The 222,552-nt window shown below is 39.9% G+C and carries 202 protein-coding genes, 5 tRNA genes, 3 pseudogenes and 1 riboswitch; of the genes and pseudogenes, 119 read left to right on the top strand and 91 right to left on the bottom strand.

The features are described 5' to 3' along the window. Nucleotides 1–128 precede the first annotated feature (128 nt). A pseudogene (gene hppD, locus HMPREF0014_RS20785) lies at nt 129–794 on the top strand (4-hydroxyphenylpyruvate dioxygenase); the annotation flags it as partial. 65 nt (nt 795–859) lie between these two features. Here the strand turns inward: hppD and HMPREF0014_RS20780 are convergent. From HMPREF0014_RS20780 to fahA, 4 genes are all read right to left on the bottom strand, one after another. Next, nucleotides 860–1,639: an IclR family transcriptional regulator gene (locus HMPREF0014_RS20780; RefSeq protein ID WP_004711357.1), complete on the bottom strand. Its 780-nt coding sequence runs from the start codon at nt 1,637–1,639 to the stop codon at nt 860–862. 298 nt (nt 1,640–1,937) lie between these two features. Then, nucleotides 1,938–2,486, bottom strand: a complete 549-nt coding sequence (locus HMPREF0014_RS20775; RefSeq protein ID WP_004711359.1) for a VOC family protein — start codon at nt 2,484–2,486, stop codon at nt 1,938–1,940. 16 nt (nt 2,487–2,502) lie between these two features. Further along, on the bottom strand, nt 2,503–3,135 hold the full coding sequence (gene maiA, locus HMPREF0014_RS20770; RefSeq protein ID WP_006581446.1) for a maleylacetoacetate isomerase: 633 nt from the start codon (nt 3,133–3,135) through the stop codon (nt 2,503–2,505). Further along, the gene (gene fahA, locus HMPREF0014_RS20765; protein WP_004711362.1) at nt 3,122–4,429 is read right to left on the bottom strand and encodes a fumarylacetoacetase; all 1,308 of its coding nucleotides are present in this window, start codon (nt 4,427–4,429) and stop codon (nt 3,122–3,124) included. Before fahA ends, maiA begins: the two co-directional genes overlap by 14 nt. Before the next feature lie 357 nt (nt 4,430–4,786). Between fahA and HMPREF0014_RS20760 the strand changes: the two genes are divergently transcribed. From HMPREF0014_RS20760 to zigA, 3 genes are all read left to right on the top strand, one after another. Further along, nucleotides 4,787–6,175, top strand: a complete 1,389-nt coding sequence (locus HMPREF0014_RS20760) for an amino acid permease (protein ID WP_006581444.1) — start codon at nt 4,787–4,789, stop codon at nt 6,173–6,175. 159 nt (nt 6,176–6,334) lie between these two features. Then, nucleotides 6,335–7,015, top strand: a complete 681-nt coding sequence (locus HMPREF0014_RS20755; protein WP_006581443.1) for a D-Ala-D-Ala carboxypeptidase family metallohydrolase — start codon at nt 6,335–6,337, stop codon at nt 7,013–7,015. A gap of 148 nt (nt 7,016–7,163) precedes the next feature. Beyond that, on the top strand, nt 7,164–8,429 hold the full coding sequence (gene zigA, locus HMPREF0014_RS20750; RefSeq protein WP_006581441.1) for a zinc metallochaperone GTPase ZigA: 1,266 nt from the start codon (nt 7,164–7,166) through the stop codon (nt 8,427–8,429). 35 nt (nt 8,430–8,464) lie between these two features. Here the strand turns inward: zigA and HMPREF0014_RS20745 are convergent, their stop codons facing one another. Next, nucleotides 8,465–9,577 carry an acyltransferase gene (locus HMPREF0014_RS20745; RefSeq protein ID WP_006581440.1) on the bottom strand — a complete coding sequence of 371 codons (1,113 nt, stop codon included), beginning with the start codon at nt 9,575–9,577 and terminating at the stop codon, nt 8,465–8,467. Nucleotides 9,578–9,928: 351 nt separating this feature from the next. Between HMPREF0014_RS20745 and hutC the strand changes: the two genes are divergently transcribed. From hutC to HMPREF0014_RS20690, 11 genes and pseudogenes are all read left to right on the top strand, one after another. Continuing rightward, on the top strand, nt 9,929–10,681 hold the full coding sequence (hutC, locus tag HMPREF0014_RS20740) for a histidine utilization repressor (RefSeq protein ID WP_002132315.1): 753 nt from the start codon (nt 9,929–9,931) through the stop codon (nt 10,679–10,681). Next, a complete protein-coding gene (locus HMPREF0014_RS20735; protein ID WP_006581439.1) occupies nt 10,678–11,253 on the top strand; it encodes a HutD family protein in 576 nt (191 codons plus the stop codon). The genes hutC and HMPREF0014_RS20735 overlap by 4 nt, the downstream gene beginning before the upstream one ends. A 251-nt stretch (nt 11,254–11,504) precedes the next feature. Continuing rightward, complete coding sequence (hutU, locus tag HMPREF0014_RS20730; protein WP_006581438.1) at nt 11,505–13,181, top strand: urocanate hydratase; 1,677 nt, start codon at nt 11,505–11,507, stop codon at nt 13,179–13,181. A gap of 87 nt (nt 13,182–13,268) precedes the next feature. After that, on the top strand, nt 13,269–14,807 hold the full coding sequence (hutH, locus tag HMPREF0014_RS20725) for a histidine ammonia-lyase (protein ID WP_004704779.1): 1,539 nt from the start codon (nt 13,269–13,271) through the stop codon (nt 14,805–14,807). A 64-nt stretch (nt 14,808–14,871) separates the two neighbouring features. Beyond that, nucleotides 14,872–16,284: an amino acid permease gene (locus HMPREF0014_RS20720; protein WP_006581437.1), complete on the top strand. Its 1,413-nt coding sequence runs from the start codon at nt 14,872–14,874 to the stop codon at nt 16,282–16,284. 51 nt (nt 16,285–16,335) lie between these two features. After that, nucleotides 16,336–17,541, top strand: coding sequence for an imidazolonepropionase (gene hutI, locus HMPREF0014_RS20715; protein ID WP_020992334.1), 1,206 nt, complete (start codon nt 16,336–16,338; stop codon nt 17,539–17,541). A 10-nt stretch (nt 17,542–17,551) separates the two neighbouring features. After that, nucleotides 17,552–18,472 (top strand): formimidoylglutamase, encoded by a 921-nt coding sequence (gene hutG / locus HMPREF0014_RS20710; protein ID WP_006581435.1) that lies wholly within the window; start codon nt 17,552–17,554, stop codon nt 18,470–18,472. Between the two features lie 253 nt (nt 18,473–18,725). Continuing rightward, nucleotides 18,726–20,552: a DUF885 domain-containing protein gene (locus HMPREF0014_RS20705; protein WP_006581434.1), complete on the top strand. Its 1,827-nt coding sequence runs from the start codon at nt 18,726–18,728 to the stop codon at nt 20,550–20,552. A 99-nt stretch (nt 20,553–20,651) separates the two neighbouring features. Further along, the gene (locus tag HMPREF0014_RS20700; RefSeq protein WP_004711385.1) at nt 20,652–21,290 is read left to right on the top strand and encodes an HAD family hydrolase; all 639 of its coding nucleotides are present in this window, start codon (nt 20,652–20,654) and stop codon (nt 21,288–21,290) included. Nucleotides 21,291–21,313: 23 nt separating this feature from the next. Continuing rightward, on the top strand, nt 21,314–22,114 hold the full coding sequence (murI, locus tag HMPREF0014_RS20695; protein ID WP_006581433.1) for a glutamate racemase: 801 nt from the start codon (nt 21,314–21,316) through the stop codon (nt 22,112–22,114). A gap of 718 nt (nt 22,115–22,832) precedes the next feature. Beyond that, a pseudogene (locus HMPREF0014_RS20690) lies at nt 22,833–23,127 on the top strand (hypothetical protein). A 200-nt stretch (nt 23,128–23,327) separates the two neighbouring features. Here the strand turns inward: HMPREF0014_RS20690 and glmS are convergent. The 8 genes from glmS to HMPREF0014_RS20650 all read right to left on the bottom strand — a co-directional run bounded on the left by glmS (nt 23,328) and on the right by HMPREF0014_RS20650 (nt 31,599). After that, on the bottom strand, nt 23,328–25,166 hold the full coding sequence (gene glmS, locus HMPREF0014_RS20685; RefSeq protein ID WP_002053990.1) for a glutamine--fructose-6-phosphate transaminase (isomerizing): 1,839 nt from the start codon (nt 25,164–25,166) through the stop codon (nt 23,328–23,330). Nucleotides 25,167–25,178: 12 nt separating this feature from the next. After that, the gene (gene glmU / locus HMPREF0014_RS20680) at nt 25,179–26,543 is read right to left on the bottom strand and encodes a bifunctional UDP-N-acetylglucosamine diphosphorylase/glucosamine-1-phosphate N-acetyltransferase GlmU (RefSeq protein ID WP_004711404.1); all 1,365 of its coding nucleotides are present in this window, start codon (nt 26,541–26,543) and stop codon (nt 25,179–25,181) included. A gap of 8 nt (nt 26,544–26,551) precedes the next feature. Then, complete coding sequence (locus HMPREF0014_RS20675) at nt 26,552–27,085, bottom strand: phosphatidylglycerophosphatase A (RefSeq protein ID WP_004711405.1); 534 nt, start codon at nt 27,083–27,085, stop codon at nt 26,552–26,554. Further along, nucleotides 27,063–27,980 (bottom strand): thiamine-phosphate kinase, encoded by a 918-nt coding sequence (gene thiL, locus HMPREF0014_RS20670; RefSeq protein WP_004711406.1) that lies wholly within the window; start codon nt 27,978–27,980, stop codon nt 27,063–27,065. The genes HMPREF0014_RS20675 and thiL overlap by 23 nt, the downstream gene beginning before the upstream one ends. 15 nt (nt 27,981–27,995) lie before the next feature. Next, nucleotides 27,996–28,445 carry a transcription antitermination factor NusB gene (gene nusB / locus HMPREF0014_RS20665; RefSeq protein WP_002053850.1) on the bottom strand — a complete coding sequence of 150 codons (450 nt, stop codon included), beginning with the start codon at nt 28,443–28,445 and terminating at the stop codon, nt 27,996–27,998. Nucleotides 28,446–28,448: 3 nt separating this feature from the next. Next, the gene (gene ribE / locus HMPREF0014_RS20660; RefSeq protein WP_001007829.1) at nt 28,449–28,919 is read right to left on the bottom strand and encodes a 6,7-dimethyl-8-ribityllumazine synthase; all 471 of its coding nucleotides are present in this window, start codon (nt 28,917–28,919) and stop codon (nt 28,449–28,451) included. An 11-nt stretch (nt 28,920–28,930) separates the two neighbouring features. Further along, nucleotides 28,931–30,052, bottom strand: a complete 1,122-nt coding sequence (gene ribBA, locus HMPREF0014_RS20655) for a bifunctional 3,4-dihydroxy-2-butanone-4-phosphate synthase/GTP cyclohydrolase II (protein WP_002053756.1) — start codon at nt 30,050–30,052, stop codon at nt 28,931–28,933. A 239-nt stretch (nt 30,053–30,291) separates the two neighbouring features. Beyond that, nucleotides 30,292–31,599, bottom strand: coding sequence for a hypothetical protein (locus tag HMPREF0014_RS20650; protein WP_082187634.1), 1,308 nt, complete (start codon nt 31,597–31,599; stop codon nt 30,292–30,294). Between the two features lie 59 nt (nt 31,600–31,658). On the opposite strand from HMPREF0014_RS20650, the gene serB reads away from it, so the two are divergent. The 3 genes from serB to HMPREF0014_RS20635 all read left to right on the top strand — a co-directional run bounded on the left by serB (nt 31,659) and on the right by HMPREF0014_RS20635 (nt 34,360). Then, on the top strand, nt 31,659–32,882 hold the full coding sequence (serB, locus tag HMPREF0014_RS20645) for a phosphoserine phosphatase SerB (protein WP_004711408.1): 1,224 nt from the start codon (nt 31,659–31,661) through the stop codon (nt 32,880–32,882). A gap of 409 nt (nt 32,883–33,291) precedes the next feature. Then, entirely contained in the window at nt 33,292–33,627 is a 336-nt protein-coding gene (gene aciT, locus HMPREF0014_RS20640) for a ciprofloxacin tolerance protein AciT (protein ID WP_002054010.1), read from the top strand. Nucleotides 33,628–33,880: 253 nt separating this feature from the next. Beyond that, a complete protein-coding gene (locus tag HMPREF0014_RS20635) occupies nt 33,881–34,360 on the top strand; it encodes a hypothetical protein (RefSeq protein ID WP_002053983.1) in 480 nt (159 codons plus the stop codon). A 40-nt stretch (nt 34,361–34,400) separates the two neighbouring features. Here the strand turns inward: HMPREF0014_RS20635 and dtd are convergent, their stop codons facing one another. After that, complete coding sequence (gene dtd / locus HMPREF0014_RS20630) at nt 34,401–34,844, bottom strand: D-aminoacyl-tRNA deacylase (RefSeq protein ID WP_006581428.1); 444 nt, start codon at nt 34,842–34,844, stop codon at nt 34,401–34,403. Between the two features lie 168 nt (nt 34,845–35,012). Between dtd and pncB the strand changes: the two genes are divergently transcribed. The 5 genes from pncB (at nt 35,013) to HMPREF0014_RS20605 (ending at nt 39,870) form a co-directional block, all read left to right on the top strand. Further along, entirely contained in the window at nt 35,013–36,227 is a 1,215-nt protein-coding gene (pncB, locus tag HMPREF0014_RS20625) for a nicotinate phosphoribosyltransferase (RefSeq protein WP_020992332.1), read from the top strand. Between the two features lie 150 nt (nt 36,228–36,377). Beyond that, on the top strand, nt 36,378–37,226 hold the full coding sequence (locus HMPREF0014_RS20620; protein WP_016805735.1) for a rhodanese-like domain-containing protein: 849 nt from the start codon (nt 36,378–36,380) through the stop codon (nt 37,224–37,226). Further along, the gene (gene asd, locus HMPREF0014_RS20615; RefSeq protein WP_004884964.1) at nt 37,223–38,074 is read left to right on the top strand and encodes an archaetidylserine decarboxylase; all 852 of its coding nucleotides are present in this window, start codon (nt 37,223–37,225) and stop codon (nt 38,072–38,074) included. Before HMPREF0014_RS20620 ends, asd begins: the two co-directional genes overlap by 4 nt. Before the next feature lie 137 nt (nt 38,075–38,211). Then, the gene (locus HMPREF0014_RS20610) at nt 38,212–38,631 is read left to right on the top strand and encodes a hypothetical protein (RefSeq protein ID WP_004711417.1); all 420 of its coding nucleotides are present in this window, start codon (nt 38,212–38,214) and stop codon (nt 38,629–38,631) included. Nucleotides 38,632–38,673: 42 nt separating this feature from the next. Further along, a complete protein-coding gene (locus tag HMPREF0014_RS20605; protein WP_006581425.1) occupies nt 38,674–39,870 on the top strand; it encodes an alpha/beta fold hydrolase in 1,197 nt (398 codons plus the stop codon). 67 nt (nt 39,871–39,937) lie between these two features. Here the strand turns inward: HMPREF0014_RS20605 and phoR are convergent, their stop codons facing one another. The 3 genes from phoR to HMPREF0014_RS20590 form a co-directional block, all read right to left on the bottom strand. Continuing rightward, the gene (phoR, locus tag HMPREF0014_RS20600) at nt 39,938–41,296 is read right to left on the bottom strand and encodes a phosphate regulon sensor histidine kinase PhoR (RefSeq protein ID WP_002053999.1); all 1,359 of its coding nucleotides are present in this window, start codon (nt 41,294–41,296) and stop codon (nt 39,938–39,940) included. 9 nt (nt 41,297–41,305) lie between these two features. Continuing rightward, nucleotides 41,306–42,016, bottom strand: a complete 711-nt coding sequence (gene phoB / locus HMPREF0014_RS20595) for a phosphate regulon transcriptional regulator PhoB (RefSeq protein ID WP_000650776.1) — start codon at nt 42,014–42,016, stop codon at nt 41,306–41,308. Nucleotides 42,017–42,271: 255 nt separating this feature from the next. After that, on the bottom strand, nt 42,272–42,943 hold the full coding sequence (locus HMPREF0014_RS20590; RefSeq protein ID WP_002053829.1) for a TetR/AcrR family transcriptional regulator: 672 nt from the start codon (nt 42,941–42,943) through the stop codon (nt 42,272–42,274). Between the two features lie 196 nt (nt 42,944–43,139). Between HMPREF0014_RS20590 and HMPREF0014_RS20585 the strand changes: the two genes are divergently transcribed. Then, nucleotides 43,140–43,973: an SDR family NAD(P)-dependent oxidoreductase gene (locus HMPREF0014_RS20585; protein WP_002053911.1), complete on the top strand. Its 834-nt coding sequence runs from the start codon at nt 43,140–43,142 to the stop codon at nt 43,971–43,973. Nucleotides 43,974–44,029: 56 nt separating this feature from the next. Here the strand turns inward: HMPREF0014_RS20585 and HMPREF0014_RS20580 are convergent, their stop codons facing one another. The 5 genes from HMPREF0014_RS20580 to HMPREF0014_RS20560 all read right to left on the bottom strand — a co-directional run bounded on the left by HMPREF0014_RS20580 (nt 44,030) and on the right by HMPREF0014_RS20560 (nt 49,170). After that, on the bottom strand, nt 44,030–45,397 hold the full coding sequence (locus HMPREF0014_RS20580; RefSeq protein ID WP_004711422.1) for an MATE family efflux transporter: 1,368 nt from the start codon (nt 45,395–45,397) through the stop codon (nt 44,030–44,032). Nucleotides 45,398–45,502: 105 nt separating this feature from the next. Beyond that, nucleotides 45,503–46,657, bottom strand: coding sequence for a pyridoxal phosphate-dependent aminotransferase (locus HMPREF0014_RS20575; RefSeq protein WP_006581423.1), 1,155 nt, complete (start codon nt 46,655–46,657; stop codon nt 45,503–45,505). Between the two features lie 27 nt (nt 46,658–46,684). After that, nucleotides 46,685–47,995 (bottom strand): DUF445 domain-containing protein, encoded by a 1,311-nt coding sequence (locus HMPREF0014_RS20570; RefSeq protein WP_004884953.1) that lies wholly within the window; start codon nt 47,993–47,995, stop codon nt 46,685–46,687. Between the two features lie 13 nt (nt 47,996–48,008). Continuing rightward, nucleotides 48,009–48,572 carry a hypothetical protein gene (locus HMPREF0014_RS20565; RefSeq protein WP_004884951.1) on the bottom strand — a complete coding sequence of 188 codons (564 nt, stop codon included), beginning with the start codon at nt 48,570–48,572 and terminating at the stop codon, nt 48,009–48,011. A gap of 58 nt (nt 48,573–48,630) precedes the next feature. Then, entirely contained in the window at nt 48,631–49,170 is a 540-nt protein-coding gene (locus HMPREF0014_RS20560) for a DUF924 family protein (RefSeq protein WP_002053742.1), read from the bottom strand. A 168-nt stretch (nt 49,171–49,338) separates the two neighbouring features. On the opposite strand from HMPREF0014_RS20560, the gene gshA reads away from it, so the two are divergent. From gshA to HMPREF0014_RS20530, 6 genes are all read left to right on the top strand, one after another. Continuing rightward, nucleotides 49,339–50,916 carry a glutamate--cysteine ligase gene (gshA, locus tag HMPREF0014_RS20555; RefSeq protein WP_006581421.1) on the top strand — a complete coding sequence of 526 codons (1,578 nt, stop codon included), beginning with the start codon at nt 49,339–49,341 and terminating at the stop codon, nt 50,914–50,916. Nucleotides 50,917–50,930: 14 nt separating this feature from the next. Then, complete coding sequence (locus tag HMPREF0014_RS20550; protein WP_006581420.1) at nt 50,931–51,446, top strand: disulfide bond formation protein B; 516 nt, start codon at nt 50,931–50,933, stop codon at nt 51,444–51,446. A gap of 167 nt (nt 51,447–51,613) precedes the next feature. Then, the gene (locus tag HMPREF0014_RS20545; protein WP_006580802.1) at nt 51,614–54,997 is read left to right on the top strand and encodes a type VI secretion system Vgr family protein; all 3,384 of its coding nucleotides are present in this window, start codon (nt 51,614–51,616) and stop codon (nt 54,995–54,997) included. 3 nt (nt 54,998–55,000) lie between these two features. Continuing rightward, nucleotides 55,001–55,537: a hypothetical protein gene (locus HMPREF0014_RS20540; RefSeq protein WP_006580803.1), complete on the top strand. Its 537-nt coding sequence runs from the start codon at nt 55,001–55,003 to the stop codon at nt 55,535–55,537. Continuing rightward, nucleotides 55,534–57,927 carry a M23 family metallopeptidase gene (locus tag HMPREF0014_RS20535; RefSeq protein ID WP_006580804.1) on the top strand — a complete coding sequence of 798 codons (2,394 nt, stop codon included), beginning with the start codon at nt 55,534–55,536 and terminating at the stop codon, nt 57,925–57,927. Before HMPREF0014_RS20540 ends, HMPREF0014_RS20535 begins: the two co-directional genes overlap by 4 nt. A gap of 10 nt (nt 57,928–57,937) precedes the next feature. Then, nucleotides 57,938–58,402 (top strand): hypothetical protein, encoded by a 465-nt coding sequence (locus HMPREF0014_RS20530; RefSeq protein WP_006580805.1) that lies wholly within the window; start codon nt 57,938–57,940, stop codon nt 58,400–58,402. 295 nt (nt 58,403–58,697) lie between these two features. Here the strand turns inward: HMPREF0014_RS20530 and HMPREF0014_RS26350 are convergent. Then, a pseudogene (locus HMPREF0014_RS26350) lies at nt 58,698–59,357 on the bottom strand (haloacid dehalogenase-like hydrolase). 143 nt (nt 59,358–59,500) lie between these two features. Between HMPREF0014_RS26350 and HMPREF0014_RS20520 the strand changes: the two are divergent. After that, a complete protein-coding gene (locus HMPREF0014_RS20520; RefSeq protein WP_006580807.1) occupies nt 59,501–59,857 on the top strand; it encodes a DUF5991 domain-containing protein in 357 nt (118 codons plus the stop codon). Between the two features lie 67 nt (nt 59,858–59,924). On the opposite strand, the gene HMPREF0014_RS20515 is transcribed toward HMPREF0014_RS20520, so the two are convergent. Next, complete coding sequence (locus tag HMPREF0014_RS20515; protein ID WP_004711445.1) at nt 59,925–61,268, bottom strand: alpha/beta fold hydrolase; 1,344 nt, start codon at nt 61,266–61,268, stop codon at nt 59,925–59,927. 211 nt (nt 61,269–61,479) lie between these two features. On the opposite strand from HMPREF0014_RS20515, the gene HMPREF0014_RS20510 reads away from it, so the two are divergent. Both HMPREF0014_RS20510 and parE read left to right on the top strand, forming a co-directional pair. Next, nucleotides 61,480–62,061, top strand: coding sequence for a YqiA/YcfP family alpha/beta fold hydrolase (locus HMPREF0014_RS20510; RefSeq protein WP_004711447.1), 582 nt, complete (start codon nt 61,480–61,482; stop codon nt 62,059–62,061). 14 nt (nt 62,062–62,075) lie between these two features. Continuing rightward, nucleotides 62,076–63,959, top strand: a complete 1,884-nt coding sequence (gene parE, locus HMPREF0014_RS20505; RefSeq protein ID WP_006580808.1) for a DNA topoisomerase IV subunit B — start codon at nt 62,076–62,078, stop codon at nt 63,957–63,959. Between the two features lie 118 nt (nt 63,960–64,077). Here parE and HMPREF0014_RS20500 read toward each other — a convergent pair whose 3' ends face one another. Then, nucleotides 64,078–64,581 carry an ureidoglycolate lyase gene (locus tag HMPREF0014_RS20500; RefSeq protein ID WP_020992331.1) on the bottom strand — a complete coding sequence of 168 codons (504 nt, stop codon included), beginning with the start codon at nt 64,579–64,581 and terminating at the stop codon, nt 64,078–64,080. Continuing rightward, complete coding sequence (alc, locus tag HMPREF0014_RS20495; protein WP_006580810.1) at nt 64,578–65,588, bottom strand: allantoicase; 1,011 nt, start codon at nt 65,586–65,588, stop codon at nt 64,578–64,580. Before alc ends, HMPREF0014_RS20500 begins: the two co-directional genes overlap by 4 nt. A gap of 199 nt (nt 65,589–65,787) precedes the next feature. On the opposite strand from alc, the gene hpxO reads away from it, so the two are divergent. Beyond that, nucleotides 65,788–66,945: an FAD-dependent urate hydroxylase HpxO gene (gene hpxO, locus HMPREF0014_RS20490; protein ID WP_006580811.1), complete on the top strand. Its 1,158-nt coding sequence runs from the start codon at nt 65,788–65,790 to the stop codon at nt 66,943–66,945. A 55-nt stretch (nt 66,946–67,000) separates the two neighbouring features. Here hpxO and HMPREF0014_RS20485 read toward each other — a convergent pair whose 3' ends face one another. The 5 genes from HMPREF0014_RS20485 to puuE form a co-directional block, all read right to left on the bottom strand. Further along, nucleotides 67,001–67,726, bottom strand: coding sequence for an outer membrane protein OmpK (locus HMPREF0014_RS20485; RefSeq protein WP_002053945.1), 726 nt, complete (start codon nt 67,724–67,726; stop codon nt 67,001–67,003). A 121-nt stretch (nt 67,727–67,847) separates the two neighbouring features. Then, nucleotides 67,848–69,215, bottom strand: coding sequence for a nucleobase:cation symporter-2 family protein (locus HMPREF0014_RS20480; RefSeq protein ID WP_006580812.1), 1,368 nt, complete (start codon nt 69,213–69,215; stop codon nt 67,848–67,850). 24 nt (nt 69,216–69,239) lie between these two features. Next, entirely contained in the window at nt 69,240–69,563 is a 324-nt protein-coding gene (gene uraH / locus HMPREF0014_RS20475; protein ID WP_006580813.1) for a hydroxyisourate hydrolase, read from the bottom strand. Further along, nucleotides 69,560–70,063, bottom strand: a complete 504-nt coding sequence (gene uraD, locus HMPREF0014_RS20470) for a 2-oxo-4-hydroxy-4-carboxy-5-ureidoimidazoline decarboxylase (protein ID WP_004884938.1) — start codon at nt 70,061–70,063, stop codon at nt 69,560–69,562. The genes uraH and uraD overlap by 4 nt, the downstream gene beginning before the upstream one ends. A gap of 99 nt (nt 70,064–70,162) precedes the next feature. Next, nucleotides 70,163–71,128: an allantoinase PuuE gene (gene puuE, locus HMPREF0014_RS20465; RefSeq protein ID WP_020992330.1), complete on the bottom strand. Its 966-nt coding sequence runs from the start codon at nt 71,126–71,128 to the stop codon at nt 70,163–70,165. Between the two features lie 252 nt (nt 71,129–71,380). Between puuE and HMPREF0014_RS20460 the strand changes: the two genes are divergently transcribed. The 4 genes from HMPREF0014_RS20460 (at nt 71,381) to dsbD (ending at nt 75,046) form a co-directional block, all read left to right on the top strand. Continuing rightward, nucleotides 71,381–71,731 (top strand): HPF/RaiA family ribosome-associated protein, encoded by a 351-nt coding sequence (locus tag HMPREF0014_RS20460; RefSeq protein WP_002053923.1) that lies wholly within the window; start codon nt 71,381–71,383, stop codon nt 71,729–71,731. Nucleotides 71,732–71,889: 158 nt separating this feature from the next. Beyond that, nucleotides 71,890–72,435, top strand: coding sequence for an ankyrin repeat domain-containing protein (locus HMPREF0014_RS20455; RefSeq protein WP_004711466.1), 546 nt, complete (start codon nt 71,890–71,892; stop codon nt 72,433–72,435). A gap of 12 nt (nt 72,436–72,447) precedes the next feature. After that, a complete protein-coding gene (locus HMPREF0014_RS20450; protein ID WP_020992329.1) occupies nt 72,448–73,215 on the top strand; it encodes a transporter in 768 nt (255 codons plus the stop codon). Nucleotides 73,216–73,243: 28 nt separating this feature from the next. Next, nucleotides 73,244–75,046, top strand: coding sequence for a protein-disulfide reductase DsbD (gene dsbD / locus HMPREF0014_RS20445; protein ID WP_020992328.1), 1,803 nt, complete (start codon nt 73,244–73,246; stop codon nt 75,044–75,046). Here the strand turns inward: dsbD and HMPREF0014_RS20440 are convergent, their stop codons facing one another. Both HMPREF0014_RS20440 and HMPREF0014_RS20435 read right to left on the bottom strand, forming a co-directional pair. Then, nucleotides 75,047–76,240: a sensor domain-containing diguanylate cyclase gene (locus HMPREF0014_RS20440; RefSeq protein ID WP_006580819.1), complete on the bottom strand. Its 1,194-nt coding sequence runs from the start codon at nt 76,238–76,240 to the stop codon at nt 75,047–75,049. It abuts the gene before it with no gap. A gap of 178 nt (nt 76,241–76,418) precedes the next feature. Continuing rightward, on the bottom strand, nt 76,419–77,330 hold the full coding sequence (locus tag HMPREF0014_RS20435; protein WP_006580820.1) for an alpha/beta hydrolase: 912 nt from the start codon (nt 77,328–77,330) through the stop codon (nt 76,419–76,421). Between the two features lie 149 nt (nt 77,331–77,479). On the opposite strand from HMPREF0014_RS20435, the gene HMPREF0014_RS20430 reads away from it, so the two are divergent. Then, nucleotides 77,480–77,917 (top strand): DUF2147 domain-containing protein, encoded by a 438-nt coding sequence (locus tag HMPREF0014_RS20430; RefSeq protein WP_002053814.1) that lies wholly within the window; start codon nt 77,480–77,482, stop codon nt 77,915–77,917. Between the two features lie 39 nt (nt 77,918–77,956). Here the strand turns inward: HMPREF0014_RS20430 and HMPREF0014_RS20425 are convergent, their stop codons facing one another. Both HMPREF0014_RS20425 and HMPREF0014_RS20420 read right to left on the bottom strand, forming a co-directional pair. Then, nucleotides 77,957–78,307 carry an arsenate reductase gene (locus HMPREF0014_RS20425; RefSeq protein WP_006580821.1) on the bottom strand — a complete coding sequence of 117 codons (351 nt, stop codon included), beginning with the start codon at nt 78,305–78,307 and terminating at the stop codon, nt 77,957–77,959. Between the two features lie 456 nt (nt 78,308–78,763). Continuing rightward, entirely contained in the window at nt 78,764–79,588 is an 825-nt protein-coding gene (locus HMPREF0014_RS20420; protein ID WP_006582457.1) for an exodeoxyribonuclease III, read from the bottom strand. A gap of 38 nt (nt 79,589–79,626) precedes the next feature. On the opposite strand from HMPREF0014_RS20420, the gene pyrE reads away from it, so the two are divergent. Further along, the gene (pyrE, locus tag HMPREF0014_RS20415; RefSeq protein WP_000211303.1) at nt 79,627–80,277 is read left to right on the top strand and encodes an orotate phosphoribosyltransferase; all 651 of its coding nucleotides are present in this window, start codon (nt 79,627–79,629) and stop codon (nt 80,275–80,277) included. A 52-nt stretch (nt 80,278–80,329) separates the two neighbouring features. Here pyrE and HMPREF0014_RS20410 read toward each other — a convergent pair whose 3' ends face one another. Then, nucleotides 80,330–82,522 (bottom strand): TonB-dependent siderophore receptor, encoded by a 2,193-nt coding sequence (locus HMPREF0014_RS20410; protein ID WP_006580823.1) that lies wholly within the window; start codon nt 82,520–82,522, stop codon nt 80,330–80,332. 226 nt (nt 82,523–82,748) lie between these two features. Then, nucleotides 82,749–82,961, bottom strand: a complete 213-nt coding sequence (locus HMPREF0014_RS20405; RefSeq protein WP_004711478.1) for a DUF1737 domain-containing protein — start codon at nt 82,959–82,961, stop codon at nt 82,749–82,751. Nucleotides 82,962–83,122: 161 nt separating this feature from the next. Here HMPREF0014_RS20405 and gshB point away from each other — a divergent pair, with 161 nt between their 5' ends. The 8 genes from gshB (at nt 83,123) to lpxC (ending at nt 92,359) form a co-directional block, all read left to right on the top strand. After that, nucleotides 83,123–84,070: a glutathione synthase gene (gshB, locus tag HMPREF0014_RS20400; protein ID WP_006580824.1), complete on the top strand. Its 948-nt coding sequence runs from the start codon at nt 83,123–83,125 to the stop codon at nt 84,068–84,070. Nucleotides 84,071–84,304: 234 nt separating this feature from the next. Beyond that, on the top strand, nt 84,305–85,402 hold the full coding sequence (gene murG / locus HMPREF0014_RS20395) for an undecaprenyldiphospho-muramoylpentapeptide beta-N-acetylglucosaminyltransferase (protein WP_006580825.1): 1,098 nt from the start codon (nt 84,305–84,307) through the stop codon (nt 85,400–85,402). Nucleotides 85,403–85,413: 11 nt separating this feature from the next. After that, entirely contained in the window at nt 85,414–86,862 is a 1,449-nt protein-coding gene (gene murC / locus HMPREF0014_RS20390) for a UDP-N-acetylmuramate--L-alanine ligase (protein ID WP_004884918.1), read from the top strand. 37 nt (nt 86,863–86,899) lie between these two features. Further along, nucleotides 86,900–87,826, top strand: a complete 927-nt coding sequence (locus HMPREF0014_RS20385; protein ID WP_000063661.1) for a D-alanine--D-alanine ligase — start codon at nt 86,900–86,902, stop codon at nt 87,824–87,826. 2 nt (nt 87,827–87,828) lie between these two features. After that, the gene (locus tag HMPREF0014_RS20380; protein WP_004884912.1) at nt 87,829–88,683 is read left to right on the top strand and encodes a cell division protein FtsQ/DivIB; all 855 of its coding nucleotides are present in this window, start codon (nt 87,829–87,831) and stop codon (nt 88,681–88,683) included. Between the two features lie 60 nt (nt 88,684–88,743). After that, nucleotides 88,744–90,006: a cell division protein FtsA gene (gene ftsA / locus HMPREF0014_RS20375; RefSeq protein WP_002053865.1), complete on the top strand. Its 1,263-nt coding sequence runs from the start codon at nt 88,744–88,746 to the stop codon at nt 90,004–90,006. 164 nt (nt 90,007–90,170) lie between these two features. Next, nucleotides 90,171–91,346: a cell division protein FtsZ gene (gene ftsZ / locus HMPREF0014_RS20370; RefSeq protein WP_002053783.1), complete on the top strand. Its 1,176-nt coding sequence runs from the start codon at nt 90,171–90,173 to the stop codon at nt 91,344–91,346. Between the two features lie 110 nt (nt 91,347–91,456). Further along, the gene (lpxC, locus tag HMPREF0014_RS20365) at nt 91,457–92,359 is read left to right on the top strand and encodes a UDP-3-O-acyl-N-acetylglucosamine deacetylase (RefSeq protein ID WP_002053908.1); all 903 of its coding nucleotides are present in this window, start codon (nt 91,457–91,459) and stop codon (nt 92,357–92,359) included. Nucleotides 92,360–92,456: 97 nt separating this feature from the next. Here lpxC and HMPREF0014_RS20360 read toward each other — a convergent pair whose 3' ends face one another. Beyond that, complete coding sequence (locus tag HMPREF0014_RS20360; RefSeq protein WP_006580826.1) at nt 92,457–92,897, bottom strand: DciA family protein; 441 nt, start codon at nt 92,895–92,897, stop codon at nt 92,457–92,459. A gap of 107 nt (nt 92,898–93,004) precedes the next feature. Here HMPREF0014_RS20360 and HMPREF0014_RS20355 point away from each other — a divergent pair, with 107 nt between their 5' ends. The 11 genes from HMPREF0014_RS20355 to recJ all read left to right on the top strand — a co-directional run bounded on the left by HMPREF0014_RS20355 (nt 93,005) and on the right by recJ (nt 106,874). Next, nucleotides 93,005–93,697 carry a M23 family metallopeptidase gene (locus HMPREF0014_RS20355; RefSeq protein WP_002053809.1) on the top strand — a complete coding sequence of 231 codons (693 nt, stop codon included), beginning with the start codon at nt 93,005–93,007 and terminating at the stop codon, nt 93,695–93,697. A 250-nt stretch (nt 93,698–93,947) separates the two neighbouring features. Beyond that, nucleotides 93,948–96,665 (top strand): pyruvate dehydrogenase (acetyl-transferring), homodimeric type, encoded by a 2,718-nt coding sequence (gene aceE / locus HMPREF0014_RS20350; protein ID WP_002053926.1) that lies wholly within the window; start codon nt 93,948–93,950, stop codon nt 96,663–96,665. Nucleotides 96,666–96,667: 2 nt separating this feature from the next. Continuing rightward, nucleotides 96,668–98,647, top strand: a complete 1,980-nt coding sequence (locus HMPREF0014_RS20345) for a 2-oxo acid dehydrogenase subunit E2 (RefSeq protein ID WP_006580827.1) — start codon at nt 96,668–96,670, stop codon at nt 98,645–98,647. Between the two features lie 149 nt (nt 98,648–98,796). Further along, a complete protein-coding gene (locus HMPREF0014_RS20340; RefSeq protein WP_006580828.1) occupies nt 98,797–99,069 on the top strand; it encodes a hypothetical protein in 273 nt (90 codons plus the stop codon). A 36-nt stretch (nt 99,070–99,105) separates the two neighbouring features. After that, nucleotides 99,106–99,302: riboswitch (yybP-ykoY riboswitch) on the top strand. A 15-nt stretch (nt 99,303–99,317) separates the two neighbouring features. Then, nucleotides 99,318–99,893 (top strand): TMEM165/GDT1 family protein, encoded by a 576-nt coding sequence (locus tag HMPREF0014_RS20335; protein ID WP_002053748.1) that lies wholly within the window; start codon nt 99,318–99,320, stop codon nt 99,891–99,893. Nucleotides 99,894–100,161: 268 nt separating this feature from the next. Continuing rightward, nucleotides 100,162–100,959: an MBL fold metallo-hydrolase gene (locus HMPREF0014_RS20330; protein ID WP_004711495.1), complete on the top strand. Its 798-nt coding sequence runs from the start codon at nt 100,162–100,164 to the stop codon at nt 100,957–100,959. 93 nt (nt 100,960–101,052) lie between these two features. Continuing rightward, nucleotides 101,053–101,418 (top strand): YkgJ family cysteine cluster protein, encoded by a 366-nt coding sequence (locus tag HMPREF0014_RS0206550; protein WP_002053785.1) that lies wholly within the window; start codon nt 101,053–101,055, stop codon nt 101,416–101,418. 135 nt (nt 101,419–101,553) lie between these two features. Beyond that, nucleotides 101,554–103,020, top strand: a complete 1,467-nt coding sequence (gene guaB, locus HMPREF0014_RS20325; protein WP_006580830.1) for an IMP dehydrogenase — start codon at nt 101,554–101,556, stop codon at nt 103,018–103,020. Between the two features lie 148 nt (nt 103,021–103,168). Then, nucleotides 103,169–104,506 (top strand): phosphoglucosamine mutase, encoded by a 1,338-nt coding sequence (gene glmM, locus HMPREF0014_RS20320; RefSeq protein WP_006580831.1) that lies wholly within the window; start codon nt 103,169–103,171, stop codon nt 104,504–104,506. A gap of 10 nt (nt 104,507–104,516) precedes the next feature. Next, complete coding sequence (gene pdxH, locus HMPREF0014_RS20315) at nt 104,517–105,173, top strand: pyridoxamine 5'-phosphate oxidase (RefSeq protein WP_006580832.1); 657 nt, start codon at nt 104,517–104,519, stop codon at nt 105,171–105,173. Next, entirely contained in the window at nt 105,174–106,874 is a 1,701-nt protein-coding gene (recJ, locus tag HMPREF0014_RS20310; protein WP_006580833.1) for a single-stranded-DNA-specific exonuclease RecJ, read from the top strand. A gap of 43 nt (nt 106,875–106,917) precedes the next feature. Here the strand turns inward: recJ and HMPREF0014_RS20305 are convergent, their stop codons facing one another. Beyond that, the gene (locus HMPREF0014_RS20305) at nt 106,918–107,685 is read right to left on the bottom strand and encodes a putative porin (protein ID WP_002053751.1); all 768 of its coding nucleotides are present in this window, start codon (nt 107,683–107,685) and stop codon (nt 106,918–106,920) included. 392 nt (nt 107,686–108,077) lie between these two features. On the opposite strand from HMPREF0014_RS20305, the gene prfB reads away from it, so the two are divergent. From prfB to HMPREF0014_RS20280, 5 genes are all read left to right on the top strand, one after another. Next, nucleotides 108,078–109,173, top strand: a protein-coding gene (prfB, locus tag HMPREF0014_RS20300) for a peptide chain release factor 2 (protein WP_106479485.1) whose coding sequence is annotated in 2 segments (ribosomal slippage) — nt 108,078–108,149 and nt 108,151–109,173 — 1,095 coding nt in all. Because the reading frame shifts where the segments join, the coding sequence is not laid out codon by codon here. 199 nt (nt 109,174–109,372) lie between these two features. Further along, nucleotides 109,373–109,675, top strand: coding sequence for a helix-turn-helix transcriptional regulator (locus tag HMPREF0014_RS20295; RefSeq protein WP_002053977.1), 303 nt, complete (start codon nt 109,373–109,375; stop codon nt 109,673–109,675). 28 nt (nt 109,676–109,703) lie between these two features. Further along, nucleotides 109,704–110,762, top strand: coding sequence for an alkene reductase (locus HMPREF0014_RS20290; protein WP_004711502.1), 1,059 nt, complete (start codon nt 109,704–109,706; stop codon nt 110,760–110,762). A 168-nt stretch (nt 110,763–110,930) separates the two neighbouring features. Next, nucleotides 110,931–112,223, top strand: a complete 1,293-nt coding sequence (locus tag HMPREF0014_RS20285) for a 3-deoxy-D-manno-octulosonic acid transferase (RefSeq protein WP_006580835.1) — start codon at nt 110,931–110,933, stop codon at nt 112,221–112,223. Next, complete coding sequence (locus HMPREF0014_RS20280; protein ID WP_006580836.1) at nt 112,220–112,927, top strand: 16S rRNA (uracil(1498)-N(3))-methyltransferase; 708 nt, start codon at nt 112,220–112,222, stop codon at nt 112,925–112,927. The genes HMPREF0014_RS20285 and HMPREF0014_RS20280 overlap by 4 nt, the downstream gene beginning before the upstream one ends. On the opposite strand, the gene HMPREF0014_RS20275 is transcribed toward HMPREF0014_RS20280, so the two are convergent. Beyond that, nucleotides 112,916–113,887 (bottom strand): mechanosensitive ion channel family protein, encoded by a 972-nt coding sequence (locus HMPREF0014_RS20275; protein ID WP_002053811.1) that lies wholly within the window; start codon nt 113,885–113,887, stop codon nt 112,916–112,918. The two genes, HMPREF0014_RS20280 and HMPREF0014_RS20275, sit on opposite strands and share 12 nt — an antisense overlap. A 113-nt stretch (nt 113,888–114,000) precedes the next feature. Next, nucleotides 114,001–114,576, bottom strand: coding sequence for a DUF805 domain-containing protein (locus HMPREF0014_RS20270; protein ID WP_002053807.1), 576 nt, complete (start codon nt 114,574–114,576; stop codon nt 114,001–114,003). Between the two features lie 294 nt (nt 114,577–114,870). On the opposite strand from HMPREF0014_RS20270, the gene acs reads away from it, so the two are divergent. Continuing rightward, the gene (gene acs / locus HMPREF0014_RS20265; RefSeq protein WP_006580837.1) at nt 114,871–116,820 is read left to right on the top strand and encodes an acetate--CoA ligase; all 1,950 of its coding nucleotides are present in this window, start codon (nt 114,871–114,873) and stop codon (nt 116,818–116,820) included. 42 nt (nt 116,821–116,862) lie between these two features. On the opposite strand, the gene HMPREF0014_RS20260 is transcribed toward acs, so the two are convergent. Then, nucleotides 116,863–117,405 carry a cysteine hydrolase family protein gene (locus tag HMPREF0014_RS20260; protein ID WP_006580838.1) on the bottom strand — a complete coding sequence of 181 codons (543 nt, stop codon included), beginning with the start codon at nt 117,403–117,405 and terminating at the stop codon, nt 116,863–116,865. A 105-nt stretch (nt 117,406–117,510) separates the two neighbouring features. Here HMPREF0014_RS20260 and HMPREF0014_RS20255 point away from each other — a divergent pair, with 105 nt between their 5' ends. After that, complete coding sequence (locus HMPREF0014_RS20255) at nt 117,511–117,924, top strand: AsnC family transcriptional regulator (RefSeq protein WP_006580839.1); 414 nt, start codon at nt 117,511–117,513, stop codon at nt 117,922–117,924. 91 nt (nt 117,925–118,015) lie between these two features. Here HMPREF0014_RS20255 and sfnG read toward each other — a convergent pair whose 3' ends face one another. Beyond that, nucleotides 118,016–119,128, bottom strand: a complete 1,113-nt coding sequence (gene sfnG / locus HMPREF0014_RS20250; RefSeq protein WP_002053823.1) for a dimethylsulfone monooxygenase SfnG — start codon at nt 119,126–119,128, stop codon at nt 118,016–118,018. A gap of 44 nt (nt 119,129–119,172) precedes the next feature. Continuing rightward, complete coding sequence (msuE, locus tag HMPREF0014_RS20245) at nt 119,173–119,910, bottom strand: FMN reductase (RefSeq protein WP_006580840.1); 738 nt, start codon at nt 119,908–119,910, stop codon at nt 119,173–119,175. 376 nt (nt 119,911–120,286) lie between these two features. Between msuE and HMPREF0014_RS20240 the strand changes: the two genes are divergently transcribed. Then, entirely contained in the window at nt 120,287–120,937 is a 651-nt protein-coding gene (locus tag HMPREF0014_RS20240; protein WP_001023261.1) for a response regulator transcription factor, read from the top strand. A 42-nt stretch (nt 120,938–120,979) separates the two neighbouring features. Here HMPREF0014_RS20240 and HMPREF0014_RS20235 read toward each other — a convergent pair whose 3' ends face one another. Together HMPREF0014_RS20235 and HMPREF0014_RS20230 are read right to left on the bottom strand one after the other, a co-directional pair. Then, nucleotides 120,980–121,747 (bottom strand): hypothetical protein, encoded by a 768-nt coding sequence (locus tag HMPREF0014_RS20235; protein WP_006580841.1) that lies wholly within the window; start codon nt 121,745–121,747, stop codon nt 120,980–120,982. 389 nt (nt 121,748–122,136) lie between these two features. Next, a complete protein-coding gene (locus HMPREF0014_RS20230) occupies nt 122,137–125,634 on the bottom strand; it encodes a PAS domain-containing hybrid sensor histidine kinase/response regulator (RefSeq protein ID WP_006580842.1) in 3,498 nt (1,165 codons plus the stop codon). 183 nt (nt 125,635–125,817) lie between these two features. Between HMPREF0014_RS20230 and HMPREF0014_RS20225 the strand changes: the two genes are divergently transcribed. The 4 genes from HMPREF0014_RS20225 to betT all read left to right on the top strand — a co-directional run bounded on the left by HMPREF0014_RS20225 (nt 125,818) and on the right by betT (nt 130,863). Next, complete coding sequence (locus HMPREF0014_RS20225; RefSeq protein ID WP_002053967.1) at nt 125,818–126,150, top strand: DUF485 domain-containing protein; 333 nt, start codon at nt 125,818–125,820, stop codon at nt 126,148–126,150. A 1-nt stretch (nt 126,151) separates the two neighbouring features. After that, complete coding sequence (locus tag HMPREF0014_RS20220) at nt 126,152–127,867, top strand: cation acetate symporter (RefSeq protein ID WP_002053821.1); 1,716 nt, start codon at nt 126,152–126,154, stop codon at nt 127,865–127,867. Between the two features lie 169 nt (nt 127,868–128,036). Further along, nucleotides 128,037–128,729 (top strand): ion channel, encoded by a 693-nt coding sequence (locus tag HMPREF0014_RS20215; protein WP_006580844.1) that lies wholly within the window; start codon nt 128,037–128,039, stop codon nt 128,727–128,729. A 166-nt stretch (nt 128,730–128,895) separates the two neighbouring features. Continuing rightward, nucleotides 128,896–130,863 carry a choline BCCT transporter BetT gene (gene betT, locus HMPREF0014_RS20210; RefSeq protein WP_006580845.1) on the top strand — a complete coding sequence of 656 codons (1,968 nt, stop codon included), beginning with the start codon at nt 128,896–128,898 and terminating at the stop codon, nt 130,861–130,863. Between the two features lie 58 nt (nt 130,864–130,921). Here betT and omp33-36 read toward each other — a convergent pair whose 3' ends face one another. Further along, nucleotides 130,922–131,824 (bottom strand): porin Omp33-36, encoded by a 903-nt coding sequence (gene omp33-36, locus HMPREF0014_RS20205; protein WP_006580846.1) that lies wholly within the window; start codon nt 131,822–131,824, stop codon nt 130,922–130,924. Nucleotides 131,825–132,816: 992 nt separating this feature from the next. Between omp33-36 and HMPREF0014_RS20200 the strand changes: the two genes are divergently transcribed. Then, nucleotides 132,817–134,523 (top strand): GGDEF domain-containing protein, encoded by a 1,707-nt coding sequence (locus HMPREF0014_RS20200; protein WP_020992327.1) that lies wholly within the window; start codon nt 132,817–132,819, stop codon nt 134,521–134,523. Nucleotides 134,524–134,556: 33 nt separating this feature from the next. On the opposite strand, the gene uvrA is transcribed toward HMPREF0014_RS20200, so the two are convergent. Then, entirely contained in the window at nt 134,557–137,391 is a 2,835-nt protein-coding gene (uvrA, locus tag HMPREF0014_RS20195) for an excinuclease ABC subunit UvrA (protein ID WP_020992326.1), read from the bottom strand. Nucleotides 137,392–137,685: 294 nt separating this feature from the next. On the opposite strand from uvrA, the gene HMPREF0014_RS20190 reads away from it, so the two are divergent. From HMPREF0014_RS20190 to HMPREF0014_RS20175, 4 genes are all read left to right on the top strand, one after another. Beyond that, on the top strand, nt 137,686–138,288 hold the full coding sequence (locus tag HMPREF0014_RS20190) for a TetR/AcrR family transcriptional regulator (protein ID WP_006580849.1): 603 nt from the start codon (nt 137,686–137,688) through the stop codon (nt 138,286–138,288). Nucleotides 138,289–138,291: 3 nt separating this feature from the next. Then, nucleotides 138,292–139,269 carry a zinc-binding dehydrogenase gene (locus HMPREF0014_RS20185; RefSeq protein WP_006580850.1) on the top strand — a complete coding sequence of 326 codons (978 nt, stop codon included), beginning with the start codon at nt 138,292–138,294 and terminating at the stop codon, nt 139,267–139,269. A gap of 66 nt (nt 139,270–139,335) precedes the next feature. Further along, entirely contained in the window at nt 139,336–139,689 is a 354-nt protein-coding gene (locus HMPREF0014_RS20180) for a DUF1304 domain-containing protein (RefSeq protein ID WP_006580851.1), read from the top strand. Between the two features lie 52 nt (nt 139,690–139,741). Next, nucleotides 139,742–140,083: a GlpM family protein gene (locus HMPREF0014_RS20175; protein ID WP_002053924.1), complete on the top strand. Its 342-nt coding sequence runs from the start codon at nt 139,742–139,744 to the stop codon at nt 140,081–140,083. Between the two features lie 50 nt (nt 140,084–140,133). Here HMPREF0014_RS20175 and tenA read toward each other — a convergent pair whose 3' ends face one another. Further along, on the bottom strand, nt 140,134–140,808 hold the full coding sequence (gene tenA / locus HMPREF0014_RS20170) for a thiaminase II (RefSeq protein ID WP_000899420.1): 675 nt from the start codon (nt 140,806–140,808) through the stop codon (nt 140,134–140,136). Nucleotides 140,809–141,071: 263 nt separating this feature from the next. On the opposite strand from tenA, the gene HMPREF0014_RS20165 reads away from it, so the two are divergent. From HMPREF0014_RS20165 to ssb, 3 genes are all read left to right on the top strand, one after another. Then, the gene (locus HMPREF0014_RS20165; RefSeq protein ID WP_002054048.1) at nt 141,072–142,154 is read left to right on the top strand and encodes a DUF475 domain-containing protein; all 1,083 of its coding nucleotides are present in this window, start codon (nt 141,072–141,074) and stop codon (nt 142,152–142,154) included. A gap of 146 nt (nt 142,155–142,300) precedes the next feature. After that, nucleotides 142,301–143,665, top strand: a complete 1,365-nt coding sequence (locus HMPREF0014_RS20160; RefSeq protein WP_004711530.1) for an MFS transporter — start codon at nt 142,301–142,303, stop codon at nt 143,663–143,665. A 51-nt stretch (nt 143,666–143,716) separates the two neighbouring features. Continuing rightward, on the top strand, nt 143,717–144,301 hold the full coding sequence (gene ssb / locus HMPREF0014_RS20155) for a single-stranded DNA-binding protein (protein WP_006580852.1): 585 nt from the start codon (nt 143,717–143,719) through the stop codon (nt 144,299–144,301). A gap of 40 nt (nt 144,302–144,341) precedes the next feature. Here ssb and HMPREF0014_RS20150 read toward each other — a convergent pair whose 3' ends face one another. Further along, a complete protein-coding gene (locus HMPREF0014_RS20150; protein ID WP_006580853.1) occupies nt 144,342–144,665 on the bottom strand; it encodes an AzlD domain-containing protein in 324 nt (107 codons plus the stop codon). Then, entirely contained in the window at nt 144,662–145,357 is a 696-nt protein-coding gene (locus HMPREF0014_RS20145) for an AzlC family ABC transporter permease (RefSeq protein WP_006580854.1), read from the bottom strand. Before HMPREF0014_RS20145 ends, HMPREF0014_RS20150 begins: the two co-directional genes overlap by 4 nt. Nucleotides 145,358–145,425: 68 nt before the next feature. On the opposite strand from HMPREF0014_RS20145, the gene HMPREF0014_RS20140 reads away from it, so the two are divergent. Further along, nucleotides 145,426–145,974 carry an XRE family transcriptional regulator gene (locus tag HMPREF0014_RS20140; RefSeq protein ID WP_002048207.1) on the top strand — a complete coding sequence of 183 codons (549 nt, stop codon included), beginning with the start codon at nt 145,426–145,428 and terminating at the stop codon, nt 145,972–145,974. 304 nt (nt 145,975–146,278) lie between these two features. Next, the gene (locus HMPREF0014_RS20135; RefSeq protein WP_006580855.1) at nt 146,279–147,721 is read left to right on the top strand and encodes an amino acid permease; all 1,443 of its coding nucleotides are present in this window, start codon (nt 146,279–146,281) and stop codon (nt 147,719–147,721) included. 59 nt (nt 147,722–147,780) lie between these two features. Here HMPREF0014_RS20135 and HMPREF0014_RS20130 read toward each other — a convergent pair whose 3' ends face one another. Next, nucleotides 147,781–149,280: a PLP-dependent aminotransferase family protein gene (locus tag HMPREF0014_RS20130; protein WP_006580856.1), complete on the bottom strand. Its 1,500-nt coding sequence runs from the start codon at nt 149,278–149,280 to the stop codon at nt 147,781–147,783. Nucleotides 149,281–149,436: 156 nt separating this feature from the next. Here HMPREF0014_RS20130 and gabT point away from each other — a divergent pair, with 156 nt between their 5' ends. Next, nucleotides 149,437–150,729, top strand: a complete 1,293-nt coding sequence (gene gabT / locus HMPREF0014_RS20125; RefSeq protein WP_006580857.1) for a 4-aminobutyrate--2-oxoglutarate transaminase — start codon at nt 149,437–149,439, stop codon at nt 150,727–150,729. Then, nucleotides 150,726–152,174, top strand: coding sequence for an NAD-dependent succinate-semialdehyde dehydrogenase (locus tag HMPREF0014_RS20120; protein ID WP_002052182.1), 1,449 nt, complete (start codon nt 150,726–150,728; stop codon nt 152,172–152,174). The genes gabT and HMPREF0014_RS20120 overlap by 4 nt, the downstream gene beginning before the upstream one ends. Before the next feature lie 104 nt (nt 152,175–152,278). Here HMPREF0014_RS20120 and HMPREF0014_RS20115 read toward each other — a convergent pair whose 3' ends face one another. Both HMPREF0014_RS20115 and ycaC read right to left on the bottom strand, forming a co-directional pair. Next, nucleotides 152,279–153,253, bottom strand: a complete 975-nt coding sequence (locus HMPREF0014_RS20115; RefSeq protein WP_006580858.1) for a LysR substrate-binding domain-containing protein — start codon at nt 153,251–153,253, stop codon at nt 152,279–152,281. A 20-nt stretch (nt 153,254–153,273) separates the two neighbouring features. Beyond that, on the bottom strand, nt 153,274–153,900 hold the full coding sequence (gene ycaC, locus HMPREF0014_RS20110) for an isochorismate family cysteine hydrolase YcaC (protein WP_002052204.1): 627 nt from the start codon (nt 153,898–153,900) through the stop codon (nt 153,274–153,276). Nucleotides 153,901–154,175: 275 nt separating this feature from the next. On the opposite strand from ycaC, the gene HMPREF0014_RS20105 reads away from it, so the two are divergent. From HMPREF0014_RS20105 to HMPREF0014_RS20090, 4 genes are all read left to right on the top strand, one after another. Then, nucleotides 154,176–155,048 carry a pirin family protein gene (locus tag HMPREF0014_RS20105; RefSeq protein WP_017393045.1) on the top strand — a complete coding sequence of 291 codons (873 nt, stop codon included), beginning with the start codon at nt 154,176–154,178 and terminating at the stop codon, nt 155,046–155,048. A 439-nt stretch (nt 155,049–155,487) separates the two neighbouring features. After that, nucleotides 155,488–156,786: an FAD-dependent oxidoreductase gene (locus HMPREF0014_RS20100; RefSeq protein WP_002052191.1), complete on the top strand. Its 1,299-nt coding sequence runs from the start codon at nt 155,488–155,490 to the stop codon at nt 156,784–156,786. A gap of 4 nt (nt 156,787–156,790) precedes the next feature. Beyond that, on the top strand, nt 156,791–157,618 hold the full coding sequence (locus HMPREF0014_RS20095) for a class I SAM-dependent methyltransferase (protein ID WP_031944348.1): 828 nt from the start codon (nt 156,791–156,793) through the stop codon (nt 157,616–157,618). Between the two features lie 8 nt (nt 157,619–157,626). Beyond that, entirely contained in the window at nt 157,627–158,052 is a 426-nt protein-coding gene (locus tag HMPREF0014_RS20090; protein WP_002052170.1) for a GFA family protein, read from the top strand. Between the two features lie 331 nt (nt 158,053–158,383). Here HMPREF0014_RS20090 and HMPREF0014_RS20085 read toward each other — a convergent pair. The 3 genes from HMPREF0014_RS20085 to HMPREF0014_RS20075 form a co-directional block, all read right to left on the bottom strand. Next, a tRNA-Thr gene (locus HMPREF0014_RS20085) sits at nt 158,384–158,459 on the bottom strand. Nucleotides 158,460–158,570: 111 nt separating this feature from the next. Beyond that, a complete protein-coding gene (locus HMPREF0014_RS20080) occupies nt 158,571–158,897 on the bottom strand; it encodes a gamma-glutamylcyclotransferase family protein (RefSeq protein ID WP_004711548.1) in 327 nt (108 codons plus the stop codon). A gap of 23 nt (nt 158,898–158,920) precedes the next feature. After that, a complete protein-coding gene (locus HMPREF0014_RS20075; protein WP_020992324.1) occupies nt 158,921–160,165 on the bottom strand; it encodes an MFS transporter in 1,245 nt (414 codons plus the stop codon). A 138-nt stretch (nt 160,166–160,303) separates the two neighbouring features. Between HMPREF0014_RS20075 and HMPREF0014_RS20070 the strand changes: the two genes are divergently transcribed. After that, entirely contained in the window at nt 160,304–161,224 is a 921-nt protein-coding gene (locus tag HMPREF0014_RS20070; protein ID WP_006580862.1) for a LysR family transcriptional regulator, read from the top strand. On the opposite strand, the gene HMPREF0014_RS20065 is transcribed toward HMPREF0014_RS20070, so the two are convergent. Continuing rightward, nucleotides 161,221–162,108, bottom strand: a complete 888-nt coding sequence (locus HMPREF0014_RS20065; protein WP_006580863.1) for a DMT family transporter — start codon at nt 162,106–162,108, stop codon at nt 161,221–161,223. The two genes, HMPREF0014_RS20070 and HMPREF0014_RS20065, sit on opposite strands and share 4 nt — an antisense overlap. Before the next feature lie 228 nt (nt 162,109–162,336). Here HMPREF0014_RS20065 and HMPREF0014_RS20060 point away from each other — a divergent pair, with 228 nt between their 5' ends. Together HMPREF0014_RS20060 and HMPREF0014_RS20055 are read left to right on the top strand one after the other, a co-directional pair. Beyond that, nucleotides 162,337–163,080, top strand: coding sequence for a hypothetical protein (locus HMPREF0014_RS20060; protein WP_006580864.1), 744 nt, complete (start codon nt 162,337–162,339; stop codon nt 163,078–163,080). A 25-nt stretch (nt 163,081–163,105) separates the two neighbouring features. Then, nucleotides 163,106–163,501 (top strand): hypothetical protein, encoded by a 396-nt coding sequence (locus tag HMPREF0014_RS20055; RefSeq protein ID WP_006580865.1) that lies wholly within the window; start codon nt 163,106–163,108, stop codon nt 163,499–163,501. 47 nt (nt 163,502–163,548) lie between these two features. Here the strand turns inward: HMPREF0014_RS20055 and HMPREF0014_RS20050 are convergent, their stop codons facing one another. Both HMPREF0014_RS20050 and HMPREF0014_RS20045 read right to left on the bottom strand, forming a co-directional pair. Next, nucleotides 163,549–164,550: an aldo/keto reductase gene (locus tag HMPREF0014_RS20050; protein WP_006580866.1), complete on the bottom strand. Its 1,002-nt coding sequence runs from the start codon at nt 164,548–164,550 to the stop codon at nt 163,549–163,551. 111 nt (nt 164,551–164,661) lie between these two features. After that, nucleotides 164,662–165,564, bottom strand: coding sequence for a response regulator transcription factor (locus HMPREF0014_RS20045; RefSeq protein WP_020992323.1), 903 nt, complete (start codon nt 165,562–165,564; stop codon nt 164,662–164,664). A gap of 777 nt (nt 165,565–166,341) precedes the next feature. Between HMPREF0014_RS20045 and HMPREF0014_RS20040 the strand changes: the two genes are divergently transcribed. Next, nucleotides 166,342–166,893, top strand: a complete 552-nt coding sequence (locus HMPREF0014_RS20040) for a TetR/AcrR family transcriptional regulator (RefSeq protein ID WP_006580868.1) — start codon at nt 166,342–166,344, stop codon at nt 166,891–166,893. A gap of 32 nt (nt 166,894–166,925) precedes the next feature. Here HMPREF0014_RS20040 and HMPREF0014_RS20035 read toward each other — a convergent pair whose 3' ends face one another. Continuing rightward, nucleotides 166,926–167,600 (bottom strand): hypothetical protein, encoded by a 675-nt coding sequence (locus tag HMPREF0014_RS20035; protein ID WP_006580869.1) that lies wholly within the window; start codon nt 167,598–167,600, stop codon nt 166,926–166,928. A gap of 80 nt (nt 167,601–167,680) precedes the next feature. Between HMPREF0014_RS20035 and HMPREF0014_RS20030 the strand changes: the two genes are divergently transcribed. After that, nucleotides 167,681–168,043 (top strand): hypothetical protein, encoded by a 363-nt coding sequence (locus HMPREF0014_RS20030; RefSeq protein ID WP_002052154.1) that lies wholly within the window; start codon nt 167,681–167,683, stop codon nt 168,041–168,043. Between the two features lie 107 nt (nt 168,044–168,150). Here the strand turns inward: HMPREF0014_RS20030 and HMPREF0014_RS20025 are convergent, their stop codons facing one another. The 3 genes from HMPREF0014_RS20025 to HMPREF0014_RS20015 all read right to left on the bottom strand — a co-directional run bounded on the left by HMPREF0014_RS20025 (nt 168,151) and on the right by HMPREF0014_RS20015 (nt 170,632). Beyond that, a complete protein-coding gene (locus HMPREF0014_RS20025) occupies nt 168,151–169,797 on the bottom strand; it encodes an IS66-like element ISAba17 family transposase (protein ID WP_001094416.1) in 1,647 nt (548 codons plus the stop codon). Nucleotides 169,798–169,871: 74 nt separating this feature from the next. Continuing rightward, nucleotides 169,872–170,207, bottom strand: a complete 336-nt coding sequence (gene tnpB / locus HMPREF0014_RS20020; RefSeq protein ID WP_000618090.1) for an IS66 family insertion sequence element accessory protein TnpB — start codon at nt 170,205–170,207, stop codon at nt 169,872–169,874. Continuing rightward, nucleotides 170,204–170,632 carry a transposase gene (locus tag HMPREF0014_RS20015; RefSeq protein ID WP_000364662.1) on the bottom strand — a complete coding sequence of 143 codons (429 nt, stop codon included), beginning with the start codon at nt 170,630–170,632 and terminating at the stop codon, nt 170,204–170,206. Before HMPREF0014_RS20015 ends, tnpB begins: the two co-directional genes overlap by 4 nt. 99 nt (nt 170,633–170,731) lie before the next feature. Between HMPREF0014_RS20015 and HMPREF0014_RS20010 the strand changes: the two genes are divergently transcribed. Both HMPREF0014_RS20010 and HMPREF0014_RS20005 read left to right on the top strand, forming a co-directional pair. Further along, the gene (locus tag HMPREF0014_RS20010) at nt 170,732–171,793 is read left to right on the top strand and encodes a hypothetical protein (RefSeq protein WP_227501435.1); all 1,062 of its coding nucleotides are present in this window, start codon (nt 170,732–170,734) and stop codon (nt 171,791–171,793) included. Continuing rightward, nucleotides 171,777–172,658: a hypothetical protein gene (locus tag HMPREF0014_RS20005; protein WP_020992321.1), complete on the top strand. Its 882-nt coding sequence runs from the start codon at nt 171,777–171,779 to the stop codon at nt 172,656–172,658. The genes HMPREF0014_RS20010 and HMPREF0014_RS20005 overlap by 17 nt, the downstream gene beginning before the upstream one ends. A 64-nt stretch (nt 172,659–172,722) precedes the next feature. On the opposite strand, the gene HMPREF0014_RS20000 is transcribed toward HMPREF0014_RS20005, so the two are convergent. Continuing rightward, nucleotides 172,723–172,941 (bottom strand): DUF6500 family protein, encoded by a 219-nt coding sequence (locus tag HMPREF0014_RS20000; protein ID WP_031944346.1) that lies wholly within the window; start codon nt 172,939–172,941, stop codon nt 172,723–172,725. 89 nt (nt 172,942–173,030) lie between these two features. Here HMPREF0014_RS20000 and HMPREF0014_RS19990 point away from each other — a divergent pair. Beyond that, nucleotides 173,031–174,190, top strand: a protein-coding gene (locus HMPREF0014_RS19990; protein WP_085945698.1) for an IS3 family transposase whose coding sequence is annotated in 2 segments (ribosomal slippage) — nt 173,031–173,265 and nt 173,265–174,190 — 1,161 coding nt in all. Because the reading frame shifts where the segments join, the coding sequence is not laid out codon by codon here. Between the two features lie 18 nt (nt 174,191–174,208). On the opposite strand, the gene HMPREF0014_RS19985 is transcribed toward HMPREF0014_RS19990, so the two are convergent. Next, entirely contained in the window at nt 174,209–174,544 is a 336-nt protein-coding gene (locus HMPREF0014_RS19985; protein ID WP_004711568.1) for a helix-turn-helix domain-containing protein, read from the bottom strand. A gap of 116 nt (nt 174,545–174,660) precedes the next feature. Between HMPREF0014_RS19985 and HMPREF0014_RS19980 the strand changes: the two genes are divergently transcribed. Further along, nucleotides 174,661–175,218, top strand: a complete 558-nt coding sequence (locus HMPREF0014_RS19980) for an NAD(P)H-dependent oxidoreductase (RefSeq protein WP_006581023.1) — start codon at nt 174,661–174,663, stop codon at nt 175,216–175,218. A 141-nt stretch (nt 175,219–175,359) separates the two neighbouring features. Further along, a complete protein-coding gene (locus tag HMPREF0014_RS19975; RefSeq protein ID WP_006581024.1) occupies nt 175,360–175,701 on the top strand; it encodes a DHCW motif cupin fold protein in 342 nt (113 codons plus the stop codon). Between the two features lie 58 nt (nt 175,702–175,759). Here the strand turns inward: HMPREF0014_RS19975 and elbB are convergent, their stop codons facing one another. From elbB to HMPREF0014_RS19960, 3 genes are all read right to left on the bottom strand, one after another. Next, nucleotides 175,760–176,422 carry an isoprenoid biosynthesis glyoxalase ElbB gene (elbB, locus tag HMPREF0014_RS19970; RefSeq protein ID WP_006581025.1) on the bottom strand — a complete coding sequence of 221 codons (663 nt, stop codon included), beginning with the start codon at nt 176,420–176,422 and terminating at the stop codon, nt 175,760–175,762. A gap of 90 nt (nt 176,423–176,512) precedes the next feature. Further along, nucleotides 176,513–177,325: an AraC family transcriptional regulator gene (locus HMPREF0014_RS19965; protein WP_006581026.1), complete on the bottom strand. Its 813-nt coding sequence runs from the start codon at nt 177,323–177,325 to the stop codon at nt 176,513–176,515. A gap of 135 nt (nt 177,326–177,460) precedes the next feature. Further along, nucleotides 177,461–177,550 (bottom strand) — tRNA-Ser (locus HMPREF0014_RS19960). A gap of 118 nt (nt 177,551–177,668) precedes the next feature. On the opposite strand from HMPREF0014_RS19960, the gene HMPREF0014_RS19955 reads away from it, so the two are divergent. Continuing rightward, nucleotides 177,669–179,546: a potassium transporter Kup gene (locus HMPREF0014_RS19955; RefSeq protein WP_006581027.1), complete on the top strand. Its 1,878-nt coding sequence runs from the start codon at nt 177,669–177,671 to the stop codon at nt 179,544–179,546. A 55-nt stretch (nt 179,547–179,601) separates the two neighbouring features. Here HMPREF0014_RS19955 and HMPREF0014_RS19950 read toward each other — a convergent pair whose 3' ends face one another. After that, nucleotides 179,602–180,021, bottom strand: a complete 420-nt coding sequence (locus tag HMPREF0014_RS19950) for a hypothetical protein (RefSeq protein ID WP_006582510.1) — start codon at nt 180,019–180,021, stop codon at nt 179,602–179,604. Nucleotides 180,022–180,276: 255 nt separating this feature from the next. On the opposite strand from HMPREF0014_RS19950, the gene HMPREF0014_RS19945 reads away from it, so the two are divergent. The 3 genes from HMPREF0014_RS19945 (at nt 180,277) to HMPREF0014_RS19935 (ending at nt 182,342) form a co-directional block, all read left to right on the top strand. Then, on the top strand, nt 180,277–181,356 hold the full coding sequence (locus HMPREF0014_RS19945) for a DNA/RNA non-specific endonuclease (protein WP_006581029.1): 1,080 nt from the start codon (nt 180,277–180,279) through the stop codon (nt 181,354–181,356). 98 nt (nt 181,357–181,454) lie between these two features. Further along, nucleotides 181,455–182,054: a LysE family translocator gene (locus HMPREF0014_RS19940; protein WP_006581030.1), complete on the top strand. Its 600-nt coding sequence runs from the start codon at nt 181,455–181,457 to the stop codon at nt 182,052–182,054. A 45-nt stretch (nt 182,055–182,099) separates the two neighbouring features. Next, a complete protein-coding gene (locus HMPREF0014_RS19935) occupies nt 182,100–182,342 on the top strand; it encodes a hypothetical protein (RefSeq protein WP_000476056.1) in 243 nt (80 codons plus the stop codon). Between the two features lie 223 nt (nt 182,343–182,565). Here HMPREF0014_RS19935 and aqpZ read toward each other — a convergent pair whose 3' ends face one another. Further along, entirely contained in the window at nt 182,566–183,255 is a 690-nt protein-coding gene (gene aqpZ, locus HMPREF0014_RS19930; RefSeq protein ID WP_002052229.1) for an aquaporin Z, read from the bottom strand. A gap of 132 nt (nt 183,256–183,387) precedes the next feature. Continuing rightward, complete coding sequence (locus tag HMPREF0014_RS19925) at nt 183,388–184,392, bottom strand: AraC family transcriptional regulator ligand-binding domain-containing protein (protein WP_006581031.1); 1,005 nt, start codon at nt 184,390–184,392, stop codon at nt 183,388–183,390. 109 nt (nt 184,393–184,501) lie between these two features. Between HMPREF0014_RS19925 and HMPREF0014_RS19920 the strand changes: the two genes are divergently transcribed. Next, nucleotides 184,502–185,140, top strand: a complete 639-nt coding sequence (locus tag HMPREF0014_RS19920) for a hypothetical protein (RefSeq protein WP_006581032.1) — start codon at nt 184,502–184,504, stop codon at nt 185,138–185,140. 41 nt (nt 185,141–185,181) lie between these two features. Here HMPREF0014_RS19920 and hisF read toward each other — a convergent pair whose 3' ends face one another. Next, complete coding sequence (gene hisF, locus HMPREF0014_RS19915) at nt 185,182–185,940, bottom strand: imidazole glycerol phosphate synthase subunit HisF (protein ID WP_000880078.1); 759 nt, start codon at nt 185,938–185,940, stop codon at nt 185,182–185,184. A gap of 112 nt (nt 185,941–186,052) precedes the next feature. Here hisF and HMPREF0014_RS19910 point away from each other — a divergent pair, with 112 nt between their 5' ends. The 3 genes from HMPREF0014_RS19910 to HMPREF0014_RS19900 are packed head-to-tail and all read left to right on the top strand — an operon-like array spanning nt 186,053 to nt 188,076. Then, nucleotides 186,053–187,003 (top strand): homoserine kinase, encoded by a 951-nt coding sequence (locus HMPREF0014_RS19910; protein WP_020992319.1) that lies wholly within the window; start codon nt 186,053–186,055, stop codon nt 187,001–187,003. Between the two features lie 11 nt (nt 187,004–187,014). After that, entirely contained in the window at nt 187,015–187,644 is a 630-nt protein-coding gene (locus tag HMPREF0014_RS19905) for a DUF1294 domain-containing protein (protein WP_006581034.1), read from the top strand. A gap of 36 nt (nt 187,645–187,680) precedes the next feature. Further along, entirely contained in the window at nt 187,681–188,076 is a 396-nt protein-coding gene (locus tag HMPREF0014_RS19900) for a membrane protein (protein WP_001088855.1), read from the top strand. Between the two features lie 33 nt (nt 188,077–188,109). Here HMPREF0014_RS19900 and HMPREF0014_RS19895 read toward each other — a convergent pair whose 3' ends face one another. Further along, nucleotides 188,110–189,012 (bottom strand): DMT family transporter, encoded by a 903-nt coding sequence (locus HMPREF0014_RS19895; RefSeq protein WP_006581035.1) that lies wholly within the window; start codon nt 189,010–189,012, stop codon nt 188,110–188,112. A 99-nt stretch (nt 189,013–189,111) separates the two neighbouring features. On the opposite strand from HMPREF0014_RS19895, the gene HMPREF0014_RS19890 reads away from it, so the two are divergent. Beyond that, a complete protein-coding gene (locus HMPREF0014_RS19890) occupies nt 189,112–189,663 on the top strand; it encodes an XRE family transcriptional regulator (RefSeq protein ID WP_006582519.1) in 552 nt (183 codons plus the stop codon). 65 nt (nt 189,664–189,728) lie between these two features. On the opposite strand, the gene HMPREF0014_RS19885 is transcribed toward HMPREF0014_RS19890, so the two are convergent. The 6 genes from HMPREF0014_RS19885 to hisB form a co-directional block, all read right to left on the bottom strand. Then, nucleotides 189,729–190,883, bottom strand: coding sequence for an IS4 family transposase (locus HMPREF0014_RS19885; protein ID WP_020992317.1), 1,155 nt, complete (start codon nt 190,881–190,883; stop codon nt 189,729–189,731). Nucleotides 190,884–191,017: 134 nt separating this feature from the next. Further along, nucleotides 191,018–191,749, bottom strand: a complete 732-nt coding sequence (gene hisA, locus HMPREF0014_RS19880; protein WP_002052186.1) for a 1-(5-phosphoribosyl)-5-[(5-phosphoribosylamino)methylideneamino]imidazole-4-carboxamide isomerase — start codon at nt 191,747–191,749, stop codon at nt 191,018–191,020. A 94-nt stretch (nt 191,750–191,843) separates the two neighbouring features. After that, nucleotides 191,844–192,485 (bottom strand): 3'-5' exonuclease, encoded by a 642-nt coding sequence (locus tag HMPREF0014_RS19875; protein WP_006581039.1) that lies wholly within the window; start codon nt 192,483–192,485, stop codon nt 191,844–191,846. A 67-nt stretch (nt 192,486–192,552) separates the two neighbouring features. Continuing rightward, nucleotides 192,553–193,119, bottom strand: a complete 567-nt coding sequence (locus HMPREF0014_RS19870) for a DUF805 domain-containing protein (protein WP_006581040.1) — start codon at nt 193,117–193,119, stop codon at nt 192,553–192,555. Nucleotides 193,120–193,272: 153 nt separating this feature from the next. Then, complete coding sequence (gene hisH, locus HMPREF0014_RS19865) at nt 193,273–193,890, bottom strand: imidazole glycerol phosphate synthase subunit HisH (protein WP_006581041.1); 618 nt, start codon at nt 193,888–193,890, stop codon at nt 193,273–193,275. Continuing rightward, nucleotides 193,890–194,483, bottom strand: a complete 594-nt coding sequence (gene hisB, locus HMPREF0014_RS19860; protein WP_000194096.1) for an imidazoleglycerol-phosphate dehydratase HisB — start codon at nt 194,481–194,483, stop codon at nt 193,890–193,892. The genes hisH and hisB overlap by 1 nt, the downstream gene beginning before the upstream one ends. Before the next feature lie 102 nt (nt 194,484–194,585). On the opposite strand from hisB, the gene HMPREF0014_RS19855 reads away from it, so the two are divergent. The 3 genes from HMPREF0014_RS19855 (at nt 194,586) to HMPREF0014_RS19845 (ending at nt 195,352) form a co-directional block, all read left to right on the top strand. Further along, nucleotides 194,586–194,969, top strand: coding sequence for a GNAT family N-acetyltransferase (locus tag HMPREF0014_RS19855; RefSeq protein WP_002052206.1), 384 nt, complete (start codon nt 194,586–194,588; stop codon nt 194,967–194,969). A gap of 105 nt (nt 194,970–195,074) precedes the next feature. Beyond that, nucleotides 195,075–195,150, top strand: a tRNA-Phe gene (locus HMPREF0014_RS19850). Between the two features lie 126 nt (nt 195,151–195,276). Then, nucleotides 195,277–195,352 (top strand) — tRNA-Phe (locus HMPREF0014_RS19845). A 165-nt stretch (nt 195,353–195,517) separates the two neighbouring features. Here the strand turns inward: HMPREF0014_RS19845 and HMPREF0014_RS19840 are convergent. The 5 genes from HMPREF0014_RS19840 to ompR all read right to left on the bottom strand — a co-directional run bounded on the left by HMPREF0014_RS19840 (nt 195,518) and on the right by ompR (nt 200,025). Beyond that, a complete protein-coding gene (locus tag HMPREF0014_RS19840; protein WP_006581042.1) occupies nt 195,518–195,949 on the bottom strand; it encodes a GNAT family acetyltransferase in 432 nt (143 codons plus the stop codon). Between the two features lie 130 nt (nt 195,950–196,079). Next, nucleotides 196,080–197,594, bottom strand: coding sequence for an acetyl-CoA hydrolase/transferase family protein (locus tag HMPREF0014_RS19835; protein ID WP_004884763.1), 1,515 nt, complete (start codon nt 197,592–197,594; stop codon nt 196,080–196,082). 35 nt (nt 197,595–197,629) lie between these two features. Further along, nucleotides 197,630–197,734, bottom strand: a complete 105-nt coding sequence (locus HMPREF0014_RS25610; RefSeq protein ID WP_079377866.1) for a hypothetical protein — start codon at nt 197,732–197,734, stop codon at nt 197,630–197,632. 51 nt (nt 197,735–197,785) lie between these two features. Continuing rightward, a complete protein-coding gene (locus HMPREF0014_RS19830; protein ID WP_002052250.1) occupies nt 197,786–199,243 on the bottom strand; it encodes an ATP-binding protein in 1,458 nt (485 codons plus the stop codon). Between the two features lie 17 nt (nt 199,244–199,260). Next, nucleotides 199,261–200,025 carry a two-component system response regulator OmpR gene (gene ompR / locus HMPREF0014_RS19825; protein ID WP_000060753.1) on the bottom strand — a complete coding sequence of 255 codons (765 nt, stop codon included), beginning with the start codon at nt 200,023–200,025 and terminating at the stop codon, nt 199,261–199,263. Nucleotides 200,026–200,680: 655 nt separating this feature from the next. Between ompR and HMPREF0014_RS19820 the strand changes: the two genes are divergently transcribed. Together HMPREF0014_RS19820 and HMPREF0014_RS19815 are read left to right on the top strand one after the other, a co-directional pair. Further along, entirely contained in the window at nt 200,681–203,032 is a 2,352-nt protein-coding gene (locus HMPREF0014_RS19820; RefSeq protein WP_020992316.1) for a Tex family protein, read from the top strand. Between the two features lie 300 nt (nt 203,033–203,332). After that, nucleotides 203,333–205,522 carry a SulP family inorganic anion transporter gene (locus HMPREF0014_RS19815; protein ID WP_020992315.1) on the top strand — a complete coding sequence of 730 codons (2,190 nt, stop codon included), beginning with the start codon at nt 203,333–203,335 and terminating at the stop codon, nt 205,520–205,522. Nucleotides 205,523–205,590: 68 nt separating this feature from the next. Here the strand turns inward: HMPREF0014_RS19815 and HMPREF0014_RS19810 are convergent, their stop codons facing one another. Together HMPREF0014_RS19810 and HMPREF0014_RS19805 are read right to left on the bottom strand one after the other, a co-directional pair. Next, nucleotides 205,591–206,481 (bottom strand): SDR family NAD(P)-dependent oxidoreductase, encoded by an 891-nt coding sequence (locus HMPREF0014_RS19810; RefSeq protein ID WP_004711613.1) that lies wholly within the window; start codon nt 206,479–206,481, stop codon nt 205,591–205,593. A 274-nt stretch (nt 206,482–206,755) separates the two neighbouring features. Next, entirely contained in the window at nt 206,756–208,039 is a 1,284-nt protein-coding gene (locus HMPREF0014_RS19805) for an aminotransferase class I/II-fold pyridoxal phosphate-dependent enzyme (protein ID WP_006581045.1), read from the bottom strand. A 254-nt stretch (nt 208,040–208,293) separates the two neighbouring features. On the opposite strand from HMPREF0014_RS19805, the gene HMPREF0014_RS19800 reads away from it, so the two are divergent. Both HMPREF0014_RS19800 and ettA read left to right on the top strand, forming a co-directional pair. Further along, on the top strand, nt 208,294–210,015 hold the full coding sequence (locus HMPREF0014_RS19800) for a thiamine pyrophosphate-dependent enzyme (RefSeq protein WP_006581046.1): 1,722 nt from the start codon (nt 208,294–208,296) through the stop codon (nt 210,013–210,015). A gap of 220 nt (nt 210,016–210,235) precedes the next feature. Further along, the gene (gene ettA / locus HMPREF0014_RS19795; RefSeq protein WP_002052196.1) at nt 210,236–211,897 is read left to right on the top strand and encodes an energy-dependent translational throttle protein EttA; all 1,662 of its coding nucleotides are present in this window, start codon (nt 210,236–210,238) and stop codon (nt 211,895–211,897) included. Nucleotides 211,898–211,940: 43 nt separating this feature from the next. Here the strand turns inward: ettA and HMPREF0014_RS19790 are convergent, their stop codons facing one another. Next, a complete protein-coding gene (locus tag HMPREF0014_RS19790) occupies nt 211,941–212,321 on the bottom strand; it encodes an SEL1-like repeat protein (RefSeq protein ID WP_004711619.1) in 381 nt (126 codons plus the stop codon). A 330-nt stretch (nt 212,322–212,651) separates the two neighbouring features. Beyond that, entirely contained in the window at nt 212,652–213,344 is a 693-nt protein-coding gene (locus HMPREF0014_RS19785) for a hypothetical protein (protein WP_006581048.1), read from the bottom strand. A gap of 153 nt (nt 213,345–213,497) precedes the next feature. Here HMPREF0014_RS19785 and HMPREF0014_RS19780 point away from each other — a divergent pair, with 153 nt between their 5' ends. The 5 genes from HMPREF0014_RS19780 (at nt 213,498) to HMPREF0014_RS19760 (ending at nt 220,804) form a co-directional block, all read left to right on the top strand. Then, nucleotides 213,498–213,893, top strand: coding sequence for a cation efflux protein, CzcI-like (locus HMPREF0014_RS19780; RefSeq protein ID WP_331422634.1), 396 nt, complete (start codon nt 213,498–213,500; stop codon nt 213,891–213,893). A 57-nt stretch (nt 213,894–213,950) separates the two neighbouring features. Then, a complete protein-coding gene (locus HMPREF0014_RS19775) occupies nt 213,951–215,360 on the top strand; it encodes a TolC family protein (RefSeq protein WP_006581050.1) in 1,410 nt (469 codons plus the stop codon). Then, nucleotides 215,360–216,568, top strand: a complete 1,209-nt coding sequence (locus HMPREF0014_RS19770; protein ID WP_006581051.1) for an efflux RND transporter periplasmic adaptor subunit — start codon at nt 215,360–215,362, stop codon at nt 216,566–216,568. The genes HMPREF0014_RS19775 and HMPREF0014_RS19770 overlap by 1 nt, the downstream gene beginning before the upstream one ends. Then, on the top strand, nt 216,558–219,716 hold the full coding sequence (locus HMPREF0014_RS19765; RefSeq protein WP_006581052.1) for a CusA/CzcA family heavy metal efflux RND transporter: 3,159 nt from the start codon (nt 216,558–216,560) through the stop codon (nt 219,714–219,716). Before HMPREF0014_RS19770 ends, HMPREF0014_RS19765 begins: the two co-directional genes overlap by 11 nt. A gap of 131 nt (nt 219,717–219,847) precedes the next feature. After that, a complete protein-coding gene (locus HMPREF0014_RS19760) occupies nt 219,848–220,804 on the top strand; it encodes a cation diffusion facilitator family transporter (protein ID WP_002051646.1) in 957 nt (318 codons plus the stop codon). A gap of 19 nt (nt 220,805–220,823) precedes the next feature. Here the strand turns inward: HMPREF0014_RS19760 and HMPREF0014_RS19755 are convergent, their stop codons facing one another. Further along, nucleotides 220,824–221,162, bottom strand: a complete 339-nt coding sequence (locus tag HMPREF0014_RS19755; RefSeq protein WP_006581053.1) for a membrane protein — start codon at nt 221,160–221,162, stop codon at nt 220,824–220,826. 274 nt (nt 221,163–221,436) lie between these two features. On the opposite strand from HMPREF0014_RS19755, the gene HMPREF0014_RS19750 reads away from it, so the two are divergent. Beyond that, nucleotides 221,437–222,384 (top strand): hypothetical protein, encoded by a 948-nt coding sequence (locus tag HMPREF0014_RS19750; protein WP_002051758.1) that lies wholly within the window; start codon nt 221,437–221,439, stop codon nt 222,382–222,384. A 92-nt stretch (nt 222,385–222,476) separates the two neighbouring features. On the opposite strand, the gene HMPREF0014_RS19745 is transcribed toward HMPREF0014_RS19750, so the two are convergent. Next, nucleotides 222,477–222,552: transfer RNA gene (locus HMPREF0014_RS19745), tRNA-Glu, on the bottom strand.

Below are 222,552 nucleotides of genomic sequence, written 5' to 3'. Positions count from 1 at the left end.
TTGAAAGTGCATAATCAATTGCTTGCTGTTTAAATTCAGCACTAAAACGTTTGGCCATTTCTTGGATCTCCAAAGTTAACGTTACGTTATCTTTAGAGGGAAGTACTGTCCATTATTTTGGCTAGGATCATGAAAATGACTTTATTTTCTTTGATGATACCCAGCGTAATCCTGAAGGTGCGGGCTTAAAAGAAATTGACCACTTAACTCATAACGTCTACAAAGGCCGTATGGAGTACTGGGCGAACTTCTACGAGAAGATTTTTAACTTCCAAGAAATTCGTTACTTCGACATTAAAGGTGAATATACAGGTTTAACATCTAAAGCATTAACTGCTCCAGATGGCATGATCCGTATTCCTTTAAATGAAGATTCAGACAAAGGTAACGGCCAAATTGCAGAATTCTTAGCTGATTTTAATGGCGAAGGTATTCAGCATATTGCATTTATTTGTGATGACTTAATTTCGACTTGGGATAAGTTAAAAGGCTTGGGTCTGCAATTTATGACTCCACCGCCAAACACGTATTATGAAATGTTGGAAGATCGCTTACCTGAGCATGGCGAACCGACTGATGAATTAAAACAGCGCGGTATTTTGCTTGATGGTAATACTAAAGATGGTCAGAAGAAGCTTTTATTGCAAATCTTCTCTCAAAATATGATTGGGCCAGTTTTCTTCGAATTTATTCAACGTAAAGATGACGATGGTTTTGGTGAAGGTAACTTCAAGGCATTGTTTGAATCGATTGAACGTGACCAAATCCGCCGTGGTGTTCTCGAAGCAAAATAAGTTTTGCTTTGTCTCTAATCTAAAAAACCAAGAGCAATGCTCTTGGTTTTTTTATAGCTATTGATTTAGCGGCTTTTAATGTATTGATTAATCGAATTAATCTCATTTTTAAGAGTTTCAATAATTTTACTTTGTGGGTCAACGGGTAAAAACATTTCGCTATCAAGCGCCACAATACAAAACTCAATCCCTTGGTTTGAGTTAAATACCGGCAGACCTACAGCGTTAATACCCGTAAGTAAATCACCTTTAGCCGCAGACATTTGTTGCTGGCGAATCGTCTCTTTAAGTTCTAAAAACTCTTCCCAATTATGTGGTGCAATGTTTAGCCCAAGTTCTTGATGTTTTTGCCATTCAGTTTCTAGCAATGGACGAATAAAATGCTCCGGAAGGTAAGAAGCAAATAAACGTCCTGCAGCAGAATTGACTAAAGGCATAATTGAACCGACTTTGGTCACAATCGAAATAGGGTGATTAGATTCAATAGATTGAACCACCACAGGGCCTTTTGGCGACCACTTACTAATTTGAATGCCACAGCCAATTTTGCTTTGTAGGTCGTAAATTAAATGTTGTACCAACTGTAAAGTGTCACTGTGCTGAATGCAGTTTAAGCCTAAACGCCATGCTTGATCACCTAAGGCATATTGGCCATCTTCAAGCTGTTTGGCGTAATCCATGCGAATTAGGCTCACCAAGTAACGGTGTACTTTGGCAGGATGCATCTCAAGCTTACTCGATAAGTCTTTGAGAATAATCGGTTGATTGTGCTCTAAAAGGGCATTTAGTACGGATAAGCCAACTTCAAGTGATTGAACCCCCCCAGATATTTTTTCTTCAATCATTTAAATACCCTTAATTGATTTACTTCAGCAGTTAAACAGTTATGTATAAACATAAATTGGAATTGATGCGATTTACATCATGCCTGAGCCTATAGAAAAATAGAAATCACCTTTTTCTATTAGCGAAATTCACATGTTTAATAATCAACAATTCTTACAAACAACTTCATCTTTCATTTATAGCGTAAATTGATAGAAGTTTAGTAGATTTAAACAATATAAATCGGCATTGATATAGAACAGTTCATTCAAACTATTCCCACCAATGCCGACTTTTAAAACGATTGCTTTGAAAGAATTATGCGCCTAATTCTTCTTCATGCAAGAAATGAGTATGGTGTGGCGCACGTTTGGTTTTGCTCCATTCATCTAACATTTCAGTTTTCATTTCTTCAGTAATTTTTGCAATTTTCTCTTCAGCATGTACATCGTTATAAGTCAGTTCTAAACGATGGCCATTTGGGTCAAAGAAATAAATTGAATGGAAGATACCATGGTTGGTAATACCTAGCACTTTAACGCCGTTGTCTTCTAAATGTTTTTTGGCAGCTAAAAGGGCATTTAAATCTTCAACTTCAAAGGCAATATGTTGTACCCATTGAGGCGTATTTTCATCTCGGCCCATTTCTGGTTGGGTTGGTAATTCAAAAAATGCCAACACATTCCCCTGGCCAGCATCTAGGAATAAATGCATATAAGGATCGAAGGCTTTCGTTGAAGGTACATGGTCTTCAGCAAAAGCTAAGATAAAGTCCATGTTGAGCATTTTTTTATACCACTCAACAGTTTCTTTCGCATCCTTACAGCGATATGCAACGTGATGTATTTTTTTAATGGCAAATGTCATGTTGAAACTCCTTTTACTATTCCCAATCTGGTTGTTGTTCTGGCGCCGCGTTATAGAAGGCTGGGATAGACAAACAATGTTGATAAATTGATTCAATTTTTGGAAACGCAGATAAATCTATCTTGAAGCGTTTCGCGTTATAGACCTGTGGAATGAGGCAGCAATCGGCAATCGTTGCTTCGTGCCCAAAGCAAAATTGTCCATTTGAATCTTGAAGTTGCTGTTCAAGCGTTTGAAAGCCTTCAAGAATCCAGTGCTGATACCAATAATTTTTTTGTTCGTCCGAAACATTTAAGTCATTTTTTAAATATTTCAGCACACGTAAGTTATTTAACGGATGAATATCACAAGCGATTGCCTGGGCAAAAGCACGGATTTTGGCTCTTTCTTTCACATCATTTGGGAGTAATTTGGTTTCCGGATATTGTTCATCCAGATATTCCAGAATACTTAATGACTGTGACAAAGTTAAATCGCCATCTACTAAAGTTGGCACTAAGGCACTGCGATTTAACTTTAAATAGTCTTCACTTTGCTGCTCGTTTTTAACCAAATGAACTGGTGCAGTTTCATAAGCGAGATTTTTAAGGTTGAGGCCAATCCGTACTCTGTAAGCTGCAGAGCTACGAAAGTAACTATACAGCTTCATAATCTGGCTCCGAAGTTTCTGCAAAATCGAAATTTAATGCAGGAAGTACCGTATTCCGAACTTCACCAAAGCCAACGCGAATACCATTTTTCTCACAGTGTCCTTTCATAATGAGCGTATCGCCATCTTGTAAGAAACCACGAGTTTCACCATTCGCAAGTGTTAACGGTTTGGTGGTGTTCCACGTCAGCTCAAGCAAGCTACCATAAGAGTCAGGTGTAGAACCTGAAATAGTCCCTGAACCCATTAAATCGCCGACCTGAACGTTACAACCAGCAATCGTGTGGTGAGTCAGCTGCTGAGCCATAGACCAATACATATATTTGAAATTGGTTTTACAGATCACATCAGTTTGTGCTGAATTTGGGCTTTGAATTTCAACACTCAAATTAATGTCGTAACTATTCGCTATATTTTCTTGTAAGTAAGCGAGAGGCTTCGGTTCTTGTTTTGGCCCTTCAACTTTAAATGGCTCAAGTGCTTCAAGTGTAACCACCCAAGGTGAAATCGAGCTTGCAAATGTTTTAGCGTTAAACGGTCCAAGTGGAACATATTCCCATTGCTGGATATCGCGTGCTGACCAGTCATTTAGCAAAACCATGCCAAAAATATGATCCCATGCATCTTCAATTGCAATTGGCTGGCCTAATTGAGTTGGTTTGCCCACAATAAATGCAGTCTCAAGTTCAAAATCGAGTTTGCGAGTTGCTGAGAAAACCGGACGTTCTTCATTTGGAAGCTTAATCTGACCAGAAGGGCGTACGACGTGAGTTCCACTGACCACAACAGAGCTAGCACGGCCGTTATAACCAACAGGTAACTCGCTCCAGTTTGGAAGCAAAGCATTTTTAGGGTCACGGAACATACAGCCCACATTAGTTGCATGTTCTTTAGAAGAATAAAAATCGGTATAGCCAGGAACTTGGACAGGCAAATGTAAAGTCACGCTGTCTTGCTTAACTAAAACTTCCTGACGTAATGCTTCATTTTCTTGAAGCGTTGAGTTTTCAACTGAAAGAAGAGACTGTAGCGTTTTACGAACTTTAGACCAGTTGGCTTTGCCAGATTCAATAAATTTATTAAGTGTAGATTGATTAAAGTATGTGTCTTGATCTGAAAGTTTTAAAAGACCATGCTTTTCAAGAGCAGCGAGATCAATCACCCAATCACCGATAGCTACACCGACCTGACGCTCGCCTTCGGCTGTTCTACTAAAAATACCATAAGGCAAATTATGAATAGTGAAATCAGATTGAGGTGAAACTTCAATAAAAGAGTTTAGTTTTTGTTCCATTTTCGCTTCCTTGTCTTCATCTCGCGTCTTATACAAATAAAAGTTCGGTCTAGGGACTGAGCTACTCAGTAAGTTTTAACCTTTATTGAGGTCATTTTTTACTTATGAGTTTGATAGAGACCGAGAACAACCAATTACTTCATGGTTCTTATAATACTGAATTCATCAAATTACGCAATACATAATTTGATTACACATTGCATAATAATTGTTATTTCTTGCATTTTCTGTTTTCATGCGCGGTTGTGAGAAAAGTAACGCATTTATTTTTTCATCAATCCCTATGAAAATCTGATCAATTTATGATATACGTAATTTATTGTAAAAAAATTACGTGACAAGGATGAGAATAATCATATGTCAACACAAGAGCAAGGAAACCTGAAACACGGTTTGAGTAATCGTCACATCCAGCTGATTGCATTGGGTGGAGCGATTGGTACAGGGCTGTTTCTTGGTATATCACAATCGATTAAATTGGCAGGTCCATCGGTAATCTTGGGTTATGCGATTGCCGGATTTATTGCTTTTTTAATGATGCGCCAGCTCGGTGAAATGGTGGTCGAAGAGCCAGTAAGTGGTTCTTTTAGTCATTTTGCTTATAAATATTGGGGACCTTTTGCAGGCTTCATGTCAGGATGGAACTACTGGGTACTCAACGTACTGGTATGTATGGCAGAGTTAAGTGCAATTGGTCTTTATATTCAATATTGGTGGCCGCAAATCCCAACGTGGGCATCCGCTCTAACGTTCTTTATTCTCATTAATGGTATTAATTTGCTGCATGTTAAGTTTTTTGGCGAAATGGAATTTTGGTTTTCCATTGTCAAAATCTTAGCTATTTTAGCTATGATCGGTTTCGGCTCGTATTTACTTGCAACCGGTACAGCAGGGCCACAGGCCAGCATTTCAAACCTTTGGGCATTGGGTGGTTTCTTTCCATTTGGCATTAAAGGTTTGGTCATGGCAATGGCGGTCATTATTTTTGCTTTTGGTGGTATCGAGCTTTTTGGTATTACTGCGGCAGAAGCACGAGACCCAGATAAAACTTTACCTAAAGCGGTAAACCAGATTATCTATCGTATTTTGATTTTCTATATTGCGACGCTTCTTGTTTTATTCTCATTATTTCCTTGGAATCAAATGGCACAAGGTGGCAGCCCTTTTGTAATGGTGTTTGCTTCTTTAGATAGCCAAGGTGTTGCAACTTTACTCAACTTCGTGATTTTGACTGCTGCGGTTTCGGTCTATAACGGCACAAGTTATTGCAGTAGCCGTATGTTGCTCGGCCTTGCTCAGCAAGGAAATGCACCAAAAGTATTTGCTCGTATTAATAAACGCGGTATTCCAACGAATGCAGTGATCCTTTCTGCGGCAGTCACTATTTTATGTGTGTTGTTAAATTATATTTTCCCAGAAAAAGCGTTTGGCTTACTCATGATGCTTGTTGTAGCAGCGATTGTGATTAACTGGGTCGTAATTTCATGGACACATTTAAAATTCCGTAAATTCATGATGCGCCAAGGTCAAACCACTAAATTCCCAAGCTTTATGTATCCATTTAGCAACTACCTTTGCATGGTGTTTATGCTTGGAATTTTAGTTGTCATGTCGCTAACACCAGATATGCGTGTTGCGGTTATGATGATTCCGGGATGGATTTTGTGTTTGATGGTGGCTTATCAGTTTAAACGCCGTAAGTTAAAGGCTGAGCAGCCTGTACATGCTCTAGAAGCAGATGTGTAATTAGACCTTAATTAGGAACGAAAAGGGACGTATCGTATACGTCCTTTTTTATTTTTAAAATTTACAACAGAAATTAAAGGACTTTATAATTGTTATATTATAACATCTCTTGAATGAATAACTAAGGCTTCCCGATGTTGAGGGAGGAACAACATATTTATGAAATATTCCTATTTAGGTTTACTCTTACTTTCTCTGACTGCGTGTACCACTCAAACACCTAAGCCAACCGTTTCTAAACATCCTCACTCTTTGCCTCAGTCATCTAAAACGGTAGTAAGAATAAAACAACAACCCGAAGATTATATTGCCTGGATTGCAACCGCAGATCATGCGCAGTCTGTACAAGCTTATAAGCAATTTCTTAATCAAAAAGGGCTTGCCAATTTAGTTCCGGATTATGAGTTATTGCGTTCAGCTCGTGACTGGCAAAAATGTGGAGTGGAGCCTTATGCCGTGCCACCACGCGAGATTTGGTCCAATATTGTACCAACGCTTAGTATCTTAAAAGCATTGGTTGACGATGGCGTAATCAACGATTTTGAAGTGACATCGGCCTATCGAGCTTTATCTTTAAACCGCTGTGCAGGTGGGGCGGATGCTTCCCGACATGTCTTTAATGCAGCGCTTGATTTTCGAATTGGACCAGAACAGCCTAGCGACTTAGACCAGTTCAATATTCAACAAACCAAAACTAAACTTTGTCAGTTCTGGGAAACCAAAGGACAAGCACTTAACATGGGTCTTGGTGTTTATGCCTCGGGACAAATTCATATTGATAGCCAAGGATTCCGTTCATGGGGACCTGACCATCACTATAGAACCTCGATTTGTCAGTGACTATAAAAGCAATTTTTTCAAAGACTAAGTAAATTGGCTTAGATAAAACTGGAATAAAAACTTGATCAATAGTTATGTTATAACATAACATTAATGGGGTTTAGAAATAGGTTACGCCTGTGATCTGGCCATATTTAATTGGCCAGCCATGATCAGTTTAAATATTATTCAAAGAGATCAAGCCATGCACACTGCAATCGCCAACTCATTTGCCAAGCTTCCTGTTACCGTTTTATCTGGCTTTTTGGGTGCAGGAAAGACCACATTACTCAACCATATTTTAAATAATCGTGAAGGCCGCCGTATTGCCGTGATTGTTAATGATATGTCTGAGGTAAATATTGATGCAGCATTAGTACGTGAAGGTGGGGCGGAGCTTTCAAGAACAGATGAAAAGCTGGTTGAAATGAGTAACGGCTGTATCTGTTGCACGCTACGAGAAGATTTACTGGTTGAGGTGAGACGCTTAGCCGATGAAGGGCGCTTTGACCAATTGGTGATTGAGTCAACGGGTATTTCAGAACCATTACCAGTAGCAGAAACTTTTACCTTTGAAGATGAAGATGGAAACTCTCTCAATGAGTTTGCTCGACTCGACACCATGGTCACGGTAGTCGATGCTTTTAACTTTCTTAAAGACTACAGTTCAGTTGATTCACTGCAACAACGTGGTGAGTCATTAGGCGAGCAAGATGAGAGAACTGTGGTCGATTTGCTTATTGATCAGATTGAGTTTTGTGATGTGATTGTGCTGAATAAAATTGATTTGATTGATCAGGCGCAGCAAGACCAGCTTATCGCCATTTTAAAAACTCTAAACCCGCGTGCTCGAATTGAGATTGCTCAATTTGGAAAGATCGCTTTAGATAAAATTTTAAATACACAGTTATTTGACTTTGATGAAGCCGCGCAAGCGCCGGGCTGGTTAAAAGAACTACGCGGCGAGCATACGCCAGAAACTGAAGAGTATGGCATTAGTAGCTTTGTTTACCGTGCCCGTCGACCTTTCCATCCAGAGCGTTTTTATGATTTGGTTCAGTCAGAATGGCCAGGAGTCGTGCGTTCTAAAGGCTTTTTCTGGTTGGCTGCCGAACCGACTTTGGCTTATTCATGGTCACAAGCGGGTGCAATGGCTCGACACGGTTTAGCAGGTTATTGGTGGGCTGCTGTTTCAGAAGAAGACTGGCCGAGTGACCTCGCCAGTATTGAACAAATTAAGAAAAACTGGGACGCTCGCACAGGTGATGCGCGTCAGGAATTGGTTTTAATTGGTATGCAAATGGATGAGCAAGCTTTAATACAACGCTTAGATGGTTGTTTATTAAGTGATGAAGAAATGGCTTTAGGACCACAAGCTTGGCAGAACTGGTCGAACCCTTTTAAGCAAGATGATGAAACCATGTTGATCGCTTAATAAAACAAAAGCCCCTATTTTCAAGGGGCTTATTTTTATGATTTATCTTTAATAAAAATCTTTCGAATGTAGCTGTTAAGCGGGGTGGAATAATATTTTTCAATTGCTGCGCTAATAACAAAAGTTAGAACTAGATAACCAATTAAAAGCATAATTTTGATGCCAGAGTCGGTTTGAGCCGGAACAAAAGCAACCTTCATAAGGCCCAGCACAACCAGATGAAACAAATAAGTTTCGTAACTTCGTTGCCCCAACCAGACCATCACTTTGGTCAATAGGTTATGCGCCTGTGTTTCGGAAGGATGCTGAAAACACAAAATCAGTAAGCCTGTGGCAAAAGCAAATAAGCTAATACCCCATGTGCTGACTTCTTTAATTGGAGCATATAAATATAGAGCGGTCATACTTAAAATGATTAGCCATGAAAGAAGTTTTTTATAGTGCCAATTTGGCTGATATTTATGAGAAAAAATGGCAGTTAAACAACCAACTGCTATGCCATCAAAACTTGAAAAATAATGATATAAATAAGCCCCGCTTTCTTCTCCAAAATGTAGAGATCTAAAATAAGGCCCGTAAATAATTACCCCAATCAATACAGCAATAAAGACCTTATTACTACGCGTAAGCAAGCACAATAATGGGAAAACAAAATAGAAAACTTCTTCCACAGAGAGTGACCACAACACGCCCAAGGCGTAGTTTACCCAACCAAATTTAATAATCAGGATATTCATCCAGAAGGTTAAAGCTGCAAATATGGTTAAGGGATAGGAAACCTCAATACCATTCGGAGCTTGGTTCATAAAGGGTTTTAAGTCAAATGAACCAAGTATGCTTACCCCTAAAATGAGTAATACCAAACACGGCAAGATACGCGCTGCCCGTCGGATATAAAAATGCTTGAGGTTAATTGCAGAAAATTGTTTATCTCTTTTTAAAGTGTGGTGGGTAATTAAAAAACCCGAAATCACAAAAAACATGGTGACACCATAATTTCCATTTCTTGCGATGACTGTGCTAAATGCTTCACCTAAGAAATCAAAACCTAACCATGTATCTTTGAGTTTATAGGGAATATTAAAATGGTGTAAAAGAACCAATAGGATAGACATTCCTCGAAGAATATCTATTTTATAATTACGCATTCGATGTGCTTCCAGTTTTATTAATATACTGTGTGGCAGCAGAATACTATTGATCAGTTATTTTAAATAAAAATTTTAAGCAGCATTTCGTAAATTAAAAAGACTACATTTTTGCTTCTTTGAATTGAGCTAAGGCATAGCAGAAATAATTATTAAATAAATATTTATAAAGCATTTATATATTTGAATTTTTCTACATAAAACTTTAAATTAGCTTTTACCGAACTATGTTTATTTTTTAGACTTATTAAAATATATTTAATTCATAAATTAACATGTTGTATGTGGTTGTATATACATAGCATGTCAACTAAAATACCTTTTTGCCTGCTGCCTTTTTGAGTATTTGTTATGCCCAGAACATCAAAACAAGAACATACTGAGCTTTCGATTGAAGCTGATAGTCCAGTTCCTTTATATCAACGCGTAAAACAATTGATTTCACAAAAGATTTATGAAGGTACTTGGGCTGTAAATAAAAAAATTCCTTCGGAAAGTGAACTGGTTAATCAACTCGGTTGTAGCCGTATGACGGTAAACCGTGCGCTACGTGAATTAACGACTGAGGGTTTGCTCGTTCGAATTCAGGGCGTTGGTTCTTTCGTTGCTGAAGGGCAAGGCCGAACTGCACTTTTTCAAATTAATAATATCGCCGATGAGATTATTGCACGAAACCATAAGCACCACGCTGAAGTTTTAGTCTTAGAACAAATTTATGCAAATGCAGAGCAAAGCGTGTTAATGCAAACTCGCGAAGGTCAAAGATTATTTCACTCGATTATTGTGCATTATGAAAATGATGTACCTGTTCAGGTCGAAGATCGTTTAGTCGATGCAGCACTGATACCAGATTATTTAGAACAAGATTTTAAAACCATTACCCCAAATGCTTATCTCATGGCGAAAGCGCCAGTGACGGAAGGTGAACACATTGTTGAGGCGGTTTTAGCATCTGCTCAAGAGTGTAAATGGTTGAAGATTACTAAAGCTGAACCGTGTTTACTCATCCGTCGCCGTACATGGTCCAACAAACAGCTCATTTCAAGTGCACGTCTGATTTATCCGGGTAGTCGTTATTATCTCGAAGGGAAATTTAATCCATGATTGAATTGATCAGGGCCGATCAATATACAAAAATGCTTTGGAAAAACGGTGCGGGTTTCACTTTAGAAATTGCCAGAAGCCAAGGTGAAGCCGATTTCGATTGGCGCATTTCGATGGCAGATGTGACCACTTCCGGACCATTTTCGTTATTTTCCAACAAGCAGCGCATTATTAGCGTACTCGATGGACAGGGCATAGTACTGCATGTCGATGAGCTTCCTGCCAAAACGCTAAACCAAGGCGATATTTTTGCTTTTCATGGGGAGAGTCAGGTTCAAAGTGAACTGTTAGAGGGTGAAATTCGAGATTTAAATTTAATTTATGATCCTGCAAAGTTTCATGCTCGTTTTCAGTGGTTGAATGATGCAGTGGAGCAGGCATTTATAAGTTCGGCAGACCTGATTTTTATTTTTAATCAGGGTAGTGAAACACAAGTAAATGTGGATGATCATTCCGTTCAGATTGCTGCTCATGAGACATTAAAAATTGAGAAAAAATCTGGTGTCACATCAATCAATTTTCCCAAAAAACAACTTAAAAGCTGCTATGTCATTGAGTTAATTCAACGATAAAAAGACATTATTTACGACTTAAAAAGCACATGTCTTATTAGAGAATATGTGCTTTTTTTATGCTAGATATAAAAATAAATTAATTTAATTCATAAGCTTATTCAATTTTATTAAAAAAATATGAGTCACCCTCTTCACGCCGAAAAATATTTATGTAGTATATGGATGTATATACAAGTTAATACATTACTATACAAATGCAGAAACAAGTGATGTTCTGCTGATGTAAGCTCAAAGGAAGGAGTCCGACTGTGACAACAACGACAACAAAATTTCGTGATGTAGAAATTCGTGCACCACGCGGCACTGAATTAACGGCTAAGAGTTGGTTAACTGAAGCCCCATTACGTATGTTGATGAATAACCTTGATCCGGACGTTGCAGAAAACCCGAAAGAGTTAGTTGTATACGGCGGTATTGGTCGTGCAGCACGAAACTGGGAATGTTTCGACAAAATTGTAGATACTCTAAAAAATCTTGAAACTGATGAAACTTTATTAGTTCAATCAGGCAAACCAGTAGGTGTATTTAAAACTCATAAAGATGCACCACGCGTTTTAATTGCAAACTCAAACCTTGTACCACACTGGGCAAACTGGGAACACTTCAACGAGTTAGACGCAAAAGCACTTGCAATGTACGGTCAAATGACAGCAGGTTCATGGATCTACATTGGTAGCCAAGGCATTGTACAAGGTACATATGAAACTTTCGTTGAGGCAGGCCGCCAACACTACAACGGTGACTTAAAAGGTCGTTGGGTTCTTACTGCTGGTTTAGGTGGTATGGGTGGTGCTCAGCCTCTAGCTGCAACACTTGCAGGTGCATGTTCTTTAAACATTGAATGCCAACAAGCAAGTATCGATTTCCGTTTACGTACTCGTTATGTAGACGAACAAGCGACTGATTTAGATGATGCTTTAGCGCGTATTGAACGCTATACAAAAGAAGGCAAAGCAATTTCCATTGCACTTCATGGTAATGCTGCTGAAATTTTACCTGAGCTTGTTCGCCGTGGTGTGCGTCCAGACATGGTGACAGACCAAACAAGTGCACACGATCCACTTAATGGCTACTTACCAGTAGGTTGGACTTGGGACGAATATCGTGCACGTGCGAAAACTGAACCAGAAGCTGTGGTAAAAGCTGCAAAACAGTCGATGGCGAAGCACGTACAAGCGATGCTTGATTTCCAGAAAATGGGTGTTCCAACATTTGACTATGGCAACAACATCCGTCAAATGGCGAAAGATGAAGGCGTAGCAAACGCTTTTGATTTCCCAGGCTTCGTACCTGCTTACATCCGTCCATTGTTCTGCCGTGGTATTGGTCCATTCCGTTGGGCAGCACTTTCTGGTGACCCAGAAGACATTTATAAAACAGATGCCAAAGTTAAAGAGTTAATTCCTGATGATGAACATTTACATCACTGGTTAGACATGGCTCGTGAACGCATTAGCTTCCAAGGCTTACCAGCGCGTATTTGCTGGGTTGGTTTAGGCTTACGTGCAAAACTTGGTTTGGCATTTAACGAAATGGTTCGTAGCGGTGAATTGTCTGCACCAGTTGTGATTGGTCGTGACCACTTGGACTCAGGTTCGGTTGCAAGTCCTAACCGTGAAACTGAAGCAATGCAAGACGGTTCAGATGCAGTATCAGACTGGCCTTTATTAAACGCGTTGCTCAATACAGCAGGCGGCGCAACTTGGGTGTCTTTACATCACGGTGGTGGTGTAGGTATGGGCTTCTCTCAACACTCAGGCGTTGTGATTGTGTGTGATGGTACAGATGAAGCTGCTGCACGTATTGCTCGCGTACTGACCAATGACCCTGCAACAGGTGTTATGCGTCATGCCGATGCAGGTTATGAAATTGCGATTAACTGTGCCAAAGAGCAAGGCTTACACTTGCCAATGATCACGCAATAAAAATACATGGAAGAACTAGCGGTGCTTTTTGCAATTGTGAAAAGCACCGTCTCAGCAGAATATAGTGCAAAAAATTAGGAAGCCAACATGGAATTACTTATCCAACCGGGAAAACTGACCTTAGCCGATTTACGTCAAGCGTACCTCAACCCGATCAAAGTTAAATTGGATGAAAGTGCTTCATCTGCAATTGATGCAAGTGTGGCTTGCGTTGAGAAAATTGTAAATGAAGGGCGTACAGCTTACGGTATTAACACAGGCTTTGGCTTACTCGCGTCAACCAAAATTGCTCCTGAAGATTTAGAAAAGTTACAACGTTCATTGGTTCTGTCACATGCAGCAGGTGTAGGTGAAGCACTTGATGATGCAATGGTTCGTTTAATTATTCTATTAAAAGCAAATAGCTTGGCGCGTGGTTTCTCAGGTATCCGTCGTAAAGTAATTGATGCTTTGTTGGCTTTAATTAATGCCGAAGTTTACCCACACATTCCATTGAAAGGTTCAGTAGGTGCTTCAGGTGACTTGGCACCACTTGCACACATGTCTTTAGTTTTACTGGGCGAAGGTAAGGCACGTTATAAGGGTGAATGGTTACCAGCCGTTGAAGCTTTAAAAGTTGCAGGTTTAGAACCAATTTCTTTAGCTGCTAAAGAAGGTTTGGCACTTTTAAACGGTACACAAGTGTCAACTGCTTATGCATTACGTGGCTTGTTTGAAGCTGAAGACTTGTTTGCTGCTGCAACGGTTTGTGGTGGCTTAAGCGTTGAAGCGATGTTGGGTTCACGTGCACCATTCGATGCGCGTATTCACGAAGTACGTGGCCAACGTGGTCAAATTGATGTAGCTGCGGCTTACCGTGACCTATTAACTGACTCAAGTGAAATTGCACATTCACATGAAGACTGTAGCAAAGTTCAAGACCCATACTCTTTACGTTGCCAGCCACAGGTCATGGGTGCATGTTTGACGCAAATCCGTCAGGCTGCTGAAGTATTAGAAATTGAAGCAAATGCTGTATCAGATAACCCGCTTGTTTTTGCTGAACAAGGTGACGTGATTTCTGGTGGTAACTTCCATGCAGAGCCTGTTGCAATGGCGGCAGATAATTTAGCATTGGCAATTGCTGAAATTGGTTCACTGTCTGAACGTCGTATTTCGATGATGATGGACCGCCACATGTCACAACTTCCACCATTCTTGGTTGCAAATGGCGGTGTTAACTCAGGCTTTATGATTGCACAAGTGACAGCTGCTGCACTTGCGAGCGATAATAAAGCACTTGCACATCCTGCAAGCGTTGATAGTTTACCAACGTCTGCCAATCAGGAAGACCACGTATCGATGGCTCCGAATGCTGGTAAGCGTCTTTGGTACATGGCTGACAACGTTCGTGGCATTTTAGCTGTTGAATGGTTAGGCGCTTGTCAGGGTTTAGACTTCCGTGAAGGTTTAAAAAGCTCGCCTAAACTTGAACAAGCTCGTAAAATCTTGCGCGATCAAGTTCCTTACTACAGCGAAGATCGTTTCTTTGCTCCGGATATCGAACAGGCTAGTGAATTGCTTGCGAGTGGTTGCCTAAACAAGTTACTCATTCCAAAACTACTCCCTAGTTTATCTGAAGTGTGATTGATAAAACGGTCACATGGAGTGGCCGAATCCAACTAAATTTCCTCAAGGATTGGAGATTATAATGTCACAAAACTCCACACTACAGCGGGGTTTAAACACCCGCCATATTCGTTTCTTGGCATTGGGCTCAGCAATTGGAACTGGGCTTTTCTATGGTTCGGCGACTGCCATCAAAATGGCAGGGCCTTCAGTATTACTCGCGTATATCGTTGCAGGGATTGCAATTTATATCGTTATGCGCGCACTGGGTGAGATGGCTGTCCATAACCCTGTCTCTGGCTCATTCAGCCACTATGCATCTCAGTACATTGGTCCATTGGCGGGTTTTACCACAGGTTGGACCTATGTTTTTGAGATGGTGATTGTTGCAATTGCCGATGTCACTGCGTTTGGTATTTATATGGGGTTCTGGTATCCCGATGTACCGCGGTGGATCTGGATTTTGTCTCTCATCATGTTCCTAGGCGCAATTAACCTTATTCATGTAAAAGTCTTTGGTGAACTCGAATTTTGGCTTTCTATTGTTAAAGTCAGTGCCATTGTTGCCATGATTTTAGGTGGCTTGGGTTTAATGTTCTACGGTTTCCATGTTGACCACAGCAATGTTGTACCGGGGCTTCAAAACCTATGGATTTATGATGGCTTCATGCCACATGGTATTGCAGGTTTAGTGGCATGTTTATCTGTAGTGGTATTCGCTTTTGGCGGGATCGAGATTATTGGTCTAACGGCAGGTGAGTCACAAGACCCGAAGACCACTTTACCAAAAGCAATTAATGCCGTTCCAGTCCGTATTTTACTGTTCTATGTACTGACTATTTTTGTACTTATGTCGATTTTCCCATGGAACCAAATTGGTAGCCAAGGCAGCCCATTTGTACAAATTTTTGAAAACCTAGGCATTAAATCTGCTGCAAATATTTTAAATATTGTGGTGGTAACTGCTGCGATTTCGGCAATTAATAGTGATGTATTTGGTGCAGGCCGTATGTTGTACGGTATGGCAAATCGTGGTCAAGCACCGCAAGTGTTCAAGAAACTTTCACGTAATGGTGTGCCTTGGATGACTGTGGTGGTTATGGCTGGCGTGCTGTTAATTGGTGTGGTGCTGAACTACCTGATTCCTGAAAATGTATTTGTCATCATTGCTTCAATTGCAACGTTTGCAACCGTTTGGGTATGGCTCATGATCTTGCTTTCGCAAGTGGCGATGCGCCGTAAATTATCTACTGCTGAAATTAAGGCACTAGATTTCCCTGTATTTGGCTGGCCATATGCACCTGCTTTTGCAATCGGTTTTATGGTGTTCATTTTAGTCATGATGGGCTACTTCCCAGACTCGCGTCCTGCAATTTATGTAGGAATCACTTGGCTTGTTCTATTAACCATTGCGTACCGCATTTGGGTAAAACCGGAGCAAAGCTTGGGAAAGGAAAGTGAGCCTGTCCAGCAAAACATAGAAATGGAAAGCTAACAAATCAACTGCCCAATAGTTTTACTGTTGGGCAGTTTCGAGGATAGGCTAATGAAAAAACTTTGGCAAAACTGCCATATTGCGACCATGCAAAATGGGCAATATTCTTATATCGAAGATGCTGCAATTGTTACCGAAGGGCATCTCATCCACTGGATTGGAAAACAACAACAACTTCCTGCCGACACTTATTCCGAAACAGTTGACTTAAATGGTGCTTGGGTGACCCCAGGTTTCATCGACTGTCATACGCATAGTGTTTTTGGTGGCAACCGTAGTGTTGAGTTTGAAAAGCGCTTACAAGGCGTAAGTTATGCGGAAATTGCAGCAAGCGGTGGCGGTATTGCAAGTACAGTACGCGCAACACGTGAAGCCAGTGAAGAACAACTCTTAAACTCAGCACTGAAACGTATTCGCTGTATGCAGCAAGACGGTGTCACCACCATTGAAATTAAGTCTGGCTACGGACTCAATTACGAAAACGAGCGCAAAATGCTGCGTGTAATCCGTCAAATTGGTGAAAAATTACCGATGACGGTCAAAAGTACCTGTTTGGCTGCCCATGCGTTACCGCCAGAGTACAAAGATCAAAGCGATGCTTATATCGAGCATATCTGTACAGAAATGTTGCCTAAACTGCATACTGAAGGTTTAGTCGATGCAGTAGATGCGTTTTGCGAGCATTTAGCCTTTTCGCCTGCTCAGGTTGAACGTGTTTTTAAAACGGCACAATCATTGGGTCTACCCGTTAAACTTCATGCTGAGCAGCTTTCATCACTAGGCGGCTCAAGCTTGGCAGCACGTTATCATGCTTTGTCGGCTGACCATTTAGAGTACATGACCGAAGATGATGTCAAAGCCATGGCAGCGTCGGGTACGGTTGCTGTGTTATTGCCGGGTGCCTTTTATTTATTGCGTGAAACACAATACCCACCAATTGAAAGTCTGATTAAGCATGGCGTGCGTATTGCGCTATCGAGTGATTTAAATCCGGGTACATCGCCAGCACTTTCTGTGCGTTTAATGCTGAATATGGGCAGTACGTTATTCCGTTTAACCCCAGAACAAGCCTTAGCAGGTGTCACTATTCATGCGGCACAAGCACTCGGTTTAGAGCAAACACACGGCAGTTTGGAGCAGGGTAAAGTCGCTGACTTTGTGGCTTGGGATATTGAGCATCCATCTGAAATTGTTTACTGGCTTGGCGGAGATTTGCCTAAGCGAGTCGTTCAGCATGGACAAGAAGTTATTTTTTAAACGGTGTCACATGAATCACACATTTAAATGGCAAGGCCGACATGATGGCGAGGGTGAGGCACATCAACGTATCCACCATATTGTGAACAAAAATCAACATGCCGAATTTGCCCTGATTGGTTTTAGCTCTGATGAAGGCGTGAAGCGTAACAAGGGTCGAGTCGGTGCTGCCGATGCACCAGATGCAATCCGCACGCAACTGGCTAACTTACCGATTCATCGTCCAGTGAGTCTGGTCGATTTGGGTACGGTGACTTGCGAATATGAGAATTTAGAGCAAGCACAAAGTGAGTTAGCAGAACAAGTCGCAAATAGCCTAGAACATGGCTTAAAACCGATTGTATTGGGCGGTGGACATGAAGTTGCATTTGGCAGCTTTAGTGGGTTATTCCAATATGTACAAGCCCACGCGCCAGATAAAAAAATAGGCATTATTAATTTTGATGCCCATTTTGATTTGCGTGAAGCAGAGCATGCCACCTCTGGAACACCTTTTTTACAAGCAGCAAGGCTTTCAGAACAGCATCAAAAACAATTTAATTATTTATGTATTGGGGTCGCCAACCATGCCAATACTAAAGTTTTGTTTGATACAGCCGATGCTTTAAATTGTTCATATTTACGCGATCATGAGGTTAATATTTTTAACCTACCAAACGTGCTCGCAGCGGTTGACGCTTTTATTGAAAAAGTAGACTGTTTGTACGTTACGATTGATTTAGATGTCTTCGCGGCTGCGGTTGCACCTGGGGTCAGTGCGCCAGCCGTAAAAGGAATTGATTTAGCGACTTTTGAAGCAATTTTTAAGCATATTCAAGAGACTGGCAAAATCAAACTTCTAGATATTGCTGAGTGCAATCCAAAATTTGATTTGGACAATCGAACAGCAAAATTGGCTGCGTATATTGTTTATCAATATTTGTTTTCTTGAGAAACAATTTTTAATGTAGAAATGAAAAAGTGCACTGAGATCGCTCATGTGCGCTTTTTTTGACTTTCTGGTAAATTAAAGTCAAATAGGGAGTATAGATAGCAACTATAAATAATTTAATTAAAAAGAAAATTAATTTATAAAATCATTGAGTTAAAAAAATACTCGATTTTTACACTATTTTATAGGCTGCTTGGCACGTAATTTGTTTTGTCTATATTTTAAACTTCGTTAAATATGTTTGGATAATTAAATGAAAAACAGAACCTTACATTTTGCTTGTATCAGTGTTTTATTTTGGATGTCTCATTCGTCTAATGCTACAACCCCCGAAATAAATACAAATACCATCGAAAAATCACAATCTAAGCAAAACAGTGATGTCTCTGTTCGGGTGAAAGTTTTAAATCAGCTTTTACAAGAACAATGGGAATATACTTTGAAAAATAATCCTGAAACTGCAACGACTTTAGGCGATTTACGCTACAACGATCGATGGACCGAGTCTTCAAAAAATCAGATTGAGAAAGATAAAAAAACTACTCAAAATTTTTTAAAACGTTTTGAAGCGATTGATAGCACAGGATTTTCAGCAACTGATCAATTAAATAAAGATTTAATGATTTATCAGTTGAAAGAAACTCTTAAAAATTATGATTTGAAATTGTATGAGATGCCTTTTAATCAAATGTGGGGACTACATTTACAATTTCCGGGATTTATTAGTTCGATTCCATTTAATAATGCTAAACAATATCAAGACTATATTGCTCGTTTAAAACAAATTCCTCTTATTCTTGATCAAGGTATTCAGTTAGCGAAACAAGGACAAAAAGACGGTTTGATGCCACCCAAGTATTTAATTGAAAAGGTGGCAAAGCAGATTGATAGCATTGCAGCTCCAGCAGGGAAAGACAGTGTATTTGCTTCTCCATTAAAGCAATTTCCAAACAACATTTCTAAAGCAGAACAAGAACGTTTAAGCCGTGAAATACTACAGGCCATAGATCAGAATGTTCGCCCCGCTTATCAAAAACTCGGTACGTTTATTCAGAAAGATTACTTACCCCATGGACGACAACACGAGGGTATATGGAGCTTGCCAAATGGTGACGAGCTTTATCGTTTTTATGTAGAAAACAATACGACAACCTCTGAAAGCCCTGAAAATATTCATCAGCTCGGGTTAAAAGAAGTTGCTCGTATAGAAGCAGAAATGCTGAAAATTGCCAAAGCGCAAGGTTTCAATGACTTAAAAAGTTTCCAACAATCCTTAAAAACAAATCCTGCTGTTTTCCCAAAATCTCGTGAAGAAATTTTAGAGATTTATCGCGGGTATATTGCCCAAATGCAACCGGAGTTGCCGAAGCTGTTTGGTTTATTACCTAAAAATAAAGTCGAAGTTTTACCTGTAGAGCAATATCGAGAAAAAGAAGCGGCAGGAGCGGAGTATCATCAAGGAACACCTGATGGTTCACGTCCCGGACAAGTGTATGTAAATACAGGGGACTTCTCTGAACGTTCCAAAATATCCATGGAAGCAACTGCTTACCATGAGGCAATTCCCGGCCACCATATGCAGATTGATATTGCCCAAAACCTGCCAAACTTGCCGATGTTTCGAAAGCAACCTAACCATACTGCCTATATAGAAGGATGGGCACTTTACGCAGAGCAACTAGGTAAAGATGTTGGTTTCTATAAAGACCCACTTTCAGACTATGGACGACTATCGAGTGAGTTGTTCCGTGCTTGTCGTTTAGTGGTTGACACTGGTGTGCATTATAAAAAATGGACCCGTCAGCAAATGATTGATTTTATGCGAGAACACTCTGCTTTAGATGAACCAGATATTCAGGCAGAGACTGATCGATATATTGCTATTCCTGCCCAAGCATTAGCTTATAAGATGGGCCAACTCAAAATTTTAGAGCTACGGGAGCTCGCCAAACATGAGCTTGGAGATCGTTTTGATATTAAAACCTTCCATGACATGGTTTTAAATGCAGGAACCTTGCCTTTAAATATACTTGATGCCCGTATTAAAAATTGGATAAAGGAACAAAAAGCGGCAGCTTAAAATAAAATTTGAAATTTAGGTCAGGTCCTCGTTGGGCCTGATTTAAAAACCAATAGAAAACAGAATATAATAATAAAAAATATATTTTCGAAACTAGAAATGGAAAAAAACCTAAAACAATATCAGGCTATTATTTTTGATTTAGATGGCACTTTAGCCGACTCCTTTCATTTTTTTCTAAGCGTTTTAAATCAACTTTCCGCAAAGTATAAGTTTAAATCGGTAAGCCTTCACGAAGTCGAGTACTACAAACAACTTACGCCTAGAGAAATTATGAAAGAGATGAATGTCTCTCGATGGAAACTGCCTTGGATTGCGAAAGATTTTATTCAGTTAATGAAAGAAAGAGATGAAGAAATTCATTTGTTTGAAGGTATGCGGGACCACTTAATTGAACTGCATAAGCGTGGATATACGCTCGCAATTATTACTTCAAACTCTAAAGAAAACTGTCAAAATGTACTCGGTAAAGAACTCTGTGAGCTTTTTAGTCATATTGATGGCGGCTCGTCTATATTTGGCAAAGCGAAGCGGATAACGCGTGTTCTCAACATTTTGGATGTAAGTAAAAACCATGCCATTTATGTCGGCGACCAAACCACCGATGGCGAAGCTGCACATAAAGCAGGTATTGATTTTGCTGCGGTAGGTTGGGGTTATACATCGGCCGAAAAATTAAAAACCATCCAGCCCAAAGTCGTGCTAACAGACTTGGCAACCATGAAAGAATTTTTCTAAATATATGAAATGCAGGACAAACCATGAATAACAAGAACAACCCGATTGGAATGATTGACTCTGGTTTAGGTGGGTTGTCTCTCTTTAAGCATATTCGGCAGGCTCTTCCGAATGAAGACATTATCTATTTCGCCGACTCGAGATATGTCCCTTATGGAGACAGAGAAAGCGACTGGATTGTTTCACGAACCACGCATTTAATTTCAAACCTAGTTGCTCAAGGTAAGTGCAAAGCGATTGTGGTTGCTTGTAACACCATGACGGCTGTAGCAATTGAAACGATTAGAGCACAAATTAATGTGCCACTTATTGCGATAGAACCAGCGGTAAAACCCGCGGTTGCCATGACCGTGAGCAAGCATATTGCTGTCTTGGCAACGGCAACCACGGTGAAGGGCAAAAACTTAAAAAGTTTAATTGAAACGTATGCGCAAGATATTAAAGTGTCTTTGGTGCCGTGTATTGGTTTGGCTGAAAAAATTGAAACGGGCAAAGCACATACAGCGGAAGTTAAGGATTATTTAAAAAATATTTTGGCACCGTTGGTCGAGCAAAAAGTCGATACGATTATTTTAGGATGTACACATTATCCGTTTGTTTCAGACACGATTCAGGAAATTGTAGGGCGTGATATTCAAATTATTGAGCCTTCCGAAGCTGTAACAGCCCAATTAATACGGCAGCTCAATCAGTATCATTTAAGTTCTGAAAGTCCAAATGAAGGGAACCATATTATTTGGACCAGTTCAGACCCGTTGGAAGTTGCGGATGTTACTTTTTCTTTGTTAGGTACGCGTTTACCCGTAAAAGCTATAGAAAAGTAAACTCTAGAAAAGATGATAAGAGGTGTTTGCTTATCATCTTATATTTTTATATAGATTGTTAAATTGAAATTAAATATTAATCTATTTCATTAGCTAAATATATATAACCCAAGTTTATATTTTAAATTTAATTAAAAGTTCTAAATATGATAAAGAAAATAATATTATTAAAATATAAATAAAATGATTATATTTAAAGTTTTTCATTAAAATAAATTGACGTAATTAAAATCACCAATTATTATCTCGTTGCTGGCCTACATTGCCAGCCGGTTTTAGCAGACCGACCCTAGCGTAGCGGGTTATACTTCCTCAGTATTTCTCGTGTGGAACCTTTGTGCCCCCTTTTTCTCTATGGTAGGGCGGAAGGGGGACGCGTTCGCGCGTGCTGGTCGCTAGGTCAGTCTGCTAACCCTCTTTCGTTCTACCACCCTAAATTAGTTCGCGGTGATTTGGTGGTAGAACTCCATTTTTAAGGAGTTGGCCATGCCATTATTCAAACTCATTTTCTCTCTCAATTAATTATTTTATTTATTTAAAATTTGGGTTTTTTGCGACCTGATTTTTTAAATTTATAAATTATTTCTATTTTAAAATTTTAATTATTTTATTTTCCCGTGTTTGTGGGAGGGTTAGTTATTATTTAAAAAATTATTTTAATATTTAATCGAATTATATTTTTATTTTATTTAAAGATATAAATAATCATGAGAATAATATGAAACTTCATAAATTTATATTGATTTTAAACCTTGTGGTCGGTGCTTACAGTATTACCAATGATGATGCCAATGCTCAGCAGGAATTTAAAAGAATTTGTTTGTCAGGTAAACACATGCAAGCCAGTTGTAATTGTGTTTGCCAGCAGCTTGCACAGGTGTATTCGCCTCAGACTGTACAACGTTTAAAACACACCAGTTTGCAAAGTCCTGTTCTCCCACAGGACTTTGCCCCTAACTTGTTTAGCAGTATTCAACACTGCAACAAAACTGAAATGGGCTAAGTTCGCTTAGCTCCTTTATCTCTGTGTCGCAATGACCTCTCAAACTTTAAATCAGCGCAAAAGTAAAAGTCTGTTGTGGCATGGGGGCCTAGGGGAGTGTCCTTTATGTTCTGGTATGAACGCAATAAAAAAGCCCGATATGCGTTACATATCGGGCTTAATCAATCAGTTGTTAAAGCAAGTGATGCCTTAATAATGATCTTTTTTGAATTACTCTACAGTTACTGACTTCGCCAAGTTACGCGGCTGGTCAACGTCTGTACCACGTAATACAGCAACGTGATAAGACAACAACTGAACTGGTACGCTATAAATGATTGGAGCAAGCCATTCGTTTACTGCCGGAATTTGTACAACGTGTTGACGATCTTTTTCAACTACGCCGCTATTTTCATCAGCGAATACGAATAATTCACCGCCACGCGCCTGAACTTCTTCCATATTTGACTTAAGCTTATCAAGCATTTCATCGTTTGGCGCAAGAATCACGATTGGCATTTCAGTATCAACAAGTGCCAATGGCCCATGTTTTAACTCACCAGCCGCATAACCTTCTGCGTGAATATATGAAATTTCTTTAAGCTTTAACGCACCTTCCAAAGCGATTGGATAGTGTGTGCCACGGCCTAAGAATAAACAGTGTTGTTTTTCAACAAACAATTCTGATAAACGTAAAATTTCAGCATCATTCTTAAGCGTATCAAGAATTACTTTCGGGCTGTGCCACAATTCGCGAGCAATCTCTTCAATCATGACATTGCTAATACGCTGTTTTACTTGTCCAATTTTTAAGACGAGTAGCATAAGTGCAGCAAGCTGAGTCGTGAACGCTTTAGTTGATGCAACACCAATTTCAGGCCCAGCAAGGGTCAATAAGTGGTGATCAGTTTCACGTACCATTGAAGACGTCGCAACGTTACAGATAGTCAAAGTTTGAATATCGATATTGTTTGCTTTGGCACGTTTTTGAGTTTCACGTAATGCAGCTAAAGTATCGGCTGTTTCACCTGATTGAGAAATACAGATATAGAGCGTATTTTCAACAATCACAGGTGTGCGATAGCGGAATTCACTTGCGATTTCAACTTGGCAAGGCACGCCAATCAGTTGTTCAAACCAATATTTCGCGATCATGCCTGAGTGATAGCTTGTACCACATGCAATAATCTGTACGCTTTGAACTTTGCTAAAGTCTGCTTCAGCATTTTGCAAGAAGTCTTCGCGTAAGCTGTTGCCATCAAGCGCTTGAGAAATTGTTTGTTTAATTGCTTCTGGTTGCTCATAAATCTCTTTGAGCATGTAGTGCTTGTATTCACCTTTTGAAGCATTGCTTACCGTTGCGTCAAGCTCTTTCACTGGACGTTCAACAAGTTCACCGTTTGCAAATACTTCAATTGAAGTACGAGTCAGGCGAGCAATATCACCTTCTTCTAAATACATAAAACGGTTAGTCACAGGTAAAAGCGCAAGTTGGTCTGAACTAATAAAGTTCTCACCAATACCTACACCAATCACCAGTGGTGAACCTTCGCGTACAGTGATTAACTCATCTGGGTAATCGCTATGGATAATACCCAGTGCATATGCACCTTTAAGCTGAGGAACAACAGATTGTACTGCTTCAAGTAAGCTGTCAGTGCTTTTTAGTGCTTCTGCAACTAAGTGAGCGACAACTTCTGTATCTGTTTGAGAGGTAAATACATATCCTAAAGCTTGAAGGTCATCTTTAAGCTCTTGATAGTTTTCGATAATACCGTTGTGTACGACTGCCACTTTACCCGACATGTGAGGGTGAGCATTATTTTCAGTTGGTTTACCATGTGTTGCCCAACGTGTATGAGCAATACCAACTACCCCAGTGAGCTGCTGATCAGCAACTGCATCGGCAAGATTAATCACCTTACCTACACGACGCTCACGTAAAACTTCTTCATTATTCAGTACAGCAACGCCTGCTGAATCATAACCGCGATATTCAAGACGTTTTAAACCTTCAATTAAAATTTCGGTTACACAACGTTCTGCAACGCCTCCGACGATACCACACATAATTCAATCCTCTTATTTTTTAACCTTTTGGGGACGTTGATAATTTGCTTTAGAAATTTGTTGAGCACGTTCAAAGGAGAGACTTTGTTCAGCCACATCTTTCGTAATCACAGAACCCGCACCGACTGTTGCTCCATTTCCAATAGTCACAGGCGCAACCAGCGAGCTATTAGAACCGATAAAGACTGCATCGCCAATAGTGGTTTTGTGTTTATTTGCACCATCATAATTGCAGGTAATTGTACCTGCCCCAATATTTGAATCGGCACCGATCTCGGCATCACCTAAGTAGGTGAAATGATTGGCTTTACTGCCAAGACCAATGGTTGTGTTTTTGACTTCAACGAAGTTACCAATGTGGACTTCGTTTGCCAATTTAGCGCCTGGGCGTAAGCGTGCAAATGGACCAATTTGGGTGTTTTCACCAACAATTGCACCATCAAAAACACTATAAGGCTGAACTTTGGTTCCCGCTGCAATTTTTGTATTTTTCAAAATACAACCAGCACCGATTTCTACAAAGTCACCGAGTTCACAGTCACCTTCAATAATGACATTTACGTCAATACGGACATCGTGTCCAACTTTTATAGAACCACGTAAATCGAAACGAGCAGGGTCGGCAAAAGTTACGCCTTGTTGCATAAGTTCTTTTGCTTGCTGTTGCTGAAAATCGCGCTCAAGTGCCGCAAGTTGTAAGCGGTCATTAACCCCTTCAACTTCAAAAGCAAGTTCTGGCTGAATAGAGGCAATTTCTAAGCCATCTGCAACCGCCATCGCAACGATATCAGTTAAATAGTATTCGCCTTGTGCGTTTTCATTAGAAAGCTTAGGTAACCATTCATGAAGTTTTGCATTGCTTACACAGTAAATACCTGTGTTGATTTCTTGAATTTGGCGCTGAGCATCAGTTGCATCTTTATGTTCAACAATCGCTTGAATTTTTCCGTCTTGGCGAACAATACGGCCATAACCTGTTGGGTTGTCGACATGTAAAGTAATCATCCCAATACCGGTTTTACTTGATACTTCAACAAGTTGCTCTAGCGTTGTTTGACGGACTAAAGGAACATCACCGTATAAAATTAATGAAATACCGTCTTTAGGAAGTACCGGTAAAGTCATTTGTACAGCATGACCTGTACCTAATTGTTCTGCTTGTTCAACCCATTGAATGTTTTCTTGTGCAAACGTCTGTTTTACGTGATCGCCGCCATGTCCATAAATGGTAATGATATTTTCTGCTAATAGTTGTTTTGCTGTCTTAATAACATGTCCTAGGAGTGGGCGACCAGCTAAAGGTTGCAATACTTTAGGTAGTTGTGAACGCATTCGCGTTCCTTTGCCTGCAGCTAGGATAATGACGGTAGTTGACATGAGTAAACCTACTTAAATGGCGTTACGCCCCAGAAAGTAATAAATATGATGATACAGAGTGCCGCCCAAAGCCCTGCAATGATGTCGTCCAGCATAATTCCGAAACCGCCAGCAACTTTCTGGTCGGCAACACGGATTGGCCAAGGTTTCCAAACATCAAACAGGCGGAATAAGCAAAAACCAATTAGTGCCCATTGTAACGACATTATATTAAAAAATATTAAAGGCAGAAGAGTAATTGATTGTCCTGCAAATTCATCCCAAACAATTCGCCCATCATCATGAACATCAAGGACTTTTGCCGTTTGACCACAAATATAAATTCCCACCAAGGACATGATGAGAATAGCGATTAAACTTAAGGTAAATCCGAGAGATAACCAGATAGGAATGAAAAGTAAGGCAAAAGCAGAACCAAAAGTACCGGGTGCTTTAGGAGCGAGACCAGATCCAAAACCAACCCCACAGAAAACGATGCAGCGGTTGAACCAAGACATGTTCTTAAAATGAATCGGCGGTTTATGCAAAGTGTTGGTATCCATGAATTTGCAATGGGTAATCTGAACCCAAATGCTCAAAAGTTAGTTTTGTTTGCTCAACGATCTGTCCGATCATTGTAATCTTAACGTCCAGTTGTTTTTGCAAAAGTTTTTCATAATTTTGCGGTGTTATTGTAAAACATAATTCGTAGTCATCACCACCTGCAAGCGCATATTGCCAACGTTGTTGTTCTTTTAGTTGTTGCAATACAGGGTCAACAGGTAATTCTTCCAAGACGAGTCGGGCTCCAACCTTGGATGCTTTTAAAATATGTCCTAAATCTTGCGCTAAGCCATCTGACACATCAATCATGCTAGAGGCAAGGCCTTTTAGCTCTTGTCCAAGCTGACAGCGTGGTGTCGGATAGTCGAGTCTTTGCTGTAGAGGATGGCCCAAGTGCTGTAAACCGTAGGCTGCATCACCTACCTGTCCGCTCACACATACATAATCACCAACTTTTGCGCCTGAACGTAACACGGCTTTTCCGGTTTCAATCCAGCCCATTGCGGTAACGGTAATGGTGAGATGTGGGCCTTGAGTGGTATCTCCACCAATTAAGGCAACACCAAATTGATTACAACAGTCATAGATTCCCTGACTAAACCCTTTAAGCCACTCATGGTCAACTTGAGGCAAGCTGATTGCTAGTAAAATACTGTGCGGTTTGGCACCCATTGCGGCAATATCTGAAAGATTTACAGCAACACTTTTCCAGCCAATCGCATGAGGTGAGGTTTCAAGAGGGAAATGACGTCCAGCAACAAGTGTATCTGCACAGATCACCAGTTGTTGATTTGGAGGGGGAGTAATTAAGGCTGAGTCATCACCAATACCAAGCGCGACATCGGAGTTTGACTGCCGATTAAAGTACTGGTCAATAATTGAAAACTCAGCCATAGAACACCAAGCCTATTAGTTTGCTTGTTGTTTTTCTGCGCTACGCAGTGTCGAACTTAGGCGGTCTAATACACCATTGATGTATTTATGACTGTCTGCTCCGCCAAAATGTTTAGCGAGTTCGATTGCTTCATCAAGTACCACACGATATGGAATTTCTAAATGATCACGTAACTCGTAAGCACCTAAACGTAAAGTCGCAAGCTCTACACCATCAAGTGCGTCAATTTCACGGTCAAGTACCGGAATAAGTAACGCATCAAGGTCTTCGTGTTGAGCGATGACTTGAGTAAGTAGTTCGTGATAATAGCTTAAGTCGACCTTGTGCATTGCATTTTCAGCACGGGTACGTGCTTCAATTTCGTGTACAGGGTTGTGACTCATTTGCCATTCATAAATACCTTGTACAGCAAAACGACGTGCTTTGCGTTTTGCTGCATAAGCGGCTTGCAGTGTTTGAGACATGCTTTAAATTGCCTTTAATAAATTAACCATTTCAATTGCAGTTAAAGCAGCTTCGCTACCTTTGTTTCCTGCTTTTGTACCTGAGCGTTCGATTGCTTGCTCGATGCTGTCAGTAGTTAATACACCATTGATAACAGGCAAGCTGCTTTCTAACGCAACTACACCTAAACCTTTTGCACATTCACCAGCAACAAAGTCAAAGTGAGGCGTGCTACCGCGAATCACTGCACCAAGAGCAATGATGGCGTCAAACTGGTTTGATGTAGCTAATTTTTTAGCAACGATCGGGAGTTCCCAAGCGCCAGGAGCGTGAATAACAGTAATGTTATCTTCATTTACGCCGTGACGTTTTAATGTGTCGATCGCGCCTTCCAATAAGTGTTCAACAACAAAGCTGTTGAAACGACCCACTAAAATCGCATAACGACCTTCGCTTGCGAGATGTAATAAACCTTCAATACGGCGAATTGCCATAGCAACCTCGATTATTTCGTTGTGATTTGATCAGCAGTGACATATTCCACTACTTCTAAATTAAAGCCAGATAAGGCATTGAAACGTAATGGTGAGCTAAGAAGCTTCATTTTTTCAACACCTAAATCACGCAAAATTTGAGCACCTACACCAATCGTTTGATATTGATGTGAAAGTGCTGCATTGGATTTCACCGGTTTTGGCTTGTTTAAATCATCCAACGCTGGTCCCAAGTCTTGCAAATGATCTTGCCCGATCCAGACTAAAACGCCGCGGTCACTTGCTGCGATCGTCTGTAGTGCACGGTCAAGATTCCAAGCAGGTTCGCCGTCAGCCTTATTCAGCTTAAGCAAATCACGAATTGGGCTGAAACCGTGTACACGTACCGTTGTAACCCCTTCTTTTGGCTCGCCTTTAACTAAAGCCAAATGAATGTCCGGGTTACCGATCTCGCGATAGCGATAGAGCTCAAATGATCCGTATTCTGTTTGAATCGTTTTTTGATCCAGACGTTCTACAGTTTGCTCATTCGTCATACGGTAGTGAATTAAGTCGGCAATTGTACCAATTTTTAGGCCATGCTTCTCGGCAAAAATTTCTAAATCTGCACGGCGTGCCATTGTGCCATCTTCATTGATGATTTCACAAATCACAGATGCAGGTTCAAAGCCCGCTAGACGTGTTAAATCACAGCCTGCTTCGGTATGACCTGCACGGTGTAAAACACCACCTGGCTGAGCCATGAGTGGGAAAATGTGGCCCGGTTGTACGATATCGCTTGGTTTTGCATGCGCTGCGACAGCCGTTTGAATTGTATGTGCACGCTCTGCTGCTGAAATACCCGTTGTAATACCTTCAGCTGCTTCGATCGATAACGTAAAGTTTGTACTATGCTGAGCACCATTCTGATCAACCATCAAAGGAAGATTTAACTGTTTACAGCGCTCACGGCTTAACGTTAGGCAAACTAGACCACGTGCATGTGTAATCATGAAGTTAATATCTTCAGGACGAACATGCGTTGCTGCCATGACAAGATCACCTTCATTTTCGCGATCTTCGTCATCCATCAAAATAACCATTTTGCCTGCACGAATATCGGCGACAAGATCTTCAACACGACTCAGCGGCATTCGCTTTCACCTTTTTTTGTCGTAAGACAATTTCTATTGAATAAATTTCGCATAGTTTACGCTGTTTATAGAATTTTGCCTATGATTCTGATTTATCCAAATTTATAACGAGACATAATAGATCTGGATTTATTTATCTGAATAAATCATAAGAGAATAAAATTATTTAAACTAAATACCATGAATTTAAATAAAAAAAACCTAGCCAAAAGGCTAGGTTTAAATGCGCACAAAGACTTTTAAGAAGCTGCACTACTTGGGCTATCATTTTGTGGAATTGATTTTTTGCCCATCAAAATTTCAGTTCGAATATTTTGCGCAAGCTCTGCACATTCAGCATTCATGCCGTTAATCATAAATGCATGGCGAGTCATAACATTACTTGGGTTTGGCATAGCAACAAGCTGATAGCTGTCTTGAATCGCTTTAAGCTGATCATTATCAAGATAAAGTGCAGATTCTTTCGCGTGAAGATGTTGTGCTAAACGCTGAGCAGCTTCTTTGGCGTCAATTTGCATTGCTTCTACAGCATGACACACGGCACTACGGGTTTGCAGTGCAAAGCGTTTATCTTCACGGTAACGCTTATATAAAACGTCTGACAGTAATTGGAACACTGTACCTACCATAAGTAGGCACTCTACAGCGTGTGCATGTGAAGTTGAGATTGCGAGTGTTGCGCCTTCGGCATGGAACTCATCTACTATCTCAATATCTGTAGACTTTAAATGATAATGCTTCGTGCATAGCTCAATACTTTTATTTAAAAAGAGCTGACAAAGTTTAAAGTAAGGAACAGAAACAGACTGGTTAACGCTACTTAACAACTGTTTAGGGTCATAAAACTGAATATTAAGTGCTAAGGTATCTTGATCTGGAGACTCAGCGCTTTTTTCTGGTTGTGTACGAACCAGTGGTTTAGCTTTAGCTTGCTGCTGAGCTTGTGCGACCAAGGTCACTGTATTTTGCTTTTCTAGTGCGAGTGCTTGAGTTAACTCTTGAATCTCATGTTTTAAACGATTTTCTTCGTTAATACGGGCCAAGTATTCGCTACGGGTTGGACGAGCGATAGCACGGTAAGCAAGCCATAATAAAATATGTAGGAACAGTGAAGCTAAAATCGCAAGCCATTGGGTACGAAGAATTTCCCCAATACTTGGTTGAATAAGCGTAATTTCAATAGAACCGACTTTCTTCTCGTTTTGAAGAGCATCACGAACAAAAATTTCACCTTCGCGAGTTTTTGACATGCCGCTTGTTGCCAAAACTTGTTTATTGGCATCAAGAATACGGATAGATGCCACACTTGGATTGGTCGCATAGCGATTGGCAATAAGCGCCAAAGATACCGTATTGGCAGGCTCAAGCTCAGATAAGCTGTCTGCTACGAGTTGACTGGTCATGAGCTGACCTTGACTCGCACGGTTTTCATTGAGCTGGTGTGTCGTTGCAATCACCAATAAAAAGGTATGCAATGCAAAACTAATGATCAGTAGGCTAGCAAATAGCCCTTGTCTAGGCGCAATCAAGTTAAACTTCCAAGGCAATTATATTGAAATTCGATTATGATTCTTACAATAGTTGTCACTCAGACTAGAGTCAATTCATGCGAGAAATCATTCTTATATCCTTTTTAGGACCGGACCAACCAAACCAGTTTACCCGATTAATGCAAGTACTATCCGTACATTCATTGCAAATACTGGATGTAGGTCAGGCCGTTATTCATAATCAACTGACATTGGGCATCGTGGTCGCCTCTGAAAATGAAACTGCGACAGCGTTGGCAATGAAAGAGATTTTGATTTTAGCACATGATATTGGCTTAACAGTGCGCTTTAAACCAATCTCGGGCACAGAATACGATCAATGGGTAAGCGAAGGTGGACGAACCCGTTATATCGTCACTGCTTTAGCGCCTGAACTGACTGCTGCACATTTACAAGCAGTTACACAAATTGTGTCTACACAAGGCTTTAACATTGAAACTGTCACCCGTTTATCTGGCCGTGTAGACCTTGAAAAAGACAGTACATTGCCTCGTCGTGCCTGTGTTCAGTTTGGTTTAAGTAGTGGTCCAACTTTAGATGCACAAGCGATGCGTGCTGCTTGTTTACTTCTTTCAAGCGAATTAAATATTGATGTCGCTGTCCAAGAAGACAACGCTTATCGACGTAATCGCCGTTTAGTGTGTTTCGATATGGATTCAACTTTAATTGAACAAGAAGTAATTGATGAGTTGGCGCTTGAAGCAGGGGTAGGCGCGCAAGTTGCTGAAATTACTGAAAGAGCAATGCAAGGTGAGTTGGACTTCCAACAAAGTTTCCGTGCACGTGTTGCATTATTAAAAGGTCTTGATGCATCTGTTTTACCTAAAATCGCTGAGCGTTTGACCATTACTGAAGGTGCGGAACGCCTTATTTCGACTTTAAAAGCACTTGGATATAAAACGGCAATTTTATCTGGTGGTTTCCAGTATTTTGCTGAATATTTACAAGCTAAATTAGGTATTGATGAAGTTCATGCCAACGTTTTAGATGTACAAGATGGCGTTGTAACAGGTGAAGTAAAAGGTGTAATTGTTGATGGTGCGCGTAAAGCAGAGTTGCTGCGTGAGCTTGCCAACAAACTTGGTATTTCACTAGAGCAAGCGATGGCTGTCGGCGATGGCGCAAATGATTTACCGATGCTTGCGATTGCGGGTCTTGGTGTCGCATATCGTGCTAAACCGCTTGTTCGTCAAAATGCCAATCAGGCGATTTCAAGCGTTGGTTTAGATGGTGTCTTGTATTTACTCGGTATGCATGACAAAGATTTAAGCCGTGCCTAAATAATACTGAACAATCATTAAGCGCTGCTCAAGAGTAGCGCTTTTTTTATGCAGAATAGTCATAAAAACAAGCAAGTTATGACAAAATGATGCACAGAAAAAAGGCAATAAAAAAAACTGAAAAAAACTTATTTTGAGGCAAAAAAACAGCATAGTTTTTTGTAATGACACGCCAGAATTGACGCCATATAGGAAGTAGAACTTTTTTAAATTTGCAAAAATGTAATGACAAAAGAATGTTGCGACAAAGTATGTCGCTTCGACAAATAACAGGTCTTTTTTTCTAAAAAAAAACATCCATAATGCTTTCTAAGCTTCAACACAAATCATGAATTAAAGTTGTTTTTGGAATGAGGTCTGGTGTTCAGACCGAATGTTTTTAGACGTTTTCATTAAGACGGAGGTTTCTATGGTAACAGCGAATTTTGCCGCTATCGCCGGACTCAGCTTAATTGCTGTCGCGCTTGTTGCTGTGTTCTTTTCTCCTTACCGTCGTTGGCTTGGTTTTATGCTTGCAGGGATGTTTTTTTGGGGGCTATTGGAAGTGGTCCGTTTTGGAGTTCAAGTCACTTTTGAAATGCCAGTCACATATAGTTATTTAACTGCACTAAGTCTAGCGATGGTAATGGTCACATTTATTTTATTACGTGAGGATAAACAGGCACAGAAGGCTTTGGCAAATCGCCAATATATAGAACATACGCCAGTATATGAAGATGATCAGCAGCAATGTTCTAGCCGATAATTAAATTGTTATCTAACGGTAAAAAGGTATGCACAGCATGCCTTTTTTATTTACGAAAACATGATTTTTATTATACAAAGCATTTATTAAAAAATAGCCAGTTATGCTACGATAGGCTGGTCTGTTGACGTTTCATATATAGATTGCGTTGCCAATTAGAATATCATCAGTCGATGCACAAAACAGGCAATGGGGAGCCCTTGCTGAGTTTTGCCCCAAGGTTTTCATAAAAATACAATAGGCGTGAATGTTCATGAAACTTTCTTCTATACCTGTAGTCAAGTTACCACTTGTTGATGTCAGTACAGACCCGTTAGATTTATTGGTAGCAGGTTTGGCACTGCGTATGAAACAGTTGGCACGTACAAGTCCTAAGTTTATTGAGCTAGTGCATGACCGCGCATTCCGCATTCAAATTGGTACTGATTTAGGTGTGGCTCGCCAAATTATTATTAACCATGGCCATATTGATACAGTCGCTGGTTCACCTGAAAAAGCTGACTTTATTTTGCAGTTTGCAGATAGTGAACAAGGTGTAAAAACCTTACTTAAAGGCGACCCAACTGCATTCATGACGGGTATGCAAGAGGGTAGTATCAAAATGGAAGGTGATTTCAGCCTACTTGTTTGGTTTAATCAGGCAGCTAAATTGATTCCACCAAAATTACCTAAACCAGTAAAAGATAAAGTACGTCAGGCACGTGCCTTTATTAAAGAAAAGACTGGTCGTTAAGACCTAATAAAAAAACTCCCGATCGGGAGTTTTTTTATATCTATGCTTCAACTTCTAAATTGAAAGTGACTGGCCCATCATTAATGAGGTGTACTTTCATATCAGCAGCAAAAATACCTGTTTGAACATTTTCAAACTGTGAACGGGTATATTCAACTAACTGTTCATAGAGCGCTTTTGCGTCGCTCGGTGGCATGGCTGGACCAAAGTCTGGACGTAAGCCTTTTTGGGTTTGTGCCATGAGCGTGAACTGAGAAACAAGTAGGACTCCGCCATTTGCTTGTGATACATTCCAGCCCATTTTGCCTTGCTCATCATCAAAAATACGATATTTCAAAATCTTATCGATAAGCTTCTGACCTGTGGCTAAAGTATCGTCTCGGCCAATTCCTAAAAAAACCAATAAGCCATTCTGGATTTCACCGGTCGTTTCACCGTCTACCACCACTTTAGCTTCAAGAACTCGTTGTATTAAAGCGCGCATTGTTAGAGAGAGTTTCTGCAATTATTTGAATTGATGCAGTTTAGCAGAAATTAATTTAAATGATTTTTAAAAGGAAATTTCATGGAGTTGCAACAATGGTATAAAAGCTCATAATTCATCTATAAAAATATGCTTTAATGCTAAGAAGCAAGCGAATAATCATTGACTATGTCTCCAATTATCCATTCTTTACTTGATACAGACTTGTACAAATTTACGATGCTACAAGTGGTTTTGCATAAATTCCCGCAAACACATAGTGTCTACCATTTTCGTTGCAGAAATTTAGAAGATACTGTTTATCCATTAGTGGATATTTTGGATGACTTAAACGAGCAACTCGACCATTTATGTAATCTCAAATATAAAGAAGACGAACTACAATATTTAAGAAAATTACGCTTTATTAAAAGCGACTTTGTCGATTATTTAGAATTATTCCAACTTAAACGACGTTTTATTCAGGCCAGTATTGATAATGAAGGTCGACTAGATATTCGGATTGAAGGGCCAATGGTTCAGGCCATGATGTTCGAGATTTTTGTTTTAGCGATTGTAAATGAATTATATTTTAGCCGCATTAAAACAGACGAAGTTTGGGCGGAAGGCGAACGACGTTTACAAGCAAAGCTTGAATTGATTCAGCAGTACGAAAAATCTCAACAGCCGAATGATCCTCCATTTTTAGTTTCTGATTTTGGTACACGCCGTCGGTATAGTTTTGAATGGCAAAAACATGTAGTTGCTGCATTTCATAAAACTGTGCCAAATGTATTCCGTGGAACGAGTAATGTTTTGCTGGCTAAAGAATTAAATATCACGCCAATTGGAACCATGGCACATGAATTCTTGCAGGCGTTTCAGGCGCTTGATGTTCGTTTACGTGATTTTCAAAAAGCTGCTTTAGAAACATGGGTACAGGAGTACCGTGGAGACTTAGGAATTGCTTTGACCGACGTTGTTGGTATGGACGCTTTCTTAAGAGATTTTGACCTGTATTTTGCCAAACTATTTGATGGCTTACGTCATGACAGTGGTGACCCATATGAATGGGGTGATAAGGCTTATGCGCACTACCGTAAATTAAAAATTGACACCAAAACTAAAATGTTGACCTTTAGTGATGGCCTTAATTTGCCAAAGGCTTGGGAGCTACATCAATATTTCAAAGACCGTTTTCAGGTGAGTTTCGGTATTGGTACTAATTTGACCAATGACATGGGCCAAACACCGCTCAATATTGTATTGAAACTGGTTGAGTGTAATGGTCAGTCGGTTGCCAAAATTTCGGATAGCCCTGGCAAAACCATGACTGATAACGATACGTTCTTGGCTTATTTACGTCAGGTTTTCCAAATTGAAGAGCTTGAAGAAGCTGTTTAATCACAACGTAGTCTGACAGTTTGGCAGCTACTTAACGCTTGAGAATGTTTATATCTGATTTTCTGCTAAACGGTAGCAGAAAATCAGAGTTTGATAGATATAAGCTTATGCTAAGATGAAATTAAGCTGGTATAAAAAGTAACCATGACGATGACACTCCCTGATTTTAAACTCGATTTATTAATAGAAGCAGAAGAGTTAGTGCCTTATTTAGGTAATGAATATATCCGTATTGTAGATTTGAGTCGTGCATCAGTTTATGAGCAGCTCCATATTCCACATGCAATTCATTTACAGCCTAAATGGTTGGTCGCTCAGCATGAAGAAGCCACTGGTATTTTGCCAGATGAAGCAGGTTTACAAGCCCTCATTGAAAAATTAAATATTTCACCAAATCACCATGTAGTGGTCTACGATGATGAAGGTGGAGCATGGGCAGGACGTTTAATCTGGAATTTGCATTGCTTAGGATTTACACGTACGAGTTTAATTAATGGCGGTATTCATGCATGGCTTGGGGCAGGTTTACCGACTACAGCTGAGGTTGAAGAACTGCCTCGAGTTGATGATTTAATCCAGATTGATTTATCACATGCTGCACAGTTCCGAGTGAACTATGAAGAATTACGTAAACAGGTTGAACAAGAAAGCATTCAATTGTGGGATTGCAGAACGATTGATGAGTACAGCGGTGTTCGTTTAGCAGCGCGACGCGGTGGTCACATCCCAAATGCACTCCATTTTGAATGGAGTACTGCACTTAATCGACAAAATCATCTAAAATTGCATCCGCTTGAACGCACGCGGCAGCGTCTTGAACAACTTGGGTTCGATTTAAAACAACCTGTAGTCGTATACTGCCAGTCACATCACCGTTCTGGTTTGGCCTATATTTTGGCTAGACTTTTGGGTTGGGAAGCAAAAGCCTATGATGGTGCGTGGAGTGAATGGGGCAATCGCCTCGATAGTCCTATCATTACTGGAGAATCGCCGTCTTGAGTTTTACATCTCGCTTAAAAAAAGAATTATTTATTAAGGCACAAAATCTTGTTCCTCAGCATCAGTTAAGCCGTGTGGTGGGTAAAGTTGCTGCAAGTGAAAATCCGGTATTAAAAGCTGCGGTTATTCATGCATTTAAAACCAAATACGGTATTGACTTGTCGATTGCTGAACAAGGCAATGCACTTAAATATAAATCTTTTAATGATTTCTTTACTCGTGCATTGAAAGATGGCGTACGTCTAGTTGATGAAAACCCAGATAGTATTGTTTCACCAGCAGATGGCGCAATTTCTCAAATTGGTAAAATTACTGCTGGGGAAGTTTTTCAGGCAAAAGGCCAAAGTTTCTCTGTAGAAAAATTAATTGGTGACCCACAACTTGCTCAACCTTTCCAAGAAGGCGAGTTTGCAACGGTTTATTTGTCTCCACGTGATTATCACCGTGTTCATATGCCATTTTCAGGCACATTAACTGAAACTTTATATGTACCGGGTGAGTTATTTTCAGTAAATCAGGTGACTGCTGAAAATGTACCGGGTTTATTTGCCCGTAATGAGCGTATGGTTTGCTTGTTTGATACTGAACTTGGTCGTATGGCTGTTGTTTTAGTCGGCGCTATGATTGTTGCAGGTATTGAAACTGTGGCAACAGGTAAAGTAAAACCATCGGGTCGTATCGAATTACAACATCATCAGTTGAAGCTAGAGAAAGGTGCGGAGCTTGGTCGTTTTTATTTAGGTTCTACTGCTATTATTTTATTTGAAAAAGATAAAATCGAGTGGGAAAAACGTTTTAAAGCCGAGTCAGTTGTTGTCATGGGCGAACGTATGGGTCATACGATTTAACCCATAAATAATATTAAAAAAGAGAGCATTTGCTCTCTTTTTTTATTCACATTTTTATAATTAACTCTATTTTTAAATATAATGTTTATCAGTAAATGAACTTTCAACTCATTATAAATACTTACTAAGAGAATAAAATGTCCCCAACTCCTATCATTAGCCTATATTTTGCTTCGGTTTTGACTTTTGTGGCCGCGTTACTTCATTTTATTTGTGTGTTTTGGGGAGCAAATGGTTTTCGGTTTTTAGGGGCTGGGAAAAGTATTGTTCAGATGGTCGAAAAAGGGCATTGGTACCCGAATTTTATGGCTATAGCTGTAGGTTTTATTCTTTGTATTTTTTCTTTTTACGCTTTTTGCGCAGCAACTCGTTTTATGAATTTACCATTTGAAAAAATGATTATTTCTCTAGTTGCCATTCCATTTATTTTGCGTGGTTTGGCATTTCCATGGTTAAAGGCTAGATTTAGTGGAAATAGTGATCTATTTTGGTATGTGAGTTCTTTCATTTGCCTCTTGTTGGGTTCGTTATATGCAATAGGGGCATATTTTTTATAAGTTCAATTTGAAATGATGATTAGAAAGTAGAGGAGTAATCCCTTGATTAAAAAAAGTAATTCTTTATTAAAATTTTTATTGAGCAGTATTTGTTTGGCATCCGGTTCTGCTATGGCTACTCCAATGACAGATTTGAGTAAGCAAATAGTGAGTGAAAAACCGGGTTCTATACTGTCCATCGAACAACAAGATGTGACGAGTTTATTTCCTCATGCAGATCAACGTTTGCTGGTCAATTATCGTAGTCGAGGTGTGAATGGTGAACCTATCGTTGCCTCAGCATTTATTTTATTACCAAAAGGAACGCCTCCAAAAAATGGCTGGCCTATACTGGCTTGGGCGCATGGCACGACCGGAGTTGCTGACACCTGTGCACCTTCTGGTGACTATGTAGGTGGCCCTGTTCATTCTTATCAAGAAGTTGCTTCCAAAGCTTTAGATTCTTGGCTTGCACGCGGCTATGCGGTCGTTGCGCCCGATTATCAGGGATTAGGTACGCTAGGTGCACATCCTTATATGAATGCCAAGAGCCAACTGCACACGGTGGTAGATGCCGTACGAGCGTTACATGCAGTTAAGCCAAAAGATTTTAATAAAAAATGGCTAGTGATGGGCCATAGCCAAGGCGGAGCTGCTGCTATTGCCGTGGCGGCTTATGGGCAAAAAGATGCACCTGAACTAGATTTAAAAGGAGCGATTGCGCTTGCGCCAGGTGGCTATCAATATGAAGGCATTGCAGAGTATGTAAAAACTAATCCAAACCCAGAACCTAGCGTGGCAGCTTTCTTCCCGATTGTATTATTGGGCGCACAAGCAGCAGAACCAAGCATTGTCCCTGAAAATTTAGTTAGTCCCGAAATGAACACTGTGCTAACGCAAGCACGTAGCCGCTGTTTATCTGAACTTCAATCTGACTTGAAGAAATCTCCTTCTAGTATATTTAAAGCCGATGCAGATTTAAGACCTCTTTTGACTTATCTGAAGCAGCAGTCCATTGAAAATATGGTGCCTACCGTACCATTAATGATCGTACAAGGTTCTAAAGATCATTTGGTTGACCCGAGAGGGACATATGCTTATTACCAACAGCTATGCAAATCAAAAAAGCCAACTATTTATCAAACAATTGATGGGGGAGATCATCGCGATGCACTGCGTCAGAGTAGTACTTTTGCCACCAACTTTTTAAATGTTATAGAGAAAAATCAGACTAAATCTTATTGCTCTAATTTTAAATAAATAGTTTGAAATGTGACAAAAAAGCCGACTTTTCAAGAGTCGGCTTTTTATATGTGAGAAGACAACTTTAGGTCATGTTATATAGTCTTTCTTTTGGAAAAACTGCGGTAAAGGTTGACCCTTCATTTTCTTTAGATTGCACATCTAAATAAGCACCATGCTGCATCAGTACATGTTTTACAATCGCAAGGCCTAAACCCGTTCCACCTGTTTGGCGACTACGGTCACTATCTACGCGATAAAAGCGTTCGGTCAGACGCGGTAAATGTTTCGGGTTAATCCCGATACCGGTATCTTGTACGCTAAAGTAAGCATGTTCACCGTCATCATGCCAGCCAATGGTAATGGTTCCACCTTTGGGTGTGTATTTAATGGCATTGGTAATTAAATTACTAAATGCGCTGGCAATTTCCATGTCGGAACCAATCAGGTCACAGTGGCTATCAATATGTAAATTTAGTGTGTGTCCATAATCGGCATTGTAGGCCTGAGCATCATCAAACAGTTGATTCATTAAGCTCGGCATTTCAATAATCTGATTTTTTGCAATTTTTTTGTTGTTTTCTAAATTTGATAACAGCAATAAATCATTCACTAACGCATTCATACGTTTTGTTTGTGATTGCATTTGGTCAAATGCACGTTTCCAGCGTGGGCTGATATCTTCTTGGTCGGTAAATGTTTCGATATAGCCGCTCAGTACAGTTAAGGGGGTGCGAAGCTCATGCGAAATATTATCGACGAAGTCTTTACGCATTTGCTCAAGGTTGTGCATACGCGTTACGTCGTAAGCTACAAGTAAGCGACTTTCTCCACCGAACCGTGTGAGCTTAACCTGTACATAACGGTCATCATCAAGATTAGAATGGAGTTTAATCCCATCGGGCGCTTGATCAATATTGTTAAAATATTCAATAAAAGTAGGCTGACGCAAAATAGTTAATAAGTTGCGACCACGGTCAAGTGGACTAATTCCCAGTAAACGCTCTGCGGCTGGGTTCCACCATTCGATTTGATGTTGATCATCAATTAAAACAACTGCCTCAGCTAGGGCAACTAAAGAAGATTGGGCACGGTCAATTAGCCCAACCATTTCGGCCTGAACAATTCGTTCCTGACGCTGAGCACGATACACATTAAATAATAATGCCCCCCAAATACCACTTAGGTTGGGAGGAACATCGTAAGGATTGTTGGCAATCCAGTCATTCACCAAATATAAAGAACGTAACTGGAGCGCAAAAAACACCACGAAGGCGATAAAAATACAGCTCCAGAAATACCCAACCCCTAAACCGACTAACCCTGCAATAATCAGGAAAAATAATAAAAGTCGTAAATCTTGTTTAGCAAACGTCCACAAACTACTGTAACGGGAAAGCTTTTGTTCACGTACCTGTTCAGGGACGGGGTAAGGTTCATACATAAATTTTGGTTAACCTGCGGCTAAATCTGCACGTGTAGAGAAACGATAACCTGTACCACGTACGGTTTGAACAAATCGGTCAACACCAAAAGGTTCTAACACTTTACGCAAACGACGGATATGTACATCGATGGTACGGTCTTCGATGTATACATTACCGCCCCACACCTGATCGAGCAACTGGGCACGTGTATATGCACGTTCTGGATGGGTCATAAAAAATGCAAGCAAGCGATATTCTGTTGGCCCCATATCTAAAATGCTGTTACCAAAGCTCACGCGTTGGCTTACAGGATCAAGAATTAAACCATTGGCATCAATGGTTTTTTCACCGCTTAGCGCATTTGCACGGCGTAAAACAGCTTTAATACGAGAAACCAGTTCACGTGTTGAAAATGGCTTAGTCATATAATCGTCTGCACCGGCATCTAGACCTTGTACTTTGTGGTCTTCCTCACCGCGCGCAGTCAGCATAATGACTGGAATTTCTGCTAGGTTTTCATCGCGTTTTAAGCGGCGGCATAAATCCACACCACTTACGCCTCCAGGTAACATCCAATCAAGCAAGATAAGTGCTGGACGTTGGTCGACGATAATTTGATGGGCCTGTTTGGCATCTTCAGCCTGTAAACATTGAAAGCCTGCCATATCCAAAGAAGTATGGATCATTTCACGAATAGGAAGCTCATCATCGACAATTAAAATATAGTCATCTTTCACAGCGTAATACCTTGTAGATTTTAACGGTGAACCGTTTTGTAGTTATGACAGGCTTATTACAAAGATTAATTATGACAATTTCATTGCAGAAAAGTCTATAAAATCGAATTTAGCAATAATTTGTGACAAAAATACGGCAAGCACATGACCGAATGATGACAGGGATGCATAAATTTTCTTAAAGCCATTCAATATGTTAACAGTTTGCTTCCTACTAGGTTTTTAGCCTTAAAGCAGTGTCAAAAAACTTTAATATTATTTTGAAACTTGTGCCAACAAAGACAAGAAAACGATACGGCAGGCTGTTAAAACTTGTTCAAGAGATTGCTCAAAGCCACCCATGACCCATCGAATCGCAATTTGAGTCACATATCCGTTTAAGCCCGTTGCAATTAAAGAGAGTTCATTTTCCTTGTGCTGTATTTGCGGCATGGTCAGCATAACGAACGCTTGAATCATACGGTCAAACTGGGCAAGGGTTTCCTGAATGGTGGCCTGATTATGTAATTCCTGAACCAGAACTGCATCAACGTAGACGATACGAGCTAAACGAGGGTCATCTTTTAAGGTTGTCAGTAGCGCTCTTAACCCTGCATCGACCATTTTTTCCGGATCTGGTGCGGCCTTAATCACAGCTTGCATTAAGTTTTGCTGTAATTCTTCAATCATTTTTAAAAAGATAGTTTGGAATAAATCCTCACTCTTTTTAAATGATTCATAAAAATAACGTTCAGTGAGTTTTGCTTCTTGGCAGACATCTTTTACCGTCACTGAAAAAAAGCCAAGGGTTCCATAAGTCGCAATACCGGCTTCAATGAGTTTTTCGCGGCGTGCCTCTTTACGCTCAGAAAGAGATAATCCTTTGAACTGGCGTTCTTTACCCGCAGTTTTTGTTTTCTTTTTATTGGTTGAGTCGTTTGTCGCCATAAATAAATGGTTTCCTGATTTATCGGTTTTTCAGCAAGTATGAGGCTTATGATAAAGCCGTCAGCAGAATTGTGCCAATCTATCTGAAATTACAGTGTACTATATTGACAATGAATATTGTCAAAATTATATTAAAAGAGTCTAAAGTGCACATGCAATGAACCGGTTGTGCAAATCGAAAAACAAAGGATGGACAATGAAAAATTTTAAAAACAAAGTCGCTGCAATCACGGGTGCAGGTTCTGGCATTGGGCAACAATTAGCAATTCTCTTGGCGAAACAAGGCTGCCATCTTTCATTAAGTGATATTAATGAAAAGGGTTTAGAGAAAACTGTTGAGCTATTAAAACCGTACAGTAATATTACTGTAACAACTAAAAAGTTGGATGTTTCTGACCGTGAAGCGGTAAAACAGTGGGCACAGGAAACCGTTCAAGATCATGGCTCTGTTAATCTCATTTTTAACAATGCTGGTGTCGCTTTAGGTTCAACTGTAGAAGGCGCAAGCTACGAAGATTTAGAATGGATTGTTGGAATTAATTTTTGGGGCGTGGTTTACGGTACCAAAGAATTTTTACCGTTCATTAAGCAAACTCAAGATGGGCACATTATTAACATTTCGAGCTTATTTGGTTTAACAGCTCAGCCAACTCAGTCTGGCTATAATGCAACCAAATTTGCGGTGCGTGGATTTACCGAATCGTTACGCCAAGAGTTAGACATTGAAAAATGTGGCGTAAGTTCGCTATGTGTACATCCGGGAGGCATTCGCACTAATATTGCTAAAGCTGCAAAAATGAATGACAGTTTGAGTAGTTTGGGTATGGACCCAGCTAAATCTATTCAAAACTTTGATAAATTCCTACGTACCCCACCAGAAGAAGCAGCTCGTCAAATTCTAGATGCCGTTTTGAAAAATAAACGCCGTTTATTGATTGGTAGTGATGCAAAATTTCTTGATGCACTTCAGCGTTTGTTCCCAACTGGATATCAACGTGCTTCAACCGTTGTAACCAAATGGATGAAATAAGATTTAAATTAAAAAAGCCATCAATTGATGGCTTTTTTTATAAGGCTTAAGCTGTTTTAAATAAGAACTTTGATCTTCTTTTTCTTCCAGATAAACTGGTAATACAAGCCTTGAACGATACAAAGGCTCACAAATGCCAAGGCATAAGCAATCCAGATTCCTTTAAGCCCCCACATTGAGCTAAACCAGTAAGCGCATGGGATTTCAATTAACAAAATAGCCGAGATATTTAACAGCATTGGGACGGTAACTGTACCGCTGGCTCGCATGATTGATGCAAAAATAGCACCTGCACCAAAAAATAAAATTGCCCAAAGTACAATAAATAAGAGCTGCTGTCCTAATACCACCACAGTTGGGTCGGTAATGAATAAGGCCATCAAATATTTTGAAAATAGATAGCCAAGTGCAATTAACACACCTGTGAATAAAAAGTTCATGCCTAAAGCTGTGCGGGTGACACGTGCGAGTAAGTCTGATTTACCCGCACCAATTGCTTGAGCTGCAAAAATTGAAGCTGCAATTGAGATAGACAAAGCAGGGAACTGAATATAATTGAGTACTTGGTTGACGGCACCATAGGCAGCTGTGGCATGAGCGCCAAAGCGGTTAACTAAACCTACAATCACGAGTCCCGCCATAGAGGTAGTAATCATTTGAATACCAGTTGGCACACCCAGACGTAAAATGATCTTGCTCAGTTCTGGGTTGTGGCGGATATGCTGCAAAAGCTGGCGGTTCGGTCGAAGTGGGTGCTTTTTCTTATTTAGATAAATCGCAAGAAAAATTAAGATAGCTACATAACCCGTAATTGTTGCGATTGCTGGAGCAATAATCCCTAGAGCGGGTAAACCAAAATAACCTTTAAGTAAGATCGGTGTAATCACTAAACCAATCACACTGGTTAAAGCCAGCGCCAGTAAAGGGGTAGTACTATCACCTACACCTCGTAAAATTGAGGTATAGATAATATAAACAAATAAAAGTGGGCTACCTGCGAGCATCCATTGCACATAAGGTAAAGACAGATGCATTACCTTTGGATCAGTGCCTAAAAGCTCTAAAATATCATGGGCAAAAAATACACCAATAATCGCTGTAATGATTCCACCAATGATGGTCATAAAAAGAGTAGAACCCACCACACTTTGAACTTTTTCAATATTTTGAGCACCCCATGCTTGCCCTACTAAAACGGTGGTACCTGTCGAAATTCCGATAATAAAAGCGAGCAGCAAGAATAAAATAGGGAAAAAAACAGAGACTGCGGCAATTGCATCGACACCCATCATTTGTCCAACGAAGATGGTATTAATGGTGCCAGATAAATTTTGCAAGATATTGGTAGCAATGAGCGGCAATAAGAAAACAAAAAATGTTTTCCATAGATTTTGCTGATGTATTAAAGACTGTCTTGGTGGCATGTGTTCTCCATCGCCCATCTCTTTGATGAGCGGGGCGGACATTCAACTTAGCATATTTAGTTGAAATTTCTTGTAGTGTTTTACTATGCTAAGTTTCTAAATTTATTAACATTCATTCAAGATTTCTCCTGCTTTTTGCAATGTTTCATCATTTTTAGCAAAGCAGAAACGAATCAGGCGTAAAGACTCAGGTGCTTGTTGGTAAAACACTGAAACAGGAATAGCCACAATTTTATGTTGCTCGGCAAGAAACTGGCACATTTCAACATCGTTTAAGTCGGGTCTAATCTGACTGTAATCAAGGTTTTGGAAATAAGTCCCTTGAGATGGTTTAAATAAAAAACGACTATTGTGAATTGCCTGATTAAAACGATCTCGTTTAGTCTGATAAAACTGTGAAAGTTCCTGAATATGTTCTGGATGTTGCTGCATATATTGCGCAAGCGCAATCTGACAAGGGGTCGTACCACAGAAATTTGCATATTGATAAATTTGCCGGAATAGACGCATTAATTCAGGTGCAGCAACACAGTAACCGGTTTTCCAGCCTGTCACATGAAAGGTTTTTCCAAAAGAGCCAATCACAAAACTACGTTCTCTAAGCTCTGGAAAATGCAATGCGCTAAAGTGCTGTTGACCATCAAAAACTAAGTGCTCATAGACTTCGTCGGATAAAACCAAAATATTTTTATCTTGAATCAGTTCAATGAGTTCTAACCAGTCCTGTTTTTCCCAGATGGTACCAGTTGGATTGTGGGGTGTATTCACCACAATCATACGGGTTTTATCGTTAATCAAATCTTTAACTTGTTGCCAGTTCACTTTAAAGTCAGGTGCTTGTAGAGCAATACGAACAGCTTTACCGCCTGCTAACTCGACAGAAGGTCCATAGCTGTCATAACTCGGATCAAAAATAATGACTTCATCACCTGCATTGATGCAGGCTTGTATGGCACAGAAAATTGCTATGGTCGCGCCAGGGGTAATTGTGATTTCTGTGATAGGGTCAAGTTGAATTTGATCACGCTGCTGAAACTGTAAAGCGAGCTGTTCACGTAGCGTGAGAATGCCATCACCAGGTGGGTACTGATTATGTCCAGCCAAAGTTGCCTGAGCTAGAGCTTCGAGCAAAGCAGGCGGTGCAGGAAAGTCCGGGAAACCTTGTGAAAGGTTAAGTGCACCCAAGCGCTGTGCCATTGCCGTCATGGTACTAAAAATAGTTACCCCTTGTGCGGGCAATTTTGTCTGAAGCTGTAGCATGTTATTCTCTTAAGATAATTATTAACGTTATAAAATCGATTCAATCGCTGCGCGAATTACACCTAGAGTTAAACCGATAAATGCACCAACCACAACACCATTGACACGAATCATGTGTAAGTCGCCACCGACTTCGTTTTCAATTTTTCCAATCATTTCACGTGAGTCCCATTCATGAATGCGCTCACTCACATAGCGTATGATTTTATGGCTATATTGGTCCGTAAAGTTCATGGCAAGTCCTGTCATTTCTTTGTTGAGAACTTCACGAACTTTTACATTTTGGACAAGGTTTTCACCCAACTGCTGAATGGCAGCTCTGAGGTTCATTGCAATACCAGAGTCTTCTTTCATTAAATCTTCTTTAATAGCATCACACAAAATAGTGACAGCACCACTAATGAAATTTAGAACTTGAGGGCTATCTAGTAGCGCATCTTTACCGCTATTTAAACGTTGACTGGCAACACTATCAGGATTTGCTAGCTCCAGCATAAGCGAATGGGCAATAGTTTCAATTTCCTGTCGCCATGGGTGCTCGTGGTCGGCCAACATGGATTCTACTTTTTCAACCAGTGAATCGATGGTGCGCTGCTGAACATCAATACCAATCCAGCTTGCACCTTTTGCAAGAGACCAGACGCCCAGCGCTTTAAACATTTTTCTGGTTAATTCACGAGTTTTATCTGGGTTTTGTACCACCCACTCATGCGCGATATCGAGGCCACGTTGCAGTACATCTTGGTGGAAATCATTTTCCAATACTGCACGCAGCATTTCACTCGCAAGTTTATTGACTTGAGTGTTACGCACCCACTGCACACTGTTGTTTTGCACGAAATTGGCAATTTGTTCTTGGCTAACAAATTCAAAAACTTTAGGCACAGTTTGCTGAATGAGTTGTACCACTTGCGTATTGTTTTGTGGACTGGCAAGCCATTGGCCAATCGCAAGACTTAAATCGGTTTTTTCTAGGCTTCGTTCGACCACCTGAGGCGACAGGAAGTTTTCCTGCACAAAGCGGCCCATTGACTCTGCAATACGGGCCTTATTGCGCGGAATAATTTCGGTATGATCCCGCAAAAATTTAGGGATAGGAAGCTTACCAAATGGGTTTCGAAACAAAACGGTAATCGCATACCAGTCTGCTAGTCCACCCACTACGCCAGCTTCCGCACCTAACATCAAAATATGAATTAAGTTTGTATACTCAGGCAGAAAGCGATTGGCAATCAATAACCCAATCCACAGCACTACTACAATAACAAGCGCCATGGTAGCGAAATATTTGCTGCGCTTCAGATTGGGTGCATGGTGTACTTCTTCTGCCATATTCATACAGTCATCCTATTCATTTTTGTTTTACTGGCGGCTCAGGCGGTGGCAACAACTCTCCTGTCGGACTTAAGCCATATTTTTGTCCGATAGATTTGAGAATTAACGTTGCATCAAAAGCGTCTTGAGGGGCCTGCTTTTGATCCCGATAACATTCAATAGTATACGACACTTGAACAGGGTCGATATTGACCACTTGTGGGAAATCATAGAACGGATCATGCCAGAAACCCGGATAACGACGCCCATAACCATACGGATAAAAACTCGGTGCAGCTGGATAAACCACAGCCTGACGAGGTGGTTTTTGGCTTTGATTACTTGGGTCATTTTGTACTTTAAAAAAGCGGAAGCCTTTTTGTACGGTCGTTTGTGCTGATTTCACCAAGGTAATTTCTTCAGCTGTTCCATAGCTCATGTTTGAGTCAGCTTGAAAACTGATTCGAAACGTTTGAGCATTTAACGGATAGGCTGAAAACTGGCCAAGCTGATCGAAGGTTTTTGGTTTGCTTGGTATAGTTGAACAAGCACTTAGAGTTAAGGCAGTGCCTAAAGCTAAACAAAGAGAGAGATATTTCATGGTGAACTCCCAGCTGAGCATGGAAGAATGGATGACTCAGCATTAAAAAAGAGAAGTCTTAAAAACTACTGTTCGGTTCTAGTAAAAATTCGGTTTCCTCTGGTGTTGAAACACGTCCAAGGATGGCATTGCGATGAGGATAACGTCCAAAGCGATCAATAATCACTTTATGCTTTTTCTCAAAGCTTAAATTAATTTCATTGCCGAGGCGTTGAAATAATTTTAAAGCAAACTCATGGATCAATTTTGATTCACTATGCATAAATGGCATATACAAAAATGAGCGTTGGTCAGGATTAAGCTGTGCATCGAGTTGTAAGCTAATTGCTTCTTGTGACAGAGCTAAAGCGAGGCTGTCATACGCAAAAGATTCAGGTTGATCACGATAAATGTTGCGAGAAAATTGATCTAGCACAATAATCTCTGCAAGACGACCTTCTGGGGTTTTCCGCCAAGACCAAAGTTCTGCTCGAGTTGCGTGCTGATGAATATCTGCAAATTGATCACGGATTTTTTTGTCAAAATCATCACTTTTTGCAAACCAAAGTGAACGGTGTTCAGGTGAAAACCAGAAGTTTAAAATGTCTTGATCGTTCATGATATTGACAACTCTTTAGCAATTATTCTTCAATAAAATCACAATTCTTTCGTGTCTTAAATAACAAGATTGTGATAAAAATTGCCAAACCGAAATGATGTGATCATATCAATATCCATATCATGTCACGATTTTGTATATAGTGATCTTTTATAAGCGAGCAAATGCATGAGTCAACCCACTACACCATCTCAATCAGTTATTCCTGCTTGGGTGGATTCGTCGCTACTACAAGGCATGTTACGTGGAATAGAACGTGAAAGCCTACGTATGCAAAGTAATGGGTTCTTATCACAAGAGTTACATCCAAAGGCTTTAGGTTCAGCTTTAACACATCCGAAAATCACCACAGATTATTCTGAAGCGTTAATGGAGTTTATTACCTCACCACAGCCAACCATTGAGGATGCCCTACATGAGCTCACCGATATTCATGCAGTTGTGCATCGTCATTTAGAAAATGGCGAAAAGCTTTGGCCCTTGTCTATGCCATGTATGCTAGATGACAATGAAGAACGAATTCGATTAGCTCAATACGGTACTTCTAATATTGGTCGTTTTAAGACACTTTATCGCCGTGGTTTGGGTATTCGTTATGGTCGCCGTATGCAGACCATTTCGGGCGTCCACTATAATTTATCTTTCCCTGATTCACTTTTTTCTGCCTTGCAGGAACATGAAACTGACGAAAAATTAAAAGCACTCAGTCTGCAAGATTATCGTAGCCACCGTTATTTTGGGCTTATTCGTAACTTTATTCGTTTAACGCCACTGGTTATGTTCTTAGTCGGGGCGAGTCCATCGGTTTGTCGTTGTTTCTTGACCGGACATGAACATCATTTGTTGCCTTTAATCAAAGGGTCATACTATTTACCGTATGCTACAGCATTACGGATGGGACGTTTAGGCTACCAGAACTCGGCACAAAAAAGTTTAGGTATCCATTACAACAACTTATCTGGTTATCTGGCTGGTTTACAAAAAGCAGTACATTCTCCTTACCCGCCATTTAGCCGTTTAGGGTTAAATGATGCCTCTGGTGAACCGTTGCAAATTAATGATCATGTTTTACAGATCGAGAATGAATATTACAGTCTCGTGCGTCCAAAACAGGTCCCGCACGCGGGAGAAACACCTTCTCAAGCCTTGCAAAATCGAGGAGTGGGTTATGTTGAACTTCGTGCAGTAGATGTAAATCCATATTCGCCAATTGGTGTAAATGAAACAACGGCTGGTTTTCTTGAGGCACTGGCGCTTTATTGCTTGCTCAGTGATAGCCCTGAGTTGTTATGTCCCGAGCAAGATTTGATTGAGAAGAACCAGACAGAGGTGGTCAATCGTGGCCGAGCGCCAAATGCGACGATTACTGATTTAAACGGGTCTTACCATATTGAAGATTGGGCACGTCAGCACATTTCTAATATGCAGGATTGTGCCAAGTTACTCGATCAGACCTATGCGACAGATCTGTACAGCTCGGCTTTGGCCGTGATGCAAGAACGTATTGATGAAGTAGATGAAACACTATCTGCGCATGTGATTGATGACACGTTAAAGCATGGTGGAACCTGGAGCTTTGGCAGTCATATGGCACAGATGCATGCTGAAAGTTATGAAAAGCATGAAATCAGTGCAGAGACTTTGCAATATTTTGAACAATTGGCTGCACAATCTTTACAGCAGCAAGAACAACTTGAACAAGATAGTCAGATTAGTTTTGATCAATATCTTGAACAATATAGATAAAAATGAGGTTTTACATGCGATTAAGTTACCGTTTGGTGAGTGGACTGCTTGTACTGGCAAGCATTGTCGGCATGTCTTTTGCGTTATATTTGGAACATGTAAAAGGGTTAGAGCCATGTCCGCTCTGTATTTTTCAACGTGTTGGCTTAATGGCAATGGGGTTCGTGGCGCTCATTGCATTTTTGCATAACCCGGTTTCTAATGCGGTTAAACGCTTCTATGCATTTTTAGCAGGCATTGCAATTTTATGGTCAGTGGGCGTGGCAGGCCGTCATGTTTGGCTACAGCATTTACCACCAGACCAAGTACCAAGTTGTGGACCAGGTTTAAATTATTTAATCGATGCATTACCCATGAAAGCAGTTTTACAAGAAGTGCTTTCGGGTTCAGGTGAGTGTGCTGCAATTGACTGGACTTTTTTAGGTCAGTCTTTACCAGTATGGTCTTTGGTTTATTTCCTTTTACTTTTACTGGTTTGTTTATGGCAGTTATTCCGTTTTTATCCGGCATTTAAGACTGCTAAAAAGTGAATTTAATATGATTAAAAAAAGCCCAACTTAAGTTGGGCTTTTTTTAATCATATTCGAACAAGTGAAAATATAAGAAAAATTGATAGAAATAACGCATAATTTTGTAGACAGATAGTTCTGTTTTTTATAAAGTGCAGCCGTTTATATATCCTAATGATTATAAAAAAATGGTTTTTAATATATTTAGTGTCTTGGAAAAAATAGGGCTAAATGCTCAGAAACGTGCTATCCATGTACAATTTTCTAATGAACTACTCAATAACCAAATATTCTTACAACGTATAGAAGGTCAACATCAGTTGAATGGTGGCCTAATGGCGGAATTGATCTGCCTTTCAACCAATGCCCAAATTGCATTGAAGCAATTTATTGGTGTTCAGGTCGCTGTTGATCAGGTCACAGATTCGGGCCAATTGTTCCGAACCACAGGTATTGTGACTGAAGCCAGTTATGGACAAAGTGATGGTGCTTTAACGCTTTATAAGCTGACTATAGAAGATGCGACAAATTTATGGCACAAACGCCGTAATAGTCGTGTTTTTATGAATAAAAGTATCGTAGAAATTACCGAAGTTTTATTTAAAGAGTGGCAAGAAAAAAGTCCACTGTTTGCTGCGAGTTTAAGTCTTGACTTGAGCGGCTTAGGTCAAAACTATGATATTCGACCTTTTACTATGCAGCATAATGAGTCTGACTATGACTTTCTTACACGCTTATGGCGAAGTGAAGGTATTAGTTGGCTCATTGATGAAACAGAGCTTTTTGTTCCGCATTTTACTGCGCCAATACAAACTCAAAAACTAAGATTAATTGATGACAATAGCCAGTATCAGGCTTTAGAGCGTCGTAGTATTCGCTATCACAGAAGTAGCGCAACCGAATATCAAGATAGTATTACTTGCTTTGTTGCAGTACGGAGTTTGCAACCAACCGCGGTACATGTGCAGCGCTGGCAACCCGATGCCCTTGCACAAGAAGAGGGTAATGGTTCGGTTGTTACCACGCATACACATTCAGACAACTTCGACTCAGCCACTTTAAGTCTTGAGCAGGCTTGGCACATAAGCCCTGCTTGGATGCAAGATTTAAAAGGGGACGATCAGGCAACCGCTTCAGGCAGTAGTCAATTAGAAAAACTAAATCAACACTTCACCGATATGCATGCGAGTCGGGCTAAATACTTTAAAGCCTATAGTAGTGTCCGCGATAGCCAAGTCGGGTATTGGTTTAATCTACGCGAGCACCCTGAAATTGATCAGCATGAAGGGGCAGATCAAGAGTTCTTGATCATTGCTAAAAACTTCTATAATCAAAATAACTTACCTAAAGATTTACACCAGCAAGTTAGTCAGTTATTAACCCAAAGTCGTTGGGATCAACATGGTTATGATGACATCGAACGTCAAGGTAATGAGCTGACTCTCATACGCCGTCAAATCAAAACTGCGCCTGAATACAATCCAGAGCAGCATCGCCCAATTGCCTACCCACAACGAGCAAAAGTCGTGGGACCAGAGGGAGAAACCATTCATGTCGATGAATGGGGACGCATTAAAGTACGTTTTCTATTTACCCGTAGTGATGATCATGACCATGACGGTGGTGCTGGAAGCAATGACAATGATACCGACTCGGCTTGGGTAGATGTACTGACTCCTTGGGCAGGAGAAGGCTATGGCGCACGTTTCTTACCACGTATTGGAGAAGTGGTTGTCATTGACTTCTTTGATGGCAATATTGACCGTCCATTTGTGACTGGGCGCATCCATGAAGCGCAGCGCTCACCCACCAAGTTCGATGTAAAAGGTCAGCTTCCTGCGACTAAAAAATTGAGCGGGATTCGCAGTCAAGAAATCAATGGCAGTGGCTTTAACCAATTACGTTTTGATGACACAACCGGGCAAATCAGTACCCAACTCCAAAGTAGTCATGCAGCAACACAGCTGAATTTAGGTAATTTAAGTCATCCAAAAGAACAAGAGACGAGCCAAGGCCGTGGTGAAGGCTTTGAGCTCAGAACAGATGCTTGGGGAGCTGTGCGTGCGGGTAAAGGCATGCTCATTAGTACCTATGCACAAGAGCAAGCGATTGCAGATCATTTAGAGGCTGCACAAGCACAATCTTTACTTTCACAAGGCTATGAAAGCATGAAAATGCTCAGTGAAGTTGCAGCCAAGCAACAAACTGATGCTTTAAACGTGATTAATCGCTTACCCAAATTCATCCAGTCGCTTGAGCTAAAAACCACAGGTCAGGCATTAAATAGTACGGTAAATCTGTTTAAGGAAGGCATTAATAACGACCCTATTCATGCACTCAAAAGCTGTGGCGGCTTTATTGAGGATATTGGTGCTCTAGGCGGAAACGCAAAAGGCGTTGTAGATGAATTTAATGCTTTCTTTAGCGATGCCAAAGATGCGGTGGAAAACTTAAAAGCATTCATCGAAAACGTTGAAGAACATGGTGCCGACATCGTTAAAGGTAAGCTTGCAAGCATTAAAGATCGCATTCATAAAAATCCATTTGAGAGTATTAAAGAGGTCGGAAAAGTCTTAGCGAATGTCGAGACTAAGGACTTTGACCTAATGAGTGTATGCGGAACTTTTAGTAAAGGCAGTAAATTGGAAGTATCACCTTCTAAAGCATTGAGTTCTTTACAAGGCTTTATGGAGGGTTATACCCAAGGTTTAGAAAGTAGTTCCGATACTAAACAGCAAGAACAAGGCAAAATCTTTAGACAAGCCTTAATGCTATTAGCTTCACCAAATGGCATTGCCTTGACGACACCTGAAAATATTATTTTGCAAGCATCGCAAGATATTGCTGAAAGTGCCAGCGGTTCTATTAATTTGAGTGCGCAAAAAAATATTATTGGGCACGCACAAGACAAAATCAGTTTGTTCGCTGCTCAAAAAGGTTTGCGTGCTTATGCAGCAAAAGGAAAGCTCGAACTGCAAGCACAAGATGATGCTATTGAAGCAATTGCGAAGAAGGTCATTAAGCTCATTTCTACTGAAGATAAAATCGAGCTTACGAGTCCAAAAGAAATTGTATTAACGGCAGGTGGATCACAGCTTAAAATTAATGCCAATGGCGTTTTTTCAACAACAGGCGGTAAGTTTGAAAGTAAAGCTGGGCAGCATTTGTTTACGAGTGGGGCAACAGTAAATGCTGAGTTGCCGAAAATGCCTGAGAGTGGAATTTTTAGTCGAAGATTTGATTTTAGTGATATTTTCAATTTAGAAAATTTGAAAGAGGAAGTTAGATTTAAAGTTATCAATAAAACAAAGAATACAGAATATATTGGAATGTTAGATGAAATGGGTCGAACACCAAGGATATTTAGTGATTCATCAGATACTGTCGAAATTCAATTTATTAGCAATAATGACAATAAAAATATTATACCTACGAAGGAATTAAATGAAGATATTTATAATCATGATACTGGGGATTTTGTAGATGATGGAATTCAGAGCCAGCTTGCAGAAGCGCTAGATGATGAATATAAAGATGATCTAGAAGATGATTTTAATAAATTTGGAGTATAAGAGATGAAACGCAGTCTAACATTGCTACTGAGCACATTTATCTCAATACAAGCTTTTGCTGAAGAAAATGCTTGTGAAAAAATTTGGGATAGCTTCAAAAATAAAAATGAAAGTATCAAAATTGATAAAGTTAATGTCCCATGTAAACAAATTTGGGAAGATAGCAATAAAGCAAAGCTTGTAAAGACTATTGGCTTAAACCCAAAAGATGCTCAATGGATGTCAACAGGGGAATGTCAAGTTATTGAAGTGAATAAAAATAAATACCAAGTTTATTATGCTTATCTAAAAAATGATCATAGTGATATAAATATCATTAGTGATACTAATGGTAATTATTTTTCATATTTTAGAAATTTAGGTCGCTATGATATGTTTGAAGATAAGTTTTTTCCAACAAAAAAAGCAAATAAAAATGGCGTTGAGTTAAGTTGCCCTGGATTGGGGAATTTTGAGAAAATGAAACCTATTTTAAGTTCATATATCAATAATAAAAAAATTGATATTAAAAAATTTAGTTTTGAGGACTTAAACAAATGAAAAATGGTAAATCTATAAATCAAAAGTCATATCCATTAACGCGATATGGATTTATTTGTGCCATTTCAAGAATGGAATCTTCATCAGATTTAAGTTTACCCTTATCGGCACCAGTAAACATTAGAGCAAGCCAAAATAAAAATTCTCTGGGTTATATTGGTTTTTTTCAGTTTGGGGAAGCTGCACTTATCGATCTTGGTTATTATAAGCATTGGAAGGATAATTCTGATAAAACGGAAGAAAACGATTGGACTGGGAGTTGGACTGGTCACAATAGTGTTAATTCTTTATCAGATTTTTTGAAATCTCCTGCTAAGCAGGTTCAAATCATTGGAGAATGGATAGATCTTCTTTGCAAACGATTAAGAAATAGAAGTTTTAATGAATACTATGGGAAAATAATAAATGGAATTGAAATTACTGAATCGGGTGCTATTGCAGGGGCTCATTTAGTTGGTGAAGGAGGATTGGGTTCTTTTTTAGGTGTACCAGGTTTTAAGGGAAAATATAAAGAATCAGATGGGAATAATGTTCATATTAGTAAATATATTGATATGTTTAATCATTATGATCTAGAAAGCTGTTGTAATAGAAAAATATATATAATATTAAAAAACCAAATAGGACAAATAGCAAAAAATAAAAAAGTAACTATTGAATCTGAATTCAATGGTAAGTTTAAACAATCTAAATTTATTGTAAATACGGAGTCAGATGAGCAAGGACTATTACCTGTTATTATTAGACATCCAGGCAGTAAAATTATAATTAAAGCAGATGGAAAACAATCAGCTGTTATCACACAAGCCGCTGATAGAAAACAATCTATTGAATTAAGTGTAAGTGAAGATATTAAAATTCAATCTGTCTTACAAAAACCTGCTGAACCAGAGCCAAAAAAAGAAAAAATTGTCGTTGTTGAGCAGAAAACCGGTGATTCTAAGAAAGATGAGGTGAAAACAAATACTTCTAAAGATATAAAATTTGATATAGCTATAATAGAAAGTGACACAAATAGAAAAATAACGAATATGAGATTTTTCATAAGATATAAAGGTAAGATCAAAGAGCATACTTCTGATAGTTCAGGAATAAAAACCGGTATAATTGCAGAAGAAGGGGAAAATTTAGATATATTGGTAAATGGAAGTAAAGGTTACCAAAAAATAAAAACATTATCTGTAACTAAAGGAATGGAAAATAGCTGTATATCAGTCGCTTTAGGGCTAGTCAGCGTGAAATTGAAGATACATGATAGTAAAGGTAAAATTTTAAAAAATAATAAGTTTTTTGTTTCATATAGAGGTAGAGAAATACAAAAAACAACGGATAGTAATGGCTTTATTCAATTAAAAATGTTAAATGCATTTGTTTATAAATTGCTTCTTTCAAATAAGAAACCTGTTTTGACATTAAGAAACGATCCAAGTATTTCCGTAATCAATGTCAACTTAAATTCTGCGGCTACAACAATACAGATGCCTCGAGTAGCTCCAAATCCTCCAAGTAAGACAGTACCAGCAAAAACAACACAAGCGAAAGAAACATCACCTGAGACAGAAGAGAGCTTTGTTGATTACTTAATTGATTTTATCCCTTCATTAGGAAAAACAGAGAATGTTCATACAGAGAAAAATGGTAATCCTTTAACTAAACAGTATGGTAGTGATGTCGCCTTTACTATTAAAACAATAAATAAAGAGACAGGTAAAGAAGAAAATTTAGCTTATTCAATTAAGTATAATGGTGCAAAAAGAACACATTATACTGGAAAAGATGGTATTGGATTAAAAAAACATCGGGGTGAAGAGGGGAAGAAAATAGAAGTTATTGTAGAGATAAATGGAAAAGATCAAGTTCTTTATACTGCAACTCTAAAAAATCCTATGCCAGTCATTGAAATAAGAATAGATAAGCCAAAAGATGATAGCTTATATTTATTCCCTCTAAAGGTACGGACAAATTCATATAAAAATGGATTTGCTCGATTTGGTTCTAATCGTAGTGGTGGAAAACGTAAACACGCAGGTTGTGATCTGTATGCACCAGCAGGAACTGAAATTAGAGCGATGGCTGATGGTGTAGTAAGGAATGTTTATTATTTTTATGATAATACAGATGCTATTGAAATTGTTCATCCAAAACATATCATTCGTTATGGGGAAGTTAGAAAGGGTAAAGCTTTAGTAAAAGCTGGAGATAAAGTTGTAAAGGGTCAAGTAATAGCTTATGTAGGTAGCTTAACAACTAAAGGTATTCCAAGTATGATGTTGCATTTGGAAATGTACTCAAATCCAAATAATAAAGGCACTTTAAACGGTACAAGTGTTTATAAGCGGCGTTCGGATTTAATTGACCCTACACCTTTTTTAGATAACGCATCACTATGAGCATTCAATCATGAAGAATATTTATATCTTAATTTTTATAGGTGCTTTAATTGCCTGTAGTAATAAAGACCAAGAGAAAACACCAAGTAGCTTAAATCAAGAATCGAATGTAAATCATGCAGAAATGTATGAGCAACAATCTTCAGCTATAAGTGAAGTTTCACCAGCAAGTGAGCCAAAAGTAATTACAGATAAGGTGGTCGATACAAAAGATGATCTTCAAGCAAATCAAATTTCATGTTTAAATAAAAATATTACAGAGTGGTATGGTTTTGATGAAGCTAATGCTGAACCTAAATGTGAAAATTTAAGAAATTTTAGATTGACCTCTTATAAATGTGATATCTCTAAAAATGCTTTTGGTGCTGATAAAGATGCTCTTTTATTAGAAAATCAAGACAAGCGAATTTTCGCTTATTCTAATGCTAAAGATTGCAATGAGATTCTAGAAATACGAAATTCTAATGCACCATAAATTTATCTCTATTAATTCTATTATTTGCAAATAATTTTAGTTTCAAATAAAGATAAATATTAGTAATATATTTTTAAACTTAGTATCCTTACTAAGTTTTTATCTATATTGATAAGAAAAATTAATAAATATTGTTTTTATGGAGGAGATGGTAATAAAGAGTAGGACTATACTAAATTAATAAAAAATTAAAAATATTATTATCGATATAATTAAAAATCCGACAATATAGAATTATCTAAAAATCATTAAAGTTAATAAAGAATTAAAAAATAATTTTTAAAGAATCTTTTTATTAAATTAAAGCTAATTTATTTTTTAAGTTATGGATTTTAATATTTTTTAATTTTGTTATTGTCACTATTAATTAAATAGTATAATTTGATGCTCATCAAAATAGGTAAGTCATCTTTAATATCATCACTGTATGTTGTAAATCAAGGTTATTTGATATTAAGCATATTCAATCTTCTTACTTTTTCTTCAGCCCTATAATGTATTCTACTTACCCATCCTTCTAATTTCTTTGTAGAGGAGTACCAGTGATTTGTACATCTAGATTGATAGACTTGAATAAAACATTCGCCAATTTTTTAGGAGCAGCAGTAGCAATAAACACAATCCTTCCGTTGTCTAAATGATCTTTAACTTCGGCTATACCTTACTCAAACCAATATAATGAACTGGAAGTAGTTTCATTGATATTCTTAGAGAAATTTTTAAAGCTATATTCTAATTCTTGTTCGTTCAAGCTATACGTTGTAATCCATAAATACAATGACGCACCTTTAGATTTATATTTTTTAAATTTCATAAGAGATAAAGCAATGAGCGTAACGATGAGTGCAGCGATAAATCTAAAAATATTAGATTTCAATTTATCTGTTAACCATGCTTTTGTAGAGTCACCCGATAGTAATGTCCCATCCAAGTCAAAAACAACAATTTCTTTCATATATTTCTCTATATTTGGTAATAGTGATAAGAATTAATTTTCAAAAAATTATTTTTAAGGGTTGATTTATAAAATAATAAAATATTTTATTGTATTGTAATTTGGTTATAATAGTTTGACTTGATTATTTATAAATTAATTAAATGAAAAAAATTTGTTTTTTATTATTGCTTCCTCTTTCTGTTAACACATTTGCAAATACAGATAAGTGGAATGGTACTTATCATTACTATAGTTCAGAAGAACTGCCAGGTGGAAATGTTGCGACGATAGAATCGGTTTTAACACTAACACCCAAAAAGTGTGAGTATTCTATTGCTGGCTTTCAGGTTGATAAATCTTATATATGTAAAGTGAAAGAGAAAAATAATGAACTATATTTCTTTAATGTTCAAAGTGGTGAAAAGTTAGGAAAAGTACTCTTTAAGAAAGGAAAATACTATCTTTATTCTGATGAAGTTTTAGATAGTAAAGACAACTTATTTTCTAAAGATAAATAATAGTTATAAAACTCATTTTTAAAATATTTCAGACTCTATAAAAAGCCCAACTTTTGTTGGGCTCTATTTACGTCTCTACAATTCCTTCCAAATCTTCAAGCGTATAGTTCGGCATATCAATAATATGGGTTTGAATACCATCTTGCACATAATCATTCACATGAGGATATAACCAGCGAGTAATCTGTTCGGCAACACTTGAGTGATACTGAATTTCAAAGTGATTTAAGCCATAAAACACCGCTTTATGTGAGTCTGGAACTTTAAGCTGAAAACGTGGATTTGGGTGTTCGCCCAGTGCGCTTTTCACACTCACTAAGTAATCGCCAATCACGGTAAGCGCTTTATTACGCACCTTTTCAAATTCGAGTGTTCCTGCCACTAAAAAGGTATTGATATGGGAGGGTAGTGGAGCCGGCGCACGGTTGTCATCCATCATGCCGATACGGGCATCCATATATTCCCAGTCATCATCACGAACGCTGCCATGGCGTAAGTCTAAAATGCCATTACTACGGATATTAACTAGCTGACCCAGTAACCCAACAAATGGGAAAGCTCCGAGCTTATCTTGTATAGCAAAGCCAAAGCGCTCAAGTACTGCACCATGGTGTGGAGAACCAATACAGACGAGGTTTTCGACCATATGAATCCATTGATACATATTTTGTTTACCGTAAAACAGTGCGCTACGGGAAACCAGGCCACCCATACTGTGACCAATTAAATCAATGCTAGTAATTCTTGGATTGCGCTGTACTAAATCTTCTAATAAGTTTGAAAAACTGCGCCCATTGGCTGAAATGCGGCGACCTGTGTTGTAATTTAAATATAACATGGTGTTATGGTCACGCTGTGCTAACAGACGCTCACCAATGCCACCATAGTGTGCATTTGACCAAGTAAGATGGTTCATACACAAACCATGAACTAAAATTACGATACGCCCTGCAAGTTCGCCTTGCTGGATTGCACCGTAGTGATCGTAAAGGACCATTGGCAAGGCAAGTGGACTATGTTGCTTAAGCAAATAGTCTCCAAAAATACCATTTAAAATACCCACCAAAAAATGAAGTGTGGGTGTTAATGGCTTTTCATGAAGGGTCGGAAACTTTTCAATAATACGACGTAAACCCGGCGCTAAAAAATAACGACCATATTTTTGTAAGGCACCATAGGAAAACTGGTAGACCTTTTGCACAGATGGGCGTTTTTGAAAATTATTAGCATTTTGAGCACTAATACCAAAAGCATTTTTTAATACTTCAATATTAATGACTTGTATTAATTCATGTACACCATTTAAGCTGGTGCTGAACAGTTGAGCTAAACCCTCTAGTACGTCGGCCTGACTTGGTGGCGTACGATCCCATTTACAATAAGTTTCATGTAACGGTGTTAAGCTCGGCATATCTTTTCCCCATTTACGTTATAACCGACGTTTTAAGCTGTACTTTTTATGAACGGCAGCTAACGTTTCCATCTTAGTAGTTTAAATAACACATGTTTTTAAAATACTGATGAATGGTAAGTTGAGACGTTTTTCTTGTCTGACAATAGGGTTTTTATATACAAACTGAGAACAAAAATGTGAGTTTATTCTCAATTTAAGAGGGAAATATATGAATATTATCTACCTCCATGGCTTTAATAGCAGCTCTTCTTCGATTAAAGGGCTGAGCCTTAAGCAATATTGTAGCGAATTGGGCATAAATGTGCATTTGCCAGATTTAAATAGATCTCCGGAACAGGTCGTAGCACAAGTTTCAGAAATGATTCAGTCTTTAGAAAAGGTAGCTTTAGTCGGCAGTAGTCTTGGTGGATTTTTTGCGACATATTTTGTCGCGAAATATAATGTTCCGGCTGTACTGATTAACCCTGCTATGCAACCATGGAAGCTGTTTGATGAGTTATTTCAAGTTGAAAGCATGCCTTATAAGGTGAATGATCTATGGTCAATTGATCATGTTCAGTTACGACAGTTAGAACAACTGGAACTGAAACAACCTGAAAATGCTGACAAAATACTCGTCTTATTGCAACAAGGCGACGAAATTTTGGATTATCGTCAAGCACAACGCTATTATAGTGCTGCAACACCATCCTCATTGATTTTGACGGATGCTCATGGCAATCATGCCATGGAAGATTTTGAAGAAAAATTACCCTTAGTGATCGAATTCTTTGCGCACACCATCAAATAAGGAAAACGTACAACGTGACACAATATACGGCTCAATCGCTTGAAGTTCTTTCCGGTTTAGACCCTGTTCGTCGTCGTCCGGGGATGTATACCGATACTTCTCGTCCTAACCATTTAGCCCAAGAAGTTATTGATAATGCTGTCGATGAAGCATTAGCCGGTCATGCCGACAAAATCTGTGTCACGGTTTATAAAGATGGTTCATTGTCAGTTGAAGATAATGGCCGTGGTATGCCAGTTGATATTCATCCTGAATATGGCCAAAGTGGTATCGAAATCATTTTAACCAAGCTGCATGCTGGTGGTAAGTTTAGTACTGATAACTATCAGTTTTCAGGTGGTTTACATGGTGTCGGGATTTCAGTTGTAAACGCTTTATCTACACGTGTTGAGGTAGAAGTTCAGCGTCAGGGTAATTTATACCAGATGGCATTTGAGCAAGGTGAACCTGTTGCTCCTTTAGCGGTGTTAGAAGGTAAAGCACCAAAACGTGCGACAGGAACTACGGTACGTTTCTGGCCTGAAGCTAAATATTTTGATAGTCCAAAATTTGCGTTAAAAGCACTCAAACATAATTTAAAAGCCAAAGCTGTTTTAGCAGCTGGTTTAAAAATTACTTATATCGATCAAATTAATGATGAAAAAATCGAATGGCAATTTGAAAATGGCCTTGTCGATTATTTGATGGATGAATTGCAAGACCGCGAAATTTTGCCAAATCCTGCATTTGTAAGCAGTGGCCAAGCAGACCGTGCCGCGTGTGAGTTTGCGATTTGCTGGAATGTAGAGGGTGGCGAACAGGTTCAAGAAAGTTATGTCAACTTGATTCCAACTGCACAAGGTGGTACTCATGTGAACGGTTTGCGTTCGGGGGTGACCGAAGCGCTACGTGAATTCTGTGAGTTACGTAATTTATTACCACGTAATCTTAAACTTTCGGCTGAAGATGTTTGGGATGGCGTGAATTACATTTTATCGCTCAAGTTCCAAGAGCCACAATTTTCTGGTCAAACCAAAGAGCGTCTTTCAAGTCGTGAAGCATCAAATATTGTTTTAAATATTGCTAAAGATGCCTTTGCGCTCTGGCTCAACCAACATGCTGAAATTGCTATGCAACTTGCCGAAATGGCAATTTCTAAAGCAGGTCGACGTTTAAAAGCTGCGAAAAAAGTTGAGCGTAAAAAGATTGTTTCTGGTCCGGCTTTACCGGGTAAATTGGCAGACTGCGTGGGCCAAACACGTGAAGAAAGTGAGTTATTTATTGTCGAGGGTGACTCGGCTGGTGGTAGTGCCAAACAGGCGCGCGACAAGAACTTTCAGGCTATCATGCCAATTCGTGGAAAAATCTTAAATACATGGGAGGTTTCTTCTGATGAAGTACTTGCTTCTCAGGAAGTTCACGATATTGCGATTGCGATTGGTGTAGACCCGGGCAGTGATGATTTGTCAGAACTGCGCTATGGCAAAATCTGTATTTTGGCCGATGCCGACTCAGACGGTTTGCACATTGCGACTCTGCTATGTGCCTTATTCGTTAAACACTTTCCAGCATTGGTTGAAGAAGGCCATTTATTTGTAGCAATGCCACCATTGTTCCGTATCGACATTGGTAAAGATGTTCATTACGCGCTAGATGATGAAGAGCTTGAAACCATTTTAAAAAATGTTAAAGGTAATAAGAATCCGCAAATTACCCGATTCAAAGGATTGGGCGAGATGAATGCAATTCAACTACGTGAAACAACCATGGATCCGAACACCCGTCGTTTGGTTCAGCTCGATCTAGATGATGCACATTTAACAGCAGGTTTACTCGACAAGCTCCTTGCGAAAAAACGTGCAGCAGATCGTAAGCAGTGGCTTGAGCAAAAGGGTAACTTAGCTGATATCACGGTTTAAAAAGAATAAAAAAAATCCCCGCACAATAGGCGGGGATTTTTTATTTTAGCTACAAAATAGTATACAGTATTTAAATAATTAGACTTAAACAGACAAGTCTGTATAAATTATTCTTTATTTAAAACCTAATTTCTATAGGTTGTGGAAATTGAAAAACATCGCAATTTGCACCACCTCCAATCCGATCTATTACTACAAAATCACTGGGTGCCTCAAAGGTCAGCAAAGGGTGATGCCATGTGCCTGCCCGATAATTAATACTTTGCTTACCATTCGAGATGAAAGCACAGAGCTTGGAAATATCGGGAGTATCTTCGTCTAAAGCGGGTGCGACAATAATTAAAAACTTTTGTTGCTGTAATGGAATAAATGCTTGAGAACCTTTCGGATGGCGCTCTAGCATGGAAATTTCCAGAGGCAAGACACTGGCCTTGATGTTACGGAAAATACTGATCCCTGCTTTTGCTTCACCCTCAATTTCAGTTTCAACGAGCGCATGGTAGCGCTCGGTGTGGGCATCATTAATATGAAAAAAATCATGCCCATCACAACAAATAACTTCTCCGAAGGGCTGAAAGTTCTCAATAGTTAAGGGCTGAATCTGAACATTATCTATGATCATGACTTGGCAATTTTCCCCCATAAACGGACACGGCTAATACCACCATCTGGAATCATGTTAATACGGATATGTGAGATTTTTTCATGCTGTAAAATCTCATTCACATATTCATGAATATGGTCCATTTGCATAGGTTGGGCTTCTAGTAAATAAGACCAAAACATACTTTGTGGAATTAATTGTGCATCGGTTGCATTTTCAAGGTAGACCGCTTGTATCGATACTTGGGCAGGGAAGTTCCCTTTAAAGTGCGCCGTATCAATTTCAATTTTTTCAATTTTTCCGCTTTTACCCAGTGCAAGAATACACCAGTCATAACCTGGTGCGCGGCGGCGTTTGGTTTCCCATCCATCGCCCATATTGACGCCACGGCCTGGGTTAATCAAATTACGCGGGTGTCCAAAGTGCGCATCGCTATAGGCAATTACGCGACCGCCATTTTCAAGAGCCAATAAATCGAGTGTTTGCTCTGTATCAGACACCTGAATATGAACATCACCATAAACGCGTAAACGGGCGACACCGCCATCTGGGAAAATATTGAGGCGTATATGCGTGAAAATTGCATCATTATTGACCATAAAAATATGATGTTGACTCGGCCCTAGCTCGGTATTTTCCAAAATACTCTGCCATTTTGTCCCTGTAAGGTCACCATTTGGTGCATAACATGCTTCTAATGAGGCAGATGCAGGATAATTTCCTGTGAAAAACGTGGTGTCGATATCAAGTGCACTGATTTTTCCACTCACTCCTAGCTTCACAATACACCAGTCATAGCCCGCATGACGCTTACGGCGGGTCTCCCAACCGTCCATCCATTTGCCGTTATCATCGAATTTATCTTCAACAAAAATAGGTGCTTCAAATTGCAGCATACGTTTTGCTTCTGCAAAGAAATCATCTGAACACTCAATCACTTGTGCACCAATTCGGGCATCCGCCAAATTAGTTTTAGTATTCAAAATTTCAGGAAGTTCAAAAGCTGGAGCGTGCAATGTTGCCATAATGGAGTATCCGTATTTCTTGTTAAAAACATGATTTTTCATTTAAAACTGCACTCACACTGAGCGTGTTGAGACCAGTTCTATACTTAAATATATAAGCATGGTGCATGCCAGTTTGGTGGAAAAGCTCAATAAATTTTGAACGATGGCATGTTTTTAGCATAAGCACCCTATAGGTGAATATCTATAGGAGCGTGTTATGAATGTGGTGATTATTGGTGCGGGAATGGGAGGTCTAACCACAGGCATTGCATTAAAGAAATTTGGTCACCAAGTTCGTATTTTTGAGCAAACTGAAAAGATTCTTCCAGTCGGCGCTGCAATTTCGCTGTGGTCGAATGGTGTGAAATGTCTAAATTATCTGGGATTAACCGAGAAAATCGCCAAACTTGGTGGGCAAATGGATGACTTGGCCTATGTAGATGGTTTAACTGGAGACGTGATGACACAATTCAGTTTACGGCCATTAATTGAAGAAGTGGGACAACGCCCTTATCCGGTCGCACGTGCCGATTTACAAAATATGCTGATGGATGAGTTTGGTCGAGATCAGATTTATTTAGGCAAAAAAATGATCAGCCTTGAGGATAAAGCTGATTATGTCGAAGTGCATTTTGCAGATGGTAGTTCAACACAAGCCGACTTACTGATTGGGGCTGATGGTACGCATTCAATGACTCGTGCCTATGTGTTAGGTCAGCAGGTACAGCGCCGTTATGCAGGTTATGTGAACTGGAATGGTCTGGTTGAAATATCCGAAGATTTAGCGCCAGCTCAGCAATGGACGACTTATGTAGGAGAGGGTAAACGTGCATCTCTGATGCCAGTTGCCGATGGACGTTTTTATTTCTTTTTAGATGTGCCTTTGCCAGCAGGCTTAGAGAATAATCGTGATGAATATAAAAAACTTTTAAAACAATATTTTGCTGATTGGTGCCAGCCTGTACAGCAGCTCATTGAACGCTTAGACCCGCAAAAGACCAATCGGGTAGAAATACATGATATTGAACCGTTTACCCAATTTTATAAAGGTCGCGTGGTGATTTTAGGTGATGCCGCTCATAGCACCACACCTGATATTGGACAGGGCGGTTGCCAAGCCATGGAAGATGCGATTTATTTAGCGCGCTCTTTGCAAATTAATACTTTGGGACTAGAAGATGCTTTACGCCGCTATCAAAACAAACGTAATGAACGTGCCAATGAATTGGTGCTTCGTGCACGCAAACGTTGTGATGTAACCCATATGAAAGATGAAACTGTTACCCAAGCTTGGTATGCAGAATTACGCCGTGAACAAGGCGGACATATTATGCAGGGTATTATTAGTAATATTGTCGGTAATCCACTCGACTAAAACAAAAACAGCAAGGAATTTTTCCTTGCTGTTTTATGCTTCTAAATAAAAAATTTTAGAAGTGGTATTTAACCAAAGCACTGACGTTATTTTCGTCTCGGCCTTGTAGACCAAATTTATTATTCCACACAGAGTGCTCAATACCTAGGTACAGGCGTGTGTCAGGAGAAATGTGTTTACCTACATTCCATTTCCATTGAGTTGTCCAGTTCAACTCACTGGCATGGTCACCTTCAGCAGTTGACCAATCTAGGAAACCATCAACCAAGAATTCTTCAGATGCAATATTAAATGGAATTCCATAGACGAATGTCATTTGATAATCGTCATCAGTTTTCTCGTTGTTTGCACGGTAGAAATTTAAATTCGCATATTTAAAATATGGAATATCTAAATCAACAGCAAAACCATATAAGAAGTTATCGAAATTGTTGCCGTTTTCGCTATTACTTTCCCAAGTGGTACTAATGAGCACATCTTTAATTGGGCCATAAGCCAATTTTTTGCCAGATATTTCACCTAAGCTTAAACGTGGTGATAACTCAAAATATGTACTTTTATGATCATCTTCACCGCGCATACGGTCCATGAAGAAGAACACATCAGCATATTTAACTTTTGCTGCATATTCCAAAGTGATGGTAGTTTCTTTTGCGTCTACAACTTCATAGTTTTCACCATAAAGACCAGTCACGCTAAAATCTTGCCAAATTGGTTTTGCCTGAACCATGGCTGTTGCAGATAACAAGGCACAAGTAGCCGCAAGTTGCTTTAATTGCATTTAAATGATCTCCCCCCAAATAAAGCACGCTAAGGATACAGGGTCTTAAGCAAAAATGAAGCCAAATTTGATCAACGGTTAAAAAAAAGCCCACCGAAGTGGGGCGCTAAAAACGAATTCATTAATGTGTATTTCGTGTATTTATGGGTTGGCTCAATTGAGGGGCAGATGAGCTACGTAATGAAGGTAAATGATTAAATAACAAATTCAATAAGATAGCAAAGATACAAGTTGAACTAATACCCGAATGGAACAAAGTTTGTACCCAAACTGGAAAGTGAGCATAGAATTCATGGTTAATAATAGGAATCATCCCTGCTGATAAAGCAGTCGCGACAATAATCAAATTTTTCTGATCGTTATAATTAATTTTTGCCAAAGTACGGATTCCGCTCGCTGCAACTGATCCAAACAAGACCAGACCTGCACCACCAAGTACAGGCATAGGAATTGCTGCAATAAGGCGACCCATCACAGGCAATAGGCCTAAAATGATGAGAATAACCCCACCAGCCGCTACGACAAAACGGCTCTTAATCCCTGTAATTGCTACCAATCCTACATTTTGTGCAAAAGCACTTTGCATGAATGAACCAAAAATAGGTGCAATAGCACTCGAGAACATATCTGCACGAACCCCATTGGCAATACGTTTTGAATCGACTTCAGTTCCTACAATGTCTCCGACCGCAATAATGTCAGCAGTGGTTTCCGTCATAATTACTAAGGTAACAATCAGCATCGATAAGATCGCACTGAGCTCAAAAGTCGGTAAACCAAATGCAAATAGATGAGGGAATTGCAGCCATGCACCTGAGCTCACGTGACTAAAATCACCAAAACCCATGAAGTAGGCCAATATACTACCAGCCATGATCGCCAATAATATGGATAAGCGACGAATACCGGCTTGAGGTAGCATATTCAGAATAATCACAATACCTAAGGTCAGTAGTGCCAAAGAAATATTTTCTACACTTCCCCAGTTGGGTGCTTTCTCGTTACCACCCATCATCCAACGAATTGCAACAGGTAATAGAGATAGCCCAATAATCGTGATGACGCATCCGGTTACAACAGGTGGGAAAAAACGAATGATTTTTGAAAAGTAGGGCGCAAGGCAAAGCCCAACTAGAGAGGCTACAATGACTGCCCCGTAAACTGCAGATAGACCACCGCCTGTGGTGATAATGGCAACCATGGTCGCCACACCTGCAAAAGACACCCCCTGAACTAAAGGTAGTTTTGCGCCTAGATATTTTGTTCCCATGGTTTGTATGAGAGTTGCCAATCCGCCCACAAATAGCGCTGCTGCAATGAGCATTCCGACTTGTGCCGAGCTTAAACCAGCTGCCATTCCAATAATAAGTGGCGGTGCTACAATGCCGCCATACATGGTAAGTACATGCTGTAAGCCATAAGCAAAACTTTTTGAAATTCCTAAATACTCATGCTCTGGAGAAATCGCATTCTTTTGTCGATGATTCATATTTTTCTCCTATTTATATTTGAATTAACTGCCGCGATAAGTGGAGTAGGCGAAAGGGCTGATTAGTAATGGAATGTGATAATGCTGATTGATGTCTTCTATAAAAAATTGAATACAAACACGCGGGAAAAAAGTTTTGACTTCTTGGCAGGCAAAATAAGGAGCAATTTCAAATTCAAGTTGATAAGCACCTTCACTCAAGTCGTTTATTTCAAAATCACTCACTCGCCCATCTTGATTAGTGGTTGCGGTCGCAATTAGTTCGTGAGTTGCTGCATAAAACAATTTCACTTCGACCTGTGCAGCCGGTTTACCTAAATTCGTATCTAAAATATGAGTGCTGATCATGTTTGTACTTCCTGTGATAGACGTAATAGAGCAATTGCTGCGAGTTGCTCATGTACAATGACTTTTTCTATAGCTAAGTTGTTTTGAAGACGTTGATGGAGTTTTTTTAAAATATCTTCGCTACTGAGGCCGGCTGCTTTAATTAAAAAAATAAAACCAAACTTCTGTTCATACTCAAGATTACCTTGCAGCAGAGCTTGTTGTGTTTGCTCATCCAACGAGATACCAGCTTGTTCTTTAGCTGAAAAATCTTGCTCTTTTGCATTGAGTTGTTTTTTTGCCTGTCGTTCCCCAATTTTTGGATGGGTTGCTAAAGCGGCCTGAATTTCTTGCCATGACCATGTGTGGCTTAATTGTTCTGCATGCCCTAAAAGAACTGATGTTGAAGAGTAGGGACGTTCTGAAATAATTTTTTCGGCCCAAGCAGGAATATGGACGCAGTTGTTTAACAGAGTCTTGAGTTGCTCGGATGGGGCTTGATTAAACTCGGCTAAAAACACTGTTATTCCTAAACTCGTTATCATGATATAGAGTTTTAGCAATAACAGTGCCAAGAGTGGTTAATCTTTCACTAATGAATTTGGAAAATTAATAACCAACTAACGAGTTATGTGATTTTTAAACCAATATTCTGCAATATCCTGACGACGGCACACCCAGACACGATCGTGCATTTGAATATAGTCGAGGAATCTTTGTAAGGCTTTAAAGCGACCCGGACGCCCTAAAATACGGCAGTGCATTCCAATAGACATCATTTTTGGTGCAGTTTCACCTTCTGCATACAGCACATCAAAACTATCTTTTAAATATTGGAAAAACTGCTCTGAGCTATTAAATCCGCCCGGTGAGCAGAATTTCATGTCGTTACATTCGAGCGTATAAGGAATAATGAGATGAGGACGTGATGCACCAGCCGTATCGGTTAGTGTGGTCCAAAAAGGCAGATCATCACCATAATAATCAGAGTCGTATTGTATTTGCGGAAACTCTGCGAGTAACTGACGGGTATTAGGACTATCACGTCCGGTATACCAACCTATACTCTTATTTCCAAACAAGTTTTCTAAAACTGATAAGGCTTGTTCCATGTGCTGTTTTTCGACTTCAATGTCGGTATCTTGATAGTGAAGCCAGCGGTAGCCATGAGAAACGACATCATAATCAGCTTCTTTAATTGCTTCGACAATATAAGGGTTACGGGCCAGCGCCATGGCAACGCCGAAAATAGTCATTGGAAGCTTGCGCCGTTGGAACTCACTATGGATGCGCCAAAAACCAGCACGTGAACCATATTCGTACATAGAGTCCATCGACATATGCTTAGCTGGATAGCTTGCAGCACCGATAATTTCTGATAAAAACTGCTCCGAACCTGCGTCGCCGTGTTCAATATGCTTTTCGCCACCTTCTTCATAATTCAACACAAATTGCACGGCAATCTTAGCATTGTTGGGCCATTTCACCTCTGGAGGCTGTCCGTGATAACCGATTAAATCACGTGAATAAGGAGACTTTTGAATCTGCTCAATGAGTTCTGCTCCAGATAGATAAGATTCGGTCACAATTGCTCTCCTTTTGTTCAATTTTTCATAAAAATTTAAAAAATCAGCTTGCATATTTTTATAGATGGACTGATATTGAAGGTATGAAGATCTTCAAAATAAATTAAAAGCAGTACGTTTAAGTCAGGAGATAACAAACCATTACACCATCAAAATGTACAATTAAAGTCAGTTCATGCATGCTTAAAACATGCCAACATAAAAAAGTTTTGCATAGAAAAGATCCACAGTAAGAAAGAGAGGATGGTATTTATGAATATTGAAATCCGCACAGATAAAAACATCCATAATAGTGAACGTTTAATTACTTATGTACGTGCAGAACTTACTCAAGAATTCCAACGTCATAGCGAACGTATTACACATTTCTCGGTTCATTTTAGTGATGAAAATGGGGACAAAGGTGGCGATAAAGATATCCATTGTATGATCGAAGCACGTCCTGCTGGCTTGAAACCAGTGGCAGTGCACCATAAAGCAGGGAATATTGATGCCTCAATTCACGGTGCGATTGAAAAACTAAAACGTAGCCTTGAACATACTTTTGAGAAAAAGGAACACCCGAGAGGTGGTCAACCAGAATTCATTGATGATGAAGTTTAAAAATTGCTAAAAAGCCCTTCGGGGCTTTTTTTATGAAAAATAAAAAAGACGGATAAAAACTCTTCACAACTTTTGGTTTGCAATGCAATAGCATTGACCTCTAAAATCTTCATCAGAGATTAGGCATAATAGCCCTAATATATTTTTGAGAGATGGTCATGTTAACCACCCAGCAGCAGGCTTTAATTAAAGCCATAGAAGAATTAGAACTTACGCAAGTACAAAAATTACTTGCTGAGGGGCTTGATCCGAATTTCATTGATCCGGAACAAGGGCCACCTGTATCAATTATTTGTGATGGAATTTTTAAATGGTGGGAAGATGTCTCGGAAGCGTATGAAGCAGGCACTCCCTTATCAAAAGAAGAAAAAGATCAAGCATTACAAGTTTATCTCGATATCCTTGAAGCCTTAATTCAGGCAAAGGCAAATGTTCATCTTTGGGATGCAGAAGAATTTTATGGTCCACTATGGGATGCAGCAAGTTCGGCATGCGCACCAGCAGTTCAACGTTTACTTGATGAAAAAGTTGATCCAAACACACGTGATGAAGAAGGACTTACCATTTTATCTTCAATCAGTCAGTTGTTCTTTGATTGTGATTTTGATGAAATAGATTGGTCAGAAGCGCTTCAAGAAGAGCGTGAAACACTAGAGTTATTGCGCCATCATGGAGCAAAAATGTCAAAAGAACTAACTACTTGATTGGAATATAGAATGAGAACATTTCAAATTTTAACTTTTGCTCTGACCACTGTTGCCGCAGGAAGTAGTTTTGCCGCAGAGTTCTCGTTTGACCGTCCAGGTTCGGGCTTCGGAACAGGTATCACTCCAGTGGGGCAGTTAGCTTGGGAACAAGGTTTGCCAAGTGCAACTTATACAGAAGCAACTGTTGATGGCGTGAAAGAAAAAACCGTAACTGTACATGGTGATATGTTATTCCGTACAGGTTTGGCGAAAGACTTAGAATTACAATTGGGTTGGCAAGGTCCAGGTTGGACTCAAACCAAGCGCGCTGGTAAAAAGACAGATACTTCTGGTTTAGGTGATGTAAGCATCGGCTTAAAAAAAGCGATTGATTTAAATGATGAAAATTTAACAATGGCTGTATTGGCTCAAGCGCTTATTGCAACGGGTAATGATGAGTTTACTGAACATGACGATATTTATAGTTTAAGTTCGGCAGTGGCTTATCAGTATAATGATTTAATCAATACTGCAATTACGATGCGTTACGAAGTGCAAAACAGCAACTGGGCTGTAACAGCCATTCCAACAATCAATTATAAGATTGCGGGCAAACTTTCAGGATATTCTGAATTTGTTTATCGTAAAGCTGAAAGCCAAGACTACCAATACGGTTTAGGAACAGGTTTAGTTTACGTAGTAAATAACCGCACTCAACTTGATGCAAATATTGGTGTGGACTTAGAAGGTCAAGATAAGAGCTACAAAGGTGGCTTAGGCATGGCATTCTTATTCTGATCAGACTAACTTGAACTAATTATTATTGATGAAAAAGCTTATTTCTCAGGGAATTATTTATTTTCTAGTAGCCGCTACTTTTGTATTGAGTCAGTTTGTCTTTGCAGAAGATAAGTTATTGTCACCCGAACAGGCTTTTTCATTTTCGGTTGAATCGCCACAATCGCATACCGCAAAGTTATCGTGGAAGATTCAGCCGAATTATTATTTGTATCAGCATAAATTTACCGTACAACAGGGCAATCAGCCTTTAACTTTAAATTTGCCTAAAGCGGTTTCTCAATATGATGAGAACTATGGCCAAAGCCAAGTTTATTACCATCAAGTCAACTTCCAGATTAAGACTAAACCTTCAGAGCACTACACTGTAACTTGGCAAGGCTGTGCCAAAGACCGTATTTGTTATCCACCACAAACTATTGAGTTTCAAACCGATGCAGATGGTCTGGTCGGTTTGCAAAATCAGGCTGGTGCAGCACCAAAACGCTTATTAGATTTGGCAAATAAACCAGTATCTCAAGAACCTTTAGAAGATCCGACAAGTTCAGAAAATAAAGCTGAAGCGGCCGCTCCCCAAATTGCACAAGACCAGATTTGGTCAGCTAAATTAATTGAACACTCACTTTGGTATGGTGTTTTATTGTTTTTAGGTTTAGGCATGCTGCTTGCATTTACACCATGTTCTTTACCCATGTTGCCAATTTTAACCTCACTGATTATTCGAGAACATAAGGGTTTAAAGGCTTGGACCATTGCGCTTACCTTTGTGTGTAGTATGGCATTGGTTTATGCAGGTCTAGGTTTAATTGCTTCTTCAGCAGGGCTAAATTTCCAACGCTGGTTACAACAGCCTGCTACGCTTATTGCGTTTAGTTTACTGTTTGTAGTTTTTGCGCTGAATCTATTTGGATTGTTTGAGCTTCGTTTACCTCAAACGTGGTTAAATCGGCTTGATCGTATTCAGTCTATGCAACAAGGTGGTACTTTGGTTGGTGCCGGGGTCATGGGCGTAGTTTCTGCGCTCTTGGTTGGTCCATGTATGACTGCACCTTTAGCTGGAACCTTATTATTTATTTCTCAAACCCAGAACCAATGGCAAGGTGCTTTGCTTTTATTCTGTCTAGGTTTTGGGATGGGAATTCCTTTACTCATTGCCAGTGTTTTAGGTGCAAAGTTCTTACCTAAAGCAGGTGACTGGATGCATCAGATTAAAGTAATTTTTGCTTTTCTGATGTTAGGATTAAGTCTTTATTTTATTCGCTCTTTATTGCCAGATTGGGGCATGCAAGTGCTTAGTTTATTGCTAGGGCTGGCTTTTATTATTTATGCGCTGTATCAGTTCTTTTGGAAAAAAGGGCAGTTACAGTGGCTATATGCCTTACTACTTTTATTGGTAACGCCATTTATTGCTTATAACCAGTATCAGCATTTTCAAAATCGAAGTTTGCAAAGTTCCGACCATATGACTGAATGGCATGTTGCAACTACAGCCGCAGACTTTCAGAAAATTTTAGCAGCAGCGCCTGCTGATCGGGCTATTGTCGTTGATGTCTATGCAGACTGGTGTGTGGCTTGTCAGCCTATTGAACATCGTATTTTAAAAGCACCAGAAGTTCAGTCAGCTCTTGCACCTTACTACCTCATTAAGCTTGATTTGAGCCATTATGATCAGTCACATGAAGCTCTACTCAAGCAGTGGAATATTCTTGGACCACCAACTTATCTGTTTTTAAATGAGCAACAACAAGAAATTCGTTCTTTGCGTTTAACAGGTGCCTTTAGTCAGCAAGAGCTTTTGCAACAGCTTGCAAGCTTATCGAAAGCTAAATAGTCAAATTGATTTTATATGTGGTATTTGTTGAAAAGTGCGGACTTGATTACGCCCTGAAGCTTTTACCGCATAAAGTGCCTCATCGGCCTGTCGAATCACAATGTAGGGATCGTTTGCAAAAGCAGAGCTGCTAATTCCAAAGCTTGCACTCACATGAATCTGAATATTCTGATTATTGAAAATAGATAACCCTTGTAAGGCAAGTCGGCAACGTTCCGCAATTTTTTCCGCTTGAATAATGTCGGTATGAGGGAGTAATAAAATGAATTCTTCTCCACCAAATCGACCAATGATGTCTTCAGTACGTAAATTTTCAGAAAGACATTGAGCAATTTTAATCAGGACCTGATCGCCCTGATGATGTCCATATACATCATTAATTTTTTTAAAATGGTCTATGTCGAGAAGTACTAAAGCATAATCGAATTGTTGCTCGTGCAGTGTTTCAAGATGCGCATTTAAACTGCGTCTATTTAATACATTAGTTAATGGGTCGATCTGGCTTAAGCGTTGAATATAAGTTTCTCTTTGGCGCCATTGAGTTAGTAGAATTTCAAATAAAATAAAGCACGCCACTAAAATCGGCATAATAAAAAACAGCATACTCCCTAACCAAAATGGATTGGTTTGAGCATGTCGGATAGCCGTGAAGTTAAATAGTGGAGCGTAGGGTATAACCCCATTCATACTTAAATAAGTACACACGGCTAAAATAATTGTTGCTGGTATAAAAGCGCTATAAACAATTTTTCTTTCAAATAAAACTAAACCTACGCCAATCGTACCTACATAACCGACCATTGTGGCTGGGCTGATACTTCCTATTAAATAACCATCGTGACACAGCATGAGCATAAAGGCTTGCACGCTAATAAGAGGAACAATTTTTTGAGCCCAGTCTTGGTCTTTATAGCGGTAACACGGAATAATCAGCAAAGCTAATAAAAATAAGGTCAATAAGTTGAGCCAGAGCTGTGATTCGACTAAAGGTAAATTTGACCATTGCCAGACACTAGGCGTTATTAAGATATAGCCTTTCCATAAAATCCAACTGAAATTCATTGCACAGGCGAGGGTAAGCATCAGTGCACTTTTCTGTAACGGGGTCCAATTAATAATATGATTGTTATGGATGAATTCGAGAATCACCTGTTTTATTTTATTTATAGGATGAGTGATTAAACGAATTTTCATAATAATAAAGGAACTCCTAAATAGTGATATCTCTTCTTCAGATCATCCTAAAATGGGGGAGTTTGAATGATTCATAACCTAAACATACCATGATTCACTCATTAAACCTTAAGATTAAAGTTTTTATAAATAAGATGAAGTGAGAGGTATTTCAAACTCATCACTTCATTCATTTTAATTAAGTTTTATCAAGTTCATGAGCAAATTCGGCAATATCTGCCATCGCATGTTTTGCTTCGTCGAACCAAGCATTAAACATCTGGAAGTTATGCCACATGCCTGTATAAAGTTTAAAATGTACTTTGACACCTGCTTCTTCCGCTTTTTCTCTAAAGCGTTTTGCATCGTCTAATAAAATTTCTTTAGAACCCACCTGTACTAAAGTCGGTGGCAAACCTTCTAAGTTATCAAAAATAGGCGAAACACGTGAGTCATCTGCTGCAATATGGTTGCCAATATAATGTTGAATACCTATTTGCAGGGCTTCAAGAGAAAGCAAGGCATCATGTTTTTGGTTAAATCTTAAAGATTCACTGGTTAAGGTCAAATCTAAGAAAGGTGACAATAAAATTAGACCGCTTGGCATGAGTTCGGGTTGTTCTTTTAAACGCAAGCAAAGTGCCAAAGCTAAATTAGCCCCGCATGAATCGCCCGATAAAATAATATCTTTGGGCTGAATACCTTGAACTAATAATGATTGATATACGTCATATAATGCTTCGATCGCTTCAGGATATGGATGTTCCGGTGCAAGTGGATAGTCCACATGAATAATTTGCATTTGAGTGCGGGCAGCTAAATCCGTCATAAATGCATGATGAGTTTTTACACTGCCCAGAAAAAAAGCGCCGCCGTGAATATGAAAAATAAGCTGGGTTGCTGAATCCTGAGCTTTAATTTCCTCACCTTTTACACCAGCAAGCCGAATCGGACGAACACTTACATTTTTTTGTTTTGGAAATGCTCGGCAAAGTTGTTCAAGCATAGGGCGTAGAGCAGTTGGAGGTAAATTCAACTGACTTGGTTTGCGAATTGCTGTTTTAAGAAATGTTTCTGTTAAATAATATTTTAAAACGTTTGGTATATTCATATAGTATCCGCTTATGTTAATAACTTGTTTCCCTATAAATTTTATTTTTCAAGGTTACAAGGTTACACGAAACAGTCACATTCAAAAATTGCAATATCGTTGCGAGTTTTGAATACTGAAGTCTTGAAAGACCCAAGGATATTACAAAAATGAAAAAGATTGCTTTAGCTTTAGGACTTGTTGGTATGGCTGCATTTGCCAATGCAGCTGACCCACTAAACGGAACGGTATGGAAAACGATTGATGACCAAACCAATAAGCCCAAAGCCGTAGTAAAGTTTACGGAACAGAAGGATGGAACCTTAACTGCAACCATTCAAAGCATTTTGACACCAGGTGAAGAAAACTCTTGTACAAAATGTGAAGGTCCGTATAAAAACAAACCGCTTAAAGGTGTGACCATTGTACATAATCTAAAAAATGTAGGTGGTACCAGTTATGAAAACGGTACAATTTTAGACCCTAAATCTGGCAAAACTTACAAATTAAAAGGTGAGTTGGCTGAGGGTGGTAAAAAGCTTAAATTACGCGGCTATATTGGTGTTTCAGCATTGGGCCGTAACCAAACGTGGATTCGTGCGAACTAAATCTGTGAATGAAAAAAACGAGCCATTTGGCTCGTTTTTTTATGCATTTAAGTTTTGATAGGCAGTTTCATCAAAACCGACCAGAAAACCTTTAGAGGTCTGTAGAACTGGTCGTTTAATTAAGCTTGGCTGAGCAATTAGCGCTTCAATAAGATAATCTTCGCTACTTAAAGCACGAGTTTGTTCATCTTCAGATAGTTTTTTCCACGTAGTACCTTTCTTGTTGAGAACGGTATCTTGTCCAATTTCTTTTAACCAGATTTTCAAGGTATCGGCATCAATCCCTTGTTTCTTATAGTCGTGAAATTCGTAACTCAAACCTTTTGCTTGTAAGGCATCAAATGCTTTTTTCATTGAATTACAGTTTTTAATACCATAAATTTTTAACATTTTATCGGACCATGTCAAAAAGAAAGAACACACAGCCTAACCCAAAATGCATTTGGGCACTACTTTATACCGATACTTTTAAAACAAATGAAAAATAATGATTAAAACAATAAAGAATGTCATGTTATTGTCATAAGACAAGGTAATAATGAACTCAATAAGAAGAATCTAGAAAACTAAAAGAACTTAGCGCAAAAAATAAGAGATAGAAAAGAGAAAACCCGCATTTAATCATCCTGATCATGCGGGTCTCATTTCAACGTCCATTGTCACATCCTTGCAAATAAACTTATCTTAAGTTTATTTTATCTTCCTACGGCGTCCTATCCTTTTGCGTCATCCTGACTGCTTCCCTGTGCCGTGGGGCTATAATGCCGTTAAACGTGTGTAAGAAAAATACTCAAAAACGACATGTGTTGTAAGCAAAAACGACAATGCAAGTGAACACTTGTTCACTTAATCTTGAATTTTATAGTCGATGATAACTGGAGCATGATCGCTAAACCATTGATCTTTATAAACCCATGCATTTACTGTGCGTGCTTTCCAGTCTGGTGAACATGCTTGGTAGTCAATACGCCACCCTACGTTTTTCGCACGAGCTTGTCCGCGATTTGACCACCATGAGTACAATTCGGCTTCTGTTCTTACCACACGGAAGGTGTCTACATAGCCAAGTTCATCATAAATATGATCAAGCCAAGCACGCTCATGTGGTAAACAGCCGGACGACTTTTGGTTGCCCGACCAGTTTTTAATATCAATCCGTTTATGAACGATGTTGTAATCGCCACAAATAATGATGGACTTATTCTCATCACGCCATTGTTTTAAGATTTTTGCGTATTCACCCAAAAATAAATCTTTACGTGCCTGCGCTTCTTCACCACTTGAGCCCGAAGGTAAGTATAATGATGCAATATGTACGGGATGTGACAAACCTAAATCGAATTCGGCAGAAATGAAGCGGCCTTGACTATCGGCCAATTCAAACCCTAAACCATCTTTAATAGAGACAAAGGGTAAGCGGCTATAAATTGCAGTACCTGCGTAACCTGCACGCTCTGCTGGAAAGAGATGGGTATGCCATCCCTCGGGTCTAAACTTTTCAGTCCATTGTTCATGGGTAATGCGGCTTTCCTGCATGCATACGACATCGGCATCGGATTGTTCTAACCATTCAAGTAAGCCTTTCGTCACTGAAGAACGTAAGCCATTTACGTTAATGGAAACGACTCGAAGAATTTTTACATCACTTGGATACTGATCCTTTGGTATCATGCGAAAATTTAACCTCAATTGTGAATTTGGAGCACCTCATGACAACGCCTGTGTCATTTCACCCGCAAGCATTTATCGAACTCGCATTATCACGCGGTGTGCTTAAATTTGGTGAGTTTACTTTAAAATCTGGACGCGTGAGTCCTTATTTTTTTAATGCAGGCCTACTCAACGATGGTGAAGCTTTATCTCTTTTAGCACAAGGCTATGCCGATAAATTAACACAATGTGAAAATGTTGATGTGATTTTTGGACCAGCTTATAAAGGTATTCCATTTGTAGCTGCGACTGCTGTTGCTTTGTCGCAAACACATAACAAGAGCGTGCCATGGGGCTTTAACCGTAAAGAAGCGAAAGATCATGGCGAAGGTGGTGTTTTAGTTGGTGCTGCGGTTGAAGGTAAAAAAGTCTGGATTATTGATGACGTAATTACCGCAGGTACAGCGATTCGCGAAGTGGTAACGATTTTGAAAAATGCCGGTGCAACTATTGCGGGTGTTTTGGTTGCGCTAGATCGTCAAGAACGTGGTCAAGGTGAACTTTCTGCAATTCAGGAAGTTCAAAAAGAATTAGAAATTCCTGTGCATGCACTGATTACCATGAAAGATTTAATGGATTATTTAGAAGCGAAAGGCGAAAAAGAAGCGCTAGCTAATATGCAAGCTTACCGTGAAAAATACGGCATCTAAAAATAAAAAGGCATACCTCTAAAATAGGGGTATGCCTTTTTAATATTTTTACTTAGAACTGATAATTTAAACGCAATAACACATTACGTGGTGTGCCTGGCATGCTGTCTGAACGCCAGTACTCTTTATTGGTTAGGTTATTTACCGCAAGTGTGACATTCCACGGGTCGGCACTATAGCCAATTGCTGCATCGACACGATTGAAGCCTTCCATTTTTACTTGATTATTAATATTTGGATAATAAGAACCGACATAGGTTACGCCCACTTCGGTATACCACTGCTCGGTTGGTAAATAACGAACAAATAAATTACCTGTGTTCTTAGATGTGTTTGCTAAATAGTTGCCTTCACGATCAGGATTTTGCTTGTCTTCTTTTACTTTTGCATCTGTGTAGCCATACCCACCGCGAACAAAGACATTATCAAGTACACGCCCAATAAAGCTAAATTCGAGACCACGAGATTGATGCTGACCCGCAGTTGCCCATACATCTGGCTCACTGTCTGGGTTTGGTTTATAGCGAATATTATTTTTACGAATATCAAAGACAGAAAATTGAGTATTTAACCGGTTCTCTAACCATTCACTTTTTACACCCACTTCATATTGCTCATTATATTGAGGCTCTTTATCCATTTTTGTGACATCGGTGCTCCCAGTAACTTGGTTAACACCCATTTGTCCGCCAAATGGTGCAAAACTCTTAGAGTAAGACGTATAAAAGCTATGTTCTGGAACGGGTTGCCAGACTAAACCCACATTTGGACTAAAACTGCTGTCTTTTACATTACGATGATCATTATTAAGTTTATTGGTAGTTGAAAAGTCAAAGTAATCATAACGTAGGCCCATCATGAGTTTAAGTTGGTCATTTAGACCAATTAAATCCTGAACAAATACACCATAAGTGGTACCTTCATTGTAGTTATGTTGGCTAATTAAAAGAGGGCCATTGCCACGACTATATTCACGTTCACCAGTGAGCGGATTAACATAACCATAAATGGCTGAACCGTTTTGAGTCTTATTGGCTAGACGTGGTTCTCGTTGCTCATAGGTCCAGTCTGTACCGACCATAATTTGGTGCTCAAGCGAGCCTGTTTTAAATTTGCCCTTAATATCAAAGGTATTGGTTGTGGTCTTATTGCTAGTTTGTTGCCAATAGTAAATTTGATTGATATAGCCTTTTTTTGTTGTACAGGTTTTGCCTTTTAAATCTTTGCCATCTAACCCACAATAAGTTCCAAAATAAAAATGATCAAAGTTCTGTTCTGCTTGACGGTAACTCGCTGCCCAGTGGAAGTTCCAGTCAGGTGCATATTCATAATTTACATCGGTGCGGACCACTTGCAAAATATCATCAACATAATCGCCATCTTGGGCAAATCCTGTTTTGATAGATGTACCAGCAGGTAGATTTTCACGCGTTGGCCCACGGTCAGGAACTCGACCTAATTTGTCATAGGTATATTGTGTGGTCCAAGTGAGTGTTCCATCGTCATTTTTATAGGTAAAGCTTGGAGAGAGCATCTCAATTTTATTTTTAATACCTGAGCGGAAGCTGCCTGCCTCGCCATATTCTCCAGTCAAACGTACTGCTAAATTGTCGTTAAGTACTTGGTTGATGTCAGCCGTTGTTCCGTAATTATCGTATGAACCCGCATATGCGCCAACTGAACTTTTAGAGTCAAAATTGGCAAACTTACTCACCATATTTACAACCCCACCACCAGCGCTACGACCATACAAAACCGAAGCAGGGCCTTTTAAAATTTCAATACGTTCGATATTGGCTGTACTGCGACGTACTTGTCCGCTTTCACGTATACCGTCGCGGTAAATATCGCCTGTGTCTGCACCAAAACCACGAATCGTGATCCCATCGCCGCGCATATCGTAACTGGTTGATACGCCTGGTGTACCTTGCAGCATGACGCTTAAATCATTTGATCCATAAATTTTATATTTTTGAACATCAATAGTATCAATAGTTTGTGGAATATCTTTTTTGTCTAAACCATTACGTGTGACATTGGCTTTGTCGTAGTCGATATAACTTTTGATGGGATCGAGTTCACTCATCGCTTCAATTTTTATAGTTGGCATGACTGCTGCAACTTTTGAAGCTGAGTCAGCTAATTCCTCTGCGTAGGCACCTTGAATATTCAAGATCATTAAACTGAGTAGGCTAAGTGGGAACGAGCTTTTAATTTGGGGAGATGATATAGAAATTTTTAACATAAAAATAAAGTCAATTAACAAAAATAAAAGTATAAATGATAATTATAATCATTTAATTATTTAGAATAAAAGAACTATTGCTTATAAAATTATCATGATAGATTTTTAATTGTTGATTTTAAAAATATAATTTATGTGATAAATAATTGCTTGATTGAAATGATTAGTTTTATTTATGAATAGAGGTTTGAAGAGGGTGCTTCATTATTAAAAAACACCCTTAGAGTTAAGCATTGTTTTTGAGCACATCTACAATATCCATTTCTGGATCATAGTTTTCATCAATCGTTTTGCAAATTGCTTGGCCCACTATCACTTGAGTGCCATTAAAGGTCATGGTGGGTGCTTCATATAATTCCCAGCCATGATTGAGTGCTTTGGTGACTCTTGCACAAAAAGCAGAGTCATCAGGTCCGGTTAAATAGCGATAAAGTTTCATCTTTAGCCTTTAAAAAATAATATTTTATGACCTTAGTTTAACTGAATTTATCTGAATTCAAGATAAAGAAATAACCGATAAGGTTTTACTAAAATTAAGAAAAACGAGTGAAAAATCTCAGCTATACTCATGCTAATTTAAATTTTAAGAAGAGCTTGAGCATGCGTGTACTTGTCGTCATGGATCCGATTGAAACCGTAAATCTGAAAAAGGATTCAACCATGGCAATGTTGTGGGCGGCGAGCCGTCGTGGACATGAGTTAGGTTATGCATTACAACAAGATTTATATATCGATCAAGGTAAGGCTTACGGTCTCATCTCTCCGTTAAAAGTTTTCGAAGATTACAATCATTATTATGAGTTAGGCGAAAAGAAAAAAGAATCGATCGCGGCTTATGATGTTGTACTCATGCGTAAAGATCCGCCTTTTGACATGAATTTTGTCTACACGACTTATGTGCTTGAGCAAGCTGAGCGTGAAGGCTCATGGATTATTAATAAGCCTCAATCACTGCGTGATTGCAATGAAAAACTTTTTGCTACGCAGTTTCCAGAGCTACAAGTGCCTACACTTGTGACATCACAGCAGAGCCTGATTCGTGAATTTATTAAAGAACATGGCGATGTGATTGTTAAGCCACTTGACGGTATGGGCGGGATGGGTATTTTCCGTTTATACCAAGACGGTGTAAATATTGGTTCTACATTGGAAATGTTGACAGAATTAGGCACTCGTCCAATTATGGCGCAGCGTTATATTCCTGAAATTGTAGAAGGGGATAAACGAATTCTAATGGTGAATGGTGACCCTGTTCCGTACTGTCTAGCTCGTATTCCACAAAATGGTGAAGTGCGTGGTAATTTGGCAGCAGGTGGTTTAGGCCAAGCGCGTCCACTTACTGAAAATGACAAACTCATTGCAGCGAAAATCGGGCCTTTCTTACGTGAAAAAGGATTGGTATTTGTTGGGCTTGATGTGATTGGTAATTATGTGACTGAAATTAATGTCACTAGCCCAACCTGTATTCGTGAAATTGATGCTCAATTTGGTACATCAATTGCCGATGATCTATTTGACGTATTAGAAGCGGGTCGTCCTGCTCAATAATCCAGTTTGAGTGATTTCCTAAGCGAATGCTGGGAAATCACCTAAAAATATATCAATTAATAAAACCACAATATGAAATACGCTAGCGCTTTGTAGGCATATTTTCAAAAAAGCACATCTTTCTGTTATAAACGAGTGAAATTCGCTTTTCGTTAATGAAGCTTTAGGATTAAAATAAACGGCTACAAAAATAGATGACAATTTCCATTGTTTTTTGAGTTGAAGAATTAGACCGTGACAGATTCACAGCAAACCAAACCTAAACATGTCATGATGATGGCTGCCGGTACTGGTGGACATGTTTTTCCAGCCCTCGCCGTAGCCAAACAACTTCAACAGCAAGGTTGTCAAGTTTCATGGTTAGCCACGCCAACAGGTATGGAAAATCGGTTATTAAAAGATCAAAATATTCCAATATATCAAATTGATATTCAAGGCGTACGTGGCAACGGGGTCATCCGTAAACTTGCTGCGCCTTTTAAAATTTTAAAAGCAACTTTTAGCGCGATGCGCTATATGAAACAGCTTAAAGTTGATGCAGTAGCTGGCTTTGGTGGCTATGTTGCAGGACCGGGTGGTCTGGCTGCTCGCTTATTAGGTATTCCTGTTCTCATTCATGAGCAAAATGCAGTTGCCGGTTTTACCAATGCACAGTTGTCACGTGTAGCTAAAGTAGTATGCGAAGCATTCCCAAATACTTTTCCTGCGAGCGAAAAAGTGGTCACTACCGGAAATCCGGTACGCCGCGAAATTACAGATATTTTAAGCCCCAAATGGCGCTACGATGAGCGTGAGCAAGCGGGTAAGCCGTTAAATATTTTAATTGTGGGTGGGTCTTTAGGTGCAAAAGCACTTAATGAACGTTTACCTCCGGCATTAAAACAACTTCAAGTGCCCCTGAATATTTTCCATCAATGTGGTCAGCAACAGGTTGAGGCGACTCAAACTTTGTACGCAGATGCGCCAGCAAATTTAACTGTACAGGTTTTGCCTTTTATTGAAGATATGGCAAAAGCCTATAGCGAAGCAGATCTGATTATTTGCCGTGCGGGTGCTTTAACTGTTACAGAAGTTGCGACCGCTGGAGTTGCAGCAGTTTTTGTGCCACTTCCAATCGCGGTAGATGACCACCAAACAGCAAATGCCAAATTTCTGGCCGATGTCGGAGCTGCAAAAATTTGCCAGCAATCGACCATGACACCAGAAGTTTTAAATCAATTGTTTACTACGTTGATGAACCGCCAATTGCTTACAGAAATGGCAGTGAAAGCGCGTCAACATGCCCAACCAAATGCAACTCAGCATGTGGTTGATCTTATTCAAAAAATGTAATCGGATTTACTATGTCTCCAACAACAGCTGCAAACCAAGCAAAAAAATTGATTAAAGTGCCTGAAATGCGCCGTATCAAACATATTCATTTTGTGGGTATTGGCGGTGCAGGTATGTGTGGTATTGCTGAGGTGTTAGCTAACCAAGGATATAAAATTTCCGGTTCAGATATTAAAGCTTCAAAAACCACACAACAATTAGAAGAAAATGGCATTAAGGTCTATATTGGACACGAAGCAGAAAATATTAAAAACGCCAATGTGCTTGTTGTGTCAACGGCTATTGATCCAGAAAACCCGGAAGTGAAAGCCGCAATTGAGCAACGTACCCCAATCGTACGCCGTGCAGAAATGCTCGGTGAGCTTATGCGTTACCGTCATGGTATTGCGGTAGCAGGCACACACGGTAAAACCACGACAACGAGTTTATTAACTACAATGTTGGCTGAAGAAAATCTTGATCCAACTTATGTGATCGGTGGTTTACTTAACAGTACAGGCGTAAATGCGGCACTTGGTGAAAGCCGTTTTATTGTTGCTGAGGCTGACGAATCGGATGCATCTTTCCTTTATTTGCAGCCAATGGCAGCGATTGTGACCAACATCGATGCTGACCATATGGACACCTATGAAGGCAGTTTTGATAAATTAAAAGATACTTTCGTACAGTTCCTTCATAACTTGCCATTCTATGGCTTAGCTGTAGTTTGTGGTGATGACGCAAATATTCGTGAGATTTTGCCGCGTGTAGGCCGTCCAGTTATTACTTATGGTTTTAACGAAGATAATGACATCCGTGCAATTGATGTAGAACAAGATGGTATGCGTTCGCACTTTACGGTATTGCGTAAAGGCCGTGAGCCGTTGCGTTTAACCATTAATCAGCCTGGTTTGCATAATGTTTTAAATGCGTTGGCTGCGATTGGTGTTGCAACTGATGAAGGTGTTTCCGATGAAGCAATTAGCCGTGCATTAAAAGGCTTTAGTGGTGTTGGACGTCGCTTCCAAGTACAAGGTGAATTTGAGCTTGGTGAAGGTAATGTGAAATTAGTCGATGACTATGGACATCACCCTAAAGAAGTGGAAGCTACGATTAAAGCTGCTCGTCAAAGTCATCCTGACCGTCGTTTAGTGATGCTTTTCCAACCACATCGTTACTCTCGTACTCGTGATTGTTTTGATGACTTTATTGAAGTTTTATCTCAAGTCGACCAATTATTATTACTAGAAGTTTATCCGGCTGGAGAAAAACCAATTGTTGGCGCAGATAGCCGTACTTTGGCGCGTAGTATTCGTTTGCGTGGTCAGGTTGAGCCGATTTTAATTGATCCGGTTGAAGGTAATTTGCAAAACATCATGCAAAATGTGTTACAACCAAATGACTTGTTATTAACGCAAGGTGCAGGTAACGTGGGAGCAATTTCAGTAGAACTTGCACAGCACCATTTGTATGTGAAATAAACAAAAAGTATTGAATTATCGGGTTAAGGATTTAAACGTGTCAAATGCTACAAAATTCGGCAAAGTTGCTGTGTTACTTGGTGGAAAATCGGCTGAGCGTGCTGTGTCTTTAGATAGTGGTCAGGCAGTTCTGGACGCTTTGTTACGTTCAGGTGTTCAGGCTGAGGCATTTGATCCGCAAGACCGTAGCGTGACTGAACTTGTAAACTATGACCGTGCATTTATTGTATTGCATGGTCGTGGTGGCGAAGACGGTCAAATCCAAGGTGTGCTTGAGTGGTTAAACATCCCTTATACAGGAACGGGTGTACAAGGTTCTGCAATAGGCATGGATAAGGTCAAAACCAAGCAAATCTGGCAAGGTAGTGACTTACCAACTGCACCGTATCGCATTATTACTAAAGAAACAGATCTAGACTCAGTCATTGCTGAATTAGGTTTACCTGTCATTATCAAGCCTGTACATGAAGGTTCAAGTGTAGGCATGAGTAAGGTTGAAAAAGCTGAAGACTTTGCCGCAGCAATTGAAAAGGCAACTCAGCACGACGCTGTTGTCATGGCAGAAAAATGGATTACGGGACGCGAATTTACGATTTCATTCTTAAATGGCCAGCCATTACCTGTTATTCGTTTGCAGCCACCAGCAGATGTTGCTTTTTATGATTATGAAGCAAAATATCAACGCAATGATGTCGAATATGGCATTCCTTGCGGTCTTAGCGAAACCGAAGAGAAAAAACTACAAGCCTTATGCTTACGCGCTTTTCAGGCTGTAGGTGCAGAAGGTTGGGGCCGTATTGATGCAATGCAGGATGAGCAAGGTAATTTCTGGCTTCTAGAAGTAAATACTGTGCCGGGTATGACCAGCCATTCACTTGTGCCAAAAGCTGCTAAAGCCGTGGGCTATAGCTTTGATGAATTGTGTGTTGCAATTCTTGAGCAAACATTGGAAGGTACGGCTTAAATATGGCACAACTTCCGGCTTCCATGCGCCGTAAACGTGCGGCGATTACCTCCATTCATGAGAAACCGCCTACGCGTAAGCAAAAGCTTGCCAATGCTGGCGGATGGGTGCTGTTGGTTATTGCCTTTTTAGTCTTGGCGGTCGGAATTTACGGTCTATATAAAGTTATTACTGATGCAACTGTCGCAAAGCTTGAGGTGGTAGGTTCAACAACTCCGGTTGAGAATCAGCAAGTGATGCGATATGTGCAGCCGATTGTAAAAGATAATTACTTTACGTCTGACTTAGAGCAGATTCGTGATAAAGCATTAGAAATTTCATGGGTAGACCGAGTTGTCGTATCTCGTGCCTGGCCAAATGGTATTCGTGTTCGTGTGATGCCTCGACATGCGATCGCCCGTTGGGGAACAGGTCGCTTATTAAGCGATGGTGGTGACGTATTTAGTGAGGCAGAACCGAGACTTCATCCTGAGCTTCCGCTGTTACATGGTCCGGTAAGCCAGTCTAAAATGATGATGCGACGCTATAATGAAATTAATCAGTTATTCCATCCTGTTAATTTGCGTTTAAAAGAGTTATATCTAACAGAGCGAATGACTTGGTTTATGCAGTTTGATTCTGGTTTACGAATTATTGTTGACCAAGATCAAACAATGAATAAATTGCAACGTTTAAGTCATTTGGCACAATCTGACCTAAAACCTGTGTGGACGAAAATCTCAGCCATTGATTTGCGATATCGTAATGGATTATCTATTCAATGGAAGAATGCAACCCCACCTAAAATTGTGAATGGTCAGTTTGTTGTAACGAGTGATGACACAAGCATTGCAGGTGGTGCAAAAGCAAAGCCATAATACGTGGCTTTAAAATAGGCAATTTGCCTGGTATTAGACAACAAAGAAATGGTATGAGTGATGAGTGAAGCTGTTCCCTCAGTTGTTGCGATTGACATTGGGACGCATAAAGTTTCAGTTTTGATTGGAAAAATTCATGCGCCGGATAACATTCAGGTTATCGGTATGGCAACTGCTCGCAATCGAGGCATGAACAAAGGAAAAATTGTAAGTCTCGATAAAGTCATTGCTGCGATTAAAAACGCCGTTGCTGAAGCGGAAAATATGGCCGAATGTCGCATTCATAGTGCGTGGGTCTCTATTCCGAGTACCGAGTTGCAAAGTTTCTATGCTTCTGGACGCACACCTGTTGCTAACCCAGCACATGTGATTACAACCAATGAAGTTGTCCGTGCATTAGAGTTAGCAAAAGCAAGTCATGTGACTTCAGACTACTATCTAGCGAGTGCAGTGCCACTCGGGTTTGAGTTAGGTGATTCTGCAGAATGGGTCCAAAACCCAATCAATATGACTGCTCACAGCATGACTGGTCATTATCAGCTCATGATGATGCCGATTGCCACTATGCAAAACCTTGATCGTGCTATGAAAGGTGCGAACATTGGTGTAGAGAAAATGGTGGTCTCTTGCTTGGCTACGGCTGAAGCAAGTTTGCTGAAAGATGAAAAAGAATATGGCGTTTGTTTAGTTGATATTGGTGCAGGTATTACCAACCTGGCAGTTTATTTAGATGGCCGTTTGGCTTTAGCACGTACATTACAACGTGGTGGTGAGCATGTGACACGTGACATTGCTGCTGTGTTGCAAACAACTACTGAAGAAGCTGAACGCATTAAAATTCTGCATGGCTGTGTTGATCTAAGTGCTGTTAAGCCTGACCATATGATTCAAGTTCAGGGTATTGATGGCCCTCAAACGATTAGTCGTATTGAGTTATCAGAAATTATTATTGCTCGTTATGAAGAGATTTTTAGCCAGATTCGCGAAGAACTCGAACAAAGCGGTGCAATCCATGGCCTATATCATGGTGTAGTGTTGACAGGCGATGCTTGTCAAATCGAAGGTATGGTGAGTTTGGCTCGTCGTATGCTGGGTGTGTCTGCTCATTTAGGTAATCCACCATTACAGGTGTATGCTGATGATCAGCATCAGGCTGCATTACGCCGATCAATGTATGCGACAGCAGCTGGTTTGCTTATGTTTAGCCAAAGCGAATTACAAGAAGCTGTTGAGGAACCTGAAGAGGGGAATGACCGTTCGGTATGGGAACGAATGGTGAATGGCTGGAATGCGTTTAATAGCAAACTTAAAGCCATTTTTTAGGATGTATGGATTTATTGGTAGAATTGTTAGGAAGTTGTAAGAGAAAACCACTGTACTTGACAAGGTTTGTATTGCACAGCATTCTTAAAATTAGTTATTTTTGAAAATCAAGGCAGTATACGGGCTGAAGTGACTGCCATAATGTATTAGGAACCCTAAAGGTCATGGCCTCATTTGAATTTATAGAAGATGAACTAAACGATGGCAACGGTCAAGCCCGTTTCACTGTATTTGGTGTAGGTGGCGGTGGCGGTAATGCCGTTCAGCACATGGTACAGTCTGATATTCAGGGTGTTAAATTCGTTTGTGCCAATACAGATAAACAAGCACTTGATTGTATGAATGCCCCTTTCAAAATTCAGTTAGGTGAGCAAAGTACACGTGGTCTAGGCGCTGGTGCTAACCCTGAAGTAGGTCAGGTTGCCGCAGAGGAAAGCCGTGAAATTATTCGTCAGCACCTTGAAGGAACTGACATGGTATTTGTAACCGCTGGTATGGGTGGTGGTACAGGTACTGGTGCAGCTCCGGTTGTTGCCGAAGTTGCTAAAGAAATGGGGATTTTGACTGTTGGTGTTGTAACAACGCCATTTAACTTTGAAGGTCGTCGTCGTCAAAAATCTGCTGAGCGTGGTATTGAAGCGCTTGAAGCACATGTTGATTCATTGATTATTATTCCTAACCAACGCTTATTGAGCGTGTATGGTGATATTTCAATGAAAGATGCCTATAAAAAGGCAGATGATGTATTGTTAAACGCTGTACGTAGTATCTTTGACCTTGTGGTTAACCGTGGTCACATTAACCTTGACTTCGCCGATTTGAAAACTGCAATGAGTACTCGCGGTTATGCAATGATGGGTGCTGGTTTAGGCCGTGGTGAAGACCGTGCTCGTCAAGCTGCTGAACAAGCCATCCGTAGTCCACTACTTGATAATGTGAATATTATTAATGCAAAAGGCGTGTTAATTAACATTACAGGTGGTGATGACATCACGTTACGAGAAACTGAAATCATTACTGATGTGGTTAACCAAATTGTTGACCTTGATGAAGGCGAGATTTTCTACGGTACAGTATTTGATCCAGATGCGCGTGATGAATTACGTGTAACTGTGATTGCAACGGGTTTAACACGTAATGCAGCTGATGCAGAACCAAGAAAGCGTAATACTGTAAGTCATACAGCAACTCAATCTGCACAATCTGTAGATGAAGATGATGTTCCAGCAATTAATAAGCGTCAAAATGCTGAAAATGATGTGAATAATGCACCAAGTTCATCACCGCGTTCTTCTCCAATGAGTATTCAAGATTACTTGAAAAATCAGCAACGTAAGTAATATAGCGTTCAATCTATTAAAAGGCAGTGTATAAACACTGCCTTTTTTTATTTTTGATCAATGACTAAATATGCTAACGTATAGCGGTTTTAAAAAAGAAGTTACAAAGCATGGTGAAACAGCGTACTCTCAGTCGTGTGGTAAAAGCGAGTGGAATAGGTCTTCATAGCGGTCAAAAAGTGATGATCAATTTCATTCCACATACCGTGGATGGAGGTATTGTATTTCGCCGTATCGATTTAAATCCACCTGTCGATATTCCTGCTAATGCATTGCTGATTCAAGAAGCATTCATGTGTTCAAACCTTGTTACTGGCGATATTAAAGTAGGTACCATTGAGCATGTGATGAGTGCGATTGCTGGTTTAGGAATTGATAATTTAATTGTAGAAGTGTCAGCATCTGAAGTCCCCATTATGGATGGTAGTGCTGGACCATTTATTTATTTGTTAATGCAAGGTGGCTTGCGTGAACAAGATGCACCGAAAAAATTTATAAGAATATTAAAGCCAGTTGAAGCTTTAATTGATGATAAAAAAGCGATTTTTAGACCACATAATGGTTTTCAACTCAACTTTACGATTGATTTTGATCATCCTGCCTTTGCAAAAGAATATCAATCTGCAACTATCGATTTTTCTACTGAAACCTTTGTGTATGAAGTCAGTGAGGCACGTACTTTTGGTTTTATGAAGGATTTAGATTACCTCAAAGCAAATAATTTAGCTTTAGGGGCAAGTCTAGACAATGCCATTGGTGTAGATGATACAGGTGTTGTGAACGAAGAAGGCTTACGATTTGCCGATGAGTTTGTTCGTCACAAAATTTTAGATGCAGTAGGTGATTTGTATTTACTTGGTCATCAAATTATTGCCAAGTTCGATGGCTATAAATCAGGACATGCTTTAAATAATCAGCTATTACGCAATGTTCAAAGTGATCCGAGTAATTATGAAATTGTAACATTTAATGACGAGAAAGACTGTCCAATTCCATACGTGAGTGTGACATAAGTCATTGTCTTTATTTGGCTATGTTATAATGTAACAATAAAAACTGTGATTTTAATCACATAATAAGAACGATTCTAATTAAGGAATAGAAAGCTCATCATTTTTTATTGCTTGCCAAACGTAGTAAAGCTTGGCTAAGCTTAGGGTCGCTCACGAAGTCGGCAGCACTACGTAACATTTCTTGTGTTTCCGGGGGGATGGATTTAGAAGGCTCAGATGGGGGCGCTGTAGGAATAGTTTTATTTCTTAAGCGAACTTGAATTCTTTGTATGTCTTTTAGTCCTTCGAGTTGAGATAATTTAGATATATATTGGCTCTGTAAATAGCTGAGTTGACTAATCATTGCCTGATTTTCACCAGTAATAATTAAAGTGCCATTTTGATAACACACAACCTGCCATTGTTCCGGTTGGGGCAATAAGGGTTGGATTATTTTCGTAAGTCTTTGCCATTGCGCGACTTGCGTTGTTAGAAACGTAAGGTTTCCTGTTTTTATGTGTTTTCCGGATTGTTGAAAAACGTTATCGGGTTTAGACATTGATCGTTCTCGAATGGTTTCTTGTCCTAATCTTAAGCGTTCATTTCAACTGATATCAAGGAAGAGATCATAAGGAACTTGAGTAAGAACAGTTTCAAGAGGTTTTTATGCACACGCGTCGTATTTTATTAGCGTTTTCACTTGCCGCTTCGGCTGCATCGGTTGCTTTTGCAGATTATCAAAATATTAACCAATCTACTGATTCAGATCGATTGGAACAGTTATCAAAAACATTATCTCAAGGTTCATATACACATCCTGATGATTTAGATCTTCCGGCGAGTGCTAAAGTTTCAGTCACTTTACGTCCTAAAACAGTTGAGCTCAATAATGACTCACTGGCAAAAAAATATGGCCATACGACTGCAAAAAATTCTTTTAATGCCTCTTCTTCAAATCCTTATTCTTGGTTAGTTTCTCATCCTCTTCCAGATAGCGTACGTGTTTCTTCTAACTTTGGTGGTCGTACCATGGGTGGTCGTGCAGAGCATCATGGTGGTTTAGACATGTCGGCACCAAGTGGTACACCGATCTATGCAACTGGTCCTGGTATTGTAACTAAATCAGGTTGGGGTACAGGTTATGGACAATATGTTGAAATCAACCACGGTAATGGTTATTTAACACGCTATGCACACGCTTCACGTTTATTAGTTCGTGTAGGTGACCAGGTTTCTGCTGGTGATCATATTGCTAACGTGGGCTGTACAGGTCGTTGTACAGGACCGCATTTACATTATGAAGTCGTTAAAGATGGTCAACGTAAGAATCCATCAACTTACTTAGCAATGTTGCCTTAATAGAGTTTCATGAAAGTTCAAGGTTATTAAATTTATGAATCTGAAATGAACATAAACCTTTCTTAACGCAATGATTGTATAAAAAAACGCCAATATTGGCGTTTTTTTGTTATTTTGTTTACTGCTCGGTCAATGACTATTCATTCAGAAAATAATAGAGCCCCCTCACATTCACCCGTGGCAATAACTTGAGAGGGGCAAAACGTGGTAAAAATACAAAGTAGATTAGAGAACAAGGAACAGGTGAATTATGGCGTTTTACGGTGACTCCGACGCACAAGAAACCCAAGAATGGCAAGATGCATTCGATTCAGTTTTACAACATATGGGAACTGAGCGAGCGGCATTCTTGTTGGAAAAACTTTACCAACAAGCAATTGCTAAGCATGTTCCAATTCAACGTCTCAATACACCTTACTTAAATACAATTTCTGTTGAAGAACAACCTGCAATGCCAGGCGACCAAGATATGGAACGCCGTATTCGTGCATTGATTCGTTGGAATGCCTTAGCAATGGTACTTCGCGCGAATAAAACAGGTGATGATTTAGGTGGTCACTTGGCGAGCTTCGCATCAAGTGCAACATTATATGACGTAGGTTTTAACCATTTCTTCCGCGCAAACAGCGATAACTTTGGCGGAGATATGATTTATTACCAAGGACACTGTGCTCCTGGTATTTATGCACGTTCATTCCTTGAAGGACGTTTAACTGAAGAACAGTTAAGTAATTTCCGCCGTGAAGTTGGCGGTAACGGTTTACCAAGCTATCCACATCCGTATTTAATGCCGGACTATTGGCAGTTCCCAACTGTATCAATGGGTCTTGGTCCAATCATGTCGATTTATCAAGCGCACATTCAAAAATATTTGATGAACCGTGGCCTGATCAAAGAAGAAGATCGTAAAGTTTGGGCATACCTCGGCGATGGCGAGATGGATGAGCCAGAAAGCTTAGGTGCGATCTCACTTGCTGGTCGTGAGAAGCTTGATAACTTAATTTGGGTAGTGAACTGTAACTTACAGCGTCTAGATGGTCCTGTACGTGGTAACGGTAAAATTATTCAAGAACTTGAATCGATCTTCCGTGGCGCAGGCTGGCGTGTCATTAAAGTAGTATGGGGCCGTCATTGGGATCCACTACTTGCTAAAGATACAAGCGGTGCATTAAAAGCACGTATGGAAGAAGCTGTTGATGGTGACTATCAGCGTTATCAAGTAAAAGGTGGCGCATATACACGTGAAAAATTCTTTGGTAAGTACCCAGAAGCTGCGGAACTTGTAAAAGATTTAAGCGATGAAGATATTGATGCGTTAAACCGTGGTGGTCATGACCCTTACAAAGTTTTTGCTGCATATGCAGAAGCGATGAAAGCGAAAGGTCAACCAACAGTGATCTTGGCGAAAACCATTAAAGGTTATGGTTTGTCTGAAGAAATTGAAGCGGTAAACAAAACTCACCAAATCAAAAAGATGCAAATTGACTCTTTAAGATATGTACGTGACCGTTTCAATCTTCCATTTTCAGATGAGCAATTAGAAGAGCTTCCATTCTATCGCCCAAGTGAAAACTCTCCAGAAATGAAATATATGAAAGCGCGTCGTGAAGCTTTAGGTGGATACCTGCCTGCACGTCGTCGTGAGAGTGAATCTTTAGCGATTCCTGAATTATCTGTATTTGATGCAGTGTTGAAAGGTTCGGGTGGCAAAGAGCAATCAACTACTATGGTGATGGTTCGTTTAATTGCTGCTTTACTTAAAGAAAAAGCGATTAAAGACCGCGTAGTACCAATCGTTCCAGATGAAGCACGTACTTTTGGTTTAGAAGGTATGTTCCGTCAGCTTGGTATTTATGCTGCTCACGGCCAAAAATACACGCCAGAAGACCAAGAACAGTTAATGCATTACCGTGAAGCAAAAGACGGTCACATGTTACAAGAAGGGATCAACGAAGCAGGTGCGATGAGTGCATGGGCTGCGTTAGCGACAAGTTATTCAACTAATAACTTGCCAATGATTCCAATGTACATGTATTACTCAATGTTTGGTTTCCAACGTATTGGTGATATTGCATGGGCTGCGGGTGACGCACAAGCTCAAGGTTTCTTGTTAGGCGCGACTGCAGGCCGTACGACATTGAACGGTGAAGGTTTACAGCACCAAGACGGTCATTCGCACATCTTGGCAAACACTATTCCAAACTGCGTGTCTTATGACCCATGTTTTGGTTATGAGTTAGCGGTAATCGTACATGATGGCTTACAACGCATGTATGTGAACCAAGAGCGTGTGTTCTATTACTTAACAGTAATGAATGAGAACTACGAGCATCCTGAAATGCCGGAGGGCGTTGAAGAAGGGATTAAGCGTGGTATGTATTTATTCGAGAAAGATGAAAAAGCAACTGTCCAGTTACTTGGTTCAGGTGTAATCCTTCGCGAAGTGATTAAAGCTGCGAAAATCTTACGTGATGAATACCAAATCCATTCAAATGTTTGGAGTGTAACAAGCTTCAATGAGTTAGCACGTGATGGTATGGCATGTGAAGAATACAACCGTCTACACCCACTTGCTGAAGAAGTTAAAGAATCATGGGTATCTAAACAATTACGTGGTACGGAAGGTATCGTAGTTTCTGCTACCGACCATATGCGTGCTTATAGCGAACAAATCCGTGCGTATCTTCCAGATGGTCGCCCATTTGTTGCATTAGGTACAGATGGTTACGGCCGTTCAGATACACGCGCGAACTTACGTAGTTTCTTTGGTGTTGATGCTGCACACATTGTTGTTGCTACTTTGAAAAAATTAGCTGACGAAGGTGAAGTAGACGCACGTTTAGTGAAAGATGCAATTTCTAACTTTGAGTTAGATACTGACCGTCCGGTTGCATGGGCTCCACAAGCACATCCGGAAGTTCAGCCAGTTGCTGAATACAATGAAACGCAAACAGGTGAGGGGAACTAAGCATGCAAATTAAGACCCCTGATATTGGTGTAGATAAAGCAAACGTCGCTGAAATTTTAGTAAAAGTTGGCGACCGTGTTGAAGTTGACGACAGTATCGTTGTGCTTGAGTCTGATAAAGCAACTGTTGAAGTGCCTAGCACTTCAGCAGGTGTCGTAAAAAGCATCTTGATTAATCAAGGTGATGACGTGACTGAAGGTGTTGCTTTGATTGAGATTGAAGCAGAAGGTGCGGCACAAGCAGCTCCGGAACCAACACCAGCTCCTGCGGCTGAAAAGCTAGCTGCTCCAGCACCTGCACAGCAAACTCAAGCTTCAGCTCAACCTGCTGCTACATCAACTGCAACTGTTGACGTGACTGTACCTGACATTGGCGTTGAAAAAGCATTAGTTGGTGAAATCCTCGTTAAAGTGGGTGACCAAATTGATGTTGAACAAAGTATTGTTGTTGTAGAGTCAGATAAAGCGACTGTGGAAGTTCCAAGTAGCGTTGCTGGTACTGTAGAAAGTATTCAAGTGAAAGAAGGTGATACCGTTAAAGAAGGTGTTGTTCTTATTCAAGTGAAAACAGCAGCTGCATCTAATGCGCAAGCAGAAGCTCCTGCTACTACACCAGCTCCATCTGCAGCCGCTGAACCAGTTGCTACAAAGCAAGAAACTGTTGCGGCAGCTACTACTCAATCTGGTCCAGTTGATATCAATGTTCCTGACTTGGGCGTAGATAAAGCAGTTGTTGCTGAAATCTTAGTACAAGTTGGCGATAAAGTTGATGTAGACCAAAGCCTTGTTGTAGTTGAATCAGATAAAGCAACTGTGGAAGTTCCAAGTACCGTTGCTGGTGTTGTAAAAGCAATTCACTTGCAAGCAGGCCAACAAGTTTCACAAGGTATATTGCTTGCAACAATTGAAGCTGAAGGCCAAGCACCTGCTGCTGCACCAGCGGCAAAAGCAGAAGCAGCCCCAGCTCCACAGGCAGCAGCACCTAAAGCAGCAGCTCCTGCTACAACACAGTCTGCATCTGCGGCGCCTACATCTGGCACTGATAAGTTAACGAAAGAGCAAGAAGCAGAAAACGCTAAAGTATATGCAGGTCCTGCTGTTCGTAAGCTTGCTCGTGAACTTGGCGTGATTTTGTCACAAGTTAAAACTTCTGGTGAGCATGGCCGTGTAGTTAAAGAAGATATCTTTGCTTATGTGAAGAGTCGTTTAACGGCACCACAAGCGGCACCAGTTGCTGCGGCTGCACCAGCAGTTTCGGGTTTACCAAAGCTTCCTGACTTTACTGCATTTGGTGGCGTGGAAGAAAAAGTACTGACGCGTTTGCAGCAAGTATCAATTCCGCAGTTGTCTTTAAACAACTACATTCCACAAGTAACTCAGTTTGACCTTGCGGATATTACTGAGTTAGAAGCTTGGCGTGGTGAGTTGAAAGACGGCTTTAAGAAACAAGGTGTAAGCCTAACAATTTTGGCATTTATTGCAAAAGCTGTAGCACACTTGTTGAAAGAAGAGCCTTATTTCGCGGGTCATTTGGCAGATGATCAGAAATCTGTATTACTCCGTAATGAAATCCATATGGGTATTGCTGTTGCAACTCCAGATGGTTTGACAGTACCTGTACTACGTAATCCTGACCAAAAATCAATTAAGCAAATTGCTGTTGAATTAGGTGAGCTCAGTAAAAAAGCGCGTGATAAGAAATTAACACCGAAAGATTTACAAGGTGCTAACTTCACGATTACAAGCTTAGGTTCAATTGGCGGTACAGCATTTACCCCACTAGTTAACTGGCCACAAGTTGCAATTTTGGGTATTTCACCTGCAACGATGCAGCCTGTATGGAATGGTAAAGACTTTGATCCACGCTTAATGTTGCCGTTGTCATTGTCTTATGACCACCGTGTAATTAATGGTGCGGATGCAGCTCGCTTTACAAATAAACTTACGAAACTTCTTAAAGATATTCGTACTTTATTAATCTAATGCTTTGAAAGAACATACTAAAACCTCGCTTCGGCGGGGTTTTGTTTTAATGTCTATTTGATTTAATTTTTAGGTTAATCTACAGATTAAGCAGGGTTTATCGAGAGTGAGGAGAAATTTCTCGTTATTACATAAAGGAGAAGTAGTAAATGTTAGGTTTTCTGAAAATTATGTTGCCCTTACTATTGATTGTGTTTTTATTGATGGGAATATGGGTCAGTATTTTACACTTCCCGTGGGAATGGATGACTTATGTGGTGATGGGTTTTGAGGTGTTTGTTGCTACTTTGATTTTGCCCTTTGAATATCAGGCTGGAACGAGCAGTAGCCCTATTGGTTTTATTCATATAAGTGCTTATTTTGCAGTGATATTAGGTATTGCACGATTAGTCGTGTGGGCGTGGGTAAAATTTGTTACTTGAAAGTTTGAAAAATCGAGTGACTTGAATATAATAAACGCATACTTCATTGGGGAGTAGCCGCTATTCACAGCAAAGGTGAATAGGTGATGGTCAACATAATTGTTCAACAGAACATGGTCATCATAGCTTAAACGTCTCATCGTTTCTGAGTTGGCAAGACCTTTGATTTACCACTCTGCAATCATTTTATGATATTTGGCTAGCAGGAGGGGTAGGTCATAGGCATTTATGCTAGCCAGAGAACCGACATGCAAGAATTTCTGATTTCTACCTCGATTGTTGCCCTCGCTGAAATGGGCGATAAAACTCAATTGTTGGCACTTTTACTATCTGCGCGTTTCCGTAAGCCAATTCCTATTTTAATTGCGATTCTTTTAGCAACACTTATTAATCATGGTATTTCTGCTGTGCTTGGGCAATGGATTACCACAGTTCTAAGCCCTGAAATTTTAGTCTGGGTTCTCGCTGTTGGTTTCATTGGTATGGCATTCTGGATGCTTATTCCGGATAAGCTCGATGATGAAACTGATAGCATTAATAAATGGCAAAAATTTGGTGTTTTTGGGGCAACCTTTATTTTATTTTTCTTAGCAGAAATTGGTGATAAAACCCAAATTGCGACAGTCGCTTTAGCTGCACGCTATGACAGTATTTTCTGGGTGATGCTAGGTACAACATTAGGTATGATGATTGCCAATGCACCAGCTGTATTTATTGGTAATAAATTAGCAGAACGTCTCTCTATCTCGCTCATTCATAAAATTGGTGCAGCTATTTTCTTCGTTGTAGGTGTTTCTACGCTAGTACAACATTATTTCTTCTAAGTTATTTTCAATTTGTATAAAAACGCATTCATGAAGAGTGCGTTTTTTTTGAGCTTTGAAGAAGTTAAACTTTACGATATAGCTTATTTAAGAAAATGTTAGAGGTTTACTCAATTTCTTGATGATTCATTTCTAGAATAAGAAAAGTAAAATCTATTTTAAAATATTATGAGAAATATCAATTAATTCATTGCAAGCATTTTAGAATCCCTTTATTTTAGTAGGGATATAAAAATATCTAATATTTAAAATTTTTTTGGGGAATTGTATGGGGTTTGAAAAAACAACATCACAGATATTATTTGATAATGGCGTACATAAATGTATTAGTTTTACCAGTTTGGTCAAAGGGGAAGGCATACAAGCCAATCAATTTTTAATTATTGATCATGAACGAGCAGCCGTTATTGACCCAGGTGGCGACTTGACCTACGTTCCATTGACGATGGAACTTAATAAATATACTCGTCTTAAAAATTTGGACTATGTAATCGCTTCGCATCAGGACCCAGATATTATTACTTCAATGCCTCGTTGGTTAGTTTATACCGATGCTAAAGTGGTGGCCTCTAAATTGTGGGCACGATTTTTACCTCACTTAAATTCCTCATTTATGAGTGAGCGTATGAAAGGAAATTGGGAAGATCGTCTGATTGAGCTACCAGATCGTGGTCAAGTGATTCAACTGGGCGAATCAAAGCTTGTCATGGTTCCGGCCCATTTCCTACATTCGGTAGGTAATTTTCAGTTTTATGATCCAGTTGCCAAGATTTTATTTTCTGGTGATATGGGGGCTTCTATTGTGGAGGATGCAAGTCAGCCTCTCAAAGATTTTGATGCCCATGTGATGAAAATGAAGGCTTTTCATCAGCGCTATATGTGCTCCAATAAAGTTATTCGTTTATGGGTCAACATGGTCCGTCAAATGGATATTGAGATGATTGTACCTCAGCATGGTACTCCATTTATTGGTAAAGAAATGATTAATCAGTTTTTAGACTGGATTGAGACCTTACCATGCGGCGTAGATTTAATGACTGAGCAAATTTTTAGCTGTCCGACATAAAAAGTTATCTTCAATATCTTGAGTCCAATTTGAAATTTTTTTAGGATTTTGCGCCATAGAAAAAAATTTTTGATGACGAGAATTTGAATAAAAATGTTATCTCAAGTTGCGACTCCAGATGAGTGCCTACGCTGTGGGGCGTGTTGTGCACATTTTCGGGTTTCATTTTATTGGGCTGAGGCCGAGTTAATGGATGAACATCTCGTTGAACCTTTAACACCCGTTTATTCGTGTATGCGTGGAACCAATCAAGCTCAGCCACGATGTCAGGCTCTAACAGGTGAAATTGGTAAAGAGGTAGGTTGTTCTATTTATGCTGTGCGTAGTTCTACCTGTAAAGAAGTACAGATTGCTGATGAACAGTGTAACAAAGCCCGCTTGGCGCACCAATTGATTCCTTTGATTGAGGTAAGCCCAGCAGATTCAGAAAATGATCATGATTATGATCAGGTGAGTTAAATATGAGCTAACACGATAATAAGTGAGAAATATTTAGAGTAGGTAAATATCTATTGCTGAAAAAGGCAAAGATAATATGAAAATTGCATTGAAATTTGTTTATAATAGCTCACGGAATTTACCAGTGAGATTGTTATGCTGACCATCGTTCAAGAAGCGCTAACCTTCGATGATGTCTTATTACTTCCTGCCTACTCTACTGTTCTCCCAAAAGATGTCTCTTTAAAGACACGTTTAACTCGCGGCATTCATTTAAATATCCCATTAGTTTCAGCTGCAATGGATACGGTGACTGAGTCACGTATGGCGATTGCAATGGCGCAAAATGGTGGTATCGGGATTTTGCACAAAAACATGGATATTGCTGCTCAAGCTGCAGAAGTACGCCGTGTGAAAAAATTCGAAGCGGGTATGGTGAAAGATCCAATCACTGTAACCCCAGAAACCACAGTACGTGAACTTATTTCAATTACCAGTGCTAATAACATTAGCGGTGTACCTGTTGTTAAAGACGGCAAGGTTGTTGGTATTGTGACAGGCCGTGATACACGTTTTGAAACTAACTTGGAACAACCTGTTAGCAACATCATGACAGGCCAAGATCGTTTGGTGACTGTGCGTGAAGGCGAGTCTAAAGAAAATATTCAAGCATTATTGCAAAAGCATCGCATTGAAAAAGTTTTGGTTGTTGGCGAAAACAACGAACTTAAAGGTTTAATTACGGTAACTGACTTCCGTAAAGCTGAGAGTTATCCAAACAGTTGTAAAGATGATCTTGGTCGTTTACGTGTTGGTGCTGCGGTAGGTACAGGCGTTGAAACACCAAGTCGTGTAGAAGCATTAGTTGAAGCTGGTGTTGACGTCATTGTTGTTGATACAGCACACGGCCACTCTGCTGGTGTTATTGAACGTGTACGTTGGGTAAAACAAAACTTCCCTCAAGTACAAGTGATTGGCGGTAATATCGCAACTGGTGATGCTGCATTGGCATTATTAGATGCAGGCGCAGATGCTGTAAAAGTAGGTATTGGCCCTGGTTCTATCTGTACGACACGTATTGTGGCAGGTATTGGTATGCCGCAAATTTCTGCGATTGACAGCGTTGCTAATGCACTGAAAGATCAAATTCCTCTAATCGCAGATGGCGGTATCCGTTTCTCTGGCGATATGGCAAAAGCGATCGGTGCGGGTGCAAGCACAATCATGGTTGGTTCACTTCTAGCGGGTACTGAAGAAGCGCCTGGTGAGGTTGAATTCTTCCAAGGCCGTTACTACAAAGCATATCGTGGTATGGGCTCATTAGGTGCAATGGCTGGAGCGACAGGTTCTGCTGACCGCTACTTCCAGGATTCAAAAGCAGGTGCTGAAAAGTTAGTACCAGAAGGAATTGAAGGTCGTGTTCCATATAAAGGCCCAATGGGTAACATCGTTCATCAAATGATGGGTGGTTTACGTTCATCTATGGGTTATACAGGTTCATCAGTAATTGAAGACCTTCGCCAAAATGCAAAATTTGTGAAAATTACTTCAGCGGGTATGTCTGAGTCACATGTTCATGATGTAACGATTACTAAAGAAGCTCCGAACTATCGTGTTGGTTAGATTTTAGTAACCAAATCAAATAAGAAAGCCGTCAGTACACTGACGGCTTTTTGTTTTTGGTGTAAAGTAAATCTGATGAAAATAGATATGGCAGAATAGCCATATATGAAATGAGCCACGGCTGAAGTGGCGTAAAATGAGATAAGCTATGAGTTATTTTGGAACGGATGGTATTCGTGGAAAATTTGGGCAAATGCCGATTACACCAGAGTTTGCTTTAAAACTCGGGTTCGCCGCAGGGAAGGTATTAAAACGAACGAGTCCAAAAAATAAACCGCTTGTGGTATTAGGAAAAGATACACGTTTATCTGGCTATATTTTAGAGTCTGCTTTGCAGGCGGGATTAAACGCTGCTGGCGTATATGTTCACTTACTTGGACCATTGCCGACACCGGCTATTGCACATCTTACCCGTGCCTTACATGCGCATGCTGGTATTGTTATTTCTGCATCACATAATCCTTATTTTGATAATGGAATTAAATTTTTCTCAAGTGAAGGTAAAAAATTACCAGATTCATTACAGGAAGAAATTAATAAAGAATTAGAAAAAGAGTTATTTATTGATGACACTGCGAACTTAGGTAAAAGTGTTCGTGTAAATGATGCAAATGGTCGTTACATTGAATTTTGTAAGTCTACATTTCCATATCACTTCGATTTAAATAATTTAAAAATTGTTGTGGATTGTGCACATGGTGCAGCTTATAGCGTTGGTCCATCAGTTTTCCGTGAGTTAGGTGCCAAAGTTGTTGCTCTGTACAACGAACCAGATGGTTTAAATATTAATGAAAACTGTGGTTCGACTCACCCAGAAAGTTTACAAAAAGCAGTAGTTGAGCAAGAAGCTGATCTAGGAATTGCCTTTGATGGCGATGCCGACCGTGTCGTGATGGTTGATAAGTTTGGGAACTTAATTGATGGTGACCACATCTTATATATTTTGGCGACTCAAGCGAAAAACAAGCCACTAGGTATTGTTGGTACTGTTATGAGTAATATGGCGCTTGAAATTGCACTTGAAAAAGCAAACGTTGGCTTTGTTCGTGCAAAAGTTGGTGACCGCTATGTATTACAAGCATTAGATGAAAATGGATGGGTTACAGGTGGAGAGCCATCTGGACATATTTTAACGTTAGATAAGAGCACAACAGGTGATGCGATTATTGCAGCACTTCAAGTGTTAACTGTAATGGTTGAGCAAAATAAAGCGCTCCATGAATTGGTTCAGGACTTTAAATTATTCCCACAAGTGCTTGTAAATATACGTTTAGAACAAATGCTTGATCCATACTCTATTCCAGCATTAGTGACTGAGTTCAATAAAGCAGAAGAACAGCTTAAAGGGCGTGGACGTATTTTAGTTCGTAAGTCTGGAACTGAGCCAGTCATTCGTGTCATGGTTGAAGGTGATGACGAACAAGAAGTGAATGCTTTGGCTGAACATTTAGCAAATGCAGTCCGTTCACAAGCGCAAGTTGCATAAGGTATATGGCATGAGTGACGTCATTAAAGACTTAAGCGAATTACGTTTAAGCTATGAACAAGGTGAATTGTACGAAACACAAGTCGCGAGTAATCCGCATGAACAATTCTTAGGTTGGTTTAATCATGCCTTAGCCGCCAACTTGCACGAACCATATGCGATGTCTTTAGCAACTGCGAGCGCTAGCGGTCGTCCACATGTCAGAACTGTATTGTTACGCGGTGCGACAGAAGCAGGTTATGATTTCTATACCAACTATGACAGTCAGAAAGGGGCAGATTTGGCAGAAAATCCCTATGCTGAACTGTTATTTTATTGGCCTAGCTTAGAGCGTCAGGTACGAGTGGGTGGTCACGTCGTCAAAATTCCTGAACAGGAATCTACCGACTATTATCATAAGCGTCCACGTGATAGCCAGATTGCAGCTCATATCAGTACGCCGCAAAGCGGTAAGATAGAAAGCCGAGAGTTGTTGCAACAGCGTTTTCAAGACTTGCAACAACAAGTTCAAAGCCGTGAAGTACTCGATAAGCCAGAGTTTTGGGGCGGATATCGTCTGCAACCGGACTATTATGAATTCTGGCAAGGACGACCAAATCGTTTACATGACCGCTTGAGTTATGAAAAAATCGACGGTCAATGGACATTGCACCGACTGATGCCTTAAATGACAAAAATACAAATTAAACAAAGACCTTTATTGACACGCCCTGAACAGTTTCAGGGCGTGCCTCCGTTTATTGCCGAGATTTTGGCAAGACGTGGGGTGCAATCTGAACAAGAATTAGAGCTAAAACTTAAGTACCTGCTTGCTCCAGAGCTCAAAGGGTTGGACGCTGCTGTAGCATTAATGGACCAAGTCATCGATGAGCAGAAAAAAATTGTCATTGTAGGAGATTATGATGCCGATGGTGCAACTAGCACTGCTTTAATGATGCTCGTGCTTCGCGATATGGGAGCACAAGTCGACTATCTGGTACCAGATCGTTTCAAATATGGTTATGGCCTTACTCCAGCCATTGCTGAGCTTGCTTATCACACCTATCAACCTGATCTATTAATTACAGTAGATAATGGAATTTCCAGCCATACTGGTGTTGATGCAGCACATGCATTAGGCATGCAAGTGATTATTACCGACCATCATCTAACGACCAAAGAAACCCCGCTTGCTGAGGCGGTGGTAAACCCAAACCAATTAGGATGTGAGTTTCCAAGTAAGGCGCTTGCCGGTGTTGGCGTTGCTTTTTATGTACTTGCCAATTTGGCGAGTCTACGCAATAGACAGGGTAAAAGCACAAGTAAAGTGACTCAATATTTAGATTTAGTCGCTTTGGGAACTTATGCCGATGTTGCTGTTTTGGATTATAACAACCGTATTTTGGTTGATGCCGGTGTAAAACGTATTCAGCAACATCAGTGTCGAGTAGGGATTTTAGCTTTACTCGATATTGCTGGTCGGGAAGCAACTTCAATACGTGCGCAAGACTTAGGTTTTGTGCTTGGACCACGCATTAATGCTGCTGGACGTATGGAGAGCATGCGCATTGGGATCGAGTGTTTATTAGCAGATTCGATGGAAACTGCTTATCCAATTGCTCAACAATTAAATCAGCTAAATATAGACCGCCGCCAAGTTGAAGGGGAGATGAAACAACAAGCTTTATCGGCTTTAGATAATTTGCAGCTTTCACAACAAGATATCCCACCGGCGCTTGTTCTATTTGAAGAAAACTGGCACCAAGGTGTCATCGGGATTGTCGCGGGGCGTTTGAAAGAGCAATTTCATCGGCCAACGATTGTTTTTGCACCCGATGAGGATGGCGTTCATATTAAGGGGTCAGCACGTTCAATCGATGGTGTTCACATTCGAGATACTATTGAGCAAGTTGCTGAACAATATCCTGAGTTGGTCAGCCATTTTGGTGGACATGCTGCGGCAGCCGGCCTTACGATTCGTAAAGAAAACTTTGAAGCTTTTAAGACAGTATTTAATGATTGTGTCGCTGCGATGGATGAATCAATCTTTCAAGCGACATTATGGACTGATGGTGAGTTACCTGTCTCTGCTTTGCAGTTAAATACCTTGAACTGGATTGAGCAGTTAGGGCCATGGGGACAAAAATTTCCACTGCCTCAATTTGAGGGACATTTTAAAGTTATCGATTTCCGTTGGCTCAAAGAGACACACCTGAAACTTAGACTAGCGATAGATCAATATAGTTTCGATGCGATTGCTTTTAACGCAGCCGGCCGCTTCGAGTTTGATCCAATGCGTGACCATGTACATTTAGTTTATGAAATAGACCGTAACGTTTTTAATGGCAATGTAAGCTTACAGCTACGAATTGTGTATTTAAATCAATAAAAAAATCCGCTCAATTGAGCGGATTTTTTAAATCTAGGTAAGATTAGAAGCGGTATGCTGCACGAACACCATAAGTGTTGTCGTTATCACCGAAACCAATACGACCTTCAAGACTTACTTGCTGATTTAAGAATTTTTTAGCATTAATGCCCCATTCGTCTTTATCAGTTAAGTCATTGTTGTAGTAGTCCACACCTAAACTTAAAGTTTTATCGATGTAGTAGTCACCACGAACTTTATATTCGTCAAGGTCACCAAACGCACCATACGCTTCAAGGTTTACGTCATGTTGACCAACTTGAGTTACGTATTTCGCACGAACGGTAGGATCTGCGCCGTCTTTACCGTCTTTTTCGTCATAACCTTTAACACCCAAAGCAAGTAACAAACCTGGTGCTGGTAAGTAACCTACTTCAGCAGCATAAGTTGTAACTTTTTGGTCGTAGTTTGTGTTGTCGATTTCACGTTCATTTCTGCCTACATCACCGCTAAGGTAGAAGTCAGTGTTAGGAACATAGTATTCAACGCCTACGCCATATTGAGTATCTTTAGTACCGCTGTTATCGCCATAGTTAACGTGTGCGTTAACGTTGCTTGCACGGTTTAAGAATGCTGCTTCAGCAAGCGGTGCATTACGTGTTTGAACAGGGTTGAAATAATAAGTCCCATCAACACCAAATTTACTTACGCTGCTGCCGTTATCTGGATCAAGATAAGTGTAAGAACCACCAACTTCAGCTTGGTAAGCGTTTGCTGCGCCACTTACTGCAAGTGCAGATAAAAGAGCTGATGCAATTGCTAGTTTTTTCATGGAATCTCTCCCCTCTAAAAACGATTTTATAAATGTTTTGTTACAACTTTTAGTCTAGAGCAAAAACATTTACCGTCAATCTTGTGCAAGTAACCGGACTGTAACCATGTGCTTTTTTTGTAACTATATTTAATTTAAGATATTGATTTTAAAATACAAAAACATAATGTTTTATTTTATTAAAATTGAGGAGATTTTGTGTAGAAAATCAAAAATGCTGGAAAAGTACCCAATTTTGTATGGGGATGTTACGAATTAAGCTTAAAATCTTCTGAAAGAAAATTAAAAAATTTATAAATTGAAATGACAGTTATAAATTAAAGCAGGTTCGAAGATAACCATAGCTATGATAAAATATTCGACTGTTTATCTGTTTTTATGGGAACACTCGCGTGGAAATTAATCCTTATCTAAACCAATTGAAAGACTTAACTGATCGTAGCCAAACACTACGGGGGTATCTTTGACTACGATCTGAAAAAAGAACGTTTAGAAGAAGTTTTACGTGAGTTAGAAGACCCTGCGATCTGGAATGATCAAAACCGTGCTCAGGCAATGGCAAAAGAAAAGGGCGAACTAGAAAACGTTATTAACGTTTTAGATGGTTTATCTACACAGCTTGAAGATGCAAAAGCAATGCTGGATTTAGCTGTTGAAGCTGATGATGAAAGCTTGCTGGTAGATGTACAATCTGAGCTTGGCACTGCCGAAGAAGAATTAGCAAAACTTGAATTCCGCCGTATGTTTAGCAACCCAATGGACCCGAATCCTTGCTACGTCGAGATTCAAGCAGGTTCAGGCGGTACAGAAGCACAAGATTGGGCTTCAATGTTATTACGTATGTATATGCGCTGGATTGAACGTCACGGTTTTAAAGCAGAACTTATGGAAGTATCTGATGGTGATGTAGCAGGTATCAAATCTGCAACGATTCGCGTTGAAGGTGAATATGCATATGGCTGGTTACGTACAGAATCTGGTGTACACCGTTTAGTGCGTAAGTCACCATTTGACAGTGGTAACCGTCGTCATACTTCATTCTCTGCGGTATTTATTTCACCAGAAGTTGATGACAATATCGAAATCGATATTAATCCTTCTGATGTTCGTACCGATACTTACCGTGCATCTGGTGCAGGTGGTCAGCACATTAACAAAACAGATTCAGCAGTTCGTTTGACGCACATTCCATCAGGTATTGTGGTTGCATGTCAGAACCAACGTTCACAACATGCGAACCGTGATCATGCATGGAAACAGTTACGTGCAAAATTGTATGAACTAGAAATGCAAAAACGTAATGAAGCAGCTCAAGCACTTGAAGACTCGAAGTCTGATATTGGTTGGGGTAGCCAAATTCGTTCTTATGTACTTGATGACTCTCGTATTAAGGACTTACGTACAGGTGTTGAAAACTCAAATACTGGTGCAGTTCTTGACGGTGATCTTGATCGCTTCATTGAAGCGAGTTTAAAGCAGGGGTTGTAAGAGTCTTTTGAACTTTTAGTTCTTTTAAACTCTTAAATTTTTAGCGATTAAAACGGCAAAGCAGTTCAGTGTTCGGAAGTTAATCGGAAAAATACGATATGAATATCGAAAAAAATGGATATGAATATCGAAAAAATGCGATATTATGTTTTCGAAATGCTGAACAAAGCTTTGTTCGTTTAAAAGACGTGTTGAGCCTATGGATATTGATGCAATTAGCAAAGCCCTAGCCAATCCTCTTCGTCGGCAGATTCTGCAATGGTTAAAGGAACCTGCGCATTATTTACCGGTAGAAGAATGTGGTGGTAGTTTTGAAAAAGGGGTTTGCGCAGGTCATATTGAACGTTTGGGTAAAGTAGCTCAGTCTACAATGTCCAATCATTTGTCTGTATTACAGCAGGCTGGTCTCATTCAGGTCCAGAAATATGGGCAGTGGTCTTATTTTTCACGTAACGAAGCTTTGATTCAGCAATATATCGAACATTTAAAACAAACACTTTAAAACAAATAAAGTGTAAGTCGAGGCGATCATGGCTGAACTCAATACTCCCTTAACAGTTGGTGATTTTGAAATTAAAAATCGACTGGTAATGGCCCCATTAACACGTGCACGTAGTGGAGAAAGTCGTGTTCCAAACGACTTAATGGTGGAATATTATCAGCAACGTGCAAATGCTGGTCTCATTCTCACTGAAGCAACAGTGATTGGTTCAAAAACTGTGGGTTATGCAGATACCCCTGGACTATGGTCACAAGAGCAGGCACAAGCGTGGAATAAGATTATTGAAGCAGTTCATGCACAAGGTTCAAAAATTGTAGTTCAACTTTGGCATGTGGGTCGTATTTCCGATCCTGAACTCTTGGATGGTGATATTCCTGTGGCTCCAAGTGCAATTCAACCTGCCGGTGAAGTAAGTTTATTACGCCCTAAACGCCCATATGTAAAACCACGTGCACTTTCGATTGAAGAAATTAAAGAAGTTGTTGCTCAATATAAACATTCAGCAGAACTAGCTAAAGCAGCAGGTTTTGATGGTGTTGAATTACATGCTGCAAATGGTTATTTAATTGACCAGTTCCTTCAAAGTAATACCAACCAACGTGATGATGAGTATGGCGGTCCAGTTGAAAATCGCGCCCGCTTGTTATTGGAAGTGGTTGATGCATTTATTGAAGTGTGGGGCGCTGGCCGAGTCGGTGTACATATTGCACCGCGTGGCGACTCTCATGATATGGGTGATGAAAATCCGCTAGCGACATTCGGTTATGTGGTTGAACAATTAAGTCAACGTAATGTTGCTTTCATTTTCTCTCGTGAATATGAAGCAGCCGATAGTATCGGTCCACAATTACGTCAAAAATTTAATGGCGTGTGGATTGCCAATGAAAACCTGACACCAGAGTCAGCAAAACGTATTTTGCGTGAAGGTCAGGCAGATGCTGTATCTTTTGGTAAGGCTTATATTGCTAACCCTGATCTATTACAACGTTTAGAGCAAGGTCTGCCATTAAATGAGCTTCAACCAACGACTTTATATGCTAAAGGCGCTGAAGGTTATACGGACTATCCTGCTTTAGAAGCTTCTTAAAATCATTATTTTATTTAGATTTACTATTTACTGAACTTGCTCTTTTGTGAGTTCAGTCAATGACTTTTCTTGTATATGGTAGAGTTTAGGTATCGAAACTCTGCCATTTTTTTTATCTATGTTATATTTTCCCCAGTTTTTAAATTTTGACTATTTGAGGCAAACCGCTTGGCGACCCCATTTTGGTACAACACAGCACTCCATTTATTAAAACCGTTTTATCGTTGGCGGATAAAAAGACGTGCAGAAAGTCTGGAATTATATCATCAGGAATGTCTGGAACGATTTGGGCCGTTTGAAGATCCGAAAAATGTAAAAGCCATCTGGTTTCATGCGGTTTCAGTTGGAGAAACCAATGCTGCGCAGCCACTTATTGAGCACTATCTCAAACTTGGCCAGCCAGTTTTAGTGACCAATACTACAAAAACCGGTCAGGCACGCGCTAAGTCACTTTTTTTAAAAGAGCCATATTTAGATTTATTCCAAGCAGTTTATTTGCCTGTAGATCAAAAGCCTCTTTTAAAACAATTCTTCGAATCATACAAACCGAGACTTTTAGCATTAGTTGAAACTGAGCTTTGGCCCAATTTAATTGATCAAGCCAAGTTACAGCATGTACCATGTTTATTACTTAATGCTCGTTTATCTGAAAAGTCAGCAAAGGGCTATAGTAAAGTCTCAAGTTTAACTGACGGTATGTTAAAGCAAATCGATTGGGTATTAGCGCAAGATAGTGCAACCCGTCAGCGTTATGTCGAGCTTGGTTTAGACGAGCATAAAAGTCAGGTTGTTGGAAATATTAAATTTGATATTCATGCACCTGAGGCTTTTATTAAGCAAGCTGCCCAATTGCATCAGCAGTGGTATTTGGCAAATCGTCAGGTTGTGACGATTGCCAGTACACATGCACCTGAAGAACAACTAATTTTAGAAGCACTTGCGCCTCATTTAAATTCAGACCGTGAGTTGGTGTGTATTGTGGTGCCTCGTCATCCTGAACGTTTCGACGAAGTGTTTGAAATTTGCCAAAATTTAAATTTAGTTACGCATCGTAGAAGTATGGGACAGAGTATCCATGCGAGCACGCAGGTTTATTTAGCCGACAGCATGGGTGAGCTTTGGTTATGGTATGCCTTAAGTCAGGTGTGCTTTGTAGGTGGTTCTTTAAATGAGCCAGGTGGCGGACATAATATTTTAGAACCTATGGTTTTAAATATACCTACAGTGGTTGGACCGCGTTACTTTAACTTTCAAACGATTGTTGATGAATTTATTGATGAAAATGCTGTGCTTATCGCTCAAGATGCACAGCAGGTCGTTGATATTTGGCTAGCGTGTCTGGCAGAGCCTGAGGCGACTGAACAGCTAGTGGTACAGGCGCATAAAGTATTGCAGCGTAATCAAGGTTCGCTACAAAAACATATAGGGGTGATTAACCGGTATTTGGCCGAAAAACCATGAATATTGTTTTACTAGAGCCTGAAGATGTTCAATCGGATACATGGTCTATCCATTCAAAACGTCAATTACAGCATTTGCGTGAACATCTTGATATCACGGTCGGCCAGAACCTAAAAGTTGGCATTCGCAACGGCGTCCGTTATATCACTGAAATTGTTTCAATGAATGACCACGAAGTCCGTATACGCCCTATTCGTGAAGAAGCACTACCAACGAAGCTTCCGGTTCATTTAATTGTAGCTTTGCCAAGACCAAAAGTTTTACGCCGTTTAATTATGGATAGTGTGACTTTAGGTGTTGAAAAGATAAGCCTAATTCATAGTTATCGCGTTGATAAAAGCTATTGGCAAACGCCATTTTTACAGCAAATTGATCAATACGTTACGCTTGGACTTGAGCAAGCAGGCGACACAATTGTTCCTGAAATTCAAATGTATAAACGTTTTAAACCTTTTGTTGAAGACGTTTTGCCAACCCTAATTTCAGAAGAATCTCCTGCCTACGTGGCTCACCCTTATGCTGAGCAGAGTATGCCAATTAATATTAGCCATGCTTGTAGTGTAGTGGTTGGGCCGGAAGGGGGATTTATTCCTTATGAAGTTGATTTACTCATAAAAAACGGCTGCCAAGCGATGAGCTTAGGCAACCGTATTTTAAGAACCGAAACGTCTATTTCTTATATTTTAGGGCGTTTATTTAGCTGAGTTCTCAGCATTCAATGGCGAATGATTAGCGGCCATTTTTAATTCCTGAATAGGGTAAGGAATATTAATGCCATTTGCATTAAAGGCTTGTTTTACTTCAGCTTGAATAGTGCTTGTAGATGACGAAATATCTGTCTCAGTGGTATTAATCCACCAACGTACCGTAAGGTTAACCGAAAAGTCTGCTAGAGCTGTCACGTTAACTGAGAAAGCAGGCTGGCTGAGTACATTACGGTCATTATTGAGAATATCTAAAATAATTTGTTTCGCTTTTTGCTCATCGTCATCATAACCAATACCGACTACGAACTCACAGCGACGTTGTTGGTAAGCCGTATTTACCGTTAAAGCACTCGTATAAACGGTTGCATTTGGAATAACGATACGACGGCCATCCGGTGAGCGCAGGAACGTTGCACGAATCTGAATATCTTCTACAGTTCCTTCAAGTGAATTCACTACAATCGAATCGCCAATACGGAATGGCTCGCTCAATAAAATCAAAATACCTGAAAGCAGGTTTTGGAAAATATCTTTAAATGCAAAACCAATTGCGACCGAACCAATACCCAATGCACTCATGAGTTGGCCTGGCGTAAACCCTGGAATCATAATGACTAAAGCAATTAAGAAACCAAAGAATAAGATTGCTGTACTACCGACACGGTTTAAAACAAGAACCAAATTTTGGCGCGTATAAGAACGATTTTCTAAAGTCTTACGCACAAAGAATTTAAATAATTTGGTCAATAGCCAAAAAATAATAAAAACGGTAATCGCAATGCAGATATAAGGTACACGTTCCCAAAAACTATCTACGATTTTGTCGATAGTAGTATAGGCATCATGATATTTCTCGGTATGTGCTAAAACCGTTTGAGTGGTTTTAGTACCTGCTTCTTGCAAAAGTTCGCCTGTATTTTTTGCAACATCCGTTAAGGATTTTTGTTCATCAGCCACGACAAGTCTCTAATTAAATAAATTCATGAAAGCTTTTTTAGCTTTCATCATAGTAGGAGATAAAATGTGCGCCTACTATAATGAGTTCATCTAAATAATAAAGTGTTTTTTAATTAAAAGTATTGCGTTCCTTTTTGTAAAATTTGTGTTGGGGTTTGAATAGTATCGGTACCAGAGAAGTAGTAAAAAAAGCCTGCGGTAGAAATAAGGCTAATTAAAATAGCGATTAAAATAAGCCAAGCCATCAGTTTCTCGATAAAGGTTGAAGGCCGAACAGGGCCATACTGATTTGGGCCTGCAGTACCAGAAGCAAGTAATAAATAGATCATAAAAAAGAACTGAACCACCGGAATAAATAACAGCAGGCCCATCCAGCCACTTTTATTTAAATCGTGTAAGCGCCGAACGACCAGAATAATATTGAGGTAGATCAAAAATAGCCAAAAAGCCCATACTACTAAGGCACTTACGCCGGAAAGAGAGCTATAAAACTCAAAATTAAATAGATCGCTTGAAAGCTGAAAACTTCCAAGAAAGGAAGCTAAAATGAAATAACCTATAAGTGTAATTAAATAAATTAGGCCATATCCACCTAAATAACTCATGCGGTTAAAGCGACCATGAATTGAAAAAGGACTATCTTTAAACGGAAGCTCTGGTGGTCGTGAAGAGGGAGTTTCGGCAAACATCTTATTTTATTCCTGCACTGCTTCTAAAAGCTAAAATAAACTTTGTTGATGGTCAAAACCATCAAAACTTAAAAAAATTATAAAAGTAAAAGCTATAGACAAATGTTTTAAATCAACTTAATTTTATAAAAATGTTCACAATTTCGTATGTTTGAGTAAGTGGTCAATATATGACCAAAGTCGGATTGTTTTGACTTTGAGAGAGTCATCATACTGAAAAGGCATACAAATAAGATCCAGTAAAATAATAGCCACAGTCTCGAGATGGGATGCACAAGATCAAGGAAGTTGCGTATGAATGAGATCTATCCAGTACCAGAGGAATTTAAAAAAACAGCTCGTACTGTTGAAGCAGACTACTTTAAACGTTATCAACACTCTATCGAGAACCCAGATGAATTCTGGGCAGAGCAAGCTAAAATTGTCGATTGGATAAAGCCATTTACCCAAGTTAAAAATACCAGTTTTGACAAAGACAATTTCAAAATTGAATGGTTTGCTGATGGTGAGTTGAACGTGTCAGCAAACTGTTTGGACAGGCATCTTAAAGAACATCCACATAAACCTGCCATTATTTGGGAAGGTGACCATCCTTCTCGTCATAAAATCGTTTCTTATAAAGAATTACACGATGAAGTCTGCCGCTTTGCCAACGTTTTGAAGAAATATGGCATTGGTAAAGGTGACCGCGTTGTGCTGTATATGCCAATGGTGACTGAGGCTGCAATTGCCATGTTAGCCTGTGCCCGTATTGGTGCAGTTCACTGCGTGGTATTTGGTGGCTTCTCGCCAGACTCGTTGGCAAGCCGTATTGAAGACAGCCAAGCTAAACTTGTAATTACCGCAGACTCAAGCCTACGTGCCGGTAAGCTGTTACCACTTAAAGCAAATGTCGATTTGGCTTTAGCATTGCCGGGTACCGAATGTGTTGAAAATGTGATTGTGGTTTACCGTAATGCAAACCCAATCGAAATGAAGCCAGGCCGTGATTTGTGGTATCACCTTATTATTATGGAGGTGGATGCTGACTGTCCTCCAGAACCAATGAAGGCAGAAGACCCTTTATTTATTCTTTATACCTCAGGCTCAACAGGTAAACCCAAAGGTGTGTTGCATACCACAGGCGGTTATCTGGTCTATGTAACCAGTACTTTCAAAGAAGTCTTCGATTTAAAACAAGACGATGTGTATTGGTGTACAGCCGATATTGGTTGGATTACAGGGCATAGTTATCTGATTTATGGTCCGTTGGCAAATGGTACGACCACCTTAATGTTCGAAGGTGTACCTCAATATCCAACATGGGCACGTCTTGGTCATGTGGTCGATAAACATAAAGTTTCTATCTTGTATACAGCGCCAACCGCGATTCGTGCCATGATGCGAGAAGGTGATTCGTATGTACGCGAAAGTAATCGTAGCAGTTTACGTTTACTTGGTTCGGTTGGTGAACCTATTAACCCAGAGGCTTGGAACTGGTACTACAATGTTGTCGGCGAAGGCCGTTGCCCAATTGTTGATACATGGTGGCAAACTGAGACAGGCGGTATTTTGATTGCACCATTACCGGGTGCAACAGCTTTAAAACCAGGTTCGGCAACGCGTCCTTTATTTGGTATTCAACCAGCCATTGTAGATGGTGAAGGTAACGAGTTAGAAGGTGCAGCTGAAGGTAACCTTGTGATTAAAGATTCATGGCCTGGTCAGATGCGTACCATTTGGGGTGACCCAGACCGCTTTATTGAGGCGTATTTCTCAACCTTCAAAAATACTTATTTTACAGGTGATGGCGCTCGCCGTGATGAAGATGGTTATTACTGGATTACAGGTCGTGTTGACGATGTCCTAAACGTTTCAGGCCACCGTCTAGGTACGGCTGAAATTGAAAGTGCTCTTGTTTCGCATGAATCAGTAGCAGAAGCAGCGGTGGTGGGTATGCCGCATGATATTAAAGGACAAGGTATTTGTACTTTCGTGACCTTACAGGCGGGTGTTCCAGAATCGGAAGAGCTGCGTAAAGAGTTAATTAACTGGGTACGTAAAGTACTCGGGCCAGTAGCTTCACCAGATGCATTGCATTGGGCACCAGCATTACCTAAAACGCGCTCTGGCAAAATCATGCGCCGTATTTTAAGAAAAATTGCGGCAAACGAGCTTGATAGTTTGGGCGATACCTCAACCTTAGCTGAACCTGCTGTAGTAGAGCAGTTAATTGCCACGGTTTATCCCGATAGACAAAAATAATCTCTAAAAAAGCCCCTAAGGGGGCTTTTTTATTAAGCGCCATTAAGAGTTTGCTAGAAAGTCAGTTGTATTTTGTACATTTGCAAATGTACTAAGCGCAGTTAAAAAAGCTATTTGCACGTCTTCAGCTTTTACGGTCTTTCCAGCATAGCTTAAATCACGTGTTGCGGTGGCATCTGCAATTAAGATGGGTTGATAGCCAAGCTCTTTGGCTGCGCGTGTTCCTGAGTCAATACACATATGTGTCATCATGCCTGTAATCACGAGTTGATCAATTTGGTGCGCTTTTAAAAGTTCTTCTAAATTAGTTTCTAAAAAACTATTGGGATAATGCTTGGTTACAACCAACGAATCATTATGAACATGAAGTTCGGGATGAAGTAAAACCCCATCTGTATTTTCTTGAAAGAAGCTAGCCTGCGGCGGGTTAATATGTTGCACATAAATAATCGGTAAATCTTTTTCGATAAAATATTGCTCGAGCTGTTTTATTTTATCGAGCGCTTGATCTGGTCCAACCAATTCCATTTTGCCATTTTTAAAATAATCATTTTGTACATCGATAACTAACAGTGCTTGTTTCATGAGAACACTCTTGTTGATATGAGATAAAACAAGATTATTCTCTGCTTGAAAAATCGGCTATAGTCAAATGAAAGCATTATCGCAAGTTTTCTTTCGCCATGAAAAATGAATATTGAATTAGACCCGATTGATCTAAAAATTATTGCATTACTCAAGCAAGATTCCCGTTTAACAAATAAAGAAATTGGTCAGCGTGTCCATCGAACGGGGCAGGCTGTAGGTGCTCGAATAGCCCAGTTGATGGATGCAGAAGCTATCAAAAACTACACCATTGCTGTGCAATACCTACATAAACAATTTATTCATTTGCATTTAAATGAACAACGCGCTTTTGAAGAAATTGAAAATTTGGTCAAGCAATACGAACAGATTGATGAATGCTTTAAGGTTATGGGTAATGCCTGTTATATGATTGTGAGTCATTTTGAACCTGCAGCATTAAATGAATTTATTGAGGTTCTTTCAAAATGGTGCCGCTATTCAGTTGAAACTGTTGTTCGAGAAGTGGAGAAATCTTAAAAAATAAAAGCTCCAAGCCGAGTCTTGGAGCCAATAAAACTTTATTTTAATTTGTTGTTTTTATTATCTTGCGCTGTTTAACTGGAGTTTTTTAGGCTGATTTAGCTGGGATTTCTACCTCCTTTTCCTGTTGAAGTTCTAACTGACGAACGAGCGGCAGAACTTTTTCTCCGAAATATTCCACCTCTTCAATAAAGTGTAAGAAACCGGAAAGAACCAAATCGACACCTACATTTTTAAGCGCCACAATACGCTCTGCAATTTGCTGAGGTGTACCAATTAAATTGGTTTTAAAGCCATCGTTATATTGAACTAAATCTTCAAAAGTTGATTTTGCCCAGTTGCCTTCTTGTTCTGGTGAAGCCGCACCCGCTTCACGAGTTGCATCGCCAAATGCATTGACTGCTTCAGTATTGGCTTTATCAATAATTTCTTGAAGTACTGCTTTAGCTTCTTCTTCGGTATCTCTGGCAATAATGAACGCATTTACCCCAATTTTGACATGGTGATTATTGGCTTTTGCTTTGGTGCGAATATCTTCGACTTGTTTTTGAATTTCTTCTACAGTATTACCATTGGTGAAATACCAGTCGGATACACGAGACGCCATATCTCTTGCTGCACGTGAACTGCCGCCCTGAAAGACTTCAATATGTGGTTTTTGCAGAGGTTTTGGCTTAAGTGTGTAGTTCTGGAATTGGTAATACTTACCATCGAAACTATAGTTATCTGTGGTCCAGATTCCTTTTAGCGTGCGAATAAACTCTTCAGAGCGAACATAACGCTCATCATGCTCAGGCCACTCTTCACCAATCGCATCAAACTCGCCTCTAAACCAACCACTTACCACATTAATAGCAATGCGGCCTTCGGTTAGATAATCAATCGTAGCCAGCTGTTTAGCTGCAAGTGCCGGTTTCCAAGGGCCGGGCAGAATCGCCGCAATCACTTTAAGTTTCTCAGTTTTTGCAAGTAATGCATGACTGAAACTCACAGACTCATGCTGGTTTTCTGCCCCATAGCCCGCCGTAAAACGAATTTGAGTGAGCGCATATTCAAAACCATTGTTTTCGGCTGCCTGTGCAAGTCGAACATTGTAGTCATAACTCCAGTCTGTACGCTGTTCGATGTTACTCACTACAAGGCCACCGCTTACATTTGGTACCCAATAAGCAAATTTAATTGGTTGTTGTAATTGCGTCATGGTGCTCTCTCCCCATTCGTTATTTTTATTTAGCTATATTGCGCTTAGGCAACATGCGTTAATGATTTACCGGACTTGTGATGCAAACGAGATTCTGCTGCATCAAGGTTTGGTACAGCTGCCGAAGGTAATACTTCTTCTTGCTCAATTTGCTTGTTAATACCAAGCTCTTGATTCGCTTGTTGAGATTTAGGTTTAACCACCTCAGCACGTTTACCTTTTGCTGGCGCCCACTCTAAAATTGGCAATGCACGCGCTACGGCCAGTGTAATACGGTCAGCTAGTTGCTCACTTTTCACTGTATATTCAGGAGTAAAGTCACGATCTGTTGCGTATACGCCAATTGGTAAAGTTTGTGCTTGGAAGAAGCTGAACAATGGGCGAAGTTGGTGTTCGAGTACCAGAGCATGGCGATCACTACCACCTGACGCAGCTAAAAGTACAGGTACATCGACTAATGCAGTTTGTTCAACGAAGTCAAAGAAGTGTTTGAAAAGACCGGTAAAAGAGGCACGGTAGACAGGTGTACCCACAATCAAGGCATCTGCTGCTTCAACTGCAGCAAGGTCATCTTGTACACGTTGCGGAAGTTGATTGCGATAAAATGCACCGCCTAATAATGGTCCGATTTCACTTAATTTAATAAAGTGAACTTGAATATCAATTGCTTCAGATAACTCATCAAGAATGGCCTGAACCAGACTTTCGGTTTTAGATGGGGTATTTAAGCCACCAGAAACAGCAACAATATTTAAAGGTTTTGATGATGTGATACCAGTCATGATTTGGTTCCTAAGCCTAAAAAACAACATTGGACTTATTAATCAACAATGACGGCAAACTGTAAAATAACGAAATTGGTCAACCTTATCAGTTTTAAATATAAAACCCGAATAGTTGATTTTTATAATTTAATAGTAAGTTAAGCAATTGTTTTTATTTTATATAATTATTGGTGATATCTTTTTTAGAATAAAAATGAAGCTTATATAAAAAATAGATTAATTTTGATTAAAAGGTAAAAAACAACGGAAAAACGAAGCAAAGGTCTGTATTTAACAACATTTTGCATAAAAATGGATAAGATGAGCATATCTTTCATCTAAATAGTAGGGTTACAATAGGCCATACTTATGCTCAAGATTACTTTAATCGCTTATGAATATTTTAATCGTTGATGATCATCCTTTGTTTCGTCATGCTTTGATTCAAGCAGTACGTTATAGCCTGCCACAGGCACAAATTCATGAAACAGCTTCGGTTGATGAGTTTTATGAGCGTTTGGAAAATGGGGCAGAACCTGATCTGGTATTACTTGATTTAAACTTACCAGGTGCTTCAGGCTTTTCTGCTCTGGTCTATGTAAGAGCACAATATCCCTCTATTCCAATTATTGTGGTTTCTGCACACGAAGAAGCGTCAATTATCCAACGTGCGATTGCACATGGTGCAATGGGTTATATTCCTAAATCGGCTCATCCAAGTCATATTGGTGAAGCGATTCGTCAAGTTCTAGATGGCGAAATCTGGTTACCACCAAACCTTCCATCAAATATTAATCTTGACCCGAGAGCGGCAGATGAAACTGCTTTGGCTGAACGTATTCAGTCGTTAACGCCTCAACAATTCCGTGTTTTGATGATGGTTGCGGAAGGTTTGTTAAATAAACAGATCGCTTACGAGCTTGATGTTTCAGAAGCCACCATTAAAGCGCACGTAACCGCTATTTTTAGAAAACTAGGTGTACAAAATCGCACCCAAGCCGTATTGGCAATCAGCGCATTAAATATTGAAGATAAAAAAATCTAAAATAAAAAAGACCTCAATGGAGGTCTTTTTTATATGTTCTACTTAAGCAAGGCAATCTTGCTTAGGTGTTAGGCTGTCGCAGTACAGTGGGTTAAGAGCACATTGCAAATCATCAATTTGTTCTTGAGTTACGTAGCCTTTACTTTTTAAATATTCAGCTACACGGTCATCACGCAAGCTTAAGAAAGCTGCATCATAAACCCCTAAATCAACAAAAAGTGCTGCTGTTTCTAGGCTGTTGAACCGATCAAGAAAAATATCATTGCCGTACATTAAGAAGATATGGTCAAGTTTTGCTTTTTCATCAACATGCAAACGCTCAGCAAGTTGATGTGGAGGTGTCTTAATAAAGAGCAAGTCAGAAAGTTCATCAAACTGAGTCATATCTAACTGGTTTTCTCCGAGTTTGACATGGCCAAGCCAAGCCTTGAAAACCAGAACAGCACCACCGCGGAGTAACATGCTCCAGATTTGATGGCGTGTGTCATGATCAAGATTTTCACTTTCAGCAGTGAGGACTTTTAAGAAGTTCTCTTCTTGTTGCGCTAACTTGTCAAATAAGCCCAAACCTTGCGGATGATAAGCAGCAGGTGCAAATACATCAAAATTTAAATCATGAAATACATTAAGTGCGAGGGGCACAGCACACTGATAAATTGTATTAAGAGCTTTGATATGTGCTTCGCTCAGCTTGCTGTGCGGAAAAATACTTTGCCAATCTAACTCTGGAAGTAAGGCATTGGCACTGTATTGGCGATAAAACTGTTGAGAAGAAAGTTGGCCTTGTGGGCTGTTATCAGAAATATTCATGGCAGTGGTCCTTTGCGTTAATTCATGAGCAGGGATATGATCAGGCAAAATAAGTTCAAATAAATCGTCAGACGAATAAAATGCGTTTTGAATATTTATGTGTCATGCAGAATGCAAGTAGAATACGACTAAAGTCGTATATAGTGATTTTTAGTAAATAAATAATTATAAAAACAATGACTTATTAAATTGTAACTAAGTATACAAGTGTTCACTTACAAAAAAGGTGAGCTTTGCCATAGAAAAAGACTCTTTGGAAATTTTGGTCAATAATTTATTGATTAAAAGTAGACATTTTGAGCAGTTCTGCCTATTGGCTTAAATTTAGCTAAACATTTTTGCCAAGAATCGCTTCCCAAACTTATCAAAAGTTGGGAAGCGATAAATGATTAGTCTGTCGTACTAGCAATTTTAAGACCAGATAACCAAGCTCTTAATGAGGCAGGTTTTAGTGGTTTTTTAAGTAGAACTATATTTAGTTCTTTTAATTGCTGTGGTAACTCGGGATGGGAGTCCGCTGTAATTAAGGCAACGGGAACATCTTCTTGACGATTTTGATTAATAAAATCAACGCCAAGCTGATTGTTATTTAAATGTTGGTCAATGAGCCAAACCTGAATATTCTCTTTTTGAATAATTTCTAGAGCTTGCTCAGGTTCAGTGGCTTTAAAAACTTGATAACCCCATCGGCCTAATAAACTACTCATACCTTCCAGAATCGTTTCATCATTGTCTAGGCACAAAATACGATAGGCTTTTGTTTTTAAAGGCACGGCCTGTACAGTTGGTGTTGCTACTTTTGGTGGCTCGACAATAGGCACCTCAATCATAAAGCATGAGCCTTTGCCCAACTCCGAGTAAACATGAACAGGGTAATTTAGCAAACCTGTCATACGTTGTACGATGGCGAGACCTAATCCTAAACCTTGTTCACCCCAAGGTGATAAATGTCCGCAACGTTCAAACTCTTGGAATAGCTTAATTCGTTGTTCTTCAGCAATACCAGGTCCAGTATCCCAAACCCCAATTCGAATATGACCAGATTGCTGTGCAGAACGAAGTACGCCTACGACTACTCGACCTTTGGCGGTATAGCGTAGGGCATTGCTGACAAAGTTTTGAATAATACGACGAATCCACTGCGGGTCAGTATCGATCCAGAAAGACACATCGTGGACTTTTAGTGAAATATTCCGCTGAGCAGCGATTGATTTAAACTGCAACTCAAGGTCACTGAGTAAATCATGCAATGGATAAGGTTGTCTCTTTGGTTGTATGGTGCCGCCTTCCAAACGTGCAATATCGAGTAGGGCAGACAGCATACTTTCTGCACCATAGAGTGCACGGTCAAGTTGCTGTAAGGTTTGACGGTCTTCTTCAGTCGAAATGCTTTGCTCAAGAACAGTACTAAACAGACGAGCAGCGTGCATAGGCTGTAATAGATCGTGACTTGCCGCAGCAATAAATCGGCTCTTGGACATATTGGCCATATCAGCTTGCTCACGTGCAAGCTGTTGTTCAGTTAAGGCATCAGCAAGCTGTTGAGTCCGATCTTTTACGCGAGCTTCAAGTACGGCTTCGTTCGCACGGAAGGCCGTAATATCGGCAAATGTCGTGACGAAACCACCGCCTGAAATTGGATTACCTCGCATTTGAATAACGCGGCCGTCTTTACGGATACGTTCAAACTCGTGGGCGCTGCCGACTTTCATCCAGTGAAGACGTTTGCGTACATGCTCTTCGACTGAACCGGGGCCACATTCGCCGCGTTCAGCGTTATAACGAATCAGGTCGGCAATTGGGCAGCCGACATAAACAAGGTCTTTTGGATAACCAAATAGTTTTAAATATTGGTTGTTCCACGCGACTAGACACATATTTTTATCGACCACACTTACCCCTTGGGTCATGTGGTCAATCATGGTCATAAGCAGATTTTGATTAAAACGTTGCCACTGAGATGCTTGGTCTAAAATATTAGCGACTTGACCCAAAGCAAGGCCGTTATTAATCATGGCTGTCGTGAGCAAAGTACGTGCAGAAGCAGCACCGATAATACCGGCCAGATATTGCTCGGTAAAACGCCACCACATACCATTGGCAATTGTATTTGGATTGAGTGTGAGATGATTTTGCTCACAAAAGTTCTCGAACGCTTGTGTAGTGGGTTGCTCACCTGTAATTCTTTTTGCCAAGGCAAATAAATCACCTACTTTTAAACGGGCCGCGTCATGAGGAAGATAGGTTAAATCAGTAGATGTGTGTGGTGATGGTAAAGGCTTAGTTTCATAGTAGAAGAAGCTTTCTGCCTGAATTTGTTCTGCCACACTTGGTCGATAAATTTTTGAAATCCAGATATATAAAACAATATTTAAACCAAGTGACCAAATGACACCGTGAGTTAAAGGTGCAAATGACTCAAAACCAAATAAAGATTCCGGACGTAAGGCATTAATGCCAAAAGGACCAAAAAGCAAAATACTTTGAGCAGCATCCTGATAGGCTTCAGGCAAGCTACGCAAAATTGTTGGAAAGAGTAAGGTATAACTCCACATTAAAAATCCAACAATCAGACCTGCATAGACACCTTGGCGGCTTCCGCCACGCCAGTACAAACCACCAATCAGTGCCGGAGCAAATTGCGCTACAGCACTAAACGCCAATAAACCAAAAACTGAAAGCTGGTTAATATCATTAAAGAAATGGAAAAATAAAAAGCCAAGTAGCATCACTGCGACAATACTGATACGACGGCTGAACTTCAGAACTTTAGGTAGATGTTTATCATGACGCGACAGCAATTTAAAACGCCATAAGGCAGGCATAATCAAGTCGTTACTGAGCATGATAGACAATGCAACTGATGAAACCAGTAACATACCTGTCGAGGCTGAAAAGCCACCTAAAAAGGCTAGTAAAGCGAGCCATTCTTGGTTGTAACTTAACGGCAGTGACAGTACAGCCACATCGGGTACAGTTAGGAATTTCGGTGCGGCATGCAAAGCCCAGCTTGCGATTGGGATAATAGCTAAAACAGTTAAAATGAGATAAACCGCGAACCATTTACGGGCACCGCGAATATGCTTTTCATCGCGTAGCTCGACCACCGCCACGTGGAACTGGCGTGGTAAACAAATAATAGCTAAGCCTGCCAGTAAAGTTTGAATCCAGAAAGTTTCAGGTACACCAAACAGCTGAACCTCCTGAAAAGTCTGGTTTACATCAGAGGTCATTTGGCTGAGGTTAGCTGGTGATTCAAAAATAAAAAATAAAGCGACGCAAAGTAGGGCAAATAACTTCACAAATGACTCAAATGCAACTGCAAGCATGAGGCCGCCATGCTGTTCCGTATTTGCGATCTGTCGTGTACCAAAAATCATGGCTAAAATCGCAAGCACACTGGTGAGCAATAACACACTGTTGGTCGTCGTATGAATATGCGAGCTTTGCTCCATAATGACCGAGGTACTTAAAGCGATTGCACGGAGCTGTAACGCGAGGTAGGGGATAATCGCGATAACCGCCAGAATAGTGACTAGAGAGGCGAGTACACCACTTTTACCATAGCGCGCTGCGACGAAGTCAGCGATTGACGAAATCGCATGGTGCTGGCGTACTCGACCTAAACGCCGCCAGATATCATAACCAAACCAGACAAATAACAGTGGGCCTAAATAAATAGGCAAGAAGATGACGCCTTCACGTACGGCTGCACCGGTTGCCCCATAAAATGTCCATGATGAGCAATAGACACCTAAAGTTAAACTAAATAAAAACATGCGGCCACGTGTGCCAAGACGACTGGCATGCTTCTCACCAAAAAAAGCACAGACAAATAAAAGCGCAATATAAAGAGTGAGCACCCCAATAATCAGCCAGCTGTTCATATGACCTACATAAGTGAAACCGTGTGTCTATCATAACCTATGCCGATACAAAGCTATAAATTGATTAAATTTTAACGACCAAAGTCTAAGTTACGACTTAGAGGTAATCTTGCTAACTTTAATAATGAAAAAATACATTAAAAAAAAGTGACCAAGGTTGGGCACTATGTAAGGAGTTTGGTTATGGATCAAAGCCAAGTGGAACAGATTCTACGTAATCCAAAGTTTCAAAAAATGGTCAAGACAAAAAGTGCATTAAGTTGGACCCTCACCATCATCATGTTAATTCTCTATGTGGGCTTTATGCTACTTGTAGGCTACAACAAAGAATTTTTGATGAGTTCATTTAGTGGCGGTGTAACGACATGGGGGATTCCTCTTGGAATAGGAATTATCATTTTATCTTTCGTACTTTGTGGCGTGTATTCCTACATCGCGAATAACACCCTTGATCAGTTGAGTGAAGAAGCGTTGAAGGAAGTCGAGGCCATCACGCACGAGAAAGGATTACACTAATATGAAATGGAATTCATTAAAAGCGAAAGCCTTATTGGCGGCAGCATCGCTATATTCAACAGTTGCTATGGCAGGCCCGGATTTAGGTGAAGCTGAGCAGCAAGCAACCAACTGGCATGCCATCATCATGTTTGTCATCTTTGTTGGTTTCACATTGTTCATTACTAAATGGGCTGCAAAACAAACTCAATCAGCACAAGATTTCTATACGGCTGGTGGCGGAATTAGTGGTTTCCAAAATGGTTTGGCAATTGCGGGTGACTTTATGTCAGCGGCGTCATTCCTTGGTATTTCTGCAATGGTGTTTAGCTCTGGTTTTGATGGCTTACTTTATTCTCTGGGATTCATGGTCGGTTGGCCAATCGTTTTATTCTTGGTAGCAGAGCGTTTACGTAACCTCGGTAAATATAACCTTTCCGACGTAGTGTCATTCCGTCTTGAAGAAAAACCAGTTCGTACTTTAGCTGCTTTTAGCTCACTTGTAGTTGTTGCATTTTATTTAATTGCGCAAATGGTGGGTGCAGGTCAGCTGATTAAATTGCTATTTGGTTTGAACTACAACATTGCTGTAGTCATCGTTGGTCTATTAATGATGGCATACGTAATTTTTGGTGGCATGTTGGCAACCACATGGGTACAAATCATTAAAGCGGTCATGTTACTGAGCGGTGCAACCTTTATGGCATTTATGGTCATGAAAGCTGTTGGTTTCAGTTTCAGCAATATGTTTACCCAATCTATTGAAGTGTTCAGTAAAGTCCATAACATAAGCCTTGCCGACGCTGCAAAAATTATGGGTCCTGGTAAACTTGCCGCGAACCCAATTGATGCCTTGTCTCTTGGTTTAGCACTCATGTTTGGTACAGCGGGTCTTCCACACATTCTTATGCGTTTCTTCACTGTAAAAGACGCAAAAGAAGCACGTAAATCTGTAGTCGTTGCAACAGGTTTTATTGGTTACTTCTACCTTTTAACTTTCATTATTGGTTTCGGTGCGATCCTTTTTGTATCAAACAACCCGCAATTCCTTGATGTTGCGAAAATGGCAATGACAGGAAAGCTTGAGCTGGTTGGCGGTAACAACATGGCAGCTGTGCATTTAAGTGACGCTTTAGGCGGTGACTTGTTCATGGGCTTCATTTCAGCAGTAGCGTTCGCAACGATTCTTGCTGTTGTTGCTGGTTTAACACTTTCAGGTGCATCTGCAATTTCACACGACTTATACGCTAACGTATTTAAAAAGGGTCAAACGACTCCTGCTTCTGAACTTCGTATGTCAAAAATCGCGACGCTTGGTTTAGCAGTTTTTGCCATGATCTTGGGTATTTTATTTGAAAAGCAAAACGTAGCATTCATGGTAGGTTTAGCGTTCTCTGTAGCTTGTTGTGCGAACTTCCCGGTACTTGTTCTTTCAATGTTCTGGAAAGGTTTAACCACACGTGGCGCTGTGATTGGTGGGGTGGTTGGTTTGGTAACAGCTGTTGTACTGATCATCTTATCTAAAGCGGTATGGGTTGATACTTTAAAAATCTCAGATACACCAATTAACCCGTTCAATGGTCCTGCATTGTTTGCGATGCCATTGTCGTTTCTTTGCTGTTGGTTCTTCTCAGTGACTGATAACTCAGCACGTGCGAAAAAAGAACGTGCTGCTTTCGACGCACAATATGTACGTTCAATGACAGGTATTGGTGCTTCTGGTGCATCAGACCACTAATCAGAATGTATTAAACATGTCATAAAAAGCCCTACGGGGCTTTTTTTGTTTTTCTCCTAAAGGTTATTGAAAAGAAGCTCCTTAATAAAGAACAACTTGTTTATCCTATTTTTTGTACAGTATGATTTTCTATAATTCAAAACATAATGAAAAAATGGAAAATAATTAAATGCGATCTATTATCGAGTTCTGGGCGAGCTTTCGATTATTGCCTTCTGCATGGTTGCTGTTTGTGCAATTCATTTTACTTATTCTGGCTATGCTGACTTTTGATAATGAGGTTTATAGAACCTTAACTTGGGCATTAGGAGTACTTGCTTTACTCATTATTGCTAAAGTGATTCGTCAAACACCTATGTTTACCTTTTTAGGACTTACCTTTGTAAGTGGCGCAATTATATCGTCAGTGTTTATTTTATTAGGCTACAGCAATTTAACCATCCAGATTTTTGCTCACAGCTGTGAAGCTTTAGCTTACTTCTCGGCAGCTTATGGGTTATTTCGTTATATGTTTGCTGACCGATATTTGACACGAGATGAGCTGTTTGCAGCAGCAGCTGTTTTTACCTTAATTGCTTGGGGATTTGCTTTTTTATACAACATTTGTCAGTTGTTAATTCCAAATAGCTTCCAAAATCCAAACCATGTTTATCACTTACAAACTTGGCTAGATTTATTATTTTTAAGCTTTAGTTTGCAGTCAGCGACAGGGTTGTCTGACCTCATGCCCCTTAGTCCACCAGCACGTGTTCTAGCGATGTTACAAATGTTTTGTGGTGTTATGTATTTGGCATTAATTGTTACGCGTTTGATCGCTTTACAGTATATTTCACACGCCCCTAAAAAGAATTCTGATAAATAAAGAAGGAGGTGTTTTAATTTATTTACACCTTTGTAACTGCAATATTAATTAAGTTTGTTTACAGTATGATCGGCTTTCTCTATTGAAAGATATAACTTTGTTCATTCCTGAATGTCTTTATTGGCTTCATGCCTGTCACTTTTCATTAAAATAACATGGAGGATTTATGCCTTCCAAACAAACGAGTTGGTTCGCAAATGTTAATCCCAATGTCTTTTTGGGTACGGTCATTATTATTGCTTTGTTCCTAGCAGTTGTCGTGATCGCTCCGAGTTCTTTTGAACTTTTAACGCAACAGTTAAAGCAGTGGATCACCGATTCATTTAGCTGGTTCTATGTTCTATCAGTTGCATTCTTTCTTATTTTACTCATTTATATTGCCTGTTCTGCGATAGGTCGGATTAAATTAGGCCCTGACCATAGCCAGCCCGAATATAGTAACGGTTCATGGTTTGCCATGCTGTTTACTGCCGGTATGGGTATTGGCTTAATGTTCTTCGGTGTTGCTGAACCTGTCATGCACTATGTAAATCCACCAAGTGGAGATGCGCAGACAATTGATGCAGCTCAGCAAGCTCTACGTGTGACTTTTTTCCACTGGGGCTTACACGCATGGGCAATTTATGCTGTGGTCGGTTTAGCATTAGCTTATTTTGCTTATCGTCATAATTTACCGTTAAAGACCCGCTCAGCCCTTTACCCGCTCATTGGTAAAAAGATTTATGGGCCGTGGGGCGACAGTATCGATATATTTGCGACCATTGGTACGGTATTTGGTGTAGCGACTTCTCTCGGATTTGGTGTCACCCAAATTAACTCTGGTTTACATTATTTATTTGGTGTCGAGCAAAGTACCAATATTCAAGTTCTACTCATTATTTTTGTGAGTATTTTAGCCTCATTATCTGTGTTCTTAGGTCTAGATAAAGGGGTTAAACGCTTATCAGAGCTAAACTTAGTCTTAGCTTTAATATTATTAGTATTTGTTTTTATCGCTGGCCCTAGTATTTATTTACTTCAGACTACTATTCAAAATACTGGGCAATATATATCTAACCTTTTCACCATGACATTCAATTTATATGCTTATCAGCCAAATGGATGGATTGGGGGATGGACCATTTTATATTGGGCTTGGTGGATTTCATGGTCACCATTTGTGGGTATGTTTATCGCAAGGGTTTCCCGTGGTCGTACCATTCGAGAGTTTATTGTAGGTGTTCTTCTTATTCCGACAGGCTTTACTATCATTTGGATGGGCTTTTTAGGAAATGCCGCGTTATTTAGCATTATTCATGAACATCAAACCACTCTCATTCAGGCTGTCCAGCAAGACTCCTCAGTTGCTCTATTTGAGTTTTTAGGGCACTTGCCATGGTCAGGTGTCATGAATATTCTGGCCACTATTTTAGTGGTTTTATTCTTCGTGACTTCTGCGGACTCGGGAGCACTCGTTACTGACTACTTAACAGCAAAAACTGAAAATTCACCAACTTGGCAGCGTCTGTTCTGGACAGTATTGATGGCAGTGCTGGCTATTATTTTACTCTTGGTTGGCGGTCTTGCTGCACTCCAGTCTTCAATTATTATGAGTGCGTTGCCGTTTACTGTAGTCATGCTCTTGATGAGTTGGGGGTTAATAAAAGCTTTGCATCTTGATGTCACGAAAATGCAAGCAATTCAGGAAGCTCGTATTACCCCACGTGCCATTCATAACCCGAGAAGTTGGCAACAACGATTAGGTTTGATCATGCATTATCCTCATAGTGAAGAAGAGGTGAAGCAATATATTGAAAAGCAGGTTTCACGAGCTTTTGAAAATATTCAGCATGAGTTTAGACGTCGTCATCTTGAAGTTTCAATTAGTGAAGTTGAAGATGGTATGCATCTTCGAGTCGATCATCATCATGAAATTAATTTTATTTATAAAGTTGTTTCACGTGAAACAGTACCACCAAGTTTTTTAATTGGTCGTACAGAAGCAGAAGATGGCCAATATTTCCAAGCCGAAGTATTTTTGAGAGAGGGTGGGCAGAACTACGATGTAATGGACTGGACTCAGGAAGATTTGATTCAGGATATTATTGATCAGTACGAACGTCATTTACATTTCTTAAATATCGTACGTAGTTAATAGCCATAAAAAAAGGACTCAATTGAGTCCTTTTTTTTAATTCAATTTCTAAATCAAATTAGAAACGGAATTTAGCATTTAAGCCGATAGTTTGTGTGTCGTAGCTAGACTTTTTAACGTCAGCTTTCATGTAAGACGCACCAACTGCAAGAGCAGGAGTGATGAAGTAGTTTACGTTACCACCCCAAGCTTGGCGGAATTCACCAAGGTCATTACCTTTGATGTTTGCTACGCCGTCGTTACCGATGAATGCAGCACCAACGCTTAACTTAGGAGTTAAGTAAAGGTCAGTTTTTAAACCGTATTGGTTTTCTTGACCGAAAGCACCAGCAGCTTCAAAACCGATTGCCATGTTAGTTCCGTCGATTGGACCTACATATTTAGCACGAGCTGTAACAGCATCTTGATCGTTTTGGATTGCAGCAGTTTGGTTAACAGCAGAGTAGATACCGTTGCTCATGATACCGAAGTTATCTAAAGCAAATTGGTTAGCTACGCTTGTATAACCAACAGCCATCAAGAAGTTAGGTAACAAAATTGCACCAACTTCTAAAGCATAACGGTCGCCTTGGTCATCACGAGAAATCGCGTTTTTACCGTCAACGTCAGTGTGGTTATAAGTAGCGCTAGCGTATACAGGAAGATAAGGAGTTGGAACGTAAGCCTCACCTTTAACGCCGTATGTACCTACACGGTAGTTTAAACCGTTGTTTTGGTCATATTGTTGATAGCTGTAACCTAAAGACACGCTAGAAGCTTGGTTTAAGAAAGCTGCTTCAGCTAAAGGACCCTTAGCTGTATCAACATTTTTCAAATAGAATGTACCAGCAACGTCACCAGTGTAGTTCTTATCGTTTGCAGTTGTGTCAACATATTCAGATTGACCTTGAACTTCAAATTGATAAGCATGAGCACCGGTCATGGCTAATAATACAGCAGTGGCTAAACCAAGTTTTTTCATAATCATTTCCAGCATTAACAAGAGATAAAGCTGGGGTCATTGTATTGTAACAATTTATGAAGTCAATAATAGATGAAACGTAATGTTAAGGAAATTTGACACTTATGTTAAAAATGTTTAAAAAATAAACAATCAGAGTGTCTTATGTCAACCTGATAAAAAAATGAACATTAACAAGAAGCTAAACCTTAAGATTCATAAGGATTTGGGTTTAAATAGTTTCAAAATAATTACATTTATAATTGGAAAAAATGATTTTATTGATCGGATTTAACGTTCATGAATTTGTCGATTCGTTTAATAAATAGTCGTTCGAATATTATTCTTGTTTCAATTTTCATATATTTTGAGGAATAGTTATCATTATTTTGATAAGTTTATCTAAATAATCTATCTATTTAAAATAATTATATAATTGAATAAGGCTAAAAAAAAACATTTTTAAATCAAAAAAACGATTAAAAAATTAATTCTGATCAATTTAATCAACTTTACAAAATTAGAGATAAGTCACACAATTCAATTGCAAAGTTCACTATCTAACATTTTTATAGTTGGTAGTACTTTCCCAGATACGATGTGTTATCACATCAGACTTTACGAGCTCAGCTTTCCCCAAGGTTGAGCTTTTTTTTATCTATAAGAAAACATTAACATTTATTAAAAAAATTACATGAAATTTCTTCTTTTTGGTTTGTATAAAAAAGAACCCAGCTCTAAGCTGGGTTTCGGATGCTGGGAGAGGCATCCAAGAGGAAAAAGAAGCTAACTATAGAATTGCGAAATTTACTTCAGCTGTAAAATGGAGTTTTGCTATAGCCATTATTTGCTCTTTCGATCAGATTTTTATGAAATACAAACGATGAAGACCTATATTGCGTTATTCAAACTTTGTTGCTGAACTTCTGCTCATTAAAGTGCTAGGATGCGGGTTAATTACTTCATTTTATAGTAGTGATGATGGTAGGGCATTTACGGAGTACCAGCTAGAAATGTCAGGATTACGTTCAGAACATATCAGTAATCGACTATTTTTCTTTATGTTGGTCATTATTCTGTCCTTACTGTTTATGGCTGTGCCTCTTATTGTCAGCAGTTATCAAGAATATTTAAAAACTAAACAAGCGTTGGTTGAAATCAAAAGCTTAAAGTCTATTGCTGAAGTGGCAAATAAAGTATCTAAAGAACGTGCGCCAGCAAATAAATTAATGTCGAGTAACGCTGCCGAATTTTTAAAAAATCAGAAGAAGTTATTAGAGTATCGGCTTACTGTCGATCAGCAAATTAATGAAACTATTCGTATTTTAGAAGAAGAGGGTTATTCCGATTTAGCACGTATTTTAGATACTAAATTTAAAGATGATTTGAAACAGGCGCGGGCTGTAGTCGACTATTATGCCGCAACACCTGAACAGGCAAGAACCTCTGTGCAATTTGATAATGCCATTTTGGGTATGTTTGGTGCTTGGGATAGTTGTCGGGAAATTTTGCAAAAGCTTATGTTGCAGCTAAAAAGTAAAGATAGCCAAATTAATAACTATTTTACTTTGATTGTGGTGTTGACTGACATGCGTGATCAGGCCGGTCGTACTGCATCTAATGTTATTGCGCCAGTGACGTTTAAAGAAACGATTCCTAATGATAATCGGGCGCGTTCTTTACAGACTCAACAGCAAGCCCGTTACTTATGGGCACTTGTAGATACGCTACAGTCTGAGCAGGCCAAGACTCCTGAATATCATCGCCTTTACGCAAGAGTTAAAACTGAATTTTTAGATAAAGGTGTGCCTATTGTTGGTCAACTTTTAGAAGAAAGCCAGAAGCATGAGGCTTACCATTTAAATGGAACTGAACTTACAGACCAAATCGTTGATAAATTTACAACAGTTATTGATTTACAAAATTTTCTACTTAATAAAAGTGTCTTGATTGCATCTCAAGAAAACTATTTAGCAAAAAAGAAATTCTTTCTTACTTTGCTTATTTCTAGCATATCGTTAGCAGCTGCTTTACTTACCTTAATTTATGCAAAGAGACGGGTATTTGAGCCTCTTATTCAAGCTCGTACCTTAATTCTTGATTTGTCTCATAGCAAAGATTATCCGGTAGATGAATTGAATCCTAAAAAGGGTGAGTTCATTTCACTTTTTGAAGCGATTGACCGTTTGCAAAGAATGCTTAAGCAGCGAGATGCGTTTGAATTCCAACTTAAAAATATTGCAAATACAGACCCGTTAACTGGTGTATCCAACCGTTTGGCTTTATCTGAGTATTTAAAAATTGTTGAGAGCTATCCTCAAAAGTTTTCACAAACCTGTTTAATGATTATTGATATAGATCGCTTTAAAGATGTGAATGATCAATATGGTCATATTGTTGGTGACCAAGTGATTAAACGTATTACCGATCAATTGAAAGCGAATGTACGCGCTTCTGATCTAATTGTGCGTTATGGTGGTGATGAGTTTTTAATTTTGTTAGAACAGGTGCCGTTTTTAGATGCGCGTCTATTGGCGGAAAAAATTCGTATTGCGATTGCTTTAGAAGAAATTAATTTATCTGGCTCAAATGAAAAATTACATGTATCAGTCAGTATAGGGTTTGCGATTGGAGCGACCAGCTGGATGGAGTTGTTAGAAAAAGCAGATCGTTCACTCTTAAGAGCTAAAGCTCGGGGACGAAATGTTGTAGAGGGATAAAAAAGCCGGAAATCACTTTCCGGCTTTTTTGTTTTATTGTTTCAACATCGGTTTCAAGAAACGACCCGTATGGGAAATCTCGACCTCAGCGACTTGTTCAGGTGTACCTTCAGCAATAATTTGCCCACCACCTGAGCCACCTTCAGGGCCTAAGTCCACAACCCAGTCCGCTGTTTTAATGACATCAAGGTTATGTTCAATCACCACAATGGTATTACCCTTGTTGCGTAGCTCATGCAAAATGTCGAGTAACTTAGCAATATCGTGGAAGTGCAGACCTGTTGTCGGTTCATCCAAGATATAAAGCGTTTTACCCGTATCACGTTTTGCTAACTCACGTGCGAGTTTTACACGTTGAGCTTCACCACCAGAGAGTGTAGTAGCCGCCTGACCTAAACGAATATAGCCTAGACCTACCTGAGTTAAGGTTTCTAAGCGGCGGTGAATGACTGGAATAGCGCTAAAGAACTCAGCAGCATCTTCAACCGTCATTTCTAAAACATCAGAAATGTTTTTGCCTTTATAGCCCACTTCAAGTGTTTCACGGTTATAGCGTTTGCCATGACAAGCATCGCAAGGTACATACATGTCTGGTAAGAAGTGCATTGCGACTTTAATCATGCCGTCGCCTTCACACGCTTCGCAGCGTCCGCCTTTTACGTTAAACGAGAAACGACCTGCACTATAACCACGGGCTTTCGCCTCTGGAGTTTGAGCAAATAACTCACGGATTGGTGTAAATAGCCCTGTGTACGTTGCAGGGTTAGAACGTGGTGTACGTCCAATCGGGCTTTGGTCAATATCAACGACTTTATCAAGGTGTTGTAGACCATCAATTGAGTCAAACTTTTCAGCTGTTAAAGTCGTTGCACCATTAAGCTGTGTTGCAGCCAGTGGAAGTAACGTACGGTTAATCAGTGTTGATTTACCCGAACCTGAAACCCCAGTTACACAAGTCATAATGCCAAGTGGAATAGTTAAATCGACATTTTTTAAGTTATGGCCTGATGCACCTGAAAGCTTGATGAATTCATCTGGACGTGGCGATTGAGTACGTTTTTTTGGCACCTCAATTTTAAGCTTGCCTGAAAGGTATTGACCTGTAAGAGAGTCGGCATGTTTAGCCAGCTCCTCATAAGTTCCTTCAGCAATGACAACGCCACCATGTACCCCAGCACCCGGGCCGATATCAATAATATGGTCAGCTGCACGGATTGCATCTTCATCATGTTCAACGACTAATACTGTATTGCCCAAATCACGTAAGCGAATTAGCGTTTGTAATAAACGGTCATTATCACGTTGATGGAGACCAATTGATGGTTCATCGAGTACATACATAACACCCATCAAACCTGCACCAATTTGCGAAGCTAGACGGATACGCTGAGCTTCACCACCCGATAGTGTTTCGGCAGAACGAGCCAGACTTAAATAGTTCAGACCAACACTTACCAAGAAGTGTAGACGTTCACGAATCTCTTTAAAGATTTTATCGGCAATTTCGCCTTTAGCACCTTCAAGATTTAAATCTTGATAATAGCTTTCTGCATCGCCAATCGACATGCGGGTAATGTCTGCAATGGTTTTATCTTTTACACGAACATGACGTGAAATTTCATTTAGACGTGAACCACCACATGCATCACATGCTGCATTAGATAAATATTGAGCTAAATCATCACGTACATAGTTACTTTCAGTTTCACGGTAGCGACGCTCAAGGTGTGGCAAAATTCCTTCAAAAGGTTGTACGCGTGTATGTTTGCGGCCGCGTTCATCGATATAACTTAAATCGATTTTTTCTTTGCCAGTACCTTGTAGAAATTTCTTTTGCGTGTCTTTATCTAACTGGTTCCAAGGCGTATCAAGTTGAAAACCGAAGTGGTCGGCAACTTTTTGCAGCATTGAATAGTAATAAGGACGTTGACGATCCCAACCACGAATAGCACCTTCGCTAATCGCAAGATCAGGATTTGGAATCAGTTTCTCAGAACTAAAATGGCTACGTGTACCTAAGCCATCACAAACAGGACAGGCACCAAACGGGTTGTTAAATGAAAATAAACGTGGCTCAAGTTCAGCAACTGCGCGATCACACTCAGGACATGAGTGTTTTGCAGAAAAAACGCGATCTGGGTGTTCGCCATTCATCCACGATAAAATTGCTATATCACCACCTAAACGCAGTGCGGTCTCAAATGATTCAGCAATACGGTTGCCTAAGTCATCACGTACTTTGAAGCGGTCAACAACGACTTCAATGGTATGTTTTTTCTTTTTGTCGAGTTCCGGTGGCGTATCAATATCAATAATTTCGCCATCTACACGGGCACGAACAAAACCTTGACCTTGTAGTTGTTCGAACAGGTTGCTGTACTCACCTTTACGCTCACGTACCACTGGGGCAAGCAACATAAGTGCTGTACCTTCCTCAAGCGTTTTTACTGCATCGACCATTTCAGAAACGGTTTGTGCAACCATAGGTAAGTCGTGTTCAGGGCAATAAGGCGTACCGACACGGGCATAAAGCAAACGTAAATAGTCATAAATTTCGGTAATGGTACCGACGGTTGAGCGTGGGTTGTGACTGGTAGATTTTTGCTCAATTGCAATCGCTGGTGATAAACCTTCAATCGAGTCAACTTCAGGTTTTTCCATTTGCGATAAAAACTGACGGGCATAGGCCGAAAGTGATTCGACGTAACGGCGTTGTCCTTCAGCGTACAAGGTATCAAAGGCAAGAGAAGATTTTCCTGAACCTGATAGCCCCGTAATCACCACAAATTTGTCGCGTGGAATATCGAGTGACACATTTTTTAAGTTATGGGTACGTGCGCCTCGAATACGGATATGACTTTGGCTCATAAAACATCTCAATTATGTATTGATGAAAATTTAGGTGTTGTTTGATTAGTCACAGGGAGATATGGCTATTTATAAACAACAGACCCTATATGATAACGATTTAAAATTGTTCAAGTAGTACAAAATGATTTAAAGCGACAAATTGTGACGGTTAAACGACAATCGACAAAATTTGTTTAAATAAGCAGATTGTATTTTTAACATTCCTCACTCTACATTTCTACTCTTAGCCTATTTTAACAAGCAACATAATTTCACTAGACGACTGGTCTAATAGTTGTTTATGATGAATGTATGAAACGATTAAACAAAAGCGAAACTACACGACAACACATTCTAGATACCAGCTTTGAGCTAGTACTACGTAAAGGGTTCGTTGGTGTTGGTTTGCAAGAAATCTTAAAGTCTTGTGATGTACCTAAAGGGTCGTTCTATCACTACTTTGCTTCGAAAGAGGCTTTCGGCTGTGCGTTGCTAGAGCAATACATGGCTGACTATAAAGTTCGTATGGAACAACTTTGGCAGCACGGTGAGCAAAGCGCCCATGCCCGTTTAATGGCCTTATGGCAGGCGTGGATTGATGATCCAGTAAATGGTAGCTGGGCTGAAAACTGTCTAATTGTGAAACTGGCAGCCGAGGTTTCGGACTTATCAGAAGATATGCGCCAGATTCTCAATGAAGGCGTACACAAACTAACGCAACGTTTGGCTTTGCTAATTAAAGAAGGTCAACAAGAAGGTTCAATTCCAAAACATATTGAGCCTTTAAAAACTGCGCAAGTCATGTATCAGTTATGGTTAGGTGCTGCTTTACTCACAAAACTGTCGCAAGACAAAGCACATTTATACCTAGCCTTAGAAACCACCCAACAACTCATAAAACCGATAGAGGAATAAAGCATGCGAAGTATTATCCATCGTAATTTTGGCGAACCTGTAGACGTTTTAGAGCAGGCGGATATGCCAAAGCCAGAACCGAAAGCAGGCGAAGTGCGTATTAAAACCATTATGTCTCCTATCCATAATCATGATGTATGGACTGTACGTGGAAGCTATGGCTATAAGCCAACTCTACCTGCGATTGGTGGTAGTGAAGCAGTTGGTATTGTAGATGCCTTGGGCGAAGGCGTTACTCATGTACAGGTAGGCCAGCGTATTGCTGTGGCAGCTGTGCATGGAAGTTGGGCTGAATACTTTATTGCACCAGCTCAAGGCCTTATTCTTTTAAATAATGAAATTGATGATGAAACAGCAGCGCAACTGATTGGTATGCCAATTAGTGCTCTCATGCTTTTAGACTTTGTTAACGTTCAACCGAGTCAATGGTTAATCCAAAACACGGCAAATGGTGCAGTAGGTAAAACGGTTGCGATGATTGCACAGGCACGTGGTTTACCTGTGATTAATCTGGTTCGTCGTACTGATGCAATTGCCGAGATGCAAGCATTAGGCATCCAACATGTGGTTGCGACTGATCAGCCGAATTGGAAAGAGCAAGTTAAACAGATTCATGGTGACCAACCTCTTATTGCTGGTGTGGACTCGATTGGTGGAACAGCAAGTGGCGAAATGCTGAATTTACTTAGTGAAAATAGCCTACTCGTTTCATTTGGTAGTATGACTGGCGAAACCATGCAGATTTCATCGGGCGATTTGATTTTCAAACAAGCGACAGTAAAAGGTTTCTGGGCGAGTGTGGTCAATAAAGAAATGCCTGCAGAACGTAAAAAGGAACTGATCGTTGAGCTGCTAACACTAGCGACTCAGAAAAAATTAATCTTGCCTGTAGAAGGTGTATTTAGTTTTGATGAGATTAAAACTGCTGCTCAAAAAGCAACGCAGGGTGCTCGTCAAGGCAAGGTATTACTAAAGCCGTAAAACATAAAAAAGATCAGTCGAGAGACTGATCTTTTTTCATATCTTTAAAATAAAAAGGAAAAACGTATGATCGGACAAATATTCATTGCGCTTATCGCAATATTACATGTCTATATTTTAGTGTTAGAGATGTTTTTGTGGGACAAACCTTATGGCATGAAAGCCTTTGGAAATAATGCCGAAAAAGCAAAACTCACCAAAGTCATGGCACAGAACCAAGGTCTTTATAATGGCTTTTTAGCAGCAGGTTTATTCTGGTCTTTATTGGCTGATGCGCCATTTGCAACATCAATTGCTAACTTCTTTTTAGGCTGTGTACTGATTGCGGGTATTTATGGTGGGCTGACTGCAGGTAAAAAGATTATTTATATTCAGGCAGTTCCTGCATTGATTGCATTAGCCGCTGTTAATTTTCTTTAAAAAGCGCAAAATACAGCGTTTTGAAATGGAAATGACCAAATAGGATCAGCGCATGTGGGCGTTATTTTTAAAGTGTATGTTGGGGGCTGGGGTTGTCCTTATTATTTCGATTTTATCGAAAAGTAAGGCATTTTATATTGCAGGTTTAGTCCCGCTTTTTCCTACCTTTGCTTTAATTGCTCATGTGATTGTTTTTCAGCAAAAAGGAGCCGAAGCGTTACAAAAAACGGCTCTGTTTGGTCTATGGTCACTTATTCCTTATGCCATTTATTTAGTTGCGGTTTACATGCTGGCAACACGCGTGTCGATGTGGTCGTGTCTGGGCTTGGCAACCTTATGTTGGGTGGTCGCTGCGGCAGGTTTAATTTATGGTTGGCAGTTGTTCCAAAGTTAAATGAAAGACTGACCATTTAACGAAGTAAATGGTCAGAGCCTCATCTTATTTTAGATCTGATCTAAACCTAACCATTGTCTTTGATGGTAGGCACTATCCCAAAATAACCACTCAAGTTTTGCACCCATTGTGTAAGCAGCATGCATTTTCTCTAAAGTATCTGCATCACAACGTGCAGCAACTTTGTCTACAGTGGCAATCACATTGCGAACGGCGGTATGAAATTCTTCACCTGCATAGGTATCAATCCATGCTTGGTAAGGGTTGTTAGGAATTGATTTGCTTACAATATCTTTACCGACTTCGGCATAAATCCAGAAGCAAGGTAACAATGCAGCGAGTACAACAGGGTAGCTTTCAGACCAAGCCGTTGCTGTTAAAAATGAAGTGTAATGATGGCCTGCCAAGGTCAGTGGTGTATTTTGAAATTCTTCTTTGGTGACACCAAAATTTTTCATAAAGTCATCATGCAAACTGCGCTCAACCACAATTGCAATTTTAGCTGCATCTGAAAACTGCATAATATCGTCAGCATCAAAGGCTTTTGCTGCTGCAACAGCCAGTACGCGACCATAGGCCACTAAGTATTGAGCATCTTGAATAACATAATGACAAAAAGCTTCTTTATCTAAAGTACCGTTAGCAAGTTCCTGATTAAAAGGCAGGTCGAGAATTTTTTGATATAAATTTAAATTACGTTGCCAGAGTTCTTGAGAAAAAAGCATAAAATCATTCCATTTAAAATTAGACAGCTAACCTCGATTTTAAATCAATTTTAAAATACAAAAATAATAATGATAGATATATCGCAAGAAAATATTTAATACGATTAACAAGTTAATTAAATATTATAAATTTCTTTATTAAACATGAAGATAAAGTAAAGGTAATAACGGCATAAAACAACATCGTTTTGTGGTTAATTATCGATATAATAGCCGCGGTTTTTAAGAAAGATTAAATTTAGTTCTTGGTATAGGTCTGATCCATGAAGCATTTCCGATTTTCGATATTTTTTACGGTGGTGTGTTTAGCACTCGCCGCTTACTGGGGTTTTACCCATGGACCTGAAGCTGGCGTGTCGACCATGTTTAAAGCTTTAACTATTACTGCAATTTTAGCTGTAATGGAGGTTTCATTATCTTTTGACAATGCTGTCGTAAATGCATCGGTACTTCGTGGATGGGATCATTTTTGGAAAATGATCTTTTTGACAGTCGGTATTCTCATCGCCGTTTTCGGTATGCGATTGATTTTCCCTGTCTTGATTGTTTCTATGACTGCCGACATGGGCTTTATTGAAGTTGCTAAAATGGCACTCAATGATCCAAAAACCTATTCTGAACGTTTAATGGCTCACCATGCGGAAATTTCTGCATTTGGTGGAACATTCTTATTGTTGGTTTTCTTAAACTTCTTCTTTGATGAAGAGAAAGAAACCCATTGGTTTAGATGGCTTGAAGTTAAATTATCTGACCTAGCCAATGTACCAGCAATGTCGGTTTTTATTGCACTCATCGCATTAATTGTAATGGCGGGCTATGTTGAAGATCATGAGCGTTTAGCTGTGACAATGGCTGGCGTTTGGGGCATTGTGGTTTATATTGGTGTACAAGTTCTTAGTCATTTATTGGGCGGCGAACCTGAAATTGATGAAGATGGTAATGCAGTCATGCAAGACGGTTCAGGCGCTGCTTCTGGTGTGATTAAAGCCGGTTTGGGTGGTTTCTTATACCTTGAAGTATTAGATGCATCATTTAGTTTCGATGGTGTAATTGGTGCATTTGCCATTACCAGCGACGTTGTCGTGATTATGCTAGGTCTTGCAATTGGTGCAATGTTCGTTCGTTCAATGACGGTTTATCTTGTTGAAAAGGGCACATTAGACGCTTATGTGTTTTTAGAACATGGTGCACATTATGCGATTGGTGCATTGGCTTTCATTATGATTGCAAGTGGTACAGGTTTACATATACCAGAAGTCGTGACAGGCCTCATTGGTGTTGCATTTATTGCATGGGCAGTAATTGCATCTATCCAATATGCAAAACGTGAACAAGAATCGTCTTAAGCTAATTTTCAGTAAAGTTCGATAGAATAAAGAGGCTAAATGCCTCTTTATTTTTTTAAGCCGAAATCGTTATTTTAAATCATCTCTCCCGTATTTTTAGAAACGAATCGGCTTATAATTTGCCTAGTTTGATAACGTGTATTGATATGATGAATGCTTTGGAACGCCGCTCAACTTTTGCTTTAAGTAGTATTTTTGCACTACGCATGTTGGGTCTGTTCATGATTATTCCGGTTTTTTCTGTAGTCGGGCAGTCATATCAATATGCGACTCCAGCACTCATAGGTTTGGCTGTGGGTATATATGGCTTAAGTCAGGCTATTTTACAAATTCCTTTTAGCTTACTGGCTGACCGTTTTAGCCGTAAACCACTTGTAGTATTTGGTCTACTGCTCTTTGCTATTGGTGGAGCAATTGCGGGTTTATCAGACACGATTTATGGCGTAATTATTGGCCGTGCTATCGCTGGGGCGGGTGCAGTTTCGGCAGTGGTCATGGCGCTTTTAGCCGATGTGACACGTGAAGAGCAGCGTACTAAAGCCATGGCTGCCATGGGCATGAGTATTGGTCTGTCTTTTGTGGTGGCATTTAGTCTAGGGCCTTGGCTCACCAGTCTTGTTGGTATTTCTGGTTTGTTCTTTGTGACAACCATTATGGGCTTAATTGCGATTTTGATGTTATTGCTGGTGCCTAAAGTGACCCGCCATCATCGTAATTATCAGCAAGGCTATATGGCACAGCTTAAACAAGTCATTCAAATGGGTGATTTAAACCGTTTACATGTGTCAGTTTTTGCATTGCACTTATTACTGACAGCCATGTTTATTTATGTGCCTTCACAGCTTATCGAATTTGCCCATATTCCTTTGGCGAGCCATGGTTTAGTGTATTTGCCACTCTTGGTGATTAGTTTATTTTTTGCATTTCCGAGCATTATCATCGCTGAGAAATACCGCAAAATGCGCGGCATTTTCTTAACCGCAATTACAGGCATTATTGCAGGTTTACTATTACTGATATTTGGTTATCAGTCCAAATATGTCTTGCTTGCAGGCTTAGGTATTTTCTTTATCGCTTTTAATGTGATGGAAGCATTATTACCATCTTGGTTATCAAAGTCTGCTCCAATTCAGTCGAAAGCCACCGCTATGGGTGTAAATGCTAGTAGCCAGTTTTTAGGGGCTTTTTTTGGCGGCACACTAGGTGGTCAATTATTGATGTTACATAATACTGCGATTGGATGGAGTGTCTTAGCAGGGATTGCTATAATATGGCTGCTAATTAGTTTTGGTTTAGCTCAGCCGCGGTATTTGTCATCGATTGTGTTGCCATTGCCGCAAGTGCAACAGGTGAATGAGTGGACCACACAGCTATTGGCAATTCGTGGTATTGAAGAAGTTGTGGTGATGCCTGACCAGCAAGTTGCTTATATTAAAGTCGATAAACAGTCTCTTGATGATGCTGCACGACGTGATTTAACGCAGTTGTTTGGTAAAGAGGTAGCCATTTAAGCATAACTCTTATAAAGTAAAACATAGAAATGAATAGGATGAAGACAGCTAATGCGTGGTGTAAATAAGGTTATTTTGGTTGGTACTTTGGGTCGTGATCCTGAAACAAAAACTTTTCCAAATGGGGGCTCGTTAACCCAGTTTTCAATCGCGACAAGTGAAGTTTGGACCGATAAAACGTCAGGTGAACGTAAAGAACAAACAGAATGGCACCGTATTGTTTTGCATAACCGTTTAGGGGAAATTGCTCAGCAGTTTTTACGTAAAGGTTCTAAGGTTTATATCGAAGGTTCATTACGTACGCGTCAGTGGACAGACCAAAATGGTCAGGAACGTTACACTACAGAAATCCGTGGCGACCAGATGCAAATGTTAGATGCTCGTCAACAAGGTGAACAAGGTTTCGCTGGCGGTAATGATTTTAACCAACCACGTTTTAACGCACCTCAACAAGGTGGCGGTTATCAAAATAACCACCAAGGTGGCGGCTACGGTCAAAACAATGGCGGTGGTTATGGTGGCCAAGGTGGTTTCGGTAATGGTGGCAACAGCCCGCAAGGTGGTGGTTTTGCTCCTAAAGCGCCGCAACAACCAGCGTCTGCACCAGCTGATTTAGACGACGATTTACCGTTCTAATCAAAGTTTCAAAAAAGGCGAGTTTATCTCGCCTTTTTTATTATTCAATTCCTAGCAAACGTAGAAGTGCCGTGCCAACAGCGGCCAAACAAATCACCAATAAAAGCGGAACTTTTTTCCAAACCAAGAACAGTGCTAGTGCCACCCCAAATATACGCGCGAAACCTGCGAAATGTTGGCCTTCAAAAAATGTTGTGGTCACCGCAATGGCACAGAGCAAAACGGTTGCGCCGTTTGAGAGTAAAACTTGGTATTTTTCAGAAAACGAAAACTTGGCACCTAAGTGGAAACCAGCAAAACGAATACCATACGTTCCAAGTGCAAGTAGAGCTATACCTAAAATAATAAGTAACTGTTGACTCATTTCTTTCTACCCCATATTAAGCCAAAAAGCGAAATGAGAATTGGAAGCCCTGGGGCTAAAAAAGGTGTAGTCATCAGTGCTAAAGTTGATCCGGCAAATGCAGCTTTTCGAGTCGATTTATTCTTTAAAGCATTAAAAGTAAGAGCAATTAAAATGGCAGGAAAAATGGCATCTAAACCAAATGTTTTTGGGTCTGGAATAGCACTCCCAATAAAATAGCCAGCCGTGACACCCAGTGGCCAAGTCAGCATAATGCCTATACCACACAACCAATAAGCAGCTTTTTTTGTCTCGAAGTCAGGTTGTGCCATGCCAAACAAAACGCTTTCATCGTTCATGATGTGAGACCCAAAATACTGAGAGAATTTGCCTCGGATCAGTTCATTGACCGCAATGCCAAAAGGTAGATGTCTTAAATTGACGAGTAGTCCTGCAATTGCAGCCGCAATTGGACTACCACCTACCGCCAAGAATCCAATAAAGATAAATTCAGCAGTTCCTGCGAGCACAAATACGGACAGGCAAAGTGGAATCCAGAGTGCTAAGCCATAACTTGCAGCGAGTGAACCTAAAGACATACCAACCACGCTGGTTGCTAGACACACAAAGAAAATCGAGCGAGTAGTGTCTTTACTAAGTTTTTTAATCAGAGAGTATGTAGACATAGTATGATATAACGAACGATTTTCCATTATAATGAATAAGTCTGATTGTTTTGTCAAAACGAACGATCGTTTTTTTTATAGAACGGGTGTGGTGAATGTCTCAGCCAATTGAAATTATTGCCAAAGGTTTAACGCGTGAACGCCAAAGAGCAGGTCTTTCATTAGCGGAGGTTGCACGCCGTGCAGGTGTTGCCAAATCTACACTTTCTCAATTAGAGGCAGGGCAAGGTAATCCAAGTATTGAAACCTTGTGGGCACTTTGTGTTGCACTCAATATTCCATTTGCACGTTTAATGGAAGAACCAAGTAATCAAGTGCAAGTCATTCGCTGTGGCGAGGGGCCAACGGTGAGTTCGGAGATTGCCAATTACAAAGCAATTTTGTTGGCGACCTGTCCACCCCATGCGCGCCGAGATGTGTATTTATTGATTGTTGAACCGGGTGAAGATCGTCTTTCAGAACCACATCCGGTCGGTTCTGTCGAACATATTATTGTGGTTGAAGGTAAAGCTTTGGTGGGTTTAATTGATGAAGCGGTTGAGCTGGGAGTTGGTGATTACATTTGTTATCCAGCCGATCAAAAACATATATTTAGAGCCTTAGAAACAGGCACAAAAGCGTTATTAATTTCTGAACAAAACTAAAGTATTTCAAACTGCTTAAAATAAAAACTAAATCTATTTAGCCTCATTTAATACAAAAAGGGCCAATTTTGCGTATAAATTTTGCAATTGGCTCTCTCTTTTATTACAAAAATGGCTCTCGTTTCTTGAGAGCCGAAACGACAAATTAAAGCCATTGGAAGTATGCATACGGAAGCGCCGGATAAGCTCAGTGAATTTTCTGTTTTAGGAGTTGAGCAGAACGGCTAAATTTTTAGGGGATATTTTTTGGCTTCGGAGGATTTCCGAGACTAGCCGATATCCTCCATATATTAAGGAAAATGATATGGCAGCTCATCAAAATGGTTCTGAAGCCAATCACTCCCAAAGTTTAAAACATGGACTTAAATCACGCCACTTAACCATGATCTCTATTGCTGGGGTTATTGGTGGCTCTCTCTTTGTTGGCTCAGGCAGTATTATCTACAACACCGGTCCGGTGGTTTTTCTAACTTATGCTTTAGGTGGTTTACTCGTTTGGTTCATCATGCGTATGTTAGGCGAGATGGCCGTTTTAAATCCCGACAGTGGCTCTTTTTCAACTTATGCGGATCGTGCGATTGGTCGTTGGGCAGGGTTTTCAATTGGTTGGTTGTACTGGTGTACGCTGGCAATGCTCATGGGCTGGGAAGCTTATGTAGCAGGAAAAATTTTAAATAACTGGTTCCCGTTTATACCGATCTGGGTCTATATGACCGTGGTGATTGGTGCACTGGTTGCTGTTAATTTACAAAACGTCAAGAACTATGGTGAATTCGAGTTCTGGTTTGCACTCATCAAAGTTATCGCGATTGTTGTTTTCCTTGTGATTGGTAGCTTAGCGATCATGCATTTATGGCCTTGGGGCAATCCGGCTGCATCTGGTATTAGTAACTTAACTTCTCAAGGCTTTATGCCAAATGGCGGTTCATCAGTGATTACCGCCTTGCTTGGGGTGATGTTCGCCTATATTGGTGCTGAAATTGTGACTGTAGCAGCGGCAGAGTCGGCAAATCCATCTAAAGAAATTCGTAAAGCTTCGAACTCTGTGGTTTGGCGAATTATTTTATTCTACGTTGGTTCAATGTTTGTTGCGGTATGTTTAATTCCTCACAACAATGAACTTTTGAAAGATTCAACTTGGGGTACTTATAGCGTTACGTTGTCTGCTCTTGGTATTCCGGGCGCGCGCCATATTGTAAATTTTGTAGTGTTAACGTCGGTATGTAGTTGTTTTAACTCGGCGCTTTACACATGTTCACGAATGTTATTCTCGTTGTCTAAACGTGGTGATGCACCGAAAAGTTTTGGCTCTGTAAACAGTAAAAGTAGTCCGTGGGTGGGCGTGATTGTGTCATGCTTCTTCTCTGTAATTGCGGTAATTTTAACTGCAACCAAGAGTATGGATGTGTATGACTTTTTCATGCTAACAACAGGCGCGGCAACACTGTATGTATACCTGACGATTGCTTATTCTCAGCTTCGTATGCGTAAAAAATTAGAAGCTGAAGGCGTGAAAATTGACTTTAAAATGTGGATGTTCCCTTACTTAACTTACGTGGTGATCTTTGCGATTATTGGTGCAATTCTTACCATGTTGATTGAAGGCACCTATTTTAAAGAAGTGATTTACACTACAGCGCTATTCGGCATTATTGTGTTCTTCGGATTGTTGTCTGAAAAGCTAGGTTGGGGTAAAGAGCGTAGAGCGACTCATTTAACTCATAGCCATGAAGAAAAGTTAGTTTAAATTTTTAAACCAAAAGAGCCTCACAATGAGGCTCTTTTTTATTTACTCAGATAAAAAGATCAATTCAATGTGGGTACGCCTGCTTCACGTAAGCATTGGAGCAAGACACCAAAAGCCATCACCATGTCTTTTTCATTTACACAGGCAAAGCCCATCAGCAGTCCACGTTCGGCGTGTGCATGCGACTGCATGTAGTATTGTGAAAGTGGACGAACTTTGACACCACGTTCAAGCGCTGTGGCTGCAATCGCGACATCATCGCAAGAGTTCGGCAGTTTTAAAACCAGATGTAACCCTGCCGCTTCGTCATATTCATGAATAAATTCGGGGCCAAGGTAGCGTTGAATTAAACTCACCAAGTAGTCACGGCGTTTACCATAGAGCAGGCGCATACGGCGAATATGCGCTTCATAATGACCTTCACGAATAAATTCAGCGAGAGCCTTTTGCTCAAGCAAATGCCCACCACGGTAAAGCTCGGCTGCGACAATACGTAGCGGTGAAAATAGCGGCTTAGGGACGACCAAATATCCAATTCTTAATGATGGATAAATGGTTTTACTAAACGTGCCCATATATAAAACAGGTGCGTTATTTTCTAAGCCTTGCAAAGATGGATAAGGTTGACCCGAAAAACGGAACTCACTGTCATAGTCATCTTCTACAATCCAGCTATTATGCTGACGTGCGATTTGAATCAATTGTCTGCGACGATCAAGGCTTAAATGAGAACCAAGCGGATATTGGTGTGAAGGGGTGACAAAAATGAGTTTAGGCGGCTTTGCCGGATTTTCTTCAGGAATAATACCTTCAGCATCGACAGGCATGGGCTGAATATCGAGGCCATTAATCCGTAAGGTATTACGCATTCCCCAATAAGCGGGATCTTCAATCCAGACTTTATCTCCCATATCGCTGAGTGCACGTGAGACTAAATCAATCGCTTGATGAATGCCTTCGGTAATAATAATCTGGTCTGCATCGCACTGAACTGAACGTGCAACACGTAAGTAATCTGCCAACGCACTTCGAAGCTCTATACAGCCACCAGCGTTGCTATAAATCAGGCGGTTAATGTCCGGTTCGCGGCTTAAGCGTGCTTGAATACGGCTAAAAATATGATGAGGAAACTCGGTAACATCAGGCGCTCCCGGAACAAAAGCACCCCATTGATGTGGCGAGGCCGCAGCATAGCCTAATAAGTTTGAACCACGCTGCGAGAGGGCATAAGAACTTTGAACACTTGGACTAGAAACTACTTTTTTCTTGTTTTGTGTATTTAAAAAACTCTCTGGTAACTTTTCGGCAACCCAAGTGCCATGTCCTGTTCGTGCTTCTAAGTAGCCTTCAGCCTGTAGTTGTTCGTAGGCGCTCAGTACCGTATTTCTCGAAACATGAATTTCACTGGCTAAATCGCGTGATGCAGGTAGACGAGTCTTCGGCTGGATGACTCCATCAATAATGGCACCACGCAGGCAACGGAAAAGGCGTTGATGTAGTTTCCCTTCAGTGTCCTGTTGGAGTCGTTGCAGCAAATGATCTCCAAGTAAACTACGCAATTGGCTCTCTCCTACAGTTAAAAAGTGGCTCTCGTCAGTTGGCATCAGACGAGCGAAATTACATGCATAGGCAGTCGTTGTAAAGCACCCTGAAAATTAAGCACAGGATGCAAGAAACCAAAGCTGCAACTGATGATGAAAATATGAGGGAATCAAATGGATAATCAACATTCTGCACTTAACGCACGTAAACAGCAAGCAACTCCACGGGGTGTAGGCGTGATGTGTCAGTGGTATGCGGAAAAAGCTGAAAATGCCACGCTTTGGGACAAGGAAGGCAACCAATTTATCGACTTTGCTGGTGGTATCGCGGTTTTAAATACAGGCCATCGCCACCCTAAAGTAATTGCAGCGGTGACTGAACAACTCACTAAATTTACGCATACTGCCTATCAAGTTACGCCTTATGAAAGCTATGTTGCTTTGGCTGAACGTATTAATGAACGCGCGCCAATTGCGGGTCCTGCGAAGGCAGCTTTTTTCACAACAGGTGCAGAAGCAGTTGAAAATGCAGTGAAGATTGCCCGTTCTTACACAGGTCGACACGGCATTATCACGTTTGGTAATGGTTTCCACGGCCGTTCATTCATGACCATGGCAATGACAGGTAAAACTGCGCCTTACAAACGTGACTTTGGCGTAATGCCAGCGGGTGTGTTCCACGCACGTTACCCTGTGCCTGCTAAAGGTATTTCAGTAGATGCAGCAATTGAAAGCGTTGAAGATATTTTCAGTGAAGATATTGCACCACATGACGTTGCAGCAATTGTGCTTGAGCCAGTACAAGGTGAGGGCGGTTTCAATGTCGTGCCAGCCGAGTTCTTAAAACGTTTACGCGCAATTTGTGACAAGCACGGTATTTTACTTGTTGCTGATGAAGTTCAATCTGGTTTTGCGCGTACTGGTAAATTGTTTGCGATGAACCATTATGAAACTAAAGCAGACCTCATCACGATGGCGAAAAGCTTGGGCGGTGGTTTCCCTATTTCAGGTGTTGTAGGCCGTGCAGAAGTCATGGATGCACCAAACCCAGGTGGTCTAGGCGGTACTTATGCAGGTAACCCGATCGCAGTTGCAGCTGCACATGCCGTGATTGACGCGATTGAAGAAGAAAATCTATGCGACCGTGCAAATGAATTAGGCACCGAGTTAGTTACTACGCTTAAAGATATTCAACAAGCAACAGGTGACGTGGTCACTGATATTCGTGCATTAGGTTCAATGGTTGCAGTAGAACTTGAAACTGCTGAACAAGCAAAAGTTGTACAAAACTATGCAATGGAAAACGGGTTGTTACTTCTTACTTGTGGTAAATACGGTAATGTAATTCGTTTCTTATATCCATTAACCATTCCTGCTGAGCAATTCCGTCAAGGTCTTGATATCTTGAAACAAGGTTTTGCGACACTAAAAGCAGGTAGTGCAAAAGCAATGGAGCAATCTGCATGATTCAAAATAATTTGCAGTATTTATTAAAACATCCTGATATTTCATTAGAAGCACCTGCATCAAATGACTATATCGAGGTGAATGATGCTGCTACGGGTGAAACTTTGGCATGGGTGAAAACCTATGACCGCGCAGGGGTTGAAGCTGCAATTAACCGTTCAGCAAAAGCGCAGGCTGCTTGGAAAAAGCAAACTGCCTTGGCTCGTGCTGATGTGCTATTGGCATGGTACAACCTCATGCTTGAGCACAAAGAAAATCTGGCACAGATTTTAACGGCTGAGCAAGGTAAGCCATTAGCAGAAGCACGTGGTGAAATTGGTTATGCAGCTTCATTTATTCGCTGGTTTGCCGAGCAAGCGCGCCGTATTGATGGGGAGGTGTTAACACCTACTCAACCAAATCAACGTCTGCTCGTAATTAAACAAGCAATTGGTGTTACCGCTGCCATTACGCCGTGGAACTTCCCGGCTGCCATGATTACACGTAAAGCAGGCCCAGCGATTGCTGCAGGTTGTTCTATGTTGGTTAAACCAGCAGAACAAACGCCGTTAACCGCTTATGCACTTGAAGTATTGGCTTTACAGGCAGGCTTACCAGCCGATGTTTTAATTAACATTAGTGGTGATGCGGTTGAAGTCGGTAAAACCCTATGCGAAAGCGATATTGTTCGTAAGTTAAGCTTTACAGGTTCAACACAAGTTGGCCGTATCTTGATGCAACAATGTGCGCCAACCATTAAGAAACTTTCGCTTGAACTCGGTGGTAATGCACCAGTTGTGGTATTTGACGATGCTAACCTTGAACAAGCAGTTCAGGGAATTATGGCAAGTAAATATCGTAACAGCGGTCAAACCTGTGTATGTGCTAACCGTATTTATGTTCAAGACGGTATTTATGATGCGTTAGCAGAGCGTTTGGTTGAAGCTGTGTCTAAGCTTAAAGTTGGCGATGGCCGTCAAGAAGGTTCAACTCAAGGCCCTTTAATTGATGAAGATGCAGTTGCAAAAGTTCAGTCTCATATTGCAGATGCAACTGAGAAAGGTGCAACAGTTCGTATCGGTGGGCAGCGTTCGGCACTTGGCGGTACATTCTTTGAACCGACTGTGTTAACTGGCGTAACGCAAGACATGAAAGTGTCTAAAGAAGAAACTTTTGGTCCGCTTGCACCGCTATTCCGCTTTAAAACTGAAGATGAAGCAGTGGCAATGGCAAACGATACCGAGTTCGGTTTAGCTGCTTATTTGTTTACTCAAAGCACAGCTCGTCAATGGCGAGTGGGTGAGGCACTTGAGTACGGTATGGTCGGCATTAACACGGGCGCGATTTCAAACGAAGTTGCTCCGTTTGGTGGCGTAAAACAGTCAGGTCTAGGCCGTGAAGGTTCAAAATTCGGCATCGAAGAATATGTCGAAATGAAATACCTCTGCGTAGACTTATCTGAGTAAGGAACAAAGCGAGTTCGTTTTGTTCTGAACGAAAACATGCAGTTATGCTGTATGTGATGTTTCACAAAAAACCGGTCGTGCCCATTCATGACCGGTTTTTTTATTTAAGTCGGCAAATACCCTTCATGGCTTTCAGGTAAACGCCTGAGTTCTTCAATTAGCGTTTCAATGAGTTTTTCGACCACAAGGCGTTGTCCTTTTCGGGACACATAAACCAGTTGTAGCATGCCAATATTCGACTTCCAGTCAGGAAGAATATGAACCAGTGTGCCTTTACGAATTTCCGATTCAACGGTTAAAAAGGGAAGTTCAGCAATACCTAAACCATCCATCACAGAATAGTAAACACCAGCCAAATCATTACTTTTGATTCGTGGCTGATAAGGCACATCAACCGATTCACCATTTCGAATATTGCATAAATGCCAAATATAGTTTTGCTTTTGAGTACCTAAGCTAATACTTGGAAACTCTTGTAATTCAGAATAATGTTCAATAGTGCGGCCTTGTAGTAATTCAGGCGAAGCCACTAGACAGTGATCGGTTTTAATCACATCACGAACAATTAAATTCGAATCTTCATTCGGTTCAAAATTGGTTCGAATCGCGAGGTCGATGTCATCATGCAAGATATCAACTCGGCGGCTCGTTAGCTCAAGCGATATTTCAACTTTAGGGTAAGTTTTTAGAAACTGATTTAAAATTTTTCTAATTTGAAAATGCATCATTAAAGGCGGGCAGCTGACTTTTACCAGACCCTGAGGCTCACTTTTTTGCCTTAATAACACGTTTTCTGCACATTCAACTTGAGCAATAACTTTGCAGCATTCTTCGTAGAACTCTTGGCCTAAATCGGTCACTTTAAAATGGCGGGTTGTTCTTTGAATCAGGCTGACATTAAATTTATTTTCAAGGTCAATAATGCGTCGGCTGAGTTTGGACTTACTAATATTTTCGGCTTCACTGGCCGCACTAAAGCCGCCGTGTTTTACGACTAAATAGAAATAATAAAAATCATCAAAAGAGCTTATCAATGTCAGATCAATCCATTTAAATTTAAGATTAGAGCGCTTAAGCACTCTAATCTTATCAATTCAGCTTATTTTTGCGATGTATTAAAGCTATAGCTTGTCATTAGGTTGCGGTAATCAGGAATATGATTTGAGAAGAGAGCACCTAAGCCTTCTACATCATTACGCCAGTCACGGTGTAACTCACATGCCATACCAAACCAAGTCATTAGCTGAGCACCTGCTTTTGACATACGGTCCCAAGCAGCATCACGGGTTAATTCATTGAAAGTACCAGAAGCATCAGTAATCACAAACACTTCGAAGCCTTCTGCGAGTGCAGATAGTGCAGGGAATGCCACACAAACTTCGGTCACCACACCTGCAATAATTAGCTGTTTTTTACCTGTCGCTTTAACTGCTTTTACGAAGTCTTCATTGTCCCATGCATTAATTTGACCAGGACGTGGAATAAATGGTGCATCTGGAAAAAGTTCTTTTAGTTCTGGAACTAAAGGACCGTTTGGACCATTTTCAAAACTGGTCGTTAAAATAGTTGGTAAGTTAAAATATTTTGCTGCATCTGCAAGCGCTAATACATTATTTTTAAATTTATCAGGATCGATATCTCGAACTAAAGAAAGTAAACCTGCTTGGTGGTCAACTAAAAGAACCGCAGCATTATCCTTGTCTAAACGTACGTAATCTTGAGCCATTTTTATATCCTCATGTTATCAAAATAAATAATCAAAATTATTAAGTAGGTCATTCGTGCCTAAAATTATGCTAGTTGAGTTTATTGTCGTGATTAAGTCTAAAAAATAGGATTAAGAATTTTAAAAATAGGACGATCTTTTAAAGAATACCGCAAACTTTATGATTGTCTCATATATGAAATAATGTGTTGCTAATCCTGATCTATAAACTGCAATTATTGAGGCGTAAAATTACTCTCAGTTCAAGAAAATCCTACATATATAGGAGAGATCAGATGAAGAAATTTCTTGGTGCATATCAAAATAACCACATGCATTGGGTTGGTGATGGTTTCCCTGTATATAACCTGTTCTCTTATGACCGTTTAGGCCAAACCCTAAGCCCATTTTTGTTACTGGATTATGCAGCCCCTTATAACTTCTCACCAACCACCGAACAACAAGGTGTAGGATCACATCCTCACCGTGGCTTCGAAACGGTGACGATTGCCTACCAAGGTGAAGTGACACATAAAGACTCAAGTGGTGGTGGCGGAACCATTAAAACCGGTGATGTGCAATGGATGACTGCGGGTGCAGGAGTGTTACACGAAGAGTTCCATTCTCCTGAATTTGCAGAGCATGGCGGCTTGTTTGAAATGGTGCAATTGTGGGTAAATTTACCTTCACATTCAAAAATGACCCCTGGAAAATATCAAGCGATTGAAGCCAAAGATATTCCAGACATTACGCTAGACGAGCACGGTAGCCATTTGCGTGTGATTGCAGGTGAATATGCAGATGCAAAAGGTGCAGCAACGACGTTTAGTCCATTAAACGTATGGGATGGTAAATTGGTCAAAGGCCAAAAACATACCCTTTATGTGCCTGAAGGGCATACCACACTTGTGGTGATATTAGAGGGTGCGGTTGTCATTAATGATACAAACCGTCTTGAAGGTAAAACCGTTGCGATTTTATCTCGTGAGGGAGTTGAGTTTAGCTTAAATGCTGAAGAAGACACTAAATTCCTAGTGTTGACTGGTCAACCACTCAATGAGCCAATTGAAGGCTATGGACCATTTGTGATGAATACCAAAGCCGAGATTATGGAAGCGATTGATGATTTTAATCGTGGAAAATTCGGTTCAATCATGCAAGAAGCATAAATTGCTAAGCTGTTCTTAAAAATCTTTAAAAGCAAAGTAATAAAAAGCCCGCTATCAAGTGTGAATAGCGGGCTTTTTCGCTGTAAAGTTTCTATTTTTATGATGGATATCATTATTGTGTCGGCATTGTTTTGTGTGATTTAGTTCTCATTATTATGATGCCATAATATCGCAAAAAGGATTGCTTGTAAAACGAATGATATAAATATAGTTAAATTATCTCATTTTATTTAAAAGAATTTTTTTAAATTTTTAAAAAATATAGGTTTTTATACACTCATCTTCTTTTGTAAAATTTTATGAATGACAGCTCCACTGCATCGTTAAAATTCTTCTATATAAATTGATGCAAAAAATAAAAATCTGGTAGTTTTTAATACGGTGTTTTTTTAGGGTATGAGTGATAATCAAAAAAATTCTCGAAAAATGGGACATCATTTTGGATATCGCAATTATTGGCAGTGGAATGGCAGGACTTGCAGCAGCAAGAATCCTGAAAGATGCAGGACATACAATCACGATATTTGAAGCACTTCCTGGCCGGGGAATGGACAGTCATAGCATTGAGTTCGATGGTGGGATTATTGATGCACCATTGCGTGTTATGAACCCGCATCTATGGAAAAATACACTTAGCCTTGCTGCACATTTAGGTATTAAAACTTTTCCAGTACGTACCTACATGTCTTGTAGCTGGTTATTCGAAGATCGTACGGAAACATGGCTAACCACATCTCGTAGTCGTATTGGTAATTTCCCAATTATCAATAACCGTAAAGGCATTCAGCAATATGGCTGGCGTCTTGTTAAAGGAATGTTGCAATTAAAAACTGCGATTCACCAGTTTTTCAAATCTAAAAATCAAGATATTACTCTCGCTGAATTTATTAATCAGAACGATATTGAAGAAGTATTCTGGCATGGTGTAGTAATGCCGGTGCTTTATACCATTTGTACATGTAACCCAAAAACAATTGGTGACTGGCCTGCGAAAAACCTTCTTGAGTTTTTGCGTCATTTAACCGATGGTGACATGCTCTTACGTATGAAAGGTGGTACACCTGCGTTTGTAGACAGCTTAATTAAAGGCATTGACATCCATAGCGGTTCGGCAATTAAAAAAGTTGAGCTACAAGGTGAAAAGGTTTTGGTCGAAAATGAGAAAGGTGACCAAGGTACATTTGACCGCGTTATTGTGGCGACACCAACTTCAAAACTTGAAGAGTTCTTAAACCCTGAACAGTTTGCAGAAGATATGAATCTGCTTAAACAGTTCCGCTTTGAACAAGGTGACTTGGTTATTCATACAGACGCAACAGTGATGCCGCCACGCCGTAAAGACTGGTCAGTGCTGAGCTATATGATGGACCGTAAGTTTACTCGTCAGCAGTTTACGGTTTGGATGAACGCGGTAGAGCCATCACTGGTAGGTAAAAATCCTGTATTCCAGACTTGGCGTCCAGTGACTGATATTGACCCTAAAAAAATCATTTCAAAAGTGACCTTAACGCGTGCAGTTGTAGACTCACAAACCATTGCTTTAAACAAAGAGCTACAGCAACGTCACTTAGAACCAAACCGTAAAGTATTCTACTGTGGTTCATGGTCATGTGATGGTTTGCCAATTTTAGAATCAGCCGTGACTTCAGCAATGCATATTGCTGAAATCTTAGGTGCACCTTTACCATTTGTAGGATTAAAGCCTAAGGTTGAAGTTGCCCCAGAACTCGGTTACTAAAATTGTGAAAACAAAAGTTCGAGCAGCTCTTTCTCGCCTCGTTCCCCATAAATATGCAATTGATGCATCAAGTTTGGGGGATAGTGAAGAGCTTGCTTGGACAAATTTGGGTTTTTGGAAAAATACCCAAACCTACCGTGAAGCTTGTCGCCAACTGGCCGACCATTTGGCTCAAGCTGTCAATTTAAATTCAAAAGATCATTTACTTGATTTAGGCTGTGGGCAGGGCGCAAGTTTGTTGCACTGGTTACAGTACTATCACCCCAAAAGCCTCAGTGCAGTCGAACTACAGGCCTCGTGTGTTAATAAAATTCAAAAACTTATTCCTGAAATAAGCCAGATTTTCTGTGGTTCATTTTTAAATTTAAAACAATTTGAATTTAAACAACCTTTCGATGTGGTGCTCTGTATTGATGCGGCTTATCACAGTCATTTAAATTCATTTCTTGATTCGGTTACGCCAGTTTTAAATTCAAAAGGACGATTAGGTTTTCATTACTTAATGCGTGCTAACTCATGTGAGAACATGACAGCCTTTCAAGAACAAAAGCATCGTTATTTACTTAAGGCAGCTGATGTCACTTGGGAGGCTGTGCCAACCGAAGACATACTGAAAACTACCTTGGAACAACAAGGTTTTACAGATATTAAAATCGAAGATTTATCAGAACAGGTATTATTAGGTTTTTCACAATATATTCGAAATCAACAAGGACAAAGCCATAGTCGAGGGTTGGCAAAGTTTAAAATTCAAATGACTGCAAAGTTGTGCCAACAACTCTATCAATATGGATATGTCCGTTATATTCAAATAACAGCAATAAAAAAATAGGATGTGCCATGTCAGTTAAATATCAAGGATCATGTTTATGTGGAGCTGTAAGCTATCAAAGCGATGCAGAGCCACGTTATAGTTTTAATTGCCATTGTCGAGATTGCCAAAAAGCCACAGGTTCGGCCTATGCGCCCATCGCTTTTTTTCACCAATCTGAATTGAAAATAACTGGCGAACTTAAATATTTTGAGACCGTCGGTTCTTCTGGCCGTCCTATTAAAAGAGCTTTTTGCCCGACTTGTGGTTCTCAGCTTTTTGGTTTACCTGAACTTGTTCCTGAAATGATCTCGATACGCGCAGGTACTTTGGATGACCCAAGTCTCTATCACCCTAAAGCGGAGGTTTTTGTGAGTCAGGCCTATGCTTGGGACATGTTGAACCCAAACCTTAAACATTTTGAAAAAATGATAGAGAAGAAGAAAGAAGGGTAGCTGTTCTGACAAGCTCGTACGCTTTTTCCTACATCCATTCAGGAAATTGACGTCTTTCTATGACCTCACGAATTGCCTATGATGAACTCATCAGGAACAGGAAGTTCCAAAACGTAAAACAACAATAATAAGTTTAGGCATCAGGACGTGAGGTATTACAGGATGTATACCTAGTAACGAAATACGAAAAAAGCCCAACGGGAAGTTGGGCTTTTTTCATTTCTTATTAATGAATCTCTTTTTCGTCTAAGGCAACACACCTAAAAGCTATATTTCAAAACCTACAGACAACAAAAAACCCCATAAATCAAATATTCATGAGGTTTAATGATGGTGCCGGCACACGGATTCGAACTGTGGACCTACTGATTACAAGTCAGTTGCTCTACCAACTGAGCTATGCCGGCGATGTGGAGTGAATTCTACAGTTTCTTAAAAAAAATACAAGCCAAAAAATGAGCATTTGGATTTTTTCTATCAATTTTTAAGCGCTTATGCGTTTGAGCTTTAAAAATGGCCTAAGGCTTCAACATATAAATAAAAGAATCAACATGTTCACCACTATTTAAAGTGACGCGAACAGGTACTCTTTCGTACTCTTCGCCTTCAAAGTCATCCAGTAATTTCCAGTTTGCATCTAGATGTTCCGAGCTAAAAACAAAACCTTGCACTTGGTTAGCACTATCATCGAGTACAATTCCCGGATAGCCTAAATCTGCTCCCCAACCTTCATGACGTAGGGTTCCGTTTACCCAGCCTTCCGACCATTGTCCGCCAATATTTTCAAGTATATGGGCATTAGGGCGACCAGGGCCTAAAGTGCCATAAACAAATAAACTCGACATGTAATTTTCCTTTAAATTACTCATTAATGTGCTTTTGCGTGTGCGGTATAAACCACTAAAAATATTCCCAATAATGACAATACAACCGCCAAAGTGACAATCGCACTCCAGCCACCGTGTAACCAGAACCAACCGCCCGCCGAGCCGACAATACTTGAACCCATATAGTAAAACAGTAAGTACAGCGAACTGGCATGGGCTTTAGCTTGTTTACTTTCAGCACCTACAGAACTACTCGTAAGCGAGTGGGTAATAAAGAAGCCTGTGGTAATAAAGGCAATCCCAATGATAATGCCAAAAAGCGAACTGAGCAGGGTCATGAGGCTACCCACAATCATGAGCGCAAATCCACTCATCATCATGGTTTTCTTGCCGAAGCGATCGGCTAAGCTACCTGCCAACGATGAAGACACCATCCCAAAGCTATATGACAAGAAAATAAGGCTAATTTGTGTTTGGCTCAGTGAATAAGGTGCGCCGCTTAAGCGGAAGGTCGCATAGTTAAACAAGGTGACAAAAACACTGGTGAGCAAGAAACCAATGGCAAACAGGCATAATAATTTAGTATTGCTTAAATGAGCACGCCACATTTGCATGTGAAAGCCTAAATTCAGCCCTTTTTTCTGCACAAAATTACGCGAAGCAGGCAGTAAGTTTAAAAAGGCAATTGAGCAAATAAAACAGATTGCGCCAAGTAAACCTAAAGCTGTGCGCCATGAAAAATATTCAACCAAAATACCCATACCGACACGGCCCATCATGCCACCAAAGGCCGTACCTGCAATATATAGACCCATGGTTTTACCGAGGTGCTCAGGTGCAATTTCTTCGGCAATCCAAGCCATCGTTACTGCGGGTACACCACCGAGTAATAAACCTTCTAACGCACGTGCCATCAGCAAACTATGCCAGTTCGGTGTAAACATCGAGACAATATTTAAAATTGCTGCACACAGCATGGACGTAAAGATTACGCCGCGACGGCCAATCGCTTGTGAAAAGGCACTCGATAGCACAATCGAAATTGCTAAAAAGGCAGTCGTTAATGACAGTGCTAAAGAGCTACTCGCAGGACTAATCTGGAAGCTTTGGCTAAATGCAGGTAACAGTGGCTGTACACAATAAATGAGAGAGAAGCTGGCAAAACCTACGAGGAATAAAGCAAATCCTGCATGTTTATAAGCTTTAGTCCCTTTGTGAATCCACTCACGGGAAAGAACAGACGTTGCCTCAGTGTTTAAGGTACTGGGTGTAGATGAAGAGTTCATATCATGACCATGACAGAAAAAAGAGCAGTGCCTAAAGGCATGCTGCATCGAGAAAATTCGATAAATTAAAATTAGCAATTTAGAAGGTATTTTTCTAATATATTTAATAATGGGACACGATATGTTTTATATATAACAATGGAACTCAGGCATATACGCTACTTTTTAGCGGTAGCAGAAGAAAAAAACTTTACCAAAGCTGCGCAGCGCTTAAACATGAGTCAGCCACCTTTAAGTATGCAAATACGCGACTTAGAAGAAGAATTAGGTGCAGATTTATTTATTCGGTCACCACATGGAGTGGAGCTGACCGAAGCTGGGCTTGCCTTTTTAAATGCAATTCAGCCAGTACAGCAGCGTGTAGAAGATGCAGCAAACCTTGTTAAACAGGTAGCAAATGGCGAGGTTGGCCAATTGCGATTAGGCTTTACAGGGACTTCAATGTTGAATCCTTTAATTCCTAAATGCGTTCGCTATTTCCAGCAGCAATACCCGAAAGTAAATTTAAAGCTTGAAGAAGCCAATACCTTACTGCTCATCGATTTATTGCTTGAAGACCGTTTAGATGTCGCAATTATTCGCTCACCACGCAATATTCCAGATAGCCTCATTTTGCAAGAATTATTAGCAGAGCCACTCATTGCGGCTTTACCTTACGAGTCTTTGAGTCTAGATGATTCAACACAAGAAATTGATTTAACCACACTGCGAGAGCTTGACTTTATTGTCTCGCCACCGTCAGTAAGTGCAGGGCTTTTTGATGCGATAAAACAAGCCTGTCATGAGCGCGGCTTTGAACCTAAAATTGGACAAAATGCCCCGCAAATTGTGTCAATTTTATCGTTGGTGTCTGCAAACTTAGGGGTGTCTTTGGTTCCCGAGTCGACCAAACAATTGCAAATACAGGGTGTGGCTTATCGCTCTTTGAAAGCACCCATACCTACGGTAGGTTTAGGGCTTGCCTATAAAAAACATGCCCCTTCACAAATGGCGATTAACTTTGCCAGTGTGGTGCAAGTAGCTTGTCACCACGCCAACGAAATTGATGAAATTGGCTAGTTTGATTTCGGCGCTTTATTCATTAAAAAGATGCCTGAAATAATAAAGATTGCGCCATATAAAAACGATAAAGTCGGCTGTTCATGAATGAAAACCCAAGCCATGAGCGCTGCAAAAATAGGTTCAGAAAGTTCGGTCACTTGCACCTTTGCGGCACTCATATAAGACAACGCTTTAGTGGTACAAAAAAAGCCGAGTATGGTTGGCAGAACCGCTAAACCAATCAAACCTAAAATGATGTCGGTACTAAAATTAATGCTATGCAAGTTGATTAAAAACGGAACTGCAAGATAAACACTACCAAATAGCAATAAATACTTGGTAAGAAACAGCCCGCCATTTAGCCTAAATTTTTTAATTAATACTGAAAATAAGCCATAACCCGTACCAGCAATAGAAGCATTAATCAGCATTAAAAGGCTATTTTCAACTTTCCACGAAATAATGCTAATCCCAACAACTGCCAATAATGTTCCAATAAGCGAATGAATATAGATGCTTTCTTTTAAAATAAACCGACCAAAAAATAGGGCAGAGATGGCAGCTGAAGCCATGAGTACCACCACGACATTGGCCGCAGCGCCGTGGTTATAGGCAATGGTTTCAAAAAAGAATAAAGAGAAAATCCCTAAAAAAGCGCATATAGCAATTTGAGTAAAAACGCTGAGCTTACTTGGAGTGCTGCTAATGTACGCAATCTTTTGGCTGACAGGTACTTTAAATAAAAAAACACTTAAAAAGAAAAAGGCAATAATGGTTTTTAAAAAGGCAATGTCTTGTGGGTTTAAACCACTGTGCATGAGTAATTTACTAATTACACCAATCGATGCATTTAAAGCCGCTGCACACAGTGCAAATAGGGTTCCAATAATTAAATTATTCACTCTTATAATTCTTCCTAAATTTTACGCATGCAGTCTACATGATTTTTTGGATGAATATTCAATTAAAATAACCAGTTAAGGTTGAATATTTACAGTAGTTTATTCTGTGTGAATTTAACTATTTTTATAAAAAACTAAACACTTCTCATAGACTTTTGTTTCAAATAATTGTGATTTATAGCGCTAACTCATATTATATAATTAGTTAATTATTAAAGAATTTTAAAAATGATTAAATCGATTATTACAGGTTGCACGGTTCTTACACTTTCGGCTTTAGCAGTCACGCATGCAGAATTTTCTTATGAACAAGAATTACAACAAGGCTGTAATAAAGTGAAGCAATACGCAAGTTTAGGTAAGAAAAACTACGACCAAAAACAATATAAAAAAGCGCTCGAAAACTTTCATAACCAAGCCTCTTGGACTGCTTTTTGTAAAGCCAATGAAGATGAAACTACAGTTAAATTTACCGACCGTGATATTGAAGTTGCCAATAATAATGTAGGCTTGGCCTATGCCAAATTAGGACAGCCACTTTGGGCAAGAGCATGGTTTATGCTCGATGAAAAATCTAAGTCGAGCCAGTTTAATCTTAAGCAACTACCTACACCTAAAGCCTCAAATGATTTGTCGGGGGAGTACGTCCGTTACTCAGGTTTTGGTGAGTGGGATCACATCACGGTAAGTCGTAAACAGGGCCAATATGCCATTGGCTATTCGGGTGTTTATATGGGCATAAGAAGTTTAATTTATGGCCCAAATATGGGTGAGTTTGACACCAAAATGCCGACTAATGCCAAACAAACTATTTATAAAGATCAAGACTGCCGCATTCAACTCGACTTTAAAACCAACGCGAAATTAGGAAATTATATTCAGGTCAAACAAAGCGAAGGTGAGTCGGGTTGTGGCTTTGGACATAACGTTTATGCCGATGGAACGTATTTAAAAGTTGAGTCGGGAAAATAATCTTAAAAATTATAGGAACTAAATAATGAAAAATATATTTGCACGTTTACTACTTCTTTCGACGGTTATTTTGTCTGCTCAGGTTTATGCAGATGTAGCAAATATAACATGTAAAGAAGTGAAATTCCAAAAGGCCGATGAAGCGTGGAGAGGGCACTATTATTTACATGGTGTGATGGAAGTCGGTTCGGAACTTTTACTTCAGCCAGATGGCAAGTTTAAATGGATGCTCGCTGTGGGCGCGTTAGACCAATATGCCGAAGGCACATGGTGGAAAAACGGTGACTGTATTGGTTTAAAACCCGAAGCCAAATTTAAAAATGATTTAAGTATTTTCCCTGAGAGCCTAACGATTTCGGATAAATCCTTAGATGCAGTCTGGCAGGGTGGACGCCAACAAGGCACATATAGCAAAGACTAAACTAAAAAAGTCCGACACTGAGTCGGACTTTTTTTATGGCTTATATATTAGTGGTTCACTGCAGCAAGTTGCTGAGCGTTATAGCGTGCACCCATATTTGGGTATCTCGCGATAATCGCTTCAATTTCTGCTAAATCTGCCGCTGTTAAATGAAGGTCTACAGCACCCGCATTTTCTACAAGTCGCTCGATTTTACGTGTACCCGGAATTGGAATAATGTCGTCACCTTGCGCCAAAATCCAAGCCAAAGCCAGTTGAGCCGCTGTCGCATTTTTGCTTTGGGCAAACTCGCTAAATGCTTGCGCCAAGCTTTGGTTGTTTTTCCAGTTATCGCCTTGGTAGCGTGGTAACTGGCGACGGAAATCGTTTTCGTCTAGGCTGCCCACATCAAGCGTATTGGTGATTAAACCACGCGAAAGTGGTGAATACGGCACAAGGCTAATACCTAACTCGCGAATGGTCTGTAAATGGGTTTGCTCAAACTCACGAGTAAGCAATGAATATTCATGTTGAACCGCTGCAATCGGATGAATCGCATGCGCTTTACGAATAGTTTCAGCCGACGCTTCACTGAGTCCTAGGTAACGAACTTTACCTTGTTTGACCAAGTCAGCCATTGCGCCAATGGTGTCTTCAACCGGAACATTCGGGTCTATGCGGTGCGCATAATACAAATCAATTACGTCTGTATTTAAGCGTCTTAAACTGTTTTCGACCGCGACTTTAATCCACTCAGGCGAGCCGTCGATATAAGACTCTAAAGAGTTTTGTGGGTTAAGGTTGTCTTCTTTATAACGAAAGCCAAATTTGGTTGCCAAAAATACTTTGTCGCGGTGTTTTTCTAAAACTTTTGAGAGCAAAACTTCATTTGCGCCGTTGCCGTACATGTCGGCGGTGTCCCAAAAGTTAATGCCGAGGTCTAATGCTTTTTCTAGAGTGGCAATGCTTTGTGTGTCGTCTGAGGCACCATAGGCAAAGCTCATTCCCATGCAACCTAAACCAAGTGCTGATACTTTTTCGCCTGTTTGTCCTAAAGTTCTATATTTCATTTTTCACACTCTTTTTGCAAAATCACTTGAGTAGAAAAACTATAAAATGCTTTGGCTCAAACTGACGTATAACATTCAAACCAATAATTATAAAATTCAAACAATCTGTTTTTAGGCCACACAGTCTTCGCGGAATTTTTTAGGCGAAAATCCGGTATTTTTCTTAAAGAAGTTGGTGAAATACGCTGAATATTCAAAGCCTAAGCTATAGGCAATTTCGGAAATATTCCAACTGGTGTGTTGTAGCAGTGCTTTGGCTTCTTGCGTAATGCGCGAGCTAATATGCTCAGAGGTGGTTTTACCTGTGGCTTCTTTTACAGCTCGGTTTAAATGGTTCACATGCACAGACAAGCCATAGGCATAGTCATTTGCAGTTTTGAGTTTAAGCTGAAAATGTGGCGAGTCGATTGGGAACTGGCGCTCTAATAACTCAAAGAATAAGTGGCAAATGCGAACCGCAGCATTGCTATGTTTTTCAAACTGTTGGGTCGGTTGCATTTTCATGGCTTCATGCACAATCAGGTGCAAATAATTTCTTAAAACGTTGTATTTATGAATATAGTCTGAATTTATTTCATTCATCATCTTTTTGAAAATAAATGAAATTTCCTCAACCTGCTGGTCATTTAAAAAATACAGCGGGTCGCCGTCGACTTTAAACAGTGGTGAGTCTTTTAAAAAGCTTTGTCTTGATTCTTGGTTTACAAACTCTTCGGTAAATAGACAAAACCAGCCTGCCTGCTCAGGCGAATTAATTTCCCATGCATAAGGCACCATTGGGTTTGAAAACAGTAAAGCAGGGCGGTCGACTCGTATCCAGCGGTTGGCGTAGTGTAGTTCGCCTGTGCCTAAAACCAGTGAAATTTTATAATAATCGCGGCGGCTATACGGCGTGAGAAACGAGCAGGCATCGCGTTGGAACACATTAAAATGTCCAAACGAAGTTGATGGAACCGAGTAGCCGCTATCTTTGGTTAAAGAAAAGCGGCGATAAAAATCATGTATGGTTTCCATGTGTTTGCCTGCGTGCGTTATTAATTTATTTAAAGTTATAAAATTCAAACTTTATTTACTGTAGCTTTTATTTATAGTGCGATCAATCTGTTCATTTAAACAGGTTTGAAAATGAACGATAAATTAACAATGAAGTGACCAGAAAAACTAAACTTTAAGAAAATATATTCTTAAAGCACTATGCCAATGAAAAATAAAAAATAATCTTTATAAATGAATAGCCAATATCACATTGACACTCCAAAACACGCGGATTATCCTTTGCCTGCTGGCCACATTGCCAGTGGGTTTTAGCAGACCCTGTTTTAAAACAAAGCCGATATGCAAAACTTAGTTTTGTATGTCGTGAACTCGTTCGCCCCCTTTTTCTCTACGGTAGGGCGGAAGGGGGACACCTTCGGGTGTGCTGGTTTCTTTGTTTTCCAGTCTGCTAACCCTCTTTCGTCCTGCCACCATCATTTAGCAGTGATTGGTAGGATTTCTTTTTAAAAAAACAAGGAGTCCGCCGTTATGCGTACTATATCATCTCTCTCATTGGCAACCTTCGCCAAAATCTTTACATCTACATCCCACTGGTCTCTAAAACGGTTTAACCGACTCTAGGTTTTAAGCCATAGGTCATTACGACTAAAAAATCATAGCAACAATAAAACCCGAGATAGGCGAGCACACCATTTATGTGCGGCTTCTGCATGCCTGTTTTTTAGCGCTCAATTTAAGAGTGACGGCATTTCTATCTCTTTTATTTACAACAAAAAATTATTTTAAGCGATATACATGAAAAATTTAGAAGCTTCATTTAGAGCATTGCGAGTGCTCCACACGGCAAAAGATTTATTTAACCAATATGGGTTTCACAAAGTCGGGGTAGACCGAATTATTGCCGAATCCCAAATCAACAAAGGCACCTTTTACAACTACTTTCGCTCCAAAGAACGACTCATTCAGATGAGTTTAACTTTTCAAATAGATGCTTTAAAAGAAGAGGTATTTTCCACGATCTATTCGTACAGCGAACTGATGGTATTCGATAAACTCAAGAAAATTTTCTTTTTACATGCTGACTCAGAAGGGTTTTATCGTTTGCCCTTTAAAGCAATTTTTGAAATAGAAAAGCATTATCCGTCGGCTTATAAAGTGGTGGTTGATTATCGAAATTGGCTTATTCAGGAAATTCATAAACTACTTTTAACTGTAAAACCTACCGCTACAGTTGAAGATGCGCATATGTTTTTATTTGTGGTCGATGGCGCGATGGTGCAGCTTTTAGGATCAAATCAAACCGATGAAAGGGAATATTTGATTGATTATTTTCTAAGTCGGGTTTGAGGGGGGAGGCCCGACGGGAGTTGGGCCTATTTTTAAAGATTATTTATTTTATTGTTTAGTATACCAGAGTCATTATTTAAATATTCTCCAAAAAAATATTCATCTTTGGTTTGAAAAAAGAAGTTAAATTCTTTGCTCATCATAGAGTCATGTTGAGCCTGTTTACGAAAAATAGGAGATATTTGGTTTAAATAATAATAAATACAGTCAGCCATATTATTAAATACTTTTAATGGTTTTAAGCTGGAATATAGTTCTGTTAATGCATTAATGATAGGATGAATATTAGGATTAAATGTCCATAGTAAAATTTCATTTTTCTCGCATCTAATTACTTCATATTCTTCTAGTTTATTAGGTTGAATTGAGTAAATTTGTGCTCCATTTTTTCTATAAGTTGAATATAGTAATTTTGTGATTTCTAACTGTGAGTGTGTGATTTCTTGTTCACGTCTTAGTTTGGATGCTTTCAATAGGTCTGGCAGTTCATCAATACTATTTTTATTAACTTTATTGAAAGAATATATAACATTTTGGATAAGGTTTAATTCACCAGTTCCTGTAATAATACCATTTTCCCATGGGAAAAGCTTTTGAATACCATCTTGATATAAATATGAGCCATTATTCTGATGCGGTATAGTACTGCGAGTATCTGCTGCAATCACAATACTATCCTCAAGTTGAATAGCAAGAATAAAGGTCATAATATTAAGCGTTTTAAGTTAATCTTCATGGAATCTATTTTAGGAAGACAAATAAAATTTTACCAGATAAGGTTTTGTATATGGCTGGCGGTTCTCAGATTATTATTAATAAAAATGGTATTACATTAATTACTCCAGCAAAGTTTGAAGTAAAAGCTGGGCAACATCTATTTAAAGGTGGGGCTGAAGTCGGAGTAAATATTCAAGGATTACCCGCTTATGAGGCTTATAACGAGAAGTTTCAAATGCTATTACCCTCTGGCGAGCCTATGAAAAAAGTAGACTATAAAATTTCTACTGATGAGCACGAGTATATCTCTCAAGCAGATGACAAAGGGAGGTCTAAGCGTATTCATTCTTCTAAGCAAGAAAATTTGAAGTTAGATTTAAATTGGATAAGTTTCGAGGCTGATTCTGCTGATAATGATGGTGATGCTAAATGAGTGGAAGTCTTGATTGGGACAGTAATACCAATACTACGGAAAATAGCTGTAAAACCGTTAAATGTGATTGTTTAACGTAAGCATCCGCTGAACGCCATCGCCAAGTTTTAACGGGGTTCAGGTTTCCAGCGGTGAGGTAGTAATTCTTCTATTTGAGGCACTTTATGTGTTGGCAACCTTTTCAGCACATCACTTAAATAGGCATACGGATCCAAGCCATTCAGCTTTGCTGACTGGATTAAAGTCATGATATTGGCAGCTCGTTGACCACTGCGCAGCGAACCTGCAAATAGCCAGTTCTTACGCCCCAAGGCCCAGGGACGCATTTGGTTCTCTATCCAATTATTGTCAATGGGTAGATTGCCATCATCCAGATAGCGGCTTAAAGCAGTCCAACGTTTTAGGCTGTAATTGATCGCCCGGGCGGTTGGAGAACTCGATGGCACCGTCAGTTGATGTTGGTTGAGCCATTCATATAGTTGTTGCATGACCGGTTGACTATGCTGTTGTCGGTATTCGCAGCGGTCTTCCGCTGTACCATCCGTCTTTTTTCTTAATTCTGCTTCTATCGCATATAATTTCTGAATCAGCACTAATGCCTGTTCAGCGACCTGACTTTTCTTGGTCACATGTAGTTCATGGAATTTACGACGTGCATGTGCCATGCAGCCCACCTCAATGACCTGACCTGATCTAAAGCGTGCTTTATAACCACTGTAATCATCACAGACCAAATGACCCTGCCAGCCTTTCAGGAAGTCTTCAGCATGCTGGCCAGAACGGCTATCTTGAAAGTCATAGATCACTGCCTGAACTGGATTGTACTGTGTGCTGGCATAGGCCCAGACATAACCTTTTTTGGGCTTTTTCTCATTTTCACCCATCTGCATGACCGTCACCGGTGTTTCATCTGCATGGATCACCTGCTGTTGCAGTACCACCTGTTTTAAGGCATTGGCCAGAGGTTCCAGTTCCACCCCACAGCGGCCAATCCAGTCAGATAACGTTGATCTAGACAGATCAACACCTGCGCGTAGAAAGATTTGACGTTGACGGTACAAAGGCAAATGATCGGCATACTTTGACACCAGCACATGGCTAAGCAATTCAGGTGAAGCAATGCCTTTATCAATCACATAGGCTGGCATCGCTTGCTGAGTCAGAGTGTCACACTGATCACAGACCCATTTACCACGCACATGCTGTTCCTTATAGAACTGTGCCGGTCTGAAATTCAGTTTTTCACTGACATCTTCACCGATACGACGCAAGGTACAGCCACAACTGCATTGTGTTGATTCAGGTTCATGCTCAATACGGAGGGTGTGTAGATGATCTGGCAACAGCCGACGTTTAGGTTTGTTGACTGGGGCTTTCTGTGCAGCTGCATTGGTTTTATCTGCATTCAGTCGTTCCAGTTCCAGATCAACCGCTGCAATATCTTCTTCAACCGCTTCATCCCAGAGATGGATTTGTTTTGCGGTTAGATGTTCATTTTTACTGCCGAATTTATGCTGTTTAAATAGTGCAAGCTCATGCTCGTATTTTTGATTGAGAATAGAAAGATGTTGAACTTTAGAATCTAATTGCTGATTGGTGACTTCAAGATGTTGAACTCTGGCATCTAATTGCTGATTTGATTGTTCCAGTTGTTGTTTAGATTGTGCCAGAGACTGATGCTGCATCGCCAACTGTCTGGTAAATTCCAGCAGTTGTTCATGGGTCAGTTGGCTTAAATCAGGCAGCGTATTCATGACCGCAGTATGCCTGAGGTCATGATGCAGAGGAAATAGAACGTTTGGAGAATAGCAGAATGGATGAGCCTGGTTTAGAGCATTGTTACCACTTGCTGCAGTCCGATTCTTTGCCAGGGCAAACCCTGGATCAGTGCCTGTAACTGCTCCGGGCTGATCGCCATACTTTCACCCTGGTGAACTTTAGCCCAGTGGAATTTCCCCTGTTCCAGCCGCCGGGCACACAGCCAGATACCCAGTCCATCATGCACCAGCACTTTCATACGATGGCCACGCTTATTACAGAACAGGTAAGCGCAATGCGGTTTGATGTAGCCAAAGGCTCTCAGCACCTGAGCCATGGCTGTATCCATCCCTGCACGCATGTCCATCGGCTGGGTAGACAACCAGATCTCATCAATACGAATCATTGAGTCAAACCCTGGATCAGCAACAGTAATTCAGTTACTGACTCCACCGGCCAGTCGATCTCGATCATCTGATCCCTTGCGGAACTTGGTGCCTCATGTAATGGAATCCTGATATGAGCGACAGCTTTCTTCTCTGGCACAGGTGGTAGAGGTGCTTCTTGTTTGACTGGAGTCGGGTGAAGAATGACCGGAAGAAAGTCAGTCTGTGGAATGGATGGGGTTTTTAATGCAGGGGGCATTGATCTGGACTGACGAATCCATTTATGTAGCAGATTGGCATTGATCTGATGTTGCATTGCTACCTTGGCCACTGATGTATCTGGCTGCTGGCATTGCTGAATAAGTTGATGTTTAAATTCAGCTGTGAAGGTTCGACGGGGCTTTTTTAGCGTTGGTGCACTGTCTATAACTGTCTTTAAATCCATAAATAGGTGTCCACTTAAATTTAAGTGGACACTATCGCGGTATTAATGAGTTAGAAAAAGTGGGGTTCAGCGGACGCTTACTGTTTAACTTTTTGGGAAATTTATCAACAAGAAGCTATAAAAAGAGTTTCTAATCTTAAAAGTGCGAATCATTACAAGCTTGAACCTGGTTATGAGGCTAGAGCAAGGCGTATTGCTTCTGTCTATGCCCGAATTTATTTAGAACAAGAAATTTCAGGAACTAAATTATTTAGAGGTCGTTACTATTGGATGGGGCTTGGGGCATTTGCCTCTAAAACCGTAGCTGCTATTTTTAAACATGGGTTGACCGCATGGGGATATAAGTGGGCACCTGTAATTTCTGGTGCTGTAGGCGGTGTTTTAACAGCCCCTGTTATTAGTTCTATGATTCGAGATCCTGTACATTCTTTTGCTAAGGGCAATTTATGGTTATTTATGGATATTGCACCATGGCATTATGCATGGAGTGCTTCATCAGCCTCCTTTAAAAGTTGTATGAAAGCCCGAAATGTATCTGGTTTTAAACATATTAAAAAAGAAGTTGAGAATTTGCCTTGGTCCAACTCCTTATCCGCTATTAAACAATTAGAATGGACTGATCAGATAGAAGAAGGCTTTGGGTATTTACCTGATATTGAAAATACTTTTAAGCGAGCAGGGAAGACTCGAAACGATAATTTTAAAACGGCTTCAAAGAATCTTTTTGACCATCTGATGGCGATTGCAGTTCAGGAACAATATAATATTTTGCAAGAACTAGTGTGGAAGGAATGGAAAGTCCAGAAACAAGCTTCTTTGCAACGAATTACAGGTTTACCGGATAGTACTCTTATTTTAACTAGTGATTATGGAGTTGATGCAGTTAAACCTAATAAACAAGGACAGTATAAAGGTCGTCATGCAGGTGTTCTATCTCAGCTACCTGAAACGGTTTATAGTGAACCGTTAGAGGGTACTCAGGTTGAAGTTTATGATAGTCGTATGAAATGGATTAAAGTTGCGGCTTCTAAGTATCATCGATTAATGCAAAGCGATAAAGGACGAGACTTCTTAGAAAAAGAATTAGGAGTTATTTCAGGATGGGGAGATAGCAAAGCAGAGTTTAAAGTAGGGAAAGATAGTAATGATGGCAAAATTTAAACAATATTTCCTAATCTTTATTTTTGGATTATTACTTTCCGCTTGTCAGCCAACATCAGAACATAATGAGAATTTGACTATGAATCAGCAGGCCTACACTTTGCATATGGGTGAAAAAGGTATTCAAGATTTTTCAAAGTATAATGATGATAATGTCGATAATCACCCAGCTGGCGTTAGCTTTAGAGAACTTCAATTTTCTCCTCCTAACTTAGGAAAATTAACTATAGATAATGGTCCTAACAGTTTGCTAATTGAGCATGTTTTTTCTGTATTAGGTACTCAATATGACAAAAATGAAGGGATTCAAGTTTTAGATATCGATGCGGGTCTCACAAAAGAAGAGTTTGCTACTTCAGAGCAGGCTTATCAAAGCTATGTGGCTTTAATGAAACGTATTAATAAGGCTGGTTGGAAAAACTATTTCTTCACAGATGCTCCGCGTATCGCTAAAGAAGATAATATTAAACATCTATCAAAAAGTCGTGATGTCATTGACCCGAGTTATATTTTTAGCTTTGAGGAGTGGAAAAATATAATAAACAACAGCCCAACAAAATCATTAGGTTATAGGTTGTACGCTAATGGAATTATTTTAGATATCAGTTTAAAAAGAACAGCTAAGAATGAGCGTAATGAAGAGCAATATATGCTTAGATTTAGCTTTCAGAGCGTTCGTTACAATGAAAGAGACTCAATTCCTGACTCTGATAAAATGACACCTAGTGAATTCGAGCAAGCATTTAAAAAGAGATTAAGTGAAAATAAAAAATATCGAGAAAAGGAAGAGAGAAAAGCCAAGGCTGAGGGCTATCATATCGATGAAGAATATACAGATCCTGATGTTTGGTCATATGTTAAGTAAATTTTTTTGAAGTAATAAAAAGGCTTAAACTATTTAAATTTAAGCCTTTTTCAAATAATTATAATTACTGCCCACTCAAAACCAACTCTTTAATCTTCACGGCTTTCTCAAAGTGATCTAGCTTATGCTCCATAATCCACCAATGTGCTGCTTCCATCAGTAGCTCAGGGTTATCATTCTTATTTTTAAAAAAAGCATAAAAAGATAGACCGACATTGTCTCCCTTCTTTTCAATTTTATCGTCGCATCCTTTAATAAAAATTTCTCTTAATTCATTTCTCATATTGAGTATCACTTCAATGATCCTAGCCAAAATAATGGACAGTACTTCCCTCTAAAGATAACGTAACGTTAACTTTGGAGATCCAAGAAATGGCCAAACGTTTTAGTGCTGAATTTAAACAGCAAGCAATTGATTATGCACTTTCAAACTCACACGAGCCTATAGCTGCAATCGCCCAGAAATTAGGTGTGGGTTATTCAACTTTAGACAAATGGATTCGTGAAACCAATCCAGTGGGTTCAAGCAAACGTCAACTTTCACCAGAACAACAGCGGATCTTGGAATTAGAGAAAGAAGTCAAACAGCTCAAGGAAGCCAATGACATCTTAAAAAAAGCGCATGTGTACTTTCTAACAGATCATGCCAAGAAAAGTACACGGTAATTCAAGATCTAGATATGAATGAAGTCACGGTATCTTCTGCCTGTAAATACCTAGGTGTCAGCACTTCAGGCTATTATGCCTGGCGAAAACGTCAGGCCAATACGGTAGAGAAATATAATGATTTAAAAGCCGTATATTGGCAGCATCATGCACGATTGGGTGCACCTTCATTGGTACATGACATGCATGATTTAGGTTACAGCATGAGTGAACGCACTGTTGGAAGAATGCTGAAAAATCTGGGTTTACGCAGCAGGATTGCGCGTAAATACAAGCATACGACTGATTCAAACCATCGTTTGCCTACAGCACCCAATCTGTTAGAGCGTCAATTTACAGTCATTCAGCCTAACAAGGTTTGGACAACGGATATTACCTATATCCGTACCAAGCAAGGTTGGCTGTATTTATGTGTGATGCTGGATCTATTTAGTCGTCGTATCGTGGGGTGGCAAACCAGCCATCGAATAGACCGCCAGTTGGTGTGTGATACGTTTAACTATGCAATGGCTCGTCAGGGGTATCCAACTGGTGTTATGGTTCATTCGGACCAAGGTTCACAGTACTGTAGTCGTGATTTTAGAGCGCTGTTACTGACAAATGATTGTACTCAGAGTATGTCTAGACGTGGAAACTGTTGGGATAATGCAGTGACTGAAAGCTTCTTTCATACATTGAAAGGTCATGTGGTCCATGGCAGTGTGTTTGCCACTCGAAAAGAAGCGAATGCTGTCTTGTTTGACTATATTGAGATTTATTACAATCGGGTCAGAAGACATTCTGCAAATGGCTGGTTAAGCCCTGAAGCCTTTGAGAAGAAATATTTTAAGAATTTAGAGGGATTTGTTGTCCACGATACTGTCTAGGATCACAAGTCTATAAAACTAAGACGGCTTATTTTGCTCGCCCCATTGGCACATCATATCTAACAAAGGAATTAAAGATTGTCCTCTCTCAGAAAGCCGATATTCAACTTTTGGCGGAATTTGAGGATATTCTTTACGAATAATAAGTTCGTCTCTTTCTAACTCTTTGAGTGTATTGCTGAGTGTTCTAAATGAAATATTGCCAATGCAGCGTTGCATCTCATTAAAACGCATGACATTTTTTTCATACAGCCAATACATAATAATCATTTTATATTTGCCATTAATCAAAGAAAGGGTGTAGCCAAAACCCGTTTCTTCTAATGGCGTGTTTGATGGAACACACTCGGTCATTTTAAAAATCTACACTATCTTTTAGTATAGTATATAACATAAATTACCGTACTTATATTTAGGAAAGCACACTTCTATAATCGATTTATCAACTTTTCGATAAGAGTGTTTTTATAATGAAAAAGACATTAGTCATTGTTACCCACCCTCACATAGAACAATCAGTCGTAAATAAAAGATGGGTAGAGGAATTGGAAAAATACCCAGACCAATTTACAGTCCACCAAATTTATCAAGCCTACCCAGATGGCGTAATTGACGTTGCCAAAGAACAAGCGCTTGTAGAAGAACACGAAAATTTAGTTTTTCAATTTCCAGTGTATTGGTTTAACTGCCCACCGCTTTTGAAACAATGGCTTGATGAAGTTTTAACATATGGATGGGCTTACGGTTCAACAGGTGACAAAGTTAAAAATAAGAAGTTTATGCTGGCTGTATCTGCGGGTGGCCAAGAACATATTTATTCAGAGCAGGGTGAATATAAACTTACGTTGGAACAAGTTTTTAGTTCTTTTCAGCTCACTGCTTTATATGTTGGAGCGGACTATCAACCACTTCATGCATTTTATGGTTTAGACACTAACCCTTCAGAAGATGACGACGTTCCGACTCATCAAGACGTAGCAAATAATGCGATTGAGTATGTTCAGAAGTTATTAGCGTTGTCTGAGTAAGGTTTTAAGGAGGAGGCCTAAACGTGAGGGTTTGGGTCTTTTCAAAATGAAAAAATAGTTTTGTTATCTTAGTAAACAGTTTGCAAAAACCAATTTTGTCTATAAGTTGAAAAATACAATAATACGTCTTTGGAAAAAATTATGAATATCGCGCCTTTTCCATTTCAAATTACAAATTGGGAAGAAATAGAAGTCACTGAATATAACGGTGAAACAGGAAAAGCTTATTGGAAAACCCAATTTTTTGGTGAAGAAGGAAATAAAATAAGGGTAAGACTTGTAGAGTACTCAGCAAACTACTTAGCAGACCATTGGTGTGAAAAAGGCCATATTTTATTTTGCCTAGAAGGCGAGCTAGAAAGCAGATTGAAAGACGGGCGAACATTTACTTTAACTTCAGGTATGAGTTATCAAGTCGGAGACAATTCAGAGCCACATCAGTCTTTTAGCCTAAATGGTGCGAAGTTACTTATCGTTGATTAGATTTATACAAAGAACGCATGAAATAAGGGATAGCAATCTCTATCCCTCATCTAACATCTTAATTTGCTAAAGCTGTCATGGCATTAACCAGGTTTGTAATACCTGCATAGATATCTTTTAAGTTAGCTTGATCATCCATATAGGCAGGGGTAGTAACAAATAAGTTTTGTTGATCGACCACACAGTCTGAGGTTTGACAAACATGGTGAATTGAACCCGTTTTTTCAATTTCTTTAATAATATTAATGTCACACCCCAAAGTAATAGTTGGATGCAACTCTCCAAACGTAAGAGCTAAGAGTGCAGGCGAAATACAAATTGCCCCAATCGGTTTTTTGCTCTGATGAAACGCTTTTAAAATTGAAACCACTGTACCATGTACTCGTGCCTCTGCGCCTTTAAATGCAAATGTTGATAAATTTTTTGCGACGCCAAAGCCACCCGGCAAAATAAGACCATCAAATTCATTTGCATCAAGCTTATGCAGTAGTGAAATTTCACCTCGGGCAATTCTTGCCGCTTCTTGTAAAACATTTCTCCGCTCAGCCATGTTTATTTCGCTGCTTACATGGTCAATGACATGAAACAAAGGCTCGTCGGGTGCAAAAATTTGATATTCAATATTTGCTGTATCTAAAGCTAACAGGGTTAAAACTGATTCTCTAATTTCAGAACCATCTAAATAACCACAACCCGATAAAATCACTGCTACTTTTTTCATTTGCTTTTTCAAGAACCTTTTTTAACTGTGTAAAAGATCTTAAGGTTTCTTCTAAAAATTTTTTATACGCAGATTTGCCATAAATTCGCCCTAATTGAGCATTTTGGTTTTACGTAGTTCACGTGGGGTAATCCCAAACAAATTTTTAAATTGTTCAGTAAATCGAGATTGAGATTGATAGCCACACTCAAAAGCAATATTTCCAATGCTGTCATTGGTGGTTTGAAGTAAGTGTAATCCGTGTCCCAGTCTTACTCTATTACGAATGTCCTGAATGCTGTTTCCTTCACTTTTCAGTTTTCTTCGTAGCGTCGATGAACTCATGAAAAGTTGAGCAGCGATAAATTCAGTGGTGAGTTCTGTAGATAAATGGTCAGAAATAAAAGCCTGAACTTTTTCGCTCAAGCTTGTATTCATGTTGAGTTTAGCAATGTCGGTATAGCCCGAATAATAAATAAGCTCTAAAAGCTCCCTTTTTCTAAATTTAATCGCAGACGAGGGGGCAACTAAAGAGAAGTCTATAAACTGATGCAGGGCACTTTCTAAAAGAGGATTCAGCTGGCCTTGAACATAGTTCTGAGAAGTACCAGTGTTTTGAGTTAGATCATTAAAATCTTCAAAATCAAACTCGATAAGAAGGGCGAAATATTCCTCTTGATCTGGAATATTTCGCATGTCAATGCTGGAGCTGTTGGCTAAAAAAATAAAAGTACCAGCATCACACTTAATATTTTCAATTTTTCCAAGTTCTTTATATCCGCTCAAAACAATAATCAGCAATGGCTTAGAAATCGGAACGTTTGTGATTTTTTGCTCTTGGTAAGCTGAATAGACCGCAAAAGGCAGGTTTAAGTGACTATGCTCGAGCAGGCTTTTTTTAGCTAAAGAAATAAGATTCTGCATTGAATTTAAATATTTACTTAAATTTAGGCGTTGTGATGGATATAAAATTATCAATATTTTTTTGGCTATTTTTAATATTTGAGCCAATAAAAAAGCCTAAACCAATTAAGTTTAAGCTTCTTTAAATTTGAATTCTGGCGGTGAGAGAGGGATTCGAACCCTCGATACGCGCAAACGTATACACACTTTCCAGGCGTGCTCCTTCAGCCACTCGGACACCTCACCAAGGCGTGCGATAGTAACTAAAAAATTAGGTTCTGCCAAGATTTAAGACGAGCATTACAGAAAAAAAATAATAGAGGTGATAAGATTGCGCTAAAAATCATATTGGTTTAATTACACAATGCAAAATACGGCCAAAAAAGCGACCTTGCCTGCCACGGCTTTGGCAGCTCTTGGGGTGGTCTTTGGAGACATCGGAACAAGTCCGCTCTATGCCTTGAAAGAGTCCTTCCATGCTGCCCATGGTTTGGGAATTCAGCCTGAAAACGTATTAGGAATTTTATCCATTATTTTTTGGTGCTTAATGCTGATTATCAGCATCAAGTATGTCGCCATTGTCATGCGTGCAGATAACAATGGGGAAGGCGGTATCATGGCCTTACTTGCATTGAATTTGCGTAAAGCAAAAATTGCCGACAACAAAAAAATCTACATGATTGCGATTGGTTTTATTGGGGCATCACTGTTCTTTGGTGACGGTATTATTACCCCAGCCATTTCGGTATTGTCTGCGGTCGAAGGGTTGTCTATTGCAACCAACGTTTTTGATCCGTTCATTATGCCTATTGCAATTGCCATTATTGTGACGCTGTTTTTAGTTCAAAAACATGGTACGGCCTTTGTAGGTAAGTTCTTTGGTCCAATTACGCTTGTGTGGTTTATCTCTTTAGGTGCATTAGGCCTTCATAGCGTCATTCAAACACCGATTGTACTCGGCATGTTTAGTCCACATTGGGCAATTCAGTTTATCTACCATCATCCAGTCATGACGTTTTTTGTGATGGGTGCTGTGGTGTTAACAGTGACAGGTGGTGAAGCACTCTATGCCGACATGGGGCATTTTGGACCTGTTCCGATTCGTCTTGCGTGGTTCTTTGTGGTGTTGCCATGCTTGGTTTTAAACTATGCAGGACAAGGCGCATTGTTACTTCGTGACCCTGCGGCAATTGAAAACCCGTTCTATCTACTGGTGCCACAGTGGGCACTTTATCCAATGATTATTATGGCGACCATGGCAACAGTGATTGCTTCTCAAGCTGTAATTTCTGGGGTGTTCTCTCTTGCTCGTCAAGCGATTCAATTGGGTTATTTACCGCGTTTAAGTATTAAACATACTTCTGAGTCTGAAGAAGGTCAGATCTATGTGCCGTTCTTAAACTGGTTACTTTTAATCGCAATTATTATCTTAATTCTGATTTTCAAAACCAGCTCAAACTTGGCAAGTGCTTATGGTTTAGCAGTGACCTTAACCATGCTGTGTGACACGATTTTGGTTTCCATCTTTATCTACTCAGCGTGGAAATGGAGCTGGCCAAAAGTGGTGTTACTGATTATTCCATTCTTTATTTTAGAGTCGGTTTTAGTCGCAGCAACTTCACTTAAAGTGTTGTCAGGTGGTTGGGTGCCACTACTCATTGGTGGTATTGCAGTCACCATCTTGATGACATGGAAACGTGGCCGTGAGCTTACTTTTGCTAAGCTTGAACACGATACTTTGTCGCTCGATTTGTTTGTAAAAAGTATTGGTAATAGCGTGCACTGGGTACCGGGTGATGCCGTGTTTATGACAGGTACGCCAAACGTTGTACCGCATGCCATGCTACATAACATTAAGCACAACAAAGTGCTGCATCAGCGTAATATCTTGGTCACTGTGGTGATTGAAGATGTACCTTTTGTTGCACCAGAAGAGCGTATTACAACAGAAGCTTTAGCTGAACATTTCTACCGTATTAAAATTTTCTACGGCTTTAAAGATGAAATGAATGTACCAAAAGCGCTTATGCAAGCTTATGAGCAGTTAGGTCTTGAATATGACTTAATGCATATCAGCTTCTTTATTTCGCGCGATCGTATTGTTCACTCGGTGGGTGATGGTATGTCGCCGTGGAGAGAAAAACTGTTTATTTCGATGCAACGTAATACCAGTCCGGTGAGTGACTTCTATCAAATTCCAACCAACCGTGTGGTGGAGTTAGGTAGTCAAATCGAAATATAGAAATTTGATGTAATAAAAAACCAAGACATAAGTCTTGGTTTTTTTATGGCTCTGATTATTGAGCTTGTGGCATAGGTGCATCTGCTGGCAATGCACCATCTTTTGCCATTGGGTCTGCTGACTGGTTCGGGTTAGCCGGTGGTGGCGGTGTATTTGGGTCTTGTGGTGCTGGAGCAGCCATTTCACCGCCCGCAGGAGGTGCTGGTGGTACATCTGCAGGAGGAGCCGGCGGTACATCGGCTGGAATAGGAGCACCTGTAGGAGCAGCACCTGTTGGGGCAGCAGAAACAGGTTGTACTTGACCACTTTTAACTAAATCACTAATAGAGCCAGGTTGGCCATTGACGGTTGTAGTCACTTTTACTTTAGATAAACTTTCTAAAGTCTCACCGGGTTGGACCGCAGGTTCAGCTAAGGCTGCCATACTGCACAGTCCAGCAATTACGCCAATACCAATAATCTTTGAATGGATCATTAAATGGACTCCGTTTATATTTTTATCCAAATTTGTGGAGCTAACCATGTCATAAGCGATTGGTCGTTTTCAATGAAAGATACGCAATTAACCCAATTCAATAGTGAAAGTTCCTCACAAGGCCAACAAACTGTTACCGAACAAGAAATAGAGTTACAAAAAAGATGACCATGTTTTAACCATTTGAAAGTTAAGCGATATACTTAAAAAAGCAGGATTGTTAAGCTGCATATGGACAGTGGTATTGATAGAAACATGGCAAGTAAAAAACGTAGTACAGGTACAAATTCATTCTCTCTAAGTCAGCATTTTGGCAAGATTATTCTTGCTTGTGTTGCTGCTGGAAGTTTTGCAATTGCTTTTGGAAGTGAAAAGATTTCACAGTGGTTTTCGCCCTTAAGTACCAACTCGACTTGTCTCAATCAGTTTTATCGCGAAATTCCTCCTGCTTTAAATAAAGAAAGTTTAAAAAAAGACAGTTATCCGCTGTGCTTTAATGGCTTCAATGTTTTGTACTCGGGGATGTCTAAAACGCCGTTATGGTCAGCTGAATATCTTAGTCCTGAACGTTTAAGCACTAAAATTAAACGCGAAGATAATTTCCACGAAGAAACACGTGTGCCTGAGCGCCACCGTTCACTTTTAAGCGATTATCGTGGCTCAGGCTATGACCGTGGACATATGTCACCAAATGGCGATATGCCGACCAAGGACTCGCAGTTCGATAGTTTTTCGCTGAGTAACATGGTTCCACAGGCACCGAAAAATAATCAGGAAGTTTGGCGTAAGCTTGAAGATGCCACTCGTGCAGTGGTTACCAAGCAAAAGCAAGATGCATATGTTGTGACAGGACCAATCTTTGAAGGTCAACGACTCAAAACGATTGGACGTGGTGTTATTGTTCCAAGCGCAGTGTATAAGGCTGTTTACTATCCTAAAACAGGCGCAATTGGCGCTTACTATGCACCAAATAACAACTCGCAACAGGTTAAGGTTGTGAGTGTTTGTTATTTAGAGGAAAAGTTAGGAATTAACCTATTTCCTCAGTTAACTGAACAACAAAAACGTAATGTTTATCGCCTGCCTTTAACATCTAGTCAAGTTAAGCCAAACCAGAAGTTAGACTATTTACACTGGGATGGAGAAAGCCAGTGTGAACAAGACTTAAGTGCAGATCAGATCCACGCATTACAAGACCAGTTTAAAAAGCAGAAAAGCACGTCTTCTGAGCCTATGGAATCTAAAGTTCCAAGTATTGATGAAGAAACTAGAAAAGCCATTTTGAAACAGCTAGTAGAAGCTTTGGTGAACTATTTCTTGCAAATCATCAAATAAATCGTTTGCAGGCATTGTTGTACAGTTCTTATTCAATACAATAAGATGAATATACAGATCTGTCTACTCATCTATTTATTCAAATAAGGACAATAACAATGTTTGCCTCGATGTTTCTTTTTTCTTTTGCGATGTCGATTACCCCAGGTCCCGTCAATACCGTTATTTTATCAACCAGCTTAAATCATGGTTTAAAAAGATCACTTCCCTATATTTCAGGTGCCACGATTGGTTTTACCTTGCTTTTAATATTTATGGCGTTTGGGCTGCAAAGTGTATTAACCCAGTTTCCTGTTGTCTTAAAAATTCTTGCCATTTGTGGAACGCTATTTGTTTGTTATATCGGAATAAAAATTATTCTTTCTGCAGCAAATATTTCTATTTCTAGTGTTTCACTAGAACAGATGATCATTCCCAATTTTAAAGATGGCTTCTTGTTACAGTGGCTGAACCCTAAAGCATGGTTGGCTTGTGTGTCGGGCATTACCATGTTTACTAGCATTGAACATCCAAAGGCTTTGCCGATTTTTATCGTGATTTATTTTTTCACCTGCTATATATGTTTGTTCTTTTGGGGATTCTGTGGTGATAAATTTTCAGTGGTGCTAAACCAAGGCAACCGTTTGAAATATTTTAATATCTTAATGGGTGCTTTTTTAATTTTATCGGCACTTTTAATTTTGATTGATTTTTTATAGATTGGTCGTATTACACTATCAACATATAACAACGAGACAACACTTATGTTTAAGCCATTTGAAAAGGGTACAGAGTCTTCTTCAATTGAAGATTTAACATTAGAAAATGATGTCGATTGCGTGAGCATTTATGGCAATTTGCAAATTACCAAAGACAAAGTTGGGTTAGAGCAGGCAAAAGCACTACAGAGCTTTTTAAATGATGTGGTTGCAGCTTTGGAAAAAGAAGAATTGCCTGAGAAAATTGAACGTCCAGCTGAACAAGAAGTAAATAATCCGTTTTTATAATTTATACATTTTATGTGTGATGTTTAGCATAGTCATGTTGCCATACAGTCTTTAGTACCACGTTAGGTCTTATTGAGTTTGTATAGACATTTCTTACTTTTGAAAGACCAAAAGTAAGCAAAAGTCTTTGTTGATCAGAGGGTACTTCCGTGTACCCCTGCTCAACAGGTGACATCCATGTCACCCTACCGCGATAGCATATTAAGGCTATAGATATGAAGAATTAATCCTTGTCTCCAGCAACTACCTTATAAATAATTGCACCAATCACAGCACCTAAAATCGGCGCTACCCAGAACAACCACAGCTGACTTAAAGCACCAGTTTGAGCAAAGAATGCAACACCTGTACTACGTGCAGGGTTCACAGAAGTGTTTGTAACCGGAATACTGATTAAGTGAATAAGCGTTAATGCAAGACCAATCGCAATAGGTGCAAAACCAGCAGGCGCACGACCATGTGTTGATCCTAAAATAACAATCAAGAAGAACGCAGTAAGTACCACTTCAATAATAAAAGCAGAACCTAAACCAAATTTATTTGGCGATAAATCACCAAAACCATTGGTTGCAAAACCGCCCACACCAGTAAAGCCAGCTTGACCTTGAGCGATAATATAAAGAACAAATGCAGCAGCAGTCGCACCAACCACTTGCGCAACAATATATGGAATTAAATCTTTAACATCGAAACGGCCACCGACCCAAAGACCGACACTGACCGCGGGGTTAAAATGTCCACCAGAGATATGCCCTAGAGCATAAGCACCAGTGAGTACGGTTAAACCAAAGGCAAGGGCTACACCTGCAAAGCCAATACCAAGTTCAGGGAAAGCTGCGGCTAACACTGCGCTACCACAACCACCAAAGACTAGCCAAAACGTACCTAGGAATTCAGCAAAATATTTATTCATTGTGATTACTCATCTATTGATCTATTTTTTAATTAATGTGAAATATGTCACAAAAAATTAAGCATGTGACTATATGAAATTTTTGTTTTCAGTGTTGTTTTAATCAAGAAAAGATTTGTAAGTTTTGGTTGGTTATTCTTTGTCTAAAAATTGATCTCTCCATTGTTGGGGTGTTTGATTGGTCCAATGTTTAAATGCTCTTTGAAATGCACTTTGTTCTGAATAACACAGCAAAAGTGCAATCTCTTGTAGGCTTAAATGCGGATCTTTTAAATACTCGGTTGCGAGCATAAAGCGTACTTGCTGAACACGTTCCTGAAAGGTGGTGTTCTGCTGTTGTAAATGCCGCTGAAGTTGCCGAACAGACAAGCCTAATTGCTTGGCAATATATTCAATTTGGTACTGATTTTTTTGTAAGCCAGTCAAAATTGAATGCTGTAAACGTTGATCGAGTTGAGTCGAATTGGGTAACTGTTCTAAAAGTGCTTGTGCTTGCTGAACCAATAGTTGCTGTAATGTGTGGTCAGCGCTACTAAGCGGTTTATGAATTTCGGTAATTGGAATAAGTAACTCTGTACGGGGCTGGCTAAAACGAACAGGGCATTGAAAGTACTGCTCGTAAACCCTGATATTTTTAGGGGCAGCATTTAAGAAACGAACTTCATGTAAATGCACGTCTTCATGAGACATAAAAAGACGTAAGAATTGAATCACCAGAGCAATCGCGATTTCATCGGTAAGTTGAGTCGGGTGTAACTCAGTCGCTTCCCAGCGAATAGAGCCATATTGACCTAGTAACTCGACTACTAAAGGACTTCCGTCATAAATTAGGCGGTGAAAGTCATGATAGCGAATTAAAGCTTCACCTAAGTTATCGCAAGATAGAGCAAGGTAGGCAATTATTCCTAAGTGTTTGGGCTGAACATATTTAGCAATTTCTAGGCCTAATCCCGGCTTCGGGTCGAGTTTATAAATGACTTCTAATAGATCACGCCAAACTACATAGTCAAAGCGTTCCAGATTTTGTATTTGTTCTAATTGTTCAGGAATAGCTAAGCCATTAGCTTCGCAATAAGCTTTTAATAGATGTCCCAGTCCTCCATATACCGAGCCTGTATAATTTTTTAGTTGTGGCATCCTTGACCACCTCTTTCTTGTCGTGATTTGTCAATGAAACCATAAATTCTGGTCAATACCTAGCATAGCGAATTTTATATTCTAAATAAAAAGAAAAAGGAGTAAGGCGATGCTAAAAGGGTTTATTGCAGGAATTGCAGTTGCGAATGCATTTGAATGGGTGGCGCATAAATATATTTTGCATGGTGTACACCGTGCTGGACAACCGCGTTATAGCCCAGTACCAAGAAGCATGGAGTCCCATTGGGCACACCATCGTGAAGTCCGTAAACAACAATTTCATGATGATTGCTATGTGGAAGGTGTTAGTAACTGGCGTACTAAAAATGAGTTAATTTCACTTGCTGTAGTGGCAACCGTTTCAAGTGCAATGTTTTACCCATTTTCAAAAGGTATGGCGCTTGCAGCTTGGTATAGTGCAGGAAATTATTACTATATTCATCGCCGTGCACATTTAGAGCCTGACTGGGCAAAGCGTAAAATTCCGTGGCATTACGACCACCACATGAACTCGAACCAAGACGCCAATTGGTGCGTGACCAAACCTTGGTTTGATTATGTGATGGGAACACGCGTGGTATCTTCGGCAGACCTAAAAGAACAAAACCCTTTGGGGATAAGGTTACCTACTATGCTTGCTAGACCACTCTCTCAAGCTGTAGAAAAAATTTTCCCTGCAAAATGGGTCGAGAAAAAAGAAAAGCCTCAACTCGTTAGTGATATCAATATGATCGATGGCGCTGCATAAAAAAATAAAGGGGCATATTGCCCCTTTAAATATAAATAAGCTTACAAGCGCATTTCGATGCCTTGTTCAGCTAAATATTGTTTAGCTTCTGGAATCGTATATTGGCCAAAGTGGAAAATACTTGCTGCCAATACTGCATCGGCACCACCTTGTAAAATACCGTCTGCAAGGTGTTGTAAGTTACCTACACCGCCTGAGGCAATCGTTGGAATAGTCACGCGGTCATTAATGGCACGCATTAAAGCAATATCGTAACCTGCTTTAGTGCCGTCGGCGTCCATACTGGTAATGAGTAACTCACCCGCACCGTAGTCAGCCATTTTTACAGCCCATTCAATCGCATCAATACCCGTTGGTTTACGGCCACCGTGAGTAAAGATTTCCCATTTGTTGTCGCCAGTTTTTTTGGCATCGATCGCAACCACAATACATTGCGCGCCAAAATGCTGAGAAGCTTCTTGAACAAATTCAGGGTTAAATACGGCAGCCGAGTTAATACTCACTTTGTCTGCACCTGCATTTAATAACGCACGAATATCTTCAACCTTACGTACTCCACCACCGACAGTTAAGGGCACAAATACAGTCTCGGCCATACGTTCAACAGTACGGTAAGTGGTATCGCGGCCATGATGTGTAGCGGTAATGTCTAAGAAAGTAATTTCGTCTGCACCTTGTTCGTTATAGCGACGTGCCACTTCAACAGGGTCGCCTGCATCACGAATATCGAGGAATTGAACGCCTTTAACTACGCGTCCGTTATCAACGTCTAGGCAAGGAATAATACGTTTAGCAAGCATAGCTTTTTCCAAAAATAATCGCCGTTGGTGAAAGTTCCTACACAGGCGCTACACCTTCATGGAGGGAAGAGGTATTCTATCAAACTTCACAGATGTTTTTTGCAGGTTTTCCATGTCGGTTTATACCCCGTTGAGTTTAGATGAAGTTCGCACCTTTGCTGCACCTTATGGATTAGAGGTGTTGGAGCTGAACCCAATTCAGGGAGGTATTCAAAACACCAATTATTTTTTGGTTGATGTAAACCGCAAACAATATGTACTTACCGTGTTTGAAGAGTTAGATGCCAAAGGGGCAGGTGAACTTATTCCTGTACTTGAACAATTAGGCACTCATGATGTACCCGTTGCCGTGCCATTAAAGCATAGCGGCCAAGCGGTTCACGTTATTGCAGAAAAGCCTGCACAGATTGCACCACGCTTAATGGGACACCATCCCATGCAAACCACAGTAGCACAAGTTGCGGCAATTGCAGATGCACAAGCGAAACTGCATGTGGCTTTACAAGATTTTCCGCTTGAGCGTGAATATCGACGCGATCATCAATACTGGACAGGCGTTGCAGAGCAGCTTAAGCCAAATATGTCTCAAGATGACCAAGCTCTACTTGAGCAGGTTTATCAAGCTTTCAATGCGAAAACAGTACAGTATTCGAACCGACCAACAGGTTTTATTCATTCAGACTTATTCCGCGACAATACATTGTTTGAAGGTGATCAATTACAAGGTATCTTAGATTTTTACGAGTTAAATCAAGATGAATTACTGTTTGATATTGCGATCACCATCAATGATTTTTGTACCGAATATCCAGCAGCACATTTAAACTCAGACAAAGTGGCAGCTTACTTAGCGGCATATCAAAAAGTTCGTGTGCTTACTTCAGATGAACTTGAATGTTTAGATGTATTCTTAGCAATGGCAGCGTGCCGTTTCTGGTCAATGCGTTTGCAAGTTGCTCAAAAAAATAAAGAAGAAGGACGTACAGGCGACGACATTTTGCAAAAAGATCCGCAAGAAATGCGAGCAATGATGCAAGACCGTTTAAGTCATGTAAAAGCATAAAAGGAATAAAGATGCGAGATCAGGGGCGTTTAGTCGAATGGTTCGACGAAAAAGGTTATGGCTTTATTCAGCCAGATGATGCTGAAAAAGAGCGAGTCTTTTTGCATATCAAAGATTTTGCACGCCCCGGTCCTCGGCCAATTATTGGCTGTGCACTAGAATATTTGGTCATTTTGGATGAACGAGGCCGTTTTCGTGCCCAGCAAGTCACCTATTTAAAAGCATCTCAAACTCGTAAAGCTTTAAAATCAACAAAAACAGAATCTTCATTTCAAGCAAAACCATGGTCTGCTATGCAAATGGGGATCGTATTTTATTTTGTTTTAATGGGCATTATGAGCTTTATGCATGTTCTGCCAGCTTATACTTTATTGTTTATCTTAATGATGAATGTCTTAAGTTATTGGCTATATTCACAAGATAAAGAGGCTGCACAACTAGGCAATCGCCGTGTTCCTGAACAGACTTTGCACATTGTAAGTTTTTTAGGAGGCTGGCCAGCTGCGTGGTGGGCACAACAAAAACTGAGACATAAAACACAAAAACAACCATTTCGTAAGATTTATTTTTGTACCATATTCTTTCATTTACTTTTGATTTTGTGGCTAATTTCTCCTTTAAACGTTTTGCGGGGATCATAAAAGTAAATTGTTTTATTACACTTGAGAGGTATAAAAATGAATAGTTCTATCGACCAAGATCCAAATCGTACTTTAACACTTATTTTGTATGTACTTTATATTGTTGCCATTTTTACGGGCGGCCTACTTGCGATTATTGCTTTAATTATTAACTACGTAAAACGTTCCGATGTACAAGGTTCAATTTTTGCGAGCCACTTTACATGGCAAATCAGAACATTCTGGTGGTATTTGGCTTGGAATATTATTGCCTTTTTGCCGTTTATTTTCTTGTTCTTTACAGGCGAAAATACTGATCTATTTGCCGGCGTTGCGATCTCTTCAACCGTATTCTGTGTAGGTGTCATTGCAGCGGCATGGATCTGGATTGTATATCGTGCCATTCGCGGCTTGATTGCGTTAAATGATAACCGCCCGATGTATCAACCTTAATAAATAAAAATGAGAGCGTTAAGCTCTCTTTTTTTATTCTCGAATTCTTTTAGTTTTTTTAATGGGTAACTTAAGTTTTAACTCACTAACTAAAACACCTAACACCACTAAAGCACCGCCAAAAAGAGCAATAACTGGTAAACGCTCACCTGCAATTCGGCCAATAATTCCTGCCCAAACAGGTTCTCCTGCATAAATAATTGCAGCACGTGAAGGGTCAACCATACGCTGAGCCCAGTTCATTACAAATTGAATCAGTGCGCTTGCTAAACCTAATGTAACAGCTGTCAGTACAAGCGGCCATGAAAATGCTGGAATTGTATGTTCACCCACCATAGGCATAATGGCAAAAGAAAGTAGAGACGCGACAGCGAGCTGAATGATGGTTACACGGCGTAAATTTACCTTTCCAGCAAAGTAACTAATAAAAATAATTTCCAAAGCAATCGCAAGTGATCCGAGTACTGTTAAAAGCTGCCCAAAACTTAATGAAATTTGCTCAAAACCATTTCCTGTCAATAAAACAAGACCAGTAAAAGCTAGAGCTGCTCCCACCCAAGTCATGACATGTGGTGTCTTTCTAAAGATGAGCCACATTAAAATAGGAACAAGCGGAACATAAAGCGCCGTTAAAAAAGCCGATTCACTACTCGGAATGGTTTGCAGGCCAATTGTTTGAGTTCCATAGCCGCCTACAATCACTAGACCAATCACACTACCAGCACCTAAGTCTTTTAACGTAACGCCTTTCATGCTTTTGAATGAAATAAGCAATAACGTTAGTGCTGCTACAGCAAAGCGGCAGCCTACAAAAAACATAGGCGATGTAAAATTCAGTGCATATTGCACTGTAAGAAATGTTCCGCCCCAAATCATAGTAATCAAAACGAGTGCTAACTGTGGGGCTTTGCTTGAACTCAAAGAAATTGGTGACATACTCAAAATTAGAATGAATTGTGCAATATACTGCACATATTGCGCTATTCTTCTGTTTTGTGCAATATATTGCTCAAATTTTCTTTGCTGACCTATTCTATGAGCCAGTCGAGTACCGTTTTACAGCACGTAGGCACAAATATCCGTTCATTAAGAGATGAGCGTGGTTTAAGCCAACAGGAATTAGCAGACCAGGCGGGTGTAAGTAGACGTACTATTGCTGCTTTAGAGACAGGACAAGTCAATATCAGCCTAGCTAAGCTCGATGCGATTGCGATAGTGTTGGGCGTAAACTTTAGAACGATTGTAAGTGCACCAGAGCATAAAGAACATGCCTTGGTTAATGTACTTGCTTGGCAAGGCGAAAAAGAAGAAAGCAAAGCAACTTTACTGGCTTCAGTTCCATCCCACAGCCAAGTTGAGCTTTGGACGTGGTCATTGGCAGTAGGGGAGTCTTATATTGCTGAAGCAGACCCAGAAGGGTGGCAAGAGCTTATTTATGTATTAGAAGGTGAGCTAACCATACAATTTGCAGATAGCTCAAAAACCATAGCTGCCGGTTCTTCAATTATATATGCCAGTTCAGTAACTTACACTTATATTAATAGTGGTAATCAAGTGCTTAAATTTATTCGTAATGTGGTGTATTGATTAGGAATATATTTTTCATATCAGCAATAAAAAGAGCCTAAACAGGCACTGCTGTCCCACAAATATCACAAGAAGAACCTCAATTGAGGTTCTTCTTGTTTTCGCCATTTTTTATCAGGCACAAAGAGTGACCTTAAAAGTTTCCTTTCAAATAAATTGACCTGAATAATTCTCAATAAACGCTGAATACTCCATTCTTCTTGTGCCATGTGTTTAGCGAAGTTCACCAGCAAATAGGCGATTAATGCAATCCATATTTGCGTTTGTATCGCATTGCGGCTTCGACCTAGAAATGACTTCAGTTTTAAATTCTGCTTGATGGCTTTAAAGAATAACTCAATCTTCCAGCGGTCTTTATAAATTGCAGCAATGGTGGATGCTGCCAGATGAAAGTTGTTGCTCAGAAATTCGAATGTTCTTTTCTTATCTGTATCATAAAACTCTATACGTCTTAATAATTCAGGTGCGCCTCTTTTCTTGGCATACGCACTGCTCAATTCAATACATTCATCCGCAATAATCCCTTTAGTCGCTAATACGCTGCGGCTTGATTTAACTTGATAAACTGTCTTTGGGCGTAGCCGGGTTACAAAGCTGACGTTCTGAAGTGTCAACTGAGCAAACCATTGATAATCAACATATCCTTTATCAAAGACGATAATGCTGCCAGCAGGAAATTTAAATGCTCTGCCTTGCACCATATCATTTTCAATACCATCCCCAAGCGCTACAAATTCAGGAATGGTATTGCTGTGATTTAAGCCAACACTGAGTTTAATACTGGCTTTGGATTCATGCACTTTTGCCCATGCGCACAATGACAGTGAAAGATCAATATGACTGGCATCTAGTGAATACAGCGGATTTTTGAATCTAAATTTATGTGCAGTTTTAGAGTTTTCACAGCGCTGAAGCAGCTGTGTGAACAATTGCTGATACAGGCTGGCGGGCTGTTCTTCGTTGAGTCTTGCTAAGGTGCTTCGCGCAATTCTCTTCGCGCCAAGATGATAGAGCTTTTCCTGCTGGGATTCGAGATTGGATTGAATGTCTCTTAAGCTTTGCCGACAAGAAAGTTGGGACATCAATATGGCAACAAACTGATCCCAGCGGGTGGCTGATCTTAATTTTTGCCCAGAGTGGTGCAGTTTAGCCAGACGTTCAAAATCTTGTCTTAGAATGGGTTTGAGTAATTGATGAAATACGGTATTCTGATGTGACAAAACCTGAGTCCTTTATAGTTAAAGTGTTTGTTTGCACTCATATTTTAACTATTTAGACTCAGGTTTTTTTATTTAGAGCAAACTATGGGACAGTAGTGCCTAAACAGGCTCTTTTTTTTTTTACATCTTAAAAATTAAAGACGGTTTTCATCTAACAAAAGCTGAGCTTCACGAAGGTTTAAAGTACCTTCATAAATTGCGCGGCCTGTAATCGCACCTAAAATGCCTGGCTTGCCTTTTAAGTTACGAACATCATCAAGGTTCGTTACCCCACCTGAAGCAATCACTGGTAAACCTGAGTATTGAGCCAAGTTGACAGTTTGCTCAACGTTTACACCTTGCATCATGCCGTCGCGCGCAATATCGGTATAAACAATGCTAGATACGCCAGCATCTGCAAAACGTTTTGCTAAATCAGTTGCTTTTACGTCGGTAACATTTGCCCAACCGTCAGTTGCAACCATACCATTCATGGCATCAATACCAACAATGATGTGACCTGCAAAGCGTTTACAAGCTTCTTCTACAAATTCTGGCTCTTGAACTGCTTTAGTCCCGATAATGACAAAAGTCACGCCAGCTTCTAAGTAGTGTTCAATTGTTTCTAATGAGCGAATACCACCACCAATTTGAATTGGTAACTCTGGCTGAGCTTTAGCAATTGCTTCAACAACAGGTTTATGGATAGGCGTACCTGCGAAAGCACCATTCAAATCGACCAAATGCAAACGACGTGCGCCTTCATTTACCCAATGCTGGGCAGTTGCAACCGGATCGTCAGAGAAAACGGTATCGTCTTCCATACGCCCTTGTTTTAAACGCACACATTTACCATCTTTCAGGTCAATTGCTGGAATGATTAGCATGCTTTCGCTCCTTGCTTCATCATGTTTATGAAATTGTGCACATCTTAGCAAAGTATTGATCAATCGCTAAGCCTTAGAAAAGACTTTTATAACTTTACGTATGAAGTGCGGTTTGAATCGTTTGTGAAATGTGAGCCGGTAATAGGTTTTGTTTACGCAGCTCTAAAAATACTAGTAAGGCAGCATAAGCATCAGCGGCGGCATAACTGATTTGTTGTGATGTAAGTGGCTTTTGTGCCCAATTTGATGTTCCGACTTTCTTTGACTTTGCAAGATATTGTCCAAACAACAGTGCTACAGCTTTTTGTACACCCATTTGGTGTTTAAAACCAAAGTGACTAAAACTTTTGGTGAGGTCGACACAACTTTCCAGCTTAATGCCTTTTTTATGAAAAATGTGCTTATCATTTTTAAGACCAAAGCCGACTTTAAGTTGTTTTTGGTTCGATAAAATAGGTTGTAAAAATTTTAAAGTCGATGAATTTACATGAAATAAATAGGCTTTATGTTCAGTGGCAAGTTGAATTAAGTGTGGACCTGTCGAGACTTCGCCCACTCGAAATGTCGGTTTAGATTCGGAATCAAATCCTAAAAAGATCGCTGCTTTTAATTCTTCTTCAATAGTTTTGCATTGCTCAATATTTTCAATCACCACAATATTTTGGTGGTTAAGATTTTTAAAAGGTGGAAGCTGCTGAATAGAGGCTTTATCAAGGAGGGACGGGGCTTCGGACATATTTAACAGCGTACAAATAAATTGAGCTATTCCCTTTATATATGAATAAAGCCTAGAGAACTAGGCTTTAGGAAACTTTAAAAAAATATTGAGACTGAGATGGGGACCCAATGATAACGCTTTCGCTTTTTTCAACATAGCCTTCATAGGTAGGAGCCATGATTGTGGCAACAATAGCAAAAATGACTGCAAGTGGAATAAGCGCAATATAAATCCAACCTAAAACACGTTCCCAGCTTGGCGTTGGACGCTTCGGTCCATAATCATTAGGGCCTTCAGTTCCTTTTGCACAAAATAAATAAACGGCAAGGCCAATATTCACGACTGGTACGAGCATGAGTAAAGATAACCAACCTGTATTATTACAGTCATGCAAACGGCGAACAGTAAATACGAAGCTAATATAAATACCGACGATATATAGAATGGCAATAGCGATGATGCCCGGCGCAGTAAAACCTGGGGTGCCCTCATTTTGTGTAAGACCGAAAGTAAAAATAATAAGTAGAACAACAGCAGCGAGGGTTAACGTAAATAGGAAGGTCCAAGCAGCATAAGAGAGTCGTCCAAAACGTCCATTTGCCTTAAAGGGCGAATCTTGCTGAAGTGGCTGATTTTCAAAAGGTGAATTCATTGTGTTTATCCTAATCATTTGGTTTTATTTAAAAGTATGAATATTCAATATTTTGTTGAATAAAATATCATTCTATAAATGATTGCTTGTTATTATAAATAAAAAAACAGATCAGGCCATCTAGACCTGATCTGTTTTAGTTTTTGAATCGAATTAAATATTCCATTCCACAAAGTTTTTAAGTAGCTGTAAACCCGCAGTATGGCTTTTCTCTGGGTGGAATTGAGTCGCAAATAAATTATCTTTGTGAATTGCCGTACAGAAGTTCACGCCATATTCGCATGTTGCAGCCACAAGGTTTTCATCTTTAGGTTCAACATAGTAGCTGTGTACAAAGTAGAAGCGAGCATCTTGTTCAATGTTGTTCCACATTGGATGGCTTGGGTCCATTTGGTGAACTTGGTTCCAGCCCATATGTGGGACTTTTAAACCTTCCATTTGAGGGAAGTGTTTGACGACACCTTCAAAAATACCTAAGGCATCTACACCGCCATTTTCTTCAGAGCTTTGTAGAAGCGCTTGCATGCCTACACAAATTGCAAGCACAGGTTTATTAAAAGCAGCGTTGCGTACGACTTCATCAATACCTGCTTCACGCATGCCTTGCATACAGTCACGCATTGCCCCAACACCCGGGAAAACAATTTTATCGGCTTGTGCAATTAATTTTGGGTCGTTAGTTACATCGACTGTAGCGCCTACATGCTCAAGTGCTTTAGCAGCTGAGTGTAGATTGCCCATGCCATAATCAAGTAACGCGATACGTGTCATTAGAGGCTACCTTTTGTCGATGCAATCGTGTTTTCAGCACGTGGATCAATTTCACATGCCATACGTAAAGCACGCGCTAGTGCTTTAAATACACTCTCGATTTGATGGTGGCTATTTTTACCTTTCAAGTTATCAATATGTAAGGTCATAAGCGCGTGGTTTACGAAACCTTGGAAAAACTCGGAAAATAAATCCACATCAAATGTGCCGATACGTGCGCGAGTAAATGGAATATCCATAAATAAACCCGGACGACCAGATAAATCTACAACGACACGAGATAAAGCTTCGTCTAATGGTGCATAAAAATGACCATAACGACGTAAACCTTTTTTATCACCTAAAGCTTGTGCAAAAGCCTGTCCAAGCGTGATACCGCAGTCCTCTACGGTATGGTGATCGTCAATCTCGAGGTCTCCATCACAATGAATATCGATATCAAATAAGCCATGTCGCTTGATTTGATCAATCATATGGTCTAAAAATGGAACTCCGGTGTTTAGTGTGCCTTGACCAGTACCATCGAGATTTAAACGAACTCGAATTTTGGTTTCATTGGTATTTCTAACCACTTCACTGATACGTTGCGTCATGGACACGTTCCTCAAAAAACGTCAAAAATGATTGGATGTTAACGACAATTTCGCTGTGACGAATTCGTGACAGCATCATAGTTTGCTCAGGAGGGTTAATCAATGCCTATTACCGTACATGCTTATAGTTCTCTAGATAATTCAGAGATCCGCGATCAGCTTGAGCGACTGTATGACACAAGTCCGGAGTTTGGTGACGGGCACGATGCGATTGAACAACTTGAACAAGATTTACAGCAGTATACCACGCTATACACTGCCGAATTTAACACCAAAATTATAGGTGCAATCTGGTGCTCAGGACAAGGCGAAAGCAAGGTACTTGAATATATTGTTGTGCACCCTGCTAACCGTGGTCGTGGGGTAGCTGAGCGCTTGGTAGAAGAAGCTTGTCGTATAGAAGAATCAAAAGGCGTTAAAATTTTTGAGCCAGGCTGTGGTGCCATTCATCGCTGCTTAGCGCATATTGGTAAATTGCATAGCTAAAATTCTATTTTTACTGTACTTGTGATTTAAAATTAAACACTTGTTACAAAAAATACGGAAGTTGCTTGACGTCTTCTTATAAACATTGTTTAATACGCCCACTTCGGCGTGATAGCTCAGTAGGTAGAGCAACGGATTGAAAATCCGTGTGTCCCCAGTTCGATCCTGGGTCTCGCCACCATTATTTGTGTTTTCAATCCCTGATCCCATCAGGGATTTTTTTTAAGTATAAAAAATACTCATTTAAATCAGAAACTCAGGATAATTGTTGACTATTGTTCTGAGATGCGGCTTAATACAGGCCATCGGCGTGATAGCTCAGTAGGTAGAGCAACGGATTGAAAATCCGTGTGTCCCCAGTTCGATCCTGGGTCTCGCCACCATATTCGAAAAAGCCCCATACTTTAAAGTATGGGGCTTTTTCATGCTTATTTAATCAAAAATATTAAGACTTCACTTGTGTATAAATCTCATTTTATCCACAAGCAAACTCAGTTATCCCCAACAATGTTTGAACTTTCTAGAAATGGCTCAACTGAAATTTGTCTTTAGTCGTGAGGACTATCATTAATGAGTCGTTTTCCTAAACATATGGCTTCTACTTCGTCATAACCGAGCTGTTCGTAAAAGTTCAGCACATTTAGATTGTCTTTACGTACCAATAATTGAAGTTTTGGGCAGCCGCGAGCGATAAGGCGCTTTTCAAGCTGCTGAACAAGCGCTGTAGCGATTCCTAAGCGTTGTTGGTGGGGATGAACAGCCAAATAGTTAATCCAGCCTCTATGACCGTCATAGCCGCCCATGAGCGTGCCAATCAATTGCTCATCTTTAATTGCAACCAAAAACAAATCATCCTGTTGTGAGACTTTTCTAAATATATCGGTTTCAGGATTATTCCATGGACGGGTTAGGTCGCAGCTTTCCCATAAATTGACCACATCATCCAGATCTGCATTTGTAAATTGACGAATAATAAACATATGGATTTCTACTTTTTGTTTTGATGTATTGAAAAGATAAAATAAAAATACGCAATTGAGCAGTAGTTTGTGAATAATTTAAACAAATAAAAAAGCACCCCCGTAGGAGTGCTTAAATTAAAAATATTGCTTACGCTGATTTTGCAACAGGTGCCGCTTGAAGCATTTGACCCGTTTCTTCGAAGTTTGCATGCCAAGACAATGCTTCACGAAGTAAATGAGGAGTATGACCACCTTTGGCACATGCACGATCAAAGTAGTCGTTCAGTGCATCACGGTAAAGCGGATGTACACAGTTATCAATAATAGCGCGAGCACGTTCACGAGGTGCTAAACCACGTAAGTCTGCTAAACCTTGCTCTGTTACTAAAATATCAACGTCGTGTTCACTGTGGTCAACGTGGCTTACCATTGGCACGATAGAAGAGATATCGCCACCCTTAGCAATTGATTTGGTCACAAAAATTGCCAAGTGAGCATTACGAGCGAAGTCGCCTGAACCACCGATACCATTCATCATTTTAGTACCACATACGTGAGTTGAGTTTACGTTGCCGTAAATATCAAACTCAAGTGCAGTGTTAATGCCGATAATACCTAAACGACGTACAAGCTCAGGGTGATTCGAAATTTCTTGTGGACGAAGTACTAATTTGTCTTTGTAAGCTTCGATATTGCCAAAAACTTTCTCACCACATTTAGCTGAAAGGGTAATTGAGCTACCAGAAGCAAACTTCATTTTGCCTGCATCAATGAGTTCAAAAGTACAGTCTTGTAGCACTTCTGAGTACATGATGAGGTCTTCAAAATTAGAATCTTTTAAACCTGTTAATACTGCATTGGCAATTGAACCGATTCCTGCTTGTAATGGACCAAGGTTCTTAGGTAAACGGCCTTCAGCAACTTCTTTTTCAAAGAAAGCAATCAGGTGATTTGCGATGCCTTGAGTCTCTTCATCTGGAGGAGTGACTGTTGATGGTGAGTCATGTGTATCGTTAAAGACAATACCTACAATTTTTGCAGGATCGATCTGGATGGCTGTTGTACCAATACGCTCATCCACTTTTGTTAATGGAATTGGCGTACGTGTTGGACGGTAAGTTGGAATATAGATGTCGTGCAAACCTTCAAAGCTTTCGCTTAAAGAGGTATTGATTTCAACAATAACTTTTTCGGCAAAAATTGCGAAACTTGCAGAATTACCTACAGAAGTTGTTGGAATAATGCCGCCATCTTCAGTAATTGCAATTGCTTCAATCACCGCAACATCTGGACGTTTAAGTTGCTGGTTACGCATTTGCTCAACAGTTTCTGATAAATGTTGGTCAATGAACATAACTTCGCCGTTGTTAATCGCACGACGTAAAGTGTTGTCTACCTGAAATGGCATACGACGAGATAAAACACCTGCTTCCGTGAGTTGTTTGTCTAAGTCATTACCTAAGCTAGCACCCGTAATTAATGTGATTTTTAACGGATTCTTTTTTGCAAGCTCTACAAGTGCTTGAGGAACAGCTTTAGCTTCGCCAGCACGAGTAAAACCACTCATACCAACAGTCATTCCATTTTCGATGAATTGCGCAGCTTGTTCAGCACTGATGACCTTGTCATGAAGAGAAGCTAGGCGAATACGACTTAAAGACATTGGACATCCTCAATATTGTCAAAACATACCGGATTTTAGCTATGAAAAAATGAAAAGTGCATAGGTGTTAGGCTAAGGTCTAATTTTTTAAATAAATGGCGGTATAAATTTATTTTATGAATTTTAATGTATTGATTTATTTAGTATTTAATAAATTTTAAAATAGCGCTTTAAATGATCAATTGATCAAATTAGAAGCGCTCACTTAAAGTTTGTTTAATTTTTTCCAAAGGATTTGGCGTTGTGTTTTCTTCGGCCGCTGGTTTTGGAATAGGTAATGAAATAATTACTTCTAAACCGCCTTGTTCACGGTTATGAATTTGAATTTCACCTTGATGAATGTCGACAATACGTTTAACAATTGCAAGGCCTAAACCACTGCCTTGAATGGTCCTAGCAGAGTTACCTCTTACAAATGGTTGCATTAATTCTTCAATCTGATCTTCTGGAATGCCTTCACCATGGTCGGCAACCGTAATTAAAATATGTTCATTTTCAACTTTTGCACTGAGTTCGATTGGCTCCGCACCATAACGTTTTGCGTTATTAATGAGGTTGGCAATCAGACGTTTTAAAGAAAGGCTACGTGCAGGAATAATCGGAACATCTTGCACCTCAAAACGAATATCAAGCGGTTTAAATTGAACAATTAATTCTTGCAATAATATATTGATATTGGTGTCTTTTAATTCTTCATCTGAACCATCCCGCATATACGAGATGAACTGATTCAAAATTGCATCCATATCATCTACATCATAGACCAAACCTTCACGTAGAAATTCATCAGGTAACATTTCAGCGGTTAAACGAATACGTGTAAGCGGGGTTCTTAAATCGTGTGAAATACCCGCTAGCATAATCCGTCTTTCACGCTCGGTCTGCTCAAGTGTATACACCATGCGGTTAAATGCTTGGTTTACCTGGCGAATTTCTAAAGGGCCATGGTTAGTATCTAAATATGGTGCTGTTCCAGACTTACTATATTCGTTGGCGGCATTTTGCAAACGACGTAATGGGCGGTTCATTTGACGAATCAAAATTAAAATAATGATGGCCGAAACTAATGGCACACCCACAACCCAACCAATTAATAGCTCAGGACTATAGTTTGCATAGGTTTTTAAAGGCTCACGAACCCAATTGCCATGCATTTCTGGTGTTTGAATCCAGATGCGTGGGCTAGGTTTAAACTGGAAGTAAACTGTAACGTCTTTTGCGCCGATTTCATTTGCAAGTTTTTGTTCAACTTGGTTGGTAAAAAACTCCGCAATGACTTTATCGCGAACGCTTGGATACTCTTTAGGGTCGGTTATATATTCAATGCCAACCCGATTACGCAACCAAGTATCAACATCAACTTCGGTATCACGATGAAAAATACGAATATTAGGGTTGTTCACTAGCTCGAGTTCAACAGCCAAATAACGGGCATGCTGTTGAATTTCGGGTAAATAGAGGGTTCGCCAAAAAAACCACAATGACATAAAGAGGCTAAAGAACACCACCAGCAGTACCAAAATTGTGGTACGCATGGCAGCAGAACGTGGCTTAATTTTGTCGAGAAAACGTTCCCATCTCGTCCGTTTACGCTCTGAATACGCAACGTAGTCGGTAAAGTTTTGCGGTGGTATTGGCTCTAAACTCACTCTAATTTATCTCAAGCTTATTCAGCACCATCTGGAACAAATACATAACCTACACCCCATACCGTTTGAATATAACGTGCGCGTGCTGGGTTATCTTCAATTAAACGACGTAGACGAGACACTTGAACATCAATTGAGCGCTCCATTGCACCCCATTCACGGCCACGAGCCAAGTTCATAAGTTTGTCGCGCGTTAACGGTTCACGTGGATGCTGTACCAATGCTTTCAATACGGCAAATTCACCCGTGGTCAAAGTAACGATTTGTCCTTCACGAGTAAGCGTACGTGTAGATAAATCTAAAGACCATGGACCAAAGCTAACCACTTCAACTTGTTGGCTTGGAGCACCCGGAACTTCACGAACCTGACGACGTAATACTGCGCGAATACGTGCTAAAAGCTCATTTGGGTTGAATGGTTTCGGTAAATAGTCATCTGCACCAGCTTCAAGACCAGCAATACGGTCAGAGTCGCTACCACGTGCAGTTAGCATAATAATAGGTGTATCAATGTTTGACTGACGTAAACGACGACAGATACTTAAACCATCTTCAACGGGCAACATAAAGTCGAGTACGATAAGTGAAAATAACTCACGTTGTAATAAACGATCCATTTGTGAGGCATCGTGGGCAGTTTTTACAACAAAGCCTTTATCTTCCAAAAAACGTTGCAAGAGGGTACGTAAACGCACATCGTCATCGACCACTAAAATGCGTTCGACACGATCCGTTTCGTTATGTACGGTTTCAGGATGTTCAGCAGGTACAACTAAACTCATGATGTACTCCCTTTTAAAGTCATAATTTATATATTATTGGATCGGTTAGGCTTATTGCCAACAAGCCCTCAGTATAATGCCGATGTTCTTGTTAAGACTATGTATCAATTTGCTCAAAATTACAATTTTCGTAGGGGCTTGAAACCAAAAAACAACATCTTATGCCCATAATTTAGCAAAGCCTTAAAGAAAAAACCAAGCATTCGGTCACTCGTTAAATTCTATTCGATTAAATTTTAATAAATAATTGTTTCAAATAGATTATTTTAAAAATCAACGCTGCTTTTTAAAGCTTATTTTCTAAGAGGTTGAGAACTGATTCAAATATTAAAGCTTAATAATCTATTTAGACAGATAAGAAAAACTATAATTTTGTTCATTCTGATACTGTATCAATATGTTCATTTTCTCGTAATTTATATTAAAAATTTCATTTTACTTAACGGATATCCTATAAATTTCAGATTTTTTAAAAAGTAAAATATGGGTTTGAAGACCAAAATGAATAGCTAAAACGTTTTTTATGAAGTAAAGAATGTGAAAAATTCACAGTCAATACAAAAAAACGTTTTGAATACGCAAACAAGTGTGGATTTTATAGTCTTGGTCTTTATAATCAGTGCTTTTAAACTTTATCCTTGTGGGATCAAACACGATGACTGACTTAGTTCAGCAGTTGGCAAGTGAGCTTGCCGTACGTCCAAACCAAGTAGAAGCTGCCATCCGCTTAATTGATGAAGGTGCCAGTGTTCCATTCATTGCCCGTTACCGTAAAGAAGTAACACAAGGTTTAGATGATACGCAGTTACGCCAATTAGATACTCGTTTAGCGTATTTACGTGATTTATATGAGCGCCGTGAAAAGGTCATTCAGTCATTGCAAGAACAGAATAAATTGAATGATGACTTGTTGGCGCGGGTGAATGCAGCCGAAACAAAAAATGCTTTAGAAGAAATTTATGCGCCGTACCGTCCTAAACGTACGAGCAAGTCTTTCAAGGCGAAAGAAGCGGGTCTGGGGCCAATTGCCGAAAAAATTATTTCAGAACAAATTGATCCGACAGAAGCATTAGCTGGTTTTAGTCATGAAGACTATCCGGACGTTGAAAGTCAGTTAGATGCAATCCAGCATATTTTGATTGATGATTGGGCACAAAATATTGCGCTGACTACAGAATTAAAAGCGACTTTTGCAAAAACAGCAGTGCTAAAAAGTACTGTTGCTTCTGAAGAAAAGAAAGAAGTGGGCAAAAAGTTCCGCGATTACTTTGAATTTTCTGAAGGCCTCAACAAATTACCTTCTCATCGTTTATTGGCAATGTTACGTGGTCGTCAAGAAAACGTACTTGGTTTAAAAGTAGATGGTGAAGATGATGCACCATTGGCACGTATTGAAACTGAATACAACCTAGATCAAGTTCAGCCACAAACTCGTCAAGATTTCTTAAAGCAAACTGCAAAATTATTCTGGTTAGGTAAAGTTCGTCCTCAAATCGAGCATTCATTACTGACAGAAAAACGTCTTGCTGCCGAAGCAGAAGCAATGCAGGTATTTGCTGAAAACCTTCGTCATTTATTGTTATCTGCACCAGCGGGTAGTCGTACGACTTTGGGTGTTGACCCTGGTATTCGTACTGGTGTGAAATTGGCTGTTGTAAGCGATGCTGGTGATGTACTTGCTCACAGCACGATTTACCCATTTGCGCCTAAAGAAGACAAAGAAGGCTCTATTGCTGAGCTTGCACGTCTATGCCGTGAATATAATGTCGAGCTTATTGCGATTGGTAACGGTACGGCGAGCCGTGAAACAGAAGCTGTAGTTGCAGAAATGATGGCTGCAAATACAGACCTTAAATTAACACGTGTGACTGTAAGCGAAGCAGGTGCATCTGTTTACTCTGCAAGTGAACTTGCTGCAGCAGAACTTCCAGAGCTTGATGTTTCAATTCGTGGCGCAGTATCTATTGCGCGCCGTTTACAAGACCCACTTGCTGAACTTGTGAAGATTGACCCGAAATCGATTGGTGTAGGTCAGTATCAACACGATGTAAATCAAACTGGTTTAGCAAAAACGCTTGATGCAGTGGTAGAAGACTGTGTGAACGCTGTTGGTGTTGATGTAAATACTGCTTCACCAGCAATCTTGGCTTACATTGCAGGTTTAAACAAAGCAATTGCTCAGCAAATCGTTGAATACCGTAAAGAGCATGGCCGTTTTGATAACCGTCAAGCGTTGAAAAGCGTACCACGTTTAGGCGAGCGTACTTTTGAACAAGCAGCTGGTTTCTTACGTATTCAAAATGGTTCTGAACCTTTAGATGCTTCTGCTGTTCACCCTGAAAGTTATGGTCTTGTCGAGAAAATTGTTGCAGCAAAAGCGACAACTGTTAAAGACATTATTGGTAATACTGAAATTATTCGTCAGGTGAAAGCAGAAGAGTTTGTTGATGACAAATTCGGTTTGCCGACTATTCAGGATGTTTTAGCAGAACTTGAAAAACCAGGACGTGACCCACGTCCAGAATTCCGCACAGCTAAATTCCGTGAAGACATTACTGAAGTTGCTCAGTTGACTGAAGGTATGCAGCTTGAAGGCGTTGTAACGAACGTGACGAATTTTGGTGCCTTTGTTGATATTGGCGTACACCAAGATGGTTTAGTTCATATTTCTGAATTAGCGAATGAATTCGTTTCTGATCCGCATAAAGTGGTAAAACCAGGTCAAATCGTACAAGTGCGTGTGATGCAAGTTGATGCTGAGCGTAACCGTGTGAACTTGAGTATGCGTGCAGAAGGTGCCGCGCCTGTTAAGGCACAGCGTCCACCGCGTCGTGAGCAAAATAACGAACAGCGTTCTGAGCGTAAGCCGCAAGGTAAGCGTCCTCAACAACCACGTAAAGATCAGGTTGAACGTCCACAACGTAGCAAACAAGAAAAACCACAAGAACAAAAAATTGGTGGTTTTGGTGCATTGTTACTACAAGCAGGAATTAAAGGTTCTAAATAAGAGCCTTTAGAACATCTAAAAAAACCTCCCAAACGGGAGGTTTTTTATTATTTTTAAAGTTTGCTTTAGAAATTGTGAAATTCGGTTTTTCAGAAATCGCAGTGGTAAAGATGAGGTGAATCTTAAGATCAACAAAAACGGTGTGAAATCTACAATCAACTATACAACGTTATAGCATAACTCAACTTTAACCCTTTCCCGATGTCAGACAATATCGATAGAGCCTTGAAGTAAGTTCCTCACTTTCAGGCAGTTACATTAAAAATTGATTGTTTTTTTATATTATAAATGGTTATTTTTATGCCGGCTTTAGAACTGAAAAATAGATTTCATTTAAACGATCTCCTTTCGGGAGTGGTCGTATTTCTCGTGGCCTTACCCTTATGTTTGGGTATTGCCTTAGCCTCAGGCGCTCCAATCATTTCTGGTATTATTGCCGGGATTGTTGGTGGAATTATTGTTGGCCTGCTGAGTGGTTCTCACATCAGTGTCTCTGGCCCAGCAGCAGGGTTGACTGCGGTCATCCTTGTACAACTCGATCAATTAGGCGGCAATTATGCCGCCTTTTTATTGTGTATTGTATTTGCAGGAATTTTACAAATTCTGTTTGGTGTATTTAAGTTAGGTTTTTTTGCCAACTTTATTCCAAACAATGTCATTTTAGGATTACTGGCTGCCATTGGTGCCATTCTTATTGTGACTCAGCTACCGTATTTATTTGGGTTGACTGATTTTTCATGGAAAGACGTTTGGACTGCTACACCAGATACGCTTATCCAAAAGTTTGACACTGGCGCGGCGTTGATTGGACTGCTGAGCTTATTTTTAATTTTAGCTTGGGACAGCAGCCCACTTAAAAAATTAGCACTACCTTCAGCTTTAATTGCTGTGGTCATTGCTGCAGTTTTAAATTTTGTTTTAATGAATATTGGTTCATCTTGGGCAGTCCAAACCAATAATTTGATTCAACTACCAAATATATTACAAGCACCAGAAGAGGTATTGGTTTTTCCAGACTTTAGCTATCTGGCTGAACCATTGATTTATACCGGAGCAATTACACTCGCGATCGTGGCGTCTTTAGAGACATTACTAAACTTAGAAGCCGCAGACAAACTTGACCCTCAAAAGCGTTCATCTCCACCTAATCGTGAACTGTGGGCGCAAGGTGCGGGGAATATTGTTTCAGGTTTAATTGGCGGAATGCCAGTGACTTCAGTCATTGTCCGTAGTTCTGTAAATGCCAATACAGGGGCGCGGAGTAAATATTCAACGATTATTCACGGCATATTATTGCTTCTAGCAGTTTTATTCTTTGTTCAACTCATGAACATGATTCCATTGTCTGCACTCGCAGCGATTTTAATTGTGACTGGTTTTAAACTGACTCATCCAAAATTATTTAAACAGCTTTATCAAAAAGGCTGGAAACAGTTTTTACCTTTCATTATCACTCTCGTTGCAATTTTACTGACAGACTTGTTAACCGGAATTTTGGTAGGTCTATTTACCAGTAGTGCATTTATTTTGTATGGCAACTTTAATAAAGGAGTTCGCGTATATAAAGAAAAGCATTTACATGGAATTGTGACGCGTATTGAGCTTCCATCACAGGTCACTTTTCTGAATCGTTCAGCGCTCATTTCTGCATTAGAGCATGTTCATAAAGATCAGCAGTTGATTATTGATGCCACTCAATGTGATTCGATTGATCCCGATATCTATCAGGTCATTCAAGACTATCAAAATGAGACGGCAGTTAAACGCCAAGTCGATCTTAAGCTTATTGGATTTAAGCAGCACTATGAAGAGGTGGATGATGCAGTTTTGGATATTTACATTAGTACGAGAGATCTACAGCGCAAATTAAGTCCGCAGCAGGTCGTTACTCTACTTAAAGAAGGTAATGAACGCTTTGTAAAAAATGAACGTTTACAACGTGATATTTACCGTCAAATTCGTGTCACCGCAGATGAAGGTCAGCACCCGATTGCGGCTGTTTTAGGATGTATGGACTCTCGGGCTCCAACTGAAATGATTTTTGACGTGGGTATTGGTGATCTATTTAGTTTAAGGATTGCCGGTAATATTGCAGGTCAAAAAGTACTTGGCTCACTTGAGTTTGCTTGTCAGGCAAAAGGTTCAAAAGTCATTTTAGTTTTAGGTCATACAGACTGTGGTGCAGTGACCAGTGCATGTCAGCTACGTTTACAGCAAAAGCAAGTTTCTGATGTCAAAGAGATGCCGCATATTCAATATGTGCTTGGCCCACTCATGCGTTCGGTAGAAAGTGTATATGACATTATGCAGCCACGTGAGTTAAACAAAGCTTTTATTAATCAGGTGACAGCAATGAATGTTCACTACAATATTCAATATATTATTAATAACAGCACAGTACTGAAAGATCTGCTAGATCGTGGTGAGATTGCAATTATTGGTGCGATTTATGATGTTAAAACAGGGCATGTTGAGTTTTTAGATGCTTAAAGAAGATTAATAAAAAAGCGCCTAATGAGAGGCGCTTTTTTATTTTTAAATAACCTTAATATGGCGGATTACCAATGCTCACCAGGGAAAAGACGTGCATAAGCTTTTTGTGCCCAATTTAGTTTCTCAGTCTTTTTACCTTTTGCTGCATCTGAACTTGGGAATAGACGGAAACCAATCGACATAAACATGTTGTTGATGCCAGGTGCTACCGAATACGTCATAGAAGCTAAACGGCCTAAGTTTGTGGCAATACGTTTCGGACGTTTCACAATCGCATAAGCAATTAAGTCCGCTGCTTGTTCAGGTGATAGAGTCGGTACATATTTATAAATTTTAGTTGGCGCAATCATAGGAGTACGCACTAAAGGCATATAAATTGAGGTGATTGCAATTTTATGTGCATGAACTTCGGCAGATAGACAACGGCTAAATGCATCAAGTGCAGCTTTAGAAGCGACATAAGCCGAGAAGCGTGTTGCGTTTGCCAATACACCAATCGAGCTAATATTAATAATTTGTCCGTCTTTACGTTGAATCATGTGCGGTAAAATATTAAGAACCAAACGCACAGCGCCAAAGTAGTTTAATTGCATGGTACGCTCAAAGTCGTGGAAACGGTCATAAGACTCATGAACAGCACGACGAATAGAACGACCAGCGTTATTAATTAAAATATCAATATGATCGACAGAAGCTAGAATCTCTTTAGAAACCTGATCAATCATTTCCATGTCGTTCAGATCACATGGGAAAATTGATGCCTGACCGCCACGGCTTTCAATATCTGCTTTGACTTCTTCTAATGTTTCTTGAGTACGGGCAACCAGTAAAACATGCGCACCAGCGTCAGCAAGTTTATTGGAAATCGTTAAACCGATTCCACTTGAGGCGCCTGTCACTAAAATGACTTTACCTTGTACCTTTTCCTGGAACAGAGCTTCTAATTTTTTATTCACAGCATTTTACCTAAGTAGGGGCAGGGGCTATTTATTCCGGTATGTAATTTTTATTTTTACAACCGTTGGTTCATCCTGATGAACTCCTAAATATTGCCCTATCTTAATAGATGTTTAAAAATTGTCTAGTGTGTAAATATATGAAATTTAACAATTTATTTAGAGTAAAAACTCTAAATTATTACCCTAATCCATTAATTATTTTCAATGGTTAAATGACTTAAAAAATAAAAAAGCCTCTATATTCCAGAGGCTTGATAGATGAGTTTAAAATTTATACAGATGAAAGTGCTTGTTCTAAATCGGCAATTAGGTCATCTACATGCTCAATACCAATAGATAGGCGAACCATATCTTCACTTACGCCGGCAGCTTTTAGTTCTTGTTCATTGAGCTGGCGGTGAGTTGTGGTTGCAGGGTGGCAAGCTAAACTTTTCGCATCGCCAATGTTCACAAGACGGGTAAATAACTGTAATGCATCAATGAAGCGAGTACCGCCTTCACGGCCATCCTGAACGCCAAAAGATAAAATTGCAGAAGGTTTGCCTTTTACATATTTTTGCGCAAGTTGGTGTTGTGGATGATCTTTTAAGCCTGCGTAATTGACCCATTTTACTTTCGGATGGTTTTGCAAATATTCCGCAATTTTCTGAGCATTTTCAGTATGACGTTCAATGCGTAAGTTTAGAGTTTCGAGACCCTGTAAAATTAAGAAAACACTGAGCGGGCTAATAGCTGCGCCTGTATTGCGTAATGGCACAACGCGAGCTCGTGCAATATAAGCTGCCTCACCTAATGCTTCGACATAGTTCACACCATGATAGCTTGGGTCGGGTGTATTCAAAACTTTAAAACGTTCTGGATATTTACCCCAAGGAAATTTACCGCTATCGACGATTGCACCGCCAATACTATTACCATGACCACCAATATATTTAGTAAGCGAATGGACAACGATATCAGCCCCATATTGAAATGGTTTTAATAAAGCAGGGGTGGCAACCGTGTTATCGACAACGACAGGTACACCATATTCATGGGCGATTTTTGAAATTGCTTCTAAATCGATGATATTGCCGAGCGGGTTACCAATTGACTCGACAAAAACAAGCTTAGTTTTATCGTCTATTAAGTTACGTAAGCTTTCGGGTTTTTGATAATCGAAAAAGCGAACTTCGATTCCCTGTTTTGGCAGCGTATGGGCAAATAAGTTGTATGTACCGCCATATAAAGTTGAGACTGAAGCAATATTGTCTCCCGCCTCAGTAATGGTTTGAATGGCATAGGTAATTGCTGCCATTCCGGATGCTAAAGCTAGAGCACCAATGCCACCTTCGAGAGCAGCAAGGCGTTGCTCAAGCACAGCAGTGGTCGGGTTCATAATACGGGTATAAATATTGCCTTGAACTTTTAAGTCGAAAAGGTCTGCACCGTGTTGGGTATTATCAAATGCATATGAAGTTGTTTGATAAATTGGAACAGCTACTGCTTTTGTTGTTGCTTCAGGTGTATAGCCTGCGTGAATGGCTAAGGTTTCGTCTCGGTATGTATTTGACATTGTTATCATCGAAGTGGTTAAAGAATAATCCAGATTTTTTAGCATACTCTTTATTCATGATTTAGATATTTTTATGTAAAGTTCAGCATTTTTAAGTATAAAAGAGCTTTTTTTATTTTTTTCGAATCACTCAATTAAATTTACATGAAGTTGAGAGAACGCCACAAAAACTTACTGGCGGTCTGCCGTCCGCAAGAACACTATAAAAGCACAAGTAATTCAATTCATGATAAAAAAGCTGGAGAAGTGAACTAATGAGTACTCAAAAAGTATCTGATATTATCATTGAGGTGCTGGAACAAGCAGGTGTTCAACGTTGCTACGGTATTGTGGGTGACACCTTAAACCATATCACTGACTCCATGTCTAAGAGTAAAATTGAATGGATTCATGTGCGCCACGAAGAGGTTGGTGGTTTTGCAGCAGGTACAGATGCTTTACTCAGTGGTCACTTGACGGCATGTGCAGGATCGTGTGGGCCAGGAAGCCTACACTTCATTAATGGTTTGTATGAATCGCATCGTAATCGTGCGCCAGTCATTTTGATTGCAAGCCAGATTTCTACCGAGATGGCAGGATTTGTCGACTTTCCACAATATGTCGATTTTAAATCAGTTTATGCAAAAAATTCGGTTTTTTGTGAAGAGATTACCCAACCTTCACAAGCCAGACATATTATGAGCATGGCGTGTCAGGCTGCGCTGACCAAACGTGGTGTCGCGGTGGTTATTGTTCCGGCCAATATCAGTGCAGCGTCGGCTGAGGCGGGTCTACCCTTTGTACCGCGCCAAACAAATCCCGATATTTTGCCGAATAAGTCCGAACTCAACCAGATTGTTCACCTGATTTCACAGCATCAAAGAATTGGAATTTATGCAGGTGCTGGGTGTGAGGATGCGCATGACCAACTAGTAGCTTTTGCAGAGAAGTTAAAAGCTCCTGTAGCACATACTTCACGTGCTAAGGATTTTGTCGAATACGACAATCCATACAATATGGGCATGACGGGTATTTTTGGTAATAAAGCGGGTTATCACACCCTCATGGATTGCGATTTGCTGATCTTGCTAGGTACCGATTTCGCATGGGCACAGTATTATCCAAGCCATGCCAAAATCTTGCAAATTGATATTGATCCGACCCATTTGGGGCGTCGCCATCCGATTACATTAGGTGCCGTGGGTAAAATTTCATCTACACTCGATGCATTATTGCCACTGCTTGAAACACGTCATGAGCGTGATTTTCTAGATCATTGTCTTGCGTTGAAACATGAGAGCGATGAAATACGACGTAAAGAAGAGCGGGTAGGTAAAGATGGGCTGATTCATCCACAATATCTGGTGTCTTTACTCAACCGTTATGCAGATCAAGATGCAATTTTCTTCGGAGATGGTGGCTCACCGATGGTATGGGTATTAAGGCATATTGATGTAAATGGAAAACGTCGAACCTTTACCAGTTTGTTACATGGCACTATGGCTAATGCCATGCCGCAGGCACTTGGAGCCCAAAAAGCATTCCCGAACCGCCAGATCATTGCATTATGTGGAGATGGTGGCTTAGCCATGTTACTGGGAGATCTGCTCACCACAATTCAAGAAAAACTGCCAATCAAGATTGTGGTATTTAATAATAGTTCGCTCAATTTTGTAGAGCTTGAACAAAAAGTGGAAGGTTTGCTCGACCATTATACTGACCTGCTCAATCCTGATTTCGGTCAGCTTGCTCGCGTAATTGGTTTGCATGGACAAACGATAACGCATGGTAACGGGTTAGAACAGGCAGTGGAAAGTTTTTTAAAACACGATGGTCCTGCTTTACTCGATGTGCATACCAATCCGATGGAGCTGGTAATGCCGCCAGATCCTAACCTGAATCAGGTTTCTTCAACCTCTCTCTATGCGATTAAAGCGTTAATGTCGGGTCGGGTAGATGATGTTAAAAATTTGTTAGTCAATAATTTTATTAAATAAATCTATGTAGAAGAGCTCATCTTCAAGCAGTGTAATAAGCGAAAAATGCATGATTCAAGATCATGCATTTTTTATATCAGGAAACAATTTTGACGTCATTTATCAGTTATAAAAAACGATTAAACTTAATCACGCCTTATTTTTTTGCTGCGTTCAGCATATAATAGCTACTATTTTTCGCTCATTGCGATCTGTTGGTTTTTCAATTGAGGAGTCCTGCGTGGCCCAATATATTTATACGATGAACCGAGTGTCTAAGATGGTTCCGCCAAAGCGCGAAATCTTAAAAGACATCTCTTTATCATTTTTCCCGGGTGCCAAAATTGGTGTGCTCGGTTTGAACGGTGCGGGTAAATCTACCTTGCTTCGTATTATGGCTGGCGTAGATAAAGATTTCTCTGGTGAAGCTCGTGCACAACCTGGAATTAAAATCGGCTATTTAGAGCAAGAACCGCCGCTTGATCCAACTAAAGACGTTCGTGGTAACGTTGAAGATGGCGTACGTGAAGCTCTAGATGCTTTAGAACGTCTTGATCAGGTATTTGCAGAATATGCAGACCCAGATGCAGATTTTGATGCGCTTGCAAAAGAGCAGGAAAAATTAGAATCAATTATCCATGCTTGGGATGCACACAACTTAAATAACCAGCTTGAAATCGCGGCAGATGCCTTGAATCTTCCAGCATGGGATGCAGACGTAAGTAAGCTTTCAGGTGGTGAACGCCGCCGTGTAGCACTTTGCCGTTTATTGCTCTCTAAACCAGATATGTTACTTCTTGACGAACCGACGAACCATTTGGATGCAGAGTCTGTATCGTGGTTAGAGCGTTTCTTAAAAGACTTCCCTGGTACAATTGTTGCGATTACGCATGACCGTTATTTCCTTGATAACGTTGCAGAGTGGATCTTAGAGCTTGACCGTGGGCATGGTATTCCTTACCAAGGTAACTATACTTCTTGGTTGGAGCAAAAAAATGCTCGTTTAGAACAAGAGCAGAAACAAGAAGAATCTTTTGCTAAAGCATTGAAAAAAGAACTTGAATGGGTTCGTCAAAATGCGAAAGGTCAGCAAAAGAAAAACAAAGCGCGTATGGAGCGTTTTGAAGAACTTAACTCACGCGAATTCCAACAGCGTAACGAGACCTCTGAAATCTATATTCCACCTGGTCCACGTTTAGGTAACAAGGTTGTTGAAGTAGAGAACATCAGTAAATCATTTGGTGACCGTTTACTTTACGAAAACTTGTCATTTACGGTACCACCAGCAGCGATTGTCGGTATTGTAGGTCCTAACGGTGCGGGTAAAACGACTTTATTCCGCATGATGACAGGCGAGCAAAAACCTGACACCGGTACTGTAACACTGGGTGATTCGGTTAAAGTTGCTTATGTTGGTCAGATTCGTGACACTTTAGATGATAACAAAACAGTTTGGGAAGAAGTTTCTGGCGGTTTAGATATCTTGAAAGTGGGCGATTATGAAATTGCATCACGTGCTTATATTGGTCGCTTTAACTTTAAAGGCCAAGATCAGCAAAAACGCGTAGGTGAATTGTCAGGTGGTGAGCGTAACCGTTTACAACTTGCAAAAATCTTACAGCAAGGTGCAAACGTTATCTTACTGGATGAGCCATCAAACGACTTGGACGTAGAAACTTTACGTGCACTGGAAGATGCAATTTTGGTATTCCCTGGTACGGTAATGGTTGTATCGCATGACCGTTGGTTCCTTGACCGTATTGCAACTCACATCTTGTCATTTGAAGATGAGCAACCAGAGTTCTATACAGGTAACTATACCGAGTTTGAAGCATATCGCCGTGCTAAGCTTGGTGATGATGCTCAACCACATCGTAAGAAATACAAAAAAATTGGTGGCTAATTACACCTAAATTGAAAAACCAGCCTAAGGGCTGGTTTTTTTATTAGAAGGCAAGTTTACTGAAAGCTTCTTGTAAGCAACGTTCAGCGTCGGGATGACCTTGACTTGCTGCTTTGTTTAACCACTTTTCAGCTTCAGTGTAGTTTTTATCTAAACCAAATTGACCATTTAAATAGCCAATACCAAGTTTAAAAGAAGCGTCAGCATTACCTCTTAAAGCTGCACGGAGGTAACACCACATCGCATTGCGGTCGTTTGGGGTAATATCTAGCCAATTTTGCATACGTTCATGATCTTGTACGGCTAACTCTTCAAAGCGTAAGCCTTGTTCAATTTCATCCTCAGCTTGTGAATGCATATCGGCTGGTAAGTTTTCAAAGGCAAACAAGTGATTAAGCCCATGCTTGATTGTTTTCATATCCATGATAGTCTCCCCTTGTTCCTCAATCTGATTGAATTGACTCACACTTTTAAGCTAGTCCCTTATATTGAAATCTTATGTTTTATTTTGTAAATGTGATATAGCGCATTTGGATGAAAAATGATGAGGTTTTAGCTTACATAAAAGTTACAGATGTTTTTACGCTTAGCGAAATTTATAGGTAAACAAAGACTCTCTTGAGTAAATTTAAAACTAGAACATAATTTTTTTTGAAATGCGAAGAATTCAATAAGAGTTATCAATATCAAACAAAAGAAATTTTTTTAAACAAAACCAGCTTTAAAGCTGGTTTTGTATTTAAGTAAAAAGTTTTTATTTATTAAAATCGCCTCTTAAATCAGACCAAATTAATAAAGGATAAATAGTTACTACATCAAAAGTCATCGCTAATGGATAGAGTACTTTGCGAGTAGCGCTTTTAAACGGGTGTTTCGTTGTTGTTTCAATTTTTTCTTGTAGTTCAACGGCATATGGTTTTTCTAATTTTTGCTGTATATCTTTTGGATTTTTAGCTTCATACAGTTGGCCTTTGAAAAAAATATTAATATATGGGTACTGATTTTTTTGTTGCTCAAGTACTGCATTAAAATTTTCTCTAAACCCCAATTTTTTTAACATATCTTTTTGTTTTTCGTTGAGATTTCCTAATTGGGTGTTATAGCGAACTTGGATTACACCATTGAAATGATTTGCATCTTCCATAGTGAGTATAAGAGGGGAAGGGATATTAAGTGTTCTGTCATTAGCAGGTATAGTTTTAATAATCTTTAAAAATTCAGAACTACCATCAGTCATTAAGTAATTATAGTCTTGACCAACAAAGACAATACCTTGTTTTTGGTCATCTTTAACGGCTTGCCCGAGTGCAATAATCTGATCAATTTTTAAAATATTTGTCTTAACTTCGGTTGTTTCGCTAGGAAGGGTATTGGACAACATTGTAGTTGCACAACCGCTTAAACCGAGGCAAGTTACTAATATAAAAGTAGTTAAAGTTTTATACATACATATTGCTCTAAAAAAATTCTTTTATGCAGAAAAATTTGGAAAATTTCTGAGTAAAAAAGTGAACCTATAATTCAATGTTTTGTAATTTTATTACATGGCGGGAGCCTGCTATAGTGGCTTTGTTCAACTTTTTAGTTTAATGGTGTGCTGTTGCCACGTTCTGCACTTTTCATGTCCGTCTTATTCTGTTTGCTTATATTCCAAAGTTTATGGAATGTGGCAGCGGCATTTTGCGCCCATGAAAATCAGGAAAAAGCATTACATCATTTTGGACATCATGCTGCTTTGAGTTATGAATCTTCACAGCATAGCCATACTGAAAAGACTGACGTCGCAGGGATTAGTCACAAAGCTCCTTTGAACTTGTCTGATCATCATGATCATTTACCTTCATGTTTTCATGTTGTGATTGTAGAAGCACAAGAAAAAATTGTTTCACCGTTAATACAGTCATCTGAGCCAAAACAACAATATTATTGGTCTAATTCTTATAAGTCTCCTCATATCTCTAAACAAGACCCGCCTCCTGTTTTAACCCTGCTATAGGTGGGGTAGCCGAAAAATAACCCACCAGAAATATTATTTATTTCATAGGGTTACTTTATGTCTATTTTTATATACGAAAAACGTTTCGTTAGTCTGAGCTCATCTTGGATACTTAAATCATTAGTTGTTGCAGTTGCGCTTTCAACTAGTGTTGTAACAACTGCGGCTAATTCAAATCAAAACCTTGCTGAAAATACTCAACCGCAACGTGTACAGAATGTTTTAACGTTTGAGCAAGTACTAGAGCAGGTTAAGCAATTTCAGACACAAACAGGAATTTGGCAAGCTCAACAAGATATCGCAGAGAGCAATATCAGACAGAGCCAGTTATGGGAAAATCCGACGGTTTCTGTACAGCAAACGGGTTTTAAATCTGGAAAAGATCAGGAACTAGAACTTGGTATATCGCAAAAACTAGATGTTTTTGGTGTACGTTCCGCAGCAAAAAAACTGGCAAGTGTCCAGCAAAATCAAGTTGAGTTAAATCAGGTTTTATATGAGGCTCAGCTAAAGCTTGCTGTCAAATATTTATGGTCACAAGTTTCGATTTTGGAACTTGAACATGAAGTTGCCAAAGCACAATTAAAAACGAGTAAGAACCTTTTAGATGCTACTCGTTTACGCTTTCAGGCCGGTAGTATTGCTCAGGTTGATTTAGACCGGACTTTAATGACGCATGTTGAAAACCAACGTTTATATCAGGAAGTTGAATTATCACTAAGTAGTGCCAAAAGAAAATTGGCGAACTTATGGGGTGAAACTGAAAATAACTTCACCTTACGTCCAGATATAAAAAGTGCGTGGCCTTTAAAAAATGAAGGTGACATCGATCAATACTTAAAACAGAATTTGTTAGAACAGTCCATGCGGCTTCAAGCCATCCAACAAAATTCTGAAATTAATTATTTAAGAGCAAAAAATCGTCCAACACCTACCGTAAATATGGGCGTGGTTCGTAGCAAAACCGCAGAAACGAGCAGTACCGAAAATCAGATTCGAGTAGGTATTGCGGTTCCCTTAAACATTTTTAATCGCCAGCAATATGCCCTGAAAATTGCCCAAAGCAAACTTGATTTAATTGCCCAGCAGCAAAGTTTTTATAAAAAGCAAAGCCTAGATTCTATTCGTACTCTACAGTACGAGTTGGCTGGTTTAAAGCAGCAATATAACTTGATGAATGAACAACAGATTCCTTTATCAGAGACGGTACAGGAGAAAATGTTGCTTGGCTTCAAAGTCGGTAAATTTGCAATTACTGATGTTCAGCAATCTACCCTGCAATTACAAGAACAACGTTTGAAAAAAGTTCAACTCCTTAAATCTGCTTGGCAAAAAGCAATTGAGGCTGAAAGTTTAGCTCTCGGGATCGATCCAAATATGGTGATGTCCGGAGATGCATTAAATCAAATTAATCAAAATTTATGGCAAGACACCTATAAGTTGCCAACAGTTGGAGGGGCAGAGTAATGTCAGTTAAAAAAATGAAAAACCAATGGATTATTGCTCTTTCGCTGCTGATTGCTTGTCTTGCTTTAAGTGCTTGGTTATTTTTCTCAGGGAAAAAGCAGTCTACTACTGAAAAAAGTGAAGAAGGGCATGCAGAAGGTGAAGCGGGTCATGGAGAGACTGAAAAAGAGGAAGGAAGTTTAAATCTCACTTCCAAGCAACTGGTTGAATATGGTGTGAAGTTAGAGCAAGTAGGGCGCGGAGAAGTTGAGCAGAATCTCTCATACCCTGCCAAACTTGTTGTAAATACAGACCAGCAAGCACATGTCTCTTCAACATTTTCTGCCCGAGTGGATAGTGTAAATGTTGCGCTGGGACAACAAGTTGAAAAGGGACAGGCGCTTGCGACTTTATTTGTACCAGATTTAGTCGATCAACAAGCTAACTTAAGCATGGCGCAAGAAGCGCTAACATTAGCTCAGCAAGATTATCAGCGTGAAAAACAATTGTGGGAGCAAGGTGTTTCAGCACGTCAAGATTATCAGCGTGCTTACAATGCTTATCGTCAAGCGCAAATTCAGGTACAAGCTGCAAATAGCCGTTTAAGTGCCTTGGGAGCGACTCGCTCAAGTAAAGGTCGATATGTTTTAACTGCACCTTTAAGCGGTGTAATCAGTAGTAAAGATATTGTTATTGGTGAGCAAATTGGCCCTGAAAAACAGTTATTTGTTATTGATCGCCTAGATCAGCTATGGGTTGAGTTTGTATTGCCAAGTACAAATACCAATATTCAGCCTAATCAGGAAATTGAATTTAAATCGCTGCAAACGAACAATATTTTTAAAGCACAGGTACAAAGTTTAACGTCCGAAGCGGATAGTCAAACTGGTCGTTTACAGGTTCGTGCTAAGGTGCTGACACCTTCAAAAGAATTACGCCCTAATTTAATGGTCAATGTATTACTCAAACAAAATAATGCAGCGACTGTATTACGAGTTAACAAGGCAGCGGTACAACAGATTGATGGAAAGAATGTAGTCTTTGTTGCAAAACAGGAGAAGGATAAAATTCATTTTGCTCCTGTTGCTGTAGAGTTAGGCAATTATTCTTCAGATGCACAATGGGTCGAAGTTAAATCCGGAATTACTGAAAAGCAGCAATATGTGACTCAAGGTAGTTTCTTGCTCAAGTCCGAACTTGAAAAAGGGGAGGCTGAGCATGGACATTAATAAACCTGATTTGCCAGCGGCTGAAGGTTTGTTTGATCGGATCATTCAGTTTTCAATTAATAATGCCATTTGGGTCATGATGTTTGTCATTGCTTGGATTGGTGTCGGAATTTATAGCTACCAGAAACTTTCAATTGATGCCGTGCCAGATATCACCAACGTACAGGTACAAATCAATAGTCAGGCTAATGGTTTTACAGCACCGGAAGTTGAGCAAAGGATTACTTATCCGATTGAAAATGCCATGTCTGGCATTCCAAATCTGGAACAGACTCGTTCAATATCCAGATATGGTCTTTCTCAGGTCACCATTATCTTTAAAGATGGCACTGATATTTATTGGGCAAGGCAACTCATTAATCAACGTTTACAAGAAGCTAAGAGCGCTTTACCCGATAGTATTGATCCGCAAATGTCTCCAATTTCAACTGGACTTGGTGAGATTTATCAATGGGTGGTAAAAGCGGAACCAAATGCTAAAAAAGCAGATGGTTCAGCCTATAGCGCAATGGATCTGCGTGAAATTCAAGACTGGATTATTCGTCCTCAGTTACAACGCGTACAAGGGGTAGCCGAGGTTAATAGCATTGGTGGATACAACAAAACCTATGTGGTTTCACCAGATCTGACGCGGTTACAGCAGTTGCAGATTCCCCTCACCGATTTACAAGATGCGCTTCAAAATAACAATGAAAACCGCGGTGCCGGATTTATTGAAGAGAATGGTCAGCAACTCACAGTTCGTGTTCCGGGTATGCTGACGTCGATACAAGATATCCAGAACGTTACGGTCGCCACGAAAAACGGTTTGCCTATACGTGTTGCTGATGTGGCCTCAGTATCGATTGGTCATGATTTGCGTACTGGTGGTGCTACCTATAATGGACAGGAAACTGTTTTAGGTATCGCCATGATGATGATGGGTGAAAACAGTAAAACCATTGCCAAAGCGATTGATCAAAAAGTTCAGGAAATCCAAAGATCACTCCCTCAGGGTGTGGTGATTGAAACAGTCTATGATCGTAGTAGCCTCGTAGATAAAGCAATTAAAACAGTAGCTAAAAATTTGATTGAAGGAGCGATTTTAGTCATCGTTATCCTGTTCATCTTTTTAGGAAACTTTCGTGCCGCTTTAATTACTGCTTGTATTATTCCATTGGCAATGCTTTTTACCTTAACGGGCATGGCAGAACAAAAAATCAGTGCCAACCTGATGAGTTTGGGAGCTTTAGACTTCGGGATCATTGTCGATGGAGCAGTTGTTATTGTTGAAAACTGTATTCGGCGTTTAGCTGAAGCGCAGCATTTAAAAGGTCGCTTACTAACACGTTCAGAACGCTTTACAGAGGTCTTTCTAGCCGCTAAACAAGCACGACGTCCATTAATATTTGGTCAGATCATCATTATGGTCGTGTACTTACCAATTTTTGCTTTAGCAGGCGTAGAAGCAAAAATGTTCCATCCTATGGCAATGACCGTCGTTTTAGCGTTATTGGGAGCAATTATTTTATCTGTGACCTTTGTGCCGGCAGCTGTTGCTTTGTTTGTTACGGGTGAGGTGAAGGAAAAAGAAAGCCGCTGGATGATGACCTTGAAAAAAGGTTATGCAGGCTTACTCGATAAGGCTTATGCCTTCCGATATGTTGTTGTCACAGCAGCGGTTAGCATCTTGATTTTGACAAGTGCAATTGCAACACGAGTGGGTAGTGAGTTCGCACCTCAGTTAAGTGAAGGTGATTTTGCACTGCAACTCATGCGTGCACCGAGCACTGGCATAGAAGAGTCGCTTAAGATTCAGGAGAATGTGGAAAAGCAGTTATTGAAAGCTTTTCCCGAAATTAAAGCCATTTTTGCAAGAACAGGAACAGCCGAGGTTGCTACAGATGTCATGCCTCCTAATATTTCCGATGGTATTGTTTTATTAAAACCACACGATCAATGGCCAAACCCTAAAGAAACGATAGATGAACTGCGTGCCAGAATGCTGCAGTTCGTGAACCAGATTCCTGGTAATAACAGTGAATTTTCACAACCGATTGAACTACGTTTTAATGAGCTTATTTCAGGTGTACGTAGTGATATTGGGGTGAAAATTTTTGGGGACGATATGCAGGTTCTCAATCAGGAAGCGGAAAAAATAGCTCAACAGCTACGTAGCATTCCGGGTGCCAGTGAAGTCAAAGTTGAACAGACTGACGGTTTGCCATTACTAAATGTAGATGTTGATCATGCATTGGCTGCCCAATACGGTCTATCAGTCAAATCTATTCAAGATATCGTGGCTGCCAGTATTGGAGGGCAGAGTGTAGGGCAAATTTTACAGGGAGATAGACGTTTCGATTTTGTGATTCGTTTGCAGGAAAACATGCGTACGCCTCAGCAGTTAGCTCAGTTACCGATTCGCTTACCAAATGGTGGTCTGATTCAGTTACAAGACGTCGCTAAGGTTGAGAATATTCTAGGCCTTGCTCAAGTAAGTCGTGAAAATGGTAAGCGCCGTGTCATTGTGACAGCAAATGTGCGTGACCGTGATCTTGGGTCTTTTGTACAAGAGATGCAAAGCAAACTGGCACAGCAAAAGCTACCTAGCGGTTACTGGTTAGGCTATGGAGGACAGTTTGAGAATCTTGCTTCTGCTACAGCAAGAATGCAAATCGTCGTGCCGATGGCGCTCATCATGATCTTTGTGTTGCTCATGGCTGTATTCAGCAATTTTAAAGACAGCTTACTGGTATTTAGTGGAGTTCCTTTCGCTTTATCTGGCGGATTAGTGGCTTTATGGTTGAGAGATATACCACTTTCGATGTCTGCTGGAGTCGGTTTTATCGCTTTATCGGGTGTTGCAGTATTAAATGGTTTGGTCATGCTCACGTTTATTAAAGAGCTGAGAACAACTTTAGATGTTCATGCGGCAACCTGGAAAGGAGCGGTATTACGATTACGTCCAGTATTAATGACAGCATTTGTTGCTTCACTTGGTTTTATTCCGATGGCTTTGGCAACAGGAACTGGAGCCGAAGTGCAACGACCTTTGGCAACGGTCGTAATCGGTGGCATTATTTCATCTACGATATTAACTTTGGTTTTATTACCGGTCATTTATCGATGGATGAATGAAAGCAAAGCGAAAAGCGCTGAGCATTCATAATGTCATCGTTTTGAGATATCTTTTTTGATGACAGCGTCAATTCAAAAAAGTGTTTGAAAGAGGTAAAGGTAGTGATGTTTCCATCGTTATCTTTACCTCACCATAAAGATAAATAATAAGGAGTCCGCAAAATGGGTGGACAACATGGTCATGATCATAGTCATGCTGTAGTGACTGAAGGTAATGCTAAGAAATTAATGATTGCTTTAGCACTAACTTCAACATTTTTAATTGTTGAGGTCGTTGCTGGATTAATTACACAAAGTTTGGCATTACTCTCCGACGCTGCGCATATGTTTACCGATGCCGCTGCTCTGGCAATTGCTCTGATTGCAATTCAGATTGCGAAGCGTCCAGCCGATAATAAACGTACTTTTGGTTATCAGCGCTTTGAAATTTTGGCTGCATTATTTAATGCGCTCATGCTTTTCGTAGTGGCAATTTATATTTTATATGAAGCTTATATTCGCTTCTCTAAGCCGCCTGAAATTCAAAGTGTGGGTATGCTCATTGTGGCAACCATTGGTTTAGTGATTAACCTTATCTCAATGAAAATCCTCATGTCGAGTGCCAATAACAGCTTAAACGTGAAAGGTGCTTATTTAGAGGTGTTGAGTGATGCACTAGGCTCGGTTGGCGTTATTATTGGTGCAGTTGTGATTTACTTCACCAACTGGTACTGGGTCGATACGATTATTGCGGTATTGATTGGTTTTTGGGTATTACCAAGAACTTGGGTTTTACTGAAACAAAGTATTAATATTTTGCTCGAAGGCGTACCTGAAGAAGTCGATATCGAAAAGTTACGTGCAGATTTATTGTCTTTAAATGGTGTTGAAAGTATTCACCAACTCAAGGTATGGGCGATTACTTCTAAAAACATTCATTTAACTGTGCACTTATTTGCGCCTGAAGCTGACCGTACTAAGCTCTATCAAGATGCTGTTGAAATGCTTTCTCATGAGCATGGTATTGGCGAAGTGACATTGCAAATTGAAGATGATGCCGAGATCAATTGTCAGCATATCGCTCAACATGCTTCACATGAACATGATGAGACTGATAAAGAACATTCACATCAGCACTAAGCTGATGTGAATAATTTTTTTAAATTTCCCATTCATGATTGCAGTCACGACATTTCCAATATTTTTGTGACTGCATAAATGCTTGCATAGACAATTTAAAGTCCGGCAAATCACGCCAGAACATAAAACCCGCCCCTAGAGTCACAACAAAAACAACGACCGTTGCAATTTGTAGAGAAGTGCCTGCACCATTGCCAAAAATCCACATAAAAATACTAATTACAACCAAGAGTAATAGTACAAAAATGGCAGGAACTAAAATCACTAAGCTCTTAGGCACAACAGGTTTGGCACTGTTAACACCTTGGCTTACTGGCATAATTTTAACACTTTGACATTGAGGGCAACGATATTGCATGACAGCTCCACATTAAATTTGAATCTATTCTAACGGAAATGCAAAGAAAGGAAAAAAATTGTAGGGCTTTTAAAAAGTGATATAAAAGTTAGATATAAAAATACTTTTTTGAAACAAGCATATATGAAAAAATGATGATTTATGCGTACACATAAAAGTTAAAATAGTACCGTAGAGCATGCTAATCTAGATAAAAACCAAGTGTGTTCAACACTGGAAATGAGCTGAAAAGCTGATTAATGGGATGCGAAAGAAATATAAAAAGGAGAGGGACTTGGGTCAAGAAGATGACAATAAGTCGGAGCCTATAACGACATCAACAGTTTCAGGGAACCCTGACCCTATAAAACTGTCATTCTCACGCCGTTTGCTGCATAAGACCTTGCAACATGCTCATGATGCCGTTGGGTTTGCTAGTGATACGACACGTAATCTTGCAGAGGTTGCAGATGCAGCCTTGGATGCTTTAGATCATGTAACAACTCATACAAAGCGTGGGGTCGTTGGCATGACCAATCTGGCAGCAGGAACTGTTAGAGATATGGTGTCTGAAACGAGTGAAACTGCGCGTCAGGTTGCCTTAATTATGGCTCGTACTTTTCTGGGGAAAAGTACGCTGAATTTATATTTGCCTGAGATGTTGTTAAACAGTCAAATTCGTAAACGTATAGATCGTTCAGAAATTGATGATATTAAAGTTCAATGTGGCAATGATCGGTTTCAGGTGGAAATCGATGGGCACTATCACCGTTTCCTATATCGGCTGAGTTTAGATTTTCGGGTATTGGAATGCCGTATTGGGCAAGAAAAATTCTTACGTTTACGTCAAATGGATGAAAGTCTGGATGTGCAAATACGTCATGGTGGAACATTGTCGAATTGGGCAGTCCGCCGTATTGGCCGAGTAGGTTTTGAAGTCATTAACATGTTGCCTATACCCTCACTGATTAATCATTTGATTCGTGATATTCCGGGTATTCAGCGTGATGGTCACCGTATGTGGTTTATTGACCTTGAACAGGCAGGGTTTATTGATTTTATTAACAACCGTTCATGGATGGTAGAAAAACTTTTAAGCTTGACAGACTTTAGTATTTTACCGGGACTCAATATTTTGAGGGAAAGCCGTGAACTTGTGCAGCAACTGGTAGATCAATTCGAAATAAAAGGACTACGGGTTCAATCAGGTCGTCTTGAAGTCCAAGTTGGAATTGCGAATTAAATTACATAAATGAGAAGCTGATTGATAATCAGCTTTTTTATTGCGTAGATAAGAAAAAAGCCACTGTCTTCATGCAGTGGCTTTTTAGAATTTGGCGTCCCTACGGGGATTCGAACCCCGGTTACCGCCGTGAAAGGGCGATGTCCTAGGCCTCTAGACGATAGGGAC

This window comes from Acinetobacter sp. RUH 2624 (genome assembly GCF_000162375.2).
In the GTDB taxonomy this organism is placed as follows: Bacteria; Pseudomonadota; Gammaproteobacteria; order Pseudomonadales; family Moraxellaceae; genus Acinetobacter; species Acinetobacter nosocomialis.
The sequence above is the reverse complement of the archived record's forward strand: the minus strand, read 5'-3'. Positions and strand labels throughout refer to the sequence as shown.

Coding starts and splice junctions, on each gene's coding strand:
- HMPREF0014_RS20780 (WP_004711357.1), bottom strand. CDS start 1,639: ATGATTGAAGAAAAAATATCTGGGGGGGTTCAATCACTTGAAGTTGGC.
- HMPREF0014_RS20775 (WP_004711359.1), bottom strand. CDS start 2,486: ATGACATTTGCCATTAAAAAAATACATCACGTTGCATATCGCTGTAAG.
- maiA (WP_006581446.1), bottom strand. CDS start 3,135: ATGAAGCTGTATAGTTACTTTCGTAGCTCTGCAGCTTACAGAGTACGG.
- fahA (WP_004711362.1), bottom strand. CDS start 4,429: ATGGAACAAAAACTAAACTCTTTTATTGAAGTTTCACCTCAATCTGAT.
- HMPREF0014_RS20760 (WP_006581444.1), top strand. CDS start 4,787: ATGTCAACACAAGAGCAAGGAAACCTGAAACACGGTTTGAGTAATCGT.
- HMPREF0014_RS20755 (WP_006581443.1), top strand. CDS start 6,335: ATGAAATATTCCTATTTAGGTTTACTCTTACTTTCTCTGACTGCGTGT.
- zigA (WP_006581441.1), top strand. CDS start 7,164: ATGATCAGTTTAAATATTATTCAAAGAGATCAAGCCATGCACACTGCA.
- HMPREF0014_RS20745 (WP_006581440.1), bottom strand. CDS start 9,577: ATGCGTAATTATAAAATAGATATTCTTCGAGGAATGTCTATCCTATTG.
- hutC (WP_002132315.1), top strand. CDS start 9,929: ATGCCCAGAACATCAAAACAAGAACATACTGAGCTTTCGATTGAAGCT.
- HMPREF0014_RS20735 (WP_006581439.1), top strand. CDS start 10,678: ATGATTGAATTGATCAGGGCCGATCAATATACAAAAATGCTTTGGAAA.
- hutH (WP_004704779.1), top strand. CDS start 13,269: ATGGAATTACTTATCCAACCGGGAAAACTGACCTTAGCCGATTTACGT.
- HMPREF0014_RS20720 (WP_006581437.1), top strand. CDS start 14,872: ATGTCACAAAACTCCACACTACAGCGGGGTTTAAACACCCGCCATATT.
- hutI (WP_020992334.1), top strand. CDS start 16,336: ATGAAAAAACTTTGGCAAAACTGCCATATTGCGACCATGCAAAATGGG.
- hutG (WP_006581435.1), top strand. CDS start 17,552: ATGAATCACACATTTAAATGGCAAGGCCGACATGATGGCGAGGGTGAG.
- HMPREF0014_RS20705 (WP_006581434.1), top strand. CDS start 18,726: ATGAAAAACAGAACCTTACATTTTGCTTGTATCAGTGTTTTATTTTGG.
- HMPREF0014_RS20700 (WP_004711385.1), top strand. CDS start 20,652: ATGGAAAAAAACCTAAAACAATATCAGGCTATTATTTTTGATTTAGAT.
- murI (WP_006581433.1), top strand. CDS start 21,314: ATGAATAACAAGAACAACCCGATTGGAATGATTGACTCTGGTTTAGGT.
- glmS (WP_002053990.1), bottom strand. CDS start 25,166: ATGTGTGGTATCGTCGGAGGCGTTGCAGAACGTTGTGTAACCGAAATT.
- glmU (WP_004711404.1), bottom strand. CDS start 26,543: ATGTCAACTACCGTCATTATCCTAGCTGCAGGCAAAGGAACGCGAATG.
- HMPREF0014_RS20675 (WP_004711405.1), bottom strand. CDS start 27,085: ATGGATACCAACACTTTGCATAAACCGCCGATTCATTTTAAGAACATG.
- thiL (WP_004711406.1), bottom strand. CDS start 27,980: ATGGCTGAGTTTTCAATTATTGACCAGTACTTTAATCGGCAGTCAAAC.
- nusB (WP_002053850.1), bottom strand. CDS start 28,445: ATGTCTCAAACACTGCAAGCCGCTTATGCAGCAAAACGCAAAGCACGT.
- ribE (WP_001007829.1), bottom strand. CDS start 28,919: ATGGCAATTCGCCGTATTGAAGGTTTATTACATCTCGCAAGCGAAGGT.
- ribBA (WP_002053756.1), bottom strand. CDS start 30,052: ATGCCGCTGAGTCGTGTTGAAGATCTTGTCGCCGATATTCGTGCAGGC.
- serB (WP_004711408.1), top strand. CDS start 31,659: ATGCGAGAAATCATTCTTATATCCTTTTTAGGACCGGACCAACCAAAC.
- aciT (WP_002054010.1), top strand. CDS start 33,292: ATGGTAACAGCGAATTTTGCCGCTATCGCCGGACTCAGCTTAATTGCT.
- HMPREF0014_RS20635 (WP_002053983.1), top strand. CDS start 33,881: ATGAAACTTTCTTCTATACCTGTAGTCAAGTTACCACTTGTTGATGTC.
- dtd (WP_006581428.1), bottom strand. CDS start 34,844: ATGCGCGCTTTAATACAACGAGTTCTTGAAGCTAAAGTGGTGGTAGAC.
- pncB (WP_020992332.1), top strand. CDS start 35,013: ATGTCTCCAATTATCCATTCTTTACTTGATACAGACTTGTACAAATTT.
- HMPREF0014_RS20620 (WP_016805735.1), top strand. CDS start 36,378: ATGACACTCCCTGATTTTAAACTCGATTTATTAATAGAAGCAGAAGAG.
- HMPREF0014_RS20610 (WP_004711417.1), top strand. CDS start 38,212: ATGTCCCCAACTCCTATCATTAGCCTATATTTTGCTTCGGTTTTGACT.
- phoR (WP_002053999.1), bottom strand. CDS start 41,296: ATGTATGAACCTTACCCCGTCCCTGAACAGGTACGTGAACAAAAGCTT.
- HMPREF0014_RS20590 (WP_002053829.1), bottom strand. CDS start 42,943: ATGGCGACAAACGACTCAACCAATAAAAAGAAAACAAAAACTGCGGGT.
- HMPREF0014_RS20585 (WP_002053911.1), top strand. CDS start 43,140: ATGAAAAATTTTAAAAACAAAGTCGCTGCAATCACGGGTGCAGGTTCT.
- HMPREF0014_RS20580 (WP_004711422.1), bottom strand. CDS start 45,397: ATGCCACCAAGACAGTCTTTAATACATCAGCAAAATCTATGGAAAACA.
- HMPREF0014_RS20575 (WP_006581423.1), bottom strand. CDS start 46,657: ATGCTACAGCTTCAGACAAAATTGCCCGCACAAGGGGTAACTATTTTT.
- HMPREF0014_RS20570 (WP_004884953.1), bottom strand. CDS start 47,995: ATGAATATGGCAGAAGAAGTACACCATGCACCCAATCTGAAGCGCAGC.
- HMPREF0014_RS20565 (WP_004884951.1), bottom strand. CDS start 48,572: ATGAAATATCTCTCTCTTTGTTTAGCTTTAGGCACTGCCTTAACTCTA.
- HMPREF0014_RS20560 (WP_002053742.1), bottom strand. CDS start 49,170: ATGAACGATCAAGACATTTTAAACTTCTGGTTTTCACCTGAACACCGT.
- gshA (WP_006581421.1), top strand. CDS start 49,339: ATGAGTCAACCCACTACACCATCTCAATCAGTTATTCCTGCTTGGGTG.
- HMPREF0014_RS20550 (WP_006581420.1), top strand. CDS start 50,931: ATGCGATTAAGTTACCGTTTGGTGAGTGGACTGCTTGTACTGGCAAGC.
- HMPREF0014_RS20545 (WP_006580802.1), top strand. CDS start 51,614: ATGGTTTTTAATATATTTAGTGTCTTGGAAAAAATAGGGCTAAATGCT.
- HMPREF0014_RS20540 (WP_006580803.1), top strand. CDS start 55,001: ATGAAACGCAGTCTAACATTGCTACTGAGCACATTTATCTCAATACAA.
- HMPREF0014_RS20535 (WP_006580804.1), top strand. CDS start 55,534: ATGAAAAATGGTAAATCTATAAATCAAAAGTCATATCCATTAACGCGA.
- HMPREF0014_RS20530 (WP_006580805.1), top strand. CDS start 57,938: ATGAAGAATATTTATATCTTAATTTTTATAGGTGCTTTAATTGCCTGT.
- HMPREF0014_RS20520 (WP_006580807.1), top strand. CDS start 59,501: ATGAAAAAAATTTGTTTTTTATTATTGCTTCCTCTTTCTGTTAACACA.
- HMPREF0014_RS20515 (WP_004711445.1), bottom strand. CDS start 61,268: ATGCCGAGCTTAACACCGTTACATGAAACTTATTGTAAATGGGATCGT.
- HMPREF0014_RS20510 (WP_004711447.1), top strand. CDS start 61,480: ATGAATATTATCTACCTCCATGGCTTTAATAGCAGCTCTTCTTCGATT.
- HMPREF0014_RS20500 (WP_020992331.1), bottom strand. CDS start 64,581: ATGATCATAGATAATGTTCAGATTCAGCCCTTAACTATTGAGAACTTT.
- alc (WP_006580810.1), bottom strand. CDS start 65,588: ATGGCAACATTGCACGCTCCAGCTTTTGAACTTCCTGAAATTTTGAAT.
- hpxO (WP_006580811.1), top strand. CDS start 65,788: ATGAATGTGGTGATTATTGGTGCGGGAATGGGAGGTCTAACCACAGGC.
- HMPREF0014_RS20485 (WP_002053945.1), bottom strand. CDS start 67,726: ATGCAATTAAAGCAACTTGCGGCTACTTGTGCCTTGTTATCTGCAACA.
- HMPREF0014_RS20480 (WP_006580812.1), bottom strand. CDS start 69,215: ATGAATCATCGACAAAAGAATGCGATTTCTCCAGAGCATGAGTATTTA.
- uraH (WP_006580813.1), bottom strand. CDS start 69,563: ATGATCAGCACTCATATTTTAGATACGAATTTAGGTAAACCGGCTGCA.
- HMPREF0014_RS20460 (WP_002053923.1), top strand. CDS start 71,381: ATGAATATTGAAATCCGCACAGATAAAAACATCCATAATAGTGAACGT.
- HMPREF0014_RS20455 (WP_004711466.1), top strand. CDS start 71,890: ATGTTAACCACCCAGCAGCAGGCTTTAATTAAAGCCATAGAAGAATTA.
- HMPREF0014_RS20450 (WP_020992329.1), top strand. CDS start 72,448: ATGAGAACATTTCAAATTTTAACTTTTGCTCTGACCACTGTTGCCGCA.
- dsbD (WP_020992328.1), top strand. CDS start 73,244: ATGAAAAAGCTTATTTCTCAGGGAATTATTTATTTTCTAGTAGCCGCT.
- HMPREF0014_RS20440 (WP_006580819.1), bottom strand. CDS start 76,240: ATGAAAATTCGTTTAATCACTCATCCTATAAATAAAATAAAACAGGTG.
- HMPREF0014_RS20435 (WP_006580820.1), bottom strand. CDS start 77,330: ATGAATATACCAAACGTTTTAAAATATTATTTAACAGAAACATTTCTT.
- HMPREF0014_RS20430 (WP_002053814.1), top strand. CDS start 77,480: ATGAAAAAGATTGCTTTAGCTTTAGGACTTGTTGGTATGGCTGCATTT.
- HMPREF0014_RS20425 (WP_006580821.1), bottom strand. CDS start 78,307: ATGTTAAAAATTTATGGTATTAAAAACTGTAATTCAATGAAAAAAGCA.
- HMPREF0014_RS20420 (WP_006582457.1), bottom strand. CDS start 79,588: ATGATACCAAAGGATCAGTATCCAAGTGATGTAAAAATTCTTCGAGTC.
- pyrE (WP_000211303.1), top strand. CDS start 79,627: ATGACAACGCCTGTGTCATTTCACCCGCAAGCATTTATCGAACTCGCA.
- HMPREF0014_RS20410 (WP_006580823.1), bottom strand. CDS start 82,522: ATGTTAAAAATTTCTATATCATCTCCCCAAATTAAAAGCTCGTTCCCA.
- HMPREF0014_RS20405 (WP_004711478.1), bottom strand. CDS start 82,961: ATGAAACTTTATCGCTATTTAACCGGACCTGATGACTCTGCTTTTTGT.
- gshB (WP_006580824.1), top strand. CDS start 83,123: ATGCGTGTACTTGTCGTCATGGATCCGATTGAAACCGTAAATCTGAAA.
- murC (WP_004884918.1), top strand. CDS start 85,414: ATGTCTCCAACAACAGCTGCAAACCAAGCAAAAAAATTGATTAAAGTG.
- HMPREF0014_RS20380 (WP_004884912.1), top strand. CDS start 87,829: ATGGCACAACTTCCGGCTTCCATGCGCCGTAAACGTGCGGCGATTACC.
- ftsA (WP_002053865.1), top strand. CDS start 88,744: ATGAGTGAAGCTGTTCCCTCAGTTGTTGCGATTGACATTGGGACGCAT.
- ftsZ (WP_002053783.1), top strand. CDS start 90,171: ATGGCCTCATTTGAATTTATAGAAGATGAACTAAACGATGGCAACGGT.
- lpxC (WP_002053908.1), top strand. CDS start 91,457: ATGGTGAAACAGCGTACTCTCAGTCGTGTGGTAAAAGCGAGTGGAATA.
- HMPREF0014_RS20360 (WP_006580826.1), bottom strand. CDS start 92,897: ATGTCTAAACCCGATAACGTTTTTCAACAATCCGGAAAACACATAAAA.
- HMPREF0014_RS20355 (WP_002053809.1), top strand. CDS start 93,005: ATGCACACGCGTCGTATTTTATTAGCGTTTTCACTTGCCGCTTCGGCT.
- aceE (WP_002053926.1), top strand. CDS start 93,948: ATGGCGTTTTACGGTGACTCCGACGCACAAGAAACCCAAGAATGGCAA.
- HMPREF0014_RS20345 (WP_006580827.1), top strand. CDS start 96,668: ATGCAAATTAAGACCCCTGATATTGGTGTAGATAAAGCAAACGTCGCT.
- HMPREF0014_RS20340 (WP_006580828.1), top strand. CDS start 98,797: ATGTTAGGTTTTCTGAAAATTATGTTGCCCTTACTATTGATTGTGTTT.
- HMPREF0014_RS20335 (WP_002053748.1), top strand. CDS start 99,318: ATGCAAGAATTTCTGATTTCTACCTCGATTGTTGCCCTCGCTGAAATG.
- HMPREF0014_RS20330 (WP_004711495.1), top strand. CDS start 100,162: ATGGGGTTTGAAAAAACAACATCACAGATATTATTTGATAATGGCGTA.
- HMPREF0014_RS0206550 (WP_002053785.1), top strand. CDS start 101,053: ATGTTATCTCAAGTTGCGACTCCAGATGAGTGCCTACGCTGTGGGGCG.
- guaB (WP_006580830.1), top strand. CDS start 101,554: ATGCTGACCATCGTTCAAGAAGCGCTAACCTTCGATGATGTCTTATTA.
- glmM (WP_006580831.1), top strand. CDS start 103,169: ATGAGTTATTTTGGAACGGATGGTATTCGTGGAAAATTTGGGCAAATG.
- pdxH (WP_006580832.1), top strand. CDS start 104,517: ATGAGTGACGTCATTAAAGACTTAAGCGAATTACGTTTAAGCTATGAA.
- recJ (WP_006580833.1), top strand. CDS start 105,174: ATGACAAAAATACAAATTAAACAAAGACCTTTATTGACACGCCCTGAA.
- HMPREF0014_RS20305 (WP_002053751.1), bottom strand. CDS start 107,685: ATGAAAAAACTAGCAATTGCATCAGCTCTTTTATCTGCACTTGCAGTA.
- HMPREF0014_RS20295 (WP_002053977.1), top strand. CDS start 109,373: ATGGATATTGATGCAATTAGCAAAGCCCTAGCCAATCCTCTTCGTCGG.
- HMPREF0014_RS20290 (WP_004711502.1), top strand. CDS start 109,704: ATGGCTGAACTCAATACTCCCTTAACAGTTGGTGATTTTGAAATTAAA.
- HMPREF0014_RS20280 (WP_006580836.1), top strand. CDS start 112,220: ATGAATATTGTTTTACTAGAGCCTGAAGATGTTCAATCGGATACATGG.
- HMPREF0014_RS20270 (WP_002053807.1), bottom strand. CDS start 114,576: ATGTTTGCCGAAACTCCCTCTTCACGACCACCAGAGCTTCCGTTTAAA.
- acs (WP_006580837.1), top strand. CDS start 114,871: ATGAATGAGATCTATCCAGTACCAGAGGAATTTAAAAAAACAGCTCGT.
- HMPREF0014_RS20260 (WP_006580838.1), bottom strand. CDS start 117,405: ATGAAACAAGCACTGTTAGTTATCGATGTACAAAATGATTATTTTAAA.
- HMPREF0014_RS20255 (WP_006580839.1), top strand. CDS start 117,511: ATGAATATTGAATTAGACCCGATTGATCTAAAAATTATTGCATTACTC.
- sfnG (WP_002053823.1), bottom strand. CDS start 119,128: ATGACGCAATTACAACAACCAATTAAATTTGCTTATTGGGTACCAAAT.
- msuE (WP_006580840.1), bottom strand. CDS start 119,910: ATGACTGGTATCACATCATCAAAACCTTTAAATATTGTTGCTGTTTCT.
- HMPREF0014_RS20240 (WP_001023261.1), top strand. CDS start 120,287: ATGAATATTTTAATCGTTGATGATCATCCTTTGTTTCGTCATGCTTTG.
- HMPREF0014_RS20235 (WP_006580841.1), bottom strand. CDS start 121,747: ATGAATATTTCTGATAACAGCCCACAAGGCCAACTTTCTTCTCAACAG.
- HMPREF0014_RS20230 (WP_006580842.1), bottom strand. CDS start 125,634: ATGAACAGCTGGCTGATTATTGGGGTGCTCACTCTTTATATTGCGCTT.
- HMPREF0014_RS20225 (WP_002053967.1), top strand. CDS start 125,818: ATGGATCAAAGCCAAGTGGAACAGATTCTACGTAATCCAAAGTTTCAA.
- HMPREF0014_RS20220 (WP_002053821.1), top strand. CDS start 126,152: ATGAAATGGAATTCATTAAAAGCGAAAGCCTTATTGGCGGCAGCATCG.
- HMPREF0014_RS20215 (WP_006580844.1), top strand. CDS start 128,037: ATGCGATCTATTATCGAGTTCTGGGCGAGCTTTCGATTATTGCCTTCT.
- betT (WP_006580845.1), top strand. CDS start 128,896: ATGCCTTCCAAACAAACGAGTTGGTTCGCAAATGTTAATCCCAATGTC.
- omp33-36 (WP_006580846.1), bottom strand. CDS start 131,824: ATGAAAAAACTTGGTTTAGCCACTGCTGTATTATTAGCCATGACCGGT.
- HMPREF0014_RS20200 (WP_020992327.1), top strand. CDS start 132,817: ATGTCAGGATTACGTTCAGAACATATCAGTAATCGACTATTTTTCTTT.
- uvrA (WP_020992326.1), bottom strand. CDS start 137,391: ATGAGCCAAAGTCATATCCGTATTCGAGGCGCACGTACCCATAACTTA.
- HMPREF0014_RS20190 (WP_006580849.1), top strand. CDS start 137,686: ATGAAACGATTAAACAAAAGCGAAACTACACGACAACACATTCTAGAT.
- HMPREF0014_RS20185 (WP_006580850.1), top strand. CDS start 138,292: ATGCGAAGTATTATCCATCGTAATTTTGGCGAACCTGTAGACGTTTTA.
- HMPREF0014_RS20180 (WP_006580851.1), top strand. CDS start 139,336: ATGATCGGACAAATATTCATTGCGCTTATCGCAATATTACATGTCTAT.
- HMPREF0014_RS20175 (WP_002053924.1), top strand. CDS start 139,742: ATGTGGGCGTTATTTTTAAAGTGTATGTTGGGGGCTGGGGTTGTCCTT.
- tenA (WP_000899420.1), bottom strand. CDS start 140,808: ATGCTTTTTTCTCAAGAACTCTGGCAACGTAATTTAAATTTATATCAA.
- HMPREF0014_RS20165 (WP_002054048.1), top strand. CDS start 141,072: ATGAAGCATTTCCGATTTTCGATATTTTTTACGGTGGTGTGTTTAGCA.
- HMPREF0014_RS20160 (WP_004711530.1), top strand. CDS start 142,301: ATGATGAATGCTTTGGAACGCCGCTCAACTTTTGCTTTAAGTAGTATT.
- ssb (WP_006580852.1), top strand. CDS start 143,717: ATGCGTGGTGTAAATAAGGTTATTTTGGTTGGTACTTTGGGTCGTGAT.
- HMPREF0014_RS20150 (WP_006580853.1), bottom strand. CDS start 144,665: ATGAGTCAACAGTTACTTATTATTTTAGGTATAGCTCTACTTGCACTT.
- HMPREF0014_RS20145 (WP_006580854.1), bottom strand. CDS start 145,357: ATGGAAAATCGTTCGTTATATCATACTATGTCTACATACTCTCTGATT.
- HMPREF0014_RS20140 (WP_002048207.1), top strand. CDS start 145,426: ATGTCTCAGCCAATTGAAATTATTGCCAAAGGTTTAACGCGTGAACGC.
- HMPREF0014_RS20135 (WP_006580855.1), top strand. CDS start 146,279: ATGGCAGCTCATCAAAATGGTTCTGAAGCCAATCACTCCCAAAGTTTA.
- gabT (WP_006580857.1), top strand. CDS start 149,437: ATGGATAATCAACATTCTGCACTTAACGCACGTAAACAGCAAGCAACT.
- HMPREF0014_RS20120 (WP_002052182.1), top strand. CDS start 150,726: ATGATTCAAAATAATTTGCAGTATTTATTAAAACATCCTGATATTTCA.
- ycaC (WP_002052204.1), bottom strand. CDS start 153,900: ATGGCTCAAGATTACGTACGTTTAGACAAGGATAATGCTGCGGTTCTT.
- HMPREF0014_RS20105 (WP_017393045.1), top strand. CDS start 154,176: ATGAAGAAATTTCTTGGTGCATATCAAAATAACCACATGCATTGGGTT.
- HMPREF0014_RS20090 (WP_002052170.1), top strand. CDS start 157,627: ATGTCAGTTAAATATCAAGGATCATGTTTATGTGGAGCTGTAAGCTAT.
- HMPREF0014_RS20080 (WP_004711548.1), bottom strand. CDS start 158,897: ATGTCGAGTTTATTTGTTTATGGCACTTTAGGCCCTGGTCGCCCTAAT.
- HMPREF0014_RS20075 (WP_020992324.1), bottom strand. CDS start 160,165: ATGAACTCTTCATCTACACCCAGTACCTTAAACACTGAGGCAACGTCT.
- HMPREF0014_RS20070 (WP_006580862.1), top strand. CDS start 160,304: ATGGAACTCAGGCATATACGCTACTTTTTAGCGGTAGCAGAAGAAAAA.
- HMPREF0014_RS20060 (WP_006580864.1), top strand. CDS start 162,337: ATGATTAAATCGATTATTACAGGTTGCACGGTTCTTACACTTTCGGCT.
- HMPREF0014_RS20055 (WP_006580865.1), top strand. CDS start 163,106: ATGAAAAATATATTTGCACGTTTACTACTTCTTTCGACGGTTATTTTG.
- HMPREF0014_RS20050 (WP_006580866.1), bottom strand. CDS start 164,550: ATGAAATATAGAACTTTAGGACAAACAGGCGAAAAAGTATCAGCACTT.
- HMPREF0014_RS20045 (WP_020992323.1), bottom strand. CDS start 165,564: ATGGAAACCATACATGATTTTTATCGCCGCTTTTCTTTAACCAAAGAT.
- HMPREF0014_RS20040 (WP_006580868.1), top strand. CDS start 166,342: ATGAAAAATTTAGAAGCTTCATTTAGAGCATTGCGAGTGCTCCACACG.
- HMPREF0014_RS20035 (WP_006580869.1), bottom strand. CDS start 167,600: ATGACCTTTATTCTTGCTATTCAACTTGAGGATAGTATTGTGATTGCA.
- HMPREF0014_RS20030 (WP_002052154.1), top strand. CDS start 167,681: ATGGCTGGCGGTTCTCAGATTATTATTAATAAAAATGGTATTACATTA.
- HMPREF0014_RS20025 (WP_001094416.1), bottom strand. CDS start 169,797: ATGAATACGCTGCCTGATTTAAGCCAACTGACCCATGAACAACTGCTG.
- tnpB (WP_000618090.1), bottom strand. CDS start 170,207: ATGATTCGTATTGATGAGATCTGGTTGTCTACCCAGCCGATGGACATG.
- HMPREF0014_RS20015 (WP_000364662.1), bottom strand. CDS start 170,632: ATGGATTTAAAGACAGTTATAGACAGTGCACCAACGCTAAAAAAGCCC.
- HMPREF0014_RS20005 (WP_020992321.1), top strand. CDS start 171,777: ATGATGGCAAAATTTAAACAATATTTCCTAATCTTTATTTTTGGATTA.
- HMPREF0014_RS20000 (WP_031944346.1), bottom strand. CDS start 172,941: ATGAGAAATGAATTAAGAGAAATTTTTATTAAAGGATGCGACGATAAA.
- HMPREF0014_RS19985 (WP_004711568.1), bottom strand. CDS start 174,544: ATGACCGAGTGTGTTCCATCAAACACGCCATTAGAAGAAACGGGTTTT.
- HMPREF0014_RS19980 (WP_006581023.1), top strand. CDS start 174,661: ATGAAAAAGACATTAGTCATTGTTACCCACCCTCACATAGAACAATCA.
- HMPREF0014_RS19975 (WP_006581024.1), top strand. CDS start 175,360: ATGAATATCGCGCCTTTTCCATTTCAAATTACAAATTGGGAAGAAATA.
- elbB (WP_006581025.1), bottom strand. CDS start 176,422: ATGAAAAAAGTAGCAGTGATTTTATCGGGTTGTGGTTATTTAGATGGT.
- HMPREF0014_RS19965 (WP_006581026.1), bottom strand. CDS start 177,325: ATGCAGAATCTTATTTCTTTAGCTAAAAAAAGCCTGCTCGAGCATAGT.
- HMPREF0014_RS19955 (WP_006581027.1), top strand. CDS start 177,669: ATGCAAAATACGGCCAAAAAAGCGACCTTGCCTGCCACGGCTTTGGCA.
- HMPREF0014_RS19950 (WP_006582510.1), bottom strand. CDS start 180,021: ATGATCCATTCAAAGATTATTGGTATTGGCGTAATTGCTGGACTGTGC.
- HMPREF0014_RS19945 (WP_006581029.1), top strand. CDS start 180,277: ATGGCAAGTAAAAAACGTAGTACAGGTACAAATTCATTCTCTCTAAGT.
- HMPREF0014_RS19940 (WP_006581030.1), top strand. CDS start 181,455: ATGTTTGCCTCGATGTTTCTTTTTTCTTTTGCGATGTCGATTACCCCA.
- HMPREF0014_RS19935 (WP_000476056.1), top strand. CDS start 182,100: ATGTTTAAGCCATTTGAAAAGGGTACAGAGTCTTCTTCAATTGAAGAT.
- aqpZ (WP_002052229.1), bottom strand. CDS start 183,255: ATGAATAAATATTTTGCTGAATTCCTAGGTACGTTTTGGCTAGTCTTT.
- HMPREF0014_RS19925 (WP_006581031.1), bottom strand. CDS start 184,392: ATGCCACAACTAAAAAATTATACAGGCTCGGTATATGGAGGACTGGGA.
- HMPREF0014_RS19920 (WP_006581032.1), top strand. CDS start 184,502: ATGCTAAAAGGGTTTATTGCAGGAATTGCAGTTGCGAATGCATTTGAA.
- hisF (WP_000880078.1), bottom strand. CDS start 185,940: ATGCTTGCTAAACGTATTATTCCTTGCCTAGACGTTGATAACGGACGC.
- HMPREF0014_RS19910 (WP_020992319.1), top strand. CDS start 186,053: ATGTCGGTTTATACCCCGTTGAGTTTAGATGAAGTTCGCACCTTTGCT.
- HMPREF0014_RS19905 (WP_006581034.1), top strand. CDS start 187,015: ATGCGAGATCAGGGGCGTTTAGTCGAATGGTTCGACGAAAAAGGTTAT.
- HMPREF0014_RS19900 (WP_001088855.1), top strand. CDS start 187,681: ATGAATAGTTCTATCGACCAAGATCCAAATCGTACTTTAACACTTATT.
- HMPREF0014_RS19895 (WP_006581035.1), bottom strand. CDS start 189,012: ATGTCACCAATTTCTTTGAGTTCAAGCAAAGCCCCACAGTTAGCACTC.
- HMPREF0014_RS19890 (WP_006582519.1), top strand. CDS start 189,112: ATGAGCCAGTCGAGTACCGTTTTACAGCACGTAGGCACAAATATCCGT.
- hisA (WP_002052186.1), bottom strand. CDS start 191,749: ATGCTAATCATTCCAGCAATTGACCTGAAAGATGGTAAATGTGTGCGT.
- HMPREF0014_RS19875 (WP_006581039.1), bottom strand. CDS start 192,485: ATGTCCGAAGCCCCGTCCCTCCTTGATAAAGCCTCTATTCAGCAGCTT.
- HMPREF0014_RS19870 (WP_006581040.1), bottom strand. CDS start 193,119: ATGAATTCACCTTTTGAAAATCAGCCACTTCAGCAAGATTCGCCCTTT.
- hisH (WP_006581041.1), bottom strand. CDS start 193,890: ATGACACGTATCGCGTTACTTGATTATGGCATGGGCAATCTACACTCA.
- hisB (WP_000194096.1), bottom strand. CDS start 194,483: ATGACGCAACGTATCAGTGAAGTGGTTAGAAATACCAATGAAACCAAA.
- HMPREF0014_RS19855 (WP_002052206.1), top strand. CDS start 194,586: ATGCCTATTACCGTACATGCTTATAGTTCTCTAGATAATTCAGAGATC.
- HMPREF0014_RS19840 (WP_006581042.1), bottom strand. CDS start 195,949: ATGTTTATTATTCGTCAATTTACAAATGCAGATCTGGATGATGTGGTC.
- HMPREF0014_RS19835 (WP_004884763.1), bottom strand. CDS start 197,594: ATGTCTTTAAGTCGTATTCGCCTAGCTTCTCTTCATGACAAGGTCATC.
- ompR (WP_000060753.1), bottom strand. CDS start 200,025: ATGAGTTTAGTTGTACCTGCTGAACATCCTGAAACCGTACATAACGAA.
- HMPREF0014_RS19820 (WP_020992316.1), top strand. CDS start 200,681: ATGACTGACTTAGTTCAGCAGTTGGCAAGTGAGCTTGCCGTACGTCCA.
- HMPREF0014_RS19815 (WP_020992315.1), top strand. CDS start 203,333: ATGCCGGCTTTAGAACTGAAAAATAGATTTCATTTAAACGATCTCCTT.
- HMPREF0014_RS19805 (WP_006581045.1), bottom strand. CDS start 208,039: ATGTCAAATACATACCGAGACGAAACCTTAGCCATTCACGCAGGCTAT.
- HMPREF0014_RS19800 (WP_006581046.1), top strand. CDS start 208,294: ATGAGTACTCAAAAAGTATCTGATATTATCATTGAGGTGCTGGAACAA.
- HMPREF0014_RS19790 (WP_004711619.1), bottom strand. CDS start 212,321: ATGGATATGAAAACAATCAAGCATGGGCTTAATCACTTGTTTGCCTTT.
- HMPREF0014_RS19785 (WP_006581048.1), bottom strand. CDS start 213,344: ATGTATAAAACTTTAACTACTTTTATATTAGTAACTTGCCTCGGTTTA.
- HMPREF0014_RS19775 (WP_006581050.1), top strand. CDS start 213,951: ATGTCTATTTTTATATACGAAAAACGTTTCGTTAGTCTGAGCTCATCT.
- HMPREF0014_RS19770 (WP_006581051.1), top strand. CDS start 215,360: ATGTCAGTTAAAAAAATGAAAAACCAATGGATTATTGCTCTTTCGCTG.
- HMPREF0014_RS19765 (WP_006581052.1), top strand. CDS start 216,558: ATGGACATTAATAAACCTGATTTGCCAGCGGCTGAAGGTTTGTTTGAT.
- HMPREF0014_RS19760 (WP_002051646.1), top strand. CDS start 219,848: ATGGGTGGACAACATGGTCATGATCATAGTCATGCTGTAGTGACTGAA.
- HMPREF0014_RS19755 (WP_006581053.1), bottom strand. CDS start 221,162: ATGCAATATCGTTGCCCTCAATGTCAAAGTGTTAAAATTATGCCAGTA.